The sequence below is a fragment of the Mesorhizobium sp. WSM1386 genome (genome assembly GCF_055901595.1).
This window is the reverse complement of the sequence record NZ_CM148373.1, coordinates 1765486-1989875: the sequence shown is the minus strand read 5'-3', so window position 1 is coordinate 1989875 and position 224390 is coordinate 1765486. Positions and strand designations below refer to the sequence as shown.

The 224390-nt window shown below is 63.5% G+C and carries 224 protein-coding genes, 2 tRNA genes and 3 pseudogenes (2 of these 229 only partly in view); 132 read left to right on the top strand and 97 right to left on the bottom strand.

The window, feature by feature from the left end; genetic code table 11:
* The 20 genes from flgH to AC0NIH_RS09665 all read left to right on the top strand — a co-directional run.
* Window positions 1-632 carry the 3' portion of a flagellar basal body L-ring protein FlgH gene (gene flgH / locus AC0NIH_RS09760; RefSeq protein WP_023778466.1) on the top strand. 79 nt of this gene lie to the left of the window's left edge, so only the last 632 of its 711 coding nucleotides appear in the window; its start codon lies off the left edge, out of view; its stop codon occupies window positions 630-632.
* Window positions 633-649: 17 nt separating this feature from the next.
* A complete protein-coding gene (locus AC0NIH_RS09755) occupies window positions 650-1141 on the top strand; it encodes a flagellar basal body-associated FliL family protein (RefSeq protein ID WP_023765747.1) in 492 nt (163 codons plus the stop codon).
* Window positions 1138-1869 carry a flagellar type III secretion system pore protein FliP gene (gene fliP / locus AC0NIH_RS09750; RefSeq protein ID WP_023765748.1) on the top strand — a complete coding sequence of 244 codons (732 nt, stop codon included), beginning with the start codon at window positions 1138-1140 and terminating at the stop codon, window positions 1867-1869. The genes AC0NIH_RS09755 and fliP overlap by 4 nt, the downstream gene beginning before the upstream one ends.
* A 251-nt stretch (window positions 1870-2120) precedes the next feature.
* Window positions 2121-3104 carry a flagellin N-terminal helical domain-containing protein gene (locus AC0NIH_RS09745; RefSeq protein WP_023765749.1) on the top strand — a complete coding sequence of 328 codons (984 nt, stop codon included), beginning with the start codon at window positions 2121-2123 and terminating at the stop codon, window positions 3102-3104.
* A 266-nt stretch (window positions 3105-3370) separates the two neighbouring features.
* Window positions 3371-4441: a flagellin N-terminal helical domain-containing protein gene (locus AC0NIH_RS09740; protein WP_023778469.1), complete on the top strand. Its 1071-nt coding sequence runs from the start codon at window positions 3371-3373 to the stop codon at window positions 4439-4441.
* 130 nt (window positions 4442-4571) lie between these two features.
* Window positions 4572-6215: a flagellar basal-body MS-ring/collar protein FliF gene (gene fliF / locus AC0NIH_RS09735; protein WP_473465115.1), complete on the top strand. Its 1644-nt coding sequence runs from the start codon at window positions 4572-4574 to the stop codon at window positions 6213-6215.
* 3 nt (window positions 6216-6218) lie between these two features.
* Complete coding sequence (locus AC0NIH_RS09730) at window positions 6219-6845, top strand: hypothetical protein (protein ID WP_473465113.1); 627 nt, start codon at window positions 6219-6221, stop codon at window positions 6843-6845.
* Window positions 6842-8227, top strand: a complete 1386-nt coding sequence (locus AC0NIH_RS09725) for a MotB family protein (protein ID WP_473465110.1) — start codon at window positions 6842-6844, stop codon at window positions 8225-8227. The genes AC0NIH_RS09730 and AC0NIH_RS09725 overlap by 4 nt, the downstream gene beginning before the upstream one ends.
* Window positions 8224-9591 (top strand): chemotaxis protein MotC, encoded by a 1368-nt coding sequence (locus tag AC0NIH_RS09720; RefSeq protein ID WP_473465108.1) that lies wholly within the window; start codon window positions 8224-8226, stop codon window positions 9589-9591. The genes AC0NIH_RS09725 and AC0NIH_RS09720 overlap by 4 nt, the downstream gene beginning before the upstream one ends.
* A complete protein-coding gene (gene fliK, locus AC0NIH_RS09715; RefSeq protein ID WP_473465105.1) occupies window positions 9588-10979 on the top strand; it encodes a flagellar hook-length control protein FliK in 1392 nt (463 codons plus the stop codon). Before AC0NIH_RS09720 ends, fliK begins: the two co-directional genes overlap by 4 nt.
* Window positions 10909-11496 carry a transglycosylase SLT domain-containing protein gene (locus AC0NIH_RS09710; protein WP_473465103.1) on the top strand — a complete coding sequence of 196 codons (588 nt, stop codon included), beginning with the start codon at window positions 10909-10911 and terminating at the stop codon, window positions 11494-11496. The genes fliK and AC0NIH_RS09710 overlap by 71 nt, the downstream gene beginning before the upstream one ends.
* Before the next feature lie 209 nt (window positions 11497-11705).
* Window positions 11706-12374, top strand: coding sequence for a response regulator transcription factor (locus AC0NIH_RS09705; RefSeq protein WP_023765757.1), 669 nt, complete (start codon window positions 11706-11708; stop codon window positions 12372-12374).
* Window positions 12375-12453: 79 nt separating this feature from the next.
* A complete protein-coding gene (locus AC0NIH_RS09700) occupies window positions 12454-13710 on the top strand; it encodes a flagellar hook protein FlgE (protein ID WP_023765758.1) in 1257 nt (418 codons plus the stop codon).
* A 27-nt stretch (window positions 13711-13737) separates the two neighbouring features.
* A complete protein-coding gene (flgK, locus tag AC0NIH_RS09695; protein ID WP_473465100.1) occupies window positions 13738-15192 on the top strand; it encodes a flagellar hook-associated protein FlgK in 1455 nt (484 codons plus the stop codon).
* A gap of 4 nt (window positions 15193-15196) precedes the next feature.
* The gene (locus AC0NIH_RS09690) at window positions 15197-16240 is read left to right on the top strand and encodes a flagellar hook-associated family protein (RefSeq protein WP_023765760.1); all 1044 of its coding nucleotides are present in this window, start codon (window positions 15197-15199) and stop codon (window positions 16238-16240) included.
* 28 nt (window positions 16241-16268) lie between these two features.
* The gene (gene flaF, locus AC0NIH_RS09685) at window positions 16269-16616 is read left to right on the top strand and encodes a flagellar biosynthesis regulator FlaF (RefSeq protein WP_023765761.1); all 348 of its coding nucleotides are present in this window, start codon (window positions 16269-16271) and stop codon (window positions 16614-16616) included.
* Entirely contained in the window at window positions 16613-17056 is a 444-nt protein-coding gene (gene flbT / locus AC0NIH_RS09680; RefSeq protein WP_023765762.1) for a flagellar biosynthesis repressor FlbT, read from the top strand. The genes flaF and flbT overlap by 4 nt, the downstream gene beginning before the upstream one ends.
* An 11-nt stretch (window positions 17057-17067) precedes the next feature.
* Window positions 17068-17463, top strand: coding sequence for a flagellar hook assembly protein FlgD (gene flgD, locus AC0NIH_RS09675; RefSeq protein WP_031250183.1), 396 nt, complete (start codon window positions 17068-17070; stop codon window positions 17461-17463).
* Between the two features lie 12 nt (window positions 17464-17475).
* On the top strand, window positions 17476-17742 hold the full coding sequence (fliQ, locus tag AC0NIH_RS09670) for a flagellar biosynthesis protein FliQ (RefSeq protein ID WP_013893193.1): 267 nt from the start codon (window positions 17476-17478) through the stop codon (window positions 17740-17742).
* Window positions 17743-18067: 325 nt separating this feature from the next.
* Window positions 18068-19711, top strand: coding sequence for an MFS transporter (locus AC0NIH_RS09665; RefSeq protein ID WP_473465096.1), 1644 nt, complete (start codon window positions 18068-18070; stop codon window positions 19709-19711).
* Window positions 19712-19726: 15 nt separating this feature from the next.
* Here AC0NIH_RS09665 and AC0NIH_RS09660 read toward each other — a convergent pair whose 3' ends face one another.
* Together AC0NIH_RS09660 and AC0NIH_RS09655 are read right to left on the bottom strand one after the other, a co-directional pair.
* On the bottom strand, window positions 19727-21508 hold the full coding sequence (locus AC0NIH_RS09660; RefSeq protein ID WP_473465093.1) for a chloride channel protein: 1782 nt from the start codon (window positions 21506-21508) through the stop codon (window positions 19727-19729).
* A 130-nt stretch (window positions 21509-21638) separates the two neighbouring features.
* Entirely contained in the window at window positions 21639-21938 is a 300-nt protein-coding gene (locus AC0NIH_RS09655) for a putative quinol monooxygenase (RefSeq protein WP_473465090.1), read from the bottom strand.
* 116 nt (window positions 21939-22054) lie between these two features.
* On the opposite strand from AC0NIH_RS09655, the gene flhA reads away from it, so the two are divergent.
* Genes flhA through AC0NIH_RS09640 form a run of 3 tightly spaced genes read left to right on the top strand, consistent with a single transcriptional unit; the run spans window position 22055 to window position 25277 of the window.
* On the top strand, window positions 22055-24142 hold the full coding sequence (gene flhA / locus AC0NIH_RS09650) for a flagellar biosynthesis protein FlhA (RefSeq protein ID WP_140570824.1): 2088 nt from the start codon (window positions 22055-22057) through the stop codon (window positions 24140-24142).
* Window positions 24139-24891, top strand: coding sequence for a flagellar biosynthetic protein FliR (gene fliR, locus AC0NIH_RS09645; RefSeq protein ID WP_023778482.1), 753 nt, complete (start codon window positions 24139-24141; stop codon window positions 24889-24891). The genes flhA and fliR overlap by 4 nt, the downstream gene beginning before the upstream one ends.
* 2 nt (window positions 24892-24893) lie before the next feature.
* The gene (locus tag AC0NIH_RS09640) at window positions 24894-25277 is read left to right on the top strand and encodes a hypothetical protein (RefSeq protein ID WP_023765768.1); all 384 of its coding nucleotides are present in this window, start codon (window positions 24894-24896) and stop codon (window positions 25275-25277) included.
* 94 nt (window positions 25278-25371) lie between these two features.
* On the opposite strand, the gene AC0NIH_RS09635 is transcribed toward AC0NIH_RS09640, so the two are convergent.
* Window positions 25372-26217: a DUF1194 domain-containing protein gene (locus AC0NIH_RS09635; RefSeq protein ID WP_473465086.1), complete on the bottom strand. Its 846-nt coding sequence runs from the start codon at window positions 26215-26217 to the stop codon at window positions 25372-25374.
* A 39-nt stretch (window positions 26218-26256) separates the two neighbouring features.
* Entirely contained in the window at window positions 26257-26685 is a 429-nt protein-coding gene (locus AC0NIH_RS09630; RefSeq protein WP_473465084.1) for a hypothetical protein, read from the bottom strand.
* Window positions 26686-26836: 151 nt separating this feature from the next.
* On the opposite strand from AC0NIH_RS09630, the gene AC0NIH_RS09625 reads away from it, so the two are divergent.
* The gene (locus AC0NIH_RS09625) at window positions 26837-28822 is read left to right on the top strand and encodes a BTAD domain-containing putative transcriptional regulator (RefSeq protein WP_473465081.1); all 1986 of its coding nucleotides are present in this window, start codon (window positions 26837-26839) and stop codon (window positions 28820-28822) included.
* Between the two features lie 217 nt (window positions 28823-29039).
* Complete coding sequence (locus tag AC0NIH_RS09620; RefSeq protein WP_473465078.1) at window positions 29040-29327, top strand: hypothetical protein; 288 nt, start codon at window positions 29040-29042, stop codon at window positions 29325-29327.
* 141 nt (window positions 29328-29468) lie between these two features.
* Here the strand turns inward: AC0NIH_RS09620 and AC0NIH_RS09615 are convergent, their stop codons facing one another.
* The 4 genes from AC0NIH_RS09615 to AC0NIH_RS09600 all read right to left on the bottom strand — a co-directional run bounded on the left by AC0NIH_RS09615 (window position 29469) and on the right by AC0NIH_RS09600 (window position 33440).
* On the bottom strand, window positions 29469-29960 hold the full coding sequence (locus AC0NIH_RS09615) for an anthrone oxygenase family protein (protein WP_473465075.1): 492 nt from the start codon (window positions 29958-29960) through the stop codon (window positions 29469-29471).
* A 328-nt stretch (window positions 29961-30288) separates the two neighbouring features.
* Window positions 30289-31362, bottom strand: coding sequence for a substrate-binding protein (locus AC0NIH_RS09610; protein ID WP_474025193.1), 1074 nt, complete (start codon window positions 31360-31362; stop codon window positions 30289-30291).
* Between the two features lie 137 nt (window positions 31363-31499).
* Complete coding sequence (locus AC0NIH_RS09605; protein WP_473465070.1) at window positions 31500-31772, bottom strand: hypothetical protein; 273 nt, start codon at window positions 31770-31772, stop codon at window positions 31500-31502.
* A 90-nt stretch (window positions 31773-31862) separates the two neighbouring features.
* A complete protein-coding gene (locus tag AC0NIH_RS09600; protein ID WP_473465067.1) occupies window positions 31863-33440 on the bottom strand; it encodes an HD domain-containing phosphohydrolase in 1578 nt (525 codons plus the stop codon).
* A gap of 138 nt (window positions 33441-33578) precedes the next feature.
* Here AC0NIH_RS09600 and AC0NIH_RS09595 point away from each other — a divergent pair, with 138 nt between their 5' ends.
* From AC0NIH_RS09595 to AC0NIH_RS09580, 4 genes are all read left to right on the top strand, one after another.
* Window positions 33579-34190 (top strand): rod-binding protein, encoded by a 612-nt coding sequence (locus AC0NIH_RS09595; protein WP_287269964.1) that lies wholly within the window; start codon window positions 33579-33581, stop codon window positions 34188-34190.
* A gap of 13 nt (window positions 34191-34203) precedes the next feature.
* Window positions 34204-34626, top strand: coding sequence for a hypothetical protein (locus AC0NIH_RS09590; protein WP_287269965.1), 423 nt, complete (start codon window positions 34204-34206; stop codon window positions 34624-34626).
* Between the two features lie 29 nt (window positions 34627-34655).
* On the top strand, window positions 34656-35171 hold the full coding sequence (locus AC0NIH_RS09585; protein ID WP_013893172.1) for a hypothetical protein: 516 nt from the start codon (window positions 34656-34658) through the stop codon (window positions 35169-35171).
* 208 nt (window positions 35172-35379) lie between these two features.
* Window positions 35380-35664, top strand: a complete 285-nt coding sequence (locus AC0NIH_RS09580; RefSeq protein ID WP_023765779.1) for an SCP2 sterol-binding domain-containing protein — start codon at window positions 35380-35382, stop codon at window positions 35662-35664.
* Between the two features lie 87 nt (window positions 35665-35751).
* On the opposite strand, the gene AC0NIH_RS09575 is transcribed toward AC0NIH_RS09580, so the two are convergent.
* Window positions 35752-36321: a GNAT family N-acetyltransferase gene (locus AC0NIH_RS09575; protein ID WP_473465063.1), complete on the bottom strand. Its 570-nt coding sequence runs from the start codon at window positions 36319-36321 to the stop codon at window positions 35752-35754.
* Window positions 36322-36474: 153 nt separating this feature from the next.
* Entirely contained in the window at window positions 36475-37608 is a 1134-nt protein-coding gene (gene odc2, locus AC0NIH_RS09570) for an ornithine/lysine decarboxylase (RefSeq protein WP_473465060.1), read from the bottom strand.
* 540 nt (window positions 37609-38148) lie between these two features.
* Between odc2 and AC0NIH_RS09565 the strand changes: the two genes are divergently transcribed.
* The 4 genes from AC0NIH_RS09565 (at window position 38149) to AC0NIH_RS09550 (ending at window position 42221) form a co-directional block, all read left to right on the top strand.
* Complete coding sequence (locus AC0NIH_RS09565) at window positions 38149-39342, top strand: amidase (RefSeq protein WP_473465057.1); 1194 nt, start codon at window positions 38149-38151, stop codon at window positions 39340-39342.
* A 2-nt stretch (window positions 39343-39344) separates the two neighbouring features.
* Window positions 39345-40244 (top strand): LysR family transcriptional regulator, encoded by a 900-nt coding sequence (locus AC0NIH_RS09560; RefSeq protein WP_013893168.1) that lies wholly within the window; start codon window positions 39345-39347, stop codon window positions 40242-40244.
* 88 nt (window positions 40245-40332) lie between these two features.
* Window positions 40333-41001: a DUF1007 family protein gene (locus AC0NIH_RS09555; RefSeq protein ID WP_287269969.1), complete on the top strand. Its 669-nt coding sequence runs from the start codon at window positions 40333-40335 to the stop codon at window positions 40999-41001.
* Window positions 40998-42221 carry a nickel/cobalt transporter gene (locus AC0NIH_RS09550; protein WP_473465053.1) on the top strand — a complete coding sequence of 408 codons (1224 nt, stop codon included), beginning with the start codon at window positions 40998-41000 and terminating at the stop codon, window positions 42219-42221. The genes AC0NIH_RS09555 and AC0NIH_RS09550 overlap by 4 nt, the downstream gene beginning before the upstream one ends.
* A gap of 31 nt (window positions 42222-42252) precedes the next feature.
* On the opposite strand, the gene denD is transcribed toward AC0NIH_RS09550, so the two are convergent.
* From denD to AC0NIH_RS09530, 4 genes are all read right to left on the bottom strand, one after another.
* On the bottom strand, window positions 42253-43230 hold the full coding sequence (gene denD / locus AC0NIH_RS09545; RefSeq protein ID WP_473465050.1) for a D-erythronate dehydrogenase: 978 nt from the start codon (window positions 43228-43230) through the stop codon (window positions 42253-42255).
* Between the two features lie 11 nt (window positions 43231-43241).
* The gene (locus AC0NIH_RS09540) at window positions 43242-43454 is read right to left on the bottom strand and encodes a hypothetical protein (protein ID WP_352709868.1); all 213 of its coding nucleotides are present in this window, start codon (window positions 43452-43454) and stop codon (window positions 43242-43244) included.
* A gap of 86 nt (window positions 43455-43540) precedes the next feature.
* Entirely contained in the window at window positions 43541-44512 is a 972-nt protein-coding gene (locus AC0NIH_RS09535) for a cation diffusion facilitator family transporter (RefSeq protein WP_352709866.1), read from the bottom strand.
* A gap of 11 nt (window positions 44513-44523) precedes the next feature.
* Window positions 44524-45210 (bottom strand): GNAT family N-acetyltransferase, encoded by a 687-nt coding sequence (locus AC0NIH_RS09530; RefSeq protein WP_473465046.1) that lies wholly within the window; start codon window positions 45208-45210, stop codon window positions 44524-44526.
* A gap of 83 nt (window positions 45211-45293) precedes the next feature.
* Between AC0NIH_RS09530 and AC0NIH_RS09525 the strand changes: the two genes are divergently transcribed.
* Complete coding sequence (locus AC0NIH_RS09525; RefSeq protein WP_473465044.1) at window positions 45294-46478, top strand: pyridoxal phosphate-dependent aminotransferase; 1185 nt, start codon at window positions 45294-45296, stop codon at window positions 46476-46478.
* A gap of 133 nt (window positions 46479-46611) precedes the next feature.
* A complete protein-coding gene (locus tag AC0NIH_RS09520; RefSeq protein ID WP_473465041.1) occupies window positions 46612-46986 on the top strand; it encodes a YciI family protein in 375 nt (124 codons plus the stop codon).
* A 39-nt stretch (window positions 46987-47025) separates the two neighbouring features.
* On the opposite strand, the gene AC0NIH_RS09515 is transcribed toward AC0NIH_RS09520, so the two are convergent.
* The 3 genes from AC0NIH_RS09515 to trhO all read right to left on the bottom strand — a co-directional run bounded on the left by AC0NIH_RS09515 (window position 47026) and on the right by trhO (window position 49864).
* On the bottom strand, window positions 47026-47778 hold the full coding sequence (locus AC0NIH_RS09515) for an SDR family oxidoreductase (RefSeq protein ID WP_140780022.1): 753 nt from the start codon (window positions 47776-47778) through the stop codon (window positions 47026-47028).
* A 299-nt stretch (window positions 47779-48077) separates the two neighbouring features.
* A complete protein-coding gene (locus AC0NIH_RS09510) occupies window positions 48078-48818 on the bottom strand; it encodes a tellurite resistance TerB family protein (protein WP_013893158.1) in 741 nt (246 codons plus the stop codon).
* 116 nt (window positions 48819-48934) lie between these two features.
* A complete protein-coding gene (gene trhO, locus AC0NIH_RS09505; RefSeq protein WP_473465038.1) occupies window positions 48935-49864 on the bottom strand; it encodes an oxygen-dependent tRNA uridine(34) hydroxylase TrhO in 930 nt (309 codons plus the stop codon).
* Between the two features lie 215 nt (window positions 49865-50079).
* Here trhO and AC0NIH_RS09500 point away from each other — a divergent pair, with 215 nt between their 5' ends.
* Window positions 50080-50718: a 2-dehydro-3-deoxy-phosphogluconate aldolase gene (locus AC0NIH_RS09500; protein ID WP_473465036.1), complete on the top strand. Its 639-nt coding sequence runs from the start codon at window positions 50080-50082 to the stop codon at window positions 50716-50718.
* A gap of 7 nt (window positions 50719-50725) precedes the next feature.
* Here the strand turns inward: AC0NIH_RS09500 and AC0NIH_RS09495 are convergent, their stop codons facing one another.
* Window positions 50726-51475, bottom strand: a complete 750-nt coding sequence (locus AC0NIH_RS09495; protein WP_473465033.1) for an SDR family oxidoreductase — start codon at window positions 51473-51475, stop codon at window positions 50726-50728.
* Window positions 51476-51606: 131 nt separating this feature from the next.
* Here AC0NIH_RS09495 and AC0NIH_RS09490 point away from each other — a divergent pair, with 131 nt between their 5' ends.
* Window positions 51607-52500 carry an AraC family transcriptional regulator gene (locus AC0NIH_RS09490; RefSeq protein WP_473465030.1) on the top strand — a complete coding sequence of 298 codons (894 nt, stop codon included), beginning with the start codon at window positions 51607-51609 and terminating at the stop codon, window positions 52498-52500.
* 163 nt (window positions 52501-52663) lie between these two features.
* Here the strand turns inward: AC0NIH_RS09490 and AC0NIH_RS09485 are convergent, their stop codons facing one another.
* From AC0NIH_RS09485 to AC0NIH_RS09475, 3 genes are all read right to left on the bottom strand, one after another.
* Entirely contained in the window at window positions 52664-52840 is a 177-nt protein-coding gene (locus tag AC0NIH_RS09485) for a hypothetical protein (RefSeq protein ID WP_013893153.1), read from the bottom strand.
* 196 nt (window positions 52841-53036) lie between these two features.
* Window positions 53037-54938, bottom strand: a complete 1902-nt coding sequence (gene mepK / locus AC0NIH_RS09480) for a peptidoglycan L,D-endopeptidase MepK (protein ID WP_473465028.1) — start codon at window positions 54936-54938, stop codon at window positions 53037-53039.
* Window positions 54939-55318: 380 nt separating this feature from the next.
* Window positions 55319-56863 (bottom strand): sigma-54-dependent transcriptional regulator, encoded by a 1545-nt coding sequence (locus tag AC0NIH_RS09475; protein WP_473465025.1) that lies wholly within the window; start codon window positions 56861-56863, stop codon window positions 55319-55321.
* A 171-nt stretch (window positions 56864-57034) separates the two neighbouring features.
* Here AC0NIH_RS09475 and AC0NIH_RS09470 point away from each other — a divergent pair, with 171 nt between their 5' ends.
* The 5 genes from AC0NIH_RS09470 (at window position 57035) to AC0NIH_RS09450 (ending at window position 62864) form a co-directional block, all read left to right on the top strand.
* Window positions 57035-58873 (top strand): M3 family oligoendopeptidase, encoded by a 1839-nt coding sequence (locus AC0NIH_RS09470; protein WP_473465023.1) that lies wholly within the window; start codon window positions 57035-57037, stop codon window positions 58871-58873.
* A gap of 358 nt (window positions 58874-59231) precedes the next feature.
* Window positions 59232-59978 (top strand): proton-conducting membrane transporter, encoded by a 747-nt coding sequence (locus AC0NIH_RS09465; protein WP_473465021.1) that lies wholly within the window; start codon window positions 59232-59234, stop codon window positions 59976-59978.
* A gap of 202 nt (window positions 59979-60180) precedes the next feature.
* Window positions 60181-61323 carry an aminodeoxychorismate synthase component I gene (locus AC0NIH_RS09460; protein WP_473465019.1) on the top strand — a complete coding sequence of 381 codons (1143 nt, stop codon included), beginning with the start codon at window positions 60181-60183 and terminating at the stop codon, window positions 61321-61323.
* Window positions 61272-61934, top strand: a complete 663-nt coding sequence (locus AC0NIH_RS09455; protein WP_473465017.1) for an aminotransferase class IV family protein — start codon at window positions 61272-61274, stop codon at window positions 61932-61934. Before AC0NIH_RS09460 ends, AC0NIH_RS09455 begins: the two co-directional genes overlap by 52 nt.
* 3 nt (window positions 61935-61937) lie before the next feature.
* The gene (locus AC0NIH_RS09450) at window positions 61938-62864 is read left to right on the top strand and encodes a heme-dependent oxidative N-demethylase family protein (protein ID WP_473465014.1); all 927 of its coding nucleotides are present in this window, start codon (window positions 61938-61940) and stop codon (window positions 62862-62864) included.
* A 6-nt stretch (window positions 62865-62870) separates the two neighbouring features.
* Here AC0NIH_RS09450 and AC0NIH_RS09445 read toward each other — a convergent pair whose 3' ends face one another.
* Window positions 62871-63749: a LysR family transcriptional regulator gene (locus AC0NIH_RS09445; protein WP_473465012.1), complete on the bottom strand. Its 879-nt coding sequence runs from the start codon at window positions 63747-63749 to the stop codon at window positions 62871-62873.
* Window positions 63750-63857: 108 nt separating this feature from the next.
* Between AC0NIH_RS09445 and AC0NIH_RS09440 the strand changes: the two genes are divergently transcribed.
* The 8 genes from AC0NIH_RS09440 (at window position 63858) to AC0NIH_RS09405 (ending at window position 73084) form a co-directional block, all read left to right on the top strand.
* Window positions 63858-64604, top strand: coding sequence for an SDR family NAD(P)-dependent oxidoreductase (locus AC0NIH_RS09440; RefSeq protein WP_013893144.1), 747 nt, complete (start codon window positions 63858-63860; stop codon window positions 64602-64604).
* A gap of 183 nt (window positions 64605-64787) precedes the next feature.
* Window positions 64788-66233 (top strand): homospermidine synthase, encoded by a 1446-nt coding sequence (locus AC0NIH_RS09435; RefSeq protein ID WP_013893143.1) that lies wholly within the window; start codon window positions 64788-64790, stop codon window positions 66231-66233.
* 175 nt (window positions 66234-66408) lie between these two features.
* On the top strand, window positions 66409-66786 hold the full coding sequence (omp10, locus tag AC0NIH_RS09430) for an outer membrane lipoprotein Omp10 (protein WP_023765806.1): 378 nt from the start codon (window positions 66409-66411) through the stop codon (window positions 66784-66786).
* Window positions 66787-67012: 226 nt separating this feature from the next.
* Complete coding sequence (locus tag AC0NIH_RS09425; RefSeq protein WP_473465009.1) at window positions 67013-69058, top strand: 5'-nucleotidase C-terminal domain-containing protein; 2046 nt, start codon at window positions 67013-67015, stop codon at window positions 69056-69058.
* Between the two features lie 136 nt (window positions 69059-69194).
* Window positions 69195-70259, top strand: a complete 1065-nt coding sequence (hemH, locus tag AC0NIH_RS09420; protein WP_473465007.1) for a ferrochelatase — start codon at window positions 69195-69197, stop codon at window positions 70257-70259.
* A gap of 53 nt (window positions 70260-70312) precedes the next feature.
* Window positions 70313-71557 (top strand): NAD(P)/FAD-dependent oxidoreductase, encoded by a 1245-nt coding sequence (locus tag AC0NIH_RS09415; RefSeq protein WP_473465005.1) that lies wholly within the window; start codon window positions 70313-70315, stop codon window positions 71555-71557.
* A gap of 88 nt (window positions 71558-71645) precedes the next feature.
* Complete coding sequence (locus tag AC0NIH_RS09410) at window positions 71646-72596, top strand: SPFH domain-containing protein (protein ID WP_013893138.1); 951 nt, start codon at window positions 71646-71648, stop codon at window positions 72594-72596.
* Window positions 72597-72619: 23 nt separating this feature from the next.
* Window positions 72620-73084, top strand: coding sequence for an NfeD family protein (locus AC0NIH_RS09405; protein ID WP_473465002.1), 465 nt, complete (start codon window positions 72620-72622; stop codon window positions 73082-73084).
* Window positions 73085-73239: 155 nt separating this feature from the next.
* On the opposite strand, the gene AC0NIH_RS09400 is transcribed toward AC0NIH_RS09405, so the two are convergent.
* The gene (locus tag AC0NIH_RS09400; protein WP_473465000.1) at window positions 73240-74241 is read right to left on the bottom strand and encodes a KpsF/GutQ family sugar-phosphate isomerase; all 1002 of its coding nucleotides are present in this window, start codon (window positions 74239-74241) and stop codon (window positions 73240-73242) included.
* 248 nt (window positions 74242-74489) lie between these two features.
* Here AC0NIH_RS09400 and AC0NIH_RS09395 point away from each other — a divergent pair, with 248 nt between their 5' ends.
* Window positions 74490-76292, top strand: coding sequence for an outer membrane beta-barrel protein (locus AC0NIH_RS09395; protein WP_473464998.1), 1803 nt, complete (start codon window positions 74490-74492; stop codon window positions 76290-76292).
* A gap of 160 nt (window positions 76293-76452) precedes the next feature.
* Here the strand turns inward: AC0NIH_RS09395 and galU are convergent, their stop codons facing one another.
* Window positions 76453-77358, bottom strand: a complete 906-nt coding sequence (galU, locus tag AC0NIH_RS09390) for a UTP--glucose-1-phosphate uridylyltransferase GalU (protein WP_023765813.1) — start codon at window positions 77356-77358, stop codon at window positions 76453-76455.
* Between the two features lie 210 nt (window positions 77359-77568).
* Between galU and AC0NIH_RS09385 the strand changes: the two genes are divergently transcribed.
* Together AC0NIH_RS09385 and AC0NIH_RS09380 are read left to right on the top strand one after the other, a co-directional pair.
* The gene (locus AC0NIH_RS09385; protein ID WP_473464995.1) at window positions 77569-78792 is read left to right on the top strand and encodes a lytic murein transglycosylase; all 1224 of its coding nucleotides are present in this window, start codon (window positions 77569-77571) and stop codon (window positions 78790-78792) included.
* A 120-nt stretch (window positions 78793-78912) separates the two neighbouring features.
* Window positions 78913-80139: an SGNH/GDSL hydrolase family protein gene (locus tag AC0NIH_RS09380; protein WP_473464992.1), complete on the top strand. Its 1227-nt coding sequence runs from the start codon at window positions 78913-78915 to the stop codon at window positions 80137-80139.
* Here the strand turns inward: AC0NIH_RS09380 and AC0NIH_RS09375 are convergent.
* Together AC0NIH_RS09375 and gltB are read right to left on the bottom strand one after the other, a co-directional pair.
* Window positions 80136-81590, bottom strand: a complete 1455-nt coding sequence (locus AC0NIH_RS09375) for a glutamate synthase subunit beta (RefSeq protein ID WP_023765816.1) — start codon at window positions 81588-81590, stop codon at window positions 80136-80138. The two genes, AC0NIH_RS09380 and AC0NIH_RS09375, sit on opposite strands and share 4 nt — an antisense overlap.
* A gap of 142 nt (window positions 81591-81732) precedes the next feature.
* Window positions 81733-86469, bottom strand: a complete 4737-nt coding sequence (gltB, locus tag AC0NIH_RS09370; protein WP_473464989.1) for a glutamate synthase large subunit — start codon at window positions 86467-86469, stop codon at window positions 81733-81735.
* Between the two features lie 495 nt (window positions 86470-86964).
* Between gltB and AC0NIH_RS09365 the strand changes: the two genes are divergently transcribed.
* Window positions 86965-88017: a threonine aldolase family protein gene (locus AC0NIH_RS09365; protein WP_473464986.1), complete on the top strand. Its 1053-nt coding sequence runs from the start codon at window positions 86965-86967 to the stop codon at window positions 88015-88017.
* A 103-nt stretch (window positions 88018-88120) separates the two neighbouring features.
* On the opposite strand, the gene AC0NIH_RS09360 is transcribed toward AC0NIH_RS09365, so the two are convergent.
* Window positions 88121-88588: an Hsp20 family protein gene (locus AC0NIH_RS09360; protein WP_473465206.1), complete on the bottom strand. Its 468-nt coding sequence runs from the start codon at window positions 88586-88588 to the stop codon at window positions 88121-88123.
* 480 nt (window positions 88589-89068) lie between these two features.
* Here AC0NIH_RS09360 and AC0NIH_RS09355 point away from each other — a divergent pair, with 480 nt between their 5' ends.
* The 4 genes from AC0NIH_RS09355 (at window position 89069) to AC0NIH_RS09340 (ending at window position 91563) form a co-directional block, all read left to right on the top strand.
* Window positions 89069-90046 carry an alpha/beta fold hydrolase gene (locus AC0NIH_RS09355; RefSeq protein ID WP_287270057.1) on the top strand — a complete coding sequence of 326 codons (978 nt, stop codon included), beginning with the start codon at window positions 89069-89071 and terminating at the stop codon, window positions 90044-90046.
* A gap of 169 nt (window positions 90047-90215) precedes the next feature.
* Window positions 90216-90371, top strand: a complete 156-nt coding sequence (locus AC0NIH_RS09350) for a hypothetical protein (protein WP_023765824.1) — start codon at window positions 90216-90218, stop codon at window positions 90369-90371.
* Between the two features lie 3 nt (window positions 90372-90374).
* On the top strand, window positions 90375-90626 hold the full coding sequence (locus AC0NIH_RS09345; protein ID WP_023765825.1) for a DUF1127 domain-containing protein: 252 nt from the start codon (window positions 90375-90377) through the stop codon (window positions 90624-90626).
* 106 nt (window positions 90627-90732) lie between these two features.
* Window positions 90733-91563: a helix-turn-helix transcriptional regulator gene (locus tag AC0NIH_RS09340; protein WP_473465203.1), complete on the top strand. Its 831-nt coding sequence runs from the start codon at window positions 90733-90735 to the stop codon at window positions 91561-91563.
* 30 nt (window positions 91564-91593) lie between these two features.
* On the opposite strand, the gene hisN is transcribed toward AC0NIH_RS09340, so the two are convergent.
* The gene (gene hisN, locus AC0NIH_RS09335; RefSeq protein ID WP_473464982.1) at window positions 91594-92367 is read right to left on the bottom strand and encodes a histidinol-phosphatase; all 774 of its coding nucleotides are present in this window, start codon (window positions 92365-92367) and stop codon (window positions 91594-91596) included.
* 327 nt (window positions 92368-92694) lie between these two features.
* Complete coding sequence (locus AC0NIH_RS09330; protein ID WP_224686292.1) at window positions 92695-93636, bottom strand: N-formylglutamate amidohydrolase; 942 nt, start codon at window positions 93634-93636, stop codon at window positions 92695-92697.
* A 162-nt stretch (window positions 93637-93798) separates the two neighbouring features.
* Between AC0NIH_RS09330 and cpdR the strand changes: the two genes are divergently transcribed.
* Together cpdR and AC0NIH_RS09320 are read left to right on the top strand one after the other, a co-directional pair.
* Window positions 93799-94161, top strand: a complete 363-nt coding sequence (gene cpdR / locus AC0NIH_RS09325; protein WP_006199474.1) for a cell cycle two-component system response regulator CpdR — start codon at window positions 93799-93801, stop codon at window positions 94159-94161.
* A gap of 105 nt (window positions 94162-94266) precedes the next feature.
* Window positions 94267-94341: transfer RNA gene (locus tag AC0NIH_RS09320), tRNA-Val, on the top strand.
* Window positions 94342-95065: 724 nt separating this feature from the next.
* On the opposite strand, the gene AC0NIH_RS09315 is transcribed toward AC0NIH_RS09320, so the two are convergent.
* Together AC0NIH_RS09315 and AC0NIH_RS09310 are read right to left on the bottom strand one after the other, a co-directional pair.
* Window positions 95066-95275 carry a hypothetical protein gene (locus tag AC0NIH_RS09315; protein WP_287270065.1) on the bottom strand — a complete coding sequence of 70 codons (210 nt, stop codon included), beginning with the start codon at window positions 95273-95275 and terminating at the stop codon, window positions 95066-95068.
* An 80-nt stretch (window positions 95276-95355) separates the two neighbouring features.
* On the bottom strand, window positions 95356-95655 hold the full coding sequence (locus AC0NIH_RS09310; RefSeq protein ID WP_023765830.1) for a DUF1236 domain-containing protein: 300 nt from the start codon (window positions 95653-95655) through the stop codon (window positions 95356-95358).
* 407 nt (window positions 95656-96062) lie between these two features.
* Between AC0NIH_RS09310 and AC0NIH_RS09305 the strand changes: the two genes are divergently transcribed.
* A complete protein-coding gene (locus AC0NIH_RS09305; protein WP_023765831.1) occupies window positions 96063-96284 on the top strand; it encodes a hypothetical protein in 222 nt (73 codons plus the stop codon).
* 385 nt (window positions 96285-96669) lie between these two features.
* Complete coding sequence (locus AC0NIH_RS09300) at window positions 96670-96879, top strand: hypothetical protein (RefSeq protein ID WP_473464979.1); 210 nt, start codon at window positions 96670-96672, stop codon at window positions 96877-96879.
* A gap of 393 nt (window positions 96880-97272) precedes the next feature.
* Here the strand turns inward: AC0NIH_RS09300 and AC0NIH_RS09295 are convergent, their stop codons facing one another.
* Window positions 97273-97488 carry a hypothetical protein gene (locus tag AC0NIH_RS09295; RefSeq protein ID WP_473464976.1) on the bottom strand — a complete coding sequence of 72 codons (216 nt, stop codon included), beginning with the start codon at window positions 97486-97488 and terminating at the stop codon, window positions 97273-97275.
* A gap of 205 nt (window positions 97489-97693) precedes the next feature.
* Window positions 97694-98848 (bottom strand): dihydrodipicolinate synthase family protein, encoded by a 1155-nt coding sequence (locus AC0NIH_RS09290; RefSeq protein WP_473464974.1) that lies wholly within the window; start codon window positions 98846-98848, stop codon window positions 97694-97696.
* Window positions 98849-99087: 239 nt separating this feature from the next.
* Between AC0NIH_RS09290 and AC0NIH_RS09285 the strand changes: the two genes are divergently transcribed.
* The 14 genes from AC0NIH_RS09285 (at window position 99088) to AC0NIH_RS09220 (ending at window position 115094) form a co-directional block, all read left to right on the top strand.
* Complete coding sequence (locus AC0NIH_RS09285) at window positions 99088-100146, top strand: LacI family DNA-binding transcriptional regulator (RefSeq protein WP_023765836.1); 1059 nt, start codon at window positions 99088-99090, stop codon at window positions 100144-100146.
* On the top strand, window positions 100143-101159 hold the full coding sequence (locus tag AC0NIH_RS09280; RefSeq protein ID WP_352712353.1) for a Gfo/Idh/MocA family protein: 1017 nt from the start codon (window positions 100143-100145) through the stop codon (window positions 101157-101159). Before AC0NIH_RS09285 ends, AC0NIH_RS09280 begins: the two co-directional genes overlap by 4 nt.
* 47 nt (window positions 101160-101206) lie before the next feature.
* The gene (locus tag AC0NIH_RS09275; protein WP_474025260.1) at window positions 101207-102757 is read left to right on the top strand and encodes an acyl CoA:acetate/3-ketoacid CoA transferase; all 1551 of its coding nucleotides are present in this window, start codon (window positions 101207-101209) and stop codon (window positions 102755-102757) included.
* The gene (locus AC0NIH_RS09270) at window positions 102750-103526 is read left to right on the top strand and encodes an enoyl-CoA hydratase/isomerase family protein (RefSeq protein WP_473464967.1); all 777 of its coding nucleotides are present in this window, start codon (window positions 102750-102752) and stop codon (window positions 103524-103526) included. The genes AC0NIH_RS09275 and AC0NIH_RS09270 overlap by 8 nt, the downstream gene beginning before the upstream one ends.
* A gap of 15 nt (window positions 103527-103541) precedes the next feature.
* Entirely contained in the window at window positions 103542-105053 is a 1512-nt protein-coding gene (locus AC0NIH_RS09265) for an aldehyde dehydrogenase family protein (RefSeq protein ID WP_473464965.1), read from the top strand.
* A gap of 58 nt (window positions 105054-105111) precedes the next feature.
* On the top strand, window positions 105112-106365 hold the full coding sequence (locus tag AC0NIH_RS09260) for an ABC transporter substrate-binding protein (protein WP_224686300.1): 1254 nt from the start codon (window positions 105112-105114) through the stop codon (window positions 106363-106365).
* 153 nt (window positions 106366-106518) lie between these two features.
* Window positions 106519-107475, top strand: coding sequence for a carbohydrate ABC transporter permease (locus AC0NIH_RS09255; protein ID WP_224686301.1), 957 nt, complete (start codon window positions 106519-106521; stop codon window positions 107473-107475).
* Window positions 107472-108416 carry a carbohydrate ABC transporter permease gene (locus AC0NIH_RS09250; protein ID WP_473464962.1) on the top strand — a complete coding sequence of 315 codons (945 nt, stop codon included), beginning with the start codon at window positions 107472-107474 and terminating at the stop codon, window positions 108414-108416. Before AC0NIH_RS09255 ends, AC0NIH_RS09250 begins: the two co-directional genes overlap by 4 nt.
* Window positions 108417-108420: 4 nt before the next feature.
* Entirely contained in the window at window positions 108421-109536 is a 1116-nt protein-coding gene (locus tag AC0NIH_RS09245; protein WP_224730252.1) for an ABC transporter ATP-binding protein, read from the top strand.
* A gap of 5 nt (window positions 109537-109541) precedes the next feature.
* On the top strand, window positions 109542-111041 hold the full coding sequence (locus AC0NIH_RS09240) for a GMC oxidoreductase (RefSeq protein WP_473464959.1): 1500 nt from the start codon (window positions 109542-109544) through the stop codon (window positions 111039-111041).
* Window positions 111038-111799 carry a 3-ketoacyl-ACP reductase gene (locus AC0NIH_RS09235; protein ID WP_023778548.1) on the top strand — a complete coding sequence of 254 codons (762 nt, stop codon included), beginning with the start codon at window positions 111038-111040 and terminating at the stop codon, window positions 111797-111799. The genes AC0NIH_RS09240 and AC0NIH_RS09235 overlap by 4 nt, the downstream gene beginning before the upstream one ends.
* Before the next feature lie 12 nt (window positions 111800-111811).
* Complete coding sequence (locus AC0NIH_RS09230; protein ID WP_473464956.1) at window positions 111812-113440, top strand: GMC family oxidoreductase; 1629 nt, start codon at window positions 111812-111814, stop codon at window positions 113438-113440.
* A 9-nt stretch (window positions 113441-113449) separates the two neighbouring features.
* Entirely contained in the window at window positions 113450-113767 is a 318-nt protein-coding gene (locus AC0NIH_RS09225) for a Dabb family protein (RefSeq protein WP_023765848.1), read from the top strand.
* A gap of 91 nt (window positions 113768-113858) precedes the next feature.
* On the top strand, window positions 113859-115094 hold the full coding sequence (locus AC0NIH_RS09220; protein ID WP_473464953.1) for an MFS transporter: 1236 nt from the start codon (window positions 113859-113861) through the stop codon (window positions 115092-115094).
* Here the strand turns inward: AC0NIH_RS09220 and AC0NIH_RS09215 are convergent.
* From AC0NIH_RS09215 to AC0NIH_RS09160, 12 genes and pseudogenes are all read right to left on the bottom strand, one after another.
* Window positions 115081-115926 (bottom strand): EamA family transporter, encoded by an 846-nt coding sequence (locus tag AC0NIH_RS09215; RefSeq protein ID WP_287270114.1) that lies wholly within the window; start codon window positions 115924-115926, stop codon window positions 115081-115083. The genes AC0NIH_RS09220 and AC0NIH_RS09215 overlap by 14 nt on opposite strands.
* Before the next feature lie 7 nt (window positions 115927-115933).
* Entirely contained in the window at window positions 115934-116836 is a 903-nt protein-coding gene (locus tag AC0NIH_RS09210; RefSeq protein WP_473464950.1) for an endonuclease/exonuclease/phosphatase family protein, read from the bottom strand.
* Window positions 116837-116958: 122 nt separating this feature from the next.
* The gene (locus AC0NIH_RS09205) at window positions 116959-118515 is read right to left on the bottom strand and encodes a cation:proton antiporter (protein WP_473464947.1); all 1557 of its coding nucleotides are present in this window, start codon (window positions 118513-118515) and stop codon (window positions 116959-116961) included.
* Window positions 118516-118600: 85 nt separating this feature from the next.
* A complete protein-coding gene (locus AC0NIH_RS09200) occupies window positions 118601-119665 on the bottom strand; it encodes an ABC transporter ATP-binding protein (protein WP_287270118.1) in 1065 nt (354 codons plus the stop codon).
* Between the two features lie 17 nt (window positions 119666-119682).
* The gene (locus AC0NIH_RS09195; protein WP_287270120.1) at window positions 119683-120474 is read right to left on the bottom strand and encodes an ABC transporter permease; all 792 of its coding nucleotides are present in this window, start codon (window positions 120472-120474) and stop codon (window positions 119683-119685) included.
* Window positions 120471-121385: an ABC transporter permease gene (locus tag AC0NIH_RS09190; protein WP_434221290.1), complete on the bottom strand. Its 915-nt coding sequence runs from the start codon at window positions 121383-121385 to the stop codon at window positions 120471-120473. Before AC0NIH_RS09190 ends, AC0NIH_RS09195 begins: the two co-directional genes overlap by 4 nt.
* A gap of 63 nt (window positions 121386-121448) precedes the next feature.
* Window positions 121449-122555 (bottom strand): ABC transporter substrate-binding protein, encoded by a 1107-nt coding sequence (locus AC0NIH_RS09185; protein ID WP_352712375.1) that lies wholly within the window; start codon window positions 122553-122555, stop codon window positions 121449-121451.
* A 243-nt stretch (window positions 122556-122798) separates the two neighbouring features.
* A complete protein-coding gene (locus tag AC0NIH_RS09180; protein WP_023765854.1) occupies window positions 122799-123971 on the bottom strand; it encodes an iron-containing alcohol dehydrogenase in 1173 nt (390 codons plus the stop codon).
* An 18-nt stretch (window positions 123972-123989) separates the two neighbouring features.
* Complete coding sequence (locus tag AC0NIH_RS09175; protein WP_473464944.1) at window positions 123990-125378, bottom strand: aldehyde dehydrogenase family protein; 1389 nt, start codon at window positions 125376-125378, stop codon at window positions 123990-123992.
* Window positions 125379-125554: 176 nt separating this feature from the next.
* Window positions 125555-126925 (bottom strand): glutamine synthetase family protein, encoded by a 1371-nt coding sequence (locus tag AC0NIH_RS09170; RefSeq protein ID WP_023778559.1) that lies wholly within the window; start codon window positions 126923-126925, stop codon window positions 125555-125557.
* Between the two features lie 95 nt (window positions 126926-127020).
* Window positions 127021-128562 (bottom strand): amino acid permease, encoded by a 1542-nt coding sequence (locus tag AC0NIH_RS09165; RefSeq protein WP_473464941.1) that lies wholly within the window; start codon window positions 128560-128562, stop codon window positions 127021-127023.
* A gap of 22 nt (window positions 128563-128584) precedes the next feature.
* Window positions 128585-129402, bottom strand: a pseudogene (locus tag AC0NIH_RS09160) (N-formylglutamate amidohydrolase).
* A gap of 135 nt (window positions 129403-129537) precedes the next feature.
* Between AC0NIH_RS09160 and AC0NIH_RS09155 the strand changes: the two are divergent.
* The 3 genes from AC0NIH_RS09155 (at window position 129538) to AC0NIH_RS09145 (ending at window position 134855) form a co-directional block, all read left to right on the top strand.
* Window positions 129538-130365 (top strand): MurR/RpiR family transcriptional regulator, encoded by an 828-nt coding sequence (locus AC0NIH_RS09155; RefSeq protein ID WP_013893085.1) that lies wholly within the window; start codon window positions 129538-129540, stop codon window positions 130363-130365.
* A 201-nt stretch (window positions 130366-130566) separates the two neighbouring features.
* Entirely contained in the window at window positions 130567-131727 is a 1161-nt protein-coding gene (locus AC0NIH_RS09150) for an efflux RND transporter periplasmic adaptor subunit (protein WP_473464938.1), read from the top strand.
* Window positions 131724-134855, top strand: a complete 3132-nt coding sequence (locus AC0NIH_RS09145; RefSeq protein WP_473464934.1) for an efflux RND transporter permease subunit — start codon at window positions 131724-131726, stop codon at window positions 134853-134855. The genes AC0NIH_RS09150 and AC0NIH_RS09145 overlap by 4 nt, the downstream gene beginning before the upstream one ends.
* Before the next feature lie 59 nt (window positions 134856-134914).
* Here the strand turns inward: AC0NIH_RS09145 and AC0NIH_RS09140 are convergent, their stop codons facing one another.
* From AC0NIH_RS09140 to AC0NIH_RS09115, 6 genes are all read right to left on the bottom strand, one after another.
* Entirely contained in the window at window positions 134915-135325 is a 411-nt protein-coding gene (locus AC0NIH_RS09140) for a GtrA family protein (protein WP_473464931.1), read from the bottom strand.
* Entirely contained in the window at window positions 135322-136140 is an 819-nt protein-coding gene (locus AC0NIH_RS09135; protein ID WP_473464929.1) for a ChbG/HpnK family deacetylase, read from the bottom strand. Before AC0NIH_RS09135 ends, AC0NIH_RS09140 begins: the two co-directional genes overlap by 4 nt.
* Window positions 136137-137168: a glycosyltransferase family 2 protein gene (locus AC0NIH_RS09130; protein ID WP_473464927.1), complete on the bottom strand. Its 1032-nt coding sequence runs from the start codon at window positions 137166-137168 to the stop codon at window positions 136137-136139. Before AC0NIH_RS09130 ends, AC0NIH_RS09135 begins: the two co-directional genes overlap by 4 nt.
* Window positions 137161-138342, bottom strand: coding sequence for a glycosyltransferase family 87 protein (locus AC0NIH_RS09125; RefSeq protein ID WP_473464924.1), 1182 nt, complete (start codon window positions 138340-138342; stop codon window positions 137161-137163). The genes AC0NIH_RS09130 and AC0NIH_RS09125 overlap by 8 nt, the downstream gene beginning before the upstream one ends.
* A 302-nt stretch (window positions 138343-138644) precedes the next feature.
* Window positions 138645-139682 carry a zinc-binding dehydrogenase gene (locus AC0NIH_RS09120; protein WP_473464922.1) on the bottom strand — a complete coding sequence of 346 codons (1038 nt, stop codon included), beginning with the start codon at window positions 139680-139682 and terminating at the stop codon, window positions 138645-138647.
* A 39-nt stretch (window positions 139683-139721) separates the two neighbouring features.
* The gene (locus tag AC0NIH_RS09115; RefSeq protein ID WP_473464919.1) at window positions 139722-140963 is read right to left on the bottom strand and encodes an acyl-CoA dehydrogenase family protein; all 1242 of its coding nucleotides are present in this window, start codon (window positions 140961-140963) and stop codon (window positions 139722-139724) included.
* 120 nt (window positions 140964-141083) lie between these two features.
* Between AC0NIH_RS09115 and AC0NIH_RS09110 the strand changes: the two genes are divergently transcribed.
* From AC0NIH_RS09110 to AC0NIH_RS09090, 5 genes are all read left to right on the top strand, one after another.
* Window positions 141084-141899, top strand: a complete 816-nt coding sequence (locus AC0NIH_RS09110; protein ID WP_287270160.1) for an SDR family oxidoreductase — start codon at window positions 141084-141086, stop codon at window positions 141897-141899.
* Between the two features lie 39 nt (window positions 141900-141938).
* Window positions 141939-142424 carry a MaoC family dehydratase gene (locus tag AC0NIH_RS09105; RefSeq protein WP_023765869.1) on the top strand — a complete coding sequence of 162 codons (486 nt, stop codon included), beginning with the start codon at window positions 141939-141941 and terminating at the stop codon, window positions 142422-142424.
* On the top strand, window positions 142421-143455 hold the full coding sequence (locus AC0NIH_RS09100; RefSeq protein ID WP_473464916.1) for a phosphotransferase family protein: 1035 nt from the start codon (window positions 142421-142423) through the stop codon (window positions 143453-143455). The genes AC0NIH_RS09105 and AC0NIH_RS09100 overlap by 4 nt, the downstream gene beginning before the upstream one ends.
* Window positions 143456-143585: 130 nt before the next feature.
* The gene (locus tag AC0NIH_RS09095) at window positions 143586-144230 is read left to right on the top strand and encodes a TetR/AcrR family transcriptional regulator (protein WP_023778574.1); all 645 of its coding nucleotides are present in this window, start codon (window positions 143586-143588) and stop codon (window positions 144228-144230) included.
* 179 nt (window positions 144231-144409) lie between these two features.
* Window positions 144410-144658 (top strand): DUF680 domain-containing protein, encoded by a 249-nt coding sequence (locus AC0NIH_RS09090; RefSeq protein WP_023778575.1) that lies wholly within the window; start codon window positions 144410-144412, stop codon window positions 144656-144658.
* Between the two features lie 48 nt (window positions 144659-144706).
* Here AC0NIH_RS09090 and AC0NIH_RS09085 read toward each other — a convergent pair whose 3' ends face one another.
* The 8 genes from AC0NIH_RS09085 to AC0NIH_RS09050 form a co-directional block, all read right to left on the bottom strand.
* Window positions 144707-145756 (bottom strand): Gfo/Idh/MocA family protein, encoded by a 1050-nt coding sequence (locus AC0NIH_RS09085; protein ID WP_473464913.1) that lies wholly within the window; start codon window positions 145754-145756, stop codon window positions 144707-144709.
* 60 nt (window positions 145757-145816) lie between these two features.
* Window positions 145817-146602, bottom strand: coding sequence for a ThuA domain-containing protein (locus AC0NIH_RS09080; protein WP_473464911.1), 786 nt, complete (start codon window positions 146600-146602; stop codon window positions 145817-145819).
* 78 nt (window positions 146603-146680) lie between these two features.
* Window positions 146681-146914: a hypothetical protein gene (locus AC0NIH_RS09075; protein ID WP_013893069.1), complete on the bottom strand. Its 234-nt coding sequence runs from the start codon at window positions 146912-146914 to the stop codon at window positions 146681-146683.
* A gap of 58 nt (window positions 146915-146972) precedes the next feature.
* Window positions 146973-147557, bottom strand: coding sequence for a sarcosine oxidase subunit gamma (locus AC0NIH_RS09070; RefSeq protein ID WP_473464908.1), 585 nt, complete (start codon window positions 147555-147557; stop codon window positions 146973-146975).
* Window positions 147550-150543 (bottom strand): sarcosine oxidase subunit alpha, encoded by a 2994-nt coding sequence (locus tag AC0NIH_RS09065; RefSeq protein ID WP_473464905.1) that lies wholly within the window; start codon window positions 150541-150543, stop codon window positions 147550-147552. The genes AC0NIH_RS09070 and AC0NIH_RS09065 overlap by 8 nt, the downstream gene beginning before the upstream one ends.
* Entirely contained in the window at window positions 150540-150851 is a 312-nt protein-coding gene (locus AC0NIH_RS09060) for a sarcosine oxidase subunit delta (RefSeq protein ID WP_473464903.1), read from the bottom strand. Before AC0NIH_RS09060 ends, AC0NIH_RS09065 begins: the two co-directional genes overlap by 4 nt.
* Before the next feature lie 11 nt (window positions 150852-150862).
* Entirely contained in the window at window positions 150863-151285 is a 423-nt protein-coding gene (locus tag AC0NIH_RS09055) for a hypothetical protein (protein WP_473464900.1), read from the bottom strand.
* Window positions 151285-152538, bottom strand: a complete 1254-nt coding sequence (locus tag AC0NIH_RS09050) for a sarcosine oxidase subunit beta (RefSeq protein ID WP_140571003.1) — start codon at window positions 152536-152538, stop codon at window positions 151285-151287. Before AC0NIH_RS09050 ends, AC0NIH_RS09055 begins: the two co-directional genes overlap by 1 nt.
* Window positions 152539-152747: 209 nt before the next feature.
* Here AC0NIH_RS09050 and AC0NIH_RS09045 point away from each other — a divergent pair, with 209 nt between their 5' ends.
* The 8 genes and pseudogenes from AC0NIH_RS09045 (at window position 152748) to AC0NIH_RS09010 (ending at window position 158804) form a co-directional block, all read left to right on the top strand.
* Window positions 152748-153116, top strand: coding sequence for a YrdB family protein (locus tag AC0NIH_RS09045; RefSeq protein ID WP_473464898.1), 369 nt, complete (start codon window positions 152748-152750; stop codon window positions 153114-153116).
* A 107-nt stretch (window positions 153117-153223) separates the two neighbouring features.
* A complete protein-coding gene (locus tag AC0NIH_RS09040; protein WP_473464895.1) occupies window positions 153224-153982 on the top strand; it encodes an SDR family oxidoreductase in 759 nt (252 codons plus the stop codon).
* Between the two features lie 117 nt (window positions 153983-154099).
* Window positions 154100-154486: an SET domain-containing protein gene (locus AC0NIH_RS09035; protein ID WP_473464893.1), complete on the top strand. Its 387-nt coding sequence runs from the start codon at window positions 154100-154102 to the stop codon at window positions 154484-154486.
* Between the two features lie 178 nt (window positions 154487-154664).
* Window positions 154665-154931, top strand: a complete 267-nt coding sequence (gene rpsU / locus AC0NIH_RS09030) for a 30S ribosomal protein S21 (protein WP_010911429.1) — start codon at window positions 154665-154667, stop codon at window positions 154929-154931.
* Between the two features lie 142 nt (window positions 154932-155073).
* Window positions 155074-155916, top strand: coding sequence for a tetratricopeptide repeat protein (locus AC0NIH_RS09025; protein ID WP_473464890.1), 843 nt, complete (start codon window positions 155074-155076; stop codon window positions 155914-155916).
* Between the two features lie 206 nt (window positions 155917-156122).
* Entirely contained in the window at window positions 156123-156599 is a 477-nt protein-coding gene (locus AC0NIH_RS09020; protein ID WP_023765884.1) for a DUF992 domain-containing protein, read from the top strand.
* Window positions 156600-156690: 91 nt separating this feature from the next.
* Window positions 156691-157172, top strand: a pseudogene (locus AC0NIH_RS09015) (DUF992 domain-containing protein).
* A gap of 195 nt (window positions 157173-157367) precedes the next feature.
* On the top strand, window positions 157368-158804 hold the full coding sequence (locus AC0NIH_RS09010) for an MFS transporter (RefSeq protein WP_352712406.1): 1437 nt from the start codon (window positions 157368-157370) through the stop codon (window positions 158802-158804).
* A gap of 14 nt (window positions 158805-158818) precedes the next feature.
* On the opposite strand, the gene AC0NIH_RS09005 is transcribed toward AC0NIH_RS09010, so the two are convergent.
* From AC0NIH_RS09005 to AC0NIH_RS08930, 16 genes are all read right to left on the bottom strand, one after another.
* Window positions 158819-159511 (bottom strand): response regulator transcription factor, encoded by a 693-nt coding sequence (locus AC0NIH_RS09005; RefSeq protein WP_023765886.1) that lies wholly within the window; start codon window positions 159509-159511, stop codon window positions 158819-158821.
* Window positions 159508-162237 (bottom strand): DUF4118 domain-containing protein, encoded by a 2730-nt coding sequence (locus AC0NIH_RS09000; RefSeq protein ID WP_473464886.1) that lies wholly within the window; start codon window positions 162235-162237, stop codon window positions 159508-159510. The genes AC0NIH_RS09005 and AC0NIH_RS09000 overlap by 4 nt, the downstream gene beginning before the upstream one ends.
* 55 nt (window positions 162238-162292) lie before the next feature.
* On the bottom strand, window positions 162293-162859 hold the full coding sequence (gene kdpC / locus AC0NIH_RS08995) for a potassium-transporting ATPase subunit KdpC (protein ID WP_013893054.1): 567 nt from the start codon (window positions 162857-162859) through the stop codon (window positions 162293-162295).
* Window positions 162860-162932: 73 nt separating this feature from the next.
* Window positions 162933-165026, bottom strand: a complete 2094-nt coding sequence (gene kdpB / locus AC0NIH_RS08990) for a potassium-transporting ATPase subunit KdpB (RefSeq protein ID WP_473464884.1) — start codon at window positions 165024-165026, stop codon at window positions 162933-162935.
* Complete coding sequence (locus AC0NIH_RS08985; protein ID WP_023765890.1) at window positions 165023-165232, bottom strand: hypothetical protein; 210 nt, start codon at window positions 165230-165232, stop codon at window positions 165023-165025. Before AC0NIH_RS08985 ends, kdpB begins: the two co-directional genes overlap by 4 nt.
* Before the next feature lie 25 nt (window positions 165233-165257).
* Complete coding sequence (kdpA, locus tag AC0NIH_RS08980) at window positions 165258-166961, bottom strand: potassium-transporting ATPase subunit KdpA (protein WP_473464881.1); 1704 nt, start codon at window positions 166959-166961, stop codon at window positions 165258-165260.
* 12 nt (window positions 166962-166973) lie between these two features.
* On the bottom strand, window positions 166974-167063 hold the full coding sequence (locus AC0NIH_RS08975; RefSeq protein WP_023669708.1) for a K(+)-transporting ATPase subunit F: 90 nt from the start codon (window positions 167061-167063) through the stop codon (window positions 166974-166976).
* Between the two features lie 516 nt (window positions 167064-167579).
* Complete coding sequence (locus AC0NIH_RS08970) at window positions 167580-167882, bottom strand: DUF982 domain-containing protein (protein WP_473464878.1); 303 nt, start codon at window positions 167880-167882, stop codon at window positions 167580-167582.
* A 200-nt stretch (window positions 167883-168082) separates the two neighbouring features.
* Window positions 168083-168448 carry an SPW repeat protein gene (locus AC0NIH_RS08965; protein ID WP_224687367.1) on the bottom strand — a complete coding sequence of 122 codons (366 nt, stop codon included), beginning with the start codon at window positions 168446-168448 and terminating at the stop codon, window positions 168083-168085.
* 3 nt (window positions 168449-168451) lie between these two features.
* Window positions 168452-168670, bottom strand: coding sequence for a hypothetical protein (locus AC0NIH_RS08960; protein WP_473464874.1), 219 nt, complete (start codon window positions 168668-168670; stop codon window positions 168452-168454).
* Window positions 168671-168679: 9 nt separating this feature from the next.
* Entirely contained in the window at window positions 168680-169426 is a 747-nt protein-coding gene (locus AC0NIH_RS08955; RefSeq protein WP_023778597.1) for an NADH dehydrogenase ubiquinone Fe-S protein 4, read from the bottom strand.
* Window positions 169427-169497: 71 nt separating this feature from the next.
* Window positions 169498-169992: an Hsp20/alpha crystallin family protein gene (locus AC0NIH_RS08950; RefSeq protein WP_473469854.1), complete on the bottom strand. Its 495-nt coding sequence runs from the start codon at window positions 169990-169992 to the stop codon at window positions 169498-169500.
* Window positions 169993-170065: 73 nt separating this feature from the next.
* Window positions 170066-170536: an Hsp20 family protein gene (locus AC0NIH_RS08945; protein WP_474025187.1), complete on the bottom strand. Its 471-nt coding sequence runs from the start codon at window positions 170534-170536 to the stop codon at window positions 170066-170068.
* 258 nt (window positions 170537-170794) lie between these two features.
* A complete protein-coding gene (locus AC0NIH_RS08940) occupies window positions 170795-171151 on the bottom strand; it encodes a hypothetical protein (RefSeq protein WP_473469833.1) in 357 nt (118 codons plus the stop codon).
* Window positions 171152-171569: 418 nt separating this feature from the next.
* A complete protein-coding gene (locus tag AC0NIH_RS08935) occupies window positions 171570-171875 on the bottom strand; it encodes a hypothetical protein (RefSeq protein ID WP_245272762.1) in 306 nt (101 codons plus the stop codon).
* 227 nt (window positions 171876-172102) lie between these two features.
* Window positions 172103-172309 carry a hypothetical protein gene (locus tag AC0NIH_RS08930; protein ID WP_287270218.1) on the bottom strand — a complete coding sequence of 69 codons (207 nt, stop codon included), beginning with the start codon at window positions 172307-172309 and terminating at the stop codon, window positions 172103-172105.
* Between the two features lie 371 nt (window positions 172310-172680).
* Between AC0NIH_RS08930 and AC0NIH_RS08925 the strand changes: the two are divergent.
* Window positions 172681-173867, top strand: a pseudogene (locus AC0NIH_RS08925) (IS481 family transposase).
* A 37-nt stretch (window positions 173868-173904) separates the two neighbouring features.
* On the opposite strand, the gene AC0NIH_RS08920 reads toward AC0NIH_RS08925, so the two are convergent.
* A tRNA-Ser gene (locus tag AC0NIH_RS08920) sits at window positions 173905-173994 on the bottom strand.
* A 504-nt stretch (window positions 173995-174498) separates the two neighbouring features.
* Between AC0NIH_RS08920 and AC0NIH_RS08915 the strand changes: the two genes are divergently transcribed.
* The 3 genes from AC0NIH_RS08915 (at window position 174499) to AC0NIH_RS08905 (ending at window position 176852) form a co-directional block, all read left to right on the top strand.
* A complete protein-coding gene (locus AC0NIH_RS08915) occupies window positions 174499-175134 on the top strand; it encodes a hypothetical protein (protein ID WP_473562690.1) in 636 nt (211 codons plus the stop codon).
* 151 nt (window positions 175135-175285) lie between these two features.
* The gene (locus AC0NIH_RS08910; protein WP_352712417.1) at window positions 175286-175609 is read left to right on the top strand and encodes a hypothetical protein; all 324 of its coding nucleotides are present in this window, start codon (window positions 175286-175288) and stop codon (window positions 175607-175609) included.
* Between the two features lie 253 nt (window positions 175610-175862).
* Window positions 175863-176852, top strand: a complete 990-nt coding sequence (locus AC0NIH_RS08905; protein WP_013893047.1) for a BMP family lipoprotein — start codon at window positions 175863-175865, stop codon at window positions 176850-176852.
* A 126-nt stretch (window positions 176853-176978) separates the two neighbouring features.
* Here the strand turns inward: AC0NIH_RS08905 and AC0NIH_RS08900 are convergent, their stop codons facing one another.
* Both AC0NIH_RS08900 and AC0NIH_RS08895 read right to left on the bottom strand, forming a co-directional pair.
* Window positions 176979-177380, bottom strand: coding sequence for a hypothetical protein (locus AC0NIH_RS08900; RefSeq protein ID WP_473463911.1), 402 nt, complete (start codon window positions 177378-177380; stop codon window positions 176979-176981).
* A gap of 22 nt (window positions 177381-177402) precedes the next feature.
* Window positions 177403-177612 carry a SlyX family protein gene (locus tag AC0NIH_RS08895; RefSeq protein ID WP_013893045.1) on the bottom strand — a complete coding sequence of 70 codons (210 nt, stop codon included), beginning with the start codon at window positions 177610-177612 and terminating at the stop codon, window positions 177403-177405.
* Window positions 177613-177809: 197 nt separating this feature from the next.
* On the opposite strand from AC0NIH_RS08895, the gene AC0NIH_RS08890 reads away from it, so the two are divergent.
* The 6 genes from AC0NIH_RS08890 to deoA all read left to right on the top strand — a co-directional run bounded on the left by AC0NIH_RS08890 (window position 177810) and on the right by deoA (window position 184081).
* Entirely contained in the window at window positions 177810-179342 is a 1533-nt protein-coding gene (locus AC0NIH_RS08890) for an ABC transporter ATP-binding protein (RefSeq protein ID WP_473463908.1), read from the top strand.
* On the top strand, window positions 179339-180478 hold the full coding sequence (locus AC0NIH_RS08885) for an ABC transporter permease (RefSeq protein WP_224687377.1): 1140 nt from the start codon (window positions 179339-179341) through the stop codon (window positions 180476-180478). The genes AC0NIH_RS08890 and AC0NIH_RS08885 overlap by 4 nt, the downstream gene beginning before the upstream one ends.
* Window position 180479: 1 nt before the next feature.
* Window positions 180480-181451, top strand: a complete 972-nt coding sequence (locus AC0NIH_RS08880; protein WP_013893042.1) for an ABC transporter permease — start codon at window positions 180480-180482, stop codon at window positions 181449-181451.
* Window positions 181452-181529: 78 nt separating this feature from the next.
* Window positions 181530-181922, top strand: a complete 393-nt coding sequence (gene cdd / locus AC0NIH_RS08875) for a cytidine deaminase (protein ID WP_023779295.1) — start codon at window positions 181530-181532, stop codon at window positions 181920-181922.
* A gap of 30 nt (window positions 181923-181952) precedes the next feature.
* Window positions 181953-182762: a purine-nucleoside phosphorylase gene (locus AC0NIH_RS08870; protein ID WP_473463906.1), complete on the top strand. Its 810-nt coding sequence runs from the start codon at window positions 181953-181955 to the stop codon at window positions 182760-182762.
* Window positions 182762-184081, top strand: a complete 1320-nt coding sequence (deoA, locus tag AC0NIH_RS08865; protein WP_473463904.1) for a thymidine phosphorylase — start codon at window positions 182762-182764, stop codon at window positions 184079-184081. Before AC0NIH_RS08870 ends, deoA begins: the two co-directional genes overlap by 1 nt.
* A 16-nt stretch (window positions 184082-184097) precedes the next feature.
* On the opposite strand, the gene AC0NIH_RS08860 is transcribed toward deoA, so the two are convergent.
* From AC0NIH_RS08860 to AC0NIH_RS08850, 3 genes are all read right to left on the bottom strand, one after another.
* Window positions 184098-184667, bottom strand: coding sequence for a TIGR02281 family clan AA aspartic protease (locus tag AC0NIH_RS08860; RefSeq protein WP_473463902.1), 570 nt, complete (start codon window positions 184665-184667; stop codon window positions 184098-184100).
* A 96-nt stretch (window positions 184668-184763) separates the two neighbouring features.
* Complete coding sequence (gene upp / locus AC0NIH_RS08855) at window positions 184764-185393, bottom strand: uracil phosphoribosyltransferase (RefSeq protein WP_013893037.1); 630 nt, start codon at window positions 185391-185393, stop codon at window positions 184764-184766.
* Window positions 185394-185515: 122 nt separating this feature from the next.
* Complete coding sequence (locus AC0NIH_RS08850; protein WP_473463899.1) at window positions 185516-186490, bottom strand: adenosine deaminase; 975 nt, start codon at window positions 186488-186490, stop codon at window positions 185516-185518.
* A gap of 133 nt (window positions 186491-186623) precedes the next feature.
* Between AC0NIH_RS08850 and ubiE the strand changes: the two genes are divergently transcribed.
* The 5 genes from ubiE (at window position 186624) to AC0NIH_RS08825 (ending at window position 191776) form a co-directional block, all read left to right on the top strand.
* Complete coding sequence (ubiE, locus tag AC0NIH_RS08845; protein WP_473463896.1) at window positions 186624-187400, top strand: bifunctional demethylmenaquinone methyltransferase/2-methoxy-6-polyprenyl-1,4-benzoquinol methylase UbiE; 777 nt, start codon at window positions 186624-186626, stop codon at window positions 187398-187400.
* 70 nt (window positions 187401-187470) lie between these two features.
* Complete coding sequence (ubiB, locus tag AC0NIH_RS08840) at window positions 187471-189045, top strand: 2-polyprenylphenol 6-hydroxylase (protein WP_473463894.1); 1575 nt, start codon at window positions 187471-187473, stop codon at window positions 189043-189045.
* 78 nt (window positions 189046-189123) lie between these two features.
* Window positions 189124-190575, top strand: a complete 1452-nt coding sequence (gene coaBC, locus AC0NIH_RS08835; RefSeq protein ID WP_473463891.1) for a bifunctional phosphopantothenoylcysteine decarboxylase/phosphopantothenate--cysteine ligase CoaBC — start codon at window positions 189124-189126, stop codon at window positions 190573-190575.
* Window positions 190576-190862: 287 nt separating this feature from the next.
* The gene (locus AC0NIH_RS08830) at window positions 190863-191171 is read left to right on the top strand and encodes a hypothetical protein (RefSeq protein WP_224730209.1); all 309 of its coding nucleotides are present in this window, start codon (window positions 190863-190865) and stop codon (window positions 191169-191171) included.
* Between the two features lie 128 nt (window positions 191172-191299).
* Entirely contained in the window at window positions 191300-191776 is a 477-nt protein-coding gene (locus AC0NIH_RS08825) for an NUDIX hydrolase (RefSeq protein WP_473463889.1), read from the top strand.
* Window positions 191777-192020: 244 nt separating this feature from the next.
* Here AC0NIH_RS08825 and AC0NIH_RS08820 read toward each other — a convergent pair whose 3' ends face one another.
* Window positions 192021-192554, bottom strand: a complete 534-nt coding sequence (locus AC0NIH_RS08820; RefSeq protein WP_023768780.1) for a GNAT family N-acetyltransferase — start codon at window positions 192552-192554, stop codon at window positions 192021-192023.
* A gap of 218 nt (window positions 192555-192772) precedes the next feature.
* Between AC0NIH_RS08820 and AC0NIH_RS08815 the strand changes: the two genes are divergently transcribed.
* Window positions 192773-193228: a DUF2214 family protein gene (locus tag AC0NIH_RS08815; RefSeq protein WP_023768781.1), complete on the top strand. Its 456-nt coding sequence runs from the start codon at window positions 192773-192775 to the stop codon at window positions 193226-193228.
* Here the strand turns inward: AC0NIH_RS08815 and nth are convergent.
* Window positions 193225-194025, bottom strand: coding sequence for an endonuclease III (gene nth, locus AC0NIH_RS08810; RefSeq protein ID WP_473463886.1), 801 nt, complete (start codon window positions 194023-194025; stop codon window positions 193225-193227). The two genes, AC0NIH_RS08815 and nth, sit on opposite strands and share 4 nt — an antisense overlap.
* A gap of 22 nt (window positions 194026-194047) precedes the next feature.
* Here nth and AC0NIH_RS08805 point away from each other — a divergent pair, with 22 nt between their 5' ends.
* Window positions 194048-194542: a DUF2244 domain-containing protein gene (locus AC0NIH_RS08805; RefSeq protein ID WP_473463883.1), complete on the top strand. Its 495-nt coding sequence runs from the start codon at window positions 194048-194050 to the stop codon at window positions 194540-194542.
* 59 nt (window positions 194543-194601) lie between these two features.
* Here AC0NIH_RS08805 and AC0NIH_RS08800 read toward each other — a convergent pair whose 3' ends face one another.
* A complete protein-coding gene (locus AC0NIH_RS08800) occupies window positions 194602-195417 on the bottom strand; it encodes a class I SAM-dependent methyltransferase (protein ID WP_473463881.1) in 816 nt (271 codons plus the stop codon).
* A gap of 115 nt (window positions 195418-195532) precedes the next feature.
* Between AC0NIH_RS08800 and AC0NIH_RS08795 the strand changes: the two genes are divergently transcribed.
* The 9 genes from AC0NIH_RS08795 to AC0NIH_RS08755 all read left to right on the top strand — a co-directional run bounded on the left by AC0NIH_RS08795 (window position 195533) and on the right by AC0NIH_RS08755 (window position 202117).
* A complete protein-coding gene (locus AC0NIH_RS08795; protein ID WP_473463878.1) occupies window positions 195533-196411 on the top strand; it encodes a methylated-DNA--[protein]-cysteine S-methyltransferase in 879 nt (292 codons plus the stop codon).
* Between the two features lie 220 nt (window positions 196412-196631).
* Window positions 196632-197102 (top strand): hypothetical protein, encoded by a 471-nt coding sequence (locus AC0NIH_RS08790; RefSeq protein WP_023779278.1) that lies wholly within the window; start codon window positions 196632-196634, stop codon window positions 197100-197102.
* Between the two features lie 20 nt (window positions 197103-197122).
* A complete protein-coding gene (locus tag AC0NIH_RS08785; RefSeq protein WP_023768787.1) occupies window positions 197123-197515 on the top strand; it encodes a hypothetical protein in 393 nt (130 codons plus the stop codon).
* Window positions 197482-197997: a hypothetical protein gene (locus AC0NIH_RS08780; protein WP_473463875.1), complete on the top strand. Its 516-nt coding sequence runs from the start codon at window positions 197482-197484 to the stop codon at window positions 197995-197997. Before AC0NIH_RS08785 ends, AC0NIH_RS08780 begins: the two co-directional genes overlap by 34 nt.
* The gene (locus AC0NIH_RS08775; protein ID WP_473463873.1) at window positions 197972-198451 is read left to right on the top strand and encodes a hypothetical protein; all 480 of its coding nucleotides are present in this window, start codon (window positions 197972-197974) and stop codon (window positions 198449-198451) included. Before AC0NIH_RS08780 ends, AC0NIH_RS08775 begins: the two co-directional genes overlap by 26 nt.
* 153 nt (window positions 198452-198604) lie before the next feature.
* Window positions 198605-199510 carry a ribokinase gene (locus AC0NIH_RS08770; protein ID WP_352712451.1) on the top strand — a complete coding sequence of 302 codons (906 nt, stop codon included), beginning with the start codon at window positions 198605-198607 and terminating at the stop codon, window positions 199508-199510.
* A 1-nt stretch (window position 199511) separates the two neighbouring features.
* On the top strand, window positions 199512-200960 hold the full coding sequence (locus tag AC0NIH_RS08765; RefSeq protein ID WP_473463870.1) for an amidase: 1449 nt from the start codon (window positions 199512-199514) through the stop codon (window positions 200958-200960).
* Between the two features lie 115 nt (window positions 200961-201075).
* Window positions 201076-201690 carry a LysE family translocator gene (locus AC0NIH_RS08760; protein WP_473463868.1) on the top strand — a complete coding sequence of 205 codons (615 nt, stop codon included), beginning with the start codon at window positions 201076-201078 and terminating at the stop codon, window positions 201688-201690.
* A gap of 103 nt (window positions 201691-201793) precedes the next feature.
* The gene (locus AC0NIH_RS08755) at window positions 201794-202117 is read left to right on the top strand and encodes a hypothetical protein (RefSeq protein WP_023779272.1); all 324 of its coding nucleotides are present in this window, start codon (window positions 201794-201796) and stop codon (window positions 202115-202117) included.
* A gap of 86 nt (window positions 202118-202203) precedes the next feature.
* On the opposite strand, the gene AC0NIH_RS08750 is transcribed toward AC0NIH_RS08755, so the two are convergent.
* Both AC0NIH_RS08750 and AC0NIH_RS08745 read right to left on the bottom strand, forming a co-directional pair.
* Window positions 202204-202527, bottom strand: a complete 324-nt coding sequence (locus tag AC0NIH_RS08750; RefSeq protein WP_473463865.1) for a hypothetical protein — start codon at window positions 202525-202527, stop codon at window positions 202204-202206.
* 44 nt (window positions 202528-202571) lie between these two features.
* Window positions 202572-203513 carry a nucleoside hydrolase gene (locus tag AC0NIH_RS08745; RefSeq protein WP_473463862.1) on the bottom strand — a complete coding sequence of 314 codons (942 nt, stop codon included), beginning with the start codon at window positions 203511-203513 and terminating at the stop codon, window positions 202572-202574.
* Window positions 203514-203816: 303 nt separating this feature from the next.
* Between AC0NIH_RS08745 and AC0NIH_RS08740 the strand changes: the two genes are divergently transcribed.
* A complete protein-coding gene (locus AC0NIH_RS08740) occupies window positions 203817-204242 on the top strand; it encodes an Hsp20 family protein (protein WP_013893014.1) in 426 nt (141 codons plus the stop codon).
* A gap of 76 nt (window positions 204243-204318) precedes the next feature.
* The gene (locus AC0NIH_RS08735) at window positions 204319-204573 is read left to right on the top strand and encodes a BQ00720 family protein (RefSeq protein WP_013893013.1); all 255 of its coding nucleotides are present in this window, start codon (window positions 204319-204321) and stop codon (window positions 204571-204573) included.
* 153 nt (window positions 204574-204726) lie between these two features.
* Here AC0NIH_RS08735 and ptsN read toward each other — a convergent pair whose 3' ends face one another.
* From ptsN to lptC, 6 genes are all read right to left on the bottom strand, one after another.
* On the bottom strand, window positions 204727-205191 hold the full coding sequence (gene ptsN / locus AC0NIH_RS08730) for a PTS IIA-like nitrogen regulatory protein PtsN (protein WP_013893012.1): 465 nt from the start codon (window positions 205189-205191) through the stop codon (window positions 204727-204729).
* Between the two features lie 82 nt (window positions 205192-205273).
* Window positions 205274-205858, bottom strand: a complete 585-nt coding sequence (gene hpf / locus AC0NIH_RS08725; protein ID WP_023764055.1) for a ribosome hibernation-promoting factor, HPF/YfiA family — start codon at window positions 205856-205858, stop codon at window positions 205274-205276.
* A 266-nt stretch (window positions 205859-206124) separates the two neighbouring features.
* Window positions 206125-207651 (bottom strand): RNA polymerase factor sigma-54, encoded by a 1527-nt coding sequence (gene rpoN / locus AC0NIH_RS08720; RefSeq protein WP_473463858.1) that lies wholly within the window; start codon window positions 207649-207651, stop codon window positions 206125-206127.
* A gap of 324 nt (window positions 207652-207975) precedes the next feature.
* On the bottom strand, window positions 207976-208794 hold the full coding sequence (gene lptB, locus AC0NIH_RS08715; RefSeq protein ID WP_023764053.1) for an LPS export ABC transporter ATP-binding protein: 819 nt from the start codon (window positions 208792-208794) through the stop codon (window positions 207976-207978).
* Window positions 208794-209375, bottom strand: a complete 582-nt coding sequence (locus AC0NIH_RS08710; RefSeq protein WP_023764052.1) for an LptA/OstA family protein — start codon at window positions 209373-209375, stop codon at window positions 208794-208796. The genes lptB and AC0NIH_RS08710 overlap by 1 nt, the downstream gene beginning before the upstream one ends.
* Window positions 209362-210075, bottom strand: a complete 714-nt coding sequence (gene lptC / locus AC0NIH_RS08705) for an LPS export ABC transporter periplasmic protein LptC (RefSeq protein WP_473463856.1) — start codon at window positions 210073-210075, stop codon at window positions 209362-209364. Before lptC ends, AC0NIH_RS08710 begins: the two co-directional genes overlap by 14 nt.
* Before the next feature lie 356 nt (window positions 210076-210431).
* Here lptC and sppA point away from each other — a divergent pair, with 356 nt between their 5' ends.
* The 4 genes from sppA (at window position 210432) to lhpI (ending at window position 213137) form a co-directional block, all read left to right on the top strand.
* Window positions 210432-211388, top strand: coding sequence for a signal peptide peptidase SppA (sppA, locus tag AC0NIH_RS08700; protein ID WP_473463853.1), 957 nt, complete (start codon window positions 210432-210434; stop codon window positions 211386-211388).
* An 80-nt stretch (window positions 211389-211468) separates the two neighbouring features.
* Window positions 211469-211753: an integration host factor subunit beta gene (locus tag AC0NIH_RS08695; protein ID WP_006200394.1), complete on the top strand. Its 285-nt coding sequence runs from the start codon at window positions 211469-211471 to the stop codon at window positions 211751-211753.
* Between the two features lie 36 nt (window positions 211754-211789).
* Window positions 211790-212134, top strand: a complete 345-nt coding sequence (locus AC0NIH_RS08690) for a DUF1049 domain-containing protein (RefSeq protein WP_023764049.1) — start codon at window positions 211790-211792, stop codon at window positions 212132-212134.
* Window positions 212135-212171: 37 nt separating this feature from the next.
* Window positions 212172-213137, top strand: coding sequence for a bifunctional Delta(1)-pyrroline-2-carboxylate/Delta(1)-piperideine-2-carboxylate reductase (gene lhpI, locus AC0NIH_RS08685; RefSeq protein WP_473463850.1), 966 nt, complete (start codon window positions 212172-212174; stop codon window positions 213135-213137).
* Here lhpI and AC0NIH_RS08680 read toward each other — a convergent pair.
* The 3 genes from AC0NIH_RS08680 to AC0NIH_RS08670 all read right to left on the bottom strand — a co-directional run bounded on the left by AC0NIH_RS08680 (window position 213134) and on the right by AC0NIH_RS08670 (window position 214732).
* Window positions 213134-213574 (bottom strand): EVE domain-containing protein, encoded by a 441-nt coding sequence (locus AC0NIH_RS08680; RefSeq protein ID WP_473463848.1) that lies wholly within the window; start codon window positions 213572-213574, stop codon window positions 213134-213136. The two genes, lhpI and AC0NIH_RS08680, sit on opposite strands and share 4 nt — an antisense overlap.
* Window positions 213571-213966, bottom strand: a complete 396-nt coding sequence (locus AC0NIH_RS08675; RefSeq protein WP_473463845.1) for a VOC family protein — start codon at window positions 213964-213966, stop codon at window positions 213571-213573. The genes AC0NIH_RS08680 and AC0NIH_RS08675 overlap by 4 nt, the downstream gene beginning before the upstream one ends.
* A 76-nt stretch (window positions 213967-214042) precedes the next feature.
* Window positions 214043-214732, bottom strand: a complete 690-nt coding sequence (locus tag AC0NIH_RS08670) for a helix-turn-helix transcriptional regulator (RefSeq protein WP_473463842.1) — start codon at window positions 214730-214732, stop codon at window positions 214043-214045.
* Window positions 214733-214831: 99 nt separating this feature from the next.
* On the opposite strand from AC0NIH_RS08670, the gene AC0NIH_RS08665 reads away from it, so the two are divergent.
* From AC0NIH_RS08665 to olsB, 7 genes are all read left to right on the top strand, one after another.
* Complete coding sequence (locus AC0NIH_RS08665) at window positions 214832-215320, top strand: DUF1772 domain-containing protein (RefSeq protein WP_473463839.1); 489 nt, start codon at window positions 214832-214834, stop codon at window positions 215318-215320.
* 88 nt (window positions 215321-215408) lie between these two features.
* A complete protein-coding gene (locus AC0NIH_RS08660) occupies window positions 215409-216500 on the top strand; it encodes an RsmD family RNA methyltransferase (RefSeq protein ID WP_473463837.1) in 1092 nt (363 codons plus the stop codon).
* Window positions 216501-216517: 17 nt separating this feature from the next.
* A complete protein-coding gene (locus AC0NIH_RS08655) occupies window positions 216518-217375 on the top strand; it encodes a TrmH family RNA methyltransferase (RefSeq protein ID WP_473463835.1) in 858 nt (285 codons plus the stop codon).
* A gap of 13 nt (window positions 217376-217388) precedes the next feature.
* On the top strand, window positions 217389-217916 hold the full coding sequence (gene lspA / locus AC0NIH_RS08650; protein WP_473463833.1) for a signal peptidase II: 528 nt from the start codon (window positions 217389-217391) through the stop codon (window positions 217914-217916).
* Window positions 217917-217973: 57 nt separating this feature from the next.
* The gene (acuI, locus tag AC0NIH_RS08645; protein ID WP_473463830.1) at window positions 217974-218963 is read left to right on the top strand and encodes an acrylyl-CoA reductase (NADPH); all 990 of its coding nucleotides are present in this window, start codon (window positions 217974-217976) and stop codon (window positions 218961-218963) included.
* A gap of 141 nt (window positions 218964-219104) precedes the next feature.
* Window positions 219105-221393, top strand: a complete 2289-nt coding sequence (locus AC0NIH_RS08640; RefSeq protein ID WP_473463827.1) for a hybrid sensor histidine kinase/response regulator — start codon at window positions 219105-219107, stop codon at window positions 221391-221393.
* A gap of 285 nt (window positions 221394-221678) precedes the next feature.
* The gene (gene olsB / locus AC0NIH_RS08635) at window positions 221679-222554 is read left to right on the top strand and encodes a l-ornithine N(alpha)-acyltransferase (RefSeq protein ID WP_023764038.1); all 876 of its coding nucleotides are present in this window, start codon (window positions 221679-221681) and stop codon (window positions 222552-222554) included.
* 77 nt (window positions 222555-222631) lie between these two features.
* Here olsB and AC0NIH_RS08630 read toward each other — a convergent pair whose 3' ends face one another.
* The gene (locus tag AC0NIH_RS08630) at window positions 222632-223264 is read right to left on the bottom strand and encodes a trimeric intracellular cation channel family protein (protein ID WP_473463825.1); all 633 of its coding nucleotides are present in this window, start codon (window positions 223262-223264) and stop codon (window positions 222632-222634) included.
* 142 nt (window positions 223265-223406) lie between these two features.
* Window positions 223407-224039, bottom strand: a complete 633-nt coding sequence (gene grpE, locus AC0NIH_RS08625) for a nucleotide exchange factor GrpE (protein ID WP_023764036.1) — start codon at window positions 224037-224039, stop codon at window positions 223407-223409.
* Window positions 224040-224275: 236 nt separating this feature from the next.
* Between grpE and AC0NIH_RS08620 the strand changes: the two genes are divergently transcribed.
* Window positions 224276-224390, top strand: partial view of a NepR family anti-sigma factor gene (locus AC0NIH_RS08620; RefSeq protein WP_224687411.1) — the 5' portion only. 89 nt of this gene lie beyond the right edge of the window; only the first 115 of its 204 coding nucleotides appear in the window; it begins with the start codon at window positions 224276-224278; its stop codon lies off the right edge, out of view.

The window sequence follows — 224390 nt, the reverse complement described above, 5'->3', positions numbered from 1 at the left end:
AACCGGCCCTCTCTCCGGTCGGCTCGGGCATAGACGGCGGCGATACCGGGTCCCTTTACAAATATCCCGAGACGCCGCGCGCGCCGGTCAAGAAATTCTCGCTGTGGGACGATCGCCAGAGCCGGCTGTTCACCGATCCACGGGCACTGTCTCAGGGCGACATCCTGACCGTCAGGATCAAGATCAACGACCGCGCCAACTTCAAGAACCAGAACGACCGGAGCCGTACCGCCAACCGCAAGCTCGGTTTCGATATCAGCGCCCAATGGGACAAGATCGGCAGCACTGCCGGCAAAGGCGCTGGAGCGCTGAATTCCCAAACCGACACGACCGCCGATGGTGAGATAAAGCGATCCGAGACATTGGAGCTCAACGTGGCGGCCATCGTCACCGACGTCCTGCCCAATGGCAATCTGATGATCACAGGCTCGCAGGAAGTGCGTGTCAATGCCGAACTCAGGGTGCTGACCATCGCCGGCATCGTGCGGCCGGCCGACATCGGCGCCGAGAACACGATCCCCTACGAACGCATCGCCGAAGCGCGCATTTCCTACGGCGGACGCGGCCGTATCACCGAGGTCCAGCAACCCCCCTACGGCCAGCAGGTTCTCGACCAGGTTCTTCCGTTCTAGGATTGGGAAGCGAAAACGTGGCCAACGTCGAACAGCTTCAGCATCGCAAGGGTCCTTCCCTCGCCGTCCAGGGTGCCATGCTGCTGGTGGTGACGGCCGCCGCCATCGGCATGGGCTGGATGTCGGGCGGCTATCTCAAGGGTGTCGGCGCACCGTCATCGGTGCCGGCTGCGGAGAATGAGGGCAAGACGGCCGAGCCCGCCGCCACGCATGAAGCTGGCACGGGATCGACCCTCGTTGCACTGGCGCCGATCACCACCAACATCGCCTCGCCCGCGGAAACCTGGCTCAGGATGGAGGTGTCGGTGGTCTATGACGCGCCGCAGCCGCCGGCCATGTCGGAGGACATCCATCAGGATCTTCTGGCCTTCGTCCGCACCTTGAAGATGCACCAGATCGAAGGCGCCAGCGGCTACCAGCACCTGAAGGCAGATCTCGACGAACGCGCGTCGATCCGCAGTCAGGGACACGCCAAGCAAGTACTCATCAGGACATTTCTGCTCGAATGAGAAAATTCCTTCTCGCCGCGGCGCTGATTGGCGCCACCACATCGATCGCAGCGGCCCAGCAGCTGGACCTTGGCGGCATCGGCAAGGCCGACGGCGCCACCGTCGGCTACATCATCCAGATGTTCGGCCTGCTGACCGTGCTGTCGGTGGCGCCGGGCCTGCTGATCATGGTGACCAGCTTCACCCGTTTCGTCATCGCCTTCTCGATCCTGCGCGCCGGCATCGGCCTGCAATCGACACCCGCAAACCTTATCCTGATCTCGCTATCGCTGTTCATGACCTTCTATGTCATGGCGCCGACCTTCGACCAGGCCTGGAACACCGGCGTCAAGCCGCTGATGGACAACCAGATCAGCCAGACCGAGGCCTTCGACAAGATCTCGGATCCGTTCCGCACCTTCATGCTGCACAATGTGCGCGACAAGGATTTCGACCTTTTCGCGGACCTCGCCCGCGAGCGAGGCCAGACCGTTTCGCGCGACACCGTCGACCTGCGCATCCTGGTGCCTGCCTTCATGATTTCCGAGATCCGGCGTGGCTTCGAGATCGGCTTCCTGATCGTGCTGCCGTTCCTGGTCATCGACCTGATCGTCGCCACCATCACCATGGCGATGGGCATGATGATGCTGCCGCCGACCGTGGTGTCGCTGCCGTTCAAGATCCTGTTCTTCGTGCTGATCGACGGCTGGAACCTGCTCGTCGGCAGCCTGGTGCGCTCGTTCAACTGATCGTCCGCACCGTAACGCCTCGGTAGAAGCACCGTCCGCCGAAGAGGCTGGACGGGGTGCACGGCATCGTCGAAATTACCCAAATTATTTTCAGTTAACCTTCCGGTTTAGCCCTTTGGTAGGGACTTGCCGCCATATTCGCTCGCAGATGGCGGGTGATCGAAACAACGGTCATTGGCATGATGCCGCTCCGTCATACCGGGAAAGCCGGTATGTCAAAAAAACACCTGTAAAAACAAGGTACGAGTAGCATGGCCAGTATCATGACGAACGCCGCAGCGTTGACCGCGCTGCAGAGCTTGAACGCCACCCAGAAGAGCCTTGACACCACCCAGTCCCGCATCTCGACGGGTTATCGCGTCTCCCAGGCTTCGGACAACGCCGCCTACTGGTCGATCGCCACCACGATGCGCTCCGACAACCAGGCCATGTCCACCGTTTCGGATGCGCTCGGTCTCGGCGCTTCGAAAGTCGACACTGCCTACACCGGCATGAACAGCGCGATCTCCACCATCAACCAGATCCAGCAGAAGCTGACCGCATCTTACGGCCAGACGGATGCGTCGAAGGAAAAGACCCAGGTCGAAATCGCCGCTCTTCAGAAGCAGCTGAAGGCCTACGCCGATGGCGCCACCTTCTCCGGCACGAACATGCTTTCGGTGTCCACCGCTACCGGCACGGCTGCCGACGTCAAGGTCGTTTCGGCCTTCAACCGCAGCTCCACCGGCGCGGTGTCGATCTCGACGATCGACGTCAATGTCGAAAGCATCAAGCTGTATGATGCAGGCGCAACGCCGACCGCGAAGGGCATCCTCGACGCCGACCGCCTCGGCATCAGCGGTGTTGCTGCAACGGCCTCGGCCCCGACCCTCGGCGCTGCCGCTGCGGCCACCGACACCTATTCGGTCGCCTCGCTGAAAATCTTCTCGGGCACCACGGCCGCCAGCGACACTCAGATCCAGCAGATGATGACCGTCGTCGACGCCGCGCTCAAGGATATGACGACCGCCGCCACCAAGCTCGGCGCCGCCAAGAGCTCCATCGACCTGCAGAAGACCTTCACCTCGAGCCTGATGGACTCCATCGACCGCGGTGTCGGCCAACTCGTCGACGCCGACATGAACAAGGAATCGACCCGCCTCCAGGCTCTGCAGGTCCAGCAGCAGCTCGGCGTCCAGGCGCTGTCGATCGCCAACGGTTCGTCGCAGTCGATCCTGTCGCTCTTCCGCGGCTGATCGCTCTCACCAACCACGAACATCACTAGAATATCGGGCCGCGCCAAAAGCGCGGCCCGATTTGCGTTTGCGCCAGCCCCGCGCAACGCTCGTTCCTTAACTCTCGAAAGCAAGCCTTTAACAGGCCGTTAACCATAACGCGCTAGTCATGGTTAACCATTAGCTTACAACGGATTGGCGAATCGACGGCAATCCATGGGCGGGCCAGCGGCTCGCGAGGGCAATGCCGGTTTTGAGAAACCGGCTCGGAAAAAGGAGCGAGTTTCTTGGCGAGCATCATGACAAACGCTGCGGCGTTGACGGCACTTCAAAGCCTTAACGCCACCAACAAATCGCTCGAGCACACGCAGGCCCGGATATCGACGGGCTACAGGGTCTCCGAGGCCTCGGACAACGCCGCCTACTGGTCGATCGCCACGACGATGCGCTCCGACAACCAGGCGCTGTCGACCGTGCAGGATGCACTCGGTCTCGGCGCCTCGAAGGTTGACACCGCCTATACCGGCATGAACAACGCGCTTGATACGATCGGCAAGATCAAGACCAAGCTGCTCTCCACCATTGGCCAGACGGCTGCCGCCAAGGCAAAGACGCAGACCGAAATCACGGCGCTCCAGGCGCAGATGAAGTCCTTTGCGGATGCCGCCACCTTCTCGGGTTCGAATTTCCTGTCGGTGACATCCACGCAGGTCGCGGCCGCAAATGACGGTGTCCAGCCTGACGCCAAGATCGTCTCGTCCTTCAATCGCTCCTCATCGGGCGCGATCTCGCTCGGAACGATCGACATAAATGTCGAGAGCACCAAGCTGTTCGATTCCGGTTTGGCGACCGATGTCAAAAACCAGGGCACGCTCGATCGCCAGACCTCCGTCTATGCCACCGCGGCCGCCCAGAGCCTGTACGACAACGCTTATGCGACCGCGCTCGCCGGCGGCGCCACCGATATTGCCGCCAACACGGCCGGCCAAACCGCGGCTGGCGCGGTCGTGGCCAGGATCGACAACGTTTCCGCCTACAATCTCGACATCACGGCGGCCGGCGTGACCGACGACATCATCACCCAGATGGTCGGCAAGATCGACAAGGTCATGAGCCAGCTGACCGACCAAGCCACCATCCTCGGCGCCGCCAAGAGCTCCATCGACCTGCAGAAGACCTTCACGCAGAGCCTGATGGACTCCATCGACCGTGGCGTCGGCCAGCTCGTCGATGCCGACATGAACAAGGAATCGACTCGCCTGCAGGCGCTGCAGGTGCAGCAGCAGCTCGGCATCCAGTCGCTGTCGATCGCCAACAGCTCCTCGCAGTCGATCCTGTCGCTCTTCAAGAACGGCTAATCCAGCCGTAGCTGACGGATCTTTCCGCTTCCAATTGAAGGGCCGCGCGCAAGCGCGGCCCGATTTCATTTTCGCACAAGCTTCGAGGGCTAGTGTTCCGGCGGACAGTCATGCTGGGAGTCGCTCTATCGTGCCGGAACAGATCCAGAGCATCATCTCGAATCTTCGCGGTTTTGGTGTGAAGCGCCTTGCCATGCTGGCGGGTATCGCCGTCCTGGTGATGGGCGTCATCGGCATCGCCTCGGTCTATCTCAATCGCCCTGCCTACGACACGCTCTATGTCGGGCTCGATCGTTCCGACGTGAACCAGATCGGCCTGGTGCTGGGCGAGGCAGGCATCGGTTTCGACGTCGGCTCCGACGGAACCTCCGTGCTGGTGCCGGCCGGCACCACGGCGCAGGCGCGCATGCTGCTCGCCGAAAAGGGCCTGCCCACCAGTGCCAATGCCGGCTACGAACTCTTCGACAATGTCGGCGCGATGGGCCTCACCTCCTTCATGCAGCAGATCACCCGCGTGCGTGCGCTCGAAGGCGAGATCGCCCGCACCATCCAGTCCATAGCTGGCATCAAGGCGGCGCGCGTCCACATCGTCATGTCCGAACGCGCCAACTTCCGCCGCGACGAACAACAGCCCTCCGCATCGGTCGTCATCCGCTATTCCGGCATCGACGCCGAGAAAAGCGCCATGTCGATCCGCCATCTCGTCGCCGCCGCCGTGCCGGGCCTGTCGGCCGACAAGGTGACGGTGCTTGATTCCAACGGCAATTTGCTGGCCGCGGGCGATGATCCCTCCAACACCAGTGCTGCCCGCACGCTCGGCGTCGAGCAGACGGTGGAGGCACAGATCGGCGACAACATCCGTCGCGCGCTCACCCCTTATCTCGGCCCGGACAATTTCCGCGCCAGCGTCAAGGCCGAGATCAACACCGACACCCGCCAGACCGAAGAAACCATTTTCGACCCGAATTCCCGCGTCGAACGCTCTGTGCAGTCGGTGCGGGCCAATGAAAACAGCAACCAGAAGCAGGCTTCGACCCCGGCCAGCGTCGAGCAGAACCTGCCGGAGACCCAGGCGACCAGCACCGAGGGTCCGCAGACCTCTTCGGCGAACGACCGCAAGGAGGAGATCACCAATTACGAGATCAACTCCAAGAAGATCGCCACCGTCTCCAACGGCTATACCGTCACCAAGATGTCGATCGCCGTCGTCGTCAACCAGGACCGGCTGAAAACGATCCTGGGCAAGGAAGCGACCCCCGAACAGATCGCCAAGCGCGTCGCCGAGATCCAGAAGATGGTGAGCTCTGCCACCGGTTTCGACGACAAGCGCGGCGACGTCATCGACGTCTCGGCGGTCGAATTCATCGACGGACTGGATGGCGAGGCGGTTCCGCAAGCTGGAATGCTCGATTCCATCGGCCAGCACGCCGGCACGCTGATCAATGCCGGCGCCTTTATCGTCGTGGTGTTCCTGGTCGCCTTCTTCGGCCTGCGGCCGATGTCTGCCGCGCTGACGGCAAAGGCGACGCCCGCTATTTCGGGCCCCAACTTCGATGAGGTCCAGCGCTCGTTACCGACACCGGAGGCAGCCGCTTCCGCCAATGCCGCCGTCGGCGCCTTGCCCAGTGCGAGGCCCGGCGCCACCCCGCTCGACGATCTTCGCCAGAAAATCAGGCCCGCGCCGCAGGAGCGGCTTGCCCGCATGGTCGACATCAACGAGGAACGCACCGCGCAGATCCTGCGCAAATGGGCGGCCCCGGAAGTCGCGGCCTAGACCATGCCCTCCGCAACCCTTTTCGATCTCCTCCCTGATTTCGGTACGCGCGCGCAGCGTGTCAGCCCGCCTCAGGCCACGGCCGACCTTCGGCGGGCCCCTGAACCGGCGGCATCCCAGGCCGATATCGGCACTCTGATCGCCGAGGCGGTTGCCCAGGCGGAGGCCACACTCACGGAACGCTTCTCGGCCGCCCATGAAGCCGCGCTGGAAGCGGAGCGCCAGGCCAATGCCGAGGAAGCGAGGATCTTTCTGGAGAGCTTCGGCGGCGATGTCGGCAACGCCGTGTCGTCGCGCATCGACGCCATGGAGGCGCGTGTCACCGACCTCGTCGCCGCCACGGTCGCCCGCATCATCGGCGGCGTCGTCAGCGACGATGTGCAGAACCGTTCGCTTGAGGCGCTGGCCGGCGCGGTTCGTGAAGCTGTCGGCGACAGCGAAGCAGTGCGTATCGCCGTGCGCGGGCCGCTCTCGCTGTTCGAAACGCTGAAGGCATCGCTCGGGCCGCGCACTGCCAATCTCGACTTCACCGAGGCGCCCGGCTTCGACTTGACCGTCAACATCGACGAAGCGGTGTTCGAGACCCGCATGGCCGAGTGGTCGGAAACTCTGTCCGAGGTTCTGTCGTGAGCGTCGCTGAAGCCGATCACGGCAGGCACGAGATCATCATCGTGCGGCATGCCCATAGCGACCACGACGAAGGTCACCACGGCGGCGTCTGGAAGATCGCCTTCGCCGACTTCATGACGGCGATGATGTGTTTCTTCCTGGTCATGTGGCTGATCAACGCCGCCAACGAACAGACCAAGGCGGCTGTCGCCAGCTATTTCAACCCCGTCAAGCTGGTCGACCGCAACTCAAGCCGCAAGGGCCTGGAAGACCTTGGTGACGGTCCGAATGCGATCGGCGCGACCGCCGAAAGCCCGCAACAGGCGACAGGCAAGAGCGGGCAGGACGGCACCGGTGGCGCGGGAACATCCGAACGCAAACAGGACAAGCAGGAACAACAGCAGTCGGAGAGGTCCGACGAGCATCTCTTCGCCGACCCTTACGCGGTGCTCTCGGAGATCGCCACCGACACCGGCGTCATGCAGAACGTCAGCCAGAAGGGCGACGGCGGCGCGCAAAGTGCCGGCCCGGCGACCGGCGCCTCCGGTGGCGCATCCTATCGCGATCCCTTCGAGCCGGATTTCTGGTCGCAGCAGGTCGCGGCACCGGGCGCCGAGGCGAGTGCCCAGCGCCCCAGGATCGAAGGCGACCCGGTCAAGCCCGGCGACAAGGCCGCCGAGACACAGGTCGCCAAAATCAAGGCCGTGCCGCCGGCACCGCCTCTCAAGGACGCGCCCCTCGAGCCCTTGGCCAAGGATGCGGCCGCGACGATGGCCAAGGCCAGCGATGTCAAGCCCGGCGATATCAAGGCCGGCGATACCAAGGCCAGCAATGCAGAGGCTGGAGAAGGCAACGCCGCGGAAGCGGCCAAGGCGGACGCCACCCTTGCCAGCCGAGAAGCCGCGAAGCCCGAAGCCGCGGAAAAGGCACCGACTGCCGCCGCGCTGAAGGCGGCGGCCGATGTCAAGCGGCAGCTGGCCGATGCCTTCAAGCCCGGCGACAAGCTGCACGACGGCGTCTCGGTCGAAGCCACGGACAAGGGCGTCGTCATCTCCATAACCGATCAGCTCGACTTCGGCATGTTCGAAGTCGGCTCGGCCTTGCCGAGCCGCGAACTGGTGTTGGCGATGGAAAAGATCGGCCGCATCGTCAACAGCCAGAAGGGCACCATCAGCATCAACGGCCACACCGATGCACGCCCCTTCCGCAGCGACAGCTACGACAACTGGCGGCTGTCGACGGCGCGCGCCCATTCCGCCTACTACATGCTCGTGCGCGGCGGCGTCGACGAACGCCGCATCACCGAAGTCGCAGGCTTCGCCGACCGCCAGCCGAAGGATGCGGCCGATCCCATGGCGGCGGTCAACCGTCGCATCGAGATATTGATGGCGGCCGGCGGATGAGACGGGTGGCCGTCACCAGCCGCATGATGGGCCTGTTGCTGCTGGCCGCCGGACATCCATCGTCCGGCTTCGCCCAGGATGCGCTGCAACCCTATCAGCTGGTGCGCTCGCTGCAACTCATCCAGGACCGCATCGCCGCCGGCGATCACGCCGCCATGCCGATGCAGGCCAAGCTGCTCGAGATGACCGATGCGCGTCTGCGCGAGGCGGATGCGCAGGATTTCCAGGACCCAAAGAATTTTCGCGCGCTCCTGGTCTATGGCATGAGCGGCGGCAATCCGGTGACTGTCGAGGCAGCGGTGTCGCGTGCCGCCGCCGATCCGGGTGGCCTGGCCATCGCCAAGGGCGTGATCGACTATCTGAATGGCCGGCCCGGCGACGCGATCAAAGCCCTCGGGCCGATCGATCCGATGGCGCTGCCCGGCGATCTCGGCGCATTCCTGGCCCTGGTCAAGGGATCGCTCCTAGCCGGCGACGAGCCGGCGGCGGCACTCAAATTGCTCGATGAGGCCAAACTGCTCAGCCCCGGCACGCTGGTCGAGGAAGCGGCCTTGCGGCGCTCGGTCGGCATTGCCGTGGCGCAAGGCGACGCGGCGCGTTTCGCGCTTGCCTCCACGCAATATGTCGAGCGCTACCTCTATTCGCCCTATGCCAGCCAGTTCGCGGATTCCTTCGTCTCCGGGGTCATCGCGCTGCACATGTCGATCAGCCAGGACAAGCTGGCCGACATCACCTCGATGATGGATCCCGAGCGCGAGAAGGTGATCTATCTGCGCATCGCCCGCCGTGCCGCGATCGATGGCCTGAACGAGTTGTCGGGCTTCGCCTCGACGCGCGCCGAACAGGGCCGCGACGGCAACACCAATCAGGACGATCCGCGCGCCCTGCTTTATTCCAGCCTGTCCACCGTGACCTCGGACACCATCGAGGATGTGCGCGCCAAGCTCGGCAAGATCGACCGCAGCAAGCTGTCGGATGGTGACCGCGACCTGCTCGACGCCGCACAGACCATCGCCGGTGAAGTGGTGGCGCCACCCGCTTCTCTTCCAGCCGCAAGTCCGGCGCCCGCGGCAGCTGCACCGAAGCAACCCGAAGTTACCGCCGCGCAGGCCGCCGACTCCGCCGGGTTGCCACCCGTCGAAGGCGCTGCCTCCGAACAGCCCGCGGTTGCGCCAGCCGATGGCGTCGCGACCGTTGCGCCGAGCGCGCCGGTTCCTTCGGCCGAAACCGCAGCCGTCCTCCCGGCCTCGGCGCCCGCAGCCTCGGCCAGCCCTGACAAGACCGACCCGACCGACGCCGCCATGGTGAAAACCCGTCGACAGCTCGACCTGATCGACCAAATGCTTGGAGCCGCCCCGAAATGACACCCAGCCTCGGCCCAGGCCTGCCAGGATTTACCGCCGCGCGCACCACGGCGGACCAGCCGGCCGTGCCGGGAAAGAAGGATGATGACGGCTTCGGCAAGATGGTGCACGCCGGCGCGAACCCGGCCCGCCCGGAAAAGCAGCCGCCGACCGAGGCCGGGTCGCGCGATCCGCGCTGGAGCAAGCTCGCCGCTGGCCTTGCGGCGCAGACGGGCGAGGACAAGCCGATGCCGGACGGCAAAGCGCGGGCCGCACGGGCCGCACCGACCGGATTGACGGCGGCGAAATCCACGAAGGACGGCAAGGATGCCCGGGCTGCCGAGGACACTGACGCTGAAACACCAGTGTCCGACGCCGGCGCAACGCCGCTTGACGATCATCTGCCGCTTCTGATGGCGTTTCATGACCTGCGCCATTTCTCGACATCGACCAAGTCGGCCGACGTCGGCGAAACCGGCCAGGACGCCGCTGTCGACGGGCAGGTTGTGCCCAAGGGCTACCGGCCGAAGTCGGCCGCCGGTAATGGCGACGTCGAACCTATGTCGAAGCCTGAGCGGGCGTCGCTCGTCGACGGGCCGCTGACGAAACTTGACGACCCTTCCGCGCGCGACGCCGCTGCTGGCGCGCCACGGCGCGACAATGCGATCGCCGCCGGCCCATTGCCGGAGACGACCCCGGCCGACGTGCCGGGCGTGGATCCGAAACAGGCGGCGCCACAGCTGAAGTCCATCGCCGACGTTCAGTCTTCGGTGCGTTCCGAAACAGGAAAACGGCTCTCGACGGCCGGGCGCATCGACGTGGTTTCCGAGCGCAGCTTCCCTGCCCCGCCGCAAGCGCCGATGAGCCAGGCAGCGCTCAGCGTGATCGGCGCCATAACCGCCGATGGCGGCCCGCAGCAGGTGCATTCGACGGCTTCCGCGGCCACCCAACTGGCCAGCCCTGTTGCCGTTCCGACACATGTGTTGAAGATCGAACTCCACCCGGCCGAACTGGGCATGGTCACGGCACACCTTCGTCTCTCCGGAGAACAACTCTCGATTGAACTGAAGCCCGAAACACACGATGCCTACCGTCGGCTTTCCAGCGATAGCGAGGCGATCGTCAAGTCGCTGCGCGGGCTGGGCTTCGAGGTTGATAAGGTCACCATCATGCAACCGTCGGTGGCCGTTGCGGCTACAACCCGGGCGGATGCAACCGCGTCGATGACCGCGGTGCCTGGCCGCGACCAGTCGTCCTTTCAGCCCGGAAATTCCAGCGGCGGCAATGGTGGAGCCGGCGGCCAGCAACCGGGCCAGCAATCCGCAAGGGGTAACCACGATGACGCGCAAGCACACGGCCGCGCCGTTTCGCCTTCTCGCGAGCGCGCTGGCGGCGATATCTTTATCTAGCCTTGCGGGCGGCGCCGCCGCCGCCACCAATCCCTGCGAGCCCGAGATCCTGCGTGCCGCCGACCGCTACGGCATACCCGCCGGCATCCTCTACGCGGTTGGCCTGACAGAGACCGGCAAGAAAGGCAGCCTTCAGCCTAACGCTTTGAACATAGAAGGAAAAGCAGTCTTCCCGAAAAGCCGAACCGAGGCACTTGCCACCTTCGCCAACGCCCAGCGCGAGGGCAAGACGCTGATCGATCTCGGCTGCATGCAGATCAATCATCACTACCACGCCTCGCATTTCCGCAGCGTCGAGGACATGCTCGACCCCCGCCAGAATGTCGACTACGCGGCACGTTTCCTGGCCGGTCTCCATGCCCGCCACGAGACCTGGTCGATGGCTGTCGCGCGCTATCATGCCGGTCCCGACAACGACCCGGCGCAGAAGGTCTATGTCTGCCGGGTCATCGCCAACATGGTTGCCACCGGTTTTGGCAAATGGACAACCAACGCCCGGTCCTTCTGCAACCCATAGGCGTATTTTCAGCCTCCAATATGCTAGCCGCACTGCACCGGGGCTCCATTTTGACTTGGCCCTCAAGCATATTTGGCTGCACGCTAATGCAACCGGCACGATTCCAGACTCCCAAGAAACTAGTTACAAGAAATGACCGTGTTCAGGATTCCCGCCACCGGTTACGCCTCTTTCCACGGGGCAAATGTGCTGATTCGGAGGCGGGGCCGATGATCGTTATCGTTGACGAGCGAGAGCTCGTAACAGAGGGATACAATTCACTTTTCGACCGCGAGGGGGTCGCCTGCGCGGGTTTCGCGCCCGGCGAGTTTGGCGAGTGGGTGAACTCGGCCGCCGACGCCGATCTGCGCTCGGTCCGCGCCTTCCTTATCGGCGACTGCCGCGAAGGCTCGATCTCTCCACGCCATATCCGCGACCGCACCGGAGCTCCTGTCATTGCTCTCAGCGAACAGCATTCGCTGGAAAACACGCTGCGGTTGTTCGAGAGCGGCGTTGACGACGTCGTCCGCAAGCCCGTCCACATCAGAGAGATCCTGGCCCGCATCACCGCCATCCGCCGCCGCGCCCAGGAGGACGTCGCCTACACCGAGATCGGCGCCATGCGCATCTTCATGGACGGCCGCGATCCCGAGATCGACGGCCAGCCGCTGCCCTTGCCGCGCCGTGAACGCCGCATCCTCGAATATCTGGCGAGCAACCGCGGCCGCCGGGTTACCAAGACCCAGGTGTTCAACGCCATCTACGGCATCTTCGACGAAGAGGTCGAGGAGAACGTGGTCGAGAGTCACATCAGCAAACTGCGCAAGAAGCTGCGCGAGAAGCTGGGCACCGACCCGATCGATTCCAAACGCTTCCTCGGCTACCGGCTGGTGTTCTGATGCCGTATCGCGCCAGCTTCGCGCAAGACAAGGCGCGTAGCCTCGCCGCCAGTGGCATGGATATTGCGGAGACATCTCGATGAGCCTCTACGGAATGATGCGGACCGGCGTTTCCGGCATGAACGCACAGGCCAACCGCCTGTCGACGACAGCCGACAACATCGCCAATTCCGATACCACCGGTTACAAGCGATCCTCCGCCGAATTTTCGACGCTGATCATGCCGTCGACGGGTGGCGCCTACAATTCCGGCGGCGTCACCACGACGATCCGGCAGGCGGTCAGCGATCCGGGCGTGCTCCAATACACCACCTCCGTCTCCGACCTTGCCGTCAGCGGCGATGGCTTCTTTGTCGTCCAGGATCCCAGCGGTACGCCCTATCTGACCCGCGCCGGCGCCTTCGTTCCCGACGCGCAGGGCCGCCTGGTCAACGCGGCCGGCTTCCAGCTGATGGCCTACAGCTACGCCAACGGCACGCCGGCCGCGACAGTGAACGGCTTCGAAGGTCTGGAGCCGGTTGTCATCTCCGACCAGGGGTTGACCGCGACTCCGAGCACCGCGGGCAGCTTCAGCGGCAATCTGCCTGCAGGCGCGACAGCGGTCGCCACTGCCAACCTGCCCGGCGCCAACGCGGCCACCGCACAGTACACCTCGAAATCGTCAATGGTCGCCTATGACAACCTCGGCAACAAGAAGCTGCTCGACGTCTATTTCACCAACACGGGTACCGGCACCTGGCAGGTGGCGGTTTTCGACCAGTCGAAGGCGACGGCCGGAACATCGTTCCCCTACACCGGCGGCGCACTCGGCACGGCCAACCTGACCTTCGATACCACGACCGGCAAACTCACCGGCACGCCCACCAGCGTTTCATTCACCGTGCCGGGCGGCGCGAGCCTCAATCTCGATTTGTCGACGCTGACCCAGCTCGGGACCGGCTTCACCGTTTCCGACGCCCAGGTCAACGGCAACGCGCCGAGCACCATCGACAAGGTCCAGATCAGCAAGGACGGCACCATCTACGCCCAGTACAAGGACGGCACCTCCAAGCCGCTCTACAAGATACCGCTTGCCGACGTTCAGAGCCCGGACCAGCTCAAGGCTCTTCCCGGCAACGTCTATGCCCAGGGCACTGATTCCGGCGCGGTCCGTGTCGGCTTCGCCAACGAAGGCAAAGCCGGTTCCATCATCTCCGGCGCGCTCGAAAACTCCAATGTCGATATCGCCGAGGAACTCACCGACATGATCGCGGCGCAGCGCAGCTACACCGCCAATTCGAAAGTCTTCCAGACCGGTTCCGACCTGATGGACGTCCTTGTCAACCTGAAGAGATAAACCGGGCGTCGCCCGTGAAAGACCAGCATGTCGCTATCCTCCGCATTGAGTATCGCCCAATCGGCGCTTATGAATACCGCGCGGCAGACCAGCGTTGTCTCGCACAACATCGCCGACGCTTCCAATCCGGATTACACGCGCCGCATCTCCGTCATCACCAGCACGGCGCCCGGCGCTCGTTTCGTTGACGTCCAGCGTGCGGCCAACGACCTGCTGTTCCGCCAGAACCTTGGTGCCCTGTCGGCGTACAGCGGTCAGAACGCGCTCTACAGCGGCATGGATCAGCTGGATGTTTCGGTCAACGGTGTCGACAACGCGTCATCGCCCTCGACGGCGATCGCCAATCTGCAGCAGGCGCTGCAGCTCTACGCCACATCGCCGTCCAATCAGAATCTCGGCTCGAGCGTCATCGATGCGGCCAAGCAGGTCGTGCGCTCCCTGAATGAAGGCTCCAAGGCCATTCAGGATTTTCGAACCCAGACGGACGGCCAGATCGACACGGCGGTCAAGGACCTTAACTCGCTGCTTGGCCAGTTCGAGGACGCCAACCAGGCAGTCATGTCCGGAACCCGTTCCGGCACCGATGTTTCCGACGCTCTCGACCAGCGCGACGCGCTGCTGAAGAAGATCTCGAACTATGTTCCGATCTCGACCTTCACGCGCGGCGACAACGACATGGTCATCACCACGGGCGACGGCACGACGCTGTTCGAGACGATACCGCGCACGGTGAGCTTCACGCCGGCGGCCGGCTATGCCGCCGGGGCCGCCGGCAACACCGTCTATATCGACAACGTGCCGATTTCGGCGGGAACCGGTGGCAACACAACCGCCAGCGGCACGCTTGCCGGTCTGCTGCAATTGCGCGACGGCGTCGCCTCGACCATGCAGAGCCAGCTCGACGAAACCACGCGCGGCTTGATCACCGCCTTTGCCGAGACCGCCCCGTCGATGCCCAACGCCGCCGGCCTGTTCACCTGGTCGGGCGCGCCGGCCGTCCCGGCGGCGGGCACGCTCGTCAACGGCCTTGCCGGCACGATCGGCATCAATGCCGCGATGGATCCAAGCGTCGGCGGCAACCCGACATTGCTGCGCGATGGCGGCGCCAACGGTGTGGCCTATGTCGCGAACACCACGGGCGGCGCCTCCTATTCCAACCTCCTGATCGCTTATGGCGACCGACTCGACAAGCCGATGCCGTTCGATTCCGCGGCGGGTATTTCGGCAACGTCCAGCGTTTCCGACTACGCCGCCAATTCGATCGGCTGGCTCCAAAGCGTGCGCCAGCAGGCTTCGACCGCCGCCGACGCCAAGGAGGCATTGGCACAGCGCAGCGCCGACGCGCTGTCCAACGCGACCGGAGTCAATATCGACCAGGAAATGTCGCTGATGCTCGATCTCGAACACACTTACCAGGCATCGGCCCGGATGATGAAGACAGTCGACGACATGATGACGGCGCTGTTGAGCGCGGTGGGATAAAGCCATGACTTCCGTCTCTTCTGCTGCCCTTTCGAACGCCGCGCGCTATCAGCAGATGCGCATGCAGGCCGATCTTGTCAAAGCCACGAAAGAGTCCTCGACCGGCAGGATCGCCGATGTTGGACTTGCGCTGGGTGGACGCACCGCCCAGTCCGTCACCTTTTCGCGCGATCTCGACCGGCTCAACGTCATTGTCGATTCGAACGGACTGGTCGCGGCCCGGCTTTCATCGACCCAGACCTCGCTCGGCCAGCTCTCAAGCGTCGCGCAGACCTTCCTGTCCAGCCTGACCACGGCATCGTCGGGCGACAACTCCGACAGCCTGACCCGGTCGACCGGCCAGACGACGATCCAGCAGCTTGCCTCGATCCTCAACACCAGCGTCAACGGCGAATACCTGTTTGCTGGCACCAACACCGACGTCAAGCCGATCAACGATTTCACCGCGCCCGGCTCACCCGCCAAGGCCGCCTTCGACGCCTCTTTCGTCGCCAATTTCGGCTTCCCGCCCAATGACCCGCTCGCCGCCAACATCACCGCCGCCCAGATGGACGACTTCATCACCAACGACGTCGAGCCGCAGTTCCTCGGCTCTGGTTGGCAGGCCAACATGTCGAATGCCACCGACCAGCAGATCGTCAGCCGCATCGCGCTCAACGAAACCACGGAGACCTCGACCGGCGCCAACAGCGATGGCATCAAGAAGCTTGCCATGGCCGCTGCCATGGTCAGCAGCCTGATGTCCACAAACATCAGCCAGGCTGCGAAAGATACGATCGTTAGCCGCTCGCAGATCTTGGTCGGCGAGGCGCTGAGCGGCATCGCCCAGGTCCAGTCGGAAACCGGCATCGTCCAGAAGCGTGTCTCGGACGCCAGCGACCGCATGAAGACGCAGGTCGACCTGTTCGAACGGCACATTCTCGATCTCGAAGCCGTCGACCCGGCGGAAGCCGCGACCCGCGTCGCCGATCTGACGCAGCATATCGAGACGTCCTTCGCTCTGACAGCGCGCCTGCAGCAGCTCAGCCTGTTGAATTACCTGACCTGACAACTCCAGCGGAACGGTAGAGCCAACGATGTACCAATTCTCCTACGCCGACGTCCAAAGCACCTCCGTCTCGGACGCCAAGGACCGTGAGCGTGAGCTTTTGACCCGCTCGATCGACATGCTGTCGGCGGCGGCCGCCGCCGGCCAGGATTCGAAGGAGGCGGTGGAGGCGCTGCATTTCACCAACCGTGTCTGGACGACCTTCGTCGAGGATCTCGGCTCCAGCGACAATGCGCTTCCCAAGGAATTGCGCGCCAACCTGATTTCCATCGGCCTGTGGCTGCTGCGCGAGGCGGAGGATATTCGCCAGGGTCGCACCGACAATTTCGAAGGGCTGATCGAAGTGTCCCAGATCATCCGCGACGGCATTCAATGACCAACACGCTGAAGATCTCGTTGAAGCCGAACGAGAAGATCTACATCAACGGCGCCGTCATCCGCGTCGACCGCAAGGTTACCGTCGAACTGATGAACGATGTGCAGTTTCTGCTCGAGAGCCATGTGATCCAGGCCGAAGAGGCCTCGACACCGCTCAGGCAGCTGTACTTCATCCTGCAGGTCATGCTGATGAACCCCGCTGGCGCGGACGAAGCGCGCGAGATGTTCCGCCGCTCCCTGCCCCTATTCCTGGCCAGCTTCGAGGACGCCGAGATCTGTGGCACGCTGAAGCAGATCGACCGCATGGTCGGCGAGGACCATATTTACGAGGCATTGAAGGCGATCCGTTCGCTTTATACTCTCGAACGCCGCGCGCTTGGCGGCAACGACGATGTTCCGGGCGCGTCGCGCCCGCTTGCCGTGGGAGCACGCTACTAATGACCGTGGACATGACGACGACGATACCGGTCGGCTCCAATTCGACCACCACGTCGACCTCGAAGACAGCGGTCGACTACCAGTCCTTCCTGAAGCTTCTGATCGCCGAGATGAAGAACCAGGATCCGACCAAGCCGATGGATTCGACGCAATACGTCGCCCAGCTCGCCACCTTCTCGCAGGTCGAGCAGTCGGTTCAGACAAACACCAAGCTCGAGCAGATCATGCAGTCCTCGGCACTGTCGCAGGCCGACGCCATCATCGGCCGCACGATCACCTCGGCCGACGGCAAGACCACCGGAACGGTGGCTTCGGTGACGCTCGCCAGCAACGGACTTATCGCTGTGCTGCAGGATGGCACCCAGGTTCCCGTCGGCGCAGGCGTGTCGATCAAGCCGGCAAGCTAGGCCAACCGCCACATGAACGAGGCCGACGCACTCGACATCGTCCAGTATGCGGTGTGGACGGTGCTGACCGCGTCCGCTCCGGTCGTGCTGGTCGCCATGGCGGTCGGCATCGGCATCGCCCTCATCCAGGCGCTGACGCAGGTCCAGGAGATCACCTTGACCTTCGTCCCGAAGATCGTCGCCATCATGCTTGTGGTGGCGCTGACCGGCCCGTTTATCGGCGGCCAGATATCGGCCTTCACCAACGTCATCTTCGAGCGCATCCAGAACGGATTCTGAGCCTAGAAGTATCCGTTTAGGGACCCATTTTTGCTACGCTTTGAGGAGAGCGTTTGCCAGGGTCGGCATGGAGCTTTTCCTTCGCTTGCATGCCGGCGGCCAGACCGCGGGCCACCTACCGAGATGCTGCATGCCGCGATCAGGAGGCACGTTGTGATAAGGCATCCGGCAAGCCAGTGGAAGCGTGGCCCTTTGCTATCCCCTTGTTGGACCATGATCTTCCGCGCAAGACATTCGCCCTTTTCGGCGCGATGCCATAGTTTCGGCAAACCATCCGGGGAAACGATCAGCGCAAGGATCAGCACGCCGTGGCAGGAATCCATCCATGATCGACGAAAAACCGGAAAGCGAAGGCGTCTCGGCGCTGGCGCCCTTCCGGCATGGCATCTTCCGCGCCGTATGGGCCGCGAGTCTCGTCTCGAATTTCGGAGGCCTGATCCAGGGCGTCGGCGCGGCCTGGATGATGACCACGATCGCCACCTCGCCCTATCAGGTCGCGCTGGTCCAGGCCTCCACCACCTTGCCGATCATGCTGTTTGCGCTCGTCGCCGGCGCCATCGCAGACAGCTTCGACCGGCGCAAGGTGATGCTGGTCGCCCAGACCTTCATGCTGTTCGTCTCGGTGCTTCTGACCGTATTCACCTACTACAATTTGCTCACGCCCTGGACGCTGCTGGCCTTCACCTTCCTGATCGACAGCGGCACGGCGCTTAACAGCCCCTCCTGGCAGGCTTCCGTTGGCGACATGGTTCCGCGCAACAAGGTGCCTGCGGCTGTCGCGCTGAATTCCATGGGCTTCAATCTGACGCGCAGCGTCGGCCCGGCGATCGGCGGCATCATCGTCGCCGCCGCTGGTGCCGCGGCCGCCTTTGCGGCGAATGCGGTGAGCTATATCGGCCTCATCGTCGTGATGGCACGCTGGAAGCCCGATGTTCCGGTATCGACCTTGCCGCGCGAGTCACTGGGCGCAGCCATGGGCGCCGGCCTGCGCTATGTCGCCATGTCGCCCAACATCGGCAAGGTGCTGGTCAGGGGCGCGGCCTTCGGCTTCAGCGCCGGCGCCGTGCTGGCGCTCCTGCCGCTGGTGGCACGCGACGTCGTCAAGGGCGACGCCTTGACCTACGGCATCATGCTCGGCGCCTTCGGCATCGGCGCCGTCGGCGGCGCGCTGATCAGCGTGCGGCTGCGGCAATTGCTCTCCAGCGAGACGATGGTGCGCTGCGCCTTCGCCGGTTTCGCCGTCTGCGCCTTCAATGCGGCGATCAGCCAGCATGCCTGGCAGACATCGCTGGGCCTGCTGGTCGGCGGTGCCTGCTGGGTGATCGCGCTCTCGCATTTCAACGTCACGGTGCAGATGGCGACGCCGCGCTGGGTAGTCGGCCGGGTCTTGTCGGTTTACCAGACCGCAACCTTCGGCGGCATCGCGCTTGGCAGCTGGATCTGGGGCGTCGTCGCCGATGCGCATGGCGCCGAAACGGCGCTGATCGCGGCCGCCATCGCCATGCTGGCCGGCGGCGCCATCGGCCTCGTACTGCCGCTGCCGGAGCAGCAGGTGCTGAACCTCGATCCGCTCAACCGCTTCAAGGAGCCGCATCTGGCGCTCGACCTGAAGCCGCGCAGCGGCCCCATCGCCATCATGATCGAATATGTGATCCGGCACGAGGACGAGGCGGAATTCCTCGCCACCATGGCCGAACGCGGACGCATCCGCCGCCGCGACGGCGCGCGCAACTGGACGCTGGCGCGCGATCTCGAAAATCCCACGATATGGATCGAGCACTATCACACGCCGACCTGGCTCGAATATGTCAGGCACAATAGCCGCATCACCCATGCCGATGCCATGGTCGGCGAGCGCTTGCGGGCGCTGCACAGCGGCGATGAGCCGCCGCGCGTGCGTCGTGTGATCGAGCGTCCGACGACCGCCGGCACGACGCTCGTGATGGCCAAGGGACCGATCGAGCACTGACGCCTAAGTTGCGCCCTAACCTTCGCCCGACAGATCCCGGCGTGCCTTTTCGAGTTCCTCGGCGTAGCGCCGCATCAAGTGGCCCTCGGTCAGCAGCCCGAGCACGATGTGATCGGTGAAGTCCTCGACAACGGCCAACTCCTCGGCGCCGGCGCGCTGGAACGTCTCGGCGGCGGCCTGCACGTTCATGCTGGGCACCAGGACGGCATCCTTGTACTGGGCAAGATCGCGCACCGGCACCTCGCCGCCGGCTTGATCGCTGTGCAGTTCGGCCACGATCAGCACGCCGACATACTCGTCACCCGGGTCAACGGCGATAACGCGCTGGGCCGAGCCGAGCGGGATGTCCCTGCGGAAGTCGGCCAGCGTCGTCGAGGCATCGATGGTTTTGATGTCCTTGCGCATCATCGAGCCGACGGTGAGGCTGCGCATCCAGCCGACGTCGTGGGCGCTGCGGATCGTCTCACCGCGCAGATGGAAGCGCCAGGTCGAGAACGAGTAACCGAAGGTCTCGCGCACCAGGATCGCCGCCATTATCGAGGCGGCGAGCACCACACCCGTGAGTGTCAGGTCGCGTGTCGATTCCAGCGCCAGGAAGGTCATCGTCAGCGGACCGCCGACGACACCGACGGCCAGCGACGTCATGCCGACGACCGCCGCCACGGAAGGGTCGATACCGGTCGCTGGCGAGACCAGCGCCATCACGCCGGCGAACGCCTTGCCGAGCAGCGCGCCGAGAAACAGCGAAGCGAAGAACAAGCCACCGCGAAAACCGGAGCCGAGCGAGACGGCTGATGCCGCGAGCTTCAGCACGAAGACGCTGGCGACAACGGCCAGACCGTAATTCATGGCGAATTCGCGATGCAGCGCGCCATGGCCACTGGACAGGACCTGCGGCGTGATCAGCCCCAGCAGGCCGACAATGACGCCGCCGATGACGGGGCGCAGCGAGGCATCGATGGACAGCCTGTTGAAGCCGCGTTCGATCAGCGTCACCAGTTGCATGATGGCGATCGAGGCGGCACCCCCGAGCAGTCCAAGCAACAGGAACGGCACATACTGGCTGGGGGAGAGTGCCGGCAGGCCGGCAAGTTCCAGCGGAAACGGCACGCCGCCGAACATTTCCGCCGTCAGCGAAGCCGAGATCGCGGCGGTCATGACCGGCGCGACATTGGCGACCGAATAGATGCCGATGACCAGTTCGAAGCCGTAGAACGCCCCCGTCAGCGGCGCGTCGAAGGCGGCGGCGATGGCACCGGCGGCACCGCAGCCGACCAGGATGCGGACATCGTTGCGGCGCAGCCTGAACACCCGCGCCAGCCGCGACGCCACACCGGAGCCGACCTGCGTATAGCCCGCCTCCAGGCCAACCGAAGCGCCGAAGCCGCTGGAGATCATCGTCTGGCCGACGATGATGAAGGTGTCGGTCAGCGACATGCGCCCGCCATAGAGCGCGTTGGCCTCGATCGGATCGACCGGCGTGCGGAATTTCCGCTTTCTCAGCCAGATCACGCTCAGTCCGAGCAGGATGCCGCCGATTGGCGGGATCAGCGCCTGCATCGGATTGGCGAGCGAGAACATGCCGGAAAGCCGGCCACCCGGTTGGACGCCAAACAACAGCCCGTGCATATCCTGCACGATCTGGCTCATCGCGGTGACCAATATGCCCGCCATGACGCCGATGATGCCGGCCAGGATGACCACCGCGATACCGCGCGCCTCGAGCAGCGGGATCGACCTCAAAAGCACCGCGCGCAGCCGGCGGGCGTAGACTTGCGGTTGGTTTCTGGAAAGCACCGGGGCGGCTCGCCGATATCGGAAAAGGCAACGGAAAGCCGCTGATACGCCCGCCGACACCGCATGGCAACCACAATGGCGACATGGAAGGCGCCGTTGTGGCCAAGAGGCCGCTCATTGCGTGAAGCGCTCAGGTCGGCATCGGCTCGCCAGCCTCATAGAGCAAGAGATTGCGCTCGCCGATGCCCAGCGCCGGCCAGCTCGAGCGCCAGTCGGCGATGTGCGGTGAGCGGAAATGCGCATCGAGCGCCGCCCTGTCGCGCCACACCTCGGTGACGCGCATCAGCCCGGCATCGAGCACATCGCATGCATAGGAATATTCGAGGCAGCCATCCTCGGCGCGGCTGCCCGAGATCATGCGCTCCATCGCGGACTTAGCCTCCTCGAACTTGTCGGGCGGCAGGCGGATGGTGCCGATGATCAGGAGCATGGGTCTTCCTTTTTGCGAGACGTCGGAGCGAGCCACTTTCCCACCCTCGCGCAAGCTTGGCCAGTTACCCTCGCCCGGTTGTCGCATGCGCGGCAGCACATGGTTCGAGGACTTCAATGGCGATCACCGAAAGCATCCAGCCAGGCGCGGTGGCCAAGAATGGCCGCGACATCTTCTTCGCGCTCGGCATCGTCGTCATCCTGGCCGTGCTGTTCCTGCCGATCCCGGCCTTTCTCATCGACATCGGCCTCGCCTTCTCGATCGCGCTTTCGGTGCTGATCCTGATGGTGGCGCTGTGGATCCAGCGGCCGCTCGATTTCTCCTCGTTTCCGACCGTGCTGCTCATCGCCACAATGCTCAGGCTGTCGCTCAACATCGCCACCACGCGCATGATCCTGTCGCACGGCAACGAGGGCACGCACGCCGCCGGCTACGTCATCGCCGGCTTCTCCAAGCTGGTGATGGCGAGCGACTTCGTCATCGGCCTGATCGTCTTCATGATCCTGATCGTGGTGAACTTCATCGTCATCACCAAGGGCGCCACCCGTATCGCCGAAGTCGGCGCCCGCTTCACGCTGGACGCCATCCCCGGCAAGCAGATGTCGATTGACGCCGACCTTTCCGCCGGCATGATCGACGACAAGACCGCGCAGTTGCGGCGACGCGAACTGGAGGAGGAGTCCTCCTTCTTCGGCTCGATGGACGGCGCCTCGAAATTCGTCCGAGGCGACGCCATCGCCGGCCTCATCATCACCGCCATCAACATCGTCGGCGGCATTGCCATCGGCTACATCAGGCACGGCATGGGCATGGGCCAGGCCGCCGACGTGTTCATCAAGCTGTCGGTCGGCGACGGCCTCGTCACCCAGATCCCGGCGCTCATCGTCTCGCTCGCCGCCGGCCTGCTCGTTTCCAAGGGCGGCACCCGCGGCTCGACCAACCAGGCCGTGTTCGGTCAGCTCGGCGCCCATCCGCGCGCCCTCTATGTCGCGGCGGCGCTGCTGGTGCTGCTCGGCCTGATGCCCGGCCTGCCGCTCTTCCCGTTCTTCGCGCTGGCCGGCGGCATGGCCGGCCTCGGCTACATTATCCCGATGCGCGCCAACCGCGTCCTCGCCGAGGCCGAGGCGCTGAAGGACAAGGAGAAGGCAAGCAAGGTCGAGGAGGAGAAGAACTCGGTCAAGGCCTCGCTCGCCACCGCCGAGATCGAGCTTCTCATCGGCAAGCAGCTTTCGACCCGTCTCCTGGTATCGCACCAGGAGCTGGTCTTCCGCATGTCCAAGATGCGCAAGAAATTCGCGCAGCAATACGGCTTCGTCGTGCCGGAAGTGCGCGTCGCCGACGATTTCGCCATTCCGCCAAAGAGCTACCAGATCAAGGTGCACGGCACAGTGGTCGCCGAATACCAGATGCGGGTCGGCGAGATCATGGTGCTGCTCGGCAATCGCGACGTGCCCGAAATACCGGGCGAGGAGATCCGCGAGCCGGCCTTCGGCATGCGCGCCTATTCCGTCATGGAAACCTTCGCCGAGGATTTGAAGCGCGAGAACTACACCTTCGCCGACAACATGTCGGTGCTGCTCACCCATCTCTCGGAAGTCATCCGCAACAACCTGCCGCAGCTTCTATCCTACAAGGACATGAAGGCGCTGCTGGAGCGCCAGGACCAGGAATACCGCAAGCTCGCCGACGAGATCTGCACCACGCACATCTCCTATCCCGGCCTGCAAGCGGTGCTGAAGCTGCTTCTGGCCGAGCGCGTCTCGATCCGCAATTTGCATCTGATCATCGAGGCAATCGCCGAGATCGCGCCGCATGTGCGCCGCACCGAGCAGATTGTCGAACATGTCCGCATCCGCATGGCGCAACAGATCTGCGGCGACCTCTCCGAGGGCGGCGTGCTCAAGGTGCTGCGCCTCGGCAACCGCTGGGACCTCGCCTTCCACCAGAGCCTCAAGCGCGATGCCAAGGGCGAGGTGCGCGAGTTCGACATCGATCCGCGCCAGCTCGAGGAATTCGGCCAGGACGCCACCAAGGCGATCAAGAAATTCCTCGAAGCCGGCGAGCGCTTCGTCCTCGTCACCGCGCCCGACGCACGCCCCTATGTGCGCATGATCATCGAGCGCCTGTTCACCACGCTGCCGGTGCTCTCCCACGTCGAAATCGCCAAGGGCGTCGAGATCAGGGTGCTCGGGACCATATCGTGAGCGTTCTCTCGCAGAGCGTCGTCATCGCGGCGTTCCTCGCCTTCTGCCGCATCGGTGCCTGCTTCATGCTGATGCCGGGCCTGTCCAGCGCCCGCGTGCCGGTCCAGGTCAGGCTGTTCGTGGCGGTCGCCGCCACCGGCGGCCTGCTCGCCTTCCTGTGGGACAAGATCTTTCCCTTCGTCGATGCGCGCCCGCAGATCCTGGTGCCGATGATCATCTCGGAACTTCTGGTCGGCGGGCTGATCGGCGCCATGACCAGGCTCTACATGGAAGCCCTGCGTTTCATGGGCTCGGCCATTGCCATGCTGATCGGCTATGGCGGCTCCGGCGGACCGGCGATCGAGGAGCCCGAGCCGCAGGCAGCCCTTGCCGCCATCATCTCGTTCTCGGCGCTGCTGATGCTGTTCGTCTTCGATTTCGACCACGAAATCATACGCGCGCTGGTGACGTCCTACACAGTCGCGCCGGTCAACATCTTCTTCAACCCGCAGGCAGCCCTCGTCGATGTCGCCGACACCGTGTCGGACACGTTCTTCCTGGTCATCCGCCTTGGCAGCCCCTTTGTCGCCTACGCCCTTCTCGTCAACCTGACGATCGGCTTCGTCAACAAGCTGACCCCGCAGATCCCGATCTACTTCATCTCGCAGCCCTTCGTCATCGCCGGCGGCATGATCATCTTCTATTTCGCCATCGGCACCATGCTGTCGCTGTTCGTCGATGGCTTCGTCGACCTGACGTTGGCGAGGTAGCGATGAGCACGCGCAAGGACCGCCTGCGGAAATTGGTCAAGGTGCAGGAACAGCTGAAGGCGCTGCACGAGACCCGCCACGCCACCTTCCTGGCCGCGGCAAACGCCGCCGAGGCCGAGGCCAGGGAATTGATCGGCCATTTCGACCAGGATAATTCCCTCTCCAGCCTGTTCCCCGATCTCTATCACCGCCGCATCGCTCAGGCCGTCGTGCGCCAGGAAGAAAGCCTGGAAAGCGCCAGGCAGGAGGCCGGCCTGATTGCCACGGCAAACGCGCGCACCAACATGGTCGAACGCGCCTACAAGGATGTGCGCAACCGCGACGAGCGCGAACGCTCCGACCGCGAACGGCTGGATTTGATCGCGCAGAAGCGAAGTGAGGAGTAGCCGAGGGAATTCTGTCTAAGACCTGCAAGCTGACGCTGGCAATGACCATGCTAGAGATTGCTGCTGCGCCATCTCCCGGCGCACCGCCTAGCCTTCACAGCGGTCGGTCGACGTTCATGCTTACTTCAGTGACCAGCTTGCGGCGAAGAGCCATGACGTAGTCGTCCGGCCCCTTCGGCGTTATGACGAAGGCTTGGGAACCGCCAATGACCGATTTGGCGAAATAGGATGCCAACGTATTGTCGGGGCTCTCATCTTCCATCGGGATGGCGATCGCGTTGATCGTGTATCCCTTGGCAATGGCGTTCAGCCTGCTCGGCTGAACAGGAAGTCCATCATTGTTCTCACCATTGGAAGAGATGTCGATCACTTTCCTGGCCGCCTTTCCAGGAAACTGGTCGAGCAGAAGACTGCCGATGTCGATGGCTGAGGAAACGGATGTTCCTCTGCGTCCTCTGCGGGTGATCCCGGTATCCCCTTCCTTGCTGATCACCGATGCTGCCGCTCTGGCGTCTTCCAGTCCGCAGATGTTTGTCCACGGAAGCACAGTGCGTGCGTGTCCGGGACTCGACCATTCAAAGTAGGCCACGCTGATGCAGCCAACGTAGTTGCGCGTGATGGCCGCGATGATCTCTGGCGACGTGAGCGCGGCGGCATGACCCTCGCGCTGCAGGTCGGCAATCTTCGGATCGATCGAGGACGAGAAATCGACCGCGAATACGATGGCGACATCGACATCGGCGGCATGTGCCTGCGGTCCCCAAACCATCGAAGCGGCAAGTGCTCCCGCCAGTCTAAGGCACGAGCTAACCCGGTTTGCCGGCCACCTGACCGATCGCGTCGCCGGCTTCGGAATACCCTTCCCTCTCATCCGCGGCTGCTCGTGAAAGGAGCCTGTCACAGACAAGCCAGTTACGTCCTGATGCACAGTTGAGCACATGTCATTCTCCATCGAGCAGCCGTTTCAAAGCGGCCATTTTCAGCAGGTGGAAATTTGGCGAGGGGTGCCCACGCCGAACAGCAGCAGGTCGGCCCTGGTCCACAAAACGTAACAACCAAGCAAGGTCAGTGGCATGGCGAGTAGCGCGAAGGATCCGCCCGACCAGACTTCCGGCAAAGCCAAGCCCAGGGCGACGGCGGCCGCCAAAATCCCGGGCAACCGGCTGGCAAGCACCGCGCTGCGGAATGGATCGGGCCAGGCGGCCGGCCACACCGGAACCTGAGTGCCCGGTGTGTGGTAGGTGCTGCCGAATTTGCCCAGGGCGTGCAGCAGGCCGGACGTCGCCGCAAGCAGAGGATCGCCGAGCAGCAACAGGGCGATGCCGAGCCCGATCGCGCCCAAGCCTGACAGGAAGTCGCCGAGACGGTTGAGGAATAGCAGCAGCAAATTGGCTTTTGTCCTGGACACTCGCCACCCCTCAAACCAAGTCTTCCGTTGACTTGCCCCCCTAATTTAGGAAAGCCTAAGTTACTTGCCGTTACGGCAGCGTTTGAGCGCGGGGGCCAATGGCGGCGAAACGTTAGTTTCGAGTTAGGATTTCGTCAGGCTGGGATAGCGAATGCGAAGTGAGGACAGCGGCGCTGCAAATAGAATCTCACTCTTCGGCGGGTTCCGGATTGATAATGAAACGGCCGGCCCGCTTCGGCTGACCGGTAAACGGGGGCCAGCAATCATTGCTTATCTGGCCCAGAGCCCGGGCATGGCGGCGACGCGGGAGAGGCTGGCGGACCTGTTATGGGGCGACAGCGATAGCGAACATTCGCGCAATAGTCTTCGGCAAACCCTCAGCGTCTTGCGCCGGGATCTATCGCCCGCTCGAGTGGATCTTATCCACTCGAGCGGGGAGTCCATCAATCTCAGGCCTGAGATGGTTCGGGTCGACGTGCAGGAGTTCGAAGCGGGTCTCGGGGCCCGGTCCGCGCACGAACTCGAGACGGCTTTGGCGAGCTACACCGGCCCATTTCTCGACGGACTTTATTTGGGAAGCAGTGGGTTCGATGACTGGGTCGCATCGGAACGCGACAGGCTGCTCGGCCGCGCTCTTGTGTCTTTCGAGAAACTGGCTCGCCTTGTCGACTCTGAAACCGGGCTGGTCCTTGCCGATCGCCTTCTGGCCATGGAACCGACGCGGGAAGAATCTTATCGGCTCAAGATGGAATTATTCCTCGCACGTGGCCAACGCGACAGGGCGATCAAGACATACGAGACTTGCAGAAGCATGCTGAAGAAGGAGTTCGGTGTCGAACCTGGCTCTGAGACGCGGGCGCTTTGGCAATCGCTGCTCCTTGCTGCCGACACGGCGTCAAATGTTCCGTCGGCAAGTGGTAATCCGACCGGCCAGCGCTCCGGGCGCCCCACTATCAGCGTTGCCGACTTCACCAATCTGACCGGAAAGCAAGGCGATGATTTTTTCGCCAGGGGGCTCGTCCAGGACATCACCACGGCCCTCTCCGAGGTAGCCGACTATGTCGTGCTGTCCGCGCCTCCGCCCATGGAGAAGAAAGGCCCAGGCGAAGAAGACAAAACGCCGGGAATGCTCCGGGCGCAATATTTGCTCAGCGGCAGTGTCCAGAGATCCGGCAATGGGCTGAGGGTGAACATCCAGCTTGTCGATACCGCTGGCGGCCAGCATGTCTGGGCCCAGAAATTCGACGGCAACTCAGAGAACGCGCTCGAATTCCAGGACAGGATCGCGCAGTCCGTTGTTCTGGCCGTGATCCTCGAACTTCAACTGACCAACTGGAAAGTCCGCGACAAAAGCCCGCCTGGTCCCCCTGAAGTGCGCAGGTTGGTGAACGAGGCTCTCATGAAGTATTTTGAGATGACGCAGGACTCGCTGTTGGTCGGGATTGAGCTCGCCGAGAAGGCTCTCTTGATAGGTCCCGACAATGCCCGTGCGAAGCGGACGCTCTCGATCGTGATCTCCATGGGCGTGGCGTTTGGCGCACTGCCTCGGAAGGAAGGGTTGATCGAGCGTGCGCTTCAGCTTGCGGAAGCCGCGGTGAGGGCGGTGCCGGACGATGAAATTGCCCGGTGTATCCTGTCATTCGCACTCGAAAGTTCTGGGCGTATCGATGAGGCAGTCGTCGAGTGCCGCCATGCAATCAGCCTCAACCCGAACTATCCAAGTGGTCACGGCGATATTGCGATGCTGTTTGCCCTCCGCGGACAGGTCAGCGAAGCAGTCCGCGAGTCCAACGAGGCAATTCGGCTCGGGGCGTATGACGTCATCGACTTCTGGCGTCACCACGGCTTGGTTGTGGCGCTGTTTGCCGGCGGAGACGATCAGCGGGCGCTCGAAGTCGCCCGCAGGGTGGTCAGGACAAAGCCGGGTTTCGTTCGAGGCGCCCTATATTGGGCTGCGGCCGCGTCGGCAACCGGAAACAACGAAGAGGCGTCCCGGGCCATCCACCATTGCCTCTCACAACTTCCACATCTCAACCTGGGCAATGTCTGCCCCGGCTTTGTGCCACGCTATGTCAAGGATCATCAGCACTCGAGATTTCTTGAAATGTTGTCGAGAGCCGGCCTTCCCAATTCCTAGGGCAAGGGTCAGAAATCGCGGCCGGTCGGTGATCGGCTGGGTCTCAAGCCAATTTCCTCCTGCCGCTCTCCAGTTTTTTCCAAGACGTTCAAATTTGAGCTTCCGTACTCACGCTTTGTCGAGAGTATCTCCTGTAATCACTTGAACCTCCTGCGCCGAAAGTTTTAGCCGTTCTGAATCGCCGGCGGCGACGATGACGATGAAATAGGAGAACGCAATGACTCGCAATCACGTTGAACGTCTTGAAGAGTTCAGGCAAATCCTGATCGCGACTCGACGCGAAGGAGTCCGCAACGTGCACCATACTCGCGACGCGATGCGGGCAAGCGGCTTTCAGATCGGAGACAGCGACGGCTCCAGCTACGGAGCCGAGCTGAAGGCGCTCCAAGAGGAAATCGAGGCAGTCGATCGCGCCATCGAAGACGAGAAGCGGTTGGCCTTGGCCCTCGAGAGCTCGGCTCAATCCCGTCGACCGGCTAAACCGAGAATCGTGAAGGGTACATAGCATCAGGCGCGACCGTTGGCGTTCGTTGCGCCGATCGCCCGCGGCCTGGTGTCGGACTCGCCGCCCTGGTGTCATCTGTTGCGTCGGGAAGGAACAGCCGAGATTGCCTTCTGCCGATGTGTCATCTCGCTCAGACTGCGACTAAACGACAAGTGAGATCACCAGAGCCAGCAAGCCGATGCTGGTGAGAACGGCCCGCGTTACATGGGCATATTCCCAACGATCACGAAGTTGGGTCCAATCCGGCTGCGGACCGTCGCGCTTCCCGCCAGCCCTAAAGAAGGCTGCGCCAGGCGCGCCCACCGGCGCGCCTTCCATCCAGTATTTGTTTACCGGGTGGATCGCGAGCCAATAGATCGCGACCGTTGCCAGCAAGGCAAAGAAAGCGAGCAGAACAGCCCAGAAGGCAGTGGTTCCAGCCGGGGCCAGGAACAGCAGGAGACCGGTCACGACGACACTCAGCGGTTCGGCCGCGCCGCCGATCGTGAAGCCGGGATAATAGATGTGCTGCACGGTGCGATATGTGCGCTCGTCGAGGCGCATCTTGCCTGGCAGCTCCAGGGCGTGCGCGACCGATAGCGCCATGGGCAGCGCGGCGATCACGACAGCCACGACTTGCAGCAGGCTGAACATTCCTCGCCTCCGGGTTCGCCATCGACAATACTATGGGCCGAACGCCGATGGGCGCGCGATGTTCCGTTGTAGCATCTGGATTTGGGGCCTTTTGGCGCCAGGCAACAGGCCGGCCTGATTGCCATGGCAACGCGCACACAAACATGATCGAGCGCGCCTACAAGGACGTGCGCAACCGAGACGAACGCGAACGCTCAGACCGCGAACGGCTGCATTTGATCGCGCAGAAGCGAAGTCAGGAGTAGCCGCGGAATTCTGTGCCGTTGGGTGGCGAGGGCAACCATCTACCCGTCCGCCACCCTCTGGGAACACTGATCGGCGCCGTGGCTCAGCCAGCTTTGCTAAGGTGGAGTTCATCGGCAAGCACACGTTCGTTGGGATCGATCGGACCCAGGTTCTTGACGACCCGGAAGCGACCGCCCTGCGCCTGCGCGATGTACATGTTCATGCGAACATGATGCTGGCCGGGGACCATTTCGGCCGGGCCACCCGGGCCCTCGCTGATGCGGGCGTGATCGAGTGCCCGGATGACCGCGCCCTGCTCGAGCGTGCCGGCTTCGTTCACTGCTGCTTCCCACATCTTGATTGCCCGGTAGTGGCCAGTGCAGCCGCTGCCTGCGGTCAACATGGCGCTGCCGGAGAATCGGTCCTGGTAGCGACGCAGGAGCGCTCGGCCAAACGGATCCTCGAGCTCCTGATAGTAGTCGAGGCAGCTGTAGAGGCCTTCGATCTGTTCGGACGGCACGAGATTGAAGAAGTTCTCGTCGAAGTAGGTGCAGACGATCTTGCCGCCGCGTTTGCCGAAACCGGCCTTGTACAGCTCTTCGAAGAACGGTGTCAGGCCCGGCGGAACGATGGTATTGAAAATCACGTCGGTGCCGCTCGCCATCATCTGATGCACAGTCCGCCTGAAATCGACGGTGTCCAGCGGAAAATACTCCTCGCCGACGATCTCGCCGCCATTGGCACGCACCACCCGGCTCGCCGCCTTGTTCAGCAGATGGGGCCAGATGTAATCAGCCGACGGCAAATAAAACCGCTTCGCGCCGGTGCTGTTCATGAGCCACGGTATCAATGGCTCAACCTGCTGCGCGGGGACGGGTCCCGTGCAGAAGATCAGGGGATGGTTTTCCTGTCCCTCATACTGCTCGGTATAGATGTAGAGCGTCTTGCCCCGCGTAACCGCCTCGCTCTTGATGGCCTGTCGGGTTGAGCTGTAGATGCCGCCTACGACCAGATCGACCTTGTCGACGTCGATCAGTTTCGCGGTCCTTGCCTTGGCGGCGCCGTCGATGGTTTCGCCATCCTCGACGACAAGCTTCAGCGGCCGGCCGAGCAAGCCGCCCCTGGCGTTGATATCGTCGACGAGCATGGTGGTGAGGTTCGCATTGGCGATGCCCATGAAAGACAACGGGCCGGTGAGTTCGGCGATAAGGCCGATCTTGATGGGTTTCGGATTCATTTGATCTCTCCAAATCTTGGGGGGGTCGTCGGGCGCGCGCCGCCGCCGGGTGGCAGGCGGCGCTCAGCGAGGGGACCTCAGGCCTCGTAGTGGCCGAGCAGGAGTGCTGCCTGCGGCTTGCCGACATGGCCGGCTTCCTGCAGGATCGCGGGCACCTCCGGATCCGACACGAAATTCTTCCAGCCCTCGGCGTCCCAGTCGAAGATCGCCCAGACGCGGTCTGGCTCGCTTGGGTCGCGGAAGACGGTCGCACCATTCGAGCCGTGCAGCCGGCGCTTGTCGGCGCCCTTGGTCGAAAAGATACAGATGAAGTGGTCGATATCAGCCACTTTGGTCGTTGCGAGAAGCATTGGATTTCCTCCTGTCGGTCGCGGCCACCATTGGTCCGTCGACAGGATCACGATGCGCGCCCCGGAGCGGGCGCACATGGGGTGGATTCCCTAGGTCTGCGTCTCGCCTGGCCGGACAAGGCCATGCTCGACCGCATAGAGCGCTGCTGCCGCGCGGGTGGTCACGCCGATCTTGGCATAGACGCTCTGGATATGGTGGTCGGCGGTCTTGGGCGAGATATCCAGCTTGCGCGCCGCTTCCTTCGCCGTAAGGCCGGCGGCAATCAGGCGCAGCACCTCGATTTCGCGCGGCGTCATTCCAGCCAGCGGCCGGGGCGGCGTCCGGCGCGACGGTTGCCCGGCGAAGGACAGCACGGCCTCGGCAGCGTCAGGGCAGATGCAGCCCTCGCGAACGGCGGCGCGTAACTGGCTAGCCGCCGCATCACTGGACAGTGCCCGGCGGTGAGGGCGTTCCTCTCGCGACGTCTGGAATGCTTCGGCAGCGGCCAGAATCCTCGCCGCCGGGGACAGGTCGGAGGCGTGGACCTTGCGGTGATAGCCCGAGCCGTCCAGGCGTTCGTGATGGCGAAGCACGAGAGCAGCCATCGCTTCGCCCTCGCGACCGAACGAGGCCAGCGCCCGCTCGCCGTAATAGGCATGCAGCTGCGCCGCGTCGCGCTCACGGACAGACAGCGGGCCGTTACGCATCCAAGTCGCCACCGGCACCACGAGTTCGCCAATATCGTGGATACAACCCGACCAGCGCAGCGCACGCAGGTCGGTGGCGGGAAGCTTCATTTGTCCCCCGGCTCCCTCGGCCAGTTGCGCCACCATCCGAGAATGGCCGTAGGTAAGCGGCATGCGCATGTCGATCATGTCGGCGATGGCAAGGAACGCCTCGTCGCAGCCTGCCTCGTCCAGCGTCACCGGCGGATCGGGCTCGAGCGCCAGTATCGTCTCGCGGTCGACCGTTGCGCCGATCCCCTCCATCAGCGCCGGCGCGTTGGCTGAGACGAGCCGGGCCAGATCCGCTTCGTATGAGCCATCCGCGCGACTGGCGATGGTTTCGGCCATTTCCTCGATGCCGACGGCTTCGCTGAGCGCGATGGCATCCTGCGCCAGCGTAATCAGGCGCACGGCTGGCAGGACATCCTCGCCGCTCAATCCACGCGGCAGGCCCTTGCCGTCCCAGCGTTCGTAAATCTGCCCGAGATTGTGCCGAATCTCCTCGGAAAGGCCGAGCCGTTGGCCGATCCGCTGCGCGACCTCGCAATGCGCGGTAAGCACCGGGCGCGCGACCGCGAGCGCCTGCGACATCGCGGCCTCGATCGCCCTGGCCTGCGCGTCAGGCTCGAGATCATAGTAGAACCGCTTGAAGGCCTGCACGAAGACCCTGCCCAGTTCCGCCCGATTGCCCATGTCAAGACCGACAAGATCCTGACGGAGCGCGATTTCGTCGCCGAAGGTGGCCGACAGAAGGTCCGTGTCGGCATTGCAGCCGACATAGCGCAGCATCGACTGGTGGTAGGCATTGCGCCGAACCTCATCGGGAACACCCCCAAGCGCGGCGATCCGCATTGCAAGCACACAAGATTTCAGCGCGAAGTCGCGAGAATGGCCAGTGGCGAGATCGGAAGCATAGGCCAGGACCATCATGAAGTCCGCGCGGCGCATCGAGACGTCTGTCATCGCACACCCCCCAGTGAGCCCCATGCTAGCCCCGTGGGCCGTCAATACCTAGGGGAAAATCCCAAGCTTGACGTATCGACGCGCGCCTGCATTCCGCCTCCCCTCTCCCTCGCAAGCCTGCCACAAGCTTGTTGAGGCATGGTCTGGCCAAGGAAAACCGGCAAAAGGCGGACTTTCTTGGCGATTTCTCCACCCAGCGACATCGTTATGGATGTCGCCCGAGCCGCGGAGCCGGCGGACATCGAGGCTGCCCGCGCCGCGCTGACGAAGCGCGCGGGCGGTGCTGCCGGCACGTTCTCGGTCGACGCCGCCGCGTCGGTCGATGCCGGCTCGATCCTGTCGCGCGCCACGGCTGACAAGGCCGCGGCGACAGCCGACCCGGCCAAGAAATTCAAGAAATTCGAAGCGATGGTCTTGCAGACCTTCATCCAGAACATGCTGCCCAAGGACACCGAGGGCGTCTACGGCACGGGTCTCGCCGGCGACATGTGGAAATCGCAGCTTGCAGAGCGTGTCGCCGACGTCATGGCCGATCGCGGCGGCATCGGCATCGCCAAGTCGCTGCTCGCCGACCACTACATGGACGGCAAGCGCAAGGTGCCGATCGGCCCGGTTTCAAATGGACCGGAGAAGACCGAGATCGACCAGCAAAACCGTCTGTCCACCTCGCTCGTCCAGGAATTGCAGCGCAAGGCCGCAAGGTCGATGACCGGCGACGAGATAACCACAAAAACAGACATCAAGATCTAAACTGGGAAACGCCATGGCCGACATTACGGAATTCACCCCAAACCTGCCGGCGCGCACGACAGAATCGGAAACACCGATCCAGTTCGCACGGCCTGGAAATCTCGCCGCCATCATCGGCCGCATCGAGGAAGTGGTCGAGGAAGAGACCGCCGGCATCCGTAGCGACACCAGCTACGACCTCAAGGCGTCGAACGCCCGCAAGAGCCGCTATCTCTATGAACTGACCCGCGCCATGAAGGGCGGCAGCGAGGTCGAATTCCTCGAGCAGCACCGCGAAGGCCTGATCCGGCTGCGCCAGAAGCTGGCGAGGAACGAGGCGGCGATCCTGGCGCATCTCTCCGCCGTCAACGAGGTTGCCGGCCTGTTGCGGACCGCCATTCAGCGCGCCGAGACCGACGGCACCTACTCCGCCGTCGAATTCGGCAGGAAAGGTTAGGGCGCGATGACTTCGGGCTCGGGCTCTCGATGATCAAGGTCATTGCCATCGCGGTCTGGATCTGCGCCGCCACGCTCGGCGCGGTGTTCTATTCGTTCCAGGCAGCGGGTGAAAAAGGTGTCGGCGAAACCCCGAAGCCGATGCTGGGCGGGTTGGACTACGTCAAGACCGACATCATTTCGGTGCCGCTGATCCACAACGCCTCGATCGACGGCTACTTCCTGACCAAGCTCGTCTACACTGTCGAGCCGGAGCAGATAAAGAAGCTGTCGATCCCGGCCGACGCGCTGATCACCGATCAGGTCTACACCTATCTCTATTCCAACCCCCAGATCGACTTCACCAACAAGCAAACGATCGACCTCGATGCCTTTCGCGCCGCGATCCGCGACACCATCAACACCCGTGTCGGCGCGAACCTGGTGCATGAGGTCCTGATCGATCAGGTCAACTTCCTGTCGAAGGACGAAATCCGCGACAACTGGCTGCGCCGCAAGAAAAGCGAGACCGCAAGCGAGATGACCAAGGCGTTCAAGGACCATTGAGCCCCGCAAGGTGCTGCCCGTGCCGACGCCGGCATGTGCGGCGATAGGAACCAGCCCCTGCAAACTGCATTGACGTAAACGTCAATCCAAAGCTATATGCGGCAGCGATCATGATCGCCAAAGATGCGGCACGGGCTTCCGCCGGACCGTAATGCCCTGCGCTACAGATACAACCAGACAAGCAGATGCAACCAGACAGGAGAACAGCGTGAGCGTTCAGCAGATTGCCGAGAAGATCAAGTCACGCGTGGCCAGCAGCGGGTTCGATCGTTCCGTGAAGTTCGACACCGGAAGCGACGGCGTCATCGTCATCGACGGTGCCACCGTCTCGAACACCGATGCCCCGACCGACTGCACCATCAAGCTCTCGCTCGACGACCTGGACTCGCTGATCGCGGGCGATCTGAACCCGACCATGGCGTTCATGACCGGCAAGATCAAAGTCGAAGGCGACATGACGGTCGCCATGGCGCTGAGCCAGTTGATCGGCTGAGTGCGCGGCCGCTTGAACGCGGCTTTTTGAGATCAGACAAACGCCGCCTTTCGGCGGCGTTTGTCTGAGGAGTGATGGGTTAGTGTCTTAGGCCGCCAGCGTCGGCGCCTGCGCCTTCAGCTTGCGGCCGGCAGCCTTCAGCGTGCCCATAGCGCCGTCAAGCGCCCCGTCCACCAGTTTCAGTGCCAGCAGCCGATGCCGCTCATAAGGTCCGGGCATGGCGAGCGAACCGGTCCTGGCGGCCGAGAACCCAAAGCGTCCGTAGTAGGGCGCATCGCCCACCAGAAGGATTGCCGCGTGGCCGAGGCGCGCCGCCTCGGCGATGGCATGGCGCATCAGCGCCGAACCGATGCCGGCGTTCTTGAGCGACGGGTCGACGGCGAGCGGGCCAAGCAGCAATGCCGCCGCACCGCCCTCGCCCAGCCTGACATCCCACAGCCGCACCGTGCCGGCAACGCCGCCCGAGGCATCGCGCGCGACGAAGGCCAGGCCTTCCGAAGGCCGGCGGCCGCGCCGCAGCTTCTCCGACGATTTGGTCTTGCGCTTCGGCCCCATGGCACGATCGAGCAAGGCTTCGCGCGCCGCGACGTCGGCAACGGTTTCCGCGACCATCATGAAGGCCGGCGCATGAGCTACGAGTTCAACTGACATTTCCATTTCCGCAATCCCTGGCGAGCGGAGATCTGTTCCACAGGCGAGCCCGGGTGGGCGACATGCGCCCACCTGGGATGATCTGATCGGCTCTCTCAGCGCATTTTCGGGCGAAATCGTGTCCGGTTCGCCGTTCGAAAATGCGCCAAGGAAGCGCCGTCAGATCACGTAGGATCGGAGAGGCTCGAAGCCGTTGAACGCGACCGCCGAGTAGGTTGTCGTGTAGGCGCCGGTGCCTTCGATCAGCACCTCGTCGCCGATGGTCAGCGACAAGGGCAGCGGATAGGGCGTCTTTTCGTACATCACGTCGGCCGAATCGCAAGTCGGGCCGGCGAGCACGCAAGGCGCGGTCTCCGTGCCGTCATGACGGGTGACGATCGGGTAGCGGATCGCCTCGTCCATCGTCTCGGCCAGGCCACCGAACTTGCCGATGTCGAGGAACACCCAGCGCACATTGTCGTTATCGGCCTTCTTCGAGATCAGCACGACTTCCGACTTGATGACGCCGGCATTGCCCACCATGCCACGGCCCGGCTCGATGATGGTCTCCGGGATCGCGTTGCCGAAATGCTTGCGCAGCGCCGAGAAGATCGCCTGGCCATAGGCCTGGGCCGCCGGCACGTCGCGCAGGTAGCGCGTCGGGAAACCGCCGCCCATGTTCACCATCTTCAAGACGATGCCTTCCTCGGCGAGCGTCGCGAAAACCGTCTTGGCGTCGCGCAGCGCACGGTCCCAGGCGGTCAGGTCGGTCTGCTGCGAGCCGACGTGGAACGACACGCCATAGGCGTCGAGGCCGAGGCCCTTGGCATGGCGCAGCACGTCGACGGCCATCGCCGGCATGCAGCCGAACTTGCGCGACAGCGGCCACTCGGCGCCCTCGCCGTCGGTCAGCACGCGGCAGAACACGCGCGCGCCTGGAGCGACGCGGGCGACCTTCTCGACCTCCTCGACGCAATCGACCGCGAACAGGCGGATGCCGAGCTGGTAGGCGCGTGCGATGTCACGCTCCTTCTTGATGGTGTTGCCGAAGGAGATGCGGTCCGCCGGCGCACCGGCGTCCATCGCCATCTCGACTTCGGCAACGGAAGCGGTGTCGAAGGACGAGCCCATCGCAGCAAGGAGACGCAGGATTTCCGGCGCCGGGTTTGCTTTCACCGCATAGTAGATCCTGGAATCGGGCAGCGCCTTCTCGAAGGCGCGGAAATTGTCGCGAACGACATCGAGGTCGACGACGAGGCAAGGGCCGGTCGGACGTCGGGTGGCGAGGAAGTCGAGGATGCGCTGAGTGGCCATCGGGATTCTCCATCACGCCTTTCGGCGCGCACAAGGGTGCGGACGCGGGCTTTCGGCCTCGCGAACACGCGGTGGACAAAGGCGGGACGGAAAATCATGGAACCAGCCGGTGGAGACCCCGGAACCATGAAACGCCGTCTCGCGGCGATGAACCTCAGCCTTGCCCGGCTTCAGTTCGCTTTGTCTGCCTTGGCTTGGATTGGGAGAACCCCGTTCCGCACTGCCGGCAATGATGGTGTGCCTCTTCAGTAACCCCGGTCTTTGGACAACCGGCAGAGAACCAGAAAGGCCCGCACCGTCGTTGCTTCAAGGTGTCCTCGGTCTGGCGGTTGGCCGCTAAACCGACTGGAGGGGTTAGCTCCAGTTACCTTACCGATTTCCCTCGCCATTCGAGGATCGGCGGACACCCACAGGCACGTGCGACTTTGGGCAAGCGCGATATAAGAGCGAAGAGTTTCACAATCAATAAAAATCGTATCCAAGGTTGTAAAATTTCTGGCGTCGAACAAAGTTGGCTCAACCGTATCCGGATAGCGAACGATGACAGGCACGCGTGGCCCTCTCAATGCCTTTCTCGATCTTCGCCAGATGCCGGTGGCGCATGCCGCGCTTGGCCCGCTGGCCGGCCTGCGGCTGGCCGTAAAGGACATCTACGACGTTGCCGGCTATCGCAGCGGCTGTGGCAATCCCAGGAAATTCGCCGATAGCCCGGCCGCCTCGCGCACGGCGCCGGCGGTGCAGATGATTCTCGATGCCGGCGCGCGCTTCGTCGGCAAGACACAGACCGACGAGCTTGCCTTCGCGCTGTTCGGCCAGAACGCGCATTTTTCGTTTCCGGTGAACCCGGCCGCGCCCGACCGCGTCACCGGCGGCTCGTCGTCGGGATCGGCGGCGGCGGTGGCGGGCAAGCTCGCCGACATCGCCACCGGCTCCGACACCGGCGGCTCGATCCGAGCGCCGGCGAGCTTTTGCGGACTGATCGGGCTGCGCACCACGCATGGCCGCATTTCGCTCGACGGCACCATGAAGCTGGCGCCGAGTTTCGACACTTTCGGCTGGTTCGCCGACGACATCGAGACTTACGAGACCGTCGGCAAGCTGCTGCTCGGCCGCGACCCGCACCATCACCATCTGGACCGCCCGCTGGCGCTCGGCTGGCTGGACGAGCTGGTCGCCCGCCCGGCACTTGCCGAATATGCCGGAATGAAGAGGTTGGCGAGCGCGGTTTTCGGCGCGCCGACGACGCCGACGATGCCCTTCAGTTCGTCTCCGGATGAACTCTACTGGTGCTTTCGCCGCCTCCAGGCCAAGGAAGCCTGGGGCGTGCATGGCGAATGGATCACCAGCGGCGAGCGTGACCTCGGCCCCGGCGTCGAGGAGCGTTTCGGCTTCGGCCGCGCCGTCGACGAGCGGACGGCGCAGGCTGAGGAGGTGCGAAGGCTGGTCTTTCGCGATGAACTCGGCGCCCTGCTCGGCAAGGACGGCTTCCTCGTTCTGCCGACGGTGCCGGGCCCGGCGCCCTATGTCGACTCGACGCCGGAGCAATTCCAGGCCTATCGCGAGCGGGCGCTGCACCTTCTGTGCCTCGCCGGGCTCTCCGGCTTTCCACAGATCACCTTGCCCATCGGCTCGGTCGCCGGCGCTCCGTTCGGCCTGTCGCTGCTTGGCCCTTCCGGCAGCGACATTGCCCTGATACGGCTCGGCCGAAAACTTCTCGACGCAGCAAAGGCCTGACAATGGACACACTGACCCGCATGCGCGCCTTCATCGACGTCGTCGAGGCCGAAGGCTTTTCGGCGGCCGCGCGCAAGATCGGCCGCTCCAAGGCGCTGCTGTCGAAATATGTGCGCGAGCTGGAGGACGAGCTCGGCGCGCTGCTCCTCAACCGCACCACGCGCCAGTTCTCGATGACCGAGGCCGGCCACACCTATTACCGGCGCGCCTCCGAGATCGTGCGCGAGGTCGACAGTCTCGCCGACGCCGTGCGCGAATCATCCGGCGACGTGCGTGGCCGCATCAAGGTGTCGGCGCCGCGCACCTTCGCTGACGCGCCGATCGGTCAGTCGCTGATCGACTTCGCCAAGCAGCACCCCGACATCGTGCTCGATATCCAGCTCGACGACCGCTTCGTCGATCTGGTCGAGGAAGGCTTCGACCTCGCGGTCCGCATCTCGCGCCTGGAGAATTCGTCGCTGATCGCCAGGCGGCTGGCGCCGTTTTCGGTAAAACTCTGCGCCTCGCCGGAGTTGATCGCCAAGCATGGCATGCCGACGCGTCCGCAGGACCTCGGCCACATGCCTTGCATCGTCGACACCAATGGCCGCGGGCTGAACAACTGGCCGTTCAAGGGTGACAATAACGACCAGCTGAGCGTCGCGGTGTCGGGCCCGATCGAGGTCAACAGCCCGATGGCGGCGCGCGCCGCCGCCATATCGGGGCTCGGATTCTGCATCCTGCCGGATTTCATCGCCGCGCCCGATTTGAAGAGCGGCCTGCTGGTGACGGCGCTCGATGACCGCATCCTGTCCGGCGGCGGCATCTTCGCCGTCTACCCGCACCGCCGCTATCTGCCGGCCAAGGTCCGCGTCTTCGTCGACTTCCTGGTGCAATGGTTCAGGACGCGCGAGATCGCCTAGCCGGTTTTAACCGTCTCAAGGTCCCAATTTCGCCCCCTTTCTGGTCACTCTCGACATCTCTCCGAGGCCAATGGAATCGCGACCGGTAATGCACCTGAAACGGCACGCAATCATGCTGGCTTCGGCCTTGACGGCGATCTTTGCCGCGACTGGTCCAGCTTACGTGCACCCGCACGTCTTCGCCGAGGCGCGCCTCGACGTGATCCTCGGCCCGGATCACCAAACCGTGAAGGCGCTGCGCCATCTGTGGCGCTTCGACGACCTGTTTTCGAGTACGGTGATGATGGAGTTCGACAAGAACTCCGATCTGAAACTTGACGACAAGGAGCTGAAGGAGGTCGCCGACACGGTTCACGCCTCGCTGGCCGAATTCAATTACTTCCAGCTCGTCACGCAGAACGGCAAGGACGTGACGATGGTGCCGCCGCCGCATCTGATGGCCAATTTCGACAACGACCAGTTGATCATCCTGTTCGAGTCCGAACCCAAGGTCCCGATCAAGCTGACCGGCACGATCGACATCGGCGTCTACGACCCGACCTTCTACACGGCGATCGACTTCACCGAGGATTCCAACATCACGGTCGAAGGCCTGCCGTCCAATTGCACCAGCAAGGTGATCCGTCCGGACCCGGATGAGGCGATCAAGGAAAACCAGAAGACGCTGACGGATGCCTTCTTCAACGACCCGACAGGCACCGACATGAGCAAGATCTTTGCCACCAAGCTCGAACTGACCTGTCAGCCAGAAGGATGAAGCCGGTGACGAAACCGTCCCTGCGTTTGGCATTCGGCCTGTTGGCCCTCACCTTTGCCGCGATGCATTTCGCCAACGCCGCGCATGCCCAGTCCTCGCTCGGCATCGGCGTCAATGACGGCATGGCGCCGAGCACCGGTCCGTTCGCCCACATCCTGATGTGGATCAATCTACGCCAGCAGGAATTCTACCGCGCGCTGGCAGCAGCCATGAAGGCGATGCGCCAGGACAACAGCAAGATCTGGATCCTTATCGGCCTGTCCTTCGCCTATGGCATCTTCCATGCCGCCGGCCCCGGCCACGGCAAAGCCGTCATCTCGTCCTACATGGTGGCCAATGAAGTGGCGCTGCGGCGCGGCATCCTGTTGTCCTTCGTCTCGGCCCTGCTCCAGGGCTTGACGGCGATCGTGGTCATGCTGCTCGCCTATTTCGTCCTGCGCGGCACCACCATCTCGATGACCGACGCGGCCTGGTTCATGGAGATCATGAGCTTTGCGCTGGTCACCCTGTTCGGCGCCTGGCTGCTGTGGCGCAAGCTCGGCCCTTCCGTCCTGCGCCTGTTTGGCAAAGGTCCCGCCTACAGCCTGTCGGCGGCTCACGCCGGCCATTCTCATGGTAGCCATTCTCATGGTGGCCATTCTCATGCGGGTCACTCCCACGCCGGCCATTCGCATGCCGCCCACAGCCATTCGGCGCATGCCCATTCGCACGCTCTCCATGTGCATGACGATCACGGCCATGCGCATGACCATTCGCACGATCACCACGACCATAGCGCGCATGACCACCATCATGACCATGGCGCGCATGCCCATCACGATCACGCTGCGGGCGAGGTCTGCGAAACCTGCGGCCACTCGCACGCACCCGATCCGGCGCTGCTCTCTGGCGATCGCTTCGATTGGCGCACCGCCTGGTCGGCGGTGGCGGCGGTTGGCATCCGCCCCTGCTCCGGCGCGCTGATCGTGCTCAGCTTCGCCCTGCTCAACGGGCTGTGGCTCGGCGGCCTGCTGTCGGTGCTGGCAATGTCGATCGGCACCGCCATCACCGTCTCGGTACTGGCGACGCTTGCCGTGACCGCCAAGAACTGGGCGGTGTATTTCGCCGGCGACGGCCGCATGGGCAACCGCATCCATTCGATCGTCGAGATCGGCGGCGCCGCCTTCGTGTTCCTGTTCGGACTTTTGCTGCTGTCGGCGAGCCTGACAGGCAGCGTCTAGGCCTGCTCGAACGGATGGGCTGCACGAACTCCTAATCGGGGAGCTTGCCGCCTAGCTCATCCTCGACATGGGCGCGGATGATATCGTCAAAGCTCTTCTCGGCGCTGAAGCCGAGCTCCCGTGACCGCTTCGCCTCGAACCGAGTCGGCCAGCCCTTGACGATCGCCCAGATCGTCTCGTCCGGCACCTCACGGATCAGGCTTGTCACTTTTGGCCCTGCAATGCGTTCCAGCGCCTCGATCTGCTCGCCGACGGTGACGGCGACACCAGGCATCGTTAGGTTGCGGCGTGGCCCGACGGCGGCGCCGTCGATCCCGGCGGCATGGATCAGGAAGTTCACCGCCGAGCGCGGGCTGGCGTGGGTGTGCACGACCGAGCGCGGCACCGGCAGGATCGCTTCATGGCCGCTCAAGGGCTCGCGGATGATGCCGGAGAAGAAGCCGGAAGCCGCCTTGTTCGGCTTGCCGGGCCGCACGCAGATGGTCGGCAGCCGGATGCCGATGCCATCGAAGAAGCCGCGCCTGGAATAGTCGGCCAGCAGCGCTTCGCTCATCTGCTTCTGGGTGCCGTAGGAGGTCAGCGGCGTCGGATGGAAGTCGTCGGGAATGACATCCGGGAATGGCGCGCCGAATACCGCGATCGACGAGGTGAAGACGACGCGCGGCGCAAAACCGGCCAGCCGGATGGCGTCGAACAGGGCGCGCGTGCCGTCGAGATTGACGCGGTAGCCGAGATCGAAATTCGCTTCCGCCTCGCCCGACACGATGCCGGCAAGATGGAACACGACATCGGGTCGCGAAGCCACCAGGCCTTCGGCGGCGCCCGCCGCGGCGAGGTCGCCGGTATGGGTATTGATGCTGACGCCGTCCATCGCCGGCGCCTGTGGCGGCACGATGTCGTGCAAATCGAGCGCGGTGATCTTCTCGGCCCGCAGCGTGCCGTCCTTTGCCAGCCGGGCGATGAGCTTGCGGCCGACCATGCCCGCGGCGCCCGTGATCAGAATGCGCATGTCAAAATCCCTTACTTGCCCTGATTTTTGCGCTGGCTGCGCGCGCGCAGCCAGAACACTAGGAAGAACGCCATCACGAACACGGTGCCGAACACACCGGCCAGCACGGTCGAAAAACTGCCGAGTGCCAGCATCATGGTCGGCAGGTAGAAGGCGGCAATGCCGAACAGAAGCATGATCCAGACCGCCGCGATGGCCGCATTGCGCGTGTCGCGGTCCATCATGCCGCACCGGGGCGGCGGTCGTCGGGCTCGGTTTTCAAAGCTGGAGAACTCCTGAGGCAGGTTCGATCGATGGTCATCGACAGGACCTAGTGATAGTGGCCGTGATGCGGGACAGCATCGTGCTCGTGCTCGTGATGGTGGTCGTCGCCCTCGTCGGTGCACTTTCCGAATTCCGGCTCCACGGTGGCATGGCTGATGCCGTGCGCGCTGGCAAGCCGCTTCTTGACGGCGCTGACCGCCTGATACGCATCGACGCCGTCATTGAGGCAGGCATGCAGCGTCGCCATGTTGCTGGCGCCATCGAGCGACCAGATATGCATATGGTGCACCTCCCGCACGCCCCTAACCGTGGCCTCGATATCCCGGGCGATTAGGTCCCGGTCGAGGCTTGGCGGCACGCCTTCGAGCAGCACATGGGCCGCGGCGCGCATCAGCGACCAGGCCGTCGACAGGATGAGCAGCGAGACCAGCACCGACAGGATCGGGTCGATCGGCGTCCAGCCGGTCGCCAGGATCACCAGTGCGGCCACGATCGCCGCGGCCGAGCCGAGCAGGTCGCCAAGCACATGCAGGATGGCGCCACGCATGTTCAGGCTTTCGCGGTCGCCGCCATGCAGCACGAAGAAGGAGCCGAGATTGACCAGCAGGCCGAGGACCGCCACCACCAGCATCGGTCCGCCCAGCACCGGCGCCGGCGTCTGCAGTCGCTCCCACGCCTCGTAGATGATCCACAGCGCGATGACGAAGATGGCGATGCCGTTGGTGTAGGCCACCAGCGTCTTGACCCGGCCGAAGCCGTAGGTGAGCTGGCCGGTCGCGGGCCGTCCCGCAAGGTGGAAGGCATACCAGGCAAGGCCCAGCGCGATCGCGTCGGCGAGCATGTGCCCGGCATCGGCCAGCAGCGCCAGCGAGCCGGTGAAGAGGCCGCCGAGTGCCTCCGCCACCATGAACCCCGCCGTCAGGCCGGCCGCGATCAGCACGCGCTTCTTGTCGGTCGAGCCATGCACATGGCCGGCCCCGCCGTGATCATGGCCGCTATGGTCGTGGGAATGGGCCAAAATAAGAACTCCTAGGCGCCGAATTCAGCGCGACAATCCTCGAGCCGTCGCTTCTGCTGGCCGTCGCCATCGAAATTGGCCGGGTCGAGCCACGCTTCGTAAGCCTTGCGCAACGCCGGCCATTCCTTGTCGATGATCGAATACCATGCGGTGTCGCGGTTTTCACCCTTGACGATGAGATGCTGGCGGAAAATGCCCTCGAATTTGAAGCCGAACCGTTCCGCCGCCCGCTTCGACGGCTCGTTGCGGTTGTTGCACTTCCATTCGTAGCGGCGATAGCCGAGCCCGTCGAAGATGTATTTCATGAACAGGAACTGCGCTTCCGTGGCTGCCGGCTTGCGCGAAATGAGCGGTCCCCAATAGATGTTGCCGATCTCGATGACGCCATAGGCCGGATCGATGCGCATCAGCGTCTGGCGCCCGGCGACCTTGCCGCTGGCCTTGTCGATGATGGCGAAGAACAGCGGATCTTCGCTGGCCTCGACCTTGTCCAGCCATGGCTGGAAGGCGGCACGGGTTTCCGGCGGATAATCGGGCAGCCAGGCAAAGCGGCCGTCGACATCGGACACCGAGGACGCTTCGTAGAGCCCATCACCGTGCTTTGCGGCGCTCAGCGGTTCAAGCCGGACGTATCGACCGTCGATGGGCTTGCGCTCGGGTCGCGGACGCGGTTGCCAGTCTTTGAGATTTTCCGACACCAAAAACTCCAATCCGTTTGACTTTTGCGGGCCAAGGCTCACAAAAACCCGACCCAACAGTAAGAACCACACGGACGGGAAAAATGCTCCACACGATTTCGGCCTTCGACCGTCTCGGCGAGGAAAATGCGTTCGCTGTGCTGGCGCGGGCAACGGCGCTGGCTCAACAGGGCCGCGACATCGTCAATCTCGGCATCGGCCAGCCCGACTTCAAGACGCCGCGGCACATCGTCGAGGCCGCCATCAAGGCGCTGCGCGACGGCCACCATGGCTACACGCCGGCAAACGGGCTTCTGGCGACGCGCGAGGCTGTGGTGCGGCGCACGCTGACCACCACCGGTGTCGAAGTGTCGCCAGAGACGGTGATGGTCCTGCCCGGCGGCAAGCCAACCATGTTCGCCGCCATCCTGATGTTCGGCGAGCCCGGCGCCGAGATCCTCTACCCCGATCCCGGCTTTCCCATCTACCGCTCGATGATCGAGTTCACCGGCGCGGCACCCATTCCCGTGCCGATGCGCGAGGAGAACGGCTTTGCCTTTTCCGCCGAGGAAACGCTGGCGCTGATCACCTCCAAGACCAGGCTCTTGATTCTCAATTCGCCGGCCAACCCGACCGGCGGCGTCACGCCCCGCGCCGAGATCGAGAAGCTGGTCAGGGGCCTGGAGAAGCACCCAGACGTCGCCATCCTTTCCGACGAGATCTACGACGTCATGACCTATGACGGCGAGACGCATTGCTCGCTGCTCGGCTTCCCCGAGATCCGCGACCGGCTGATCGTGCTCAATGGCTGGTCCAAGACCTGGGCGATGACTGGCTGGCGCATGGGCTGGTCGATCTGGCCGAATGGCGACAAGGGCGCTCATCTCTACGACAAGGTGCGCAAGCTGGCGGTCAATTGCTGGTCCTGCGTCAACGCGCCGAGCCAGTTCGCCGGCATCGCCGCCATCGACGGTCCGCAGGACGACGTCGACAGGATGATGCGCGCCTTCGACCGCCGCAGGAAGATCGTGGTCGAGGGACTGAACGCCTTGCCCAACATTTCCTGCATCACCCCCAAGGGCGCCTTCTACGCCTTCCCCAACGTGTCGAAGACCGGCTGGAAGGCAAAGAAGCTGGCTTCCGCCCTGCTCGACGACGCCGGCGTGGCGCTGATCGGCGGCCCCGATTTCGGCATTCTCGGCGAAGGCTACATCAGGCTCTCCTACGCCAACTCCGAGGAAAATATCTTGCGGGCGCTGGAGCGGATCGGAGCCTTCCTGGCGAAGTGAGCTTCAAAGCGGCCTGCTGCCCTCTCCCGGACGGTGTCATGAGCCGTCCGGAGGCGCGCGGCCAAGACTGGGCGTGCATGTCGAGAACGGCTACGGTCCTCGGAGATCAGGATCGAAGTGGGGTGACATCCGAATGTTCTATGCAATCCTTGCCTATCATGTGGAAGACGCAATCAAGGCGCTGACGCCACAGGAAGACGCGGCGCTGATGACCGACCTGCTCAATATCCATGAAGGGCTCTATGCCGACGGCAGCCTTGGCCCCTCGGCGCGGCTTGGCGCGACACAATCGGCCTGCACCTTGCGCGACGGCATCATCGTCGATGGCCCCTTCGCCGAAACCAAGGAACAGCTTCTCGGCCTCTATGTCGTCGATTGCCCGACGCGCGATGATGCCATCGCCATCGCGCGCGAGTTTCGACGCGTCAACCCGACCGCCGTCTACGAGATCCGCCCCGTTCCGCTCTATCTGCCCGGCGTTCCGTTGGAGACACCGCCTCAGGGGTAGGGAGCATGATCCCTTAAAAGGGGAACCTGGTTTCTCAGACTAGCCACGCCCCACGAATGGCATCTTGGTCGCCATCACCGTCATGAACAGCACATTGGCGTCGAGCGGCAGGCTGGCCATGTGGACGACCGCGTCGGCAACATGCTGGACATCCATCACGGCCTCGGCGGCGATGGAGCCGTTGGCCTGCGGCACGCCGACGGTCATCGGCTGCGCCATGTCGGTCAGCGCATTGCCGATGTCGATCTGGCCGCAGGCGATGTCATAGGGGCGGCCGTCGAGCGCCAGCGTCTTGGTCAGTCCGGTGATGGCGTGCTTGGTCGCCGTGTAGGGCACCGAGCCCGGGCGCGGCGCATAGGCCGACACCGAACCGTTGTTGATGATGCGGCCACCCATCGGCCGCTGCTTGCGCATGGCGCCAAAGGCGGCACGCGCGCACAGGAACGAACCGGTGAGGTTGACGCCGACGACATCGTTCCACACCTCGACCGGGATCTCGTCGATCGGCGTCGACTTGTAGCCCATGCCGGCATTGTTGAAGAGCAGGTCGACGCGACCAAAGGCCTCCGCCACGGTCTCGAAAAGATCATCGACCTCGCCGGCCTTGCTGATGTCGCAGGCAACCGCCAGCGCCTTGGCGTCGGAGGGGCCAGCCTCGGCGACCGCGGCGTCCAGCACCGCCTTGCGGCGACCGCAGAACACCGTGTTCCAGCCGGCCTTGAGCAATGCCGTGGCGACGCTCTTGCCGATGCCCGTGCCGGCGCCGGTGACGATGGCGGTTTTCTCGGTCATGGCAGTTGTCCTCCGGCAGCGCCCGCGCGTGCCCGCTTGATTTTCAGGATCTGGCTTCAGAACAGAAGGCATCGCAAATGACGGCAGCGATGGCAAGCGGAGCGGCAAGCTCACGTTCCCGAAAAGTGGAACCCGGTGTGCGGAAGCGGCCTCATCCGGGCCGACAAAAAGGGCGGTCATTGGCGACCGCCCTGATCTGAACCGGACTTGGGAGGAGGAAAGCCGATCCGACTGTGTAGAATCATGCGCTTCCTGAGTTAACGAAGGGTAAACGCAGGGGGCGCCTGTGCCGATATGGGCTACCAGCGCGGATTGGGCGAGGTGCCCGCCTTGGCGGCCGGCACCTTGGCCGCGGAAACCGTCGCCTCGACATGGTCTACCAATGCGTCCGGCAGGCCAAGCCGGCCGGCGAGCAGGTCGAGATAGCCGCGCTCGGCGCGCGTGTCCGGGTCTATGGTCAGGCGCGACGCCGTGTAGAGCTCGAGCTTCTGCGCGTCGGTCTTGGCACCCGCCACCAGCGTGTCGAGATCGAGCGGGCTTTCCAGCTCCGCCATCAGGAATTTCTCGGCGTCGGAGCCGATCCCCGAAAGGCTGAGCTTGCCGGCGATCTTCTTGCGTTCCTCCTCGTCGACATGGCCGTCGGCCTTGGCCGCCGAGATCATCGCGCGAACAAGCGTCAGCGTGAACTCATCCTCGCCCTGTGGCGCCTGCGACGGGTGGAAGGCGGTGTCCTTGGGCGGCGGCAGCAATTCCGGTTCACCGGCGGCGGGCGCCTGCTCCGGTGCGTTGCCGGCCTTGTAGTTCTGGTAGGCCTTGTAGGCGAGGCCGCCGATGGCAGCCAATCCACCGAGCTTCACCGCGGTGCCTGTCACCTGGCGCCCGGCGCCGGTTCCAAGCAGCACCGCCGCCAGCGCGCCGGCTGCCAGCGGATTGTCCTTGGCCATCTGCACGGCCTGGCCCGCCTTGTCGCGGACGGTGCCGCTGGTGCCGGGAATTTGCGAGCCGAGCAGATCGTCGAGAAGCTTCTTGGGATCGAACATCAATGCCTCCAGGATTTGCCCGGCTGAACGGGCAGGTTTCGAACGTCGAAGACGTAGGTCCCGAAGCCTGGCATTGCAATGACAGGCTGCCGCTTGGCAGCAGCCAGGTGCCGGGATCAGGAGCCGATATGGGGGCCCTTGCCCCGCGCTTGCGCGAGTTCGACCTGGCGCTGGCGCTCGGCGTAGCGCTTGCGGTCTTCCTCCGAGCGGGCATCGAAGCAATGCGGGCAAGAGATACCGGCGGCAAATTTCGGCGACGACCGCTCGCTTTCCGTCAGCGGATGGCGGCAGGCGCGGCAGAGTTCGGCGTCCCCCTCGGCCAGGCCATGCGACACCGAAACGCGCTCGTCGAAGACGAAGCACTCGCCCTGCCACAGACTTTGTTCGGCCGGAACCTCCTCGAGATATCTGAGGATGCCGCCCTTGAGGTGGAACACATCCTCGAAGCCGAGCGACCTGACATAGGCGGTCGCTTTCTCGCAGCGGATGCCGCCGGTGCAGAACATCGCCACCTTGCGGCCTTCGAGCTCCGCCCGGTGCGCTTCCACCCAGGCCGGAAACTCGCGAAAGCTCGCGGTCGCCGGGTCGATCGCCCCCTTGAAGGTGCCGATCGACACCTCATAGGCGTTGCGCGTGTCGATGACGATCGTGTCGGGCTGCGAAATCAGGGCGTTCCAGTCGGTCGGCGCGACATAGGTGCCCGCACTTGTCGCCGGGTCGATGTCCCCGACGCCCATGGTGACGATCTCGCGCTTCAGCCGCACCTTCATGCGGTGGAACGGCATTTCCGCAGCTTCGCTGTACTTGACCTCCAGGCCCGCCAAGCCCTCGACGGCCTCGATATGGTCGATGAGTTCGGCGATCGCTGCTTCGCTGCCCGCGATGGTACCGTTGATGCCTTCATGCGCCAGGAGCAGTGTGCCCTTGATGCCGCGTCCGCAACAAAAGGCCGCAAGCGGCGCGCGCAACGCTTCGAAGGCGTCGAGCCGGGCAAACCGGTAGAGCGCGGCGACGCGGACGGGTTGGGGTGGCGCGGACGGTGTCATTGCCAGAGCAACTAGACGCTCGTAAAAGCCGATTCAAGGCGAAATGGGTTCGATGGCCTGTTTCGGTGGCTTGTTTCGCTTGCCTGTCATGGCCCTGTCGGGGAAGAGACGGTAAGCTGTCCGATGGCGCGTGACATCGCGACGCGACCAGGTTCGTGGACAGGCAAACACCCGTCTGCTAATCGGTTGAAATAGCCTTTTACATGGAGAGACAGATGCCCAGCAAGACCGAAAAACTCCTGTCGCTTCTGAACGGTCAGCCGGTCATTCCGGTGCTGAAGATCACCGATGTCGCCAGCGCGGTGCCGCTGGCCCGTGCGCTGGCGCGCGGCGGCTTGCCGGCGATCGAGATCACGCTCAGAACCGCCGATGCGCTGGAAGCGATCCGGCGGGTCGCCGCCGAGGTCGAGGAAGCCATTGTCGGCGCCGGCACCATTCTGGACAGCGGGCAGTTCGACGAGGCAGCCAGCGCCGGTTCGCGCTTCATCGTCAGCCCAGGCATCACCCGCGAGCTTCTGGCGGCGGCCGCCGACAGCGACGTTCCGCTGCTGCCCGGCGCCATCACGCCCGGCGAGATCATGGCCGCGCGCGAGGCCGGCCTGCGCTTCCTGAAGTTCTTCCCCGCCGAGCAGTCGGGCGGCATCGCCTCCTTGAAGGCCTTCGCCTCGCCGCTGGCCGACGTCAAATTCTGCCCGACTGGCGGCATCACCGGCAAGAACGCGGCCGACTACCTCAGCCTGCCGAACGTGATCTGCGTCGGCGGTTCCTGGGTCGCGCCCGACGACATGGTCAAGGCCGGCAAATGGGACGAGATCGAAGCGCTGGCGCGCGCCGCGAGCCAGCTTCGGCAATAGCCATCGCTCACCAGGGCAACGGACCATTCTCATCGAAATAGCCGCCGGTGGGGCCGCCGGCCTTCAGCGTCGCCAACTGCACGATGATCCCGGCAGCCTGCTGCACCGTGCGGCCGCCCTTGTGCGCATTGAGGTCCGTCGCGGTGTAGCCGGGAGCGGCAGCGTTCACCATGATACCGAGCGTCGAAAGCTCCCGGGCGAAGGCCACGGTGATGGCATTGAGCGCTGTTTTCGAGCTGCCATAGCCCATGACATTGGGCGATTGGCTGTTGGCTGCGGCGCGCGCGATCGAGCCGAGATAGCTGCTGACCATAACGATGCGGGCGGCGGGCGATGCCAGGAGGAGCGGCAGGAATGCCTGAGTGACGCGAACCGGACCGAAGACGTTGACGTCATAGGTGGCCTTCATGTCGGCGACACTCTCGCGGCTCGGCGGCCGTTCGTAGCGGCCGTCCGGCCCCAGCGCATCAACATAGCCGGGGGCAATGCCGGCATTGTTGACCAGCGCATCAAGGCTGGATATCCGCGCCGTCAAGGTTTTGGTCGCGGCCTTTACGCTGTCGTCGCTGGCGACGTCGAGTTCGAGCCATTCGACGTCGAGCCCTTTGTTGCGCAACATCTTTGCCGCGGCCTCGCCGCGCTCGGCATCGCGGGCGCCGAGCCAGACCTTGAACCCCATGGCCGCCAGCCGGCGAGCGGTCTCGAGGCCGATACCCTTGTTGGCGCCGGTGACCAGCGCATTCACTTTCGTCGTCATATCCGTGTCTCCTTCTCGGTGAACCTAGAAATGACCTGCGTCGGCCGGTTTCGCGCGCCGGATACTCGCGTCCTCTTGCCTAATCCTCTCAACCGGTTGCGCAGTCCGCATGGATCGGCAATGCTGAAGACATGGAAGAAGCCCTGCAGGAATTGATCGCGATCGCCGGCCGCCATGCGCATGGGAGGCGCACAAAGACAGCCATCCCGCGTGTTTCCATCGGCCGCAGCGAGGTTGCGACCCCGCCGCTGCCCGAGCTTTGCCAACCGACGGCGCTGTTCGTGCTGCAGGGGACGAAAACGGTGCTGATCGGCGACCGCACGCTTCGCTATGGCGCCGGCAGCTATTTCGTCTATGCGGTGGAGACGCCCGCCACCAGCCAGCTCATCGAGGCGAGCAGCGCCCGTCCCTACGTAGCCGTCGCCTTCGCCCTCGATATCGAGCTGATCGCCGCCCTGATCATCGACCACAAGCCGGCGCTCGACGGCGACAGCTTCGTGACCAACCGGGCCGATGACGAACTGCTCGATGCATGGCGCCGCATGCTGCGGCTGCTCGACCGGCCTGCCGAGATTCCCGTGCTCGCGCCCATGTTCGAACGCGAGATCGCATTCCGCCTGTTGCAGGGTCCGCAAGGCGCGAAGCTTCGCCATCTCGCGCGCGCTGACGGCCGCTTGTCACAGATTCGCCGCGCCACCGCCTGGATACGATCGCACTACAACGAGCCTATCGACGTGACGGAATTGGCCGAGCTCGCGCATATGAGCAACGCTTCGTTTCACCGCCACTTCAAGGCGGCAACCGCGATGAGCCCGATCCAGTATCAGAAGCAGGTCCGTCTGCTGGAGGCGCGTCATCTGCTGATCGCCGAGTCGGGCAACGCCACGCGCGTCGCCTTTGCCGTCGGCTATGAAAGCGCATCCCAGTTCAGCCGGGAGTATGCGCGCCATTTCGGACTGCCGCCGGCGCGTGACGCCGCGCGGCTTCTGGCCAAGGGCGAAGCAGCTACGCTGGAAATCGACTGATGCCCGCCGCGCGGAAGTGACCACGGTTTGGGGAACGAAAGCTCGCGGTGACTTCCCGACAGGTCAACTCGGAACCAGTGCAAGAGCCGCGTCAGCCGGCATATGAAAAGCCCGGCTGGCTCTCGCCGACCGGGCCAATTCACCGGATCCTATCGGTCTTGGATCAATTGCAGACCCTGACCTTGTCGACCACCCTATGGTGATGAACCCAATGCGTGACCACCTTGGTCCTGCAGTGATGCTTGCCGTTCTTGATGATCACGGTTTCGGCTTGCGAAGGAGCAATCGCAGCGGATGCTGCCGCCAGTGCCAGAACTGATGCCAGTAGAATCTTCTTCATGAATATCCCCAGGTTGGAACGCGCCGATAGTAATCTGGAAATGGGTCCATCGTTCCGATCTCACGAGAAGTTCAGTCTCGCGTGGTCTGGCTCCCGACGGTGATGACCGGCGAGCCTTTCAGGCATCGAATGGGTAATATTGAACAGCAAAAAGCCGCGCAGGCTGCCCAGCGCGGCTTTGCGATTGGCTGGTCGGTTACTTCGTCTGGAAGCGGGCGACCGACATGAACTTGACAGCGTTGCCGGTGAAGCGATTGGGATCGGCCACCGGGTCGCCCGATTGGAAGCCGGCCGTATAGACTTCGCTCGGCGGGGTATGCACGATATTGTAGGCGTAGCCCGGTGCCGTCGTCGCGCTCGAAACGGCGGCGACAGTCTCGCCGCTGGTCAGCGCCCAGCGGGCGGCCTGAGGCGCGGCTGCAACCACAACGGCCCTGGGGCCGGGCTTCTGGTCGCGGGCGGTGGCCCTGGCTTCCTTGCGGGTCGTCTTCACGCCGGCGCCGATCGCGGCTGCCGGATCGGAACCGGCCGGACGGGCGGCAACGGCCTGGCGAGGCGATGCCGCATCGACGGCGGACGGATCGTTGAAGGCCGAGCGCGGTTCCTGGGACAGCGAGGCAAGCTGGTATTCGTCATCGCCGCCGACCTGTGCATTGGCGACCGGGGCATTAGCGGCCGGGGCGTTGACAACCTGGGCATTGGCGATCTGGGCATCGGCTTCGTCGAGCACGGCCTTGACCGCATCCGGCTTGGCCGGTGCCGGCCGGGCAGTCGGCAGCACCGAGAACGCATCCGTGGCGGACTTGTCCTGATCAGCCGTCTCGGCCAGCGCCATCAGCACATCCTTGCTGGGTGGCGGTGCAAGATCAGCCGGCAACGAGTGTTCGGGACGCCAGGTCGGCAATGGGATGTTGTTGACGGCAACCTGCGCCGGATCGGCCGCGGCGGCAGCCGCCATCGCCGCGGGGTCGGCCTTGCCGAAAGGCATGTTCGCCGGCGCCTGCGCGGTCGCCACGGCCTGTTCGGTGGTGGCCGTCGCATCCGCCGTGGCGAACGGAACATTCTCAGGCTGCTGCACGCCGACATCAGCCTTCGGCCGCGGTGCGAAGTCCGGCAGCGGAATCTCCTTGGCAGGCAGCGCCGCGATGATCGTCTCCGGCGTGTCCGTCTGCGGCTCCGGAGCCTGCTCGTCGGCGACCTGCGGAATTTCGGCGCGCTGCGCATTCTCGGGCGCGACGATAGCGATACCCGGCAGGTTGCTACTCTTGGCAGTGGCCAGCGGCTTCACGTTTCTCGGCTTGGGCGCGGGTGCGGCCGAAGCGGTTTCGACATCGGCGCTGTCGTCGGCTTCATCATCGCCGCCGCCAAAGAACGCCGAGAGGAACCCGCCGGACTTCTTGCTGCTGCCGCCGGCGCTTGCCAGTTCGATGTTGGGTGTGCCGGAGCCCCTGCGCGCCTTGTATGAAGCGAGCGCCTGTTCATAGCCTGGCAGAGGCCGGCCGTCGCTCGGCACATGCAGCGTCTTGCCATTGGGGAACAGGCCGACCAGTTCCTGGCGACTGATGCCGGGCCAATGGCGTACATTGCCAACGTCCATGTGGACGAACGGCGAACCGGAGGACGGGTAATAGCCGACGCCACCACCCTGCATCTTGAGGCCGATGTTGCGCAGCTTCTTCAGCGGCACGCCGGGAATGTAGAAGTCCATCGCCTTGCCGAGCATGTGCTGGCTCTTCTCGGCGACGCCCCGGCTGCGGCTGCGCAGCATCGAGTTGGTCGCCGGCGAGCGGTAGCCGCAGACGACCTGGATGTAGTCGGTGGCGCCGCTTTCCCGATACGCCTCCCAGACCAGGTCCAGCAGGCGCGGATCCATCTTGGTCGGCTCGTTGCGCCGCCAGTCGCGCAGGATGATGTTGATCTTCCTCAGACCCTCGGGAATGTAGCGGCCATTGCGCTTGTAGACGATCTCGGCCTTCTCGTGGGTGTGGAGGTGATAGAGCTTCAGCGAACGAACTTCGGCCTGGGCGCCCGTGGCGGCCGCGGCAACAAAACCAAATGCGACAATCACCGCTGCCAGCCATCTCGGCCAGACGCGCAAATGATGATGCCGCCCGTTTGTGAGTCGTTCGATTCTGTTCAAATCAAAAGGCCTTGCAGGCTGCCGTTTGTCCCCGGATTTGCCCAAACGGATGTGTCGTTTTCACATCCGAATATCGATCCTAATGGTTAATCATCGCTTATTGAAGCCGAAATGCGGTAACACCATGGCGATATCCCGTCAAAAATTGTTCGCAGGGTTTCTTGGTAAACCGCTGGTTTAGATCACGTTTCCGCCCTTGGCCGAAACACGATCTGTTACCATTAGCCTTAATGCGTGATCGCCACCTGTCGGGCACCGCTCTCAGTCCGTCATAATCCGGCCGGGACGGTGCAAGGACTGCACCATGACAGGGCAAGCTGGTCCCGGCCTTACGCCGCTCAGGAGGCGAGGCGGTCGATACGCCCGGTTTCCGGGTCGATGCCGTATTCCTTGAGCTTGCGGTAAAGCGTCGAGCGGCCGATGCCGAGGCGGCGGGCGACTTCGCTCATCTGGCCGTTGTAGTGATCGATGGCGAGCTTGATCATCTCGAGTTCGACATCGGCCAGTGCCCGCACATTGCCGCGTTCGTCGAGCGCCCTCACCGTGCCGAAGCGAGGCTGCGTCCTGACAGCTTGATCGTGCACACTTGCCGGAACGGCATCGCCGGGCACGACATCCTCATCGCGGGGCTCCAGCGGTGGCGGCGCAAGACCGTCCGCTTCCTGATCGCCATCGGTTTCGAGGTTGACGGTGCCTTCCACCTGCGCCCGGATCTGCGGGAAATCATCGACCGTCAGCACGTCGCCTTCGCACAGCACGGAGGCGCGGAAGACCGCGTTCTCCAATTGCCTGATGTTGCCCGGCCAGTCATAGGCCTGCAGCACGGCAAGCGCCGCCGCCGAAATGCCCGTAAGGCGATGGCGCGGGTCGGCAGGCGCCACCTTCTCCATGAAATGCGCGACCAGGTGTGGGATGTCGTCGCGGCGGTCGCGCAGCGGCGGCACGAAGATCGGATAGACGTTCAGCCGATAGAACAGATCCTCACGGAACTTGCCGTCCTTGACCTGCTGCAGGAGGTTGCGGTGCGTGGCCGAAATCAGCCTGATGTCGACCCTGACGGTGGCGCGGCCGCCGACCGGATCGACCTCGCCGTCCTGCACGGCGCGCAGCAGCTTGACCTGCACGTCGAGCGGCAGGTCGCCGATCTCATCGAGGAACAGCGTGCCCGAATGCGCTTCGACGAACTTGCCGGTGTGCTTGTCGGTGGCGCCGGTGAACGAGCCCTTCTCGTGGCCGAACAGGATCGATTCGACCAGATTGTCGGGAATGGCGCCGCAATTGACGGTGACGAAGGGTTTCGATCGACGGTCGCCGCTGCCCTGGATGGCGCGTGCCACCAGTTCCTTGCCGACACCGGATTCGCCTTCGATCAGGATCGGGATATTGGACGCCGCCGCTTTCTGGCCAAGGCGTATCACCCTGTCCATGGCCGGACTGTGCGTGATCATGTCCTTGAAGGTCAGCAGTCCGCCGCGCTTGCGCGACGTGCGCTTTACCTCGCCCTCGACCGCCTCGACCTTGAGCGCATTGGCGATCGCGGCCTGCAGCCTGTCGGGCGAAGCCGGCTTGACGACGAAATCGAACGCGCCATGGCGCATCGCCGAAACCACGGTTTCGATGCCGCCCTGGGCGGTCTGAACGATGACCGGCACGCTGATGTCACGCTCGCGCATCGCCTTCAGCACACCGATGCCGTCGAGGCCGGGCATGATCAGGTCGAGGATGACGACGGAGACGTCGCGGGCGCCGGGCCCGTCGAGCACTTCGAGACCCGCGGCACCGCCGTCGGTGACGATTGCGGTATGGCCGAACCGCGTCACCGCCGCCTCGAGCAGCCGGCGCTGCACGGGATCGTCATCGACTATGAGAATGGAACCTGTCATGACTGTCTTGAGTTGCCCGCGCCCGAAATCCCCATGGATCATCTTGGCACAGGGTTCTAAATAAGGTTTCAAAAAACCCGGTGAACGAATTCCTTAGGATTTGACCGGCTTCTCCATTCCCTTTGATCCTGAGCCCAGATTCTGACCCGTTGATTACAGAAGGTATTGTCGATGCGCATGATGTTTGGTCGGCGGCTTGCGGCGCCAGCATCCGGTCAGGGCGCGGCCGGGCTTGGCGATCTGCCGGAATGGAACCTTGCCGACCTTTACCCTGGCATGGACGCGCCGGAGCTGAAGCGTGACATCGCCAGGGCCGCTGCCGATGCGATCGCCTTCGAGGCCCGCTGGAAGGGCACGCTGGCGGCCGAAGCCGAGCGCGGCAGCGCCGGCAGGCTGGGCGAGGCGCTGGTGGCCTATGAGGCGCTGGAGGAACTGATCGGCCGCATCGTCTCGTATGCCGGCTTGATCTATGCCGGCAACACGGCCGACCCGGCGCGCGCCAAGCTCTATGGCGACATCCAGGAGAAGATGACCGATGCCAGCGCGCATCTTCTGTTCTTCGCGCTCGAACTGAACCTGATCGACGACGCGGCGATCGAACGCGCGCTGGCCGGCGACCCCGCTTTCGGCCACTACCGGCCCTGGGTGCTCGACCTCAGGATGGACAAGCCCTATCAGCTCGAGGACCGCGTCGAGCAGCTTTTCCATGAGAAGTCGATCACCGGGCGCGGCGCCTGGAACCGCTTGTTCGACGAAACGATGACCGACCTTCGCTTCGACGTCGATGGCGAGGAACTGACGCTGGAGCCGGCGCTCAACCGCCTGCAGGATGCCGATAGCGACGTGCGCCGCCGGGCCTCCGAGGCGCTGGCCGCGACCTTCCGCAAGAATTTGCGCACCTTCACCCTGATCACCAACACGCTGGCCAAGGACAAGGAAATCTCGGACCGCTGGCGCGGCTTCGAGGACATCGCCGATTCACGCCACCTTGCCAACCGGGTCGAGCGCAGCGTGGTCGATGCGCTCGCCACCGCCGTGCGCGAGGCCTATCCGCGCCTGTCGCATCGCTACTACCAGATGAAGGCGCGGTGGCTTGGCATGGAGGTGATGAACCACTGGGACCGCAACGCGCCGCTGCCGGAGACGCCGCAAGCGGTGATCGGCTGGGACGAGGCCAGGAACACCGTGCTGTCTGCCTATCACCGCTTCTCGCCTGATATGGCCGAGATCGCACGCACCTTCTTCGACCGCAACTGGATCGACGCCCCGGTGCGCCCCGGCAAGTCGCCCGGCGCCTTCGCCCACCCGACCGTGCCGTCGGCTCACCCCTATGTGCTGCTCAACTACATGGGCAAGCCGCGCGACGTGATGACGCTGGCGCATGAACTCGGTCACGGCGTGCACCAGGTGCTGGCCGCCGGCCAGGGCGCGCTGATGGCCTCGACACCGCTGACGCTGGCCGAGACGGCCTCCGTCTTCGGCGAGATGCTGACCTTCCGCTCGTTGCTCGAGCAGACCACCGACAGGCGCGAGCGCAAGGCCATGCTCGCCCAGAAGGTCGAGGACATGATCAACACGGTGGTGCGCCAGATCGCCTTCTACGAATTCGAGCGCAAGGTGCATGCCGAGCGCCGCAACGGCGAACTGACATCCGACAGGCTTGGCCAGTTCTGGCTCGAGGTGCAGGCGGAAAGCCTCGGACCCGCGATCAAATTGCGCGAGGGTTATGAAGTGTTCTGGACTTACATCCCGCACTTCATCCATTCGCCCTTCTACGTCTATGCCTATGCTTTCGGCGACTGCCTGGTGAACTCGCTCTATGCGGTCTACCAGAACGCCGAGCGCGGCTTCCAGGACAAGTATTTCGAGATGCTGCGCGCCGGCGGCACCAAGCATCACTCCGAGCTTCTTGCGCCGTTCGGTCTCGATGCCACCGATCCGGCCTTCTGGCAGATCGGGCTCGGCGTGATCGGCGGTCTCATCGACGAACTGGAAGCGCTCGACGGTTGAGACGTCTCGCGCCGGCACGGAACAGTTTAGCCGGAATGCATGTTGGGCCAGCACCATTCCTGGCTAAATATCTGTTCTTCAACAACTCTCGGCGGCAAGTTTTCCGATAGCTTTCCGCAAGCCCTATGGTAGCCTTCGCTCCAAGCTCAGCCGGAGCGTACGCGGATCGGCGAGGAAAAATCTCGGCCGACCGTGGCGCTCCTGCGAACGCGACAACGGCCGTTGGCATGGCAGCAAGCCGATCGCCGACAGCTCGACCGAAGCCGGCTGTTCCGCGCCGCGGAATCACCATCAAGTAGTCCTTCGCCGAAGGTCATGAATCCATACCGCGGCAGACGGATCTGACTGGAGAGAGACAATGGGCACTTTTTTCTACATGCTCCTGGCGTTCCTTGTGGGTGTGTTGGTTGGCTGGTTCATCTGGGGACGTCTGCGTGGTGAGCTCGACAGCTTGCGCGGCGATCTCGACCGCACCCGCAGCGAGCGCGACAGGCTGCGTGCCGACAGCGACCGCCTGACGGGTGAACTGAATGCCTGCGGCAAGACCCGCTGGGATCTCGAGCGCCAGCTGCGCGACGCGCAGGCTTCCGCCGGAGCCGGCGCCGCAAAGGCCGCAAGTCAACCGTCGGCCGCCCTGATGTCGACGCCGGCCGCGGCCAAATCCACTCCGGCAGCGGCCAAGGCCGCGCCAGCCAAACCGGCCGCGGCAAAGCCGGCGGCGGCCAAGGCACCAGCCAAACCCGCTGCGAGCAAATCCGCGGCCGCCGGCTCGGCAACCAAGAGCGCGGCCGCTCCCAAGGCCTCAGCAGCGAAGAAGGCCGCGCCGCCGGCGGCCAAGGCCGCCTCCGGCAAACCCGACAATCTGCGCCGGCTGATCGGTATCGGCCCAGTCAACGAGAAACTCCTCAAGGCGCAAGGCGTGACTTCCTTCGCCCAGATCGCCGCCTGGACCGCCGCCGACATCAAGCGTATCGAGGACGTGATGAACTTCGACGGCCGCATCGCGCGCGAACGCTGGATCGAGCAGGCCAAGCTGCTCGCCGCCGGCAACGAAAAGGAATTCGCCAAGCAGTTCCCGACAGCCGGAACCGCCAGCAACACCTGAGCGATAGACACAGCGATTAACCGGCGGCGCCAAGACGCCGCCGGTTTGTTTTGAGCGGACAGAGCCGGCAGAGGTCGGCCCGGCAGAGGTCGGCCCAACAGAGGTCGGCTTTGAGTGGCAGCGTGCCGTTCCCTCGATTGCGCGCGAACGGCCCCCCATATAGAGCGGTCAACGGCTTCATTGACCGCAGCACCCGAGTCCCATGTCCCTGCCCGCCGCCATTTTCCGCAACGACGAAAGCGCGCGCCAGCTCGTTTTCGACCGGCCGGCCGATATCATCGTGGCGCATGCGGCAAAGGACTTCCGGCCGGCGCTGGAGGCCGCGCAGGCCGCGCACGATGCCGGCAAGTGGCTGGCCGGCTATTTCTCCTACGAAGCGGGTTACCTGCTCGAGCCGAAGCTGGTTCCCTTGCTGCCAAGCGGACGCCGAGCGCCGCTGGTCTGCCTCGGCGTTTTCGATGCCCCGGTCGAAGAAGCGGTGCCTCAGCGCGCCGCGCCGACCAACGGCCCGATCTTCGATGCAATGGCGGCATGGTCGTTCGAGGATTACGAGAAGCGCTTCGCACGGCTGCACCAGCACATCAGGCAAGGTGATTGCTACCAGGGCAATCTGACCTTTCCGGTGCGGGCGCAATGGTCGGGCGACCCGCTTGCCGCCTTCGATGCGCTGACCGAACGCCAACCGGTGAAGTATGGCGCACTGGTCGCGCTCGGTGACCCCGTAGTGCTGTCGCGCTCGCCCGAACTGTTCTTCGAGATCGACGCCGGCGGTATGATCGAGACGCATCCGATGAAGGGCACCGCACCGCGCGGCGCGACCAAAGCCGAGGACGAACGGCAGAAAAACTTCCTGCGCAACGACGAGAAGAACCAAGCCGAGAACCGGATGATCGTCGACCTCCTGCGCAACGACATCTCGCTGATCAGCGAGGTCGGCACGCTGGACGTGCCGGCGCTCTTCCGCATCGAGAGCTATCCGACCGTCCACCAGATGGTGAGCGACGTCAGGGCGAAACTGCTGCCCGGGCTCTCGATCCGCCAGATCTTCGCGGCGCTGTTTCCCTGCGGGTCGATCACCGGCGCGCCGAAGATCCGCGCCATGGAAATCCTGCACGCTCTGGAAAGCACGCCCCGCGACGTCTATTGCGGCGCCATCGGCTGGATCGCACCCGGCGGCACCATGCGCTTTTCGGTGGCGATCCGCACCATATCGCTCTTTTCCAGCGGCGAGGCCGTCTACAATGTCGGTGGCGGCATCGTCTTCGATTCGACGGCGCAAGAGGAGTATCAGGAGTGTCTGCTCAAGGCCCGCTTCGCGACGGGGACGCCACCGATTTCGAGCTGATCGAGACCATGCGGTGGCAGCCGGACAGCGGTTTCCTGCGCTTCGATCGCCACCTTGCGCGCCTCTATGGCTCGGCGGCGGAACTGGGCTTCAGCCATGATCCGGACAGGATCGGCGAGGCCCTGAGCAGCGCGGTCGGCGGCTCCCCCATCGCCATGCGCACGCGGCTCGCACTGTCGCGCCGTGGCGAGGCGAGCGCCTCCGCGCAACCTTATGAACCGCTCGCCGCCGACAAGGTCTGGGTGCTGCGGTTGGCGCGGACAAAGCTCGATTCAGGCAATATGCTGCTGCGCCACAAGACCAGCCGGCGACAGCTCTACACGCATGCCCGCTCCGAATATCTCGTCACCCAGGCCGACGAAGTGCTCCTGGCCAATGAGCGTGGCGAAATCTGCGAAGGCACGATCACCAATGTCTTCGCCGATTTCGGCGACGGCGTGCTGGCAACGCCCCGACTCGACTGCGGCTTGCTGCCTGGCGTATTGCGCGCTGAGCTTCTGGACGAAGGCCGCGCCCGGGAAGCGATCTACAGCTTGGACGAGTTGAAATCCGCCAAGGCGTTGTTCGTCGGCAATTCGCTGCGCGGACTGATCCCGGCAAAATTGATCTGAACCATGACCTCCTTGCCCACCCATACGCCCTATGACGGCTCGTCGAAACTCTTCACCATCGGGCTGAAGCCGCTCGATCCGGCGGATTGGATCGAGGTCGACGGCCATCTTCTGCCCTACCTCGCCGAGAAGCGTCGGCTCTATGCCGAAATCCCGGAGCGGGTTTTCGTCGAGGAGGAGGAGGGCACGCGGGATGCACAGCAGGAAGTGCTCGAATTGCTCGGCGCGTATCTGCCTGGGAGATTTCCGCGCACCCATCGCCGCACCGATATGGGCATCGAGGTGATGGACGCCGCGAGCCACCCTGCCGTCCCTTCGGGTCTCGCCGACGCACCGCTGGTCGCGGCCTCGCTGCTGGTGCAGGAGGACCTGATCCTGATGCGCCGCGACGACAGCGGCTGGCGGCTCGCCGCGGGTTCGCTGTGCTTCCCCTCATCCTGGTCGCTCCAGGAGAAGTTCGGCAAGCCGCTGCAGCAGATTCATGCCCCGGTGCCGGGTTTTGGTCCCGGTACCCGGCCTGCCGAACTCATCAACCGCATGTTCGACGGTCTCCAGGGCCAGGCGGTCGAGCGTTACAACTGGTCGATCCAGTCGGGCGATGCGCTGTACCATCCGCTGTCCAATATCGAGCGCATGGACCGCGCCACAAACCGGCCGACACGCTTCCCCGACGGTGACGTCAAGGCGCACGCCTTCATCCGTGTCGAGCGGCAGACGCTGCGCAAGCTTCCCGCGTCCGGCGATATCCTGTTCACCATCCGCATCCATCTCGACCCGCTCGCCGTGCTGGCACGGCATCCGAACCGGGCGACGCTGGCGCTGTCCTTCGCCGCCCAACTCGACGCGCTCGACCTTGCTCAGCTCGACTACAAGGGCCTGACATCGGACCGCGACCGGCTGGTCGAACGACTGAAGACGATGGCCGGCTGAAGCCGCCTACAGGCTGCCCGCCACGAAATCAACGAATGTCCTTGCCCTGACGCTGGCCTTGCGTCCGGCCGGAAACAGCGCCCACAATTCAACAGGCGGCAGCACCCAGTCGACCAGGATCGGCCGCACCGCACCGCTGCGCAGTTCTGCGTCGAACATCCATTCGGAGCCGACCGTGAAGCCGATGCCGGCAAGTACTGCCTCACGTATCCCTTCGGCGGAAGTCACGCGCAGCCGCCCTTGGCCGGCAAGCGAAATCTCTTCGGCGCCTCGCCGGAACGTCCAGCGATTGGAAGTGCCTGCTCGGACGAAAAGGATCGCCTCGTGCCGCGACAGCTCATCCGGCGCGATGGGTTCGCCCTCGCGTGCTAGGTACGAGGGTGCTGCCACTACGAGACGACGACAGGTGGCGATCTTGCGCCCGATATGAGCAGGGGCGAAGCTTTCACCCAGACGCAGCATGACATCTACCCCTTCCTCGACGAGGTCGACGTTCCTGTCGTCCATCGCCACCTCGACGTCGAGCCTCGGATGAGCTTCCAGGAACGCTTTCAGCCTCGGCACGACATGCAGGCGGCCGAAGGTTACCGACGTACCGATGCGCAGCAACCCGGTAAGCGCCGCCGCAGTGCCACGGGCCGCGTTCTCTGCTTCGTCGGCCTCGTCGACCGCGCGCTTCGCGCCTTCATAGAAGCTTAGGCCCGCATCGGTCGGCGAGAGACCTCGGGTGGTGCGCGACAGCAGGCGAACGCCGAGCCGCTCCTCGAGCTGAGCGATGGCCTTCGAGACGGCTGGCTGCCCGACGCGCAAATGCCGCGCAGCCGCCGAGAACGAGCCGGTTTCGATGACCCTTATAAAGGTGTTCATCACCATGAGCCTGTCCATCTATTCCACCTTGGAATTAGTAATATGTTTTTGTTCACTCTACCTGACCCACTCAGGAATGGCCAATTGGGCGGTTGTCAAATCCATCCAGCCATTCGGAGAACCAAAATGGGCAAGCTCAACAACAAGGTCGCCATCGTCACCGGTGCCGCGCGAGGCATCGGTGCGGGCATCGCCAAACGACTGGCGGCGGAAGGCGCCGCCGTCATCGTCAACTACGCCTCCAGCCGTGAGGCTGCGGAACGCACGGTCAAGGAGATCGTCGCCGCCGGTGGCAAGGCTACTGCGGTCCGGGGCGACGTGGCCGATGCCGCCGAAGTGGAGAAGATGTTCGAGGCCGCCGAGATCGCATTTGGCAAGCCAAGCATTCTGATCAACAATGCCGCGACCGCCAGCTTCGGCACTTTCGAGGAAGCCAGTGAGGCGGATTATCGGCGGCTCTTCGACACCAACGTACTGGGCACGATCCTGACCACGAAGGCGGCCATGCGTCACTTCCCCGAGACCGGCGGCAGCATCGTCAACATCGGCACGATCTCGAGCTGGAACCCAGTGCCAAACACCAGCCTCTATTCCGCCAGCAAAGCGGCGATCGATACGCTGACGCTTAGCCTGTCGAGAGAACTCGGAGCCCGCAACATCCGTGTCAACATCGTGGCGCCCGGCTATACCCATACAGAAATGACCGAAGGCATGGTTGGCACCGATTTCGGCAATATGCTGATCGCTGGCGTCCCCCTTGGCCAGCGCTTCGGCAAGCCGGACGACATCGCCCCGACCGTGGCCTTCCTCGCCTCGGACGAGGCGGCGTGGCTGACCGGCGAACGCATCAACGCGTCCGGCGGCGCTCGCTGATACGACGCCGGCTCAACATCCGCCACCGGCAGGCCATGGCCTCCCGGTGGCATCGCCGAGAACCTCCACGGCGGCGCTCCCAAGCGTTTCGCCGCTTTTCCCTTTATTGTGACAATGATCTATGGTTTGTCGCGCCGCGGCCAAGCGGCTGTTCTGGAGTGTTTTTTGAGGAGTGCTCGATAAATGGCGACTGAAAACTGGCCCGTTTACGGTGAGATCACCGGCCCTGTGGTGATGATCGGCTTTGGCTCGATCGGACGGGGAACGCTGCCGCTGATCGAGCGCCATTTCAAGTTCGACAAGTCGCGCATGACGGTCCTCGACCCGCGCGACACCGACCGCAAGCTGCTCGACGAGCGCGGCATCGCCTTCGTCCAGGAAGCGGTGACCGAGAAGAATTACAAGAAGCTCCTGACCCCGCTGCTGACCAATGGCGGCGGCCAGGGCTTTTGCGTCAACCTGTCGGTCGATACCGGCTCGGTCGACCTGATGCGGCTCTGCCGCAAGCTCGGCGTGCTCTACATCGACACTGTCGTCGAGCCCTGGCTCGGGTTCTATTTCGACGCCAAGGCCGACAATGCCAGCCGCACCAACTATGCGCTGCGCGAAGCCCTGATCAAGGAAAAGCACGACAAGCCCGGCGGCGCCACGGCGGTCTCCACCTGCGGTGCCAATCCCGGCATGGTCTCGTGGTTCGTCAAGCAGGCGCTGGTCAATCTCGCCACCGATCTTGGCCTGGAATTCTCGGAGCCCGCGCAGGAAGACCGCGAGGGCTGGGCCAAGCTGATGAAGAAGGCCGGCGTCAAGGGCATCCACATCGCCGAGCGCGACACGCAGCGCACCAAGAAGCCGAAGCCGATGGATGTGTTCTGGAACACCTGGTCGGTCGAGGGCTTCATCTCCGAAGGCTTGCAGCCGGCCGAACTTGGCTGGGGCACGCACGAAAAATGGATGCCGAAGAACGGCAAGAAGCACAAGCATGGCTCCAAGGCCGCGATCTATCTGGAGCAGCCGGGCGCCAACACGCGCGTGCGCTCATGGTGCCCGACGCCGGGCGCCCAGTACGGCCTGCTGGTGACACACAACGAGGCGATCTCGATCGCCGATTTCTTCACCGTGCGTTCCAAGAAGGGCAAGGTCCAGTACCGCCCGACCTGCCACTATGCCTACCATCCCTGCAACGATGCGATGCTGTCGCTGGACGAGATGTTCGGCGCTGCCGGCAAGCCGCAGCCGGTGCACCACGTGCTCGACGAGAACGAACTGGTCGACGGCGTCGACGAGCTCGGCGTCCTGCTTTACGGCCATGACAAGAATGCCTACTGGTACGGCTCGCAGCTTTCGCTGGCCGAGGCGCGCAAGCTGGCGCCCTATCAGAACGCCACCGGCATGCAGGTCACCTCGGCGGTTCTCGCCGGCATGGTCTGGGCTCTCGAAAATCCGGACGCCGGCATCGTCGAGGCCGACGAAATGGACTACAGGCGCTGCCTCGACGTGCAGTCGCCCTATCTCGGGCCGGTCAAGGGTTACTACACCGACTGGACACCGCTCGACAGGCGCCCGGGCCTGTTCCCGGAGGATCTCGACCGCAGCGACCCGTGGCAATTCCGCAACATCCTCGTCCGATAGCATGCCCCATTACCTTGCAATCGCCCGGAAATCGGGCGATTGAAGGGATGCGGCCTAGACAGCCTTGTGCGTCCCGTTGGGCGCACAAGGCACACTCTAGCACTTTGGGCGTTCGCATCGTGCTTTCCAAAATCGAAGCCGATTTTTGGGCCGATGCGTTTGGAGAGGATTTCATATGACTATTGCGCGCAAATTTCTTTCGATGGGCATGGCGGGTGCCGTGGCCTCGATGCTTGCTGCCTGTGCCACCAGCGGTCCCGGCGAGCCGCCGATGGCAGCCTCGCCGAAAGGCGTCGAAGGCTCCTGGATCGACGCCAAGGGCACCGGCCTGTCGACCTTCACCGCCGGGAAATTCGCGACGGTGGCCACCGACACCGGCCAGAAGCTGGCGGATGGCAGCTACACGATGACCGGCGCCACGTCGGTGCAGATCAACGGCACATCGCTGATCCGCCAGACCGGTGTCAGCTTCAACTGCCTGCTGGTGTCGACCAGCCAGCTGAACTGCACCAGTTCGTCCGGCCAGAACTTCGTGCTGACGCGACGCACCTGAACGAGCAGGGGTTCGCCTCATAGCGCCTCACGAGGGACGGCGGTCAACAGACCGCGGTCCCTTTTTTTGCACCAGAAAACACCCCGGGGTTTTCGCCGGAAAATACAGCCGGCATTTCCGCTTGCGTCTGCCGAAACGCGATGGGAACATGGTCAAAATGCTGGCTGTTATGTCCCAGTCAAGCAAGGGTGTTAAACGCCTCTGATCAGCCTGCCGGGAGACGAAGATGAAGAAGCTTGCCGCCATTGCCGCCCTTTCCGTATCGACGCTCGGCCTGTCGGCCGGCGCATCCTTTGCCGACTACACACTGAACATTTTGCATTTCAACGATTGGCACAGCCGCATCGAAGGCAACAACAAATACGAATCGACCTGTTCGGCCGATGAGGAGACCAAGGGCGAATGCATTGGCGGCGCCGGCCGGCTGGTCACCGCGATCGCCCAGGAACGCAAGAAGCTCGAAGGCCAGAACGTACTGCTGCTCAATGCAGGTGACAGCTTCCAAGGATCGCTGTTCTACACCACCTACAAGGGCGCCGTGGAAGAGGAATTCCTCAATCAGATAAAACCCGACGCTGTGACGCTCGGCAACCACGAATTCGACGACGGCGAGAGCGCGCTGGTGCCTTATCTCGACAAGGCGAAGTTTCCGGTCGTCAGTGCCAATGTCGTGCCCAACGACAAGTCCGGCGCGGCGGGCAAGATCAAGCCGTCGATCGTCGTGGAGGTCGGCGGCCAGAAGATCGGCATTGTCGGCGCCGTCACCAACGACACGCCCGAACTCGCCTCCCCCGGCCCCAACATCGCCATCGCGGACGACGTCAAGTCGATCACCGCTGAGGTCGAGAAGCTCAAGGCGCAAGGCGTCAACAAGATCATCGCCGTGACCCATATCGGCTACAACCGGGAGCGCGACGTCATCGCCAAGATCCCGGGCATCGACGTGGTCGTCGGCGGCCACAGCCATACGCTTTTGTCGAATACCGATCCGAAGGCGGCAGGCCCCTATCCGACGATGGCCGACAATCCCGACGGCTATAAGGTGCCGGTCGTGCAGGCGGCGTCCTATTCGAAATATCTCGGCGAGTTCAAGGTCGTGTTCGATGACAATGGCGTCGTCAAATCGGCGAGCGGCGATCCGATCTCTCTCGACAAGTCGATCACGCCTGATCCTGCCGTGCTCGCCCGCATCAAGGAGCTTGGCGCGCCGATCGAAGCCTTGAAGAACAAGGAAGTCGCCGAGACCACCGACGTCATCGACGGCAGCCGTGAGAGCTGCCGCGTCCATGAATGCGCGATGGGCAACCTCGTTTCCGACGCCATCCTCGACCGCGTTAAGGGACAGGGCGTCGAGATCGTCATCTCCAATGGCGGCGGCCTGCGTGCCTCGATCGACAAGGGCACCGTCACCATGGGTGAGGTGCTGACGGTGCTGCCGTTCCAGAACACGCTGGCGACCTTCCAGATCTCCGGCAAGGACCTGGTCGCCGGCCTCGAAAGCGGCCTCAGCCAGATCGAGGACGGCGCCGGCCGCTTCCCGCAGGTCGCCGGCCTGAAATATTCCTTCGACAAGTCGGTCGCGCCCAATGCCGGCCGGGTCAAGTCGGTCGAAGTGATGGAGAACGGCGCCTGGGCGCCGATCAATCCCGACAAGGACTATCTGGTCGCCACCAACAATTATGTCCGGCAGGGTGGCGACGGCTACAAGGTCTTCGCCGAAAAGGCCAAGAAGGCCTACGACTACGGCCCCGGCCTCGAACAGGTGGTTGCCGACTATCTCGGCGCGCATCGGCCCTACACGCCCAAGCTCGACGGCCGCATCACCGAGATTGCCGCGACCGTCGCAGCGGCAAAGCCCGCCGAACCGGCGAAGCCAGCGCCGGCCGAAGCCGCCAAGCCGGCTGAACCGGCGAAGCCCGCGGACGCGGCACCGGCAATGCCTGAACTGCCCGCCAACTCCGGCGATATCGCCAACAAGCCGCCGGCCATGTCGACAGAGGCTGCACCTGCCGAGCCGGCAAAGCCGGCCGAGACGGCTCCTGCACCGGCAGCACCCGCCCCGGCAGCCCCCGCGCCCGCCGAGCCGGCAAAACCCGCCGAGGCCGCGCCGGCTACGGACAATCATGTGATCGTTGCCGGCGACACCTACTGGGACCTGGCAAAGAAGGCTTATGGCGACGCGACCAAGTGGAAGCTCATCTATGATGCCAACAAGGGTCAGAAGCCGCACCGGCTTATGCCCGGCGCATCGCTGACCATTCCAGCGAAGTAGCCTCACTTTACCTCTTCCAGCACCAAGCCTGCCTGGGAAACCGGGCGGGTTTTGTGTTTTCAGGCTAAGGTGCGGCCAGACGCTGCATTGAAAGCGCGCGCAAGATGGTTAGGTTCGCGTCTCCTGGAGAACCCTTATGTCGCTTTCCACCTCCGTCGATGCCAAGGCCGCTAAAGCCATCGGCCCGCTGCCTGCCGGCCACCTGCCGGTCAAGGCGGGCAAGGTGGGCGTCGTACTGATCAATCTCGGCACGCCGGACGGTACCGATTTCAAGCCAATGTGGCGCTATCTCAGGGAATTCCTGTCCGATCCGCGTGTCATCGAGCTCAACAAGGCGATCTGGTATCCGATCCTCTATGGCCTGGTGCTCACCATGCGGCCGAAGAAGTCGGGCGCCAACTACGCCAGGATCTGGAACCGGGAGAAGAACGAGTCGCCGCTACGCACCTATACGCGCGCTCAGAGCGAGAAACTGGCCGAGGCATTGCGCGACCTGCCCAATGTCGTGGTCGATTGGGCGATGCGTTACGGAAATCCGTCGACGGCTAGCGTCGTAGAGAGGCTGGTCGCGCAAGGCTGCGATCGCATTCTTTCATTCCCGCTCTATCCGCAATATTCGGCGACCACCACCGCGACCGCCAATGACCAACTGTTTCGCGCCTTGATGAAGATGCGTCGCGCGCCTGCGGTGCGCAGCGTGCCGTCCTACCATGACGAGCCGGTCTACATCGAGGCGCTGGCGCGTTCGATCGAACAGCATCTGGCGACGCTCGATTTCACACCCGAGGTTGTCATCACCTCCTATCACGGCATCCCGAAGCCCTATTTCGAGAAGGGCGATCCCTATCATTGCCACTGCCAGAAGACGACACGCCTGCTGCGCGAACGGCTCGGCTGGGATGACAAGAAACTGATCATCACCTTCCAGTCGCGCTTCGGCGCGCAGGAATGGCTGCAGCCCTATACCGACAAGACGGTGGAGAAACTGGGCAAGGACGGTGTGAAGTCGATCGCCATCGTCAATCCCGGCTTTTCCGTCGACTGCATCGAGACGCTGGACGAGATTGGTCGCGAGGCCGCCGAAACCTTCCATCATGCCGGCGGCAAGAACTTCGCCCACATCCCTTGTCTCAACGACAGCGCCGAGGGCATGGCGGTGATCGAGGCGCTGGTGCGGCGCGAACTCTCCGGCTGGGCCTGACGCCGGAACAACGGCCACTCCGGGGCGTTGAGGCGCACCTTCCGGAGCGTTCGATGCCCCGCCAACTCGACCTCAGAACTGGCCGGCCCGTCTGGTCCGCCTATCGGGCGCCCGCGGTGCCGACGACCGCGCTGACCCGTGACGCCAAGGTCGATGTGCTGATCGTCGGCATGGGCATCAGCGGCGCCATGATGGCCGAAGTACTGACGGCGGACGGCCATTCCGTGATCTGCATCGACCGGCGCGGGCCGGTGAAAGGCTCGACCGCGGCGACCACGGCGCTGGTCGAATTCGAGCTCGACCAGCCGCTTTCAGTGTTGATCAAGATGATCGGAGAATCCAAAGCGCAGCAGGCCTGGAGACGCTCGCGGCTCGCCATTTCCAGTCTGGCCGGTCGTATCGAAGATCTGGCCATCGACTGCCGCCTGAGCCGTACCCAATCGCTCTATCTGGCCGGCACCATGCTCAGCCGTTCGGAACTGCGGGACGAAACCGAAGCCCGCCGGCAAGCGGGTATCGCCGCAACCTATCTCGCTCCGCAGCCGCTGGCCGAACGATACGGCATCGACCGCAACGGCGCCATCCTCAGCCACGGCAATATCGCGCTCGACCCGCGCAAGCTGACCGCCGGGCTGCTGTTGAAGGCGTTGGAGCGCAAGGCATGTTTCCACGCCCCCGTCGAGGCAACAAGGATCGAGGACAGTGCCGACGCGGTGGTCGTGGCGACCAAGGGTGGCCCGACGATCACGGCGCGGCATGTTGTTCTGGCCACCGGCTATGAACTGGTCGACATCGTGCCGGCGGCCGCTCACCGGATCATCTCGACCTGGGCTATAGCGACACGCCCGCAGCCGCGAAAGCTCTGGCCGCAGGCAGCTTTCATCTGGGAAGCATCCGAGCCCTATCTCTACGCCAGGGCGACAGCCGACGGCAGGGTCATCTGCGGCGGCGAGGACGAGGACTTCATCGACGAGGCACGCCGCGACGAACTGATCGCCGGCAAGAGCGCGCGCATCGCCGCAAAACTTAGCCGGCTGTTTCCACGTCTCGACGTCAGGCCTGAATTTGCCTGGACCGGTTCCTTCGGCACCACGACCACCGGCCTGCCCTATATCGGCGCCATTCCGAGGCACCCGCGCATCCATGCCGTGATGGGCTACGGCGGCAACGGCATCACCTTCTCGCGGATTGCCTCGGAGATCGTCTCAGCCTCCATCGGCGGCTTCGACGACACGGATGCAGGCCTGTTTGCCTTCAACCGCCAGCTGCAGACCCACAAACAATCCCTCATCACCTGATTGTAACGTTGCTGAAACACACTTAAGTCTTTGCTGAAGCTGGCTGCGCGGGAATGGCTCGCGCGACTTGCTTCTGAGGGAGAGCCAAATGGATTTCAGTGGTTTCGATATTGCGGTCGTAGTGCTGGTCGCGCTTGTCGTGCTGGTGCTGTTCAAAGGCATCAAAACAATTCCGCAAGGCTACAACTATACCGTCGAACGTTTCGGCCGTTATACAAGGACACTGAGCCCAGGCCTCAACATCATCACGCCGTTCGTCGACCGTATCGGCGCCAAGATGAACATGATGGAGCAGGTGCTCGACGTTCCGAGCCAGGAGATCATCACCCGCGACAATGCTATCGTCGGTGTCGACGGCATCGCCTTCTTCCAGATCCTCAATGCGGCACAGGCCGCCTACCAGGTTGCCGGTCTGCAGAACGCCATCCTCAACCTGACGATGACCAACATCCGCACCGTCATGGGCTCGATGGACCTCGACGAACTGTTGTCCAACCGCGACGCCATCAACGAGCGCTTGCTGCGCGTCGTCGACGAGGCCGCGCATCCGTGGGGCATCAAGATCACCCGCGTCGAGATCAAGGACATCAACCCGCCGGCCAACCTGATCGAATCGATGGGCCGCCAGATGACCGCCGAGCGCAACAAGCGGGCGCAGATTCTCGCCGCCGAAGGCCTCAAGCAGTCGCAGATCCTTGAAGCCGAGGGCCGCAAGGAAGCCGCCTTCCGCGACGCCGAGGCGCGTGAACGCTCGGCCGAAGCGGAAGCCCGCGCCACCCAGGTGGTGTCGGAGGCGATTTCCAAGGGCGACGTGCAGGCGCTGAACTACTTCGTCGCCCAGAAATACACCGAGGCACTGGGCAAGATCGGCTCGGCCACCAACAGCAAGATCGTGCTGATGCCTTTCGAGGCGTCGTCGCTGATCGGTTCGCTCGGCGGCATCGGCGAGATCGCCAGGGAAGTGTTCAAGGGCGATGGCCCGGCCGGCACGCAGCGGCAGGTTTCACGCCCGCCCGTCGTCAAGCCAAGCGACAATTGATGTCTGCGGTTTGGGAGTAGACCATGATCGACCGTGTCATTTCGGAACTCGGCCCGTGGAGCTGGATGGTCCTGGGCTTCGTCCTGCTGGTGATGGAAATCATCGCGCCGGGCATCTTCATGCTGTGGATCGGCATTGCGGCGCTTATCATCGGCGCGCTGTCGCTGCTGATCTGGAATGCAGCCATCTGGACCTGGCAGGTGCAGGTACTCGCTTTCCTCGCGCTTTCGCTGGTCTCTGCCTATGTCGGCAAGAAACTGGTCGGCGGGCGCCATGATCCGACGGACCAGCCGCTGCTCAACCGGCGCGGCGCCCAGATGGTCGGCAAGATGGCGACGCTTGCCGAGCCGATCAGGGACGGCCGTGGCCGCATCAAGCTCGGCGATACGCTGTGGCGCGTCTCTGGCCCGGACCTGCCGGCCGGCACGCAGGTCCGTGTCACGAGTGCGGCGGATACAGACTTGGAGCTCACGGTGGAGCGGGTCTGAATCTTCAGACTGCGCTTAGGTATTGAGATTCAGGTCAGGCCGCGTCGAAAACGATGGCTTTCGAGAACTGGCGCGGAGCGGACATTTGGGTCCGTGAGCACCGGAAGCGCAGAAAGCCGTCGTTTGCAGGCCGGCCTCACCTGAATATCGATACCTTAGGCGGCGCCGATGCGAAGCAGGTCGTGGAAATGCACCACGCCCAGCGGCATGTTGTTCTTGGTCACCACCAGGGCGCCGATATTGTGTTCGTTGAGCAGCGCGATCGCCGTACCGGCAAGCGTCTGCGGGTCGACCGTCTTGGGCGTGCGGGTCATCACCTCGTCGACGATGACGTCGGCCAGGTTACGGTGCAGGTTTCGCGCCACGTCGCCATCGGTGATGATCCCCGCCAATTCGCCGTTGGCGTCGACGATCAGGACGCAGCCGACCTTCTTCTGCGACAGCGTCATCACCGCTTCCGGCATCTTTGTGCCGAGCGAAGCCAGCGGAACCTGGTCGCCGACCCGCATGATCTCCGAGACCAGGGTCAGGTTGGCGCCAAGCTGGCCGCCGGGATGAAAGGTGCGGAAATGGTCCGGCGTGAAGCCGCGCGCCTCGAGCAGCGCGATCGCCAGCGCGTCGCCAATGACCAGTTGCAGCAGGGTCGACGTCGTCGGCGCCAGACCGTGCGGGCAGGCCTCCGGGGTGCGTGGCAAAAGCAGCACGACGTCGGCGGCCCGCGCCAGCGCCGATGTCTCTCCGGACGTGATGGCGATGAGCGGAATGGAGAAGCGCCTGGAATAGGCGACGATGCCCAGCATCTCCTTGCTCTCGCCAGACCACGAGATGGCGATGATGGCGTCGTCCTTGGCGATCATGCCGAGATCGCCATGGTTGGCCTCGACGGGATGGACGAAGAAAGCCGGCGTACCGGTCGAGGCAAGCGTCGCCGCGATCTTCGAACCGATATGGCCGCTTTTGCCGACACCGGTGACGATGAGCCGGCCTTCGATCTTCGAGATCGTGTCGACGGCCTGGGCAAAAGGTGCGGCCAGGCCGTTCTCGAGCGCCTCGGCCAGGGCTGCGATCCCGGCCTGTTCGGTCGCCACCGTTCTCAGCGCCGAAGCGATCGACGCCTGCCTGTCCAGGGGCTTCTTATCGAGGGATTTCGCATGCATGGGTGATGCGATTAGCGCTTTGCCGCCCGCCTGTCCAACAGAAATGGCCCCACGGATATCGGCCGGGCTGTGAGACGGATGGGCCAGCGACAGGCATGAAAACAGGAAGCTTGACGAAGGCGGTATGATTCCCTTTCGAAACCGGCGTCCGGGACCCGGTAAGGGACCCGTCTCAACCCTCCGTTAACCATCCCCATTTACGGTTCGGTAAGTATGGCGCTCAAGGCGCCGCGCAAGCAGTGGTGGCGATGTCCGGGGTCCAGCCAGAAAAATCGACAGGACGACAGGGCAAGGCGGTCTGCGTCTTGCTGCTGGCGACCAGCATGTTTGCCTTGCTGCGCCCGGCACCGCTGCATGCCCAGGAGACGGAACTGCGCGGCGAGGTGTCCGAATCGGCGATCCTGTCCGACCAGCAGCGCAAGGCGCGGCAGCTTGCCTTGGCAAGACAGGGCCAGCAGGCACCGGCCAACGCCGTGCAGGACGCACAGGCCGACACCTATCTGCCGGCCAGCGCCGGCGCCGTGCCTGACGATACGGACAGCAACGACGCAAGCGCGTCCGGCAGCATTTTCGACCCGCCGCAGGCGACCGACGATAGCTCCGCCGATACTTCGAAGCCGCCCAAGCCTCGCCGCCGTCCATCGACTGGCGGGAAGGCGGATCAGGACAAGACCAAGGCGGGCTCCAAGACTTCCGACAAGGCGGCAGACAAGTCGAAAAAGAAGAAAAAAACGACGTCCACCGATACCACCGCTTCAACCACCGCCTCCACGACGGACGCTGCCGATACGACGGACACGGACGAGGAGACGGCCAACCGCCGTGTCCGCACCATCGACAGCGCCGACAAGCAAAAGCTCGACCCCGGTGCCGAGCGCACCGACGCCATCGAAGGCCAGAAGAAGAAGCCAGAGGACGACCCGTTCGCCGCCCCCGGCGTCAAATGGGGTTCCTTCGTCATCCGGCCGACGATCGAACAGGGCCTGACCGCCACGTCGAACGGCGATTCGAGCAGCGCCGGCAAATCGGCGCTGCTGTCGGAGACGGCGCTGCGCTTTTCCGCCACTTCCGACTGGCGCGAGAACTCCGCTGTTATCGACGGCTACGGCCTGTTCCGCGAAACGGTGTCGGGTTATCCCGTTCACAATGCGCAGGGCCGCATCGAAGGCCAGTACAATGTCGACCTCGACAACGAGTTGCGCGCCATCGCCAAGCTCGGCTACGAGGCCGTGCCAGAATCGGCATCATCGCCGGACGCCATTGCCGGCGTCAGCACCCAGCCGCTGCGGCAAACCGTCGACGGCAGCCTTGCCGTCGAAAAGGCGGTCGGCAAGATGCAGTACACGTTGACCGGCGCGGTTGCGCACGACTTTTACGGCGACGCCAAGCTTTCGGACGGCACCTCGCTGTCGCAGAAGGACCAGGACAACACGCTCTATACGGCGACTTTGCGCACCGGTTACGAAATCTCCCCCGCCCTTACCCCGTTCAGCGAAATCGAGGTCGGCCGCCGCACCTACGATCAGCGCATCGACAATGAAGGCTTCGAGCGCTCCTCGACGCGGCTCGGCGCCCGTGCCGGCCTGCAGCTCGACATGGGTGAGAAGCTCTCGGGCGAATTCTCGGCGGGGTGGCTGCGCGAAGCGATCGATGACAAGAGCCTGGAGCCCATTTCAGGCGCCACCGTCAACGCCGCCCTCAAATGGTCGCCCGAGCGTGGCACCACGATCGGCCTGACCGGCAGCAGCACCGTCGAGACCACGACCACGGCAGGTGAAAGCGGCGATATCCTCTACTCCGGCCGCCTGACCGGCGAGCGGCAGATCCGTGCCAACCTCACCGGCAACGCGGCCCTGGGCCTCGACTGGCGCAACTATGTCGGCATCGACGGCCATGACAGGATTTTGAGCGCCGAGGCCGGGCTGACCTGGTGGCTGAACCGCTATGCCGGCCTCACCAGCAAGGTGAGGACCGAAAAGCTGACCAGCAATTTGCCAGGCCGCGACTACACCGCCAACAGCATCTATCTCGGCGTGAAGGTGCAGCAGTGAAGGCGCCTGCAACGCCAAGGATGTGTTGAGATTCAGGTCAGGCGGCGCCGAGAATGGTGGGTTCCGAGAACCGGAACGGAGCGTACGTTTGGGTACGTGAGTACCGGAAGCGCAGGAAGCCGCCATTCGCAGGCCGGCCTCACCTGAATATCAGCACATCCTAGAATGCTGCCCCGCGCCGCTCTGATGGCTTCATCTCGTCGAGAAGCGTGCGGATGACGCCGGCCATGCTGTGGTTCATGTCGCTTCGCCACAGCGCGAAGGCGACATTGGCCTCGACGAAGCCTTCCGGGGAGCCGCAGTCGAAGGTGCGGCCCTGATAGTGGTAGCCGTAGAAGGCCTGCTGCTTCTCCAGCTTCAGCATCGCATCGGTGAGCTGGATCTCGTTGCCGGCGCCCTTCTCCTGCCCTTCGAGGATCTTGAAGATCTCGGGCTGCAGGATGTAGCGGCCGTTGATGTACAGGTTCGACGGCGCGGTGCCGGTCTTTGGCTTCTCGACCATTTCGGTGATGCGGAAGCCGTGATGGGTCGGTTCGCCCCGGCCGACAATGCCATATTTATGGGCTTCGGCCGGATCGCACTCCTGCACGGCGATGATGTTGTTGCCGGTCTCGGCGTAGAGATCGACCATCTCCTTCATGCAGCTCTTTTCCGACTGCATGATCATGTCGGGCAACAGCAGCGCGAACGGCTCGTCGCCGACCAGTTCGCGCGCGCACCAGACGGCATGGCCAAGCCCCATCGGCACCTGCTGGCGGGTGAAGCTCGTCTGTCCCGGCGCCGGCTGCAGCCGCTGCAACCGGGCAAGCTGCTCGTCCTTGCCGCGCTGGGCGAGCGTGTCATAGAGCTCGAACTGGATATCGAAATGATCCTCGATGACCGCCTTGTTGCGGCCGGTGACGAAGATGAAATGTTCGATGCCCGCCTCGCGCGCCTCATCCACCACATACTGGATGACCGGCCGGTCGACGACGGTCAGCATTTCCTTGGGAACAGCCTTGGTGGCGGGGAGAAACCGCGTGCCGAGACCAGCGACTGGAAAAACTGCCTTGCGAACTCTCTTCATACGCCAATTATCCATTTGATGGCTGGCTCCGCAATCCCCGTCCGGCGACATTTTCACGCCGGATTTGAGGATTACTGGCAAGACCGAGGGGAAACTCCCATCCGTAAAGCATCGAGACGTCTTTTCGTTCCAGGCATTGCCTATGGTAAACTAATTCATAACCCGGTTCGGCGATGAATGGTCTTTCCTGAGACAGAGAAGGAGGAAGAGATGTCCGTTCGCAATGCCGCAAAACGTTTCACCAGCGTCATAACGGCGGCCAGCCTCTCGCTCGCTATGCTGATGCCTGCGGGGCCGGCCTTCGCCGACGCCGGTTTCCGGCAATGGGTCGCCGGCTTCCGCGCCACGGCCGTGGCGGGCGGCGTTTCCGGCTCTGTCTACGATCAGGCTTTCAGGAGTATCAACGAACCCGATCCGGTGGTGCTGGAAAAAGCCCGCACCCAACCCGAATTCACCGCGCCCGCCTGGGACTATTTCGACAACCGCGTCCATGACCAGTCCGTCGCCGTCGGGCAGCAGATGGCGAAAAAGTGGAAGCCGTGGCTGGACAGGATCGAGGCGAAGTTCGGCGTCGACCGCTACATTCTGCTGGCTATCTGGTCGATGGAATCGAACTATGGCGAAATCCTCAAGCGCGACGACATCATGCGCAATGTCGTGCGTTCGCTGGCGACGCTTGCCTATGGCGATCCGAAGCGGTCCAAATATGCCCGCACCCAGTTGGTCGCGGCGCTGAAGATCCTGCAGACCGGCGACATCGACGAAGGCCACCTGATGGGCTCCTGGGCCGGCGCCATGGGCCAGACCCAGTTCATCCCCACCAGTTACCAGCACTATGCCGTCGACATGGACGGCAACGGCAAGCGCGATATCTGGAATTCCATCCCCGACGCGCTGGCGACATCGGCCAATCTGTTGAAGAAGAATGGCTGGCAGGCCGGCAAGACCTGGGGCTATGAAGTCGCCTTGCCGGCGGGAAAACTGCCGGCCGGCTCGAAAACCCTGGCGCAATGGCAGGCGCTCGGCGTCGTCAGGGCCAGCGGCAAGCCGTTCAAGAACCTCACCGACAAGGCGACGCTCAAAGTGCCGGATGGCCGTGGCGGACCGGCGTTCCTGATGATCAGGAATTTCTCGGTGATCAAGGCCTACAACAACGCCGACAAATATGCCCTCGCCGTCGGCCTTCTTGCCGACGAGATCGCCGGCTCCAGCGGTCTTGTGCAGGATTGGAAGCGGCCTTTCACCAAGCTCAGTTTCGAGGAACGGCAGGAGCTGCAGAAGCGGCTTTCGCAACATGGGCTTTACGACGGCAAGTTCGATGGCAAGATCGGCGACGGATCGAAGACCGCCATCATGGCCTATCAGGCAAAGGTCGGCTTGACCCAGGACGGGTATCCGAGCATGGAAGTGCTCAAATGGCTCCGGCAAAAATAGAGCCGGCCCGACGCCGAGTGCGTTTTTGGCGGACGCACCAGGCGCAACGGTACTTTGAACTTGCGCCCGGTCCCAAAACCGGCTCGTTTTGTGGGGTGGGCGCAAGGGGAGGAGGAGTGATTGGTTTCGGCCGCGCGTATCGCGATCCTTGTTCGCTGCATGCCGATCCTGATTCTGGCAATCGTTCTGCTTGTGATCGGCGCTGCCAGTGCCTTCCATGCGCCGGCCATGGCGCAGGAGCAGCAGCAAAATCGTGGCTGGTCGTTGCGCGACCTTCTGTTTCCGCGCCGCAGCGAGCGGTTTGAGCCGCCGCCGACCATCCAGAAGGCAAGACCCAAGGCGAAAAAGCCGCGCGCTCCCCGTCCGCCCGCGGAACCGGAAACCCCGGTGGTCGACAAGGCGCCGGATGCCCGTACCGTCCTGGTGGTCGGCGACTTCATGGCGGCCGGCCTATCCGAAGGCTTGGACACCGCCTTCGCGGAGAATCCCGGCGTCAGGATCGTCGTTCGCTCCAATGGTTCGTCCGGTTTCGTGCGCGACGATTTCTACAACTGGCCCGAACAGATCAAGTCGCTGATCGAGACCGAGAAACCGGCCGCCGTGGTCGTCATGCTGGGGTCCAACGACCGTCAGCAGATGATGGTGGGGGACGTTCGCGAGCAACCCCGGTCCGAGAACTGGACCAAGGAATACGAGCGCCGCACCGACGAACTCGGCAAAGCCATCGCCAGCACCAAGGTGCCGTTCCTTTGGGTCGGCATGCCGGCCTTCCGGGTGGCGAAGATGACCTCCGACATGCTGGCCTTCAACGACATCTACCATTCGGCGGCCCAGAAGAACGGCGGCGAGTTCGTCGATGTCTGGGATGGCTTCGTCGACGAGAACGGCGCCTTCATCACCAGCGGCCCCGACATGAACGGCCAGCCGGTGCGGCTGCGCGCCGATGACGGCATCAACGTCTCGAAAGCCGGCAAGCGCAAGCTCGCCTTCTACACAGAAAAGCCGCTGATGAAGATCCTCGGTCTGGCCGCGTCCGGAAACATGGCCCCGGCCGCCGCACCGGCAGGCGCCCCTGTCGAGGCCCCGGCGTCGGCCGCCGCACCCATCGTCATCGACCGCACCGTGCCCATGCTGCTCAGCGATCCGGCGCTCGACGGCGGCACCGAACTGCTCGGCGCCGCGCCGCCGGCAAAGGCCAATCCGGCTCTTCCCGGCGAAAGACTGGTGATCGAGGGCAAGGCGCCGGCGGCTTCACCCGGCCGTGCCGACGATTTTTCCTGGCCGCCCAAGACAAGCTCCGCCGCTGCGGCCGCCTCGGCTGACACGACGACGGCGATCGCGCCTTAACGAGGCAGTACGCTCGTTCCCATCAAGGCCTCGTCGATCGACCGCGCCGCCTGGCGGCCTTCGCGGATCGCCCAGACCACCAGCGACTGGCCGCGGCGCACATCGCCCGCCGCGTAGAGCCTGTCGACGCTGGTCTTGTAGTCGCGGTCATTGGCCTCGACATTCCTGGAGCGGCGGCTGTCGGTGGTGACCTTCATCTCCCCCTCCAGTTCCGTCACCACACCGGCCGTCGTCGGCCCGGCAAAGCCGATGGCGATGAAAGCAAGGTCGGCGCGGATGACGAAGTCGGTGCCGGGGATCGGCTGGCGCTTCTCGTCGACCTCGCAGCATTTGACGCCGGTCAGTTGGCCCTCCTCGCCGATGAACTCGAGCGTCGCCACCTGGAACTCGCGCTCGGCGCCTTCGGCCTGTGAGGACGACGTGCGCATCTTGGTCGCCCAGTAGGGCCAGACCGCGAGCTTGTCTTCCTTCTCCGGCGGCTGCGGGCGGATGTCGAGCTGGGTGACGCGCACCGCGCCCTGGCGGAAGGCCGTGCCGACACAGTCGGAGGCCGTATCGCCGCCGCCGACGACGACGACATGCTGGCCGCCGGCGATGATCGGATGCGAAGGCCAGGCCACCGACTGGATCGGCTCGCCGCCGACGCGGCGGTTCTGCTGCACCAGATAGGGCATCGCGTCATGGACGCCGCCGAGATCGTCGCCGGGAATGCCGGCCGCGCGCGGCGTTTCCGAACCGCCGCAATAGAGCACGGCATCGTGCTCGGCGAGCAGTTCGGCAACAGGCTTGTCGACACCGACATTGACGCCGCAATGGAAAGTCACGCCCTCGCCCTGCATCTGCTCGATGCGGCGGTCGATATAGTGCTTCTCGATCTTGAAGTCGGGGATGCCGTAGCGCATCAGCCCGCCTGGACGGCTTTCGCGCTCATAGACGTGAACGTCGTGGCCGGCGCGACCAAGCTGCTGGGCGGCTGCCATGCCGGCCGGACCCGAACCGATGATGGCGACCCGCTTGCCGGTCTTCTTCTCCGGCGGATAGGGCCTGATATGACCGGTCTCATAGGCCTTGTCGGCGATCGCCTGCTCCACTGTCTTGATGGCAACCGGAATGTCCTCGAGGTTCAGCGTGCAAGCTTCCTCGCAAGGTGCCGGGCAAATGCGGCCGGTGAATTCCGGGAAATTGTTGGTCGAATGCAGGTTGCGGATCGCATTGTCCCAGTCCCGGTTGTAGACGAGGTCGTTCCAGTCGGGGATCTGGTTGTGGATCGGGCAGCCCGTCGGCCCGTGGCAGAACGGAATGCCGCAATCCATGCAGCGCGCGGCCTGTTTCTCGACCTCCTTGTCCGACATCGGCAACGTGAATTCGCGGAAATGCCGGATGCGGTCGGAGGCCGGCTGGTACTTATGGACCTGCCGGTCGATTTCGAGAAAGCCTGTTACCTTGCCCATAGTCCAGTTCCTGCTGTCCAGATGGTGCGGTTTTCGCCGCACCCGTTAACCTCTTGAGGCAGCCATGGCAACCTTCGGCAAGAGGTCAAATTGTCGGTGACATGAAGCCGGGAAGCCTGGGCCTCCCGGCCGTTGCAAAAATCTATTCGGCGGCAACGCCCATGCGCATGCGTTCCATCTCGATCAATGCACGGCGGTACTCGACCGGCATGATCTTGCGGAATTTCGGCCGGAACGTCGTCCAGTCGTCGAGGATCTCGCGGCCGCGCACCGAACCCGTATAGTGCACGTGGTTCGAGATCAGCTGGTAGAGCCGTTCCTCGTCGTGGCTGGTCATGTCGCCCGAGACGTCGACGCGACCCTTGTGGTCGAGGTCGCCGCCATGGTGCAGCAGCTTTTCCATCAGATCGTCTTCTTCCGGAACCGGCTCCAGCTCGACCATAGCCATGTTGCAGCGCTCGGCGAAATCGCCGGCCTCGTCCAGCACATAGGCGACGCCGCCCGACATGCCGGCGGCGAAGTTGCGGCCGGTCTTGCCGATGACGACGACGATGCCGCCGGTCATGTACTCGCAGCCATGGTCACCGACGCCTTCGACTACGGCGGCAACACCGGAATTGCGCACGGCGAAGCGCTCGCCGGCAACGCCGGCGAAATAGGCTTCGCCCTCTGTTGCGCCATAGAGCACCGTGTTGCCGACAATGATGGACTCGGCCGCGACGATCTTGGCTTCTTCCGGTGGCCGGATGACGATGCGGCCGCCCGACAGCCCCTTGCCGACATAGTCGTTGCCGGCGCCGACAAGCTCGAACGAGATGCCGCGCGCCAGGAAGGCGCCGAACGACTGGCCGGCGGTGCCGGTCAGCTTCACCTGGATCGTGTCCTCGCGCAGCCCCTTGTGCTTGAAGCGCTTGGCGACTTCGCCCGACAGCATGGCGCCCGTCGAACGGTCGACATTGCGGATGTCGACCTCGATCTGGACCGGCTGCTTGGCCTCCAGCGCGGGCTTGGCCAACTCGATCAGCTTGCGGTCGAGCACATCGTCGATGGGATGCTTCTGCCGCTCGGTCCAATGCACCGCCTCATGCGGGGCGTCGGGCTTGTAGAACATCTTCGAAAAATCGAGCCCGCGCGCCTTCCAGTGCACGATCAGGTCGCGCTTTTCCAGAAGGTCGGTGTCGCCGATGATCTGGTCGAGATGGATGAAGCCCATTTCGGCGAGCAGCGCCCTCACCTCTTCCGCGACGTAGAAGAAGAAGTTGATGACGTGCTCGGGCGTGCCCTTGAAGCGCTTGCGCAGCACCGGATCCTGCGTCGCGACGCCGACAGGGCAGGTGTTCAGGTGGCACTTGCGCATCATGATGCAGCCGGCCGCGATCAAGGGCGCGGTCGAGAAGCCGAACTCGTCGGCACCGAGCAGCGCGCCGATGATGACGTCGCGCCCGGTGCGCAGGCCGCCATCGACCTGCAGCGCCACGCGCGAACGCAAGCCGTTCAGCACCAGCGTCTGATGCGTCTCGGCCAGACCCATTTCCCACGGGGAACCGGCGTGCTTGAGCGAGGTCAGCGGCGAGGCGCCGGTGCCGCCATCATAGCCCGAGATGGTGATATGGTCGGCGCGTGCCTTGGCGACACCCGCCGCGACAGTGCCGACACCGACTTCCGACACCAGCTTGACCGACACGTCGGCCGCCGGATTGACGTTCTTCAAATCGTAGATCAGCTGCGCCAGATCCTCGATCGAATAGATGTCGTGATGCGGCGGCGGCGAGATCAAGCCGACGCCGGGCGTCGAGTGCCGGACCTTGGCGATGGTTGCGTCGACCTTGTGGCCGGGCAACTGGCCGCCTTCGCCGGGCTTGGCGCCCTGCGCGACCTTGATCTGCATGACATCGGAATTGACCAGATATTCCGCCGTCACGCCGAACCGGCCGGAAGCGACCTGCTTGATCGCCGAGCGTTCCGGGTTCTTGCCGCCACCGGGCAGCGGCAGATAGCGGTCAGCCTCTTCGCCGCCCTCGCCGGTGTTCGACTTGCCGCCGATCTGGTTCATGGCGCGCGCCAGCGTGGTGTGGGCTTCGCGCGAAATCGAGCCGAACGACATCGCCCCGGTCGAGAAGCGCTTGACGATATCGGCTGCCGGCATGACTTCGTCGAGCGCGACCTTCTTGCGCCCGGTCTCCCCAGCCAGCTTGATCTTGAACAGGCCGCGAATGGCCTGGGCGCGCGCCGTCTCGCTGTCGATCTGCCCGGAATAGTCCTTGAACGTCTCCCACGAGCCCTGGCGCACGGCATGCTGCAAGGTGGCGACCGCGTCGGGCGACCACATATGCGCCTCGCCGCGCATGCGGAACAGATATTCGCCGCCGACATCCAGGCTGTTGCGCAGCACCGGGTCGCTGCCGAAACCGTCCGTGTGACGGCTGACCGTCTCGGCCGCGACCTCGTCCAGCCCGACGCCTTCGATCAGCGTCGCGGTGCCGGTGAAATATTGCTGCACGAAATCGGACTTCAGCCCGATCGCGTCAAAGATCTGCGCGCCGCAATAGGACTGGTAGGTCGAGATGCCCATCTTGGACATCACCTTGAGGATGCCCTTGCCGATCGACTTGATGTAGCGCGACACCACTTCGTAGGCGTCGACCTCCTCCGGCAGTTCGCCGCGCTTGTGCATGTCGAGCAGCGTGTCGAAGGCGAGGTAGGGGTTGATCGCCTCGGCGCCGTAACCGGCAAGGCAGCAGAAATGGTGCACTTCGCGCGGCTCGCCGGATTCCACGACGAGGCCGACAGAGGTGCGCAGCCCCTTGCGGATCAGGTGGTGATGCACGGCTGCCGTCGCCAGCAGTGCCGGGATGGCGATCCGGTCCGGGCCAAGCTGGCGGTCGGACAGGATGATGATGTTGTAGCCGCCGGCGACCGCCGCCTCCGCGCGTTCACAGAGCCTGTCGATGGCGCCTTGCATGCCGGCAGCGCCCTCGCTCGACCCGTAGGTGATGTCGATCGTCTTGGTGTCGAAGCGGTCTTCGGTGTGGCCGATCGAGCGGATCTTTTCCAGATCGCCATTGGTCAGGATCGGCTGGCGCACTTCGAGCCGCTTGCGGCGCGAATTGCCGACCAGGTCGAAGATGTTCGGCCTGGGACCGATGAAGGACACCAGGCTCATCACCAGCTCCTCGCGGATCGGGTCGATCGGCGGATTGGTGACCTGGGCGAAGTTCTGCTTGAAATAGGTGTAGAGCAGCTTCGACCTGTCCGACATTGCCGAGATCGGCGTGTCGGTGCCCATCGAACCCACGGCTTCCTGGCCGGTGGTCGCCATCGGCGACATCAACAGCTTGGTGTCTTCCTGGGTGTAGCCGAACGCCTGCTGGCGATCGAGCAGGCTGACATCCTTGCGCAGCGCGCGCGGCTCGACCGGCTTCAGATCTTCCAGGATGAGCTGCGTGTTGGCGAGCCAGGTCTTGTAGGGATGCTTGGTCGCAATCTCCGACTTGATCTCCTCGTCGGGAACGATGCGGCCCTTGGCAAGGTCGATCAGCAGCATGCGGCCGGGCTGCAGCCGCCACTTCTTGACGATCTTCTCCTCCGGCACCGGCAGCACGCCGGCTTCCGACGCCATGATGACGCGGTCGTCGTCGGTGACGATGTAGCGTGCCGGGCGCAGTCCGTTGCGGTCGAGCGTGGCGCCGATCTGGCGGCCATCTGTGAAGGCGACCGCCGCCGGTCCATCCCATGGCTCCATAAGGGCCGCATGGTACTCGTAGAAAGCCTTGCGATCGGCCCCCATGAGCTTGTTGCCGGCCCAGGCTTCCGGGATCAGCATCATCATGGCGTGGCTGAGGCTGTAGCCGCCCTGGAACAGGAATTCGAGCGCGTTGTCGAAGCAGGCGGTGTCGGACTGGCCGTCGTAGGAGATCGGCCACAGCTTCGAAATGTTGTTGCCGAACAGCTCGGAATCGACGGAAGCCTGTCTGGCCGCCATCCAGTTGTTGTTGCCGCGCACCGTGTTGATCTCGCCATTGTGGGCGACCATGCGGTAGGGATGCGCCAGCTTCCACGACGGGAAGGTGTTGGTCGAGAAGCGCTGGTGGACCAGGATCAGCGCGGTCTCGAAGCGTGGGTCCTTGAGGTCCTTGTAATAGGCGCCGACCTGATAGGCCAGGAACATGCCCTTGTAGACGATGGTGCGCGCCGACAGCGACACGCAATAGGCGCCGATGTCCTTGTTGTCGTTCTCGGCGTAGATGCGGCCCGATATGACCTTGCGCAGCAGGTAAAGCCTGGCCTCGTACTCCTCGTCGTCGGGAATATCCGCCGTGCGGCCGATGAAGACCTGCCGATGGAACGGCTCGGACGCCACGATGTCAGCCGCCTTCGACAGGGATGAATTGTCGACGGGCACGTCGCGGAAACCGATGAGTGGCAGTCCCTCGGACTGCGCCGATTCGGCAATGATCTCTTCGACATGGGCACGAAGAGCGGCGTCTTGCGGCATGAACCAGTGCCCGACGCCATATTGGCCAGAAGGCGGCAGTTCGATGCCCTGGGCCGCCATCTCCTCACGGAAGAATTGGTCCGGAAGCTGCACCAGCACGCCGGCGCCGTCGCCAACCAGCGGATCGGCCCCGACGGCGCCGCGATGCGTCAGGTTTTCGAGCACGGCAAGGCCGTCCTTGACGATCTGGTGCGACTTCACGCTCTTCATGTTGACGATGAAGCCGACGCCGCAGGCGTCATGCTCGTTGCGCGGATCGTAGAGGCCCTGCGCGGCAAGACCGTTGGCGGTTCGGCCGATGTTGGATCGAGGCGTAGTTTTGACGGCAGCCGCTTTCGTCTGCGCGGCCTGGCCGTTCGTCGCAGCAAGCGTCATGTCCGTCATTGTCCTGTCCTCCGTTCCCAGCCCTTCGGGCGCTGGCCATTTCTTCGGTCGCTAATTTGCCTCGGCAAGCGTCTTGCTCACCCTGATCCCTGCGGCACGTCTTGCGAAATCCTTGCCGGATCATGCGGCTTTTCGCATGGTCCGCATCTGGTATCGTACAGGCCAGAGTCTGGCCGTCCACCTGTCGCTCGCGGCAACAGCCGGAGAGGCCCATATGTTACGCCAATCCAGCCTGTTTTGTGCGACAAAATAAGACAGCACTACTGTCCTAAATTTTTATGGCAGAATTCCCCGACGCACACAAGACCGATTCACAAAAAACTTGGGCCTCACACGACAGAAAATGTCGCGAAGGTGGCCGAAAACGTAAGCTTCAGTCGCCAGCGCCGCACTGACAAGTTGATCGGGGCCGGTGGTTTTTTCGGCGTCTGGCCCTTGCGGTCGGCTTGCGAAACCGGTCAACTTCGCGCTGATTTCCCCAGCACAGGCAGATACATGTTCTTCGCTTCCGACAACTGGGCAGGCGCCCATCCCAATATCGTCGCCGGCCTGTCGGCCGCGGCTGGCGGCTTTTCCACCGCCTATGGTGACGGCGCGCTCGACCAGGCGGTGTACGCCAGCTTCAGCGAGATTTTCGAACGCGAGGTCGCGGTGTTCTTCGTCGCAACCGGTACCGCCTCCAACTCGCTGTCGCTGACCACCTACAACAAGCCCGGCGGCATTTCCTTCGCCCACCACGAATCGCATGTCATCGAAGACGAGTGCGGCGCGCCGGAATATTTTTCCGGCGGCTCGCGGCTTCACGCCGTCGACGGCCCGCTGGGCAAGATCGACCCGCACAATCTGGAACGGGCTATCGGCCGCTTCGCGCCCGAGATCGTCCATTGGGGTCGGCCGATGGCCGTTTCGATCACCCAGTCGACCGAGGTCGGCACCATTTACGGCCTGCAAGAGATCGAGACGATCGCAGCCATCGCCAAGCAACATTCCGTGCCGTTGCATATGGATGGCGCCCGCTTTGCCAACGCGCTGGCCGCGCTCGACACGACGCCGGCCGAAATGACCTGGAAACGCGGCGTCGACATCCTGTCCTTCGGCGGCACCAAGAACGGCTGCTGGTGCGCGGAGGCGATCGTGCTGTTCGACCTCGACCGCGCCAAGGAACTGGCCTTTCTGCGCAAGCGTGCCGCGCAGCTGTTTTCGAAGTCGCGCTTTGTGGCGGCGCAATTCGAGGCCTATTTCAAGGACGGGCTGTGGCTCGACACGGCCCGGCACGCCAACGCCATGGCCGCGCGCCTCGCGGCGGCGATCGAGGACTCGGAGACAGCGAAGCTCGCCTGGCTGCCGCAGGCCAATGAGGTATTCGCGGTGATCAAGAAGACAGAAGCCGACAGGCTGCAGGCGGCGGGCGCCGCCTTCTACGACTGGCACAAGCCGCATGGTTTCGACGGCCATATCGGTGAGGACGAGTTGCTCTACCGCTTCGTCACCAGCTTTGCCACGACGGCCGAGGAAGTCGATCGCTTTGGCCAGCTCCTGGCCGGGTAAACAGCATCAGGCTTCAGTCTCCGGACAAAAAAAAGCGGCGCCTTTCGGCGCCGCTTCCGTCTCGGGAGGAGACTTTAACTTTATGCGTTAGGCAGCCGTCTTGTCAGGCGGCGGTCTTGGCCTCGATCTGCTTGGCTTTGGCCGGAGCCGAGGTGATCGCGATCTTGCGCGGCTTCAGCTCCTCGGGGATGTTGCGCTTGAGGTCGACGAAGAGCAGGCCGTTCTTCAGCGCGGCGCCGACGACTTCTACGTGATCGGCAAGCTGGAAGCGGCGCTCGAAAGCCCTTGAGGCAATACCACGATAGAGCAACTCGGAACCTTCGCCGGTGCCCTCGTCCTTGCGCTCACCCTTCACGGTCAGCACGTTGCGATGGGCTTCGATCGAGATTTCCTCATCCGAGAAGCCGGCAATCGCCATCGAAATCCGGTAGGAATCCTCGCCGGTGCGCTCGATGTTGTAAGGCGGATAGGTCTGCGCGCCATCAGGCTGCGCAAGCGAATCGAGCATGGTGAAGAGGCGGTCGAAGCCGACGGTCGAACGATAAAGCGGGGAAAAATCAACGTGACGCATGAGGTGTTCTCCTGTTGAGCAACATGGTTTGCGTATGGCCGGTGCGAAACCCGCGAGCGGCGTTTCGGCTAGACCAGCGGCCCCGACATTGGCGACCGCAAACCACATTTGGGGAGCGTTCGAAGGCATTTCAAGATTTGGCCGGACGGCAAAAAAGCAGGGCGGCCTGCCTTGATGAACGGCAGATGAACCGGCGCTTCGGCGCGCGTTCATTGAGCTACCGCTAAAGTGGCTCTCAAGATCAAGGATTGGCGGCGCCGGATTTGCAGAGGGCCGCAACGAGGCCGAACCGGGTGTTAACGTCCCTTCCTCCCGGATCGACAGAAGGCCGGAAGCGCGCTCAAAAGCCGCTTCCGGCCTTCCCTGTTCTGCGGCCCCCGTCACCTGGAATTCCTTTGCTTTTGATGTATTGACGTCTATCACCTTGAGAGGCCGGTCCCGACAGGCTGGCACGTGAAGACGCCGAGCACAAAGCGCCGTATGACGGACATCCTCCAAGACACCTCCCTTTTCCATGAGACTGAGGGCAATCCGCGGCCGGAGAACGCCGCCGGCGGCTTCTTCACCACGCGCGACCGCAAGAAGATCCGCTACGGCCTGTTCGGAGCGGTCGCGCGCCCGATGAGAGGCACGGTGGTGCTGCTGCCAGGCCGCAACGAGTGCATCGAGAAATATTTCGAAACCATCCGCGATCTTGCCGCCCGGGGCCTTGGCGTCGCCACGCTCGACTGGCGCGGCCAGGGCGGTTCCGACCGGCTGATCCGCGATCGCCAGCGCGGTTATGTCAGGTCCTTCCGCGATTATACGGCCGACCTCGAGCAGTTCTTCGAGGAGATCGTGCTGCCCGACTGCCGTGGACCCTACTACATCCTGGCTCATTCCGCCGGCGCGGTCATCACGCTGCTTGCAGCGCCGTCGATGGTCAACCGCGTGCGGCGCATGGTGCTGATCGCGCCGTTCCTGACGCTGCCCGACCTGCCGGTCTCGATAAGTACGGTTCGCCGCGTCTGTTCGTTTTTCTGCGCTTTGGGCCTTGGCAGGCTCTATGCCGCCTGGGGTCCGCGGCCGAGAGACACGCTGCCTTTCGAAGCCAACAAGGTGACGTCGGATCCACAGCGCTACCGTCGCAACACCCGCATCTACGAAGAGTATCCGCAACTGGCCCTTGGCGGCCCGACGATCCGTTGGCTGCAGGCGGCGGCAAAGGCTTCGGAGGCAATCAGCGATCCCGACTTCATGGCCAGGATCCAGGTTCCCCTGCTGATCATCGCCGCCGGCGCCGACCAGGTGGTCTCGACCAGGGCGGTGGAAGCATACGCCAGAAGCCTGAGGCTCGGCTCGATGCTGATGATCGACGGCGCCAAGCACGAAATCCTGCAGGAGGCCGACCTTTACCGCGAACAATTCCTCGCCGCCTTCGATGCCTTCGTTCCCGGCTCCGACGACCCGACGGCCTGACTGGCGCCAAAGCCTTCCACGGACCGGCCGGCATAGCTGACACCGCGTTGTCAGGAAGGTGGGGCGCTCGCGCCCGCGGCGCTCAAAAGTGCTAAAGATTCTGACAGTCCGCGTCCGTCTCGGAATGCTCATCTGCTCGCGTCGAATTGAACGCCGAGGAGATGAGATCATGACCGACAAAACCTGCGCCGCCTGCGATTGCCAGCTGGACGCCAATCCGATCCAAGTCAAGGTCGGCGGCAAGACCGTCGAGGTCTGCTGCGAGGAATGTGCACAGGCACTCAACGAAGCCGGCGCTTCGGCGGCCGGCGCCGGTGAGGACTGAGCCATGCGTCCTGATCATTCAATAGCGCAGCGCTTGGCCGGCCATGTCCCGGCACGGGCAACGACCCTCCGCACCACGACCATGCTGCAGTCCTTGCACGCCCGATGCCTTGCGGCAGCCCGATGGCTCGGTCGCCAGATGGAAAAACGCCGAAGCCGCCTTGCCTTGCTCGAAATGACCGACGAACAGCTCAAGGACATCGGCCTGTCGCGCGGCGATGCCTATTGCGAATTCAGCCGCCGCTTGTGGGATTGAGGCACCATCCGGGAAGTCTCCTGACAGAATCGGACCGGCCGATTGCGTAGAGTGCCTTCGTAAATTCCGGATTGATTTTCCGGTATGAGGAATGAACGCAACGGCCATGTCGCAATTCACGGTACAGCCGCTCCTGGACACCGGCACCGTCAGGGTGCGCGACATCGTCTGCAGCGGCGAATGCCGGCACCGGAGCGACGAAGAGTGCAGCGCGGCCACGCATCTGGTGTTTCCCTATCGCGGAGTCTTCGTGCGCTATGTCGGGCGCAACGACGTCGTCGCTGAGGCCAATCAGCTGCTGTTCTTCAACGCGGCCGAGGCCTATCAGGTCAGCCACCCGGTCGAAGGTGGCGATGCCTGTCTGGACCTTGTGGTCGAGGAAGGCCAATTGCGCGAACTGGCGCCGAAGGGGCAGCTGCGCACCGGCGACCGCCTGGCATTCCGCCGCCAGCGCCGGCGCATCGACCCGCGCGCACAGGCCCTGGTGGCGTTGCTGCGCCACAGCCTCAGCCGCAATGTCGCCGAGACCCTGGAAGCCGAGACGCTCGCCTTGACGCTGGTGCGGCGCTCGCTCGGCGAACACACCTCGCATGCCGCGGGCGCCAGCCCCGGACGGCAGAAGCTGGTCGACCGCACCAAGCTCGTCCTGTCTTCGGACCTGTCGCGGCGCTGGACGCTGGCCGAGATTGCCGTGGAGGTCGGCGTCTCGCCGGTCTACCTGACGCAAGTGTTCCAGCAGGTCGAGGCGATGCCGCTCTATCGCTATCACCTGCGCCTGCGGCTGGCGCGCGCGCTCGACCTGCTTGGCCGCTACGACAATCTGACCACGCTGGGCATGGATCTTGGCTTCTCCAGCCACAGCCATTTCAGCTCGACGTTCAGACAGGTCTACGGGCGCACCCCAGCGGAATTCCAGCGCTCGATCGGATCGCGCTGATTTAATCGCGTCAAAGAAGGCGCCGACATATCAACCGCGCAGGGCAGCCATGGCGGCCGCATGGAGCTCAGGCGTTGCCGCCGCCAGCACATCGCCGCCCTTTTCCGCCGGCCCGCCGTCGAAGGTGGTGACGACACCGCCCGCCTTCTCGATGATCGGGATCAGCGCCACGATATCATAGGGCTTCAATCCGGGATCGGCGACAATGTCGACGCTTCCCGAGGCGATCATGGCGAAGGCGTAGCAATCGGCGCCGTACCGGGCGAGCTGGATCTGCCTCTCGAAGGCGTCATAGCGATTGCGCGCCTCGCCCTTGAACAGCGCCGGCGTGGTGGTGAACAGGGTTGCCTCGGAAAGCTTCGTCGTCTTGCGGGTCGAAAGCTTGCGCGGGCCTCCCGGCCCCTCATAGTGCGAGCCAGAGGCGTTGGCATAGAACAACTCGCCGGTGAAGGGTTGCGCCATCATGCCGGCGACCGCGTCACCGTCGACCGTCAGCCCGACCAGCGTTCCCCATACCGGCAGGCCGGAGATGAAGGCGCGCGTGCCGTCGATCGGATCGATCACCCAGACATGCCTGCTGGAGATATTTTCGCTGCCATGCTCCTCGCCAAGAATGCCATGGTCGGGATACTCGGCCGAGATCAGCGCCCGGATGGCGCGCTCGGTCTCGCGGTCGGCTTCGGTGACCGGATCGAAACTGCCCTTTTCCTTGTTGGCGACAGCCCCTTGGGCACGGAAGCGCGGCAAGGTCTCCGCCGCTGCCACCTGCGCGATGCGGCGCATGAAATCGATGCTGATATCCAACTGATTCTCCCGCATGCGGCATGCCCGAATAGGGCTCTGCCGGCACTTTCCTGCCAAAACAAGCCTGTTTATCGATTTATCCGCTGCCGCGACTGTTGCCGTAATGTCACGCCAGCGTCATCGAAACGCAGTTTCCACATCACTCTGAATTAAAAAAGCCTGAACGTCGCTTGACATTTGTGCAGCGCACAATACCCTCAATCTCGGACAGGTTCTCCTGTCCATGCCCTCCTTGGGCGTTTCCTCCCTAGACTTCGACCGTATCGTGAAAACGATGCGGTCTTTTTTTACACCGCAAATCCCAAGCTGCCCATCCGGTGCGCGATCTCACTCCGCGGCCAGCGGCAGGTCGATGAAATGATGGTCGGGCATCGCCATCAGATCGGCCGAAAATCGCGTCAAATCATCCGCCAGCGCATCAAAGCCCGCTGCCTTCTCGAATGTCCGCTCGTTCATGTAGAGCCCGCGATTGACCTCGATCTGCAGTGCATGCAGATGACGCGCCGGGCGGCCATAGTGCTCGGTGATGAAGCCGCCTGCATAAGGCTTGTTGTGGGCGACGGTGTAGCCCATGGCGCAGAGCAGGCCGATCGCGGTTTCGGTCAGGGCAGCGGTGGCCGAGATGCCGAAACGATCGCCGATGATGAAGTCCGGCCGCAGGCCGTTATCGCCGACACGGATGCTCGCCGGCATCGAATGGCAATCGATCAGCACCGCAAAGCCGAAACGGGCATGGGTTCTCGTCAAAAGCCGCTTCAGCGTCTCGTGATAAGGCTTGTAGACGGCCTCGATGCGGGCGACCGCTTCGGCGAGCGGCAAGCGGCCGGAATAGATGTCGAGCCCCTCGCCGACCAGCTTGGGTACCGTGCCGAGCCCGCCCGCCACCCGCGCCGAGCGGATGTTGCAGAAGGACGGCACCGGCTCGGCGAACATGCGCGGGTCGAGTTCCCAGGGCTCGCGGTTGACGTCGAGATAGGCGCGCGGGAAATTCGCCGCCAGCATCGGCGCTCCGAGCGCCACCGCGCCCCCGAACAGCTCATCGACGTAGCAATCCTCCGAGCGGCGGATGGCGTTGCGGTCGAGCCTTGCCATGGCAAGGAAGCGTTCGGGATAGTAGCGGCCGCTGTGTGGTGAGTTGAAGAGGAAGGGAACGCGCTGTTCGGCGCCCGATCGGATTTCGAAGGGTGAAACGACCGAAAAATCCTCGGCTGCCGTCTTCAATTTGAACGAACCCGAAAACACCAGTGCATCATGAAACGAAACTGCCACCTTGCTGGCCGCATGTCCAGCATTTCGGCGGCCTCACCGCTTACCAAATGTGGGGCTTCCTCGGCCTCGTTCACTTGATGTTTACCCTCACCTCCTCATATACAGGATGGTTAACGGGCCTGCCCCACGGCAGTCTCGGGCGGGTGATTCGGACGGGACATCATGGCACGCATTCTTCTGGCGGAAGACGACGACGATATGCGTCGGTTCCTCGTCAAGGCGCTGGAGCGCGCCGGTTATCAGGTCAGCGATTTCGACAATGGCGCCAGCGCCTATGAGCGGCTGCGCGAGGAACCGTTCTCGCTGCTGTTGACCGACATCGTCATGCCGGAGATGGACGGCATCGAACTGGCGCGACGCGCCACCGAGATCGATCCCGACCTCAAGGTCATGTTCATCACCGGTTTCGCCGCCGTTGCGCTGAACCCGGATTCCAAGGCGCCGAAAGACGCCAAGGTGCTGTCGAAGCCCTTCCACCTGCGCGATCTCGTCAACGAGGTCGAGAAGATGCTGCAGGCGGCCTGAGCCGCCTTCGGCCAAGGCATCGCGGCTGCGGCGAGACGACGCCTTCTTTCCTTTTTCCTGCTATTGACGCGTTGGATCAAAAATGGTGTATGCGCGGCTTCGGATGGGCGTGTAGCTCAGCGGGAGAGCACTGCATTGACATTGCAGGGGTCACAGGTTCAATCCCTGTCACGCCCACCATCCTTTCAAGACTTAGATAACTTCCTGACGATGTGGCTTATCGAGCGTCTTGGCCGACACGCCGAGCGCGCCGGCCGCTTCCCAAATCGATGCCTGCGAGCAAGGCTGGTTGCATGGCCAGCAGCGCGATGTGCGCTGGCCGAGAAAGGCAACCTTCGGCCGGATCCGAACCGTGCCGCCCGTGGTGCGGACCCACAGACTGGGAGGTTGCAAATGAGACAAGGATCACTTTGTCCTTAAGTGGAACCTAATATACCAGAACTCAGTTTCAGTAGTGCAGCATCCCCCTCCGCTGCGGCCAAGGGAATTCACTCTTGGTCGGCCCGCATCGTCCCAACCCGGCGGTGCGGGCTCATTTTGTCTGGACCCGTATTCCCTCGATAAAGTTCAACGGGGCTCGGTGTATCCCTCCATCGAGCAGGACCGACGAAGGCCCGTCATCGTGTCCTATGGTAGGCTTTACCCAGATGCGGAGCGGACCACTGCAACGGCAATTTTGGCCGATCAAGGAACCTGTTTTCGAAATTGGAGTTTGGAAGCCGCTTGGGTTCCCTCACCAAGCAGAACACTGGAAAGGCCCGTCACTGCTTCCTCAGTGGCGGGCTTTTCTCGGCGGCTTGGACGTGCACCTACGGCGCTGGACTCGGCAAGCCCCACCCGTATCCGCTGGCCGAACGATAGCAGTTGCCCGCTTGCTGAAGGACAGGGCTCCGCCGCTAGTGCGCTACCTATTCAAGGTCTTCGGTTCGACAAGGAACGATGCTGCGATCAGGTCGTCGCCAGCAATCTGCCCGCGACCGTCATCCATGATCGCTGCGACCTTTTGGAAGGTTCTTATTTCGGTCTCGGTTATGCGAGCTGCCCGCACTCTCGCCTGGAGATCAACCAAGCGCGCCTCGAGGGCTTGCGATGTTTCGACTTCAACGTTCATCATCTTCCACTTGTCCGGTTGAGTGGCGACCGACATGCACTGCCCGCCGCCATGGTGTGGCGGCGGGAGTGGTAGTTCGAAGTTCAGTCGTAGACTTTGACAATCTTGCGGGTGCCTGGGTCCACCAGAACCGTGCGGTTGTCGACCACCACGTAGCGGTATTTGACGTTGGGGACCTCATGAAGTTCAACCGTGTCCGGCAGAGCCGTTCCGACGTTCAGTTCCACACCGGGAACCTTCACGGAAGCAAGTGGCTGCTTCTTCACGTATTCGCGCACGACGGTGTCCTGCTCCGGCGTGATGACAACGTCCTGTGCCGCAACTGCGCCGACGCCGGCTAAAAGCAGTAGCGCCGCAGCGCTGCTGGTAAGGTGCATCCTCATGGTTTTCTCCTCTTATGGTCCGGGCGACAGCACGACCGTCTGCGCGCCAGCCATCCGAACACCTCGTCCGGCCAAACGTTCCGTTGCCGGGCTTCAGTCTGAAACAGGATAGGACCAAAGTCCGGCCGCAAAACGCAATGGTCTTGCCTCTTGGGACTGGGCGGAACGGCCTACGTCCGTCGTAGTTGCTTCTCCAAATCGGAGAAAGCAGATGGATAAGAGTGTTGGCCAAGCGCGGTGGTTGCTCGCACCGGTTTTCGCGACGGCCGTCACCTTTCTGGTGATCGGCATAGCCCTTGGCTGACATATCGTGGATCGGCACAGCTACGTCCCTTCCTGTGCTGATAGGACCCGCGAGCCGCCTAGGGCAGCTGGCGGGTCCTCTATTATCTGGTGAGCAAAGGACAATGACATTGATCCAGAAATCGAATGAAAGCGGCAACGCGAACGACCCTGCGAATGACAATGATCAGCCTGGGTTGCTGGACGCCGTCTCCTTGACCGACGAGGAAAATATTGCCGATCTTGTCAGACGAACCGAGCGCACTGCTCTTTGGGTAGTTCTAGGAATGGGCGGCTGGTTGATGTTAGTCCCCGCTATCTACATTGTACTGACCCACGGAATATGAAGGCACAACTGCGCCCGCCGTAGCGGCATTGCTCAACCTCACGAAGCGTCTTGATGGCAAATATCGAAGCGGGTCCGTCAACCAACGGACTGAAGGCGAAATGCTATTCGATCGAATTCGAACTTCTCGGTGTCGAGCGCGAAACGGCCGAGCCGGCATTGGCTCTAATGGCCGATCGGCCGACGGGCAGGCATGCGGTTCGGCTTTCATCAATTCGAGCGGCGCCATCCGAGACCGACTGTGGAAGCGGATCCAAGCACTTGGGGCCGGCGGAAGGTCATGAAGCGGCCGGCAACACAATGGGTCAGCCCGACCGCATTAAGCACTTGCGCGGAAAGGAAGATTTGCGGCACGTTTCACTGCAGGAATTTCGGGGAGGAAGATCATGCCGATTCGACGGAAGGCGACTGAGGTAGGTATTTTTGACGCTTCAGAGATAGCTCTTCTCGGGCGGGTCTTTGATAGGCTCAGGCTTGATGACCAGTCGGCCGATGCACGCGACGCAATCGCATCCCGCATTATCGCAAACTACATGGCGGGTGTGGTCGACGAGGACGAACTCGCCTCGCTTTCGAAACAGCCGTTGGGGCGCTAACAATGGCGGTCGCCAAGAAGGATCAGGAGTGCGCCAACTGTGCCTGGTGTACTGCGTTACAAAGCGCGGGAACATGGCAAAGAACGCGTCGTGCCTGATATCTGCCGACGCCTTGCTAGAAGCCTTTAACGACGTTCTTTTTAGGCCGCCAGAGCGCGATCGGCCCGATCGTCCCGGCGTGGTCATTAAAACGGCGCATGGCTGGAAAAGTGCCCAGGATCTCACTTCTTGTCGGAGAGCGATACCGTCCGCTCGTAGTAGCCGTCGGCCGAGATGAGAGACAGCGCTTTGACTTGAAGAATCGTTGGACATCCCAAGAACCTGTTCAGAAAACCCCGCCTGACTCCCGGTCGGCGGGGCTTTTCCGTGCGTTCACACCATGCATTCAACGCGCTAGAACGAGCGGCCGTAACCACGCGGCCTGGCTTTCGGCCCCGGCGAACTTTCCGCCGGATTTGCGGCCAATTTGGCGAATCGCCGGTCTCTTAGCCGCAGGAACTTCTCTTTTGCCAGCAACTCGTCGCGCTCGTCATCGTCCGCGTCCATTCGGCCATACGTCGCGGCAATCACATAGTCGGCTTTGTTGGTTCGATAGTCTTCTTTTCGCATAGACATCGTTTTCTCCCTGTCGGCGGCCTTTTTCCCTCCTTTTGGCCTGACGGAGGAATTAACTGCCGGTGCGCCGCACGAGTCTACCAATTGGGGATTGTATTAAAATGGTACACGCCACGTCCGGGCGGCCCACGCAGCGGCTCTCGGCGTCGAGATCACAAATAACCCATGCGAGGGATACTTCCGGTCAATCCCGCTGGGCTCAGATGCCCGCGACCGCGCACAGGCTCTTCATCCTGGATACGGCCAGGTCCGGATCGGCCAGCAGGCCTGCCTGGTCGGCAAGGCGAAAAATATCGGCATAGTGGCGGATGCCGCGCGCCGACTGCATGCCGCCGACCATCGTGAAATGGTCCTGATGGCCGTTCAGCCAGGCCATGAAGACGATGCCGGCCTTGTAATATTCGGTCGGTGCCTCGAAGATCTTTCGCGACAGCGGCACCGTCGGCGCCATCAGCGCATCATAGCCGGCGCGGTCGCCCTCGGCGAGTTTCGCTAGGGCGGCGTTGGCCGCCGGCGCGATGGCGTCGAAAATCCCGAGCAGCGCGTGCGAATGACCAGGGCCGTCTCCGGCGATCAGTTCGGGATAATTGAAGTCGTCGCCGGTGAACATCACGACCCCATCCGGTAGCCGGCTGCGCAGCGCGACCTCCTTGCCGGCATCGAGCAGCGAGATTTTTATGCCTTCGACCTTGCCGGCATGACGCTCGATGATGGCGACCACTGTATCGAGCGCGGTCTCGAAATCGCTGCTGCCCCAATAGCCTTTCAGGGCCGGGTCGAACATGTCGCCCAGCCAGTGCAGGATCACCTTGCCGGACGCTTGGCTCAAAAGGCGGTCGTAGACGCGCGCATAGTCATCGGGGCCCTTTGCGACAGCCGCCAGTGCCCGGCTCGCCATCATGATCACCTTGCCGCCCTGGCCTTCGATGAAAGCGAACTGCTCTTCATAGGCGGCGATGACATCGTCTGGTGTGCGAGCCGCCGCCGGGGCCAGATGATCGGTGCCGGCGCCCGAAGCAAGCTCGGCGCCTTCGACGGTCCGCGCCTCGGCGATCGAGCGGCGGATCAATTCCCGCGCATTTGCCCAGTCGAAACCCATCCCCCGCTGCGAGGTATCCATCGCCTCGGCGATACGGAAGCCGAGCCGCCACAGATGATGGCGGAACGCCATCGTCCGCTCCCAGTCGACCACCGGCCGCGACCATGGATCGGTCATCCCGAGCGGATCGGCAACGACATGCGCCGCCGCATAGGCGATGCGCGAAAACCGCGCGCCGACGATCGGCCACACCGGCTGTCCGACAAGCGCATAATGGCTGCTGCGGCCACCCTCACCAGGCAAGGCTATGTCCATCGATCTCTCCCTGTAATCGCGCTAATAAATGGAACGTTCCAATAAATCAAGAAGCTTTGAGATTCGAGGTTCACCTCCCTCGTATTGCTGCAACGCAGCACGATAGCCCCCGCAATTACAGGGCCCACGGCGTGAGATTATCGATATTCGGGAATCCAAAAATTCCCGATTGACTCCCGATTGGAGCGGTGATTAGAACGTTCCAATAGATTTGACGGAAACTGGGAGGAGGCATCTGGATGGCCAGCCGGGCCAAGGCGACGATCTTCGACATCGCCCGCGAGGCGGGCGTGTCCAAATCGACGGTGTCGCTCGTTCTCCAGGGCAGCGGACTGATCCGCCCCGAGACCGCGGTCAAGGTGCGCAAGGCGATCGAGGACGTCGGCTATGTCTACAACCGCGGCGCCGCCAATCTGCGCAAAGCCCACTCCAACGTCATCGGCATGGTCATCAACGACCTCACAAATCCATTCTTCGCCGAACTGGCGGTCGGCATGGAGCGCGTCTTCCAGTCCGCCGGCATCGTGCCCTTCATCGCCAACACGGCGGAAAACCCGGTCCGCCAGGAAGAAGTACTGAAATCGCTGATGGAACAGGGCGTCGCCGGGCTCATCGTTTCGCCGGCGCGCGGCACGACCCCGGGAGCATTCCGGCGGCTGGAAATGGCCGGTGTTCCGATTGCCTTCGCCATGCGCCGGCTGCCCGAGAGCCGCATTCCGGTGATCGCTCCCGACAATCATCGCGGCGCCTATCTCGCCGCCGCTCACCTCATCGGCAAGGGGCATCGCCGGTTGGCCTTCTTCGGCGGCTCGTCCGACCTCGTGGTCTATCATGACCGGCTTGGCGGCTTTCGCGAGGCATGCGAGACGCTCGGGATAGATACGCGTGACATGCTCGTCATCGAAGGTGAGACAAGCCGTCGGGGCGGCATCGCCTGCCTGGAAACCGCGCTTGCAATGGCTGAACCGCCGAGCGCGGCCCTGTGCTTCAACGACGCCGTCGCCTTTGGCGCCATGCTGGCGCTGCGCAAGCGTGGACTTGAGCCGGGACCGGATTTCGCCGTCGTCGGCTTTGACGATGTGACGGAAGCCGAACACTACATGCCTGCGCTGACCAGCGTCGCGGTGGACAGCGCCGGCCTCGGCGAACGCGCCGCCCATGTCATGATCAAGATGATCCAGTCGCGCACCACGCGCGCCGAAGACCATATCGGCGCGGTCAATCTCGTGGTCAGGGAAAGTTGCGGTCCGGACCGCCGCGCCAGAAACAGGTCGTCGGGAACGGGAGGCGTCGCATGAGCCTCAAATGGGGGCTGATCGGCGCCAGCACGATCGCCAGGCAATTCATGGTCAACGCCATCCGTGTGCAGGCCGATGGCAAGATCGCGGCGGTGATGAGTTCCAGCCCGGAGCGGGGCCAGGCCTATGCCGTGGAAAACAACATTGCGGTTGCGGTTTCGACGCTTGACGAGCTCCTCGCCGAGGATATCGACGCCGTCTACATCTCGACCACCAACGAGCTACATCTCGAACAGGCCTTGGCCGCCATCAAGGCAGGCAAGCACGTGCTGTGCGAAAAGCCGCTGGCACTGACGAGTGCCGATGCCCGCACGATGGTTGCCGCCGCCAGGGCGGCTGGCATCGTACTCGGCACCAACCACCACCTGCGCAACGCCGGCACGCATCGTGCCATGCGCGAAGCCGTCGCTGCCGGCCGCATCGGCAGGCCGATCGCGGCGCGTGTCTTCCACGCCGTCTACCTGCCTGAAAACCTGCAGGGTTGGCGCATCGCCAGGCCCGAGGCGGGCGGCGGCGTCGTGCTCGACATCACCGTGCATGATGCCGACACGCTGCGCTTCGTGCTCGGCGACGATCCGGTCGAGGTTTCGGCTTTCACACAGTCCGCCGGCATGGCCGGCAGCGGACTGGAGGACGGCGCCATGTGCATCTGGCGTTTCAAGTCCGGCCTCATCGCGCAGTCGCATGAAGGCTTTACCACCAGCTATGCCGGCACCGGCTTCGAGGTGCATGGCTCGGAAGGTTCGCTGATCGCCAGCAATGTGATGACGCAGAAGCCCGTCGGCGCGGTCATGCTGCGCACGGCAAGCGGCGAGGAGGAGTTGAGCTTCGACCACGAGGATCTCTACGTCAGGTCCGTGCGGCGGTTCCATGCCGCGATCCACGGCGACGGCCAGCCTGCCGCCACCGGCGAGGACGGCATCTGGTCCCTCGCCTCGGCCGAGGCGGCATTGCAATCGGCCAGCTCCGGCAAGGCCATCGAGATCGACCCGAAACTCGGGAGCATGAAGTGAGCAAGGTCGTTTCAGCGGCGCAGGCAGCCGGTCTGATCAAGGATGGTATGACAGTATCCGTGTCCTCGTCGAGCGGCCTCGGTTGCCCGGACGCCGTGCTCGCCGCCATCGGTGAGCGCTTCGACGGGGAAGGCCATCCGAAAGATATCACCACGCTGCACCCGATCGCCGCGGGCGACATGTACGGCATCAAGGGCATCGACCATCTGGCAAAGCCTGGCCTGTTGAAGCGCACGCTCTGCGGCTCCTATCCATCCGGCCCCTCCTCCTCGGAGCCGCCGCAGATCTGGAAGATGATCGGCGACAATTCGGTGGCCGCCTACAACGTGCCGTCCGGCATCCTGTTCGACATGCACCGCGAAGCCGCCGCCAAGCGGCCGGGCGTGCTGACCAAGGTCGGGCTCGACACCTTCGCCGACCCGCGCCATCAGGGCTGTGCCATGAACGCGGCGGCCAGCGAAGCGATCGTCTCGGTGCAGCAGTTCGACGGCGAGGAATGGCTGTATTTCCGCTCGATCGTGCCCCACGTCTCGATCATCCGCGCCACCACGGCGGATGAGCGCGGCAACCTCACCTATGAACATGAAGGCGCCTATCTCGGCGGCCTCGAACAGGCACTCGCCGCCCGCAACAATGGCGGCGTCGTTATCGCGCAGGTCAAGCGCGTCGTCGAAAACGGCACACTGAAGCCGCATGACGTGCGGGTGCCGGGCGTGCTGGTCGACCACATCATCGTCGCGCCCGACCAGTTGCAGACGACGCTGACACAGTACGACCCGGCCATATCAGGCGAGATCTTCCGACCGTTGTCGACCTTCCGCAACGCCGAGATGAACGTCCAGAAGGTGATCGCCCGCCGTGTTGCCATGGAGTTGCGCGACGGCATGGCCGTCAACATCGGTTTCGGCATCTCCGCCAACGTTCCGCGCATCCTTCTGGAAGAAGGCCAGCACGGCAAGGTCACCTGGGTGATCGAGCAGGGCGCGGTCGGCGGCGTGCCGCTGCTCGACTTCAAGTTCGGCTGCTCATCGAATGCCGACGCCTTCATGCCCTCGCCGCACCAGTTCATCTATTTCCAGGCCGGCGGCTTCGACGCTTCGCTGCTCTCCTTCCTGCAGATCGACCGCCATGGCTCGGTCAACGTCTCGAAACTGTCGGCGCGGCCGCACGTCACCGCCGGCGCCGGCGGTTTCGTCGACATCACCGCGCGGGCGAAGAAGATTGTTTTCTCGGGTTTCTTCAATGCCGGGGCAAAACTGTCATTGGCCGATGGCGGCATCCGCATCGACCAGGAGGGCAAGGTCAAGAAAGTCGTCGGCGAAGTCGAGCACATCTCCTTCTCCGGCAAGCGCGCGGTCGCGCAAGGACAGGACATCACCTATGTCACCGAGCGCTGTGTAATGAAGCTGACGCCTGACGGGCTGATGGTGACGGAACTGGCGCCGGGCATCGATCTCGAGCGCGATGTGCTGGGGCAGTCCGAGATCGCGCTCGGTGTCGCCAACGACCTGAAGGTGACGCCGTCAGCACTCTACCAGGACCAGCCGATCGGCCTGTCACTCAATGGCGGCGCCTCGCTCGGAGGCGCGCATGGCTGAACGCCTCGTCACCTTCGAGCAGGACGGCGCCATCGGCATCGTCACCTTGCGCCGCCCGGAGAAATTCAACGCGCTGGATATTCCGATGCTTCGCGCGCTCGAAACAGTGCTCGATGAAGCGGAGGCGGCCGACGACGTTCGCGTCGCGCTCATCCGCGGCGAAGGCAAGGGCTTCTGTGCCGGTGGCGATGTCGAGGCCTGGGCCGCCATGAGTGCCGCCGATTTCCAGGTGCAATGGGTGCGCTACGGCCACCGCGTCTTCGACCGGCTGGCGCGGCTGCGGCAACCGACCGTCGCCGTGCTGTCGGGCCACGCGCTGGGCGGCGGGCTGGAACTGGCGGCAGCCTGCGATTTCCGGGTCGCGGAAACACAGGTGAAATTGGGCTTCCCCGAAACCTCCATCGGCGTCGTGCCTGGCTGGTCCGGTACGCAGCGCGCCGTGCGCCGTTTCGGCGCTCAGACGGTGCGTCGCATGGCGTTGGGTGGCGAGGTTCTCCTTGCTCCTGAAGCGCTGGCCCTGGGCGTGGTCGATCGAGTGGTCGAAACCGGCAAGGCACTCGCCGAGGCCAAGGCCTGGGCCGAGAAGATCGCCGAGCGCGGTCCGCTGGCGACGGAAGCGGCCAAGCTGATGATCGCGGTTGCCGAAGGTGAGGAAAGTGCCGCCGCGACCGAAGCGCTGGCCAGCGGCTTCATTGCGCTGACCGGCGATCTCAAAGCCGGCGTCGGCGCCTTCAAGGCCAGGCAGAAGCCGGCATTTTCGAGATCCTGAGGATTCACGACCAAGATGAACGCGCCTCTCAACATCGCCATGCCCGCCGAGGCCTCGGCAGCGCCGAAGACCTATCGGCTGCTGATCGATGGCAAACATGTCGATGCCCGCGACGGCAGGACGCTGGAACGCAACAGCCCCGGCCATGGCTTCACGGTTTCGCGTTACGCGCAGGCCGGCGAGGCCGAGGTGGAAGCGGCGATGCAAGCCGCGCACAGGGCGTTCGAGACCGGTCCCTGGCCGCGCATGAAGGCGGCCGAACGCGCCGCGCTCCTGCACAAGGCGGCCGACCTGATCGAAGCTCGGCTTGAAGACATTGCCCGTCTCGATGCGCTGGAATCCGGCAAGCCGATCGCTCAGGCCCGCGGCGAGATCGGCGGCGCCGTCGACATCTGGCGCTATGCCGCATCGCTCGCCCGCACGCTGCACGGCGAGAGCTACGCCAATCTCGGCGACGCGATGCTGGGCGTGGTGCTGCGCGAACCGATCGGCGTCGTCTCGATCATCACGCCGTGGAATTTCCCGTTCCTGATCGTCAGCCAGAAACTGCCCTTCGCGCTCGCCGCCGGCTGCACGGCGGTGGTCAAGCCGAGCGAAATGACCTCGGCCTCGACCTTCGTGCTCGGCGACATCCTGATCGAGGCCGGCGTGCCTGCCGGCGTCGTCAACATCCTGGCCGGCCTGGGCGGCGATGTCGGCGCACCGATGGTCAGCCATCCCCTGGTCGAGATGGTGTCGTTCACCGGCTCCACCCGCGTCGGCAAGATGACCATGGCTTCCGCCGCGCAGTCGCTGAAGAAGGTCTCGATGGAGCTCGGAGGCAAGAACGGCCAGATCGTCTTCCCCGACGCCGACCTCGAAGCCGCGGCCGACGCGGTGGTGTTCGGCGGCTTCTTCAATGCCGGCGAATGCTGCAATGCCGGCAGCCGGCTGATCGTTCACGAGGCGATCGCCGACGATTTTCTGGCCGCCGTGAAGGCACTTACGGCCAAGGTGACAGTCGGCGATCCGCTCGACGACCGAACCAAGGTCGGTGCGATGATCTCGTCGGACCACCTGGCCAAGGTGACCGGTTACGTTACGGCAGCGGCAAGCGACGGCAGCAGCGTCTACAGCGGCGGCAAGCAATTGGCCTCCAATGCCGGCCAATATCTCGACCCGACCATCATCCGCGGCGTCACCGATGACATGGCCATCGCGCGCGAGGAAGTGTTCGGCCCGGTGCTCTCCGTGCTGACTTTTGAATCGATTGAAAAGGCGTTGCACATCGCCAACAACACGCCCTATGGTTTGTCAGCGGGCGTGTGGAGCGCCAGCATCGACACATGCATGTCGGTAGCGCGTGGGGTGCGTTCGGGGACGGTTTGGGTGAACACATTCATGGAAGGTTATCCCGAGCTGCCTTTCGGGGGCTACAAGCAGTCCGGTCTCGGACGCGAACTCGGCAAGCGCGCCGTCGAGGATTATACCGAGGAAAAGACAATCCAGTTTCATCGCGGCCAGCGCACCGGATGGTGGGTCGGCTGAGTTGGGAAGAACCCGGTGGGCTTCCACCGGTCGTGTAATGCAACAAGGGAGGAAGTACATGTTGCGCAAACTGCTTATCGGAACGGCTCTCGCATCGGGGCTCGCTTTCGCGGCCCATGCCGAGGACGTCAAGGAAGTTCAGATGCTGCATTGGTGGACGTCGGGCGGCGAAGCGGCTGCCCTCAACGTCCTCAAGGGCGATCTGGCCAAGGAAGGCTATGCCTGGAAGGACGTGCCGGTGGCCGGTGGTGGCGGCGACGCTGCCATGACCGCGCTGAAGGCGATGGTCGCGGCGGGCAACTACCCGACCGCCTCGCAGATGCTCGGCTACACCGTGCTCGACTATGCGGCTGCCGGTGTCATGGGCGACCTGACCGAGACAGCGAAGAAGGAAGGCTGGGACAAGTCGGTTCCGGCGGCCCTGCAGAAATTCTCGGTCTATGACGGCAAGTGGGTCGCGGCTCCGGTCAACGTCCACTCGGTCAACTGGCTGTGGATCAACAAGGCCGTCATGGACAAGATCGGCGGCACCGAGCCGAAGACTTTCGACGACTTCGTTGCGCTGCTCGACAAGGCCAAGGCGGCAGGCGTGATCCCGCTCGCTCTCGGCGGCCAGAACTGGCAGGAAGCCACCATGTTCGACTCGGTCGTGCTGTCGACCGGCGGACCTGAGTTCTACAAGAAGGCCTTCAACGACCTCGACGACGCGTCGCTCAAGTCCGACACGATGAAGAAGTCGTTCGACAACCTCGCCAAGCTCGTCACCTATGTCGACCCGAACTTCTCGGGCCGCGACTGGAACCTTGCCACCGCCATGGTCATCAAGGGCGATGCCCTGGTGCAGGTCATGGGCGACTGGGCCAAGGGCGAGTTCAATGCCGCCAAGAAAACACCGGGCACCGACTTCCTGTGCTATCGCTTCCCGGGCACGGAAGGCTCAGTGGTCTACAACTCCGACATGTTCGGCATGTTCAACGTTCCGGACGACCGCAAGGCCGCCCAGGTCGCACTGGCCACTGCCACCCTGTCGAAGAGCTTCCAGTCGGCCTTCAATGTCGTCAAGGGTTCGGTTCCGGCTCGTACCGACGTTCCGGACACCGACTTCGACGCTTGCGGCAAGAAGGGCATCGCCGACCTGAAGGCCGCCAATGAAGGCGGCACGCTGTTCGGTTCGCTGGCCCAGGGCTACGGCGCGCCGCCGGCGGTCGCCAATGCCTACAAGGACGTCGTGTCGAAGTTCGTCCATGGTCAGATCAAGACCTCCGACGAAGCCGTGGCCGAGCTGGTCAAGGCGATCGACGACGCCAAGTAAGCGCAACGCCCGAAAACATCTTCCCCGCTTCGGCGGGGAAGGTTTTATCTCAACGATTGGCCGGCTCAATACCATGCCGACCGAAGACCCGTATGCACGGGCCGCCTTGCCGCCTGACGGCAGAGCACGGACGACCCAAAGCGGGAGGAGCTCATGAGCACGGTAGCGACAAGCCAGATCAAGCTGACGCCGGAGCACGCCAGGCCACGCGCCTCGGTGCGCTCGCGCCTGCAGGACGCATTGCCCAAGATCGTGCTGGCGCCGAGCTTCGCCATCACCATCGTCTTCGTATACGGCTTCATCCTGTGGACGATCTATCTGTCCTTCACCAACTCCAAGACCTTCCCGTCCTATGTCATCACCGGCTCGCGCGCCTATCAGCGGCTGTGGGGCTGGACCTTCGACACCGACCCGCCTTCGAGCTGGTACACGTCGATCACCAATATGGGCATTTTCGGCTTTCTCTATATCCTGATCTGCCTGGCGCTCGGTCTGTTCCTGGCCATCCTGCTCGACCAGAAGATCCGCGGCGAAGGCGTGCTGCGCCCCATCTACCTCTATCCCATGGCGCTGTCCTTCATCGTCACCGGCGTCGCCTGGAAATGGTTCCTCGATCCGGGTCTTGGCCTCGAGCAGACGTTGCACCAGTGGGGCTGGACGAGCTTCCATTTCGACTGGATCAAGAACAAGGATTTCGTCATCTACACCGTGGTCATTGCCGGCGTCTGGCAGGCTTCCGGCTTCATCATGGCGATGTTCCTGGCCGGCCTGCGCGGCATCGACGGCGAGATCATGAAGGCGGCGCAGATCGACGGCGCCACCACCTTCCAGCTCTATCGCCGCATCGTCATTCCGCTGCTGCGGCCGATCTTCCTGTCGGCCTTCATCGTGCTCGCCCACCTTGCCATCAAGTCCTATGACCTTGTCGTGGCGCTGACCTCCGGCGGACCCGGCGGCTCGGCCTGGCTGCCGTCCAACTTCATGTACGAGTACACCTTCAAGCGCAACGAGATGGCCGTCGGCTCGGCAAGTGCGGTGATCATGCTGATGACCATCGTCGCCATCATCGTGCCCTATCTCTATTCCGAACTGCGGGAGAAGCCGCGATGAGCGCCGTCACCAGTCCCGCCCGCCAGGCTTCCGGCGGCGTCAATGTCAAACTCGTCAACCGCATCGTCATCTACGGGTTGCTGGCGCTGTTCGCGCTGTTCTACCTGATGCCGCTGTTCGTCATGCTGGTCACCTCGTTCAAGACCATGGACGAGATCCAGAACGGCAACATGCTGGCGCTGCCCAAGGCGCCAACCTTCGAGCCCTGGCTGAAAGCCTGGGGCGAGACCTGCGTCGGCCTCACCTGCGCCGGCATCAAGGGCTATTTCTGGAACTCCATCAAGATGGTGGTTCCGGCCGTCATCATCTCGACGATGCTCGGGGCGCTGAACGGCTACGTGCTGACCAAATGGCGTTTCCGCGGCGCGACGCTGGTGTTCGGGCTGATGCTGTTCGCCTGTTTCATCCCGTTCCAGTCGGTGCTGTTGCCGATGGCCACCATCCTCGGCAGCCTCGGCCGCTTCGGCGTGTCGCTGCAGAACACGGTCGGGACCAGCTTCGGCCTCGGCAATCCGACCGTGAACCTGGTCTTCGTCCACGTCGTCTACGGCCTCGGCTTCACCACCTTGTTCTTCCGCAACTACTACGAGGCGTTCCCGACGGAATTGGTGAAGGCCGCGCAGGTCGATGGGGCGTCCTTCTTCCAGATATTCCGCCGCATCATGCTGCCGAACTCGATGCCGATCTTCGTCGTCACCGTCATCTACCAGTTCACCAACATCTGGAACGACTTCCTGTTCGCCTCGGCCTATGCCGGCACCGGCGACTCGATGCCGATGACGGTGGCGCTCAATAATGTCGTCAACACCTCGACCGGCGTCGTCGAATACAACGTCAACATGGCGGCGGCGATGATCGCCGCACTCCCAACCCTTCTCGTCTATGTGCTCGCCGGCCGCTATTTCGTGCGCGGTCTCATGGCCGGCGCCGTCAAAGGATGATCCGATGGCTTTTCTGGAAATTGATGGTCTGAGGAAGCGCTTCGGCCAGGTCGAGATACTCAAGGGCATTGACCTCGATCTGGAAAAGGGTGGCTTCCTGGTGCTGGTCGGTCCCTCCGGCTGCGGCAAGTCCACGCTGCTCAACACCATCGCCGGGCTGGAGACGATCACCTCGGGTGAAATCCGCGTCGACGGCCGCGCCATCAACGATCTGCACCCCTCCAAGCGCGACATCGCCATGGTGTTCCAGAGCTACGCGCTCTATCCGAACATGACGGTGGCCGGCAACATCTCCTTTGGCATGGAGATGCGCGGCGTGCCGGCGGCGGAGCGCCAGAAGGCGATCGACAAGGTGGCCAAGGTTTTGCAGATCGGCCACCTGCTGCAGCGCAAGCCGAGCCAGCTTTCAGGCGGCCAGCGCCAGCGCGTCGCCATGGGGCGGGCGCTGGTGCGCGACCCCAAGCTGTTCCTGTTCGACGAGCCTTTGTCCAACCTCGACGCCAAGCTGCGCGTCGACATGCGCATCGAGATCAAGCGCCTGCATGCCACCACCGGCACCACAATCGTCTACGTCACCCACGATCAGATCGAGGCGATGACGCTGGCGACCAAGATCGCCGTCATGCGCGACGGCGAGGTGCAGCAGTTCGGCACGCCGGCCGAGATCTACAACAACCCCAGCAATTTGTTCGTCGCCGACTTCATGGGCTCGCCGGCGATGAACCTGATCCCGGCGACCATCGCCACCTCAGGCAATGCACTGTCCGTCGTGCTGCAGCGCGAGGCGCGCGAGCCCATTACCTTGCCGATGGCCAATGCCCCGGCGGGCCTGTCGGCTTTCCAGGGCAAGCCGATCATCTTCGGCGTCCGCCCGGAGGCACTGACCGATCCGGAGGGCGCCGAGCGAAACGCCTCGAACATCGCCACCGCCGACCTGCACATCGAAGTGGTCGAGCCGGCCGGCTCCGACACTTTCGCCGTCACCAATCTTGGCGGCAAGGGCGTGGTGGCGCGGCTGCGCGCGGACGCCAACATCCAGCCGGGCACCAGCACGCCGCTCGCCTTCAATCTGACCAAGGCGGTGTTCTTCGATCCGGCGACCGAAAACCGCATCCTCTGAGCGAAATGACAAATCCCGATATCGTCATCATCGGCTCCGGCATTGGCGGCTCGACAATCGCTTCCGGCCTGGCAGGCAGCGGCGCCTCGATCCTGATGCTGGAGCGCGGCGAGCCCTTGCCGGCAACGCCGCATGCGCGCGATACGCGTTCCATCTTCGTCGACGGCCACTACCGGCCGAAGGAGATGTGGCGCGAGGCCGGTGGAGCGGCCTTCAACCCCGGTAATTACTACTATGTCGGCGGCAATTCGAAATTCTACGGCGCAGTGCTGATCCGCTATCGCAAAGAAGATTTCTCGGCCATGGAACATTTCGGCGGCGTCTCGCCGGCCTGGCCGTTTTCCTATGACGAGTTCGAGCCCTGGTATTCCAAGGCCGAGCAGCTGTTTCGCGTCCGCGGCGCACTGGGCGAAGATCCGACCGAGCCGTTCCATTCGGTCCCCTATGCCTATGAGCCGGTGCCCGACGAGGCGCCGATCGCCCGCGCCCGCGCCGAGCTCAAGGGGTTGGGCCTGCATCCCGCCTCGCTGCCGCTCGGCGTCGACATCGACACCTGGTTGAAGGAAGGCAAGACTGGCTGGGACGCGTTTCCCAACACCGGCCAGGGCAAGATCGACGCGCAGACCGGACCGCTGACGGCGGCGCTGACGGACACCAACATCCGGCTTGAGACCGGCTGTTGTGTCGAGTACCTGGAGACCTCGGTCGATGGCAAAACCATTGCCGCCATCCATTATCGGCAAAATGGTGAGCTGAAAAAGGTCGCGCCGAAGCTGGTGATCCTGTCCGCCGGCGCGGTCAATTCCGCCGTTATCCTGCTGCGCTCGCCGTCTTCCGATGGCAAAGGCCTCGCGAACCGTTCCGACCAGGTCGGCCGCAATTTCATGAACCACAATTCGAGCGCCATGCTGGCGATCGATCCGCGCCGCCGCAACGATGCCGTCTACCAGAAGACACTGATGCTGAACGACTACTACCTGTCCGACGGCAAGGGCGGCAAACCTCTGGGCAATGTCCAGCTGCTCGGCAAGATCGACTGCAATATGCTGAAGGCCAACGTGAAGTCGATGCCGAAATTCGCGCTCGACTTCATGGCCGGTCACGCCATCGACTGGTACCTGATGTGCGAGGACCTGCCCGATCCGGAAAGCCGCATCATGGTCGACGGCAAGGACATCGTCATGCAGTGGCGGCGCTCCAACATGCAGTCCCTCGACGGTCTGACCAAGGTGATGCGCGAAAACTTCCGCGCCTGCGGTTACCCCATCGTGCTCTCGCGCCCCTTCGACAAGCGCACCCCCTCGCATCAGTGCGGCACGGTCAAGATGGGCGACGATCCGGCGATCGCGCCGCTCGATCCGTTCTGCCGCTCGTTCGACCACCAGAACCTGTTCGTCGTCGACGGCAGTTTTTTGCCGAACTCGGCGGCGGTTAATCCGGCACTGTCGATTGCCGCACAGGCGCTGCGTGTCGCCGACCACATCCGCAAGGCCAGCCTCCAATGACCCGCCCGGCCGCGATCATCACCGGCGGCGCGCGCGGCATCGGCCTTGCCTGTGCCCAGGCGCTTGCCGATGCCGGCTTTGACATTCTGGTCGCCGACCTTGCCGAACAAGCCCCCGACGGACTCGCGACCGACATCATCGAGCGCGGCGCGAAATTCGGCTACACCCAATGCGACATCGCAGATCTCGACACCCACACAGCACTTGTCGATGTCGCGCTACGTGCCTTCGGCCGCATCGACTGCCTCGTCAACAATGCCGGCGTCGGCGCCGTCGTGCGCGGCGATTTGCTGGATCTGAAACCGGAGAATTTCGACCGCACGCTCGGCATCAACCTGCGCGGCACGGTGTTCCTCAGCCAGGCCGTCGCCAAGGCGATGCTGGCCACGCCGGGCGAACACCCCCGGTCGATCATCACCATCACCTCGGTCAGCGCCGAAATGGCCTCACCCGAACGGTCGGACTACTGCATCTCGAAGGCCGGGCTTTCGATGTGGGTGAAGAACCTTGCGCTCAGGCTCGCACCGGAAAACATCGGCGTGTTCGAGCTGCGGCCGGGCATCATCCGCACCGACATGACCGCAGGCGTGACCGCCAGATACGATGCCTTGATCGACAGCGGTCTGGTGCCGGCAAAACGCTGGGGCGAAGCATCCGACATCGGCGCGGTGGTGGCGACGCTTGCCGCCGGTAAGCTCGGCTTTTCGACCGGCTCGATCATCAATGTCGACGGCGCGCTGTCCGTGCCGCGGCTGTAAGTGGACAGTGTCATGACCGACTACATCATCGTGGGTGCCGGTCCGGCCGGCTGCGTTCTGGCCAACAGGTTGAGCGAGGATCCGGGAAATTCCGTGCTGCTGCTGGAGGCCGGCGGCAAGGACTGGCATCCCTATATCCATATGCCGGCAGGCTTCGCCAAGATGACCAAGGGCATCGCGTCCTGGGGCTGGTCGACCGTGCCGCAAAAGCATATGAAGGACCGTGTCTTCTGGTACACGCAGGCCAAGGTGATCGGCGGCGGTTCCTCCATCAACGCCCAGATCTACACGCGCGGCAATGCCCGCGACTACGACGCCTGGGAGAAGGAGGAGGGCCTCGCCGGCTGGGGTTATCGCGACGTGCTGCCCTACTTCAAGCGCGCCGAGAACAACCAGCGTTTTGCAAACGACTTCCACGGCGACCAAGGCCCGCTCGGCGTGTCGAACCCGATTTCGCCGCTGCCGATCTGCGAGGCCTATTTCCGCGCCGGCCAGGAGATGGGCATCCCCTTCAATCCGGACTTCAACGGCGCTGCCCAAGAAGGCGTCGGCTACTACCAGCTAACCCAGAAAGATGCCCGGCGTTCCTCCGCTTCGGTGGCCTATCTCAAGCCGATCCGCGCCCGCAAGAATCTGACCGTCAGGACTGATGTGCTGGTGACCCGCATCGTCGTCGAGAACAGTTGCGCCATCGGCGTCGAGATCGTCGACAGGCCAGGCGGCGAGAAGAAAATCTTGCACGCCGAGCGCGAGGTGATCGTCTCGTCCGGCGCCATCGGGTCGCCGAAGCTGCTGATGCAATCGGGCATCGGCCCAGCGGACCATCTGAAGTCGGTCGGCATCACGCCGGTGCACGACCTGCCCGGCGTCGGCTCCAACATGCAGGACCATCTCGATCTGTTCGTCATCGCCGAGTGCACCGGCGACCACACCTATGACAATTACGCCAAGCTGCACCGCACCGCCTGGGCCGGCCTGCAGTATCTGCTTTTGAAAAAGGGGCCGGTTGCCTCGAGCCTGTTCGAGACCGGCGGCTTCTGGTACGCCGACCCCACGGCCGCCTCGCCCGACATCCAGTTCCATCTCGGCCTGGGCTCAGGCATCGAGGCCGGCGTCGAGAAGCTGAACAATCCCGGCGTCACCTTGAACTCGGCCTTCCTGCGGCCGCGCTCGCGCGGCACGGTCCGCCTGAAGAGCGCCGACCCGGGCGACCATCCGCTGATCGATCCGAACTACTGGTCCGATCCCTATGACCGCGCCATGTCGATCAAGGGCTTGAGGCTCGCGCGCGAGATCATGCGGCAGAAGGCGCTTGCCCCTTACGTGCTGCGCGAGGTGCTGCCCGGCCCTTCGCTCACCAACGACGACGAGCTCTTCGACTACGCCTGCCGCAGCTCCAAGACCGATCATCACCCGGTCGGCACCTGTCGCATGGGCCATGATAAGATGGCGGTGGTGACGCCTGACCTGCGGCTGCGCGGCATCGAGGGATTGCGTGTCTGCGATGCGTCGGTGATGCCGCGGGTGCCCTCCTCCAACACCAACGCGCCGACCATCATGGTCGGCGAAAAGGGTGCCGACCTGATACTCGGCCGCGAGCCCTTGCCGCCAGCTGTGTTTTCCGGCAACCGGGCTGCTTAGGAGCAAAAGATGATCAGGCACTGTGTCTTCGTCAAATTCCGCAATGATGTCGGTGTCGGTGAACACAAGGCGATCCATGCCGACCTCGAGGCGTTGCGCCAGGTGATCGACGGCATGGACACCGTCCATTTCAGTGCCAATGTCAGCCCGGAGCCGTTTGCGCGCGGCTTCAGCCATGGCTTCACCATCGATTTCCGCGATGCCGCGGCGCGCGACGCCTATCTGGTGCATGAAGCGCATCAGCGGGCCGGGGCCCGGCTGGTCGCCGCACTCGAAGGCGGCACCGACGGATTGATGGTCTTCGACCTCGAGCTTACGAAAAAGTGACCGCTTAGCCTTTCGAAGGCCGGCTGAATGCTGTTCTCTTTTGCCAATCGGGCGACATATCGTTCCTTTGGGGGATACAAAGGAGGACGCCTTGAACCTCACTGCCGGGCAGAAGAAAACCGTCCTGGCCTCATTTCTGGGGTGGACGCTGGACGCTTTTGATTTCTTCCTGCTGACATTCCTGCTCACGGATATTGCAAGTGAATTCCAGACGGACGTCCCGGCGGTCTCAAAGGCACTGTTCCTGACCTTGGCCACGCGCTTCATCGGCGCGTTCTTCTTTGGCATGCTCGCCGACAAATACGGGCGCAAGCCTATCCTCATGCTCAACATCGTCAGCTACTCGGTGATCGGCGCGCTCGCCGCCTTCTCGCCCAGTCTCGGCATCTTCCTGGCTCTGCGTGCGCTGTTCGGCATCGCCATGGGCGGCGAATGGGGGCTCGGCAGTTCGCTCGCCATGGAATCCGTCCCGCCGAGTGCACGCGGCTTCGTCTCGGGCATCCTGCAATGCGGCTATCCGGCCGGCTACCTGCTGGCGGCCGTGGTCTATGGCTTGCTCTATCAGCAGACGATCGGCGGCTACACGATCGGCTGGCGCGCCATGTTCCTGCTCTCCTTCATCCCGGCATTGATCGTGCTCTTCATCCGCTCGCATGTGCCGGAATCACCGGCCTTCGTCGAGGCACAGAAGACCGCAAGGCCCGGCATGCTGGAAACGCTGCGCAAGCACTGGGGCATCGCGCTCTATGCCGTCGTGCTGATGATGTTCTTCAATTTCTTCAGCCATGGCACGCAGGATCTCTATCCGACCTTCCTGAAGAAGCAGCACGGCTTCGATCCGCATACGGTGAGCTGGATCACCATTTTCGCCAATATCGGCGCCATCGTCGGCGGCCTGGCATTCGGCGCGCTGTCCGAGAAGATCGGCCGCGTCAACGCCATCACGCTCGCGTGCCTGATCGCCCTGCCGTCGATTCCGCTATGGGCCTACAGCTCGACACCGTTCATGCTCGCCGTCGGCGCCTTCGTCATGCAGGTCGCCGTCCAGGGCGCCTGGGGCGTCATCCCGGTGCACTTGAACGAGCTGTCGCCCGGCGCGGTGCGCGCGACCTTGCCCGGTTTCATCTACCAGGCCGGCAATCTGGCGGCGTCCTATGGCGGCCCGTACCAAGCCGGCATCGCCGAAGCGCCAGGCGGCAGCTATGGCTACGCACTGGCACTGTTTGCCGGCGTGGTCGCCATCTGCATCATCGTCGTCATCCGCTTCAGTCCCGAACGACGTGGCCAGGTCATGACGGTGCTGGACCACGAGGTCAGCCGAGTCTGAGCGCCACCACACCGGCGACGATGCTGAGCGCGGCCGCGCCGCGCCAGCCCGTCATCTTCTCGCCGAGGGCGAAGACCGAGATCATCATGGCAAACAGGATCGAGGTCTCGCGCAGCGAGGCCACCGAGGCGATCGGCGCCTTGGTCATCGCCCACATCACGATCCAGTAGGCAGCGCCGCTGAGCACGCCCGTGAACAGCCCCGTCTTCCAGTCGCGCGCCAGAACCGGAAGCGCCTTGGGGCCCCGGAAGATCAGGCACAGCACCAGAGCGCCAAAAGCATCGCAAATGAACAGCCAGGCAGCATAGCTCTGCGCGGTCGCCGCCAGCCGCGCGCCGCTGCCGTCCGACAGCGTGTAGCTGGCGATGAAGATCGATGTGCCCAGCGCAAAGCCGACCGCGCGCAGGTTCAGCTTCTCCAGATGCGCACCGCCGCGAAACGACATCACCAGCGTGCCGGCCGACAGCAGGAAGATGCCCAGAATGGCAAGCGGCGCCGGCACTTCGGCAACGACGAACATGCCGCCGAGGGCTGCCAGCAAAGGTGCCGTGCCGCGCGCCAGCGGATAGGTCTGGGCGAAATCGCCGGCCTGGTAGGCGCCGATCAGGAAGGTGCGGTAGCCCATGTGAAAGAAGACCGAAGCGATGATGTAGGGCCATACTTCTGCCTTCGGCACCTCGACGAAGGGCAACACCACCAGGCCCGCGACGCCCATGCCCAGCGTCATCAGCGTGATCGACAGGAAACGGTCGAGATGGACCTTGACCAGCGCGTTCCAGATCGCGTGCATGGCGGCGGCGGCGAGCACCGCGAAGAAGACGAACAGGGTCATGCACGGCTCATGTGGCGATGCCCGGCGTCTCCAGATCGATGTCGATCCGCAGCGGGAAATGATCAGACGCGACCTCGCCAATGTCGGCGCCAACCGAGCGCACGCGGCCCGCGAACATGCCGCCGACAAAGCAATGGTCGAGCCGGCGGTTTGTCAGTTTGCCGTCGATGGTCTTCACATGGGTGTGGAAATCCGGAACCGGCTCGCTGGCGACAGCGGCAGCGTCAACGAAGCTGTCCAGATAGGCGGCACCGCGATGATAGGGCGTGCTGCCGACGATGCGGCGGTATTCCGCGCTGCCCGGCTCCATGTTGAAATCGCCCATCCAGATCGCCGCCAGCGGATTTTCCGGCTCGGCCTCGCCGCTGGTCCAGTTGCGCGACGGCTCGTCGTCGGCGCCGCTCCACGGGCCACCCTCGGAAGGCGCCCGGCGGTGCTCGGCGAGCAGATAGTCGATCTGCTCCAGCCGCTCCTCCGCTGCGATATGGGCGAGGTGCAGTGACAGCATCCGTAGCGGCCCGGCCGGTGTGCGGATCATGCATTCCAGGGCCGCGTTGCGGGTGTTGAGCGGCCGCAGCGTACGCCGCATCGGCAGCGCGTGAAGCCGCGACCAGGCGATCGGCAGCTTCGACAGCACCATGGTGCCGAACTGCCGGCGCCGATTGATCAGGCGGCCGTCGCGCCGCTCGCTGGCGTCCATGTCGAAGGCCGGTCCATAGACCCAATGATAATCCGGCAGCAGGCGTGAAAGCAGTTCGGGCTGGTCGTCGAAATTGCTGCGCTGCCAGTGCCGCTCCACCTCCTGCAGCGCAATGATGTCGGCGCCGGCAACGATCCGCGCCGCGCGCGAAAGATCGTAGCGGCCGTCGCTGCCGAACCCGTACTGGATGTTGTAGCTGACCAGCTTCATTGCTTACCCGGCTCAATTTCGATGTTGGCAGTAGCGGTTCGGCGAATTGGTTGCAATGTGCAGCGAGATGGCAGCAACTTGGGCCAGAAGCTTCCCTGCCGGCCCCCAGCTGCCTAGTCGGACTAGCCGTCCGTCGTCAGGGGCTGGAACCGGCCAGCCGGCGACGCCGCCAGTTCCGACCAGTCGATCTCTTCCTCCAGCCGATGATAGGCTTCATCGCCGATCGTGCCGTTGCTGCGCAATTCCTCGAGCGTGTCGCGCTGGCGATTGATGGCATAGAGGCGCAGCCGGTCGTATTCGGTTGCCGCCTGTGCGTCCTCCGGGTTTTCGGCCACCAGGCGCTCGGCCTCGTATTGCTCGCGCACGACAGCCGCCGCAGCCGACGTCTTTCGGCTCAACACGTCGAGTGCGGCCTGCATGATCGCGACGCGTGCCTGAGCCACTTCGCGATCTATTGTCGTATCCCGTTCGAAGTCGAGCATCCGCAGCAAGGGCTTCAGCGTCATGCCTTGCAGCACCAGCGTGCCCAGAACCACTGCGAAGGCGGCAAGCACGATCGGATCACGGCCGGGAAAATTGGCCGGCAGTGCAATGGCCACCACCAGCGTCACCAGCCCCCGCATGCCGCACCAGCCGACGAGCACACCGCCGCCAAATGTCGGCAGATCTCGCTTTCTGTCTTCACCGCCGAAGCGGGCGAACCATCGTATGATGGCAATGTAACTTGCCACCCAGACAAGGCGGGCGACGATGACGACGGCCAGCACCGTCGCGGCGAAGAGAAAGGCATCGCCCTGCCCTTCGCCGGAGAGTCGGCCGACGATCGAGCGCGCCTGCAGGCCCATCAGCACGAAGGCCAGCACGTTGAGCACGAACACCGCCGACTCCCAGACCGAATAGGTGCTGACGCGGCGTCTCGCCGACATGCGGCGCGGCGCTGTGCGCGCAATCGTCATAGCATAGACGACGATGGTGATGATGGCGGACAGGCCCAGCCTGTCAGCCAGGATCCAGACCCCGAAAGTCCCGGCGAATTGCACCACCGTGCTGCTCGCTGCGTCCTCGATACGGGTGAGCGTCAAGAGCGAGATGCGGCCAAACAGGTAACCCGCGATCAGGCTGCCGATCGTCCCCAGCAGGATCGTCGGAATGGCGCTGCTCAGCATGATCGAGCCGAGCGCCGCCGAAACCGCCAGCCGGTAGATCAGCAGCGCGGTGGCATCGTTGAGCAGGCTCTCGCCTTGCAGGATGGCGGTGATGCGGTGCGGTACCTTGAACTGGCTGAGCACAGCGCTTGCCGCCACCGCATCCGGTGGCGCCACGATGGCGCCGAGCGCGATGGCCGCCGCGACCGGCAGGCCGGCCATCTTCCAGCCGACGAAGGCCACGACGGCAGTGGTGAAGACAACGGCGCCCAGCGCCAGCAGCGCCAGCGACAGCCGGTAGCGCTTGAGGTCGCGCAGCGACGTGTCATAGGCCGCATCGAGAAGCACCGGCGCGATGAACAGGGCAAGCGCCAGTTCCGGATCGATCTCGATCGTTGGCGCACCGGGTACGAAAGCGATCGCAACCCCGGCCAGCGCCAGCAGCGACGGATAGGGAATCTCCAGCCGTCGCGACAGCGCCGTCAGCGCAACGGCGGCCAAAAGCAGGACAAGCGTCAGTTCGAAAAGAGCCATGGCTCATCGTAGCGACGGAACAAGCCGATTGGCAGTGCCAAAGTCACTGCAGTGAGCAGTTACGTGCCGTCTGGTGGCGCGGTGGCTAGTGCAGCACCAGCATGTCGCCGGACGAGAACGAAATCTCGGCCTTCTCGCCGACGGCGGGCGGCGGCGTCGCCGGGCTGTTGAACGTGTCGAGCGACACCGTGTTGCCGCCAATTCCGACGCGAACCCGGATCACCGAGCCGAGGAAGTGGACTTCGGAAATCTCGCCGGACAGGCTGGAATCGCGGCCAGGCTGACGGCCGAGCGAGATCGCTTCCGGCCGCAGCGCCAGCGACAGCGTGTCGCCGGACTTCGAACCATTGAGCTTGCCCTTGAGCGAGACTTCCTGCGTGTTCACCTGAACCGTGCCGGCCGCGGCATCGGTGACCTTGCCTTCGAGCACGTTCAGCGTGCCGACGAAATTGGCGACGAACTTGGTCGCTGGCCGGTTATAGATTTCGAACGGCGTGCCGACCTGCTCGGCCTTGCCGCCATACATCACGGCGATGCGGTCGGAGATCGACAGCGCCTCTTCCTGGTCATGGGTGACGAAGATGGTGGTGATGCCGAGCTTCTTCTGAATCGAGCGGATCTCCTCGCGCAGCGACACGCGCACCTTGGCGTCGAGCGCCGACAGCGGCTCGTCGAGCAGCAGAAGCTTCGGCTTCGGCGCGATGGCGCGCGCCAGCGCGATACGCTGCTGCTGGCCACCGGAGAGTTGGTAGGGATAACGATCGGCCATCTGCGGCAGCTTGATCATGTCGAGCATCTCGGCGACACGGGCATCGATATCCGCCCTGGGCATCCCGGCGACCTTCAGGCCGAAGCCGATGTTCTGCGCCACGGTCAGGTTGGGAAACAGTGCGTAGGCCTGGAACACCATGCCGACATTGCGCTGGTTGGGCTTCAGCCTCGTAATGTCCTTGCCTGCGACGACGATCTTGCCGGCCGATGGCTCCTCGAAGCCGGCAACCATGCGCAGCACCGTGGTCTTGCCGCAACCGGACGGTCCGAGGAACGAAACGAACTCGCCCGGCTCGACGTCGAGATTGAAATCCTCCACGACCGTAGTAGCGCCGAAGGACTTTCGGACGTGCTGGATAGAGAGGAATGGCTCGGCCATGGTTCTTTCTCTTTCGATCAATTCGGGCGGTTAGCGGACTTCGGCGCAAACCGCGACAGGACCTGGATCAGCGACATGCAACCCCAGGTGATTACGAAGGCGATAATGGACAGCGCTGCCGGTTCATAGGCCCTGTTGGCAACCAGATTCTGCAAATATGGACCGAAAGCGGGCCGATTGAGCAGGCTTGCCATGGTGAACTCGCCAATGACGATCGCGAACGTCAGGAAGGCGCCGGAGAGCACCGCGATCAACACGTTGGGCAGGATCACGCGGGTGACGATCGTACCCCAGCCGGCACCGAGGATCTGGGCCGCTTCAGTCAGTGTCCGCACGTCGATGGTACGAAGCCCGGTGTCGACTGCCCTGTACATATAGGGCAGCGCCAGCGCCGCGTAGCCGATGACCAGCAGGGCGTTTGTGGCCATATTGTTCGACAGGAACGGCAGCGGCGAATTCGAGCCATACATTCTGATGTAGCCAAAAACGATGACGATGGCCGGGATGACCAGTGGCAACAAGGTGATGAACTCGACCACCGGGCGAAGCTGGGGCAGACGCAGCCGGATCCAGTAAGCAGTGGGCACAACGATCAGCACGCCGAGAATGATGGTGAAGACCGCCACGATCACCGAATACATGAAAGTTGTCTGGAACTGGCTGTCGCCAAGCACGACCTTGTATGCATCGAAGGAATAGACGCCGCGCCGCATGCGCAGTGAAAACTCGATCGTTGCGATCAGCGGTATGAAGAAATAGGCCGCGCCGAGGATGAAGACGATCCAGGCCCAGAATTTGCCAGCCTTCATTTGAGCCACCTCTCGGAGCGGGTCCGGAACCAGATGTAGAAGATGTTGGCCAGCCCGGTGATGAAGATCATGCCGAAGGCAATCGCATAGCCGAGGTGGGCATTGTGCAGCACATCGCCGCGTATCTGCGCGTAGAGCAGGATCGGCACGATGTTGAGTGAAGAGCCCGTCAGCGCATAGGCGGTGGCGATGGCGCCGAAGGCATTGGCGAAAAGCAGGATCACAGTGCCCAGGAAACTCGGCCATAGCACGGGTATCACAACCATGCGCCAGTACTGCGTCTGTGTAGCGCCGAGCGTGGCGGCGGCCTCACCCCATTCTTTCTTCAGTCCGTCGATCGCAGGCACGATGATGACCACCATGAGTGGAATCTGGAAGTAGACATAGGTGAGCGTCAGCCCCCAGAACGACAGCAGGTTGAAGCCATGCGCATAGAGGTTCAGGCCGACCAGCGTATTGAGCAGAACGGTAACCAGCCCAAGGCGGCCAAGCGTTGCGATGAAGGCAAAGGCCAGCGGCACGCCGGCGAAATTGGAAGCCACTCCCGAGAAGGTCAGCGTTGCCGAGCGTATCCAGTTCGGCAGACCGCCCCGCACGATGGCGATGGCGATGGCGAGGCCAGCGAAAGCGCCGATCAGAGACGAGGCCAGGCTGACCTTGATCGATATCCAATAGGCCGCGACGATGTTCGCCTGCGACAGCGCGAAGATGTTTTCCAGCGTGAACCCGCCGGCATCGTTCTGAAATGCGCCCAGCATCAAATAGAGCGTCGGCAAGATCAGGAACATGATGGCGAAGATGAAGAATGGCGTCACGCCGAGCCATTGCGTCGGCAGCCGCAGGGCGCGCGCTTCTCCTGGGGGGGCGGTTTTTCCCGCAACAGCCTGATTGGAAAGCGAGAGATCGGTCATGCGCCGGCTACCGTCTTCGAGGAAAGGCCGGGCGGCCTCGCGGCCGCCCGGTGGATTTCGATCTTACTTGACGTTGGCGCCGACGACGGCGTCCCAGTTCTTGGTGATGGTTTCCTTGGCCTTGCCCTGTTCATCGAGCGTCGGGAACGCGGCCGCGGCATAGGATTCCGCCGGCGGCAGCTTGGCCAGAACATCAGCCGGGATCTTGCCGTTCTTGGCGAGATCATTGAAGCGGATCGGGTGGCAATAGCCCTTCAGCCAGCCGACCTGGCCTTCGTCGGAATAGAGGTATTCCATCCAGAGCTTCGCTGCGTTCGGATGCGGAGCATAGGCGCTGATCGCCTGCACGTAGACACCTGCGACGACGCCGGTCTTCGGCACGATGACGTCGACGGGCGGGTTGCCCTTCAGCGTATCGCGGCCCGAAAGCGCGTTGTAATCCCAGGTGACGAGGATCGGTGTCTGGCCCTGGGCGAGCGTCGCCGTCTTGCCGATGACCGGCACGAAATTGCCGGCGGCATTGAGCTTCTTGAAGAAGTCGAGGCCAGCGGTGCCAGCGGCTTCACCAGCTGCCGCACCACCGGAAAGGCCGGCGGCGTAGACGGCTTGGATGGCCTGGTTCGACGCGCGCGGATCACCGGCAAGCGCGACCGAGTTGGCGAATTCTGGCTTCAGCAGGTCAGCCCAGTCGGTCGGGGCTTCCTTGACCAGATCCTTGTTCACTTCGAAGGCGAGCACACCGTAATAGTCGCCGTACCAGGCGCCGTCGGCATCCTTGGCGCTGTCCGGGATCGAGTCCCAGGTCGACACCTTGTAAGGCATCAGCAGGCCGTCGGCCTTGGCGGTCGGTCCGAAGGACAGGCCGACGTCGATGACGTCGGGAGCCTGCGGGCCCTTGTTGTCCTTGTTGGCCTTGATCGCCTCGACCTCGTCGCCGGAGCCGGCATCGGGGTTGAGCTCATTGATGGTGATTTCGGGATATTTGGCCTTGAAGCCGGCGATGACGTCGCCGTAACCGCACCAATCATGCGGCAGCGCGATGGTGGTTAGCTGGCCTTCAGCCTTGGCGGCCTTGACGAGATCGTCCATCGAATCCGCGGACGAAATCACCGTCGACGCAAAAAGCGTCGCGGCCGAAAGGGAAAGCACCTTCCCCGTGAATTTGAACATGTGTTCTCTCCGTTGAACTGACGCCGTTGGACGCCTGCGATGCGGTATCGTTTTCATGTGACAGCCAGATGAAAGCTTTGTGAAACCCTTGGCCGGCAGCAGAAAAAGTTAACTCTTTTTAACCGGCTGTAGCAATTAGCCGTCACTTATTTTTCCGGCTAATCACTTTCTGCCTTGTTCTCCATCCCTTCCCCCTTGGTTAGCGCTTATTTTCAGATCAACTTTCCGTATCGGCAGGCCGTCTCAGATCGTGCCAGCGATCGCGTTTTCCAGCAGCGTCAGCGCCGCCTTCTTGGTCAGCTTGACCGGATTGCCGCCGGCCGTCGGATCGACCACCGCCATGTCGGCGATCAGCGCCTTGCGCTTCTTGTCCATGTCGAGCCCCTTGATCAGGCCCGGCAGCGCATGCGGCACCTTCAATTCCTTGCGCAGCTTGATGATCGCCTTGGCGAAGCCGTCGAAGCCGCCCTTGATGCCGCAATAGGCGGCGAGCCTGGCGATACGCTCCTCGATGGCGTCACGGTTGAAGGCAAGCACATAGGGCATGAACACAGCGTTGGTCATGCCGTGATGGGTGTCATAGAGCGCACCGATCGGATGCGACAGCGAATGGATGGCGCCGAGGCCTTTCTGGAAGGCGGTGGCGCCCATCGCGGCGGCACTCATCATGTGCGCCCGGGCGACAAGATCCTTGCCGTTGGCAAAGGCCTTTGGCAGGTTTTCGAACACCAGGCGCACGCCTTCGACCGCAATGCCGTCCGCCATCGGATGATAGCCCGGTGCGCAATAGGCTTCGAGGCAATGGGCAAGCGCGTCCATGCCGGTGCCGGCGGTGATGAAGCCTGGCATGCCGACCGACAGTTCCGGGTCGGCAATCACGATCGCCGGCAGCAGCTTGGGATGGAAGATGACCTTCTTGGTATGCGTCGCCTCATTGGTGATGACGCCGGCGCGGCCGACTTCCGATCCAGTGCCGGCCGTGGTCGGCACCGCGATGATCGGAGCGATCGCATCCGAATTGGCGCGCGTCCACCAATCGCCGACATCCTCGAAATCCCACACCGGCCTTGTCTGGCCTGCCTGGAAGGCGATCAGCTTGCCGAGATCGAGCGCCGAGCCGCCGCCGAAAGCGATGATGCCGTCATGCTTGCCCTTCTTGAACACCGCGATGCCGGCGGTCAGGTTGGACTCGACCGGGTTCGGCCTCACCTCGGAGAAGACACCGTATGGGATTTTGGCATCGTCGAGGATCTTCAGGGTCGAGGCCACGACCGGCAGTTTGGCCAGGCCCGGATCGGTGACGAACAGAGGCCGCTTGATGCCGGTGGCGCCAAGCACCTCAGGCAGTTCCTTGATACGCCCGGCGCCGAAGCGAACGGTGGTGGGGTAGTTCCATTTGGAGATCAGCTTGGACATTTTTTGTCTTTCGAAAAATCAGATGGCTTCGCGCAGGTGGAAGGATTTCGGCCGGGTCAGATTGTCGTAGCCGATGGCTGACAAGCCGGCGCCCTTGCCGGTGTTCTTGACGCCGGTCCAGACCAGGGCCGGATCGAGATAGTCGCAGCGGTTCATGAACACCGTGCCGGTCTCGACGCGGTTGCCGATCGCCACAGCGTGCTCGGTATCGCGCGTCCAGATCGAGGCCGTCAGCCCATAGGGACTGTCGTTCATCAGCGCGATCGCCTCCTCGTCGTTGCGCACCTTCATGATGCCGACGATCGGACCGAAACTCTCCTCGCGCATGACGCTCATCTGGTGATCGACCTCGGTCAGCACCTCCGGCGCCAGATAGGGCGAGCCAGCCTTGTCGTTGGTCACCTTCATGTTGATGTGCGCCTTGGCACCCTTGCGCAGCGCCTCGGCCTTCTGCTCGCGGATCAGGTCGGCGAAACGGGCCTGCGCCATCGGCCCCATCGTCGTTGCCTGATCGAGCGGATTGCCGACGACATAGTTCTTCGTCTCGGCGATGAAGCCCCCGACGAATTCATCATAGACCTTTTCGTGCACATAGACACGCTCGATGCCGCAGCAGCACTGGCCGGAATTGTAGAAGGCGCCGTCAACCAGATTGGCGACCGCATGGTCCATCTTGGCATCGGGCAGCACATAGGCCGGGTCCTTGCCGCCAAGCTCGAGCCCGAGCGTCATGAAGGTGCCCGCCGCCGCCTTTTCGATGGCACGGCCGCCGGCGACCGAGCCGGTGAAATTGACATGGTCGATCTTGCCCGAGCCGAGCAGCTTTTCGGTCTGGGCATGGTTGAGCACGACGTTCTGGAACACGCCCTTGGGCAGGCCGACCTTGTAGAAGGCCTGTTGGAAACGCTCGCCGACCAGCAGTGTCTGCGCCGCGTGCTTGAGGATGACGGTGTTGCCGGCCATCAGCGCCGGCACGATGGTGTTGACGGCCGTGAGATAGGGATAGTTCCAGGGCGCGATCACCATGACCACGCCGAGCGGATCCTTCTTCACATAGCGGCGGAACCCGTCCTTCGGGTTGGATGCCGGCACGGATTTGAGCGCCGCCTCGGCGATCTCGACCATGTAGTTGGTGCGTTCCTTGACGCCGCCGAACTCGCCGCCATGGCGGACCGGCCGGCCCATCTGCCAGGCGATCTCGGGCACGATCTCTTCGGTCATCGCAACCAGCGCTTCCAGCATGGCGAGCATGTATTTGCCGCGCTCGACGATCGGCACCTGCGCCCACTTCTCTTGCGCCGCCTTGGCGCGCTCGACTGCCGCATTGACCGCCTGGTCCGTCGCGATCGGCCGCTCGGCATAGATCGAGCCGTCGACGGGGGTAGTGAGTTTGACCGTTTCGGTCATCGTTTAAATCCTCGCACTTCTTTAAAATCGAAAAATCATCAGTCTTTGTGCTGCCTCATCCGTCCGCAGGCACCTCATTCCGTTTGGTGACGGGAGAAGAGAGCTCCAACGTCGACGCACCCTCTCCCCGTTCTCTATTGGGAGAGGGTGAGGGGCTTGGACGCTTCGCAGGCAATCTAATACCGCTCGAATCCCCTGTGCAGTTCCCAATCCGTAATGCGGCGATCGTATTCGAACTGCTCCCACTTGGCGGTGTGGACATAATGTTCGAGCACGTCTTCGCCGAGCGCCTGTTTCAGCATCTTCGACTTCGCCAGCGTCTCGGTGGCATCGCGCAGCGTCTTCGGAATCTCCGGCAGGCGAGACGCCTGATAGGCATCGCCGACGAAGGGTTTCTGCAATTCGAGCTTCTCGTCGATGCCGGCAAGTCCGGCGGCGATCAGCGCGGCGAAGGCGAGATACGGGTTCAAATCGGCGCCGCCGATGCGGCATTCCATGCGGATGCCCTTGGTGCCCTCGCCACACAGGCGGAAGCCGGCGGTGCGGTTGTCCTCGCTCCACATGATCTTGGTCGGCGCGAAGGTGCCGGCCTGGAAGCGTTTGTAGGAGTTGATGTAGGGCGCCAGGAACCAGGTGAACTCCTTGGCGTATTTGAGCTGGCCCGCCGCCCATTGCTGGCCGAGCGTCGACAGCGTCCACTCAGCCTTCTTGTCGAAGAACAGCGGCGTCTTGCCGTCGGCGCTCCACAGCGAATTGTGGATGTGGCTGGAGTTGCCGGCGAGCCCGTAATTGTATTTCGACATGAACGAGATCGCCTTGCCTTCGGACTCGGCAATCTCCTTGGCGCCATTCTTCAGGATGACGTGGCGGTCGGCCATGTCCAGCGCCTCGGCATAGCGCACATTGATCTCTTCCTGGCCTGGACCCCACTCGCCCTTGGAGTTCTCGATCGGAATGCCGGCCGCTTCCATCTCGTTGCGAAGCCGGCGCATGACGCCTTCTTCCTTGGTGGTGATGCCGATCTGGTAGTCGCCGATATAGGGCGAAGCGGTGTCGAGACCCTGCCAGTGCTTCTTGCGGGCGGAATCGTAGGTTTCGTTGAACAGATAGAATTCCAGCTCGGACGCGAAATAGCCGATATAGCCGCGCTCCGTCAGCCGTTTGATCTGCTTTTTCAGGATGGCGCGCGGCGAATGCGGCAGGTCGTCATGGGTGTGGTGGTCGAGCACGTCGCAGATCACGAGCGCGGTCTTCTCCAGCCACGGAATGCGCCGCAGCGTGGCGAGATCCGGCTTCATGACGAAGTCGCCATAGCCCTTCGACCAGCTTGCCGCCTTGTAACCGGGCACCGGCTCCATATCGATGTCGGCGGCCAGCAGGTAGTTGCAGCCATGCGTTTCGTCATGCGCGGAATCGACGAAGTACTGTGCCAGGAACCGCTTTCCTGCCAACCGGCCCTGCAGGTCGACGATGCAGGCGAGCACCGTGTCGATCTCGCCGCTGGAGACCGCTTTCTTCAACTGATCGAACGAGAAATTTCCGGCCATTCCTGTGGCACTCCAGTGCTTGTCGTTTCGGGCTTGTCACGTTGAACGGGAACAAAAAGCCGTGGCGGGCGAGCCCGCTACGGCTTGATTGGCTGTTACGCGGATTCGCCAACGGCCTTTTCAGCCGCTGCGATGGTCGCCCTGCGCTTGGCGATTGCCGCATCGCCGATAGGCGGCCCCTGGAAGCGGCGATTTTCAACGGCGAACCACAACACGACGAGCAGAACGATCAATCCGATCGCATAATTGATCAGGATGTCGAAGGGCGGTTGGATGCCGGCATACATCAACACCAGAACACCAAGCACGGTAATGACGGCAAACGGCTTTGACCAGATGCCGAGCCGGAATGGTCCGAATTCGGTCCAAATCTTTCCTTCCGCAAGAAGTCCGGCTGCGATCGGCATGGCATAGGAGACATAGAGGAAGAGAGCGCAACCAGCTGCGAGCGCCGCGAAAGCCGGCGAATAGAGCGTGGCGGCGATCGACAGCACAACACCGAGCCAGATGGCCGGGACGGGCGTGCGCCAGGTCGGCGAAACCTGCTTCCACACAGATGACCCCGGCAGACCGCCGTCACGCGAGAAGGCAAAGATCATGCGGGAGGTCGAAGTGAGCCCGGCCAGCGCGCACAGATAGTTCGACAGCACGATGGCGATGCCGAGCACAGCCTTGAGCCAAGTTGGCGCCGGCAGATTGTTGAACAGGTTGAACCAGGCATTACCGCCATCCTTGGCGGTCGCGACGAGATCTGGGCTGGCAAGGACGAAGGAAACCGCCATGACGAAACCGAAGACGAGAGACCAGAGGACCGCGTGGATCATGCCTCTCGGCACGGCGACGCGGGCATTGTGCGTTTCCTCGGCGGTATGCGCCGACGCGTCGAAGCCGGTGATGGTATAAAGCGGGTAGAGAAGGCCGATGAGGAAGGCCACGAGCGCCGTACGGGCCGTCGGAACATAGCCACCGCCAAGATCGCCGGTCGTGTTCACGAAAGTCGTCAGCCGCGCAAGATCGAAGCCATGCGCGCCCCAGATCAGGAAGGTCAACGTCAGGACGACCGCGACAACGAGGATGAGATAGCCGGAAAAGTCGGTCAACATCGTCGTCGTCTTGATGCCGAGATGATTGAAGAGGCCCTGGGTGATGGTAATCAGGACGACTGCCGCCGTTTGCTGCCAGAACCCCCAGGCCGATGTGTCCCAACCGAAGATTGGGCCCGCGACGAGGCCTTGAAACAGCAGGTAGACGCCGACATTCACCGAAGCAACGACGAAGATCAGGCCGAGCAGGTTGATCCAGGCCGTGGCCCAGCCCCAGCCACGCCCGCCGAGGATTGAGGACCAGTGATACAGGCCGCCGGCTGTCGGATATGCTGATCCAATCTGGCCGAGAGAAGCCGCGACCACGAGCGCAAAGACGCCGCCTATAACCCAGCCGATGGTCGCCTCGAAACCGCTGCCGGTTGCCATGGCCAGCGGGAAGGACGTTATGCCGCCAGCCAGAATGCAGATGATCGAGAAGGAAATAGCAAAATTGGAGAAGCCGCTCATGCGGCGAGCCAATTCCTGGGCATAGCCCATACTGTGAAGGATTTTCGTGTCCTCCGACTTGTCGGAGTGATCAGGTGTTGTCATGTCAGAATTCCCCTGTTGGTCCTTAGCTGGCCGATTGAACTGACTTTCCGACTGAACGCGATCTGGTTTGTCCTGCTCCTCTGGTTCCAGATCCGAGAAAATGCCCGTGAGCAGATCCGCCCATTTCCGCTGCCCGGTGTCGCCGGAGATTTCGTCGTTGCGGATTTCGATCATGGCGCAGGGCAGCCCGCGTGAGCGCGCGTGCCGTTCCAGCGTGAAATAGACGCGGTCGGCAGGCGAATAGGGTTCGTTGACGCCGACGGTGATGCCGGCGAGCCGCTTGAGCGCCGATATCAGTGGCGATGCCAGCCGGCGGTCCTCGTCGTGAATGATGCCGATATGCCAGGGCCGGTTGCGGCTCTTGTAGACCGGCGTGAAGGAATGGACGGAGACCAGGCGGGTCTCCTGACCGCGCGCCAGCCTGTCCTCGACAATGTGCTCGATCGCGTCGTGAAACGGCTGCCAGGCAAGGGCGATCCGCGCCGCGCGCTGTTTTTCCGACAGGCCGGTATTACCGGGTATGGCTGTCGTTTCGCTGACCGGCGGCACCAGGTCCGGCGCGTCGAGCGGCCGGTTGCAGTCGATGACGAGACGCGAAATGCAGGTTTCGACCAGCGTGGCATCGAGTGCCTGCGCCATGCGCGTTGCCACCGGCAGAGCGCCGGGATCCCAGGCGATGTGCCGGGAAAGGTCTTCGGCGGCAAGGCCGAGCGTGCCGAATTCGGCGGGCAGGAAATTGGAAGCGTGATCGCAGGTCAGCACGAAAGGGCTCGATCCGCGCGGGTTCGTCACCCTCACGGTATCGGACGATGCAAGGCTGGCGGGCCGTGCTTTCTCCATAGTCTGCGGTCCCCGGGGAGCGCTGTATCGTATATTACGTATTTTGCCTCATTGCGTCCCTACGGATGATTTCATACAGTTTGTCCGGCTTTGTCAAATGCGATCTCGTGGGCCAGGCCAAGGGGTGGGGAAAACATGATTTCCAGCATTGCCGAACTGATCGCCGACCGCGTCGGCACGATGCCGGCCGGCGAACGGCGCGCGGCCCAGACGCTGATCGCGAGCTATCCCTTGATCGGCCTCAAGACGGTCGCCGAATTCTCGGCTGCGGCCGGCGTCTCCTCGCCGACGATCCTGCGCTTCGTTGCCCGGCTGGGCTTCCAGAACTATCCGGAATTCCAGTCGAGCCTGCAGGACGAGTTGGCGGCGCAACTGCAATCGCCGGCCACGCGAACACTCAACCCGCCCTCGCCCGGCGGCGGCACGGTGTCGCCGATGCTGGAAGCGACGCTCGACAACATGCGCGAGACCTTCCGCCACCTCTCGGACAGGCAGCTTGCCGACATTGCCACCCGGCTTGCCGAGCGGCGCGGCAAGACATTCCTGATCGGCGGCCGCTTCACCGATCCGCTGGCGCGCTACATGGCCGCCCATCTGGCGGTCATCCAGCCCGATGTCTTCCATCTCGCCGGCCAGGAAAGCATGTGGCGCGACCGGCTGATCGACATGGGCAAGCGCGACGTGCTGGTGATCTTCGACATCAGGCGCTACCAGGACAGCCTCGTCCGCTTCGCCGAGAAGGCGCATCAGCGCGGCGTTCAGATCGTGCTCTTCACCGACCAGTGGCTGTCGCCGATTGCCCGGTTTGCCCGCCATGTCATCGCCGGACGCACCGCCGTGCCTTCCGCATGGGATTCTTCGGCCGCGCTTTTCGTCGTCGCCGAAACGCTGATCGGCGCCGTCACGAGACAACTTGAGGCCGACGGCGCCCGGCGCATTCGGGAAATGGAAGGCCTGCGCTAGCTACGTTTCCAACGCAAACCGCAACGGCTCCAGGGAGCGTCCGGATCTCACGTTACCGAGATTTAATGTGCACGATCGCGTGATAATTGCCATAAACCGATGATATCGGGATGTGGCGTGGCTGGTTTTCGCCCCCAGCCCGTATCGTCGCTGCATTCGTTTCCATGTGGAACCGGCAGACGATTCTTCGCTGGAGTGTCGATGTCGCGCTGGAAACAGATTGTCCTTGGGCTTGTGATTTTGGTCGTCGCCGCGGCTGCCTGGGCGCGTTTCTACCCCGGTGCTCCTGAAGTGCTGGCGCGCTGGGGGATGGATTGGGCGTATGGCGCGACACCCCCGGCGAAAGAGGCCTCGGCCGCCGGTTCCCGGCAGGGTGGGCGCAACGGCGCCCAGATTGTAACCATCGTCGCATCGCCGGCCGCCTCCGCAACCATCAACGACCGCCTGCAGGCGATCGGCACCGGCCGCGCCAACGCCTCGGTGACCGTCAATCCCTATAGCTCCGGCCGCCTTGCCGAACTGCTGGTCGAATCCGGTAGTCATGTCGACAAGGGCCAGATCATCGCGACGCTCGATTCCGAGACCGAGATCATCTCTCAGGACCGGGCCAAGCTCGCTTTGCAGGATGCGCAATCCAAGCTTGATCGCGTCAAGTCGCTGCGCGCTTCCAATGCGGCGACGCCTGTCGCCGTTGCCGACGCCGAAGTGGTTCTGGCAGGCGCGAAGCTGGCGCTTCAGGATGCCGAACTTGCACTGCAGCGCCGCTCGATCCTGGCGCCGATCGCCGGTACCGTCGGCATCCTGCCGATCTCCGCCGGCAACTATGTGACCAACCAGTCGGCGATTGCCACGCTCGACGACCGTTCCTCGATCCTGGTCGATTTCCAGGTGCCCGAGCGCTTCGCCGCCGCCATCAAGGTCGGCGCCCAATTGACGGCAACGCCCATTGCCAATCCGAGCAACGCCTATACCGGCACGGTTTCGGCCATCGACAATCACATCGACGAAAAGAGCCGCACGCTCCTGGTCAAGGCCAAGATCGCCAACCCGGCCGATTCGCTGCGTGCCGGCATGTCGTTCGGCATCACCATGAAATTCCCCGGTGAGACCTATCCGGCCGTCAGTCCGCTGGCGATCCTGTGGGGATCGGACGGCGCCTATGTCTGGCAGATCGAGAACGGCAAGGCCAAGCGGGTGCCGGTGCGCGTCATCCAGCGCAACACCGAAACCGTGCTGATCGATGCGAAGATCGACAGCGGCGACATGGTGGTCACCGAAGGCACGCAGAGCGTCAGCGAGGGCGGCGAGGTTCGCATCGCTGGCCAGGAGCAGCCCAACCCCAACGCCGCCGAAGGCTCATGACCGGCCCCGTCAACGCCGCCAGCGACACCGGCTTCACCGCCCTGTTCATCCGCAGGCCGGTGATGGCCTTCGTGCTGAACACCCTCATTGCCGTTGCCGGCCTCGCCGCCTTCTACGGCGTCGAAATCCGTGAACTGCCCGACGTCGACCGCGCCGTCGTCACCGTTTCCACCACCTTCGAGGGGGCGGCCGCCGAAACCGTCGACCGCGAGCTGACCGACACGATCGAGGGTGCCGTCGCCCGCGTCTCCGGCGTCAGGTCGATCTCGTCCTCGTCGTCCTTCGGCTCGAGCCGCGTTACCATCGAGTTCAACGACGGCGTCGACCTGAATGTGGCCGCCTCCGATGTGCGCGACGCCGTCGGTCGCGTCGCCAACCAGATGCCGGACACCGCCGATCCGCCACGCATCGTCAAGGCCGACGCCAATTCCGACGCTGTGATGCGGCTGGCGGTGACCTCCGACAACATGTCGATCCAGGACATGACGGTCGTGGTCCAGGATCAGATCGAAGACGAACTGGCGGCCGTGCCCGGCGTCGCCGACGTCCAGGTCTATGGCGACCGCGACAAGATCTTCCGCATCGACGTCGACCAGAACAAGCTCGCCAGCCTCGGCTTCACGGTCGCCGACCTCAGGACGGCGCTTGCGTCCGTCGCCTTCGATTCCCCGGCCGGCTCGATCACCACGACCAACCAGGACCTGATCGTGCGCACGACCGCCGACGTGACAACGCCCGGGGAATTCGAAAACATCATCATCGGCGGCACGACGCGCATCCGCGATGTCGCCACCGTCACGCTCGGCCCCGATATCGGCCAGACGACGCTGCGTTCGGATGGCAAGACCGGCATCGGCATCGGCATCATCCGCCAGGCGGAATCGAACACTTTGGACATTTCGACCGGCGTGCAGGCCGCCGTCGCCAAACTGCAGCAGAACCTGCCCAAGGGCATGGCGATCAAGATCACGAGCGACGACGCCGTCTTCGTCAAGGGCGCCGTGCACGAGGTCGAGATCGCGCTCGGCCTGTCGGTCACCATGGTGCTGATCGTCATCTATGTCTTCCTGCTCGACTGGCGCGCAACGCTGATCCCTGGCCTGTCGATGCCGGTGGCCATGATCGGCACCATCGCCGCCATCTATCTGGCCGGCTTCTCGGTCAACATCCTGACGCTGCTCGCCTTGGTTCTGGCAACGGGACTGGTGGTGGACGACGCCATCGTTGTGCTCGAAAACATCGTGCGACGCCGCAACGAAGGCATGGGGCCGCGCGCGGCCGCCGTGCTCGGCGCGCAGGAAGTGTTCTTCGCCGTCGTTGCGACGACGCTGACGCTGGTCGCCGTCTTCGTGCCGATCTCGTTCCTGCCCGGCCAGACCGGCGGCCTGTTTCGCGAATTCGGCTTCGTGCTTGCGATGTCGGTGCTTCTGTCCTGCGTGGTGGCGCTCACGCTCTGCCCGATGCTCGCCTCGCGCATGCTGACCAGCGCATCGCTTCACCACGAAGGCGGCCACGGCATCGGCGCCCGCATCGGCGGTGCCTTGAACGCAGCCTATCGGCGCGGCCTGCATGCTTGCCTCGACGCGCCCTGGATCGTGATTCTGGTCGCGGTGCTGTTTGCCGGTACCGCCTTCACGCTGTTCGGCACCATCCGCCAGGAACTGACGCCGACCGAGGACCGCGCGGCCGTGCTGTTGCGCATCAGCGCCCCGCAAGGCGTCAGTCTCGACTACACGACGCAGCAGATGCAGAAGATCGAGAAGCTGATCCAGCCGATGCGCGATTCCGGCGAGATCCGCTCGACCTTCGAGAACGCCGGCCAGAACGGCTCCTACAATTCCGGCTTCATGGTGATGACGCTCGCCCCCTGGAACGAGCGCAGCCGCAGCCAGCAGGAGATCATGGCCGAGATCAGACAGCTCACCAAGCAGGTGCCGAGCGTGCGCATCTTCCCGGTGCAGCCCAACAGCCTCGGCATTCGCGGCGCCGGCAACGGCCTGCAATTCGCGCTGGTCGGCAACGACCGCAAGGCGCTCGGCGACGCGGCGCTGAAGATCATCGCCGAGATGCAGAAAGACCCGCGCTTCCAGACGCCGCGCCTGTCGATCGACCCGACCCAGCCGCAGCTTGCCGTCGCCATCGACCGCGAGCGCGCCTCCGACCTCGGCATCGACATCACCGGGCTCGCCAACACCATGCAGGCCATGCTCGACGGCAATGATGTCGTCGACGTCTACATCGCCGACCGCAGCTATGGCGTGAAGCTGGTTTCCACCACCAATCCGATCAACGATCCGACCGACCTCGAAAACGTCTTCCTGAAGACGGCGGACGGCCGCTTCGTGCCGATGTCGACCATCGCCACGCTGACAGAGCGCGCCGTGCCGCCATCGCTGTCGCGCGAACAGCAGCAGCCGTCGGTGGCGATCACCTCCAACCTCTCAGGCAATTTCGCCCTTGGCGATGCCTTGACCCGCGCCGAGGAGATCGCCACGCCGCTCCTGCCGCCAGGCAGCCGCATCTTGCCGCTGGCCGAGGCGGCGACGCTAGGAGAAACCAACAGCGCCATGGTCACCATCTTCGGCTTCGCGTTGGTCATCATCCTCCTGGTGCTGGCCGCGCAGTTCGAGAGTTTCGTCAGCGCCGTCATCATCATGGCGACGGTGCCGCTTGGTCTTGCCTGCGCCATCATCGCACTGCTCCTGAGCGGCACCAGCCTCAATGCCTACAGCCAGATCGGCCTGGTGCTTCTGGTCGGCGTAATGGCCAAGAATGGCATCCTGATCGTCGAATTCGCCAACCAGTTGCGCGATCGCGGCCTTGGCGTGCGCGAAGCGATCGAACAGGCCTCGACCATTCGCCTGCGGCCGGTGATGATGACGATGATCTGCACCATACTTGGCGGCGTGCCGCTGGTAATGGCCGCCGGCGCCGGCGCGGAGGCGCGCGTGGCGCTCGGCTGGGTGATCGTCGGCGGGCTGGGGTTGGCCACCGTCTCGACGCTGTTCCTGACGCCGGTCGCCTATCTCCTGCTTGGCCGCTTCGTCACGCCCAAGACGCATGAAGAAGCGCGGCTTAAGCGCGAACTCGAGGAAGCCGCCTACACCAATGTGGAGCCGGCGGAATAAAAAATTCCACGAAAGTGTGTTGCGATATTCCATCTGGAATTTCGCCCGAACAGAATACGCTATTTTAAGAACCGACCCTCGATCGACCAGCGCGCGGCGATGAAATTCAGCACCGCCGCCACGATGACACCGCCGATCTTTGCCGGCCACACGCCGGCGATGCCGGCAAAGAGTGCGATCGACAGGCTGGAGACACCGAGCGAAATAAGCGCCCCAAGCGAGACGAAGCGAAGGAAGGCGTCATGCAGCCGGATCGCGCGATTGCGCTCGAACGACCAGAACCCATTCGCCACGAAGGAGAAGACGACGGCGATGGACCATGAGACGATGTTGGCGGGCAGCGGCGGGATATGCAGCTTGAGCAGCAGGAAAAACCCGGCAAGGTCGATGGCCGTGTTCACCAGCCCGACAATGGCGAAGCGGACGATCTTGCTGCCGGTCGAACGCTGGGGCTGGTCGGCGCCGCTCATCCCCTGCCATCCATGATCTCGACACCGGCGCGGGCGAGGCTTTCGCCGAATGCGTCCGAGGCCAGCACGCCGAATTCCACTTCGCGCACCCTTTGCATCGGATCACGCCCGCGCAATGTGTCGTCGACATGGCCGGGATGGCACATGAACAGGCCTCGTTCCCGCAGTGTTTCGACAGCGGCATGCAGAACCGGAGCAAACCTCTCGGGTTGCCGCCAGTCATAGATGCCGGCGAGCGGCTTGAAAATGGTGAAGCCGGCGCGCGCCATCGCACGGTTGAAGCCGGCGGCCACGGCGGCGATTGCCGCTACTTTCGGCGCCACGGCGGCACTGCCGAACGCCGGCGCCCCGCGCAGCACCGGCTTCTCGGTGGCTTCGGAAAATCGCGCCCGCAGCCATGTGCGAACGACCGGCAGAAAATGCACGTGCTGGTGCCCGTCGATGAAGGCCGGCCGGCGGCTCAACGCCTCGATGAAGCGATCGTACTGTGCGTCGAGCTCGGCATGGACATCGCACTCATCGACGCGGCCGCGCAGGACCGGCAGTGCCAGCCGGCGGAGCGGCGGCAGCCGACCTTCCGGCGCCAGGCTCGATCGGCCGGTGACCGCAGGCTGGTCCGTCAGAGTAAGATGCAGACCGACCGCCGCGCGGCCGCACAGTGGCTTTATGAGCGCTGCCGCTTCCGCCCATTCAGGAAAGCCGGTCATACAGCTGGTGCCGGTCAGGCGCCCTCGATCGAGCAGGTCGAGAATCCCGGCGGAAACGCCTGGCGCCAGGCCGTAATCGTCGGCGATCAGGCGGATGCGCCGCGTCATGCCCCGGGTGCGCCTGGCAAGCTGTCAGGGGCGACCTTGCCGCGCAAGACCTCACCATGCAAGACATCCCCGCGCAAGACGTCCCCACGCAAGACATCGCGCACGATGTAGACCGGTCGATCCTTGCTCTCCGAGAGCGTGACCCAGACATATTCGCCGATCAGGCCGAGCAGTGTGAGGTTGAGGCCGCCGAGCAGGACGACGGCGACCATCAGGCTGGGATAGCCGGGCACGGCGATGCCGTAGAACATCACCTCGAAGAACACCTTGGCGCCGTAAAGCAGGCCCGCCAGCGCCGCCAGCATCCCGCTCAGGCTGATGATGCGCAGCGGGATGACGGAAAACGACGTAAACCCTTCCAGCGAAAAGGCGATCAGGTTGAGCCGGCTCCATTTCGACTTACCGCTGGCGCGGTTCTCCGGCGAATATTCTATGGCCTTCTGGCGGAAGCCGGCCCAGGCGAACAGACCCTTGTTGAAGCGCCGCTTGTCGCGCAAGCTCGTCAGCGCGCGTGCCACAGCGGCCCGCATAACGCGAAAATCACCCGCGTTCTCCGGAATGTCGAAGCGCTGGCTGCTGTTGATCAGGCTGTAGAAAAGCCGCGCCAACTGGCTGCGCCGCCAGCTGGCCTCGCGCCGGTCGTTCTGCGCGTAGACGACATCGATGTCGGGGTTTTCCGCCAGTTCGGCGATCATCTTCAGGCTGATGTCCATCGAATGCTGGAGATCGGCGTCCATGACCAGCACCATGTCGCCCCGCGACTGGTCTAGGCCGGCGAGCACCGCGACTTCCTTGCCGAAGTTGCGGCTGAGCCGCACGATCTCCCAGGAACCCGACAGCGCCTGCGAAAACCGCTCTGCGCTATCGTCGCGGCTGCCGTCGTCGATCAGGATCTTGTGGACGGCCATGCCGAAACGTTGCGACACCGCCGCTTCGAGCCTGTCGAGCAATTCGGCAAAAGCCGAAGCCGATTGCGCCTCGTTGAAGAACGGCGCCACGATATCGAGAGTGGGCCGCGACTCAGCCATTTGCGACAGGCCCTTCATTCATCACCTTTTCCCGCGTCACCTTGCCTTGCGCCTTGGCCCAGAACCACCAGATCAGGGAACCGGCGATAATGGTGACCGCGATCGGCCGAAACCAGGGATAGGTCAAATCTTGGATACGGCGGTCGACGCCCGTCAATCCGGTCAGGAACAGCATCGCCGACAGCACCGAGGCCAGGACACCGCCTTTTTCCTCGCGCCATAACAAGGCAATGGCTAGGCCGGCGGGCACGGCGATCATGGCATAGGTGTTAGGTTCGACACGCGGGTTGAAGACGCACATGTAGAACGTCGCCGTCAGGAAGATGGCGAGATCAGCAGTTCCGCGCTCGAGCCTGCGGTCGAACCAGATGACTGCGCAGAGCGTAAACAGGGCCATGACGATGCGTATGACCGTGGCGCCGATTTCCGGCAGTGGCAGTCCCATCCGGGTGAAGGGGGCTGTGAAATCGGTGGGGACGAAGTGGCTGGTGTTGTCGACGGCCATCGAGGTCAGCATCTCTGCGAAAAGACGATATTGGTCGTTGAGATAGCCTGCAGGCGCGAAAGCGTAGGGCAAGGCGAGCACGAACAGCACCGCCAGCACCAGAACCGGTATCAACCGGAGGCGCAGGGCTCCCACCAACAGGAGCATGATGATCGCCGTCGGCTTGGCGATGATGGCAACGGAAGCCCAGAAGAACGTTTCGGCGCGACGCCCCTCGAGCGCCGAAAAGGTAAGGAGCCAGCAGGCGCCGGCCAAGAGGATCGTCGCCTGGCCGTTGCGGATCGCACCCATCGCCATCGGCAGGGCCAGAAAGAGCCCGAAGGAAAGCAGCCACGGCAGTTCCCCGCCGCCGAGCTTGCGCACCTGCCGCATGGCGGCCAATGTCAGCACCGCGAAACCGATAATATGCCAGATCAGGCCGCCGAGATGCGGGCCGAGCTTGACCAGCGGAATGTAGAGCGCGGCAAAGGCCGGCGCGTAGAGATACCCCATCTCGGAGCTGAGATTGTAGAGCGGTCGGCCGGCCAGAAGGGCCTCGCTGCCGTCTATATAGGCCTGCCAGACCGTCCGCGTGTGGGGTGACCACAGGACGAGCGCAAGAACGACCAGGAAGGCTCCGATCCATAGGCCAAGTCCCAAACGGTCGAAAACCGGCTTGGAAAGCGTCATCCGCGCACCCCACACAATTCCAGAACGATTTCCCATCACCGCCTGTATTTGAAGGCGGCATATCACGGACAAAGCAGCGTGGCATAGAGGGGCCGGAAGAGGCGGACATCGAACCCGCCGGCCCACCCTGAAGCCAGAGACCGGCCTTTGTTGATGACCATCGATGGCCTTTTGAAGGCCTCGGCTTCGAACTCCAGATGCCCTAGGAATTGCGCCAACCCTTTGTTTTGACGCAATTTCCAGGGGAAAGCGCTATGCGCTTTTCCCGGGAAAACGGCTTCCCACTTTTCCAGAAGTTTGCTTTAAGGCCGGATGAAAACCTTGCCATTGGGCTTGGCCAGTTCCGCCGGCAACCGCGCCATGGCCTCGGCGAGCGGCACCACCGCCGTCACGTCGGTCGACCAGCGCCCGTCGGAAAACCGCTTCTGCGCCTCCAGGATCGCCAGGCCGCGCCGGTCTTTGAATTGCCGCATCCATTCGCTCAGCCAGAAGCCTTCTATGTGCTTGTGCTGGAAGATCATCTGGCCGGGCTCGCGGATGATGGTGGCGTCGGTGTCGAGCCGGCCGTAGATGATCCAGCGCGAACGCTTCGGCATGACGTCGAAGATGGTCGAGGCCAATGGTCCGGTCACCGCATCGAGGAAGATGCGCGGCTGCTCTTCCTTCATCACTTGACGCAACGCTGCCTTGAAGTCCGGCGCCTTTTCATTGAGGACATGCGCCGCGCCAAGCTCTTTCAGCAATGCGGTCTGATCGTCACGGCGCACGGTGACGATAGGCCGGAACCCCGCTTCGCGAGCCAAGCCGATGATCAGCTTGCCGAGCTGGCTGGCGCCGGCGGTCATGACGAAGGCCTCTTCCCCCTCCTGTTTGACGATCTCGAACATTGCGATCGCGGTGAGCGGATTGACGATCATCGCCGCCCCATCCTCATCACGCACGGTGTCGAGGAGCGGAATGCAGACCGCCGCCTCGGCGACGGCATATTGCGCCCACGACCCCCAGTTGGTGACGCCGGTGGCGAATGCGACCCGCTTGCCGATCAGGCTTTTCGAATAGGGCTCATCACCGCCGGCAACGACCGTGCCGACGCCCTCGAAGCCGGCCGGTTGGCCCTTGGCGCGCGGCTGGCCGTACTGGCCCTTGATGAAGGCGACGTCGGAAGGATTGATCGAGGCGAGACTGACCCTGATCAGCACCTGGCTCGGTCCAGGCGCCGGCACCGCGATGCTGCCCGGTTCGATGTAGGGCTCCATCGCCTCCAGCACGCTGCCGCTCGGCGTCCTGGTGTAGCCGTCGCCGACCAGCAGCAGCGCCTGCATTTCGGAGGGGATGGTCATCGCGGGCTCCTTGCTTGCCGGCAGAGGTCAGGCAGCGGCTCAGACCTTTTCCTGCGTGTATTTCTTCAGCTCCGTCCGCGCCACCTGGCGGCGATGCACGGCGTCGGGTCCGTCGGCGAGGCGCAATGTCCTCAGATGCGTCCACGAACGCGCCAGCGGCGTATCCTGGCTGATGCCCTGGGCCCCGAACATCTGCACCGCCTCGTCGGTCACCTTGAGCGCGACGCGTGGTGCGATGACCTTGATCTGGCTGATCCAGGGGGCCGCGGCGCGCGCATCGCCCTGGTCGATCATCCACGCCGCCTTCAGGCACAGCAGCCGCGCCATCTCGATCTCCATGCGGCATTCGGCGATGATGTCGAAATTGGCGCCGAGTTTCGCCAGGGGCTGGCCGAAGGCCTCCCGGCGCACGGAGCGCTGGCACAGCATCTCCAGCGCCATCTCGGCCTGGCCGATGGCGCGCATGCAGTGGTGGATGCGGCCCGGTCCGAGCCGGCCTTGCGCGATCTCGAAGCCCCTGCCCTCACCGAGAATGAGGTTCGAGGCGGGTACTCGGACATTGTCGAAGCGAAGGTGCATATGGCCATGCGGCGCGTCATCGTCGCCATAGACCTGCATGGCGCGGACCTTGGTCACGCCCTTGGTGTCCGAGGGCACCAGGACCATCGAATGGCGGCGGTGCCGCGGTTCCTGATCGCCGCCGGTCCGAACCATGACGATGTAGATGGCGCAACGCGGATCGCCGGCGCCCGACGCCCACCATTTCTCGCCATTGAGCACATAGTCGTCGCCCTGCTTCTCGCAGCGCATCGCAATGTTGGTGGCGTCCGACGAGGCCACATCCGGCTCGGTCATCAGATAGGCCGAGCGGATCTTGCCGTCGAGCAGCGGCTCGAGCCAGGTCTTCTTGTGGTCGGCCGAACCGTAGCGTTCCAGCACCTCCATGTTGCCGGTGTCGGGCGCCGAGCAGTTGAAGGTCTCCGCGCCGAGATGCGCCTTGCCCATCTCCTCGGCCAGATAGGCATATTCGACAGTCGACAGGCCATAGCCGCGCTCCGAGCCGGTCAGCCAGAAATTCCACAGGCCGCCCTCCCGTGCGGTTCTCTTAAGCCCTTCGAGGATTTCGCTTTGCCGCGCGCTGTAAACCCAGCGGTCACCGTCCTTGCTCACTTCGGCGAGGAATTCCTTGTCCAGCGGCATGATCTCGTCGCGTACCATGGCCGCGACGCGGGCGTGGATCGGCTTCAGCCGCTCGGTCATGCCGAGGTTCATCTCCGTCATCGGTCGCTAACCCTTCATCCAGGCCGGGCATTTTACCCGTGGCAAGGATGACCGTACTTCGGATAGCCTTGTCAACGCGAACTGATCGCCGCATGCCGAGGCAGGGCGCGGAGGATTGTGATGGGCTATCTGGACGAACTGTTTTCGGTGGCCGGCAAGACCGCGCTGGTGACGGGTGCGGCGACCGGCATCGGCCGCATGGCGGCCACCGCGCTGGTCAAGGCCGGCGCCAGCGTCATGATTGCCTCGCGCAAGGGCGAAGACTGCGTCAAGGTCGCCGGCGAATTGAACGATCTCGGCGCCTCCGGGCGGGCCGATGGCTTTGCAGGCGACGTCTCCAGCGAGGCTGGCATTGCCGCGCTTGTCGCCGAGGTCAAGGCGCGGACCGACCAACTCGATATTCTGATCAACAATGCCGGCGTTTCCTGGGGGGCGCCGCTGGAGAGCTTTCCCTACCATGCCTGGGCCAAGGTTTTCGGCGTCAATGTCACCGCGGTCTTCCACCTGACGCGCGAATTGCTGCCGCTGCTCGAGGCCGCCGCCAGCGACGCCGATCCGGCCCGGGTGATCAATCTGGGCTCGGTGATGGGCACGCAGCCGCTCGCCGACGACGCCTATTCCTACACCGCCTCGAAGGCCGCCGTTCATCATCTGACGCGTACGCTGGCGCTTGAATTCGCCCCTCGCCGCATCACCGTCAACGCCTTCGCGCCCGGCCCCTTCCAGAGCCGCATGACGGCCTTTGCCACCGGCACCCAAGAACAGGCCGACCATGTCGGCAGCCATGTTCCGATCGGCCGTATCGGCACACCGGATGACATTGCCGGCGCAACGCTCTATTTGTGCAGCCGTGCAGGGAGTTATGTCACCGGCGCCATCCTGCCGATCGACGGCGGGCAATCGGTGCAGCATGGATTGACCCTGTTCAAGGAATGACATTTGCCGGCCGCAGAAGCCGGGGGTGAACTGGAGGACATGAGCGTGGAACCGATCAGTCTCGATGTGCTTCTGGCCAGCGTCGGCAAGGAAGTTGGCGTCTCACCCTGGCGGGCGGTCACGCAACGCATGATCGACCAGTTCGCGGACGCCACCGACGACCACCAGTTCATCCACTGCGACCCGGAGCGGGCCAAGCGCGAGACGCCGTTCGGCGGCACCATCGCCCATGGTTTCCTGTCGCTGTCGCTGCTGTCGGCGATGACCTTCGAGACCATGCCGCCGCTGGAAAACGGCAAGATGGGTGTCAATCACGGTTTCGATTCGCTGCGCTTCCTGGCGCCGGTGAAGACTGGCGCCCGCATCCGCACCCGTTTCGTGCTGGCCGACGTCAAGGTCAGGCCGTCGGGCTGGGTGCAAACCGCGCACGACGTGACGATCGAGATCGAGGGCTCGAAGAAACCAGCACTCACCGCCCGCTGGCTGACGCTGACCCTGATCGAACGCCAGCCCGAGACCGCATGAACGACCCGAACGCGCTCGACCAGGCGGCGCTCGCGTCCTACCTCGAGGCGGAAATCCCTGGCTTTTCCGGGCTCGCCGCAATCGAAAAATTCAAATCCGGCCAGTCGAACCCGACCTATCTGCTGACGGCGGCAAGCGGCCGCTACGTGCTGCGCGCCAAGCCGCCGGGTCATTTGCTGAAATCAGCGCATCAGGTCGACCGCGAATTTCGCGTGATGAAGGCGCTTGCCGGTAGCGCGGTGCCCGTCCCCCGGATGCTGCATCTGTCGGCCGAGGATTCGCCGATCGGCCGCATGTTCTACGTCATGGATTTCCTCGACGGCCGCATCTTCTGGGATCCGGCACTGCCCGAGGCGCGCGACAACGATGAGCGTTCCGCTGTTTACGACGCCATGAATGGTACGCTGGCGGCCCTGCACGCTGTCGATGTCGAGGCCGTGGGCCTCGGTGATTTCGGCCGGCCGGGCAATTATTTCGAGCGGCAGCTGGCCCGCTGGACCAGCCAGTACCGTGCTTCGGAAACCAGCGCCATCGCCGACATGGATCGGCTGATCGCCTGGCTGGAAACGCATATGCCCGCCGATGACGGCCGTGTCTCGCTGGTCCATGGCGACTACCGGCTGGACAATCTGATCTTCGCGCCGGACCGGCCAGAGGTGCTGGCGGTGCTCGACTGGGAACTGTCGACATCGGGCCATCCCTTCGCCGACATCGCCTATCAGTGCATGCAGTGGCGCTTGCCGCACGCATCCGGCTTTCGCGGCCTCGGCGGCATTGACCGGACGGCGCTCGGCCTGCCCTCGGAAGAGGATTATGTCGCCGCCTATTGCCGCCGACGCGGGCTCGAAGGCATCGGCAATTGGCCGTTCTTCCTCGCCTTCTCCTTCTTCCGCCTGGCGGCGATCTGCCAGGGTGTCTACAAGCGGGCGCTGGACGGCAATGCCTCCAATCCCGAAAAGGCCAGAACCTATGGGGAGGCGGTGAAGCTGCTTTCGTATCTTGCAGTCAAACTAATCGACAAAGAGATGTGACGTGATGGGCGGGAGGGCTGTGTCGGCGCGATCCGATGCGTGCCGTTTGGGAACCTGGGGCGCTCTTGTCCGTTTCCGTACAGCGTATATAGTTTAGCCGGACACCCACCAATCAAAAGGCACGGATATCTTGCCGCAGAGCGTCCAGAAACGCCGCGAGAAACAAAAGGCGGAACTGCGTTCCGAACTGGTCGCAGCCGCGCACAAGCTCGTCCAGGAAGAGGGCTATGAGGGTCTGACCATCCGTAAGCTGGCCAAGCGGGTCGGCTATGCGCCGATGTCGGTCTATTCCTACTTCGCCGACAAGCAGGACATCCTGTTCGCGCTTGCCGAAGATGCGTTCGAGACGCTTGCCCGGCGCATCGAGGAGCACCCGTCCGACGACCCGATCGAAGCCCTGCAGGCGGTGATGACCGAATATGCGGCCTTCGGGCTTGGCAATCCCAACGAATACCGCACCGTCTTCATGACCGAAAAGACCAAGCTGCCGGAAGGCAGGAGCTACGCGGACATGGAGGAAAGCAACCCGGCGATGAAGGCACTGATCAGCCGGGTCGAGGCCTGTGTCGCCGCCGGCAAGCTGCAGGGCGATCCGCGCGCCATCGCCACCATGCTTTGGGCGGTCGGCCACGGCACGATCTCGCTGCTGATCACCTTTCCATTCTACCCCTTCGGCGATCCCCAGGCTTTCGTGAAGCGGATGTGCGATTTCACGCTTGCGACATTGCGCACGCAAGATGTGCCTCCGCTGACCGAGACACCGGTCAACTGCTGAACGACATCCCCTTACTGCAAAACCTTGTCGCCACCGGCCAAACCGGTGGCGATTTCTTGGTTAACAAAAAATTTCCGTACATGTACGATTTCGTCTTGAACTTCGTGAGCGGCAGGCGTATCTGTACGGCATAACGTACATGTACGAAGAAATTCACCCGTCGAAAACGGAGACTGACAATGAAAAAGACCGTCCTCACCCTCGCCGCCATTCTGGCCCTTTCGGGCTCGGCTTTCGCCGCCAGCGCCACCCACCCGGTCAAGCACCTGCCGGCTGCGACCTGCGTCGATACCAGGACCAATGTGAAGCTCGATTGCGCTTCGACCGGCTCGGTCGAGAAGAAGGGCAACACGGAAAACACCGCTGAAGGCAAAGGCCCGCGCCTCGGCATCAGCATCAACCCGTGGATCGTGCCGAGCGCGTTCTAACATTTGCGCCAAACGCTTCTGGCCGGCGCGGCCGGCCATTCGGTGACGTCAGCCGATCGAGACCGGCAGCCTGGTCGTCGAACTCTCGAACGCTGCATCGATCAGCTTCTGCATGTCGGAGGCGCGCCGGAACGACGGATCGCCGTTCTGCCCGCTCTCCAGCGCATCGGCGAAGCGCCTTGCATTGCGCTTGACATCAGGCGGCGCCAGAGTCCGCCAGCGCTGCAGGTCGACATCCCCGCCGAGACAGGCGGACAGGTGCGAAACCCTGCCGTCGGTCTCGACCTTGATGGCCCCCTTGGTGCCGTGCAGTGCCAGCGACAGGTCGTTGGCGTGGCCTGTCGTGTAGCGGCTCGCCATGATCGTGGCGAGCGCGCCTGACTTCAGCCGCGCCATCATCGCCACGCTGTCATTGGCGTCCAGCACATAGTCGCCGATCTGCTCGCCCTCGGCCTTCGGAAACGTCACCAGGTCGGCATGCAGGCTGACGATGTCCTGGGCGGCGCCATAGGTGGCGAAGTCCAGTATGTGTATGCCGACATCGCCCAGCACACCCGTCGAACCATGTCTGCTCGACAGGCGCCACAGCCATTTGTCCTCGACCCGCCAATCGCCCCAGGATTTGCTGACCAGCCAGCTTTGCCGATAACTCGCCTCGACATGGCGGAGTTCGCCGATGGCGCCGGCCTGCACCATGCGCCGCGCTTCCTGGATGGCCGGCGAATTGCGATAGGTCAGGTTGACCATATTGACGACGCCTGCCGCCTCGGCGGCTTCGGTCATGGCAAGCGCGTCGGCATGGTTCGGTGCCAGCGGCTTCTCGCAAAAGACGTGTTTGCCCGCGGCAAGCAGCGCCAGCGTCGTTGCCTTGTGCACGCCGTCCGGCGTCGCGTTGATGGCGGCATCGAACTGGCCCCAGGCGATCGCCGCCTCAAGGCTCTCGAAGCAGTCGCCAATCTTGTTTGCCCCGGCGAACGTCGCCGCGCGGCCTGGCACCTGGTCGACACAGGCCACGATGCTGCAGCCGGGAATCCCGGCGAACTCCTCGACATGATGCCCGGCGATGCCGCCGGTGCCGAGCAGAAGAATTCGGTGCATCAACCCACCCCCAACCAGTTCATGCCCCGATCAGCCCAGGTCGCGATCAGCTTAGGCTGATCAACTAAGACCCTTGTCGCCATCGGCATGCAGGCGCAGGCCTTTCTGGACGATCTTCTCCTTGGCCTTGTCCGTCGGCACGTTCGGCGCATTGGTGACGCCGGACCATGCGGGTGCGGGATTATGCGCCCAGTGCACGGCGTTGCGCAGCACCTGTTGCACCCCGTCATTGTGGTAGATCGGATAGGTCTCGTGGCCCGGCGAAAAATAGAAGATCCGTCCCGCGCCGCGCTGATAGGTCAGTCCCGACCGGAACACCTCGCCGCCCTCGTACCAGGAGATGAATACCGTCTCCAGCGGCTCCGGCACCGCGAACGGCTCGCCATACATTTCCGTCTCGCCGATCTCCAGGCATTCGCCGATGCCTTGCGCGATCGGATGGCCGCGATTGATCGCCCAGACGCGTTCACGCTCGCCCGCCTCGCGCCATTTCAGCGAGCAAGGCGTACCCATCAGGCGCTTGAAGATCTTCGAGTAGTGCCCGGAATGGAGCACGATCAGCCCCATGCCTTCCCAGACCCGCTTCTGCACGCGTTCGACGATCTCGTCCTTGACCTCGCCATGGGCGGCGTGGCCCCACCACAAGAGCACATCGGTGCCGGCAAGGCGCTTCTCGCCCAGGCCATGTTCGGGCTCCTGCAAGGTGGCCGTGGTCGCCTCGATGCCCTTGTCTTGGTTGAGCGCGGCGGCAATAGTGCCGTGCATGCCCAAGGGATAGAGGTCCCGCACGGCGGCATTGGTCTGCTCGTGGACGTTCTCGCCCCAGACGACTGCTTTTATCGGCATTTTCATCTCCCAAAGCGCTTTAAATAGCGCAGGTGATGGGACCTTGAGAAGGTACCGCCAAGACTGAAACTGGGGAAATCAGGGCTTGCGGGTTTTCCGTCCCGCAACGGTCTTGGCCTTGCCGGGTTTGGCAGGGGCGCCTGAGATGACTGATCCGGTGATCGACACCGGATCGCTGGCCGGAAAAGTGTCCTCGAGGCCCTCCTCGAGTTCCTCTTCGGCATTGGCCTCGTGATGCCGCTCGTGTTCGAGCGAGCGGACCGCCGCGGTTTTGGATTGCGGCGGCGACTTCGGCGCGGACTTGGACGGCATCGACATTCTCCCTCGACTTGTTGCCGCACAACGGACGCGCGCGGCAAACGTTCCGGGTTCAGACCGCCGCGTCGCGTGCCCCTTCGGACAGGAAAGTAAAGACATAGTCCGAGAAGGAACGCCAGCACTCGACCCGGAACGCGTCCGCGGCCGTACGCAACAACACGATTTCGGCCTTGCCAAGGATAGTGCGCGAGGCAGCCCCCACCGGGAACGCATCGAGCGACAAGTCCTGCGGGCAACCCGAATTGATCGTTGCGGCCGCCCCGGCGCCGGTAACGGCAATCGCGATATTGCGGTGAGAGACACCCACTGCCGAATGGAGCGCGGCAACCGTGGCGCAAGCGGCGAGCGGATCGTTGCCGGCCTCGTCGATGACAAACCATTCGTCCGGCCCAAGCCACAGCGCGGTGCGGCCAGCCTTCGACACGGACGTCTTCGGCTTTTTCGGCAAGGTCACGCCGAGCGCCTTCGACAGCGCCGCGACCGAAGCCTCCGGCGCGCGCAGCGAAATACGCTCCGCCGGCGGCAGGATCTCGACCTTGGCGTTGGTTGCGGTGGTGCTACGTCCAGCCAGTGCCGGGCGACACTCAACCGAAGGCGATACGGCGGAAACCGTCTTCTTTTCAGCAGCCTTAGCCATTGAGGCGCCCTCCCGTCTCGTCGAAGAACACCATGCCGGTAACCTCCACTTCGATCACTCCGTTCGGCATCGGCACGTAGAGCGTGTCGCCCATGCGGTCGCGGCCGCCGGCGACCAGCGCCAGCGCGATGGAGCGGCCGCAATTTTCCGACCAGTAGCTCGAGGTGACATGGCCGATCATCTTCATCGGGATCGCCTGCTTCGGGTCCTCGACGATCTGCGCGCCTTCCTCCAGCACCACCTTCGGGTCCTTGGTCTTGAGGCCGACCAGCTGCTTGCGGCCCTTGGCCACCAGATCCAGCCGCGTCAGGCCGCGGATGCCGACGAAATCGGCCTTCTTCTTGCCGACCGCCCAGTCGAGACCGGCATCACCAGGGGTCACCGTGCCGTCGGTGTCCTGGCCGACGATGATGTAACCCTTTTCGGCGCGCAGAACGTGCATGGCTTCGGTGCCGTAGGCGGCAGCGCCGTGCTTCTTGCCCTCGGCCCACAGCGCTTCCCAGACGGCCTGGCCGTAGTCGGCCGGGACATTGACCTCGAAGCCGCGCTCGCCGGTGAACGACATACGGAACAGCCGCGTTGGCACGCCGCAGATCTTGCCTTCGCGCACCGACATATGCGGCAGCGCCTCGTCGGACATGTCAATGCCCTCGACCAGCGGTGCGATGATGTCGCGCGACTTTGGCCCTTGCACGGCGATCACCGCCCATTGTTCGGTGATCGAGGTCAGCCAGACATTGAGATGCGGGAACTCGGTCTGGAGATAGTCCTCCATGTGGTTCATGACGCGCGGCGCGCCACCGGTCGTCGTCGTCACATGGAAACGGTCCGGTGCCAGTCGGCCGACGACGCCGTCATCATAGATGAAGCCGTCCTCGCGCAGCATGATGCCATAGCGGCAGCGGCCGGGTTCCAGCTTCTCCCACGGATTGGTGTAGAGCAACTCCATGAACTTGGCGGCATCCGGCCCGACCACTTCGATCTTGCCGAGCGTCGAGGCATCGAACAGCCCTGCCTTGTTACGAACCGCAACGCATTCGCGGTCGACCGCTGCATGCATGTCTTCGCCCGCCTTCGGGAAATACCAGGCGCGCTTCCACTGGCCGACATCCTCGAATACCGCGCCCTGCGCTTCGGCCCAGGGATGGATCGCGGTCTTGCGTGTCGGGTCGAACAGCGGCCCGCGCGCATGGCTGACGATCGCGCCGAAGGTGACCGGCGTGTAGGGCGCGCGGAACGTGGTCAGGCCGACCTCGGGGATCGGCTTGCCCAGCGTCTCGGCGGCGATCGCCAGGCCGTGCATGTTGGAGGTCTTGCCCTGGTCGGTCGCCATGCCGTTGGTGGTGAAGCGCTTGACGTGCTCGATCGAGCGCATGCCTTCATGCACCGCCTGGCGAATATCCTTGGCGGTGACGTCGTTCTGGAAATCGACGAACGCCTTCACCGTCGTGTCCGGTCCGGCGCCGGGGCCAGCCCCCAGCATGCCGCGCGACCAGCTCTCCGAGGCATCGACCTTCGGCTTGGCGCCCTTCGCGGTTTTCGCGCCGGCATCTTTCGCTGCCTTGGCGCCAGCCGCGTAGGCCTCGTCGACCGTTGCCGACAGCCCGTCAGTGCCGTTGCAGGCGCCGACGGAGACGCAGTCTTGTGCGTAGATGCCCGGCACGAAGCGCTTGGTCTCGTCGTTGAAGGCGACCTTGCCGCGCGATTGCGAGAACAGATGCACCGACGGCGTCCAGCCGGCCGACATCAGGATCGCGTCGACGGGGATAGTGCGTTCGCCGCCGCCATTCTTCGGCTGCACGGTCATCGACGACACCCGCAATTTGCCGCCGGCGCGGATCACCGCGCGGCCGAAATTGATCTCGATGCCGAGCGCCCTTGCCTCGTCGATCACCGGTCCTGTCGGGTTGTCACGCAGGTCGACGATCGCCGCCACGTTGACGCCGGCCTTCTTCAGGTCGATTGCCGCCGCGTAGGCCGAATCATTGGCGGTGTAGACGCCGACATTCCTGCCGACCGCCACGCCATAATGATTGAGGAAAGTGCGCGCCGCGCCCGCCAGCATGATGCCCGGACGGTCGTTGTTGGCGAACACCATGTGGCGCTCGATGGCACCGGACGCCAGCACGACGCGCTTGGCGCGGACCTGCCACAGCCGCTCGCGCGGCAAATCATGGCCGGGGGCCTTCAGATGATCGCTGACACGCTCGACCAGGCCGACGAAATTCTGCGCGTAGTAGCCAAAAGCAGTTGTGCGCGAGAGCACGCGGACATTGTCCATCGCGCTCAGTCTGGCGATCGCCGCCTGTGCCCAGGCAAAACCGTCCTGGCCGTCTATTTTCGCGCCACTCTCGAAACGCAGGCTACCGCCGAATTCGACCTGCTCGTCGGCGAGGATGACCCGCACGCCGGTCTCCGCCGCCGCCAATGCCGCCGCGATACCTGCGGCACCGCCGCCCAGCACCAGCACGTCGCAATGCGCGTAGCGCGAGGAATAATGGTCGGGATCGGGTTTGTCCGGAGAAACGCCAAGGCCGGCGGCTTCGCGGATCTTGGGTTCGTAAAAGCTCTTCCAGGCCGCCTTGGGCCACATGAAGGTCTTGTAGTAGAAGCCGGCCGAAAACATCGGCGATGCGATGTCGTTGACCGCGCCTATGTCGAAGGACAGCGACGGCCAGCGGTTCTGCGAATTGGCGGCAAGTCCGTCATAAAGCTCCTGCACGGTGGCGCGCACATTCGGCGTCTTGCGCGCGGCGTCACGCACGATCTGCACCAGCGCGTTAGGCTCTTCCGCGCCCGCCGACAGAATACCGCGCGGCCGGTGGTACTTGAACGAGCGGCCGACCAGATGCACGCCATTGGCAAGCAGCGCCGAGGCCAACGTGTCGCCCTCGATGCCGGTATAGGACTGGCCGTCGAAGCTGAACCGCGCGGTCTTGGCCTGGCTGAGGCGACCGGCGCTCGGAATGCGGAACCCGCCGCTCATTTGGCAACCACTTCGTTGGAGTTTTTGGGCAGCTTGACGGGTTTCGGCTCACCGGCCTTGTAGGTCATGACGAACTTGTCGGTGACGGTGTCGCGCACCGCGTTGAAGAAGCGGGCGCAGCCATGCATGTGCCGCCAGCGCTCGTAGATGATGCCCTTGGGGTTCGAGCGGATGAAGAAGAATTTCTCGAAATCATCGTCGCTCTCGCCGGCCATATTGGCCGAGCGCGCGATATGGGCCTCGCCGGCGTTGCGAAATTCGAGCTCCGGGCGCTCTTCCTCGCAATAGGGGCAGCGTATGAGCAGCATCGTCTTCGTTCCTACAATTCGCCGTGGCCGACGTGGGCGCCGGCGGGTTGGTCGCAAAGCTTCTGACCCATGGTCATGAATGGAGCGACGAGCCGCAGGCGCTCCTCGACGTTTGTCGCATCGCGAAACAAAGCGCGGTTGGCCATGTTGCCGAGCGTCAGTTGCATCGGGTCGGTGGTGACGATCACACCACGCGGCTCGAAATCCTCGTCCTCGTCCAGCCCGTGCGGCCGGCCTTCAAAGAACATCACCACTTTCTGGCCGGCGCTCCACACGCATGCCAGCGTCCCGTCGTCGACCGAAAACGGCCAGCCGGCCTCGTTGCCGGCACGTTCGATCGGCTGCAGCCGCACCTCTTCCGGCGACGGCAAATGGAACATGCCTTGTTCCCCCGCCAGCACCAGCGGCATGGCGACAGCGAGTTCCGTCATCATCAATGCGCCACCGCCGCCGCCGCGGCCTCGTCGATGAGGCGGCCGGTGCGGAAGCGTTCGATGGTGAAGGGCGCGTTGATCGGATGCGGATCGTCCTTGGCGATGGTGTGGGCAAAGACATGGCCCGAGCCGGGCGTCGCCTTGAAGCCGCCGGTGCCCCAGCCGCAATTGACGTAGAGGCCGGGCACCGGCGTCTTGGCCAGGATCGGCGAGCGGTCGGGCGTGACGTCGACGATGCCGCCCCACGAGCGCAGCATCTTCATGCGCGTGAAGATCGGGAACATCTCGCAGATTGCGTCGAGCGTATGCTGCAAGATGTGCAGGCCGCCGGTCTGCGAATAGGAGACATACTGGTCGGTGCCGGCGCCGATGACCAGCTCGCCCTTGTCGGACTGCGAGATATAGGCGTGCACGGTGTTGGACATCACCACGCAAGGCACCACCGGCTTGACCGGCTCCGACACCAGCGCTTGCAGCGGATAGCTTTCCAGCGGCATGCGCACGCCGGCCATGTTCATGATGACAGACGAATGGCCAGCAGCGACGACGCCGACCTTCTTGGCGCCGATGAAGCCGCGTGTCGTGTCGACGCCCATGACCGCGCCATTGGCGGCCCGCTTGACGCCGGTGACCTCGCAATTCTGGATGATGTGCACGCCGCGCGCCGAAGCGCCGCGCGCGTAACCCCAGGCCACCGCATCGTGGCGCGCCGTGCCGCCGCGCCGCTGCAAGGCGGCCCCGACCACCGGATAGCGCGCATCCCTGGAGATGTTGAGCGGCGGGCAGAATTCCTTGGCCTGCTCCGGCGACAGCCATTCATTGTCGATGCCGTTCAGCCGGTTGGCATGGACATGGCGCTTCAGCACCTGGACGTCGTGCACATTGTGGGCGAGCATCATGACGCCGCGCGCCGAATACATGACGTTGTAGTTGAGCTCCTGGGAAAGCCCATCCCACAGCTTCAGCGCATGGTCGTAGATGCCGGCGCTCTCGTCATAGAGATAGTTGGAGCGGATGATGGTGGTGTTGCGGCCGGTGTTGCCGCCGCCCAACCAACCCTTTTCCAGCACAGCGACATTGGTGATGCCATGCACGCTGGCGAGATAGTAGGCGGTGGCCAGCCCATGGCCGCCGGCGCCGACGATGATGACGTCGTATTCCTTCTTCGGCTCGGGCGAGGACCATTGCTCCTCCCAGCCCTTATGGCCGCGCATGGCCTCGCGGGCGATGGCGAATACCGAATATTTTTTCAACGTTCCAGCCTCGCAAATGGCGGCGAGGCGTTCACTTGGCCCCGGCGCGCGAGGTGTATCACTAGCGAAACAGCGCTTCCACCCTTGCGCTGTTTGCGACGGTGCTTGCCGTTTTGCGCCGCGACGAGAAACAGGCATGCGGGCTGGCTGCTATGGCTGCGTTCAGTCACACTGCCTGTCGCGAGATTCTGGAGGACGAGAGGACGAGTATGGGCAACGCCTGGTGGAATCTGATGTTACGCTTCCTGTTGGAGCTTGCCGCCTTGCTTGGTCTCGGCATCGCGGGCTGGAACCTCTCCGAGGGATGGTGGCGCTGGGTCCTGGCCCTGGTCCCGCCGCTTGTTGCAGCCGTGCTGTGGGGCACTTTCGCGGTACTCGACGATCCAAGCCGATCAGGCCGCGCGCCAGTACCGGTTCCGGGCACGGTGCGGCTGGCGCTGGAATTGGTCATCCTGTTCGGCGGTGCCGTCGGTTTCTATGCGGCCGGTTACACGACCACGGGTATCGTCGTCGCCCTGCTCATCGCCATCAGCTACGCATTTTCGCTCGATCGCCTCGGCTGGCTGCTGAGGCAATAGTTCGGGACGACGCAGCCTTCGCAGGTATCGGGTGGCTCCGACCCACCCCATTTGCGACCAAGCATCCGATCGCCGGCAGAACTGGCGCCAAGCAAAGGATGCAAAAAATGCTCGCACTCGCCAACAAGATCGCCATCGTCACCGGCGCTAGTTCCGGCATTGGCCGCGCCACCGCAAAACTCTTCGCCGAGGAAGGTGCCAGGATCGTCGTCGCCGCCCGCCGTCAGGCCGAACTCGACACGCTCGTCGCCGAGATATCGGACGCGGACGGCACGGCCGTCGCGCTTGCCGGCGACGTCAGGGACGAAGCCTATGCAAAGGCCCTTGTCGATCTGGCGTTGGAGACGTTCGGCGGCCTCGACATTGCCTTCAACAATGCCGGTGCCGTCGGCTTGATGGCGCCCCTGCCCGACATGGTGCCGGCGGCATGGCGCGAGACGATGGACATCAACCTGACCAGCGCCTTTCTTGGGGCGAAGCACCAGATACCGGCCATGCTGGAGCGGGGCGGCGGTTCGCTGATCTTTACCTCGAGCTTTGTCGGCTACACTGCCGGCATGCCGGGCATGGCCGCCTATGCCGCTGCCAAGGCCGGCCTGATCGGCCTGACGCAGGTGCTGGCCGCCGAATACGGGCCAAGGGGCCTACGCGTCAACGCGCTGCTGCCCGGCGGCACCGATACTCCCGGCGCGACGACCACCACGCCGCAGGCACGCGCCTTCGTCGAAGGCATCCATGCCTTGAAGCGTATGGCGCAGCCGGAGGAGATTGCCCGCTCGGCACTTTATCTCGCCTCCGATGCCTCCAGCTTCACCACGGGAACCGCGCTGTTTGCCGATGGCGGCGTCTCGATCAACCGGACGTGAACCCGGCGAACAGGCCCGTTCGTCCAAGTGACGCAGGCCGCCGGTCTTGATTTTTCCGCGCGATTTGGCGATTCCGTTTGTCGAACCGCTCTTCTTGCCGAAACAGGTCCTGGAACCATGATGCTGATCCGAACCTATGTGGCCGCGAGCGCGATCGAGGGCGTCGGCATGTTCGCCGCCGAGCCGATCCGCAAGGGTGCCTCGATCTGGCGCCTCGATCCTGATTTCGACCGGCTGATCCCGATGGAAAAATACGAGGCAGCGCCACCACCGTTGAAGGAATTGCTCGACCGCTATGCCTATCCGAGCCCGGATCGCCCGGGTTTCATGGTCTATGAAGTCGATAATGGCCGCTTCATGAACCATTCGGCGACGCCGAACACCGATTTCTCGCAATATGGCGGCGCGACGGCGACCCGCGATATCGCGGCGGGCGAAGAGATCACCTGCGACTACGGCGAGTTCTTCGAGGATTTCGAGCGGCTGCATCTGGCCACGGCGTAGCTGATGGCCTATCTACCGGGCAACCGGTGGCAATTTGGCCGTTGTCCTTCATTTCGACTGTGGACAGCGCGGCTTGATTCTGCTATCAGCCGCCACAATTCGTGGTGTCGAGCGCCGCGGAGGCTAGTGGCTATGGCTGCTTGCCTGTTGATATCAAACCCGAAAGACAGGATTGCCCGTGCAGGTACTCGTCCGCGACAACAACGTTGATCAGGCGCTTCGCGCGCTCAAGAAGAAGATGCAGCGCGAAGGCATTTTCCGCGAAATGAAGATGCGCGGTCACTACGAAAAGCCTTCCGAGAAGCGCGCCCGTGAAAAGGCCGAGGCCGTTCGCCGCGCCCGCAAGCTGGCCCGCAAGCGCGCACAGCGCGAAGGCCTGCTGCCGATGACGCCGCGTCCGGTGGCTGCCGGCGGTGCTGCCGGTGCAGCGCGTCCGCCGCGCTGATTAACGCCAATATTTCGTCCTTTTCGAAGGATACCAAGGTGGCGCGATGTGGAATCGCCGCCACCTTTTTATTTTGATGTGACCCGGCCCGGAGGGGGGATCCGGGCGTGAATGACGCGGCGCAAGTGAGGACAGGGCAGACATGAACGCAACGAGCGTGGAGCGCGGGACCGCATTGCGTGGTTTCGCCCTGACAGCGGCCCTGCTTTCAGGATTGGTGCTTGCCGGCTGCCAGACATCGGGCCCGACCGGCGAGTTCAACAACATCGACAAGGCGCAAGGGTCGAGCGAGAACATCTCCTCGCTGTCGGCGGTGATCCAGCGCAATCCCCAGGATCCCGAAGGCTACAATGTGCGCGGCTCGGCCTATGGCCGTGGCGGCCAGTACCAGGCGGCGCTCAAGGATTTCAACCAGGCCATCCAGCTGAACCCGAATTTCTACCAGGCCTTTTCGAACCGGGCGCTCATCCAGCGCTTCCTCGGCAACCAGGAAGCCGCGCTTGCGGACTACAACCGTTCGATCCAGATCAACGGCAACTATGACGCCGCCTATATCGGCCGCGGCAATCTCTACCGCAAGGCGGGCCGCACCCAGGATGCCTTCAGCGACTTCCAGAAGGCGATCCAGCTCGACACCACCGATGCCCGCGCCTATCACAATCGCGGCCTGATCTATCAGAGCCAGGGCCAGCACAAATTCGCCATCGAGGATTTCTCGACCGCCATCTCGCTGGCGCCGGACGCGGCCGAACCCTACAATGGCCGTGGCCTTTCCTACCTGGCGACAGGCGACGAGGACAATGCCTTCTCCGACTTCAACATGGCCATCAAGCTCGACGGCAAGAACGCCGAGGCCTGGGCCAACCAGGCGCTGATATACGAGCGGCGCGGCGACAAGGCGAAGGCCGCGAAATCCTACAAGGAAGCCGTTCGCCTCGACCCGACCTACCAGCCGGCCAAGGACGGCCTCGCCCGCGTCAGCTGACATCGGTTTCGCCAGATCCGCTAAACATTCCAGATCGTTGGCGTGTCCAAAAGGACACGCTGCTCTGGCTTTCGCCGGCAATCCGGCAACCGCGCGTTAACCCCCGCTGCAACCCGTCAACCCTTGCCTTGTTCGCGCCAAGTTTTCAGCGGAACGGTCTGGCCATCAAAGCCGTTACTTGGAAGCAATTGCGAAAGGACCCTCCCATGATCAAGAAACTCGCCTGCGCCGCCGCACTCGCCATGACCGCGTTCGCTGCCGCACCGGCCAGCGCCGGCAGGCTGCAGCTCGGCACGCTCGACTGCACCATCGATGGCGGCACCGGCTATATCGTGACGTCCAACAAGGGCGTGTCCTGCGTCTTCCGGCCCCACCATCATGGACCATCCGAGGTTTACACAGGCGTCATCTCCAAGCTTGGCGTCGATCTCGGAAAGACTCATCAAGGCCAGCTGGTCTGGGCCGTTTTTGCCGCGACCCGCGACCGTGACGCGGGCGACCTCGCCGGCAGCTATTACGGCGTCAACGCCGAGGCCAGCGTCGTGACCGGCGGTGGCGCCAACCTGCTGGTTGGTGGCTTCGACAGCGCCTTCATGCTCGAGCCGCTCAGCGTCCAGGCGCAGACCGGCGTCAATCTTGCCGTCGCCGTGACGTCGCTCGAGCTGATCCATTCGCTCAAATGAATGCATGGAGCCATGGGCTCCACGACCCCTCACTTCGCGGCGCGGAACCAGATAGGATGGTTCCGCGCCGTTTCATTTTGAGGGGAACAGTATGCCGAAGACAGCCATCGCCGCTGCCGTGATTGCAACCGTGCTTGCCGGTGCGGCACGAGCCCAGGACCGTGGCATCGAACTTGGCGCGCTTGAATGCGCCATATCAGGCGGCACCGGCTTCATTTTCGGCTCGACCAAGGATTTGAGCTGCACCTTCACCCCCTCCGACAAGACCTTCGCGCCGGAAGCCTATTTCGGCGCCGTCAACAAATACGGCCTCGACATCGGCACGACAAAGCAAGCGGTGATGCGATGGCTGGTGCTGACGCCGCTGAAGAACATCTACGCGCGGGTGCGCTGGCGGGCGACTATATCGGCGCCAGTGCCGAGGTGACGGCGGCCGTCGGCGCCGGCGCCAATCTGCTGGTTGGCGGTTCGTCGCAGGCCTTCACCCTCCAGCCACTCAGCCTGCAGACCCAGACCGGCATCAATCTCGCCATCGGCGTCAGCCAGTTCCAGCTGCGCAGCACCGAGAATTGAACCGCCGGCCGCCAACATCTCGAAAATTTCGCTTGAGCTCAATCGCGGTTGAGGTTTTACAACCCTGCCCTGACCGGAACAGCGCCCCGGTCTGACGCGCGATCCGGCGTTGCCGACACGCATGGTCCTGCCGGAAACCCTTTCTGGCTTCTGGTGCCCAGCGCCGTCATCGAGCTATGCAAGGCCGGGGTAGAAATGACTGAAATCGGTATAAACAGGGTCGACTGGCGCGCATTGTGGGCGAGCGGCGACCTGGCTCGCTTCTGCTTCATCAGCCTCGGCATCCTGCTGCACGCGACCAATGAGACGATGGTGGCGACCGTCATGCCCGCCATGGTCGGTGAACTGGCCGGCGTGCAGCTCGTCGGCTGGTCGCTGGCGATCTACGAGCTCGGCGCCATCGTCGCCGGTGCCGCGGCCGGACGGCTGGTGAGTTATGTGGCGCTGCGCACCAACATGGTTGTCGCCGCCCTGCTCTACGCGGCCGGAGCGTTGATCTGCGCCACCTCGCCTTCCATGCAACTGTTTCTCGCAGGCCGCCTGATCGAGGGGCTTGGCGGCGGCGCTCTGGTGTCGCTGGCCTTCGTCTCGGTCGAGCGGTTGTTTTCGCGTGCCATCTGGCCGCAGCTTTTCGGCATCATGTCCGCGATCTGGGGCGTCGCGGCCTTCAGCGGCCCATTGCTCGGCGCGATCATGACCGAGCTTCTCTCATGGCGCTGGGCATTCGGCGTCTTCACCGTCGGCGGCACGGCCATGGCGCTGGCAAGCTTCATCGTGCTCGACACGCCCGAGGCGACGAGACCCAGCACCAGCAAGGGCAAGGCGCCACCCTTCCCGTTCGCAGCCCTCGCCTGCCTTGCCGTAGCCGTGGTACTGATCGCCTCGGCCGGCGTCGACATCGCCTTGCTGCGCTCTTCGCTGCTGATCATCCTCGGTCTCGCCGGCCTGGCGTTGTTCTTCTACGTCGACGCGCTGAAGCCGCGCTCCCGGCTTTTCCCGGCGCGGCTGTTCTCGTGGCGCACGCCGGTCGGGGCCGGCATGACCATGGTCGCCGCCTTCTCGGTGGCGACCTGCTCCTTCGGCGTCTACGGGCCGCTGCTGTTGACCAGCCTGCACGACATCCCGCTGCTGACCACCGGTTATATCATAGCCGCCGAATCGATCGCCTGGTCGATCCTGTCGATCCTCGTCGCCAACGCGCCACCGCGCCGCGAGCGGCTGATCATCGTCTGCGGCGCGCTGATGATCGCGGCCGGCATCGCCGGCTTTGCCTATACGATACCGCTGGGCTCGATCCCGCTGATCCTGGTCTGCGCCCTGCTGCAGGGCGGCGGCTTCGGCATCGCCTGGCCGTTCCTGACCCGCGTCATCGTCGCCTCCGCCCCGGATGAGGAGCAGACAATTGCCTCGGCAGCGGTGCCGACCATGCAGCGCATCGGCTATGCCGTGGGTGCCGCCCTTGCCGGCATCGTCGCCAATGCCAGCGGTTTTTCGCAAGGGTTGAACCACGACGCGGCGGCGAATGTCGCGAGCTGGTTGTTCCTCGCCTTCGTGCCGCTTGGAATTCTCGGCTGCCTGGCCGCCCTGCGGGCATCATCGACCGCGAGCCGACTGCAGGAAGCAATCGGTTAAGCGACGGCTCTCGCCTACTCGACCTCGCGCAGGCGATAGCCGACACCGGTCTCGGTAGTGATGTAGCGCGGCTGGTCGGGGGTCTTCTCGATCTTCTGCCGGAGCTGCCGGACGTAGACCCTGAGATACTGCACGTCGGTCGAATCGCCCCAGACCTGCTTCAACAGGAAATGGTGGGTCAGCACCTTGCCGGCATGCTGCACCAGCATGCGCAGGATCTCGTATTCCTTCGGCGAGAGCTTCACCTCCTTGCCCTCGACCTTGACGATGCGCTTGACCAGGTCGACGCTGAGATCGCCGGTCTGGAAAACCGGCTTCTCGCCCTGCTGCTGGAATTTGTGGCGCAGCGCCACGCGGATGCGCGCAATCAGCTCGTTCATGCCGAAAGGTTTGGTGACATAGTCGTCGGCGCCGAGTTCGAGCGCGTTGACGATGCCAGCCTCGTCGGTGCGGCTGGAGAGAATGACGACGGGAATATCGAGGCCGTCGTCACGCCATTTGCGCAGCAGTTCATGGCCGCTCATGCCCGGCAGGCCGAGGTCGAGCAGGACGAGATCAGGCTTTTCCGTCTCCATCGATTCGATCGCCACCTTGGCGTTCGGCGCCTCGCTGATGGCATAGCCCTGGCTGCCGAGCCCGACCCGCAGCAGCTTGCGGATCGGCGGCTCGTCATCGACGACCAGTATCCTGACGTTCGAGTTTGTCATGCCAAGTCACCAACATCGTCGGTAGTGGAGGTGTCGAGGTCAGGCGGGATCGCCGGCTTCGGCATGCTGATGGTGAAAACCGCGCCCGGACGGTCGGTTCGGTTCGCGGCTGCGATCGTGCCGCCCATCGCTTCGATGAAACCTCGGCAGATCGACAGGCCGAGCCCGGTGCCGGCGCGGACCTGGTCGCGCTTGCGCACCCGGTAGAAGGTGTCGAAAATCCGTTCCACGTCCCCGGGCGGAATGCCCGGCCCCTCGTCCATGACCTGCAGGATGACCGAACCATTGTCGGTCCAGCCTTGCACGCGGATCGTCGAGCCGGGCGGGGCGTATTTCGCCGCATTGTCCAGGAGATTGAACAGCGCCTGCTCGAACAGGACGGGATCGACCTTCAACATCGGCAGATCCCGGGGGATGTCGATCTCGGTCTTGTGCTCGGCGATGATCTTCCTCGCCCTCTGCAGGGCCGAGCCGACGATATCGCCGACATAGTGGAAAGCGTAGTTCGGCTCCATGGCCCCGGACTCGATCTTGGTCATGTCGAGCAGATTGGCGATGAAGCGGTTCAACCGCTCGGATTCGTCGAGCACGGTCGACAGCAGCTCCGCCCGATCCTGTTCCGGCAATGCCGGCGCGAATTCCCGCAGCGTGCCGGCCGCACCCATGATGGCGGCGAGCGGTGTCTTCAGATCATGCGAGATCGAGGTGAGCAGCGCCGAACGCAGCCTGTCCGCCTCGGCGGCGAGCTTGGCGCGGTCGACATCGGCGACCAGTTGAATACGTTCGATGGCGACCGCCGCCTGGTCGGCCAGCGCGTCGAGCAGGCGCTGCTGCTCTGGCGTCAGCAGCGGACCCTGTTTGTCGTTGTCGAGGCCAACGACGCCGATCGCCGTACGCCCTGTGCGCAAGGGAAGATAGAGGCGCTTGGCACCGGGCAGCGTGTCGGCGCCGCGTCCTGCCGCGCGGTTGTGCTCCCAGGCCCAGCGGGCGGCGGCGATGTCGGCCTCCGCCAGCGTATCGTCGGGCGGATAGCCGGCCTTGACGGTGATCGTTCCATCTTCCGGCAAAAGCAGCACCACGCGCAGCTTCAGCATCGAGGCGATCTGGAAGGCGGTGGCCCACAGAACGTCGTCGAGCGTGCCGGCACCGGCGAGCTTCTTGGAAAAGAGGTAGATGTCCTCCGTGGCCCGCGCCCGAGAGCGGGCGGCGACCGCCTGGCGTTGCACGCGCGCCGTCAGATTGCTGGCGATGACGGCCACGACCAGGAACACGCCGAGCGCGACGATGCTCTCCGGATCCCGGATCGTCAGCGTGTAGCGCGGCTCCAGGAAGAAATAGTTGAAGGCGACGGCGCTGGCGAGACAGGCATACAGGGCCGGCCAGAGGCCGCCGGTCACCGCCGATGTCAGCACCCCGATGAGGAAGATGATCGCCAGATTGCGAACGTCGAGAAACTGATCGAGCAGGACGGCGAAGGCGAGCGAACCGGCGACAAAACCCGTGGCCTTGAGATAGGGCCAGATCTGGAACTGCCACTGTTCGTCCGCCGCCTTGACGTTTCTCGACGTCGCCTCGGTGTTGCGCTCGGTTCCCGAAATGACATGGACGCTGATGTCGCCGGCATTGCGGATGAGATCATAGGTGAGCGAACCTTCGATCAATTCGCGCCAGCGCGACCGGGTCGGCCGGCCGACCACGATATGGGTGAAATTGTTGGCCGTCGCATGCCGCACGATGTCCTGGGCGACATTCTGGCCGGGAATGGTCGTCACCTCGGCGCCGAGCTGTTCGGCAAGGCGCAGCAGCGCCGCCAGCCGGTCCTTGTCCTCCTCGGACATGGCGGCTGAGCGAGGCGTATCCACATGCAGCGCCGTCCACGGCGCGCGCAGCCGGTCGGCCAGCCGGCGTGCATAGCGGATGCGGGCCGCCCCGCCCGGCCTCGCGTCGACGCAGACGAGCACCCGCTCGCCCGCGGCCCACGGCCCTGGAATGGCGTGGGCCTGCATATGGATCAGCAACTGGTCGTCGACGCGCTGCGCCGTGCGGCGCAGCGCCAATTCCCTAAGCGCGGTCAGATTGCCCGGCGAGAAATAGTTCTCGATCGCCCGCTGGGCGGTGTTGGGGAAATAGACCTTGCCCTCTTCGAGCCGCTTGATCAGGTCGTCGGGCGTGAGGTCGATGATCTCGACGTCGTCGGCCTGGTCGATGATGGAATCGGGAACCGTCTCGCGCACCCTGACCTTGGTGATCTGGGCGACGACATCGTTCAGGCTTTCGACATGCTGGATGTTGAGCGTCGTGTAGACGTCGATGCCTTGCGTCAGGATTTCCTGGACGTCGAGATAGCGTTTGGGATGGCGGCTGCCGGGCGCGTTGGTGTGGGCGAGTTCGTCGACGAGAACCAGCGCCGGGCGCCGGGCGAGGATGGCGTCGATATCCATCTCGTCGAGGATGCGGCCCTTGTAGTCGACCTTGCGGCGGGGAATGACCTCATAGCCCTCGACCAGGGCCATCGTCTCCTTGCGGCCATGCGTCTCGACGACGCCGATCACCACGTCCACGCCGTCGGCCAGGCGGGCACGGCCCGACATCAGCATTTCATAGGTCTTGCCGACACCCGGTGCCGCACCGAGGAATATCCGCAAACGACCGCGACCTTCCCGCTCGGCATGATCGAGCAGTGCGTCGGGAGAAGGTCTGGATTCGTTGCTTCGGTCGTCCGGCATCAGCTTCGATCATGGACGGCGCCAGGGGTACTGTCGATCCCCGGTCACCCCTTCGTCATTTCGCATCGTCGAGTGCGAGGTTGAGCGCCAGCACATTGACGACCGGCTCGCCCAGGAAGCCGAGTTCGCGGCCGTCGATGTGGCTGTCGACGAGCGCCTTGACCTTGGCCTCGTCGATGCCCCGGGCCTTCGCCACCCTGGCGACCTGGAAGTAGGCGGCCTCGGGACTGATGGCCGGATCGAGGCCGCTGCCGGACGTCGTCACCAGGTCCATCGGGACCGGCTGGTTCGGATTCTCCGCCTTCAGCTTTTCGGCATCGCCCTTGATGCGATCGATCAGCTTCGGATTGGTCGGGCCGAGATTGCTGCCGCCGGAGGCGGTTGCGTCGTAGCCGCTGCTGCCGGCCGCCGAAGGCCGGCCATGGAAATACTTGTCGCTGGCAAAGCCCTGGCCGATCAGGCCGGAGCCAATGACCTTGCCGTCCTTTTCGATCAGGCTGCCATTGGCCTGGCGCGGGAACAGCGCCTGCGCGATGCCGGTCATGCCCAAGGGATAGATCAGGCCGGTCAGCACCGTGAAGAAGACGATCATGATGATCGCGGGTCTTATCTGGGAGAGCATGGAAATTTTCCTCAAAGCAATTCCAGGAAAAGTGCGAAGCGGTTTCCCACAGGAATTGCGTTAAAACAAAGAGTTAAGCGAGGCCTAGGGCGGTGACGATCATGTCGATCGCCTTGATGCCGACGAAGGGGACGATGATGCCGCCGAGGCCGTAGACCAAAAGGTTGCGGCTGAGCAGCGCACCGGCGCCAATGGCACGATACTTGACGCCCTTCAGCGACAGCGGGATCAGCGCGATGATGATCAGCGCGTTGAAGATGATCGCCGACAGGATGGCGCTCTGCGGCGTCCCCAGATGCATGATGTTGAGCGCCTGCAGCGGGCCGGTCGTCTGTCCCGGCGCGACGTAGAAGACGGCAAACATCGCCGGGATGATGGCGAAGTACTTGGCGACGTCGTTGGCGATCGAGAACGTCGTCAGCGAGCCGCGCGTCATCAACAGCGCCTTGCCGATCTCGACGATCTCGATCAGCTTGGTCGGATCGCTGTCGAGATCGATCATGTTGCCGGCCTCGCGAGCCGCGACGGTGCCGGTGTTCATGGCCACGCCGACATCGGCCTGGGCAAGAGCGGGCGCATCGTTGGTGCCGTCGCCGCACATGGCGACCAGCTTGCCCTTGGCCTGTTCGTCGCGGATCAGCTTCAGTTTGTCCTCGGGCGTCGCCTGGGCCAGGAAGTCGTCGACGCCGGCCTCCGCGGCGATCGCAGCCGCCGTCATCGGATTGTCGCCGGTGATCATCACCGTTCGAATGCCCATGCGGCGCAGTTCTGTGAACCGTTCGCTGATGCCGCCCTTGACGATATCCTTGAGGTGAACGACGCCGAGCAGGCGCCCGTCGCGTTCCACCGCCAGCGGCGTGCCGCCGGACTTGGCGACCTCGTCGGCGATGGCCTGGAGGTCGCGGATGGAGTCACTGCTCGGGCGCACGCCATGGGCCGCCGATGCCGACTGGTTGACATGGGCGAGCACCGAATCGACGGCGCCCTTTCGCACCGACGAACCGTCGATGTCGACGCCGCTCATGCGTGTCTGCGCGGTGAAGGGCACGAAGGTGGCGTGCAGCGTTGCCATGTCGCGGGCGCGGATTGCGTATTTCTCCTTGGCCAGCACCACGATCGAGCGGCCTTCCGGCGTTTCGTCGGCGAGCGAGGCGAGTTGCGCCGCGTCGGCCAGTTCCTGCTCGGTGACACCCTTGACCGGGCGAAATTGCGTCGCCTGGCGATTGCCCAGCGTGATCGTACCGGTCTTGTCGAGCAGCAGCGTGTCGACGTCGCCCGCCGCCTCGACGGCGCGGCCGGACATCGCCAGCACGTTGAAGCGCACCAGGCGATCCATGCCGGCGATGCCGATGGCCGACAGCAGCGCGCCGATCGTGGTCGGGATCAGGGTGACGAACAGGGCGACCAGGACGGTCACCGGGATGTAGCCGCCCGAATAGGAGGCGAAGCTCGGGATGGTGGCCGTGGCCAGCACGAAGATCAGCGTCATGCCGACCAGCAGGATGTTGAGCGCGATCTCGTTAGGCGTCTTCTGGCGCTCGGCGCCCTCGACCAGCGAGATCATGCGGTCGAGGAAGGTATGCCCCGAGGCGGCAGTGATGCGCACGCGGATCCAGTCGGACAGCACCTGCGTGCCGCCGGTGACCGCCGAACGGTCGCCGCCGGATTCACGGATGACCGGCGCGGATTCGCCTGTTATCGCCGCCTCGTTCACCGAGGCGACGCCTTCGACCACCTCGCCGTCCGACGGGATGATGTCGCCGGCCTCGACCAGCACGGCATCCCCGACTTTCAGGCTGGTGCCGGGCACCAGTTTGTATTTTGTGCGATCCTCACCGGTCAAAAGCTTGGCCTGGGTTTCGGTGCGCGCCTTGCGCAGCGAATCGGCCTGCGCCTTGCCGCGGCCTTCGGCCACGGCCTCGGCGAAATTGGCGAACAGCACGGTGAACCACAGCCAAATGATGATCTGCAGCGTGAATTTGAAATCGCCGCCGCCGGTGACCAGGTCCCTGGCGAACAGGACGGTCGTCAGCGCCGAGACGACGGCGACGACGAACATGACCGGGTTCCTGATCAGGGTGCGCGGGTTCAACTTCCGGAAGGCTCCGCCGACAGCGGGCCACAGGATGCCGGCATCCATGATGCTGGCGGATTTGGACTGGCTCATTTGTTGGCTCCAGTATCGATGTTGTTGGCGGGCACCGATCGCTCGGATGCCGAAAAGGGCGGGCCATAGACCAGCAGCCAGATCACGATCATGACTGCCGCAAGGCCCAGGAATGTGGAGATGGTCGGGAAGGGAGGGGGACTTGGCTCCCCCTCGTTTCCGGCCCGGGGCCGGTTCTTCCGTCGCATGATGTTGAACCAGGACATGATGTCGATCCAAGGCTGGGCCGTGTCAGAATGTCTGCCCATGGATCATGGCCAGGTGTTCGACGATCGGTCCGATCGCCAGTGCCGGGAAGAAGGTCAGGCCGGCGACGATCAGGATGACGCCGACCAGCAGGCCGACGAACAGCGGGCCGTCTGTCGGGAAGGTGCCGGCCGAGGCCGGGACCGTCTTCTTCGCCACCAGCGAGCCGGCGATGGCGAGCGCCGGGATGATGACCAGGAAGCGGCCCATCAGCATGGTGATGCCGAGCGTGACATTGTACCAGGGCGTGTTGCCGCTGAGGCCGCCAAAGGCCGAGCCATTGTTCGCCGCCGCCGAAGTATAGGCGTAGAGCACCTCGGAGAAGCCGTGCGGCCCGCCATTGGCCATGGACGCGACACCCGTCGGCAGCACCACGGCGATTGCCGTGAAGATCAGCATGGCCAGCGGCAGGCACAGGATGGCCAGCATCGCCATCTTGACTTCCTTGGCCTCGATCTTCTTGCCGAGATATTCCGGCGTGCGGCCGACCATCAGCCCGGCGACGAAGACGGCGAGGACGATGAACATCATCATGCCGTAGAAACCGGCGCCGACGCCGCCGACGATGACCTCGCCAAGCTGCATGTTGACCATCGGGATCAGCCCGCCGAGCGCGGTGAAGCTGTCATGCATGGCGTTGACGGCGCCGCACGAGGCGGCCGTGGTGATGACCGCGAACAGTGCCGAGAGGGCAATGCCGAAGCGGCTCTCCTTGCCTTCCATATTGCCGCCGTCGATGCCGAGCGAATGGATCAGCGGATTGCCGGATGCCTCCGCCCAGTAGCAGATGGCGACGCCGGCGATGAACAGGACGCCCATGGTGGCCAGGATCGCCCAGCCCTGGCGCTGGTTGCCGACCATACGGCCGAAGACGTTGGTCAGCGCCGCACCCAGCGCGAAGATCGTCACCATCTGGATCAGGTTGGAGATGGCGTCGGGATTTTCGAACGGATGCGCGGCATTGGCATTGAAGAAACCGCCGCCATTGGTGCCGAGCATCTTGATGGCCACCTGCGAAGCGACCGGGCCGAGCGCGAGGGTCTGCTTGGCGCCCTCCAGCGTGGTGGCGTCGACATAGGGACCGAGCGTCTGCGGTATGCCGAGCCAGACATAGACCAACGTCAGCACGATGCAGAGCGGCAGGAGGATGTAGAGCGTGCAGCGGGTCATATCGACCCAGAAATTGCCGATGGACTTTGCCGAGGCACGGGCAAAGCCGCGGATCAGCGCGACGGCGATCGAGACACCGACGGCGGCCGACATGAAGTTCTGCACGGTGAGGCCGGCCATCTGCACGAGGTAGGACATCGTGCTCTCGCCGCCATAGTTCTGCCAGTTGGTGTTGGTGACGAAGCTGGCGGCGGTGTTGAAGGCGAGATTGGCGTCGACAGACGCCATGCCGGCAGGATTGTAGGGCAGCACGCCCTGGAGCCGCTGCAGGACATAAAGCACTAGGAAGCTGGCGACGCTGAAGAACAGAATGCCCGCCGCATAGGCGGTCCAATGTTGTTCCTCGCGCTCACTGGTTCCCGAAATACGATAGAGCCCGCGTTCGACCGGGCCCAGAACCGGCGACAGGAATGTCCGGTCGCCATTGAAGACGCGGTACATGTAACCGCCGAGCGGCTTCACCAGCAAAACGACGATCCCGCAGTAGACGAGGATTTGTAGCCATCCGTTGAGAGTCATGGTCTTCGGCCTTCAGAAGCGTTCTGGACGAACGAGGGCGTATGTCAGGTAAACGAGCAGGAACAGCGTCACGCCGCCACCGAGAATGTAGTCGACAAGCATCTTGCGGTCCTCGCGTTAAAGAATGTCGCAGGCTTTGATGTAGGCGAAGGAAAGGACGAAAAACAAAATCCCTATTCCGAGAACGACGATATCCATCGTGTTTATTCCTTGCTTTCGCTTTTCTACGTTTCGCCCACTCGAAGCAGGTGGAAATTACGTGATACGGCGCGCCACACCTCGATTGGTGAGGGCGTTCGACGTTTTTGCTCGAGATGGAATATGGACCCGATCGCCATAAAGGTTCGAGACGGCGCGAAGCGGAAAGAAATAGGAATTTTATAAAGGTTTTTGGGCGTGGCTCGTCACCTTCGGCGCCCTGCCGCGCAGCCATCGAATGAGCCTGGTTCAGCGAGCTCGAGCGAAACGCCGGCGGACGGCTGATTGTCTCCATAAACGCCGGCAAACGTCATCAGCGTCCGCAAAGCCGTAGTTTCCGGCAGCAAAGTGAAAGCCCGGCTTGGAGGACCAGTGGCAGTCGATGCAGAATTGGCCGCTACGACGGGAGTGAATTCTAACTCAGGCGGCGTAGCCGCCGTAGCCGCGCGCGACAGCGCGCGTCACGATGACTGGCTCGATCTCGGGCCAGAGAATGCCGGCAGCCTGCGCGAATTCTACGAGCGCATGGCGGGCCTCATCCCTGGCGACGCAGCCTTCCATGGCAAGGCCACACGCCTCGACGGCATTGTGGTAAAGCGGACCACGGCGCGCGGTCGTCCAATTGGCCAGGAAATCATGCATTTCGGCCAGCGAGGCGATCTCGCGCTTGAAGCCGAGGCCGACGGTGAGGGCCACCGGTGAACGAAACAGCTTGTCGTGCATGAAACGGCTCCTGGTTGTAGCAGCGCTAGGAGAAATATCCGGGCTGGTCCACGAATGGGACGCCATGAAACGCGCGGAGCAGCGGGAGGTTCCAGGCCGAGCTTGCTGTTCTGTGGAACGGCGACCGCCTCGGGGCAGATCCGTAACGGTCGAAAAAAAGCGGACCCGGAAATGAAATCCGGGCCCGCTGGAGGAGTTGGTCATGCAGTTGAAAGCGGACGGTTGCCGAAGAACCAGAGGCTTCCGGCAGCCAAGGCCGCCACGATAATACCCACGATCACATGCGCCCACATGGCCGTCGCCAACCCCGAAAAGCCGAGGGCCCAAGGCGAGACCAGTGTCCACAGCCCAACCGCCAGATTTGCCCATTCCTCATAGGCATGGAAGGCGACCAGCGCACCCACGGCTATCAGGGCAATCACCGCACCGGCGATCCAGGCGTTCCAAGCTGCATAGGTTTCAGCCGCAAAGCCGAGATACCAGGGCGACAGTACTAGTGCTATGCCGGCGATCAGATTGACCACATCGATCACCGGACGATTTTCAGTTTTCAGCCATTTCTCCATTGTTCATTCTCCTTTCCTTATATGCTCAGTGCACCGCCCCTTGAGCGAGGGCGGGTTCGGCGGCCAGGGATTGCCCTTCGCCACCGCTAAGTTCTCTTCGTCGGCCGGGCCGAACGCGGTCATCGCCCGGCTGAGCGCACGGGCCCGGCCCGCCGCCGCAACGGCCAGCGCGAAACGGTTCGGCACGGTATTTTCACAATCGAGCACGATCATCGGATCCATGATGCCACCTCACGCTGCCTTCTGCTTCTGTTCAGGAACGGAAACGGCCAGTTTCGCTGTCGTAAGCTGCTCCAGTGCGAGCAGTGCCGATTCCACTTCGTCGAGCCGTGTCGGACGCGCGTTTTCAGGCATCCCTTCGGCCGTCGCGAGATCCACAAGATACTCGTTCCACGCCCAGTTGCGCAGGATGGCGCGTTTCTCGTCGACTGTCAGAAGAGGATCGACAACGAGGTCCATCGGCGATGCATAAAGCGCCTCAGGATCGGCCAATGCCGGTCCATAATGCGAGGCCTGTGAAACGGCACCGTAGCTGCTCGTGAGCAACGCCAGTTGCAGGCGGTTCCAGACAAGGTCCCCGCCGGCCTGCAGCCGCTTTTCGGCACTGGAGGATTCCGCGGATTTTTCCGCCGCGGGATTTACCTGAACCGAATAAGCGAGGCCCTGACGTTCGGCATAGTCGATGGCCGCCTGAACCGTCGGAAAATCGAGCTCCACCTGAGTCAGCGTGTCACCACTTCCGGTGTAGCCCATCAGCGGTTCGATGACCGGCGCCATACGCCGCTCGAACACCAGACGCCAGCCTTTCGGCCGCGCACGGCCCGAGGTCGTGACTGAACGGGAAGGCTTGTAGATCCGCGCGACCGCATCACGCGGGAACTCGGATCTGCCGAATGACAGCGCGCGCTTGCGATTGTCGTTTGCCGGTGCGAGATTTTCTGCGGCTTGTGTGACTTCTCTTTCTTCTTGCTTCTGCATCATTCCATCCTCCCATTTTGCGAAGGATGCGTCGGAGGCGGCTGCCTGCCGCCCCCGACTTGCTCCATGCGTCAGTGGGTGATCGGGATGCGCTTCACCTTCGATTGCGCGTCTGGGTTCTTCGGCAGCGTCAAGGTCAGGACGCCATTGGCAAAGGACGCCTTGACCTTGTCGTCCTCGACCTCGTAGCCGAGAGGTATGCGCCGCTCGAAGCGACCGTAGAAGCGCTCGGAGTAGCCCTTCTCTTCGGTCTCCGACCGCTTTTCGCCACGCAGGGTCAGCACGTCCTCATCGAGCAGGACTTCGATGTCCTTCTCTTCCATACCGGGAACCTCGGCGGTGACGCGAAGCTCATTGTCCGACTCCGAAATCTCCACCTTCGGCCAGCCATTGTCGAAAGACGAGAGCTGCCCCACGGAAGGCAAACGCGTCTCGAAGCTCCTCAACACATCGTCAAAGAGCCTGTTTACCTCACGGTGAAGCGAAACAAAGGGATCGCCACCGCCATAGATGTTGGGGGCCTGGTTGTTGTTGCGGCCCCACAGGATAAGGTCACGCATATTCATCTTCATTCACCTCCATGTTCAAGCGCGGCACCGGACGAGCGCCGGTGGCTGTCGCTTCTGGTTCACTCTGACTTCAGGCGGCGTTCTTCTCAGCTTCGATCTGCCGTGGCTTCGCTTGGGCCGTGCTGCCGGCGATGGCGATCCGGCGCGGTTTCATCTCTTCGGGAAGCTCGCGCTTGAGATCGATGTTCAGCAACCCGTTTTCCAGGCTGGCGCCGACGACCTTCACATGGTCTGCCACTTCGAACTGCCGCTCGAAGGCGCGCCCGGGAACGCCGCGATAAAGATACTGGCCGTCGTCCTCACCCGATTGCGAGCCGCTCACAAGCAGCAAGTTCGGTTGATGAGTGATGGTCAGTTGATCCTGCGAGAAACCGGCTACCGCCATTGTGATGCGATAGTCGTCCTCACCGGTCTTGGCGATGTCGTAGGGCGGCCAATTGTCTATCGCGATGACACGACTCGCATTTTCAAGCAGGTTGAAAATGCGGTCGAAGCCGACGCTGGATCGGAACAACGGGGTAAAATCGAGGTTTGTCTTCATAGCCACATCCTCCTTTGAGCAACATGGTTACAACAGACGCCAAGGGGAGCCTTAGCGCCTCCTGACTAAGCGCCGGCCCCATCAGGCGACCGGCGATTGTCGATTTAGAACAGTTAGTTGCGTATTCAAGAGGCCATAGGAAAATTTTCAGGCAAGATCCGACGTAGGGGGGATGGGCAGGAGGAACGCACTCGGTTTTCCGCTGGCGAATTCCTCGTCAGCGGAAGACCCCTGGGATTCCTGAAAGGCGGCATTCGCTCAAAGTCGATCTACCAATGCTGTGAATCCGGCGGCAGCGATGTCGAGGTCATGACTGCGACTGGCGGGAAGCGTCTCGCATTGATCCAATTGGCGCAACGCATCCATGATGGCATCGAAGCCAACGGGTTCGGTGACCCCGGGCGGCATGCGCAGCGCCGGCATCGATTCCACTGCACAGGTATCCGATGCCCATGATGATAGGATTGCACGCTTCTCCTGGACGTCCAGCGTCTCGTCGATCAGCACGTCCTGAGGTCGCTCGAAATGCCGTGCCGGATGCAGCAATCGGTCAAGAAAAACATCAGGGCCCTCGGGCCCCACTTGGGGAAAACTCGTCGAAATGGCTCTTTCCATCGATGGTCCTCCGCTTCCAAAAGGCTCCTCTGTTGACGTCATCTTGGTGGCTCTCGCGATTTCCACCGGCTGAAATTTTGGAGAGTTTCGACCAAATTTCAATATTCCCGCAAGGGCACCACCTTCGTGGTTCAACACCATAAAGGTTCGAGACGGGGCGAAGCAAAAAGAAACAGGTTTTTGTTAACATTTTCGGGCGCGGCTCAGAATGGTGGCAGGCCAAAGGCGGAAGGCTACCAAACACCGATGTCGGGTGACTAGGCCCGCGACCCGCCCCACGTCTCGCGGCATCCGAGGGCAATCCCATGAAAAGTGTGACACGGTTTTCCCGGGAAAGCGCGTAGCGCTTTCCCTTGGGAATTGCGTGAAAGCAACGGGATAGAGCGGTCTGTCGTTTCCGTGAAACGGTGAAACGGCTTTAGAATCGATCGTTCACCGCTGTGAACCGGGCATGTGCGAATAGGAGCGATGGGTTGCGCTCGAGCCGCACGACAGTGGGAGGCTTTGCGTGAATCCTCTGGCCTTCGGCAAAGGCCAGGGCGAAAGATTTCAACGTGAAAGAGTAGGTGCGCTCCTCGTCATGTTCAACAATTCGCACTAACCACTCACCGTCGGCCTCAATCACTTCAATACGCGTTGCCAGAGGGCCTCCATAACTGGCCAGATAACCATCAACGTTGCGCTGGGGAACAGGCACTGGTTTCCTCCCGATGTAGCGAGACATGCATCTATGCCAATCAAGATATCGGGTGGGCTGAAATAAACTATGACATAGCTCACACGGGTTCGGCGGGCACGGGCAATGGCATGCCAACGAGCCCCGAAAGTGAAAGCGCCAGGAGGGGTCGACGCGGCATGAGCCACCCGTTACAGAGGCTCGGCACTGTAGTTTTCTCTGCGACCCACCCATGGCGGATCAGCGGATAGGTCCACTGGCTGCCAACAAGTTCGTCAGGCTATTAAGAAGCGCATCAAAATTCTTACGCCGGCGAGACCTCCCAAGCCGAGGAATGCACCGACAATCCAACCTCCCAGGCCCAGCACTATGGCGCCAGTGAATCCGTCGTGGTGGTAGCCAGTCATGCTGCCAAGCAGCACCCCTGCCAAGCAAAGTGCGACAATCCATGCCGTGCCCAGCATTTTCCCTAGTTTGCTCATTTATCAGACCCCGGTCGATCTCGATCCTTACCTGCCGAACGTTACTGAATAACTGATCGGACGCGTCAATTTGGATGGTCGGTGGTTGCTCGTCTGCTTTGCGTCGAAGTCCATCGTTCAGATGATTGGGGTTTGACCCATGGAGCGTTTGGCCGGTGGGGAGACTTTCAGGGATGGTAAAGGCAAGGCCGTTGGCAACGCCATGCACCCAAGTACGGGCTTGATCTAGATTGGTCTAAGTAATCGACATCTCTTCAGCTAAGTAGCTGATTTACCAAGACATACTGCCGCCGATGCCCTTCCCGAGAGATGGGTGACAGTTCATTCCGGATAGATGGGTTACACTTTGGGCCCTTTGCAAGGAGAGCAAGGTGCCTTGGAAGGAGTGTAACGTCATGGAAGAGCGGCTGAGTTCGTCGCCCGGTTGCTGGACGGCGAGAAGATGGCGGTGCTTTGCCGGGAGTTCGATATCTCGCGCAAGACCGGCTACAAGATCCTCACGCGCTACAATGACAGCGGCCTTGAAGGGCTGACGGATCGATCGCGCCGGCCCTATCGCCACGCCAATCAGCTTCCGTTTCAAATCGAGAAGCTGATTGTGCGCCTGAAGCAAGATAAGCCGACATGGGGGGCGCCGAAGATACGCGAGCGGCTGGCCCGGCTGTATCCCGATGTGCACCGGCCCGCGATCTCGACAGTGCATGCGGTGCTCGACCGGCACGGCATGGTCGAGCACCGCAAGCGAAGGCGCAACAGGGCGACGGGGACACCGCTTTCAAACGGCTATCGACCCAACGATCTTTGGTGTGCCGACTACAAGGGCGAGTTCATGCTCGCCGACCGACGTTATTGCTATCCCCTGACCATCACCGACTTCGCCAGCCGCTATCTCATCGCCTGCGAGGCGCTGTCGACCACCAAGGAAGCCTTTGCCTTCACCGTGTTCGAAAGCGTTTTCAAAGAGTTCGGCCTGCCCAGCGCGATCAGGACCGACAATGGCGTTCCCTTCGCCAGCCCCAACGCGCTGTTCAACCTCAGCAAGCTGTCGGTCTGGTGGCTGCGCCTGGGCATCGACATCGAGCGCATCAAGCCGGGCTGCCCGCAGCAGAACGGGCGCCATGAACGCATGCACCTCACCCTGAAGAGGGAAGCCACCAAACCGGCAGGCGCCAATTTCCTTCAGCAGCAGGCCAGGTTCGATGACTTCATCGACGAGTTCAACTCAGAACGCCCGCATCAGGCACTCGGCATGGACTGTCCGGCAGAGCGCTACACGCCCTCAACGCGCCCCTACACCGGCCTGCCGGACCTCGACTATCCGTTTCACGACAAGGCTGTCACCGTCACCACCTGCGGCCGCATCTGCTACAATCGCAAGAAGATCAATCTCAGTCTCGTCTTCGCCGGCCAGACCGTCGGCATCAAACAGGTCGAGGACCATATCTGGCTGGCTACCTTCATGGACTATGATTTGGGATATTTCGACGATGAGACATGCAGGCTCGAACCACTCCAAAACCCTTTCGGGCCAAAAGTGTTACCCATGTCTCCGGTATAAACCGTAACCTATGTGTCCGGAACGGACCCGAAAGAACTGGCGGAGAGAGCGGGATTCGAACCCGCGTTACGGTCTCCCGTAAACACACTTTCCAGGCGTGCGCCTTCAACCACTCGGCCACCTCTCCGTCCTTGCATGTCGCGCCGGCCGGTTTCGCCGCGCGGGTTGGGGAGATGCATCTCCCTTAGGGCTGCGATGCGGAACTTCCGCGCCATGGACGCCGCCCAACCAGCGGACGTCCTTCCCCTGCACCTGAGCCGTCGAAGCAACAGGCGCGGGGCTCATCTAGTCGATCCCGCGCCGAATGCCAAGCCATAACGGCAGTCTATTCGCTTTGCCGGCGACATGGGATTTCGCGGGCCGCCGGCAGATCCGCTTTTGAAGCGCCGCCACCCGAATGATGTGCACAGCCAGGACCGCGGGGGCGGCCGTGCTTGACTTCGCCTCGAACGAACTGTCGAGTGACCGGGAGGCTTTGCGGGGGCACCGGCCGGACATGACGTCAAACAGCGGAATTCCGGGCAACGCGCCGGACAATGACAAGGCGCCGTCCGGGCGCCCAGGCAATAGGCCGCACAACGGCCCAGATAGCGGATTGTCCTTCGTCCCGGTAGCATGGCTCATCTTCGTCATGGCGTGGTCCGTCTACGGCCTGGCGTCATCCTGGTGGCTGTTCGGGAATTCCGGCCTGCCGGACGACATCTTCTATTTCCTCATGGGCGGGCTCATCGTCGACGTCGTCACGATCCTGTGGGGGCTTTACCTGCTCGGCCTCGCCTTTGGCCGCTCAGCGCGCTTCCCGCGCCACTTCATCATCTGGCAGGCCGTCATCATCATCTGGTCGCTGGCAAGGCAAGCCTATGTGCTTGCCTCGCCGAGGTTTGTTTTCTCCGCCGAGAACCTGGCCATCACCGGCGCCGAGATCGCCATCGGCCTGCTTTGCATCTACCTGCTGCGCCGTGGCTCCGGCGCCGAAACCGTCTTTGCCAAGCCGGAGACCGAAGCGCCGTCGGTCTTCGTTTCGATTGTCGCGGCCGTGCTCGGCATCATCCTCGGCGCCGTTATCGGCGCCCTCGGCGGTTTTTTCGCCGGCTCGGTGATTGCCGATGTCGCCGAAGTAAGCTGCTTCGAGGGCGGCTGCGGATATTTCGCCGCGTTCATCGGCCTGGCCGGACTGGTGGTCGGCGCCATTGCCGGCGGCATCCTCGCCGTATGGCTCGTTCACCGGCGCAGGCACAAGCCAGCCGTTCAGGGACCCGCCACATAGGGCCAGCCGCATCGCATGGGAAGAGAATGCGCGAGCCTTCAAATTCGCGTATCGTGATTGCGGACCAGCCATACCCACTCTATTTCTCCTTTTCGGGACACGTGCCGGCGATCGGTTGGAAAGCGTCCAGGATCGGCCGGGGGAGAGCTTGATGTTTCGTTTCGTCTTTCGGCTTGCGGCCATGGTCGCGCTGTCGGTTTCCGTCATCATGGCGGTGCTCGACGCGACACGCACGGTGGCGGCCTCGGCGCTTGTGCTGACCCCGCTCAACACAAGCTGGCTGGCCGTCTCGCCGGATACGCGGGCGGCCTTCGAAACCTTAGTCCGCGCCAAGGCCGGTCCGCTGCTGTGGGACGGCGCCATCGCCTGGGTGCTCAACCAGCCGGGATTTGCGGTGTTCGCGGTGCTGGCCTTCCTGCTTTACGCCATCGGCTACAGGCGGCAGCGCCGCACGGGGCAGTTCGCCGCCAACTGATCGGTTTCCTGCTCCCTGCCCGGCGACGGGCCACCTTCCAACGGCTTGCGCGCAAGGATCGGACTGCGGCGCGGCTTGCCCGGGGCACGCTTTTCCAAAAGGTCAAAATTCCACGTGAATTTTGTTTCGGGCCGTGCCAGATTGCCCGGGAGCGGGAGGGGAATACACTCCTGGCTGACGTCGCGTGCCTGCCGGTGAACCGGGCAGGCAAGCGGTGCGTAACGGAAAAAATAACCGACAGGGTGTGGATCACATGAAACGTATCGTTCTCGGCCTCCTGGCCGCAACCGCAATGGTTCTTCCGGCTTTCGCCGCGGATGTGCAGCCGGCCATCCTTTATGACCTCGGCGGCAAGTTCGACAAATCCTTCAACGAGGCTGCCTATCACGGCGCCGAGAAATTCAAGACCGAGACCGGAACCGCCTATGTCGAGTTCGAGGTCTCCAACGCTTCGCAGCGCGAGCAGGCGCTGCGCCGCTTCGCCGAGGACGGCCGCAACCCGATCGTCATGGCCGGCTTTGCCTGGGAGGATGCGCTCAAGGTGGTCGCCAAGGAATATCCTGACCTCAACTTCGCCATCATCGACGATGCCGTCGATCTGCCCAATGTCCGCTCGCTTGTCTTCAAGGAGAATGAAGGCTCCTATCTCGTCGGCATCCTGGCGGCGATGGCCTCGAAGACCAAGAAGGTCAGCTTTATCGGCGGCATGGACATTCCGCTGATCCGCAAGTTCGAATGCGGCTATGTCGGCGGCGCCAAGTCGGCTGGAGCGACCGACGTCATCCAGAACATGACCGGCGACACGCCGGCGGCCTGGAACGACCCGGCCAAGGGCGGCGAGATCGCCAAGACGCAGATCGACCAGGGCTCCGACGTGGTCTACGCGGCGGCCGGCGGTACCGGCGTCGGCGTGCTGCAGGCGGCGGCGGATGCCGGCAAGCTTGGCATCGGCGTCGATTCCAACCAGAACGGCCTGCAGCCAGGCAAGGTGCTGACCTCGATGATGAAGCGCGTCGACGTTGCCGTCTACACCGCCTTCATGGACGGCAAGAACGGCACCTTCAAGGGCGGCTTGCAAAATCTCGGCCTCAAGGAAGGCGGCGTCGACTACGCCCTGGACGACAACAACAAGGCGCTGGTGACCGACGAGATGAAAGCGGCGGTCGAAAAGGCCAAGGCCGACATCATCGCCGGCAAGCTCGAAGTGCACGACTACACCGCCGACAACGCCTGCCCGTACTGATCGGTAATCACCGATTTGCGAACCGCCGGGCCTTGTCCCGGCGGTTTTGTTTTTGAAGGCCGGAGGCCGAGGCAGGCCGGTCGCATGGGACAGCCCCGCGAGCGCCCTATGCGATTGCTCTCGATCTCAGGGCAGAAGCGCGCTACCCGTCGACCAAAGCCCAGCGAGATAGCCAAGCGCGAAAACCGTAATCAGCACGATCGCGACGATGGCCCCGCGCCGGCCGCCAAGCGAATGCACGTCGACGCCATGGGGACGGTGCTCCAGCTTGCTGATCACCGGCTTCGCCCCGTCCTGGCCGACCACACGCATCTGCGGCAGTTCGGCGATGCGTTGCGTCACCAGCGCCCAATGATTGGCGCCACCTGGCTTTTCGGCGCGGTCGAACATATGCATGCGTTCGGCAAGCTGCACCACCGCGTCGCGGAAGGCCGGGTCGATTTCCAGATCGCGCTCGGCCCGTTCGCGCTCCGCGTCGTTCATAAGGCCAAGCACATAGTCACCGGCCCTTGCGATGCGGTCGCTCATGATTGCGCCCTCCCCTTGTTCCTCACCAATGTGGCGGCTTGGTCACCGGCACGTCGGGAGCGGACTGCTCCTCCAGCGCCAGGAAACGGTCGGTCAGCGCGTCGAGCTTGCGCTGCATGCGCTCGATCACCTTCCACTGCTCGGCAATCTGGCCTGACAGTTCCTCGATGGTCTTCTCCTGCTCGGCGGCGCGAATTTCCAGCGTCGTCAGCCGGTCGGCGGGCATGGTCATTAGCAATCCCTGGCTTTCATCAAGATGCTGATTTCGGCTCGTCATATTAGCGAATATGAAGGCCACGGACACGTTGGAAATTGACAAGCGCACCGGGATTTGCCGAGAGTGGACGCCGCTCCGGCCGATTGGCATGGGCGGAGCGTCATGCTAGGCATTTTGACCAAGCGATAAAAAATAAGAGTGGGACTGGCTGCATGGCGCAAGCCGCTATCGAACTGATTGGCATCAACAAAAGTTTTGGCGCTGTGCGCGCCAACCGCGACATCAACCTGGAGATCGCGCGCGGCACCATCCACGGCATCGTCGGCGAAAACGGCGCCGGCAAATCGACGCTGATGTCGATCCTCTATGGCTTCTACCAGGCGGACAGCGGCGAGATCCACGTTGGCGGCAAGCCGGCATCGATCAAGACGCCCAACGACGCGATCGCGCTCGGCATCGGCATGGTGCACCAGCATTTCATGCTGGTCGACAATTTCTCGGTGCTGGAAAACATCATCCTCGGCGCCGAAACCAACGCCTTGCTGAAGAGCAGCATCGCCAAGGCGCGTTCCGAGCTGGAGCGGCTCGAGCGCGAATACGGGCTAGAAGTCGATCCCGACGCCATCATCGAGGAATTGCCAGTCGGCCTGCAGCAGCGGGTCGAAATCCTCAAGGCGCTTTATCGCGGCGCCGATATCCTGATCCTCGACGAGCCGACGGGCGTGCTCACGCCGGCCGAGGCCGACCATCTCTTCCGTATCCTCAAGCAGTTGAAGGAACAGGGCAAGACGGTGGTGCTGATCACGCACAAGCTGCGCGAGATCATGGCCATCACCGACACAGTGTCGGTGATGCGCCAGGGCACGATGGTCGCGACCCGCGAGACCAAGAAAACCACCGTCGGGGAACTGGCCGAACTGATGGTCGGGCGCCGCGTGCTGCTCCGGGTCGAGAAGGGCGAGGCGGAAGCAGGCGGCGTCAAGCTCGCGGTCAAGAACCTGACGGTCAAGGATTCCCGCGGCGTCACCATGGTCGACGACATCTCCTTCAATGTGCGCGCCGGCGAAATCGTCGGCATCGCCGGTGTCGCCGGCAACGGACAATCCGAGCTGATCGAGGCGATTTCCGGCATCAGGCGCGCCGTTTCAGGCTCCGTCATGCTCGACGGCAAGCCCATCGATCTCACCGGCAAGGCCGACCCTGGCGAATTGCGCGACCGCGGGCTCGCCCATGTGCCGGAGGATCGCCACCATGTCGGGCTGGTGCTGGCCTTCGAGGAGAACGAGAATTCGATCCTCGGCTATCACGACGACCCGCGCTATCTCAAAGGGCCGTTCCTCAACGTCGAGGCCATCATGGCCGACGCCAAGGACAAGATCGAGAAATACGACATTCGTCCCGGCAATCCGCGGCTGAAGACCGCCAACTTCTCCGGCGGCAACCAGCAGAAGATCGTGCTCGCGCGGGAGATGGAACAGGACCCCGGTGTGCTGATCGTCGGCCAGCCGACGCGCGGCGTCGACGTCGGCGCCATCGAATTCATCCACAAGCGCCTGATCGCCATGCGCGACCAGGGCAAGGCCGTGCTAGTGGTGTCTGTCGAGCTCGACGAGATCCGTTCGCTCTCCGACCGCATCCTGGTGATGTTTGCCGGCCGCATCGTCGGCGAGCGCGGCCCCGAGGCGACCGAAGGCGAGCTTGGCCTGCTGATGGCGGGCGTCGAGCGCCAGGAGGCTGCGGAATGAGCACGCCTTATGCCAAGCTGCCGGCCTGGGCCGACTACGGGCTGATCCCGCTGATCAACCTAGCGGTAGCTTTCATCGTCGCCGGCTTCGTCGTGCTTCTGGTCGGCGAAAATCCGTTCCGCGCCGCAATCATCCTGGTCGAGGGCGCCTTCGGCAAGGGAACGGGCATCGCCTTCACCCTCTTCTATGCCACCACATTCATCTTCACCGGGCTGTCGGTTGCGGTGGCGGCGCATTGTGGCCTGTTCAACATCGGCACCGAGGGGCAGGCCTATATCGCCGGCCTCGGCATCGCCATTGTCTGCCTGCCCTTGGACAGCGTGTTCCCGTGGTGGCTGACATTTCCGTTGGCGATCGTCGCTTCGGCGCTTGTGGGCGCGTTGTGGGCGCTGATTCCCGCCTATCTGCAGGCCAGGCGCGGGTCGCACATCGTCATCACCACCATCATGTTCAACTTCATCGCCGCCTCCGTCATGGTCTACCTGCTGGTCGGCCCCTTGAAGCCGGCGGCCTCTCAGGCCCCTCAGACGCGCAACTTCCTGCCCGGCGCCGAATTGCCGAAGCTCAATTGGATCATCGAATTGTTCGGCACCAAGATCCGCTCGGCGCCGCTTAACGTCACCTTCCTGCTGGCGCTGGTCATGGCCTTCCTGGTCTGGCTGCTGATCTGGCGTACCAAGCTCGGCTACGAAATGCGCACCTACGGCCACAGCCCGAAGGCGGCGCGCTATGCCGGCATTTCGGAGACCCGCATCATCATCACCGCCATGATGATCTCGGGCGCGCTCGCCGGCATGATGGCGCTCAATCCGGTGATGGGCGACCAGCACAATGTCGCGATCGACTTCGTTTCCGGCGCCGGCTTCGTCGGCATCGCCGTGGCGCTGATGGGGCGCCTGCATCCGGTCGGCATCGTGTTGGCGGCAATCCTGTTCGGCATGCTCTACCAGGGCGGCGCCGAACTCGCCTTCGAGATGCCTGCGATCAGCCGCGACATGATCGTCATCATCCAAGGGTTGGTGATCCTGTTCGCCGGCGCGCTGGAGCACATGTTCAGGCCATACATCCAGGCGTTGTTCGCCTCGTTCAGTCCGGGATCTGTCGGGATGGAAGCGGTCAAGGGAAAGGGTGCCTGAGATGGATGTCTTTATCGCCATCGTGCAGATACTCGACTCGACCATCCGCCTGTCGGTGCCGCTGCTGCTGGCCTGCCTCGCCGGCCTTTATTCCGAGCGTGCCGGCATCTTCGACATCGGGCTCGAGGGCAAGATGCTGGTCGGCGCTTTCGCCGGCGCCGCCGCCGCTTCCGTGTTCCATTCGGCCCTTCTCGGCCTCGGCATGGCCATCCTGATCTCGGTCGCCTTCGCGCTGGTGCACGGCTTCGCCTCGATTACACACCGCGGCAACCAGATCGTCTCCGGCGTGGCTATCAATTTCATCGCCGCCGGATCGACCATCATCCTCGGCCAGGCCTGGTTCCAGCAAGGCGGGCGCACGCCGGCACTTGGACCTGGCGAGCGGTTCGACGCGATCATCTGGCCCGGCGCCGAGGCGGTTCGCGGTGTGCCGATCATCGGCCCAATCTACGCGGAACTGATCTCCGGCCATTCGATTCTTGTCTATCTTGCTTTCCTGATGGTGCCGTTCACCTGGTGGGTGCTGTTTCGCACCCGGTTTGGCCTCAGGCTGCGCGCGGTCGGCGAAAACCCGGCCGCCGTCGACACCGCCGGCATCTCGGTCGCCTGGCTGCGTTACCGCGCGCTGATCTGCACCGGCATCCTCACCGGCGTTGCCGGCGCCTACCTGTCGATGGTGCAGAATGGCGGCTTCGTGAAGGACATGACCGCCGGCAAGGGCTACATCGCGCTGGCCGCGCTGATCTTCGCCAAATGGAAGCCGGTCAACGCCATGTTCGCTTGCCTTCTGTTTGGCTTCCTCGACGCGGCGGCAATCCGCCTGCAGGGATCACCGCTGCCCTTGATCGGCAAAGTGCCGGTGCAGTTCATGCAGGCGCTGCCCTATATCCTCACCGTCATCCTGCTTGCCGGCTTCATCGGCAAGGCGATCCCGCCGCGCGCCGGCGGCGTGCCCTATGTCAAGGAACGCTGAGACCGCACCAGCGGGAAATCGCAGCGGTCGAAATCGGCACCGGCTTTTTGAACAAGATCATGGGAGAGAAGTACTGAAATGTCGCATGATCTGTTCGAGGCGGCCAGGGCCGCCATGGCCAAGGCCTATGCTCCCTACTCGAAGTTTCCGGTGGGTGCGGCCTTGCGCACCGAGGACGGGCGTGTCTTCACCGGCGCCAACATCGAGGTCGCCTCCTATCCCGAAGGCTGGTGCGCCGAGACCACCGCGCTGGGCCATTACATCATGGGCGGCGGCGGCAAGATCGTCGAAATCGCCGTCCTTGCCGAGCGCATGGCCAAATGCTCGCCTTGCGGCGGCTGCCGCCAGCGGCTAGCCGAATTCTGCCGACCGGAAACCAAACTCTATCTCTGCGACAATACCGGCGTCGCCGAGACCGTGACCATGGGCGACATGCTGCCCTACGGTTTTCGCGGCGATATTCTCAAGTGAAAGATCGGCTCCAATGAAGGGCAGGCTGGAATGACCGAAAAGGCCGTGGATCGTCTTATCGAAAAGCTGGACGGCTTGGCACCGACCACGGCGCTGGTGCTGGGGTCGGGCCTCGGCGGCTTGGTCGACCGGATCGAGCACCCGATCCGCGTCTCCTATGCCGATCTGCCCGGCTTCCCCAGAAGCGGCGTCAGCGGCCATGCCGGCGAAGTGGTGGCGGGGCTGTTTGCCGGCACGCCGGTGCTGATGCTGTCCGGCCGTGCTCACTATTACGAGCATGGCAACGCTGCGGCGATGCGACCGGTGCTGGAAGTGCTCGCCGGCATCGGCATCACCAAACTAATCCTCACCAACGCCGCCGGCTCGGTCGATCCCGAGATGCTGCCGGGCTCGATCATGCTGATATCGGACCATATCAACTTCTCCGGCACCAATCCGCTGATCGGCGAGCCAAGCGACCGCCGCTTCGTCGGTCTCACCGAAGCCTATGATGCCGGCATCCGCAAAGCGATTGAACAGGCCGCGAAGGCTACGGGCACGGCGCTGCACAAGGGCGTCTACATGTGGTTTTCCGGCCCGTGCTTCGAAACGCCGGCCGAGATCCGCATGGCGCGCATCATGGGCGCCAACGCTGTCGGCATGTCGACCGTGCCGGAGGTCATTCTCGCCCGTTTTCTTGGCCTGCGCGTCGCCGCCTGCTCGGTCATCACCAATCTGGCGGCCGGCATGACCGGAGCCGAGCTTTCGCACCAGGAGACCAAGGACATGGCGCCGGTCGGCGGGTCGCGGCTGGCGACGGTCCTGCAGCGTGTGTTCCGCGACGGACTGCTGGAGAACTGATGCTTCCGCAGGAAATCATCCGCCACAAGCGCGACGGCCAGAGGCTGCCGGCCCGTGAAATTGCCGCCTTCATTGACGGCGTCACGTCGGGCACCGTCACCGATGGCCAGGTCGCGGCTTTCGCCATGGCGGTGTTCTTCAACGGCATGAACCGCGACGAGGCCGTGGCGTTGACGCTGGCCATGCGCGATTCCGGCGACGTGCTCGATTGGTCGGATCTGCCGGGCCCCGTCACCGACAAGCATTCGACGGGCGGCGTCGGCGACAATGTCTCGCTGATGCTGGCGCCGATCGTTGCCGCCTGCGGCGCCTATGTACCGATGATATCGGGTCGTGGCCTCGGCCATACCGGCGGCACACTGGACAAGATGGATGCCATCCCCGGCTATGCCAGCCAGCCCGACATCGCGCTGTTTCGCAAGGCGGTGCTGGAAACGGGTTGCGCCATTATCGGCCAGACCGCCGATCTCGCGCCGGCGGACCACCGGCTTTACGCCATTCGCGACGTCACCGGAACCGTGGAATCGGTGCCGCTGATCACCGCCTCGATCCTGTCGAAAAAGCTGGCCGCGGGCCTCGGCTCGCTGGTGCTCGACGTCAAGGTCGGCAACGGCGCCTTCATGGAGAAGTCGCGCGACGCGACGGCACTCGCCAACAGCCTGGTCGAGGTCGCCAGCGGCGCGGGGTTGAAGGTCTCGGCGCTGATCACCGGCATGAACGAACCGCTGGCGTCCGCCGCCGGCAATGCCGTCGAGGTGCGCAACGCCGTCGATTTCCTGACCGGCCGTTTTCGCGACCGGCGGCTGGAGGATGTGACGCTGGCGCTGGCGGCCGAAATGCTGCAGTCGGCGGGACTGGTATCGTCCAACCAGGACGGCATGCGGCGCGCCACGGAGACGCTTGTCAGCGGCCGCGCCGCCGCCACCTTCGCGCGCATGGTGTCGGTGCTCGGCGGCCCCGCCGATTTCATCGAGAGGCCGGAAAAATACCTGGCCGAGGCGGCAACCGAATTTGCGGTCAAGGCAACGACCGACGGCTTCGTCACCGGCATCGCCACCCGCGACATCGGCCTGGCGGTGGTTGGCCTTGGCGGCGGGCGCACGCGGCCGGACGACAAGATCGACCCGGCGGTTGGCATCACCAGGCTACTGCCCATCGGCGCCGAGGTCGGGGCTGGCGAGCCGCTGGCGCTGGTGCATGCCCGCTCACCATCCGATGCCGAGGCCGCGGCCGCGGCCGTGCTTTCAGCCTACACGATCGGGGCTTCGAAACCGCCGGCGGATAAAACCGTCATGCGGCGGATTCTGGCGCGCGGTTGACCGGACGGAACTCTTCCTATTGAGCGAGCAGCAAGGTGCCGTTTTCGGCCTGGTATTTGCCAAGCCTGTTGAGGAAGCTCATGCCGATCAGGTTGGTGCGCAGCGCCTTATCGTCGAGCACGATAGCTTGCACGTCATCGACGGTGATGCTGCCGATCTGCAGCCGATCGATCATCACCACGGCCGCCTTGATGGTGCCGTTGGCGGTGCTGACCTCACGGCTGAAATCGGATGGATTGAGCGACAGCCCGATCCTGCGCGCCGTCGACGTATTGACCGCGACCAGTGTCGCGCCCGTGTCGATCATGCCATCGACCTGACGGCCGTTGAGCTTGAAGGTCGATGAAAAGTGTCCGCGCTCGTCCGCCGCGACGACCACCTTGCGGCCGGCCGGTTTCGGCGCCACCGGCTTGTCGGGCACCGATGCCAGGTTGATGTCGGGCTGGGCCTGGGTCTCGGCGTCGGGCTTGGCCGTCACCGCCGATCTCAGAAGGTTTTCGAAGACCTGCGGATTTGACTGGTAGACAACCGGGATCGACGCCGATGTGCCGGCAAAGACGCTGAAGATGAGAAGTTTGCGCAGCATGGATCGGCCTTTGTGAGTACCGATCCTTTAGCGCCGGATGGTGTTTGCCGCTTTAACGGGCGCTAAAACCGCGCCGTTGCGTAAACATTTGGTAAATTATTTGGTCCCGTACATGCGGTCGCCGGCATCGCCGAGGCCGGGCATGATGTAGCCCTTCTCGTTGAGCTGGCGGTCGATGGACGCGGTGAAGACCGGAACGTCGGGATGCGCGGTGGTGAAGCGCTCGATGCCTTCGGGCGCCGCCAGCAGGCACAGGAAGCGGATGTTGGTGGCGCCGCGCTCTTTCAATTTGTCGATCGCCGCGATCGCCGAATTGGCTGTCGCCAGCATCGGATCGACGACGATCACAAGCCGGTCGGCCAGATCGCTCGGCGCCTTGAAGAAATACTCGACTGCCTCCAGCGTCTCGTGATCGCGGTAGAGGCCGACATGGGCGACGCGGGCTGCCGGCACCAGGTCGAGCAGGCCTTCCAGCAAGCCATTGCCGGCACGCAGCACCGAGGCGAAGACCAGCTTCTTGCCCTCGAGCGTCGGCGCTTCCATGGTCTCCATCGGCGTTTCGATCGTCGTCGTCGTCAGTTCGAGATTGCGGGTGACCTCGTAGCCGAGCAGCAGCGATATTTCGCGCAGCAACCGCCGGAAGCCGGCTGTCGAGGTCTCCTTCTTGCGCATGATGGTCAGCTTGTGCTGGACAAGCGGATGGTCGACGACGGTGACGCCCTTCATGATGTTCTCCTGATGCGTGTCGCCCTATGCGCACAGGCGCGGCAGGCAGCTCGGACGACCCTAGCGGCTATGCGCCGGCCAAGGAACCGCCTGGGCTCGGTGGACCACAGATTTCGCAGAAATCAGCGCGCCACCGCGTTCAACCGGGCAAGAAGCGCGGACTTGGTCTTGCGATCGACGAAAGCGGCCTCGATCGCCGTTCGGGTGACGGCGGCCAGCGCTTTCTCGCTCATGGCGAAATGTTCGGCGGCGATGTCGTATTCGCGCTTCAGCGAGGTCCAGAAATAAGGCGGGTCGTCGGAGTTGAGCGTCACCTTGCAGCCGGCGGCCTTGAGCGCCGGAAACGGATGATCGGCAAAACTGTCGAACACCTTGAGCGCGATATTGGAACCCGGGCAGCACTCCAAAACGACGCCTTCATCGGCGATGCGCCGGACAAGATCCGGGTTTTCGATGGCGCGCACGCCATGGCCGATGCGCGAGGGACGGATATGGTCGAGCGCGGCCTGGACAGTCTCCCAGCCGGTCAGTTCGCCGGCATGGACGGTGATGCCGAGCCCGGCCTCGCGGGCGATCTCGAAAGCCCTGACATAGTCCTCCATGTCGCCCATGCGCTCATCGCCGGCGACACCGAAGCCGGTGACCAGCGGATGCCCGCAGCGCGCCGCGAAGCGCGCCGCCCGCTCGATCGATTCCACGCCGACATGACGCACGCCGGTGACGATCATGCGGCCCTCGATGCCTGTCTTGGCCTTGGCGCGCAGCATGCCTTCGCCGAGCGCGTCGATATAGGCCTTGGGGGACAGCCCGGCTTTCTCCGCATGGTCCGGCGAGGTGAAGACCTCGGAATAGATGGCGCCGTCACGGGCCAGGCTGGTCAGATAATGGTCGGCCAGCCGCGCATAATCCTCCTCGGTCCGAAACAGGTCGGAGGAGAAGTCATAGGCCGCGAGAAAGGACGTGAAATCATGCCAGACGAAGGAACCGTTCTGGATATAGGGCGAGGTGTCCTTGCCGTATTTCTGCGCCTGGCGGATGACGAGTTCGGGCGCCGCTGCCCCTTCGATATGGCAGTGCAGTTCCGCTTTCAAAGGCATTCAAACATCCCGTCGGTCAGTCCAGGTCTTGAAAACCAGCACCTGGAAGCGCGGCTGAACACCGCGCCTTAAACAATAGCGCCCGCACCATCGATCGGCTATGGTCCCGCCGGTTTTATGACGGATCAAAAAAATGTCAGTTGAGAGAACCACGGCCGCGGGCGGCATGGAAACCTCCTATGGTTTCAAGCGTGTAGGGGAAGGCGAAAAGCAGTCCCTGGTCAACGATGTTTTCCACAAGGTGGCCAACCGCTACGACCTGATGAACGATCTGATGTCGGGCGGCCTGCACCGGCTGTGGAAGGATGCCATGGTGACATGGCTGAACCCTCCGAAAAGAGTGGGCTGGAAGGTGCTCGACGTGGCCGGCGGCACCGGCGACATCGCGTTTCGCATCGTCGACGCAAGCCATGGCAACGCACATGCCACCGTGCTCGACATCAATGGCTCGATGCTCGCTGTCGGCCGCGACAGGGCGCAGAAGAAAGGCCTGTCCGGCAACACCGACTTCGTCGAGGCCAATGCCGAGGAACTGCCTTTCGCCGACGCCACTTTCGACGCCTACACCATCGCTTTCGGCATTCGCAACGTGCCGCATATCGACGTCGCTCTGGGTGAAGCGTTCCGCGTGCTGAAGCCGGGCGGCCGTTTCCTGTGCCTGGAATTTTCCGAGGTCGAGATGCCGCTGCTCGACAAGGTCTACGGAGCCTGGTCCTTCAACGCCATTCCCAGGATCGGCAAGATGGTCACCGGCGACGGCGAGCCTTATTCCTATCTGGTCGAATCGATCGCGAAATTCCCCAATCAGGCAAACTTTGCTTCCATGATCACCCACGCGGGCTTCGACCGTGTTTCCTTCCGCAATTATTCCGGCGGCATCGCGGCATTGCATTCGGGCTGGAAGCTTTGAGGTTCGACCGCATTTCCCATTCTCGATATGGCCCCTGCCGGTTCTTTGAACCGACAGGATGTATGCAGCCATGAGCAGCGTCGGCGCCGGTTTCAGGCTCATGCGGGCCGGCTGGGTGCTGGTGCGCGAGGGCGTCGTTGCCGCCTTGCCGGGCGAGGAATTGTCGGGCCTGCCGAAACTCGGCTGGCGGCTGGCGCGGCTGTTCACCCGCCGCCGCGCGCTGGCCTATGAGCGCAGTGACCGGCTGGCCAAGGCAGTGGTCCGGCTCGGACCATCCTATGTCAAGCTCGGCCAGTTCCTCGCGACACGGCCCGACGTCGTCGGCAACGACATGGCGCTCGATCTCGCCATGCTGCAGGACAAGATGCACACCTTCCCGAAGGTCGAGGCGGTCGCGGCCATCGAGGCTTCGCTCGGGCGCAAGATAGGCGATCTCTACACGCAATTCGGCGATCCGGTCGCCGCTGCCTCGATCGCCCAGGTCCATGCCGCTGAAACCGTCCAGGCTGGCGTCGCGACCAAGGTGGCGGTCAAGGTGATCCGGCCGGGCGTGCGCCGCCGCTTCTTCCAGGACCTCGAAAGCTATTTTCTGGCCGCGCGCCTGCAGGAGAAATACATCCCGTCGTCACGCCGGCTGCGGCCGGTGGAGGTGACCGAGACGCTGGCGCAGACCACCAGGATCGAGATGGATCTGCGCCTCGAGGCGGCGGCACTCTCGGAACTCGGCGAAAGCACCAGGAATGATCCTGGTTTTCGCGTGCCATCCGTCGACTGGGAGCGCACCGGCCGCGATGTGCTGACCATGGAGTGGGTCGACGGCGTCAAGATGAACGATATCGCAGGCCTTCAAGCGGCGGGCCACGATCTCAAGGCGATCGCCACCAATCTCATCCAGTCCTTCCTGCGCCATACGTTGCGCGACGGCTTCTTCCATGCCGATATGCATCCGGGCAATTTGTTCGTCGAAGCAAACGGCACCATCGTCGCCGTCGATCTCGGCATCGCCGGCCGGCTCGGCAAGAAGGAGCGCCGCTTTCTTGCGGAAATCCTCTACGGCTTCATCACGCGCGACTATCTGCGCGTTGCCGAAGTCCATTTCGAGGCTGGCTACGTTCCGCGCCAGCACAATGTCTCGGCCTTCGCGCAGGCGATCCGCGCTATCGGAGAGCCGATCCATGGCCAGCCGGCCGAAACGATTTCGATGGCCAAGCTTCTGACGCTGCTGTTCGAGGTGACCGAGCTCTTCGACATGGCGACACGGCCTGAACTGATCCTGCTGCAGAAGACCATGGTGGTGGTCGAGGGCGTGGCGCGTACGCTCGATCCGGGCTTCAACATGTGGAAGACGGCCGAACCGGTCGTCGGCGGCTGGATATCAGGCAATCTCGGCCCGCGTGGCCTGATGGCCGATGCGCGCGACGGCGGCAAGGCGATGCTGGCGCTGCTTCGCCAGGTGCCTGAGCTTGCAGTGCGCACCGAGCGGCTGTCGCGCGAGATCGACCTGATGGCCGAGCACGGCCTGCGCTTCGACGAGAACACCGCCCGCGCCATCGGCAAGGCTGAAGCGCGCTACAGCCGCTCCGGCCGTGTCGCGCTGTGGGTGATCGCGCTGACGCTGGTCTATATCGCCTGGAAGATCTTTTAGGCTCTGGCGCCATAGCTTGCGAGCATTTGATTGCATTGATATCATTGCAATCGATCAATCTCGGCAAAGTGCAATCATATGGCTAGCATCACGATCCGCAATCTCGACGATGAGGTCAAGGAACTGCTGCGCCGACTTGCGGCGGAAAATAGCCGTTCCATGGAAGAACAGGCGCGGGTGATGATCCGGGCCGCTGTCGACCGCCAGATCGTGCCTGAAGAGACCCTGCGCGAGCTGACGAGCGTGCACGGCACGGCGATCCCGGCTGCCGCCCCCGCAGGCAAGATGTCGCCGCGCGGCGCCCTTTCCGGCAAACGCATCCTGCTCATCATCGGCGGTGGCATCGCCGCCTACAAATCGCTCGATCTCATCCGCCGGCTGCGCGAGCGCGGTGCCACGGTGCGCGTGGTCATGACATCGGCGGCGCAGGAATTCGTCACCACATTGTCGGTCGGCGCGCTCTCGGCCGATCATGTCTTCACCGAGTTGTTCGACCGCAATGACGAGCACGATGTCGGCCACATCAGGCTGTCGCGCGAAGCCGACCTTTTGGTGGTCGCTCCCGCCACCGCCGACCTGATGGCAAAGCTCGCCAATGGCCATGCCAACGATCTTGCCTCGACAGTGCTCATCGCCACCGACAAGCCGGTGCTGATGGCGCCGGCCATGAACCCCAGGATGTGGTCACACCCCGCTACCCGCCGCAATCGCGCGACGCTGGGCAAGGACGGCGTCGGCTTCGTCGGCCCGGCCAAAGGCGAGATGGCCGAGAGCAACGAGGCCGGCGAAGGCCGCATGGCCGAACCGCTGGAGATCGTGGCCGCCGTCGAGGCGCTGCTCGATGTCGGCCCCAAGCCGCTGGCGCGACGCAAGATCATCGTCACCTCCGGCCCGACGCACGAGCCGATCGACCCGGTGCGCTACATCGCCAACCGTTCGTCCGGCAAGCAGGGCCACGCGATCGCCGCCGCGTTGGCAAGGCTTGGCGCCGACGTGCGCCTCGTCTCCGGTCCTGTCGGCATCGCCGATCCCGCCGGCGTGACGACCATCCATGTCGAACGTGCACATGAAATGCGTGACGCGGTGGAACAGCTCCTGCCCGCCGACGCGGCGGTGTTCGTCGCCGCCGTCGCCGACTGGCGCACCGAAAATTCAGCCGATGAAAAGATCAAGAAGGTGGCTGGCGAAGGGCCACCGGTACTGCGCATGGTCGAAAACCCCGACATCCTCGCAGGGGTCGGCCACCACAAGCAGCGGCCCCGCCTTGTCGTCGGCTTCGCGGCCGAGACCCAGGATCTCCTGCGCAACGCCGAAGCCAAACTTTCGAAGAAGGGCGCCGATTTCATCGTCGCCAACGATGTGTCGCAGGAAAGCGGCATCGGCGCTTCGGGCGTGATGGGCGGTGATCGCAACCGGGTGCGGATCGTGTCCGAGGCCGGCGTCGAGGAATGGCCCGAGATGACCAAGGACGAGGTGGCGGCACGGCTCGCCGCCCTCATCGCCGAGCGGTTGAAAACGATCGTCGTGTAGGCGTTTCCAGGAAAAGTGTGAAACGTTTTTCCCGGGAAAAGCGCATAGCGCTTTCCCTTGGGAATTGGGTCCAAACAAAGAGTTAGAGCAGTTCACCGGTTCCGTTCACAGTGAACTGCTCCGTCAATTGGACAGGAGTTCCGCGGTTCGAGCCAGCTGCTGGGTTGCCGGGCAGATTCTCCGCCGCCGCGAAGGCAATCCAGGGCGATCCATGTGCCGGCCATGGCATCGCCGGACAAACGCCCTATATGCAAGGGATGAACAGGATTTTTTGCAGGAACGAGCGAATGTCAGCGCGTCGAACACCGGCGGCCATTGCCGCGGCGCTACTAGCCGCTGTGGTCCTGGCGGGCTTTGGTCAATCTGCTTCCGCGCAGATCGTCATTCCCTCGGCCAACGGCAATGCCCAGATCCAGCAGAACGACCTGCAGGCCTTGCAGAACCGGGTTCAGCGCCAGCAATTCCAGCAGCAGCAGCAACAGTATCGTGCCCAGGACCGCGTGGTCGTCCAGCCGCCGCAGCCGGTCGTGCCGCGGGTCAAGCCGAGCTGTCAGACGCAGATAATTGGCAACACCGCCGTGAGCACCTGCCGCTGACAGGCGGCTACCTTCTTTTATTTAGCCGACTTACATGGTAGGGGCCTTCAAGTGCCCCTGCGGCAGTTTGGGTTTTGCAAAGATGCCGCATCACGCTATGGGGCACTGCACCGACTGGATTTTTACGAATGGCAGCCACCAAGAAAAAGGCCGTGCGCAAAGCCAAGAAAGGCGAGAGGATCCGCCAGGTGGCGGCTATCCCCTTTCGGCTGAACGCACGCGGCGACATCGAGGTGATGCTGGTCACGTCGAGAACGACGAGACGCTTCATCGTGCCCAAGGGCTGGCCTATGAAAGGCAAGAGCGGGCGCAAGGCGGCCACCATCGAGGCGCAAGAGGAAGCCGGCGTGCTCGGCAGGACGCTGAAGCAACCGGCGGGCCTCTATTCCTACTGGAAGCGGCTGGCCAACCGTTTTGTCCGCGTCGACGTCATCGTCTATCTGCTTGAAGTGACGGAAGAGCTTGCCGACTGGCAGGAAGCCAAGCGGCGGCAGCGGGCCTGGCTGGCGCCGGCCGACGCCGCGATGCTCATCGATGAACCTGATCTCTCGACGCTGGTGAAGACCTTGAAACTTCCCGAGCCCGCGCCGGTCGACGCAGCCTGAGGCAAGGCCATGGGCAAGCGCACCATCGCCGAGGTCGTCGAAAGCGACGGCATCGCAGCCGCTCTGCCGGCGATCGGCGTCGACTATGCCCAGGGCTATGGGATCGCCATGCCGCAGCCCTTCGATGCCTCGGCGGTGCTGCTCGGCCCGAGAAGCGCTCCAGCCACAGCCGACACCGCCGATCCTTGGGCCGATCAGGCGCGCAAGCTGCGCCGCAGGCGGGCCAAGGTCTCCAATCCCGGTTTTAAGGCTGCCGCTCCAGCAGGACGGTCGGGGCGTCGTGATAGCTTGTCCGAACCACTTCCCGGTAGCCGCACTTCGTCGCGACGTTCAATGAGGCGGTATTCTCCGGATCGATGATGCAGACGGTTTTCGTGCGCCCGAATGTCTCTTCGCCCCATGAAAGCACGCGGCCGACGACCTCGGTGGCAAGGCCAGCGCCATGCACCGTCGGCGCCAGCGCCCAGCCGGCCTCCGGGATACCCTCTATCGATGGCTGGATATTGCGCTTCAGGTCGTGAAAACCGGCCTCGCCGACGAAGCGGCCCGTCGCCTTCTCCTCGATGGCCCAGAAGCCGTAGCCCAGCAGCGACCACAGGCCAGCGTGGCGCAGGAAGCGCATCCAGCTTTCCTCGCGCGTGCGTGGCTTGCCGCCGATGAAGCGGGTGACGACCGGATCGGCCCACATGTCGACATAGGCATCGAAATCGCCGAGCCGGTGCGCCCGCAGGATGGTTCGCTGCGTCTCGATGAACGGAACGCCGTGCGGATTGGTCATGATGATCTGCCTCGCTGGTCGTCAGCGCTTACCAAATCGCCGCTGCGGCGCAAGGGCCAGGGCGACACGCGCCATCATCCAGGGCGCCGTGGCGCTACACAAGCTCGCTCCGGGAATTTTATCCGGGAGTGTTATTTTCCCGGCAGGCAGATTCGAGCACCCTTTAGGCAATCTTTTCAGACGTGGACTGGGCCGTCGTCAAACCCAGGGGAACGAGCATGGACACCACCGACCTTGTGCTTGCCATCGTCCATCATCTGCTGGTGTTTTCCCTTGCAGGCATCATCGGCGCCGAGTTCGTTCTGATCCGCGGCGACCTCGCCGCCGCCACGCTCAAGCGACTCGCTGGCATCGACCGCCACTATGGCATCATCGCCGCGCTTATCATCATCGTCGGCATCGGCCGTGTCTTCTGGAGCCTCAAGGGTTGGGAATTCTACGTCTACAACTGGATGTTCTGGGCCAAGATGGCGGCGTTTGGTGTTGTCGGCCTGCTGTCGATCATCCCGACCATCCGTTTCATCTCCTGGAACAGGCAGGCCAGCGCCAATCCAGCCTTCGCCGTGCCAGCAAGCGAACTGGCTTCGGTCAAGACCTATATCCGCGCCGAAGCCTTCGTCTTCCTGCTGATCCCGGTCTTCGCGGCGGCGATGGCGCGCGGCTACGGCTACTAACCAGCGGCAACCGTTTCGAGCGGAGCGATCGGCACCAGGGGGGCCGGAATGCCGGTCGTCTTCACCTCCGCCTTGCAGATGTCGGCGATGACGCAGGCTGGGCAATCCGGCTTGCGCGCCTTGCAGACATAGCGGCCATGCAGGATCAGCCAGTGATGTGCATGGCGCATGTATTCGTCCGGGATTATCCTTAGCAGCCCCTGCTCGACCTGCTCCGGCGTCTTGCCGGGCGCCAGCCCGAGCCGGTTACCGATCCGGAAAATATGTGTGTCGACCGCCATCGTATGCTGGCCGAAGGCCATGTTGAGCACGACATTGGCGGTCTTGCGCCCGACCCCGGGCAATTTGACCAGCTCGTCGCGGTCGTCAGGCACCGCGCCGCCATGGTCGCGGATCAGCGCTTCGGACAGCGCGATGACGTTCTTGGCCTTGTTGCGCCACAGGCCGATGGTTCTGATGTGGTCGCCGACCTTGGCCTCACCCAGCGCCAACATCTTCTGCGGCGTATCGGCGGCCTTGAACAGGGCCCGTGTCGCCTTGTTGACGCCGGCATCCGTCGCCTGCGCCGACAGCACCACCGCGACCAGCAGCGTGAAGGCGTTGAGATGTTCGAGTTCGCCCTTCGGTTCCGGCCGCTGGACGGAAAAGCGCCGGAAGATCTCGTGCACTTCCGCCGGGCTGTAGCGCGACGAACCCCGTGCCGGACGTGGGCGTGGTTTGGCGTTCGAGCCGTCACGCCGGCCGGGCGCGAGTTCTTTTTTGGGCATGGAAGACTCTTTGGACTTGGGGCTCGCCATTCCCTTCCTATAATATCCAGTCATGAGCGACACAAACGCCTCATTCCAGGCCGACGAACCATTCTTCCAGGCACTGCTGACCCCACACCGGTCGCTGGGCAGGACGGGCTTCTTCGTGCTGATGGGAGCGCTGCTGTTCGGCTGGCTGGTGACGGGCGCGTTTTTCCTGTCGCGCGGCGCCTGGCCGGTGTTCGGCTTCTTCGGCCTCGACGTGGTCGCCGTCTACGTCGCCTTCCGCGTCAACTATCGGGCTGCCCGCGCCTGCGAGGAGGTGTCGGTCTCACGCACCAGCCTCGACATCCGCAAGACCGCACCCTCCGGAAAATCGGAAGCGCATCGCTTCAATCCGCTCTGGGCAAGGTTTTCGGTCGCCCGACATGCCGAGATCGGGATCACCAGGATGACGGTCGAAGGACAAGGCCAGAACGTACCAATCGGCGGCTTTCTCGATCCCGATTCGCGCGAGACTTTTGCGACGGCCTTTTCGCGGGCGCTGGCGACCGCCAAGACGCGCTAGAAGCAATTCCCGGAAAGTACGCAGCGCTTTCCCTGGGGAATTGGGGCAAACAACGTACTTCAGAACCTGTAGCGCAAAAGCCTGCCGATCTTGCGCAATGCGGGAATGTGCTTCCAGAGGCGAACGAACAGCTTGGCGGGCCAGCCCATGCGAGCAGCGTGTTCGGGCTTGTAGGCCGGGATATCCTCGACGAACCGCAGCTTCGGAACCGCCAGTTCCAGCTCGTGCGGATCCTCGATAGCCCAATGGACCTCGGCGCCTGTCGCCCTGATCGCCGGATTGAGGCGAAGCAGCTTCAGGCCGAAACGGCTATAGGCGTCGAATATCAACTCGCCGCCGGCAAGATGGGAGACAAGCCTCGAAAGCAGGCGTGGCCCTTCTTCGGCCGGGAGATAGGGCGTCAGCCCTTCCGCCACGACGATGGCCGCGCGGTTGCGCGGCATTTCGGCCAGCCAATCGGGATGGGTCACCGACGAACCGACCAGATGGTGGCGATCGCGTGACGGGTAGAGTTTGCGCCTGAGTTCGATGGCCTCGGGATAATCGACGTCGAACCAGTCCACGCCTGATGGTGGATCGACCCGAAAGACACGCGTATCGAGCCCGCAACCAAGATGCAGCACGATGGCGCCAGGGTTTCTGGCCAGAAAATCCTGCACGTGGACGTCCAGCGTCTTGGCTCGGATCGCCAGGCCAATGCCGAGATTGACGTCGACCTTGAGCCTGGCAAAATCATAGTCGATCTTGCCAACCGCCTCGTCGGCGAAATGGTCCTCCAGCAGCGAATTGGGCAGCCGGCTCTCCAGCGCCTTGCCGTAGAGCGTCATCAGCAAGGTTTCCCTTTCCCCGGTCAGATGCACTTTCTCGCCAGCCATCTGTGCCTCGTGGTTCGAAATTGCGTGTCTATCTGGGTATGCGCCGCAAGAAGGCAAGTTTCGGGTGGCGATCGGCGCCCCAAGGGGCGATATTCCGGCTCAAGGAGATGCTTCCATGAGCACACACACAGCAGTCCTCGAGAGGGACATCACGCCGCAAGGCAGCGACTACGAGATTGTGCGCCGCGCCATCGAGAAGATCAGCCTCGACTACCGCGATCAGCCATCGCTGGAAGAACTGGCCGAAGAGGTTGGCGAGACACCGACCGGCCTGCAAAAACTCTTCACCCGCTGGGCCGGCCTGTCGCCCAAGGCGTTCCTCCAGGCAGTGACGCTGGACCATGCGCGCAGATTGCTCGATTCCGGCATGCCGCTGCTCGAAACCTCGTTCGAACTGGGCATGTCCGGCCCCGGCCGGCTGCATGACCTGTTCGTCACCCATGAGGCGATGTCGCCGGGCGACTACAAGACGCGCGGCGCGGGCCTCACCATTCGCTGTGGCTACCACCCCTCGCCGTTCGGCACCGCCTTGATCATGGCCACCGACCGCGGGCTTGCCGGCCTTGCCTTCAGCGATCCGGGCGAGGAGCGCGCCGCCTTCGCCGACATGTCCAGCCGCTGGCCGAACGCCAACTATGTCGAGGACATGGCCGCGACCGGCCCCTACGCCGCGCGCATCTTCGACCCGACGCTGTGGCGTCCCGATCAGCCGCTGCATGTCGTCATGATTGGTACCGACTTCCAGGTTCGTGTCTGGGAGGCGCTGCTCAATATTCCGATGGGCAAGGCTCGCACCTATTCCTCGATCGCCGCCAGCATAGGCGCGCCAAGCGCCAGCCGGGCGGTCGGCGCCGCCAACGGCGCCAATCCGCTCTCCTTCGTGGTTCCCTGCCACCGCGCCATCGGCAAGTCCGGCGACCTCACCGGCTATCACTGGGGCCTGACCCGCAAACGCGCCATCCTTGGATGGGAGGCCGGGCAAGTGTCGTCGTGAATATCGATTTTCCAGTTTCCGCCGTATAAATCTACATATCCTTATAAACGGAACATATCGACAATAATTCTGCGGCGTTTTTCTTCCTTACAACCTACGACAACCCAGGGTTTGCGCAACAGGTACTTCAACTAACTATTTTAGTTTACCCTAAATTAACCACGATAAAGCGATGATGACCTATATTAATTCGGGCAATCCGGCTTAGTAGGAGGTCTCGATGAAGTTGTTTCGTGCTGCCTTCGGTGCAGCCATGTTGGTCGTCTGTATGGACCAGGCGGCGTTGGCCACGACGCAGAATGTCATTTTCAACGGCACGATCACCGCGACCTGTACGCTGGTGGTCGCCACCAATGGCACGATGACGGTGAGCCCCGATCTCCAGTCGCTGAGCTCGCATAACAGCGGTGGCTCGGCGGGGACGGTCACGCTCACCACCACCGGAGGTGTGTCGCTGAGCGTCGACCCGGTCACCATCACCACAGTGCCGGCCGCCGACACCACGGCCATCACCTGGACGCCAACCTATTCGGCGAGCGGTGCCCATACGATAGCGGAGACGGGCTCGGCCACCAGCCTGACCGCCCCCGGTGCCGATCTCGTCACGGTCCACCTCGCCGGCACCAAGGGCGGCAGCAACCGCTTCGCCTCTGGAAGCTATCAGGCAACGGTGACGGTGCGCTGCGAATAGCCCTCGGGAAGGAGGCATCCTTGACCTTTTCTGGAACCTTGGCGACGGCGCTGGCCGTCGGCCTGATCCCTGTTGCCGCGGCGGCTCAGTCGATGTCGCCGATGCGCGGGGAGGTCAACAGTTTCACTGACGTCTTCGCGGTCCGCGTCTTCCCGGCCAATCCCTACGACCAGAAGATCAAGATCGAAGTCCACGTCTACGATCAGGATTTTCAGCCGGTGGAGGCCAAAATCTCTCCCAGTGTCTTCCAACTGGCTTCGCAGGCTTCCCGTCCCGTCCTTGTGGTCGTCCCCTTCGACGGCGCCCCCGACCGTAAAGTGCGTATCTGTACCGAAAGCATTCCCTTTCCCAATCAGCAGACCCAGATAAAGGCACAGATATGCGGAAAGTTCTTTGGACATCGCAAGTCCTGACGCTGGCACTCGCGGTTGCCTCGGCAAGCGCCGCGCCTGCTCTGGCCGAGGATGTCTACAACCTCAACCAGAACGAGAGCGGCTTCAACCTGCCCGGCGTCACCTTGCCCCAGGGCCAGGACGAGGTTCATGCCGCTGACGGCACCACTTGCCGCTCGGCGGTTTCGGGAAGCGGCGCCTATCTCGATCTCGGCGTCATCAGAGGCAACAGCCAGTCGAACAATGACGTCGCCACCTATGGCCGGGTCGTGATCCCGATCGGCCGGACGCCGAAGCGTCTCGACTGCAGCCGGCTCTATGAACTCGAGGTGCAGCGCCTGCAAATGGAACTGAAGCTGTTGAAGATGGGCGTCAATGTCGACGGCGGCCAGACGGCGAGCGTGGCCTCCGCCGCGCCCACGGCCGCGTCACCTGGGTGGGCCAATGAAGGCTGGAGCATCAGGACCGGAAATGGCGATGGCAGGAAAAAGAAGAAAAAATAACTGCGCGCTGCTGGCGATGGCACTTGTCGGCTTCTGCCTTCCGGCGCGGGCGGCTATCATTGGCACTTGCACCATCATGGTCGGAGCATCGGGGACGATGACCGCCAATCCGGCCATCGGCATACTGAGTTCCAAGCAGGCCGGCGGATCGAGCGCCAGCGCCACCATCGTGGCAAGCTCCTTGCTGTGCTCCCTGTTCAATCTGCTGGACTGCTATTCCGTTTCGGCCCCGGCGCCTGCCGCATTCTCGTCCGCGCCGAGCGGCGGCGGCACCAACGTGACCTTCGCCTCGGTCTTCCGCCTGGATGGTGCTGGGGTCGACAACCCCGGCAGCGTGGCGCAGAGGGTCGTCAACGGAACGCACGGCTTGCAAGTCGACCTCACCGCCACCAAGTCGAGTGGAATCTTTCCTGCCGGCAGCTATCAGGGTACGGTCACCGTGCGCTGCGAATAGGCTCCGGCAGGACAAGTCCGGCTGGACCACTCGCGTGGTCTGGCAAGCCGCGGCCTTACAGGCTAGCTTCCCGCGCGAGTGGGGCGACGTGCGTCGGCAGGATGCGCAAGCGACGCTCCGGCATCTTGAATTTGTACCGGCAGGAGGCCTTGCTTGATTATCGTTGTCGGCTCGATCAACCTCGATCTTATCGCCAATGTCGACCGATTGCCGAGCCCTGGCGAGACAGTGAGCGGCTCGAGTTTCGCCACCGCGCCAGGCGGTAAGGGCGCTAATCAGGCGCTGGCCGCCGCGCGCGCCGGTGGCCAAGTGCGCATGGTGGGCGCCGTTGGCAAGGACAGCTTCGCCGCGGAGGCGCTGGCACTGCTGCGCGACGGCAAGGTCGACCTGTCCGGCGTCGCCGAAACCTTTGCCTCGACGGGTACGGCGCTGGTCATGGTCGGCGATGACGGCGAGAACATCATCGCCGTGGTGCCGGGGGCCAACGCTTCCGTCCTGCCCGGCGACCTCTCCAAGGCCTTTCTGAAAAAGGGCGACGTCGTGCTTTTGCAGCACGAGATCCCGCTGGCGACCGTGGATGCGGCACTCGACCAGGCTAGGGCGGCCGGCGCCATCACCGTGCTCAACACGGCGCCCTTCCAGGGCGAAGCAGCGGCTTTCCTCGGCAAGGCCGACTACGCGATCGCCAACGAGACCGAGTTCGACCTCTATGGCGAAGCGTTGAAGCTGAGCGGCCGCGACCGGGCGGCACGCATGCGTGACTTCTCGGTGAAAACTGGCCGCACCATCGTCGTCACGCTCGGCGGCGACGGCGTCATGGCGGCGACGCCGAGCGGCTTCCTGACCGTTTCGGCCATGAAGATCACGCCTGTCGACACGGTCGGCGCAGGCGACACGTTCTGCGGTTACTTCGCCGCTGGCCTGTCGTCCGGTCTCGCGCTCGAGGAGGCATTGGCACGCGCCGGTGCGGCCGGCTCGCTGGCCTGCTTGAAGCCCGGCGCCCAGCCGTCAATCCCTCGGGCTGGGGATGTCGATCAGGCTTTGCAGGAAAAGCGCTGAGATGCTGCGTCCCCAGACGAAACATGCCGTGCCGCCGGCCGGTGATATCTGTCGCTTGTCCGCTATCGAGATTGCCGACGCGATCCGCCGCAAGAAACTGTCGGTACGCGAGGTGGTGACGGCCTTCCTCGACCGCATCGAAACGGTCAATCCGCTGGTCAACGCCATCGTCTCCTTGCGCGACCGTGGCGACATCCTGCGCGAGGCCGATGCAGCCGATAGCCGCCGCCGGGAGGGCGAAACAGGCCCGCTCTTCGGCCTGCCGATCGCCATCAAGGACCTCGCCTCGACCACCGGCCTCAGAACCTCCTTCGGCTCGCCGATCTTCGCCGATTTCGTGCCGCAGGAAGACGATTTCTTCGTCGAGCGCATCCGCGACGCCGGCGCCATCATCATCGGCAAGACCAATGTCCCCGAATTCGGGCTCGGCTCGAACACCTACAACCCCGTATTCGGGCCGACGCTGAACGCTTTCGATCCGGCGCTCACCGCCGGCGGATCGAGCGGCGGCGCGGCGGTGGCGCTGGCGCTCGACATGGTGCCCGTCGCCGACGGCAGCGATTTCGGCGGCTCGCTGCGCAATCCGGCGGCCTGGAACAACGTCTACGGCTTCCGCCCGTCGCAGGGGCTTGTCCCCGGCGGGCCGGACCTCGAGGTCTTCCACGCACAGATGGGCGTTGACGGGCCGATGGGCCGCAATGTCGCCGACATGGCGCTGCTGCTCGACGTGCAGGCGGGTTACCATCCGCATGCGCCCTTGTCCTATGAGAAGCAAGGCTCGTTCCTCGAAGGGCTTGGAACGCCGGCGAAAGGCGGCCGCGTCGCCTGGTTCGGCGATCTCGGCGGGCATCTGCCGGTCGAACCGGGCATCCTCGACCTGTGCGAGGCGGCACTCGGCCGGTTCGCGGAAGCATCCTTCCTGGCCGACCCCTTCAAGCCGGATTTCGATTTGGAGGGGCTGTGGCAGGCCTTCGTGATGCTGCGCCAGGCCAGCAGCGGCTGTGCGCTCAAAATACACTATGACGACCCTTCCAGGCGCGGCCTGCTGAAGCCGGAAGCCATCTGGGAGGTGGAAAACGCAATGCGGCTGACGGCACCGCAGATCCGCGCGGCATCGGTCATCCGCACGTCCTGGCATCGGATGCTGCTGTCGATCTTCGACCGCTTCGATCTCATCGCGCTGCCGACCGCGCAGGTCTTTCCCTTCGACGTCGGCAGGCACTGGCCGCGCGAGGTCGCCGGCCGGGCGATGGACAGCTATCATCGCTGGATGCAGGTTTCGGCCTTCGCCACGCTGGGCGGCTGCCCGGCGGTCAACGTGCCCATTGGCTTCGACGACAAGGGCCGACCAATGGGCATGCAGCTGATCGGCCGGCCGCGCGGCGACCTCGCCGTGCTCCAGGCGGCGGCGGCCTATGAGGCGATACTGCCCTGGCAGGCCGGCGCCTGACCCGGGCGCTTCGGCGTGTAGCAACGCCTCGCGCGCCGGCTTGCATCGCTATCGCCGCCATGCATTGATTGCCGCCAGCCGCACCGCATCGGCGGCATTCCAAGGGAAAAAATCCATGTCGCTGGAACTCTACGCCGCCTATGTCCTCGCCTGCATCGTGATCATCCTTGTGCCCGGTCCGACCGTCACGTTGATCATCGCCAACAGCATCCGCCACGGCTCCCGCGCGGGCCTTGCCAATGTCGCCGGCACGCAGGCCGGGCTTGCCATCATGATCGCCATCGTCGGCATCGGCCTCAACACACTGATCGCGGGCATGGGCCACTGGTTCGAATGGGTCAGGCTGATCGGCGCCGCCTACCTGATCTGGATGGGCGTGCAGATGTTCCGCTCCAAGGGCACGCTGAATGCCGACGGAACGGCGCGAAAGCCGCGCGGCGGCTTCTTCCTGCAGGGCCTGCTGGTGGCGCTGAGCAATCCCAAGACGCTGGTGTTCTTCGGCGCTTTCTTCCCGCAGTTCATCGCCCCGCAAGGCAATTATTCGCTGCAGATCGTCGTCATGGGCCTCACCGCCATGATCTTCGCCGCCTTCTCGGATTCGTCCTATGCGCTCGCCGCCGGCCGCGCCGGGCGCCTGCTGTCGGCCAGCCGTATCAAGCTCATGTCCAGGATCAGCGGCAGCTTCCTGGTCGGCGGCGGCCTGTGGCTGGCATTTTCACGGTCGAAGTAACGGCAGAAGCCGGCGACAGTCGAACTACCATCGCCGGGAACAGGGTGACGGCTGATTGAAAGTCTGTTCTCCTGCCACCACATGAATCGGCATTGAGGGATTCATGTCTATGTCGTGGACGTATGAAGGTTTGAAGAGGAATGCGCCTGGCGTGATCCTATTCGGCGGTTTATTTGCGATAATGGCTGTGTCGGCGCTTAACAAGTCGGCGAATGACGCAAGTTTGATCCGGTCGGTTGTTGCGATCAATGGAACGATCAAGAGCGTCTATTGGGCCAAGAATAACGGCCCCACTTACGCGCTGTCCCTCAACGACAACTCGCTCGTGTTCGTCGACGATGAGCAGCCGCACCTGATTGGCTCGAACGCCAGGATTGAGCGCGTTACCCGAAACAATGGCTCGGTATCTTACCGGTTTTCGAACTGAAGCTTCGGGATTAATTTTAAAAGTCCCCTTGAAGTAAAATCGAGAGCCCACTTATCTGTTGGACATGGGAACGTCCCAGTTTTCTTTTAGAAATCGCCTGCTTTTGCTGGGATGAATTTGGTGAAGCAGCCGTTGGCGTAGCTATGTTTTGCGCTCTCGCTCTTGGGCTTTTGATCCCTGCCATGATGAGGCAAGCCGACCCCGTTGTCGGCACACAGCTGGTGAGGGGCATCGTCGAATACAGCACGACGATGCCCCTCAATCCAAAAATTGCTGTCGGCCAAGGGTTTCACTACAGATATGAAGTCCGCCTCGCGGACACCGCCGAACTCGTGTTTGTCGACGGCGAATTGGATGCGCCACGCATGATCGGGTCGGAAGTATCGATCGAGCGGCAGCACCACAAGCATGGCGCCGACACCTATCGATTGCCAAACGGGTGAAGAGACGGCCCCTAAAGCCGCCCCAACCTTTCCACCAGCAGCGCGAAAAACTCGTCATGGTCGATGTCGCGCATCACCATGGCGTTCTTTTCCCGATTGGTGACGCCCCACCAGTCGATGACGGTCATGCCCATGGTCAGCTCCGAAACGGTTTCCACGCTGACGTTGCAGTTGCGGCCCTTGAACAGATCCGGCTTCAGCAGATAGGCGATGACGCAGGGATCGTGCAGCGGGCCGCCGTCGGTGCCGTATTTCTCCTCGTCGAAGCGTTCGAAGAATTCCAGCATCTCGGCGGCGGCAATGCCGACCTTGGTGCCGAGTTTGCGGAAGGCCTGCGTGCGCTTGGCTGTGGTCAGCGCCTTGTGGGTGACGTCGAGCGGCATCATCACGATCGGAATGCCGGACTTGAACACCAGGTCGGCCGCCTGCGGATCGACGTAGATGTTGAATTCGGCCGTCGGGGTGACGTTGCCGCCTTCGAAAAAGCCGCCGCCCATCAGCACGATTTCCTTGATGCGCGGCGCGATCCGCGGTTCGCGGATCAGCGCCAGCGCGATATTGGTGAGCGGTCCGAGCGCGCAGAGCGTGATGGTGCCACTGTCTTCCTTCATCAGCGTCTCGACGATGAAGTCGACGGCATACTGCTCCTGCAGCTTCATCGTCGGTTCGGGCAATTGCGGCCCGTTGAGGCCGGTCTTGCCATGCACTGCCTCGGCGGTGACCAGTTCGCGCGCCAGCGGACGGATGGCGCCGGCATAGACCTTGATGTCGGGTCGACCGGCCAGTTCGCAGATCTTGCGGGCATTCTTTTCGGTAAGCTTCAGCGGCACGTTGCCGGCGACGGCGGATATGCCGACGATCTCCAGTTCGGGGCTGCCAAGCGCCAGCAGAATGGCGACGGCATCGTCCTGGCCGGGGTCGGTGTCGATGATGATCTTGCGTGGTTGCGGCATTTCAATTCCTTGTTTGGCTGGCCGTGAGCTCACCGGGTCGATCACGCGCCCGAAGGACGCCGAAACGTCTGCAAACTGCCGAACCGCTCGACCGGGAACGATCCCGACCCCAGCGCTTCTCCTTGCATCCGCGCGTCGTTTCAAGCGCCATGTCGATTATTCCTGTGAGTCCAAGGCCTGGTCTTTTTGGGCGGGTCTTTTGACGGCTTGAACTTGGTCGTGGGCCGGACCATATCAAGGACAACGGGAAAAATGCCATCTGGGTTTTTCCACTTTATGTCGCTCTTCAGAGGACAGTGTAACATGAGCCGAATGACGCCTTTCTCCAGCCCGCTTCTCCTGGGTTTCGACGCCATGGAAAAGACGCTGGAACGTCTGGCGAAATCCGGCGACAGCTACCCTCCCTACAACATCGAACGGCTCAGCGGTGCCGACGGCAAGGCCGAAAGGCTGCGCATCACACTCGCCGTCGCCGGTTTCGCCGAAAGCGATCTCGATGTGACAACGGAGGAAAACCAGTTGGTCGTGCGCGGCCGTCAAACCGACGACACCGAGCGCGAATTCCTCCACCGCGGCATTGCCGCGCGCCAGTTCCAGCGTTGCTTCGTGCTGGCCGACGGTATGCGGGTTATCGCGGCGGAACTGAAGAACGGCCTTTTGTCGATCGATCTCGATCGGCCGGAGTCCGAACGGCTGGTACGGAAAATAAACATATCGGTGAAAGACTGATCTTTACCGATGGCTCTCATGCGGGATGGCCTATGCCCCTGAAAAGGGCGGCGTCCTCGCGCCAAGGAGGCTTGAAATGACCAGAACTGAAAATATCACCATGACGAATGGCGAATTCGCCCATCTCGGCGAGGGCTCCGTCGCTTATCTGCGCAAGGTCTCGAGCGATGAACTGCTCGGCCGCTTCCCCAACATCGGTGAAATCGCGCCCGGCATGGAATTGTGGGCCCTGTTTGCCGCCAATGGCCAGCCGATCCTGCTTTCCGACGCGCGTGACCGCGCGCTGGCCGGCGCCATGGAAAACGACTTGACCACCGTCGCCATTCATTAAGGCAATTCCAGGAAAAGTGTTTGGCGGTTTTCCCGGGAAAAACGCATGGCGTTTTCCCTTGGGAATTGCGTCAAGACAAAAATCGGCGGACTGGCCGGCTGAAACGAAAAGGGCCGCTCACCGCGGCCCTTGCATATCCGTTCAAAAAAGACATCAGGCCGCGTGCGAGGCCTGCGTATCCGACAAAAGCGCATGGATCGCCGTGGCATCGCGCGTACCCCTCACCTTGGCCACGGTGTCGGCGTCGCGCAGCACCCGGGCAATGCGCGACAGCGCCTTCAGGTGGTCGGCGCCCGCCCCTTCCGGCGCCAGCAGCAGAAACACCAGATCGACAGGCTGGTCGTCCAGCGATTCGAAATCGACGGGCGTCTCCAGCCGGGCGAAAACACCGGCAATACGCTTCACGCCGGCCAGCTTGCCGTGCGGAATGGCGATGCCATTGCCGACGCCGGTCGAGCCCAGCCGCTCACGCTGCAGGATGGTGTCGAACACCTCCCGTTCCGGAATGCCCGAAATCGCCGCGGCACGCTCGGACAGCAACTGCAGAAGCTGCTTCTTGGAGTTCGCCTTCAACGCCGGCAAAATCGCCGGAACGCTGATAAGATCGCTCAGACCCATGCTTGAAAATCCCTTGTTCGCCTGCCGTCACCAGTCCCCACCCCTCGTGCGGCCGGCTTTTATCCCAGTGCGACCCTTGTCGTCACGCCTGTGAGACCTTGGTCGTGGACGGGTCGATCCAGCCGATATTTCCATCGGGCCGGCGATAGACGATGTTGAGATGGTCGGTTCCAGCGTTACGGAAGACGAAGACCGGGCTGTCCTTGGTGTCGAGTTCGATGACCGCAGACGCCACCGACATGGTCTTCAGCGTCATGGTCGATTCGGCGATGATGGCGGGCGCAAAATCCTCCGACATCTCCTCTTCGTCATCGGCAAGCGGCGCCATTACCGTATAGGCGATGTCGGTCAACTCACCGTTGCCGCCGCCTGAATTGTGCGATTTCAGCCGACGCTTGTAGCGCCGAAGCCGGGTCTCCAGCCGGTCCGCCGCCGTCTCGAAGGCAAGCGTCGGATCCTGAGCATCGCCTGTGGCCTGCAGCGAAGCGCCCGAATCCAGCCGGATCATGCAATCCGCCGAATAGCGCGAGCCCGATTTGATGACCGTGACATGTCCGGCGAAGCCGCGATCGAAATATTTGCCGATTGCTTCGCCGACACGATCGTTGATGCGTGTACGGAACGCATCGCCGATATCCATGTGTTTTCCCGATATGCGCAGATTCATCTGAAAACTGACCTTCCTTGCTCAGGCTTCAAACTGGCCGGAGTTTATACTCGTGGTCCGTGCGCACAAGCTTTGCGGCGTCACTCGCGCCGATTTAAATCCAAACTTTCCGGTTGATCACAAGCCGCCTTCTTGACCATCCCGAGGTCATTGTCGTGACGGACCATCCGCTAGCGGGCATCGAGCCCGTCTCATGCGGGCGGGCTTCTAGCCACTTCACCGCGGCTTGTCAATGAAGCTCGAAGGCTGTGGAAAATCGCACACGCCTAGCGTCCTGCGCTGGCCAATGCCCGTTTCTCGCGCCGGCGCTGCACGGAGGATGGAATATTCATGCCTTCCCGGTATTTGGCGACCGTTCGCCGGGCAATATCGACGCCGCTTTCCCTGAGCATGTCGACGATCGCATCGTCCGACAGCACATCGACGGGTTTCTCCTCGTCGATCAGCTGCTTGATGCGGTCACGCACGGCTTCCGAGGAATGCGCGTCGCCGCCGCCCGATGCCGCGATCGAAGCGGTGAAGAAATAGCGCAGCTCGAACACACCGCGCGGGGTCAGCATGTATTTGTTCGCGGTGACCCGGCTCACGGTCGATTCGTGCATGCCGATGGCATCGGCCACCGTGCGCAGGTTGAGCGGCTTCAGGTGGCGCACGCCATGGACCAGGAAGGCATCCTGCTGGCGGACGATCTCCGAGGCCACTTTGAGGATCGTCTTTGCCCGCTGGTCCAGGCTGCGCGTCAGCCAGTTGGCGTTTTGCAGGCACTCGGCCAGGAAATCCTTTTCCGCCTGGTTCTTGGCGTGCGGAGAGACCTGGGCAAAATAGATATGGTCGACCAGCACGCGCGGCAGCGTTTCGGCATTGAGTTCGACGGTCCAGCTGCCGTCATTGGCCGCGCGCACCTCGACATCGGCGACGATGGCGTCGCTGGCGCCGCCCGAAAACGCCATGCCCGGCCGCGGATCGAGAGCCCGGATCTCGGCCAGCATGTCGAGCAGGTCTTCTTCGTCGACGCCGCAGATGCGCTTCAGCGCGTGAAAATCGCGACGCGCCAGCAGTTCGAGATTGGCGACCAGGGCCTTCATCGCTGGATCGAGCCGGTTACGCACGGCAAGCTGCAGCGACAGGCATTCGGCAAGATCGCGCGCGAACAGCCCCACCGGCTCGAAGGTCTGGCACACGGCCAGCACCTTGCCCACGGCCGCGGCGTCAGCGCCCAGCCGCGTGGCGACCTCGGCGAGATCGGCCCTGACATAGCCGGTTTCGTCGAGGCCATCGGCGAGTTCCCTGGCGATCAGCCGCGCCGCGGGATCGACGAAGGCGAGCGCGATCTGCTCGCCGACATGGTCGCGCAGCGTGATGGCGCTCGCCGCCATGTCGCCGGCATCAAGCCCCTCGGACGAGGAGCCGCCGCCATTGCCCGAAGCCGATTTCCATTGCGCCGTCAGGTCAGGCCCGAGCCGCTCGCTGGTGCCCGGATCGTCGGGAAACAGGTTTTCCAGGGACGTATCGAGCTTTTCCGAGATCGCCTCGGCGCTCCAGCCCGCCTCGTTCTCGAACCAGTCGCCTTCGGCGGCCGCTTGCGGCTCCGCCTCGGTTTTCTGCGCCAGGTCGCCCACGGCATCGTCCTGCGGCTCGGCGCGCTCCAGCAGAGGGTTGCGCTCGATCTCCTCGTCAATGAAATGTTCGAGTTCGACATGGGTGAACTGCAGCAGCCGAATCGACTGCATCAGCTGCGGCGTCATCACCAGCGACTGCGATTGTCGGAGCTGTAGTTTGGCCGCCAAAGCCATGGTTCGGTTTCAAACGCCTCATCTACGCATCCGGACATCCGGAAAAGAATTTTCGCGGCCGGCCATAGAAACTGGCCCGGCTTTTGCTTGTCAAGGCAAAGGCTAGCAAAACCCGCTTACCGGAGCGTTATCCCGGAGCAAAATCGCGAAAAAACAGGCCGCAACGCGCAAAAAATCGTGTCAGGAAACAAATTTCACGCTCAGAGCGATTCCAGGAAAAGTTGGAGACGGCCTTCCCGGCGAAAGCGCCCGGCGCTTTCCCCAGGGAATTGCGTCACGAAAAAAGGCTGAGCGGTTTGGCATTTCCGTGAAACGGTGAACGGCCTACAGCGTAAAACCCTCACCGAGATAAAGCCGCCGCACGTCGGGGTTTGCCACCACTTCGTCGGCCCGGCCATGGGTCAGCACCTGGCCGGCGTGGATGATGTAGGCGCGGTCGATCAGGCCGAGCGTCTCACGCACATTGTGGTCGGTGATCAACACGCCGATGCCGCGCGCCGTCAGGTGGCGCACCAGCTGCTGGATGTCGGCGACAGCGATCGGATCGATACCGGCAAAGGGCTCGTCGAGCAGCATGTAGGCCGGGCGCGTCGCCAGAGCGCGCGCGATTTCCAGGCGCCGCCGCTCGCCGCCCGACAGCGACATGGATGGCGCCTTGCGCAGGTGGCTGATGTGGAATTCCTCGAGCAGTTCGTCCAAGTTGCGCTCGCGCACCTTGCGGTCCTTCTCGACCACTTCCAGCACGGCGCGGATATTCTGCTCGACGTTGAGGCCACGGAAAATCGACGCTTCCTGGGGCAGGTAGCCGATGCCGAGGCGAGCGCGGCGGTACATCGGCATCGAGGTGACGTCGAAGCCGTCGATCTCGATCGTGCCTTCATCGACCGGCACCAAGCCGGTGACCATGTAGAAGCAGGTGGTCTTGCCGGCGCCGTTGGGGCCGAGCAGCCCCACAGCCTCGCCGGCACGCACGCCAAGCGTGACGCCACTGACGACCTTGCGGCCCTTGTAGCTCTTGGTCAGACCCTTGGCGATCAAGGTCCCCTTGAACTTCGCCTTGTCGACATTGATCGTGGCCGGAGCCGAAAGCTTAGCTGCGGCTCGTCCCGGAAGACGTGCCGTCAGCGACGACAGGCTGGCCATCAGGGGTTCGTCGCTCCCGATTTCGGCGGCGGCGTGATCGACATCACGACGCGCTTCCCGGCGCATGGATCGACCTGGGCAAGCCCGGTTTTCATCTGCACGACCAGTTTGCAGCCGACCAGGACGTTGTCGTTTTGCGAGAGCACCACCTTCTGACCCGAAAGCACCAGAACCTGGCTCTTCATGTCGAAGCTGCCTTGATCGGCGGTCGCGACCTGCGCATCCGACTTGATGTAGACCTTGTCGGAAATCTCCAGGTGATCGATGTTGGCCGAGCCGGTCATCGCCGCGCCCGCGGCTTCCGTGCCCTTGGCGGCGGCGTTGGCATCCTTGACGTAATAGACCGTCATCTTGCCGGCCTTCATCAGCGTCGGCCCCTGGACGACGCTGACATTGCCCGTGAAGATGGCGACACTGTCGGCCTGGCGGACTTCCAGCTTGTCGCTTTCGATCTGGATCGGCTTGTCACCGGACAGTTTCAGGCCTGATTGAGTGGTCGACTGCGCCAATGACGGTGCCAAGCCCAGCAGGAGCAGCGCTGACGTTGCGGCCACCAGCCGTGTCGAACTATTGAGCCACATTCGCTTCTTCGCCCTTTGCCTCAGCCGCCTTCAGAGCGGCGGGATCGATGTTGACGCGCACTTTGTTCTCGAACACCAGGATCTTGCCATTGTCCTGGACCGACATCGAATCCGCCGTGATCTGCGACCCGCCACGGCTGACATCGACGGGATCGTCCGTCTTCATAGTGCCTTTGCCCATGTCGAGGAAGACCGATTTGAACTTGGCTTGCAAGCCGTCTGTCGTGGTGATCGTGACATCGCTGTTCAGTTTCATCGTATTGCCATCGCGATCGTAGGTGCCGTGCGAGGCTTTGACCGCCGCGACATTGTCGGACGCGATCGGCACCTTGGCGTCTATGCCCTCAAGCTCGATGATGCCTTGCGTGCTGACGTCCTGTATCGCCCGCAGGGCCGTCATCGAATAAGGTTGCTTCAGCTTGGTGAACCCGTTGAGCTTGGGATTGGCCATCACCAGCTTGCCATTCGAAAAGGCGGTACCTTCCGCCTGTACGGCTACGGAAACGGGTGCGGCGAGATAGGAATAGACCGGGAAGGCGACAGCGATCAGCGCCGCGGCCAAGGGCAGGGCGTATTTGAGCACCCGCACGCGGCGCGAATGACGCTGGGCACGGTCGAACGCATCGCCCCGCGTCTGGTCATCCGCCGGGGGCGCCAACTCCGCCTCGGGACTGGTCGGCTCAATCGGTCGCGCTAACATGACTGCTTTCTTCTAAAACCCTGCCCCCACGGAGCACCGCCTATAGGTGGTACGCCAGCGCTCTCAAGCAAGCACAAGCCCACGAAAACCGCAAAAATGTGACAGCTGTCGTTGTACAAACGAAAACGAGGTCAGCACAACAGCCGCTGCTTCATAGCAGAAATAGACGCCCTTGCGTCTTTTTTCATGACCGGCGCGCCTCGGCTCATCTTGCGTGCGTTACGCGGGCCATCCACAAAACCGACCGCATGGGAAACGCCGTGCGCGGATTGCCGCGCCGTAAAAGGACGGAACTGCTTCCCGATAGAGACATCATGGTCTAAAAGCGTCTCTTCCCGCCGACTGTGAGGCTGACCATGGCACTAAGAGCCGACGACCTGATCGACCGCCGCCGTTTGCGGCGCAAGCTGACATTCTGGCGTGTCGCGGCTATCGGCATCGTGGCCCTCGGGGTGATTGCGCTATCGACCTGGTTTTATGGCGACGATTTCGGCGGCGCGACGGTCGACCATATCGCCAAGGTCAGGATCGAAGGCACCATCACCGAGGACGACGAACTGATCAAGCGGCTGGAAACCATCCGCCAGTCGTCGAAGGTGAAGGGCGTGATCCTGGCGATCGATTCGCCCGGCGGCACCACCGTCGGCGGTGAATCGATCTACGAGGAGGTGCGCAAGCTGGCCGCCGACAAGCCTGTCGTGGCCGAGGTCGGCACGCTCGCCGCTTCGGCGGGCTACATGATCGCCAGTGCCGCCGATCACATCGTCGCCCGCAAGACCTCGATCGTCGGCTCGATCGGCGTGCTGATCCAGTATCCTGACGTCAGCGGCATGATGGACAAGCTCGGCGTCAAGTTGGAAGAGGTGAAATCCTCGCCGCTGAAGGCCTCGCCCTCGCCCTTCAAGCCGACCAATGACGATGAGCGCGCCATGGTCCGCAAGCTTATCCTCGACAGCTACGACTGGTTCGTCGGCATCGTTGCCGAGCGCCGCAAGATGACCCATGAGCAAGCGCTGGCGCTGGCCGATGGTTCGATCTTCACCGGCCGCCAGGGCGTCGCCAACGGACTGATCGACGCCGTCGGCGGCGAGACCGTGGCGATCGACTGGCTGGCGACCAAGGGGGTTGATGCCAAACTCAAGGTGGTCGAGTGGAAGGAGACAGAACGGCGCGGCGGCTTCCTGTGGTCAAAAGCCATGGTGAAAACGGTCGGCAGCGCGCTCGGCCTGCCCGATTCCGGCGGCGACATCATCCATGAACTTGGCGCCGACCGCTTGTTTCTTGACGGTCTCGTTTCCGTCTGGCACCCTTGAGCGCCGTTTGGGACAGCCGAAAAAGCAAATAAAATCATCCTCATAATTTTGACCGCAGTACTTTCACGGGGACCCGTCTGATGATCAAGTCCGAACTTGTGCAGATTATTGCCACGCGCAATCCGCATCTTTTCCTGCGCGACGTCGAAAACATCGTCGGCGCGATCTTCGATGAGATCACCGACGCGCTTGCCGAAGGCAACCGGGTCGAGCTGCGGGGCTTCGGTGCGTTTTCGGTGAAAAACCGCCCTGCCCGCACCGGCCGCAATCCGCGCACCGGCGAATCCGTCGAGGTCGAGGAGAAGTGGGTGCCGTTCTTCAAGACCGGCAAGGAACTGCGCGAAAGGCTGAACGGCGGCAAGTAGGCGCCGCGTCAGCGCCAGCTTCCGACGGAAAACACAATGCTCAATCGTTTCATGCTCATCGTGGTCTTCGTGCCTCTCGCGATCATCCTGATCGCGCTCGCCGTCGCCAACCGCGAACTCGTCGCCTTCACGCTGGACCCGTTCAACCCAGGCAATCCAAAGCTGACGCTGAGCTTGCCTCTGTTCATTTTCCTGTTTGCGGCTCTCGCCATCGGCATGATCGTCGGCAGCCTGGCAACATGGGTCAAGCAGGGCCGCTACCGCAAGCTGGCGCGCCAGCGCGGCGTCGAGGCCGAAAACCTGCGCCAGGCGGTCAGCCGCGCGCCGGCGGCACCGCAGGCGCCTGTCCAAGGGGCAGCATTGCCCAAGCCGACCGCTTGAACCGCCGCTCGCCGTCTTTCGTTCAACGGAGCCTTTCATGCTGACCATTTCGGCCGCCGAGGTCGACCGTGCGCTGACCTTTCCTGGATTGGTCGAGACATTGCGCACGGCGTTTCGCGAGGGCGCGGTGCAGCCGGTCAGGCATCATCACGCGGTCGAGCGGCCGGACGGCGCGGCCTCGACCTTGCTGCTGATGCCGGCATGGACCGATTTCAACGCCGCCGGCACCTCCGCCGGCGGTCACATCGGCGTCAAGATCGTCACCGTCTCGCCCGACAACAATGCCGTCGGCAAGCCCGCTGTGATGGGGCTCTATCTCTTGCTCGAAGGCGCCACCGGCGAACCGGAAGCCTTGATCGACGGCCAGCGGCTGACCCAGTGGCGCACGGCCTGTGCTTCGGCGTTGGCGGCGTCCTACCTCGCCCGCGACGATGCCGCGCGGCTGCTCGTGGTCGGCGCCGGAGCGCTGTCGCCCTTCCTCGCCAAGGCCCATTCGGCGGTACGGCCGATAAACACCATCCGCATCTGGAACCGCACGCCGGCCAACGCAGAGAAAGTCGCGGCCGATCTGCGCGCCGAGGGCTTCGCGGCCGGCGCCGCGACTGATCTCGATGCCGAACTCGGACAGGCCGACATTATCTCCTCGGCGACAATCACCACCACGCCGCTCATCAAGGGCGCACTGCTCAAGCCCGGAACCCATGTCGACCTGGTCGGCGGCTTCACGCCGGCGATGCGCGAGAGCGATGACGACGCCATCGTGCGCGCACGCGTCTATGTCGACACCCGCGCCGGCGCCACCAAGGAGGCCGGCGACATCGTCCAGCCACTGGCCTCGGGCGTGTTGAAGCCGGAAGCCATCGTCGCCGATTTGCACGAACTGGCGCGCGGTCAGAAGAAGGGCCGCGAAAGCGCCGGCGAAATCACGCTGTTCAAATCGGTCGGCGCCGCGCTCGAGGATCTTGCCGCCGGCATTGCCGTCTACGAGGCGCTGAAGGGCTAGCTTGACGCCGGCACTGCCAGTTTGGCGCCCATCGCCCCGGCGATCAGCGCGAAATCGGCCGCGCTGATCGGGAACAGCCCAAAGCGCAGCTGATACCCCCAATTCGATTTGCCGACGGTGAATTCCAGCCTGTCGAGCAACGGCTTGATCGGCGTTTCCTCGGCCCTTGCCCAGTCGACATCGCGGCGGAACGGCGTGAAGCCGCCGCCCATCTCGCCTTGATAGGGTTCGCCTTCCCGCACCGTGCCGATCGCCGTGAATGATTGCAGGCCGTCTTTCTCGCCCAGAACGGTGGTCGGCGAATAATAGACGATGCCGTCGCCGGGCCTGACGCGGCGCAGGGGTGCCGCCTTGCCGTGGTTGACCTGCATGAAGCCGCCCTGGCGACCGCGCCGGACATGTTGCGCCGAAGCCACCGCGATCCAGTGCGCGCTCATTTTTGTTCTCCATTGGCCTGTTCCCCGTCGGACAGCCAATAGACACGCAGGCGATGATTGTCGGGATCGAGCGCGACGAATGTGCGGCCGAAATCCATGTCGGTCGGCGCCTGCAGGATTTTCAGGCCGCGTCCGGACCAATCGGCATGGGCGGCATCGACCGCCTCAGGCGTATCGAGCGCAAAGACGATCTCGGCGCCGCCACCGGCCGCTTCCGCCGCCGGCTCCACCGTATGCCGCGACCAGAGGCCGAGCTTGAAGCCGTTGTCGAGCACGAACAGCACGAATGTCGGCGCGCTTTCCGCCGGCTCGCGTCCCAGCAGCGCACTATAGAAGGCGCCGCTCCGCAGCGGCTGGTCGACATAGAGGATAACGAAATTCGGGGTTGCCATATCTGTTCTCCAGGGCCGAGCGTTTCGATATGTGCCCTGCATAGGATGACATACTGTCAAATTCTGGCAGCAGCGTTCATGGACCACGCGGTCGGTCGAGCGTGGCTCGCCATTCCTTGAGCAGCGCCTGCCGGCGGCGCGGGTAGCGCATGTCGGTTGCCTTCAGCTCGGCAATACGGTCGGCGCGAAAATGGCGGAAATCCTGCCGCATCTCGCACCACGCCACCACCACCCGCACCTTGTCGAAGAAGCCGAGCGCAAACGGCCAGACCACGCGCTCGGAAGCGGCGCCACCCGCGTCGCGATAGAGGAAGCCGAGCTTGCGTTCGTTGCGGATGGCCTGCCGCACGATGCCGAGGTCGATGCCCTCGATGATCGCCGCGGAGGGCCCGACAAGCAGCGTCGAGGCATCGAGGTCCTCGCGCAGATCGTCCGGCAGCACGGCGGCGATCTTGGCCAGCGCATTGCCGGCCGCGGCCGAGAGACGCCGGTCCGGCTGCTTTGCGACCCATCGCGAGCCGAGCACGATGGCCTCGATCTCCTCGTCGCTGAACATCAGCGGCGGCAGCATGAAACCGGGCTTGAGCACGTAGCCGACCCCCGCCTCGCCCTCGATCGGCGCCCCCTGCCCCTGCAGCGTGGCGATGTCGCGGTAGAGCGTGCGGATCGAAATCCCGAGCTCGGCGGCCAACACCTGACCGCTCACCGGCCGGCGATGCCGGCGCAGGCACTGGATGAGGTCGAGGAGGCGTTCGGAGCGGGACATGATGCTGCAATCCGGTGCTGCCGGACGATAGGGCTACCGCGCTTTCGACGGCAAGCGATTTGACCTGGAACACCTTCGGCATCCCCCCGTTATCCGGCAATGACGGAGATGCGCGGATTCCTGTTGTTCTGGTGTACCCTGACCGCCACCATCGCGGCGCTCAGCCTTGGACCGTCCTTCGCCCATGTCCTGGAATCGGTCCCTCGACTGACCAAATGGTCGCCATCCCTCTGGCGCGAAACCACCGTTTTCAACGGCCAATTCCTGCTGTTCGCGGTCATCGGCGCTCCCCTGGACGTGGCTGCGATTGCCTGTCCGGGGCTTCTGGCATGGCTGCTTCGTGCCGATCGTCCGGCCTTCTGGTTCGTGCTGGCCGCCGCCGTGCTTTATGCCGTCTCCCTGGCGATGTGGTCCATTCTGGTCAAACCGGCGAATGATGTTCTGGCCACATGGGTGCACGGACCAATCCCTGACAACTTCGACGCCATCCGGCTGCGTTGGGAAACGGGTCATATGGTCGTCACCGGCATCAAGGCCGCCGGCTTCGTATCGCTGGTTGTCGGCCTGCTTTCGATCAGGCACGGCTGACCGGTTGGAGCCGTCGGCGATCGCCGTTTGTTGCGCACAGGGGTGAAGCTGTGGCAGAAGCGGGCCAAACCGCCGGAGATGCTGCTTCTTGAAGTCTTTTCGCGACAAACGCCGCGACGGCCGCCCGCACCAGCCGACGAAAAGTGGGGCCGCACAGCCGCGCCCGCCGGAGAATCGGCCGACGGTCAAGGCAGACGCCAGGCCGCGCGAACAACACATCGTGAAACCGGACAACCAGCCCGAGCCGAAATCGGCGCCGCGCATCCTGGCCCGCCGCGATGGCGCCCTGCCCGCCGAGCAGCTTCCCGTGATCCTCGAAGTGGCGCCGAATGCCGATTATGCGCTGCTCGACAGCGGTACAGGCCAAAAACTCGAGCAGTACGGCCCCTACCGGATCGTGCGGCCGGAGGGCCAGGCCATCTGGCAAAAGGCCTTGCCCGCGAAGGACTGGGAGCGTGCCGACGCCGTCTTCACCGGCGACACCGACGAGGAAGGCATTGGCCGCTGGCGTTTTCCGAAGATGCCGCTCGGCGAGACCTGGCCGATGAAGCATGACGGCATCGACTATCTCGGCCGTTTCACCTCGTTTCGTCATGTCGGCGTCTTTCCCGAGCAGGCCTCGCACTGGGACCACATGGCCGGGCTGATCGCGGCGGCCAAGCGTCCGGTCAAGGTGCTGAACCTGTTCGGCTACACGGGTCTTGCCTCGCTGGTGGCGGCCCGCGCCGGGGCCGAGGTCACCCATGTCGACGCCTCGAAGAAAGCCATCGGCTGGGCTCGTGAAAACCAGGAGATGGCCGGGCTTGGCGGCAAGCCAATCCGCTGGATCGTCGACGACGCGGTGAAGTTCGCCGAGCGCGAGGAACGCCGCGGCAGCCGCTACGACATCGTGCTCTTCGATCCGCCGGCCTATGGTCGCGGCCCCAAGGGCGAGGTCTGGCAATTGTTCGAGGATTTGCCGGCGCTCACCGATCTCTGCCGCTCGATCCTGACCCCAAAGCCGCTTGCCGTGGTGCTGACCGCCTATTCGATCCGCGCCTCGTTCTTCGCCATTCATGCCTTGATGCGCGATACGTTTGCCGGCATGGGCGGCAAGATCGAGTCGGGCGAGTTGATCATCCGCGAAAAGTCCGCCGGCCGGGCACTTTCGACCTCACTGTTTTCGCGCTGGGTGGCCTGAATGCCCCGGAGTCCTGAATGAACGAACGGCATGCCGGCGCACCCGGGCAGGTTAAGGAAGTCACCAGCCTCGCCAATCCGTTGGTCAAGGACATCAAGGCGCTCGCCTTGAAGAAGTTCCGCGACCAGCAGAACGCCTTCATGGCCGAAGGACTGAAGCTGGTCATCGATGCGCTCGATCTGGGCTGGCAGATCCGGACGCTTGTGTTCGCCAAGGCCGGGCGCGGCAACCCCGCGGTGGAAAAGGTCGCAGCGCGCACGGTTGCCGCCGGCGGCACGGTGCTCGAAGTGTCGGAAAAGGTGCTTGTCGCCATCACCCGCCGCGACAATCCGCAAATGGTGGTCGGCGTCTTCTCGCAGAAATTCCTGGCCCTGAAAGATGTCCACGCCGACAATGGCGACGTCTGGGTGGCGCTCGACCGGGTGCGCGATCCCGGCAATCTCGGTACCGTCATCCGCACCGTCGACGCCGTAGGCGCCAAGGGTGTCATCCTGGTCGGCGACACCACCGATCCGTTTTCGGTGGAGACGGTGCGCGCCACCATGGGTTCGATCTTCGCCGTGCCCGTCGCCAAGGCGACGACCGAGGCTTTCCTCGCCTGGCGCGGCGGCTTTTCAGGCCTCGTCGCCGGCACCCACCTGAAGGGCGCGGTCGACTACCGCTCGGTCGACTTTTCCCGCGGGCCGGTGCTCCTGATGATGGGCAATGAGCAGCAGGGCCTGCCCGAAAGCCTGGCGGCGAGTTGCGACAGGCTGCTCAGGATTCCCCAGGCTGGCCGCGCCGATTCGCTCAATCTCGCCGTCGCCACCGGCATCATGTTGTTCGAGATCCGGCGCGGCGCGCTGAAGCTCGAACCCGTCACCGACCAGCAGTGAAGGTTGCCTGCCCATGAGATCATGGTCCCCCTATGCACTGCTCGCCGTCATCGCCATAGCGCTCGACCAGTGGGTAAAACACCTGGTCGAGACCGGCCTGCCCTTTCAGGAAAAGCTCGATCTCTTGCCGTTCCTGGCGCTGTTTCGCACCTACAACACCGGCATCGCCTTCTCGATGTTCTCCTCCCTCGGCGATACGGGCCTCGTGGTCATCGCCGTGTTGGTCGTCGCTTTCGTGCTCTATCTCGCCACGCACACGCCATCGGGCCATGTCATCGCCCGCACCGGCTTTGCCCTGATCATCGGCGGAGCGCTGGGCAATCTGATCGATCGCGCCGTCTACGGCCACGTCATCGATTACATCCTGTTTCACACCCCGGTCTGGTCCTTCGCCGTCTTCAACCTCGCCGACGCCTTCATTTCCGTGGGCGCGGCATTGGTCGTCTTCGACGAGCTCATCGACTGGCGGCGCGAGCCCAAATCGTCGAACGCCAAGCCTTCCAACGCCAAGCCTTCGAACGCCAAGCCTTCCAAGGATTGACCGCGCGCGGCCATCGCCGCACAGTCCACACCGCCAAGCAAGCTCGCGGAGAAGAAGATGCCCGAAACCTTCAAAGCCATCCTCGTTTCGCGCGACGCCGACAAGAAGCAGTCGGTAGCCGTGACAAATCTCACCGACGCCGACCTGATGGACGGCGACGTCACCGTCGCGGTGGAAGCAACGACGGTGAATTACAAGGACGGACTGGCCATTACGGGCAAGGCGCCGGTGATCCGCCGCTGGCCGCTGGTGCCGGGCATCGATCTCTCCGGCACCGTCGTCTCGTCTTCCCATTCCGGCTGGCGCAAGGGAGACAAGGTGATCTTGAACGGCTGGGGCGTCGGCGAAACGCATTTCGGCGCCTATGCGGGGCGCGCCCGCGTCAACGGCGACTGGCTGGTTCCGCTGCCGGAAGGCATGAGCCCGCATGATGCGATGGCGGTCGGCACCGCCGGCTACACCGCCATGCTCTGCGTCATCGCGCTGGAACGGCACGGCATCCTGCCCGATCGTGGCCCGGTGGTGGTGACGGGCGCCGCCGGTGGCGTCGGTTCGGTCGCGGTCTCCATCCTGTCCAGCCTCGGCTACCATGTCATTGCCTCGACCGGCCGCAATGCCGAAAGCCCCTATCTGATCAACCTTGGCGCGGCCGAGGTGATCTCGCGTGACGAGCTCAACCAGCCCGCCAAGCCGCTGGCCAAGGAACGCTGGGCCGGCGGCATCGATGCGGTCGGCAGCCACACGCTGGCCAATGTGCTGTCGATGACCTCCTATGGCGGCGCGGTCGCCGCCTGCGGCCTGGCCGGCGGCATGGATCTGCCGTCGAGCGTGGCTCCCTTCATCCTGCGCGGCGTTTCCCTGCTCGGCATCGATTCGGTGATGGCGCCGAAGGCGGTGCGTCTCGAGGCCTGGCGACGCATCGGCGCCGATCTCGACCTGCAGAAGCTCGCCAGCCTGTCCACGACCATCGGCTTCGACGGCATCATCGATGCCGCGCGCGACATCGTCGGCGGCAAGATCCGCGGGCGCGTCGTCGTCGACATGTGACCTGCCTGACAGGCCTGCGGGCGGCCCGAACCGGCCAAATCCGGTGGCAAATCCGCCGCTGCCGCGACAAAAACGCCTAACCGCTAAAATTCGAACGATCCGCCGCAATTTTCCATAATCTCTGTCTGGCAAGGGTTTCGCATGATCGCGGAATCCGGCAGCCAACAGGCGGATATTGGCGACGACGTCGACGCGCTTGCCGCGCCGGCGCCGGCGCGGCGGTTCATCGCCGCGCCACCGCTGGTGCCCGAGCAGCAATTGGCCGGGGGGGAAGGTCTGCCGCTCGTGACCTTCTTTGCCATCGTCGTGCTGGCGGGCCTCGCGCATCTGACTGGGGCCCCGATCTTCATCAGCCTCGCTCTGCTGGCAACCGGCCTCGCCGGCCTTGCCATGCACCTGCAAGCCAGGCGCAGCGTCCACCGCACCGCGGTGATGCTCGACGAGACCAGCGCCCGCAGCCGCGCCGAGATCGAGACGCTGGCCGACCGCATGTGGGAAATGCAGGAAAGCGAAGAGCGCTTTCGCGGTCTCATCGACGCACTTGGCGACCTCGTCATCCATCGCGACCGCGATGGCTACATCGTCTATGCCAACAAGGTGTTCGCCGACCTCGTCGAAACCGATCAGCGCGACCTTGCCGGCAAGACGCTGGCCGAACTCGGCATCGAGGTCGGCATCGTTCCCGATGCCGCCTTTTCCGACCATGAATGCCTGAGTTCCACCGATGTCGCCATCCGCACGCCGAGCGGCCCGCGCTGGTTCTCGTGGATCGAACTGTCGGTGCGCGACAAGGACAGCGGAGCGGCTTCGCATCGCGCGATCGCCCGCGACATCACCGCCCGCAAGCGCGCCGAATCCTCGCTGATCACCGCGCGCGAGCGGGCCGAATACGCAAGCCAGGCCAAATCGCGCTTCCTCGCCACCGTCAGCCATGAAATCCGCACGCCGATGAACGGCATCATGGGCATGGCCAGGCTGCTCGCCGACACCAGCCTGTCGCCGGAGCAGCAGACTTATGTCGGCGCAATCTCGACATCGGCCAGCGCCTTGCTCGCCCTGATCGAGGACCTGCTCGACTATTCCAAGATCGAGGCAGGGCGCTTCGATCCCGAGCCGCAGCCGATGTCGGTGCGCGAGATCGCCGACAACATCATCGAACTTCTGGCCGCGCGCGCCTTCGCCAAGGATATCGGCCTCGGCTGCCACGTCGAGCCGGATGTGCCGCAGATGATCACCGCCGATCCGGGCAGGGTCAGGCAGGTGCTGCTCAACCTCATCGGCAACGCCATCAAGTTCACCGACGGCGGCGGCGTGCTGGTCAGCGTCGCGCGCGCCCGCACCGAGACCACAGATCGCATCTGCTTCACCATCGCCGATACCGGTCCCGGCCTGCGCGACGAGGATATGGAGCGCATCTTCGAGGAGTTCGAGCAGGCCGACGGCACCTCGACGCGCACGCATGGCGGGGCCGGCCTGGGACTTGCTATCTCCAAGCGTCTGGTGGCTGCCATGGGCGGCACGATCTCGGTCTCCAGCCGGCTTGGTCAGGGATCGGAATTCGTGTTCGAAATCCCAGCTACAGCGGCCACCGAGGCGCCGCAGGGCCGGCTCGACGCGCTTGCCGGCAGGCGCGCTGTGATCCTGTCCAGGAACGCCGTCGAGGCCGATGCCATCGCCCGCACCATCCGCGCCAGTGGCGGCACGGCCGGCATCGCCACCACTGTGGCGCAGGCCGCGCCCTTCGCTCACGGCTGCGACGTGCTTCTGGTCGACGCGGCCATGGAAGAGAGCGATGGAAGGCTGCTCAAGCGGTTGCGCCAAAGCGGCTTCTCCGATTGCGAGGCCATCACGCTGATCGCACCGACCGACCGCGGCATGCTGGGCGAATTCCGCGCCAGCGGTTACACGACCTTCCTTGCCCGGCCGGTGCGCGGGGGAACACTTTTGCGTGTCCTCTTGAGCAGCCATGCGCCGGCACTTGCCCACCCGCAGCCGGAAAAGCGTCGCACACCCGCGCTACGTGCCTCGAGTGACCGCCAGCAGGGCCTGTCGGTGCTGATCGCCGAGGACAACGACATCAATGCCATGCTGGCCCGTGCCACGCTGTTGAAGGCTGGGCACCGCGTCCAAGTGGTCGGCAATGGCAAGGCAGCGGTCGAGGCCGTCACCAGCGCCGGGCACAAGCACCGCTTCGACGTGGTACTGATGGACCTGCATATGCCGGTCATGGATGGGCTGGACGCCATTGCCGCGATCCGCCGCCATGAGGAGGAGACATCCGCGCCGCCCGTGCCGATCATGGTGCTGTCAGCCGATAGCCAGGAAAAGACCCGCCATGCCGTGCTTGCCCACGGCGCCAGCGGTTTCGTCACCAAGCCGCTCGATCCCGACGCGCTGGTCAACGCCGTCGAGGGCCAGGTCGCCGCTTGAGCCGGTTTTTCCCGGCACGTGGCTGATCCATTTGCCCAAAAGTGGGCCTTGGTCTCGGAAAAGCGACATGCATGAAAACAAGGCCTGGAGCGCGTTGCCCGAACCCGCGCGGGCGCGCCGCGCCTCGAGTTTCCTCACCTAACGTAGCCGGTTGACCGTTTTCGCCAGCCGACGAAGTATTGCCCGCGACGTCGTATCACGGTACTGTCACAATCCTGTTGCACCTACACCGTATCCCCGTGCCAAGAGGGATGGCTCGAAGGAGAATCACTCGTGCATACAGTTATGCCGGAATGTGACACTCGGCCGAACGCCAGCAGCGCCTTGCTTGCCGGACGTAATGTCGATTCCGTCATAAAGGGCGCAGCACTCGGCCGAATCGGCAATCTCGAAGTGCGGCTGGCTCGCAACGAGGCCGAGATCGCGGCCGCGCAGGAAGTGCGTTACCGGGTGTTTTACGACGAGCTTGGCGCCAGGAAAGATCTGTTCCAGGCGCAGGATCGCCGTGACGCCGACCGGTTCGATCCGCTCTGCGATCATCTGCTTGTCTTCGACAATTCAATTTCCGGCCCCGAGCATCGCCGCATCGTCGGCACCTATCGCCTGCTGCGGCAAGAAATCGCAGCTGCCGCCGGAGGCTTCTATTCCGAAGGCGAATTCGAGCTGACCAAGCTCATCGCCCGTCACCCTGGCCAACGTTTTCTCGAGCTCGGCCGCTCCTGCGTCTTGCCCGAATACCGCTCGAAGCGCACCATCGAGGCGCTCTGGCAAGGCATCTGGGCCTACATCAATCACTACGAAATCGGCGTGATGACCGGCTGCGCTTCCTTCCAGGGCACCGTGCCGGCGGCGCATGCCGAGGCGCTCACCTATCTCTCCCATCATTGCCGTACGAACTCGGCCTGGGACGTGCGCGCGGTGACCGGGCGCTATTGTTCCATGGACCTGATGCCGATCGAGGCGGTCAATGCCAAGGCAGCGATCGCGGCGATGCCGCCTTTGGTCAAAGGCTACCTCCGCGTCGGTGCCCGTATCGGCGACGGCTGCGTCATCGACCGCGAGTTCTCGACGGTCGACGTCTTCGTGGTGATGCCGGTCAAGGAGATCGGTGCCCGCTACGTCAACTACTATGGCGGGGAAGCCCAGCGCTTCGCCGCGTGAGGCAGTAGGCAGTAGGCAAGACGTCACGAGTCACGCTCCTCTGACTACTCACTACTGACTAGTCCCTACTGCCTCTCTTACGGAATATCCTCAGGCCGCCGGCCGGGCCGGCTCTTGTAGGACGGAAATGCCCAGCCGAAACGAAGCGCACCGCCACGCACCGCGAGCGCCACGGCGAAGCCGGCCAAGCCTGAGACAAGCTGCGGCAGTCCGGCGACGTCGCCCAGTGTGAAGATAGCGGCGCCCGCCAGAGCAGCCGTGACGTAGATCTCGGGCTTCAGCAGCACCGATGGCTCACCGGCCAGGAGATCGCGCAAGATGCCGCCGAAGCTCGCGGTCAGCATGCCGGTGATGATGGAAACCACCGGCGAGCCGGTGATAGCCAGGCCTTTTGCGGCGCCCATCACTGAAAAGGCAGCCAGCCCGACAGCATCGAGCCAGAGCAGCAGCCTGTAGCGGGATTCGACGCGGTGCGCGGTGAAGAACACCAGGACCGCCACCACCGCGCAGATCAGCACATAGTCGCGGTTTCCCACCCAGAACACAGGCACATTGAGGATGAGGTCGCGAAACGTGCCGCCGCCGATGCCGGTGACGCTGGCCAGGAACAGGAAACCGATGACGTCGAGCTGCTTGCGCGACGCAGCCAACGCCCCCGTCGCCGCAAAAACGGCAATGCCGGCATAGTCGAGAAGGGCGATGGGGTGCATGGAAGCCAAGGGAGTACGGGAGTAGGGGAGTAGGGGAGTAGGGGAGTAGGGGAGTAGGTTTAGCACGAAGCCGCACCGTCGGTGGGACTCCCTTTTCCCTTTTTCCCTACTCCCCTACTGCCTTACTCCCCTACTGCCTTAATCACGCATCCTTCTCAGCCTGCTCGTTGACCGGCCCCGGCTCGACCGGCGCCTCGGCGGCGACCTTCGGGCCGCCCTTGGCCACGCCGACCATGGCCGGCCGCAGCACGCGCTCGCCGATCGAATAGCCCGGCTGCACGACCTGAACCACCGTGTTGGCCGGGACATCGGGATTGGGCACTTCGAACATCGCCTGATGGAAATTGGGATCGAATTTCTCGCCTTCCGGAGTCAATTTCTTGACCCCGTGCCGTTCCAGCGCCGACAGCATGGCGCGCTCGGTGAGGTCGACGCCTTCGATCAGCGCCTTGAAGCCGGCGTCGCCCGACGCCTTGGCCTCGGCCGGGATGGCGTCCAGCGCGCGGCGCAGATTGTCCGACACCGACAGCATGTCGCGGGCGAAATTCGCCACCGCATAGGTGCGCGCGTCGTGCACGTCGCGCGCGGTGCGGCGACGCAGGTTTTCCATCTCGGCAGCGACGCGCAGCGCGCGGTCCTTCAGCTCTTCATTTTCCTTCAGCAATCGCACAAGCGCTTCATAGTCGCCGTCGATGCTGCCTTCCGTGCGCTCGGCACTGGCCTCGGCCGCCTCGGCTTCGCTGGGCGCGCGTTCGTCTTTTGCCTGGTCGCTCATCGCCGTTTCCCGTCATTTCGAATGGTTTGGATTTTGTGCCCGATATCGAGGTTTGGCGCTCAAAAATCAAGAGGTAAGCGACTGTGAGGCCTTCGGCCGGGCCCAACGCGGCCGATGGCAATACTTCGATTTTAATTCAAACTTTACCGTACTTGCCGGCTTTGCTTGCCACAAGCGCGTGATGCGGGAACCATTCGCTTGCTGGAGGGGTTTCGGAGCCGACACAGGATTTTGAAATGATGACCCGCAGCAAGGCTGAAAACGAAGAACGGCTCGCCACGGAGGTCAGGCGCCAAGTCGGTGCCAAGACGATGACGCGTTTTCTGCGCACCTTGCCGGCCTTCCGCATCG

Coding starts and splice junctions, on each gene's coding strand:
- AC0NIH_RS08755 (WP_023779272.1), top strand. CDS start 201,794: ATGTCTATGTCGTGGACGTATGAAGGTTTGAAGAGGAATGCGCCTGGC.
- AC0NIH_RS09110 (WP_287270160.1), top strand. CDS start 141,084: ATGGGCTATCTGGACGAACTGTTTTCGGTGGCCGGCAAGACCGCGCTG.
- AC0NIH_RS09425 (WP_473465009.1), top strand. CDS start 67,013: ATGAAGAAGCTTGCCGCCATTGCCGCCCTTTCCGTATCGACGCTCGGC.
- AC0NIH_RS09230 (WP_473464956.1), top strand. CDS start 111,812: ATGACCGACTACATCATCGTGGGTGCCGGTCCGGCCGGCTGCGTTCTG.
- grpE (WP_023764036.1), bottom strand. CDS start 224,039: ATGAGCGACCAGGCAAAAGACGAACGCGCGCCCAGCGAAGCCGAGGCG.
- AC0NIH_RS08710 (WP_023764052.1), bottom strand. CDS start 209,375: ATGTGGCTCAATAGTTCGACACGGCTGGTGGCCGCAACGTCAGCGCTG.
- AC0NIH_RS09175 (WP_473464944.1), bottom strand. CDS start 125,378: ATGACCGAAACGGTCAAACTCACTACCCCCGTCGACGGCTCGATCTAT.
- AC0NIH_RS09550 (WP_473465053.1), top strand. CDS start 40,998: ATGAAGCCGGTGACGAAACCGTCCCTGCGTTTGGCATTCGGCCTGTTG.
- AC0NIH_RS09635 (WP_473465086.1), bottom strand. CDS start 26,217: ATGTGCTCAACTGTGCATCAGGACGTAACTGGCTTGTCTGTGACAGGC.
- AC0NIH_RS08680 (WP_473463848.1), bottom strand. CDS start 213,574: ATGAGCGCGCACTGGATCGCGGTGGCTTCGGCGCAACATGTCCGGCGC.
- AC0NIH_RS08870 (WP_473463906.1), top strand. CDS start 181,953: ATGACCGAAAAGGCCGTGGATCGTCTTATCGAAAAGCTGGACGGCTTG.
- kdpA (WP_473464881.1), bottom strand. CDS start 166,961: ATGACTCTCAACGGATGGCTACAAATCCTCGTCTACTGCGGGATCGTC.
- AC0NIH_RS09225 (WP_023765848.1), top strand. CDS start 113,450: ATGATCAGGCACTGTGTCTTCGTCAAATTCCGCAATGATGTCGGTGTC.
- AC0NIH_RS09610 (WP_474025193.1), bottom strand. CDS start 31,362: ATGGGCATCGCCAATGCGAACCTCACCACCATGCTCGTCGACGATATC.
- AC0NIH_RS08820 (WP_023768780.1), bottom strand. CDS start 192,554: ATGACCAATCCGCACGGCGTTCCGTTCATCGAGACGCAGCGAACCATC.
- AC0NIH_RS09460 (WP_473465019.1), top strand. CDS start 60,181: ATGTCCCTGCCCGCCGCCATTTTCCGCAACGACGAAAGCGCGCGCCAG.
- AC0NIH_RS08915 (WP_473562690.1), top strand. CDS start 174,499: ATGGCGTGGTCCGTCTACGGCCTGGCGTCATCCTGGTGGCTGTTCGGG.
- AC0NIH_RS09245 (WP_224730252.1), top strand. CDS start 108,421: ATGGCTTTTCTGGAAATTGATGGTCTGAGGAAGCGCTTCGGCCAGGTC.
- AC0NIH_RS09045 (WP_473464898.1), top strand. CDS start 152,748: ATGGGCAACGCCTGGTGGAATCTGATGTTACGCTTCCTGTTGGAGCTT.
- AC0NIH_RS09520 (WP_473465041.1), top strand. CDS start 46,612: ATGTTCTATGCAATCCTTGCCTATCATGTGGAAGACGCAATCAAGGCG.
- AC0NIH_RS09260 (WP_224686300.1), top strand. CDS start 105,112: ATGTTGCGCAAACTGCTTATCGGAACGGCTCTCGCATCGGGGCTCGCT.
- AC0NIH_RS08675 (WP_473463845.1), bottom strand. CDS start 213,966: ATGGCAACCCCGAATTTCGTTATCCTCTATGTCGACCAGCCGCTGCGG.
- AC0NIH_RS09280 (WP_352712353.1), top strand. CDS start 100,143: ATGAGCCTCAAATGGGGGCTGATCGGCGCCAGCACGATCGCCAGGCAA.
- AC0NIH_RS08690 (WP_023764049.1), top strand. CDS start 211,790: ATGCTCAATCGTTTCATGCTCATCGTGGTCTTCGTGCCTCTCGCGATC.
- AC0NIH_RS09450 (WP_473465014.1), top strand. CDS start 61,938: ATGACCTCCTTGCCCACCCATACGCCCTATGACGGCTCGTCGAAACTC.
- AC0NIH_RS09625 (WP_473465081.1), top strand. CDS start 26,837: ATGCGAAGTGAGGACAGCGGCGCTGCAAATAGAATCTCACTCTTCGGC.
- AC0NIH_RS09025 (WP_473464890.1), top strand. CDS start 155,074: ATGAACGCAACGAGCGTGGAGCGCGGGACCGCATTGCGTGGTTTCGCC.
- AC0NIH_RS09020 (WP_023765884.1), top strand. CDS start 156,123: ATGATCAAGAAACTCGCCTGCGCCGCCGCACTCGCCATGACCGCGTTC.
- AC0NIH_RS09155 (WP_013893085.1), top strand. CDS start 129,538: ATGATTTCCAGCATTGCCGAACTGATCGCCGACCGCGTCGGCACGATG.
- AC0NIH_RS08670 (WP_473463842.1), bottom strand. CDS start 214,732: ATGTCCCGCTCCGAACGCCTCCTCGACCTCATCCAGTGCCTGCGCCGG.
- AC0NIH_RS09010 (WP_352712406.1), top strand. CDS start 157,368: ATGACTGAAATCGGTATAAACAGGGTCGACTGGCGCGCATTGTGGGCG.
- deoA (WP_473463904.1), top strand. CDS start 182,762: ATGCTTCCGCAGGAAATCATCCGCCACAAGCGCGACGGCCAGAGGCTG.
- AC0NIH_RS09210 (WP_473464950.1), bottom strand. CDS start 116,836: ATGAAGCTGGTCAGCTACAACATCCAGTACGGGTTCGGCAGCGACGGC.
- AC0NIH_RS09585 (WP_013893172.1), top strand. CDS start 34,656: ATGATCAAGGTCATTGCCATCGCGGTCTGGATCTGCGCCGCCACGCTC.
- AC0NIH_RS09700 (WP_023765758.1), top strand. CDS start 12,454: ATGAGCCTCTACGGAATGATGCGGACCGGCGTTTCCGGCATGAACGCA.
- AC0NIH_RS09000 (WP_473464886.1), bottom strand. CDS start 162,237: ATGCCGGACGACCGAAGCAACGAATCCAGACCTTCTCCCGACGCACTG.
- AC0NIH_RS09315 (WP_287270065.1), bottom strand. CDS start 95,275: ATGATGAACGTTGAAGTCGAAACATCGCAAGCCCTCGAGGCGCGCTTG.
- AC0NIH_RS09555 (WP_287269969.1), top strand. CDS start 40,333: ATGCACCTGAAACGGCACGCAATCATGCTGGCTTCGGCCTTGACGGCG.
- AC0NIH_RS09415 (WP_473465005.1), top strand. CDS start 70,313: ATGCCCCGCCAACTCGACCTCAGAACTGGCCGGCCCGTCTGGTCCGCC.
- AC0NIH_RS08930 (WP_287270218.1), bottom strand. CDS start 172,309: ATGAGCAAACTAGGGAAAATGCTGGGCACGGCATGGATTGTCGCACTT.
- AC0NIH_RS08910 (WP_352712417.1), top strand. CDS start 175,286: ATGTTTCGTTTCGTCTTTCGGCTTGCGGCCATGGTCGCGCTGTCGGTT.
- omp10 (WP_023765806.1), top strand. CDS start 66,409: ATGACTATTGCGCGCAAATTTCTTTCGATGGGCATGGCGGGTGCCGTG.
- AC0NIH_RS09350 (WP_023765824.1), top strand. CDS start 90,216: ATGACCGACAAAACCTGCGCCGCCTGCGATTGCCAGCTGGACGCCAAT.
- AC0NIH_RS08830 (WP_224730209.1), top strand. CDS start 190,863: ATGTCAGCGCGTCGAACACCGGCGGCCATTGCCGCGGCGCTACTAGCC.
- AC0NIH_RS09135 (WP_473464929.1), bottom strand. CDS start 136,140: ATGACGCGGCGCATCCGCCTGATCGCCGACGATTACGGCCTGGCGCCA.
- AC0NIH_RS09640 (WP_023765768.1), top strand. CDS start 24,894: ATGAGCACGCGCAAGGACCGCCTGCGGAAATTGGTCAAGGTGCAGGAA.
- AC0NIH_RS08905 (WP_013893047.1), top strand. CDS start 175,863: ATGAAACGTATCGTTCTCGGCCTCCTGGCCGCAACCGCAATGGTTCTT.
- AC0NIH_RS09490 (WP_473465030.1), top strand. CDS start 51,607: ATGGAAGAAGCCCTGCAGGAATTGATCGCGATCGCCGGCCGCCATGCG.
- lhpI (WP_473463850.1), top strand. CDS start 212,172: ATGCTGACCATTTCGGCCGCCGAGGTCGACCGTGCGCTGACCTTTCCT.
- AC0NIH_RS09435 (WP_013893143.1), top strand. CDS start 64,788: ATGGCGACTGAAAACTGGCCCGTTTACGGTGAGATCACCGGCCCTGTG.
- AC0NIH_RS08895 (WP_013893045.1), bottom strand. CDS start 177,612: ATGACCATGCCCGCCGACCGGCTGACGACGCTGGAAATTCGCGCCGCC.
- AC0NIH_RS09590 (WP_287269965.1), top strand. CDS start 34,204: ATGGCCGACATTACGGAATTCACCCCAAACCTGCCGGCGCGCACGACA.
- AC0NIH_RS09515 (WP_140780022.1), bottom strand. CDS start 47,778: ATGACCGAGAAAACCGCCATCGTCACCGGCGCCGGCACGGGCATCGGC.
- AC0NIH_RS09360 (WP_473465206.1), bottom strand. CDS start 88,588: ATGCGTCACGTTGATTTTTCCCCGCTTTATCGTTCGACCGTCGGCTTC.
- AC0NIH_RS09005 (WP_023765886.1), bottom strand. CDS start 159,511: ATGACAAACTCGAACGTCAGGATACTGGTCGTCGATGACGAGCCGCCG.
- AC0NIH_RS09720 (WP_473465108.1), top strand. CDS start 8,224: ATGAGACGGGTGGCCGTCACCAGCCGCATGATGGGCCTGTTGCTGCTG.
- ptsN (WP_013893012.1), bottom strand. CDS start 205,191: ATGGGTCTGAGCGATCTTATCAGCGTTCCGGCGATTTTGCCGGCGTTG.
- AC0NIH_RS09275 (WP_474025260.1), top strand. CDS start 101,207: ATGACAGTATCCGTGTCCTCGTCGAGCGGCCTCGGTTGCCCGGACGCC.
- flgD (WP_031250183.1), top strand. CDS start 17,068: ATGACGACGACGATACCGGTCGGCTCCAATTCGACCACCACGTCGACC.
- AC0NIH_RS09150 (WP_473464938.1), top strand. CDS start 130,567: ATGTCGCGCTGGAAACAGATTGTCCTTGGGCTTGTGATTTTGGTCGTC.
- AC0NIH_RS09620 (WP_473465078.1), top strand. CDS start 29,040: ATGACTCGCAATCACGTTGAACGTCTTGAAGAGTTCAGGCAAATCCTG.
- AC0NIH_RS08940 (WP_473469833.1), bottom strand. CDS start 171,151: ATGGAAAGAGCCATTTCGACGAGTTTTCCCCAAGTGGGGCCCGAGGGC.
- upp (WP_013893037.1), bottom strand. CDS start 185,393: ATGAAGGGCGTCACCGTCGTCGACCATCCGCTTGTCCAGCACAAGCTG.
- acuI (WP_473463830.1), top strand. CDS start 217,974: ATGCCCGAAACCTTCAAAGCCATCCTCGTTTCGCGCGACGCCGACAAG.
- galU (WP_023765813.1), bottom strand. CDS start 77,358: ATGAAGAGAGTTCGCAAGGCAGTTTTTCCAGTCGCTGGTCTCGGCACG.
- AC0NIH_RS09500 (WP_473465036.1), top strand. CDS start 50,080: ATGCCCAGCAAGACCGAAAAACTCCTGTCGCTTCTGAACGGTCAGCCG.
- AC0NIH_RS09295 (WP_473464976.1), bottom strand. CDS start 97,488: ATGCGAAAAGAAGACTATCGAACCAACAAAGCCGACTATGTGATTGCC.
- AC0NIH_RS09060 (WP_473464903.1), bottom strand. CDS start 150,851: ATGCTGCTCATACGCTGCCCCTATTGCGAGGAAGAGCGCCCGGAGCTC.
- AC0NIH_RS09705 (WP_023765757.1), top strand. CDS start 11,706: ATGATCGTTATCGTTGACGAGCGAGAGCTCGTAACAGAGGGATACAAT.
- AC0NIH_RS09180 (WP_023765854.1), bottom strand. CDS start 123,971: ATGTCCAAGCTGATCTCCAAATGGAACTACCCCACCACCGTTCGCTTC.
- odc2 (WP_473465060.1), bottom strand. CDS start 37,608: ATGGCCACTCAGCGCATCCTCGACTTCCTCGCCACCCGACGTCCGACC.
- AC0NIH_RS09540 (WP_352709868.1), bottom strand. CDS start 43,454: ATGATGGACCGCGACACGCGCAATGCGGCCATCGCGGCGGTCTGGATC.
- AC0NIH_RS09270 (WP_473464967.1), top strand. CDS start 102,750: ATGGCTGAACGCCTCGTCACCTTCGAGCAGGACGGCGCCATCGGCATC.
- AC0NIH_RS09235 (WP_023778548.1), top strand. CDS start 111,038: ATGACCCGCCCGGCCGCGATCATCACCGGCGGCGCGCGCGGCATCGGC.
- AC0NIH_RS08765 (WP_473463870.1), top strand. CDS start 199,512: ATGCTGCGTCCCCAGACGAAACATGCCGTGCCGCCGGCCGGTGATATC.
- flhA (WP_140570824.1), top strand. CDS start 22,055: ATGGCGATCACCGAAAGCATCCAGCCAGGCGCGGTGGCCAAGAATGGC.
- AC0NIH_RS09600 (WP_473465067.1), bottom strand. CDS start 33,440: ATGACAGACGTCTCGATGCGCCGCGCGGACTTCATGATGGTCCTGGCC.
- fliK (WP_473465105.1), top strand. CDS start 9,588: ATGACACCCAGCCTCGGCCCAGGCCTGCCAGGATTTACCGCCGCGCGC.
- nth (WP_473463886.1), bottom strand. CDS start 194,025: ATGGCGAGCCCCAAGTCCAAAGAGTCTTCCATGCCCAAAAAAGAACTC.
- AC0NIH_RS08945 (WP_474025187.1), bottom strand. CDS start 170,536: ATGAAGACAAACCTCGATTTTACCCCGTTGTTCCGATCCAGCGTCGGC.
- coaBC (WP_473463891.1), top strand. CDS start 189,124: ATGGCTAGCATCACGATCCGCAATCTCGACGATGAGGTCAAGGAACTG.
- AC0NIH_RS09400 (WP_473465000.1), bottom strand. CDS start 74,241: ATGCATGCGAAATCCCTCGATAAGAAGCCCCTGGACAGGCAGGCGTCG.
- hpf (WP_023764055.1), bottom strand. CDS start 205,858: ATGAATCTGCGCATATCGGGAAAACACATGGATATCGGCGATGCGTTC.
- AC0NIH_RS08935 (WP_245272762.1), bottom strand. CDS start 171,875: ATGTCTCGCTACATCGGGAGGAAACCAGTGCCTGTTCCCCAGCGCAAC.
- AC0NIH_RS09240 (WP_473464959.1), top strand. CDS start 109,542: ATGACAAATCCCGATATCGTCATCATCGGCTCCGGCATTGGCGGCTCG.
- AC0NIH_RS08665 (WP_473463839.1), top strand. CDS start 214,832: ATGACGGAGATGCGCGGATTCCTGTTGTTCTGGTGTACCCTGACCGCC.
- AC0NIH_RS09495 (WP_473465033.1), bottom strand. CDS start 51,475: ATGACGACGAAAGTGAATGCGCTGGTCACCGGCGCCAACAAGGGTATC.
- AC0NIH_RS08775 (WP_473463873.1), top strand. CDS start 197,972: ATGGCAGGAAAAAGAAGAAAAAATAACTGCGCGCTGCTGGCGATGGCA.
- cdd (WP_023779295.1), top strand. CDS start 181,530: ATGTCGCATGATCTGTTCGAGGCGGCCAGGGCCGCCATGGCCAAGGCC.
- AC0NIH_RS08850 (WP_473463899.1), bottom strand. CDS start 186,490: ATGCCTTTGAAAGCGGAACTGCACTGCCATATCGAAGGGGCAGCGGCG.
- AC0NIH_RS08795 (WP_473463878.1), top strand. CDS start 195,533: ATGAGCACACACACAGCAGTCCTCGAGAGGGACATCACGCCGCAAGGC.
- AC0NIH_RS09710 (WP_473465103.1), top strand. CDS start 10,909: ATGACGCGCAAGCACACGGCCGCGCCGTTTCGCCTTCTCGCGAGCGCG.
- AC0NIH_RS09310 (WP_023765830.1), bottom strand. CDS start 95,655: ATGAGGATGCACCTTACCAGCAGCGCTGCGGCGCTACTGCTTTTAGCC.
- AC0NIH_RS08975 (WP_023669708.1), bottom strand. CDS start 167,063: ATGCTTGTCGACTACATTCTCGGTGGCGGCGTGACGCTGTTCCTGCTC.
- olsB (WP_023764038.1), top strand. CDS start 221,679: ATGCCGGAATGTGACACTCGGCCGAACGCCAGCAGCGCCTTGCTTGCC.
- AC0NIH_RS09655 (WP_473465090.1), bottom strand. CDS start 21,938: ATGCTCCTGATCATCGGCACCATCCGCCTGCCGCCCGACAAGTTCGAG.
- AC0NIH_RS09440 (WP_013893144.1), top strand. CDS start 63,858: ATGGGCAAGCTCAACAACAAGGTCGCCATCGTCACCGGTGCCGCGCGA.
- AC0NIH_RS08815 (WP_023768781.1), top strand. CDS start 192,773: ATGGACACCACCGACCTTGTGCTTGCCATCGTCCATCATCTGCTGGTG.
- AC0NIH_RS08900 (WP_473463911.1), bottom strand. CDS start 177,380: ATGAGCGACCGCATCGCAAGGGCCGGTGACTATGTGCTTGGCCTTATG.
- AC0NIH_RS09070 (WP_473464908.1), bottom strand. CDS start 147,557: ATGGCTAAGGCTGCTGAAAAGAAGACGGTTTCCGCCGTATCGCCTTCG.
- AC0NIH_RS09170 (WP_023778559.1), bottom strand. CDS start 126,925: ATGGCCGGAAATTTCTCGTTCGATCAGTTGAAGAAAGCGGTCTCCAGC.
- flbT (WP_023765762.1), top strand. CDS start 16,613: ATGACCAACACGCTGAAGATCTCGTTGAAGCCGAACGAGAAGATCTAC.
- ubiB (WP_473463894.1), top strand. CDS start 187,471: ATGAGCAGCGTCGGCGCCGGTTTCAGGCTCATGCGGGCCGGCTGGGTG.
- AC0NIH_RS09290 (WP_473464974.1), bottom strand. CDS start 98,848: ATGGACATAGCCTTGCCTGGTGAGGGTGGCCGCAGCAGCCATTATGCG.
- AC0NIH_RS09595 (WP_287269964.1), top strand. CDS start 33,579: ATGGTCTGGCCAAGGAAAACCGGCAAAAGGCGGACTTTCTTGGCGATT.
- AC0NIH_RS09040 (WP_473464895.1), top strand. CDS start 153,224: ATGCTCGCACTCGCCAACAAGATCGCCATCGTCACCGGCGCTAGTTCC.
- flgK (WP_473465100.1), top strand. CDS start 13,738: ATGTCGCTATCCTCCGCATTGAGTATCGCCCAATCGGCGCTTATGAAT.
- AC0NIH_RS09745 (WP_023765749.1), top strand. CDS start 2,121: ATGGCCAGTATCATGACGAACGCCGCAGCGTTGACCGCGCTGCAGAGC.
- AC0NIH_RS08630 (WP_473463825.1), bottom strand. CDS start 223,264: ATGCACCCCATCGCCCTTCTCGACTATGCCGGCATTGCCGTTTTTGCG.
- AC0NIH_RS09575 (WP_473465063.1), bottom strand. CDS start 36,321: ATGGAAATGTCAGTTGAACTCGTAGCTCATGCGCCGGCCTTCATGATG.
- AC0NIH_RS08860 (WP_473463902.1), bottom strand. CDS start 184,667: ATGCTGCGCAAACTTCTCATCTTCAGCGTCTTTGCCGGCACATCGGCG.
- AC0NIH_RS08950 (WP_473469854.1), bottom strand. CDS start 169,992: ATGAATATGCGTGACCTTATCCTGTGGGGCCGCAACAACAACCAGGCC.
- flaF (WP_023765761.1), top strand. CDS start 16,269: ATGTACCAATTCTCCTACGCCGACGTCCAAAGCACCTCCGTCTCGGAC.
- AC0NIH_RS09055 (WP_473464900.1), bottom strand. CDS start 151,285: ATGATGACGGAACTCGCTGTCGCCATGCCGCTGGTGCTGGCGGGGGAA.
- AC0NIH_RS08640 (WP_473463827.1), top strand. CDS start 219,105: ATGATCGCGGAATCCGGCAGCCAACAGGCGGATATTGGCGACGACGTC.
- AC0NIH_RS09090 (WP_023778575.1), top strand. CDS start 144,410: ATGAAAAAGACCGTCCTCACCCTCGCCGCCATTCTGGCCCTTTCGGGC.
- sppA (WP_473463853.1), top strand. CDS start 210,432: ATGGCACTAAGAGCCGACGACCTGATCGACCGCCGCCGTTTGCGGCGC.
- AC0NIH_RS09125 (WP_473464924.1), bottom strand. CDS start 138,342: ATGACGCTTTCCAAGCCGGTTTTCGACCGTTTGGGACTTGGCCTATGG.
- lptB (WP_023764053.1), bottom strand. CDS start 208,794: ATGGCCAGCCTGTCGTCGCTGACGGCACGTCTTCCGGGACGAGCCGCA.
- AC0NIH_RS09250 (WP_473464962.1), top strand. CDS start 107,472: ATGAGCGCCGTCACCAGTCCCGCCCGCCAGGCTTCCGGCGGCGTCAAT.
- AC0NIH_RS09130 (WP_473464927.1), bottom strand. CDS start 137,168: ATGGCTGAGTCGCGGCCCACTCTCGATATCGTGGCGCCGTTCTTCAAC.
- cpdR (WP_006199474.1), top strand. CDS start 93,799: ATGGCACGCATTCTTCTGGCGGAAGACGACGACGATATGCGTCGGTTC.
- AC0NIH_RS09445 (WP_473465012.1), bottom strand. CDS start 63,749: ATGGACAGGCTCATGGTGATGAACACCTTTATAAGGGTCATCGAAACC.
- denD (WP_473465050.1), bottom strand. CDS start 43,230: ATGCGCATTCTGATCACGGGCGCCGCGGGCATGGTCGGCCGCAAGCTC.
- AC0NIH_RS08885 (WP_224687377.1), top strand. CDS start 179,339: ATGAGCACGCCTTATGCCAAGCTGCCGGCCTGGGCCGACTACGGGCTG.
- AC0NIH_RS09190 (WP_434221290.1), bottom strand. CDS start 121,385: ATGACCGATCTCTCGCTTTCCAATCAGGCTGTTGCGGGAAAAACCGCC.
- AC0NIH_RS09120 (WP_473464922.1), bottom strand. CDS start 139,682: ATGACCATCCCCTCCGAAATGCAGGCGCTGCTGCTGGTCGGCGACGGC.
- AC0NIH_RS08750 (WP_473463865.1), bottom strand. CDS start 202,527: ATGCTTGTGGTGCTGCCGCTCGATCGATACTTCCGACCCGATCATGCG.
- fliP (WP_023765748.1), top strand. CDS start 1,138: ATGAGAAAATTCCTTCTCGCCGCGGCGCTGATTGGCGCCACCACATCG.
- AC0NIH_RS09510 (WP_013893158.1), bottom strand. CDS start 48,818: ATGTTCGATCCCAAGAAGCTTCTCGACGATCTGCTCGGCTCGCAAATT.
- AC0NIH_RS09340 (WP_473465203.1), top strand. CDS start 90,733: ATGTCGCAATTCACGGTACAGCCGCTCCTGGACACCGGCACCGTCAGG.
- AC0NIH_RS09035 (WP_473464893.1), top strand. CDS start 154,100: ATGATGCTGATCCGAACCTATGTGGCCGCGAGCGCGATCGAGGGCGTC.
- AC0NIH_RS09200 (WP_287270118.1), bottom strand. CDS start 119,665: ATGGCCGAGCCATTCCTCTCTATCCAGCACGTCCGAAAGTCCTTCGGC.
- AC0NIH_RS09690 (WP_023765760.1), top strand. CDS start 15,197: ATGACTTCCGTCTCTTCTGCTGCCCTTTCGAACGCCGCGCGCTATCAG.
- AC0NIH_RS09185 (WP_352712375.1), bottom strand. CDS start 122,555: ATGTTCAAATTCACGGGGAAGGTGCTTTCCCTTTCGGCCGCGACGCTT.
- AC0NIH_RS09265 (WP_473464965.1), top strand. CDS start 103,542: ATGAACGCGCCTCTCAACATCGCCATGCCCGCCGAGGCCTCGGCAGCG.
- ubiE (WP_473463896.1), top strand. CDS start 186,624: ATGTCAGTTGAGAGAACCACGGCCGCGGGCGGCATGGAAACCTCCTAT.
- AC0NIH_RS09075 (WP_013893069.1), bottom strand. CDS start 146,914: ATGCCGTCCAAGTCCGCGCCGAAGTCGCCGCCGCAATCCAAAACCGCG.
- AC0NIH_RS09470 (WP_473465023.1), top strand. CDS start 57,035: ATGCGCATGATGTTTGGTCGGCGGCTTGCGGCGCCAGCATCCGGTCAG.
- AC0NIH_RS09410 (WP_013893138.1), top strand. CDS start 71,646: ATGGATTTCAGTGGTTTCGATATTGCGGTCGTAGTGCTGGTCGCGCTT.
- AC0NIH_RS08880 (WP_013893042.1), top strand. CDS start 180,480: ATGGATGTCTTTATCGCCATCGTGCAGATACTCGACTCGACCATCCGC.
- AC0NIH_RS08695 (WP_006200394.1), top strand. CDS start 211,469: ATGATCAAGTCCGAACTTGTGCAGATTATTGCCACGCGCAATCCGCAT.
- AC0NIH_RS09105 (WP_023765869.1), top strand. CDS start 141,939: ATGAGCGTGGAACCGATCAGTCTCGATGTGCTTCTGGCCAGCGTCGGC.
- AC0NIH_RS09465 (WP_473465021.1), top strand. CDS start 59,232: ATGGGCACTTTTTTCTACATGCTCCTGGCGTTCCTTGTGGGTGTGTTG.
- AC0NIH_RS08740 (WP_013893014.1), top strand. CDS start 203,817: ATGAGCCGAATGACGCCTTTCTCCAGCCCGCTTCTCCTGGGTTTCGAC.
- AC0NIH_RS09665 (WP_473465096.1), top strand. CDS start 18,068: ATGATCGACGAAAAACCGGAAAGCGAAGGCGTCTCGGCGCTGGCGCCC.
- AC0NIH_RS09395 (WP_473464998.1), top strand. CDS start 74,490: ATGTCCGGGGTCCAGCCAGAAAAATCGACAGGACGACAGGGCAAGGCG.
- AC0NIH_RS08790 (WP_023779278.1), top strand. CDS start 196,632: ATGAAGTTGTTTCGTGCTGCCTTCGGTGCAGCCATGTTGGTCGTCTGT.
- rpoN (WP_473463858.1), bottom strand. CDS start 207,651: ATGGCTTTGGCGGCCAAACTACAGCTCCGACAATCGCAGTCGCTGGTG.
- AC0NIH_RS09285 (WP_023765836.1), top strand. CDS start 99,088: ATGGCCAGCCGGGCCAAGGCGACGATCTTCGACATCGCCCGCGAGGCG.
- AC0NIH_RS09375 (WP_023765816.1), bottom strand. CDS start 81,590: ATGGGCAAGGTAACAGGCTTTCTCGAAATCGACCGGCAGGTCCATAAG.
- AC0NIH_RS09065 (WP_473464905.1), bottom strand. CDS start 150,543: ATGAGCGGCGGGTTCCGCATTCCGAGCGCCGGTCGCCTCAGCCAGGCC.
- AC0NIH_RS08805 (WP_473463883.1), top strand. CDS start 194,048: ATGAGCGACACAAACGCCTCATTCCAGGCCGACGAACCATTCTTCCAG.
- AC0NIH_RS08760 (WP_473463868.1), top strand. CDS start 201,076: ATGTCGCTGGAACTCTACGCCGCCTATGTCCTCGCCTGCATCGTGATC.
- gltB (WP_473464989.1), bottom strand. CDS start 86,469: ATGACGGACATGACGCTTGCTGCGACGAACGGCCAGGCCGCGCAGACG.
- AC0NIH_RS09405 (WP_473465002.1), top strand. CDS start 72,620: ATGATCGACCGTGTCATTTCGGAACTCGGCCCGTGGAGCTGGATGGTC.
- AC0NIH_RS09100 (WP_473464916.1), top strand. CDS start 142,421: ATGAACGACCCGAACGCGCTCGACCAGGCGGCGCTCGCGTCCTACCTC.
- AC0NIH_RS08780 (WP_473463875.1), top strand. CDS start 197,482: ATGCGGAAAGTTCTTTGGACATCGCAAGTCCTGACGCTGGCACTCGCG.
- AC0NIH_RS09140 (WP_473464931.1), bottom strand. CDS start 135,325: ATGAGCGGCGCCGACCAGCCCCAGCGTTCGACCGGCAGCAAGATCGTC.
- AC0NIH_RS08735 (WP_013893013.1), top strand. CDS start 204,319: ATGACCAGAACTGAAAATATCACCATGACGAATGGCGAATTCGCCCAT.
- AC0NIH_RS09730 (WP_473465113.1), top strand. CDS start 6,219: ATGCCCTCCGCAACCCTTTTCGATCTCCTCCCTGATTTCGGTACGCGC.
- AC0NIH_RS09475 (WP_473465025.1), bottom strand. CDS start 56,863: ATGACAGGTTCCATTCTCATAGTCGATGACGATCCCGTGCAGCGCCGG.
- lspA (WP_473463833.1), top strand. CDS start 217,389: ATGAGATCATGGTCCCCCTATGCACTGCTCGCCGTCATCGCCATAGCG.
- AC0NIH_RS09605 (WP_473465070.1), bottom strand. CDS start 31,772: ATGCTTCTCGCAACGACCAAAGTGGCTGATATCGACCACTTCATCTGT.
- trhO (WP_473465038.1), bottom strand. CDS start 49,864: ATGACACCGTCCGCGCCACCCCAACCCGTCCGCGTCGCCGCGCTCTAC.
- hemH (WP_473465007.1), top strand. CDS start 69,195: ATGTCGCTTTCCACCTCCGTCGATGCCAAGGCCGCTAAAGCCATCGGC.
- AC0NIH_RS08745 (WP_473463862.1), bottom strand. CDS start 203,513: ATGCCGCAACCACGCAAGATCATCATCGACACCGACCCCGGCCAGGAC.
- AC0NIH_RS09565 (WP_473465057.1), top strand. CDS start 38,149: ATGACAGGCACGCGTGGCCCTCTCAATGCCTTTCTCGATCTTCGCCAG.
- AC0NIH_RS09345 (WP_023765825.1), top strand. CDS start 90,375: ATGCGTCCTGATCATTCAATAGCGCAGCGCTTGGCCGGCCATGTCCCG.
- AC0NIH_RS09255 (WP_224686301.1), top strand. CDS start 106,519: ATGAGCACGGTAGCGACAAGCCAGATCAAGCTGACGCCGGAGCACGCC.
- AC0NIH_RS09385 (WP_473464995.1), top strand. CDS start 77,569: ATGTCCGTTCGCAATGCCGCAAAACGTTTCACCAGCGTCATAACGGCG.
- AC0NIH_RS08825 (WP_473463889.1), top strand. CDS start 191,300: ATGGCAGCCACCAAGAAAAAGGCCGTGCGCAAAGCCAAGAAAGGCGAG.
- AC0NIH_RS09615 (WP_473465075.1), bottom strand. CDS start 29,960: ATGTTCAGCCTGCTGCAAGTCGTGGCTGTCGTGATCGCCGCGCTGCCC.
- AC0NIH_RS08955 (WP_023778597.1), bottom strand. CDS start 169,426: ATGCAGAAGCAAGAAGAAAGAGAAGTCACACAAGCCGCAGAAAATCTC.
- kdpB (WP_473464884.1), bottom strand. CDS start 165,026: ATGAGCCAGTCCAAATCCGCCAGCATCATGGATGCCGGCATCCTGTGG.
- AC0NIH_RS09195 (WP_287270120.1), bottom strand. CDS start 120,474: ATGAAGGCTGGCAAATTCTGGGCCTGGATCGTCTTCATCCTCGGCGCG.
- kdpC (WP_013893054.1), bottom strand. CDS start 162,859: ATGCTCTCCCAGATAAGACCCGCGATCATCATGATCGTCTTCTTCACG.
- AC0NIH_RS09365 (WP_473464986.1), top strand. CDS start 86,965: ATGTTCTTCGCTTCCGACAACTGGGCAGGCGCCCATCCCAATATCGTC.
- AC0NIH_RS09215 (WP_287270114.1), bottom strand. CDS start 115,926: ATGACCCTGTTCGTCTTCTTCGCGGTGCTCGCCGCCGCCGCCATGCAC.
- AC0NIH_RS09205 (WP_473464947.1), bottom strand. CDS start 118,515: ATGGCTCTTTTCGAACTGACGCTTGTCCTGCTTTTGGCCGCCGTTGCG.
- AC0NIH_RS09300 (WP_473464979.1), top strand. CDS start 96,670: ATGCCGATTCGACGGAAGGCGACTGAGGTAGGTATTTTTGACGCTTCA.
- lptC (WP_473463856.1), bottom strand. CDS start 210,075: ATGTTAGCGCGACCGATTGAGCCGACCAGTCCCGAGGCGGAGTTGGCG.
- AC0NIH_RS08800 (WP_473463881.1), bottom strand. CDS start 195,417: ATGGCTGGCGAGAAAGTGCATCTGACCGGGGAAAGGGAAACCTTGCTG.
- AC0NIH_RS08655 (WP_473463835.1), top strand. CDS start 216,518: ATGAACGAACGGCATGCCGGCGCACCCGGGCAGGTTAAGGAAGTCACC.
- AC0NIH_RS08965 (WP_224687367.1), bottom strand. CDS start 168,448: ATGGAGAAATGGCTGAAAACTGAAAATCGTCCGGTGATCGATGTGGTC.
- AC0NIH_RS09145 (WP_473464934.1), top strand. CDS start 131,724: ATGACCGGCCCCGTCAACGCCGCCAGCGACACCGGCTTCACCGCCCTG.
- AC0NIH_RS09560 (WP_013893168.1), top strand. CDS start 39,345: ATGGACACACTGACCCGCATGCGCGCCTTCATCGACGTCGTCGAGGCC.
- AC0NIH_RS09085 (WP_473464913.1), bottom strand. CDS start 145,756: ATGCACCGAATTCTTCTGCTCGGCACCGGCGGCATCGCCGGGCATCAT.
- AC0NIH_RS09080 (WP_473464911.1), bottom strand. CDS start 146,602: ATGCCGATAAAAGCAGTCGTCTGGGGCGAGAACGTCCACGAGCAGACC.
- AC0NIH_RS09305 (WP_023765831.1), top strand. CDS start 96,063: ATGACATTGATCCAGAAATCGAATGAAAGCGGCAACGCGAACGACCCT.
- AC0NIH_RS08960 (WP_473464874.1), bottom strand. CDS start 168,670: ATGGATCCGATGATCGTGCTCGATTGTGAAAATACCGTGCCGAACCGT.
- AC0NIH_RS09355 (WP_287270057.1), top strand. CDS start 89,069: ATGACGGACATCCTCCAAGACACCTCCCTTTTCCATGAGACTGAGGGC.
- AC0NIH_RS08890 (WP_473463908.1), top strand. CDS start 177,810: ATGGCGCAAGCCGCTATCGAACTGATTGGCATCAACAAAAGTTTTGGC.
- fliQ (WP_013893193.1), top strand. CDS start 17,476: ATGAACGAGGCCGACGCACTCGACATCGTCCAGTATGCGGTGTGGACG.
- AC0NIH_RS09115 (WP_473464919.1), bottom strand. CDS start 140,963: ATGACGGAGATGAACCTCGGCATGACCGAGCGGCTGAAGCCGATCCAC.
- AC0NIH_RS09485 (WP_013893153.1), bottom strand. CDS start 52,840: ATGAAGAAGATTCTACTGGCATCAGTTCTGGCACTGGCGGCAGCATCC.
- AC0NIH_RS09525 (WP_473465044.1), top strand. CDS start 45,294: ATGCTCCACACGATTTCGGCCTTCGACCGTCTCGGCGAGGAAAATGCG.
- AC0NIH_RS09165 (WP_473464941.1), bottom strand. CDS start 128,562: ATGACAACACCTGATCACTCCGACAAGTCGGAGGACACGAAAATCCTT.
- AC0NIH_RS08970 (WP_473464878.1), bottom strand. CDS start 167,882: ATGCACGACAAGCTGTTTCGTTCACCGGTGGCCCTCACCGTCGGCCTC.
- AC0NIH_RS08985 (WP_023765890.1), bottom strand. CDS start 165,232: ATGTCCTGGTTCAACATCATGCGACGGAAGAACCGGCCCCGGGCCGGA.